Source organism: Paenibacillus sp. Y412MC10 (genome assembly GCF_000024685.1).
Classification (GTDB): domain Bacteria; phylum Bacillota; class Bacilli; order Paenibacillales; family Paenibacillaceae; genus Paenibacillus_AQ; species Paenibacillus_AQ lautus_A.
This window is the reverse complement of the sequence record NC_013406.1, coordinates 851,806-1,067,500: the sequence shown is the minus strand read 5'-3', so window position 1 is coordinate 1,067,500 and position 215,695 is coordinate 851,806. Positions and strand designations below refer to the sequence as shown.

The 215,695-nt window shown below is 53.1% G+C and carries 181 protein-coding genes, 1 pseudogene and 2 riboswitches (2 of these 184 running past the window's edge); of the genes and pseudogenes, 41 read left to right on the top strand and 141 right to left on the bottom strand.

The genetic code is table 11. The features are described from left to right. The 21 genes and pseudogenes from GYMC10_RS04525 to GYMC10_RS04420 form a co-directional block, all read right to left on the bottom strand. Positions 1-1,100 carry the 5' portion of an NCS2 family permease gene (locus GYMC10_RS04525; RefSeq protein WP_012819065.1) on the bottom strand. Its footprint begins 271 nt before the window's first position, so the window shows 1,100 of its 1,371 coding nt (coding positions 1-1,100); its start codon is at positions 1,098-1,100; its stop codon lies beyond the left edge, outside the window. 209 nt (positions 1,101-1,309) lie between these two features. Continuing rightward, positions 1,310-1,408, bottom strand: a riboswitch (purine riboswitch). A gap of 283 nt (positions 1,409-1,691) precedes the next feature. Continuing rightward, positions 1,692-2,630, bottom strand: a pseudogene (locus tag GYMC10_RS04515) (NADP-dependent oxidoreductase). 227 nt (positions 2,631-2,857) lie between these two features. After that, positions 2,858-4,396, bottom strand: coding sequence for a glutamine-hydrolyzing GMP synthase (guaA, locus tag GYMC10_RS04510; RefSeq protein ID WP_012819063.1), 1,539 nt, complete (start codon positions 4,394-4,396; stop codon positions 2,858-2,860). Between the two features lie 78 nt (positions 4,397-4,474). Beyond that, positions 4,475-6,799 (bottom strand): transglutaminase-like domain-containing protein, encoded by a 2,325-nt coding sequence (locus GYMC10_RS04505; protein ID WP_012819062.1) that lies wholly within the window; start codon positions 6,797-6,799, stop codon positions 4,475-4,477. Beyond that, positions 6,771-8,069 (bottom strand): DUF58 domain-containing protein, encoded by a 1,299-nt coding sequence (locus GYMC10_RS04500; protein WP_012819061.1) that lies wholly within the window; start codon positions 8,067-8,069, stop codon positions 6,771-6,773. Before GYMC10_RS04500 ends, GYMC10_RS04505 begins: the two co-directional genes overlap by 29 nt. Beyond that, positions 8,066-9,073, bottom strand: a complete 1,008-nt coding sequence (locus tag GYMC10_RS04495) for an AAA family ATPase (RefSeq protein ID WP_049788667.1) — start codon at positions 9,071-9,073, stop codon at positions 8,066-8,068. The genes GYMC10_RS04500 and GYMC10_RS04495 overlap by 4 nt, the downstream gene beginning before the upstream one ends. 255 nt (positions 9,074-9,328) lie before the next feature. Then, positions 9,329-13,780, bottom strand: a complete 4,452-nt coding sequence (locus tag GYMC10_RS04490; protein WP_012819059.1) for an endo-1,4-beta-xylanase — start codon at positions 13,778-13,780, stop codon at positions 9,329-9,331. 57 nt (positions 13,781-13,837) lie between these two features. Then, the gene (locus GYMC10_RS04485; RefSeq protein ID WP_012819058.1) at positions 13,838-14,797 is read right to left on the bottom strand and encodes a carbohydrate ABC transporter permease; all 960 of its coding nucleotides are present in this window, start codon (positions 14,795-14,797) and stop codon (positions 13,838-13,840) included. Then, on the bottom strand, positions 14,797-15,756 hold the full coding sequence (locus GYMC10_RS04480) for an ABC transporter permease (protein ID WP_012819057.1): 960 nt from the start codon (positions 15,754-15,756) through the stop codon (positions 14,797-14,799). Before GYMC10_RS04480 ends, GYMC10_RS04485 begins: the two co-directional genes overlap by 1 nt. Before the next feature lie 85 nt (positions 15,757-15,841). Continuing rightward, a complete protein-coding gene (locus tag GYMC10_RS04475; RefSeq protein WP_012819056.1) occupies positions 15,842-17,545 on the bottom strand; it encodes an extracellular solute-binding protein in 1,704 nt (567 codons plus the stop codon). A 126-nt stretch (positions 17,546-17,671) separates the two neighbouring features. Beyond that, positions 17,672-19,204: a response regulator gene (locus tag GYMC10_RS04470; protein ID WP_012819055.1), complete on the bottom strand. Its 1,533-nt coding sequence runs from the start codon at positions 19,202-19,204 to the stop codon at positions 17,672-17,674. After that, a complete protein-coding gene (locus tag GYMC10_RS04465; protein ID WP_012819054.1) occupies positions 19,176-21,020 on the bottom strand; it encodes a sensor histidine kinase in 1,845 nt (614 codons plus the stop codon). Before GYMC10_RS04465 ends, GYMC10_RS04470 begins: the two co-directional genes overlap by 29 nt. 17 nt (positions 21,021-21,037) lie before the next feature. Beyond that, positions 21,038-22,585, bottom strand: coding sequence for a helix-turn-helix domain-containing protein (locus GYMC10_RS04460; RefSeq protein ID WP_012819053.1), 1,548 nt, complete (start codon positions 22,583-22,585; stop codon positions 21,038-21,040). Positions 22,586-22,752: 167 nt separating this feature from the next. Continuing rightward, on the bottom strand, positions 22,753-23,586 hold the full coding sequence (locus tag GYMC10_RS04455) for a carbohydrate ABC transporter permease (protein WP_012819052.1): 834 nt from the start codon (positions 23,584-23,586) through the stop codon (positions 22,753-22,755). Between the two features lie 29 nt (positions 23,587-23,615). Continuing rightward, the gene (locus GYMC10_RS04450; RefSeq protein WP_012819051.1) at positions 23,616-24,566 is read right to left on the bottom strand and encodes a carbohydrate ABC transporter permease; all 951 of its coding nucleotides are present in this window, start codon (positions 24,564-24,566) and stop codon (positions 23,616-23,618) included. Between the two features lie 30 nt (positions 24,567-24,596). Beyond that, positions 24,597-25,919: an ABC transporter substrate-binding protein gene (locus tag GYMC10_RS04445; protein ID WP_009591115.1), complete on the bottom strand. Its 1,323-nt coding sequence runs from the start codon at positions 25,917-25,919 to the stop codon at positions 24,597-24,599. Positions 25,920-26,060: 141 nt separating this feature from the next. After that, a complete protein-coding gene (locus tag GYMC10_RS04440; protein ID WP_012819050.1) occupies positions 26,061-27,611 on the bottom strand; it encodes a response regulator in 1,551 nt (516 codons plus the stop codon). Beyond that, on the bottom strand, positions 27,586-29,364 hold the full coding sequence (locus GYMC10_RS04435) for a sensor histidine kinase (RefSeq protein ID WP_012819049.1): 1,779 nt from the start codon (positions 29,362-29,364) through the stop codon (positions 27,586-27,588). The genes GYMC10_RS04440 and GYMC10_RS04435 overlap by 26 nt, the downstream gene beginning before the upstream one ends. Before the next feature lie 323 nt (positions 29,365-29,687). Next, entirely contained in the window at positions 29,688-30,863 is a 1,176-nt protein-coding gene (locus GYMC10_RS04430; protein WP_009591109.1) for an NAD(P)/FAD-dependent oxidoreductase, read from the bottom strand. Positions 30,864-30,895: 32 nt separating this feature from the next. After that, entirely contained in the window at positions 30,896-31,366 is a 471-nt protein-coding gene (locus GYMC10_RS04425) for a DUF1641 domain-containing protein (protein ID WP_009591098.1), read from the bottom strand. A 268-nt stretch (positions 31,367-31,634) separates the two neighbouring features. Next, positions 31,635-32,948 carry a polysaccharide deacetylase gene (locus GYMC10_RS04420; protein WP_012819047.1) on the bottom strand — a complete coding sequence of 438 codons (1,314 nt, stop codon included), beginning with the start codon at positions 32,946-32,948 and terminating at the stop codon, positions 31,635-31,637. Between the two features lie 167 nt (positions 32,949-33,115). Between GYMC10_RS04420 and GYMC10_RS04415 the strand changes: the two genes are divergently transcribed. After that, positions 33,116-33,964, top strand: a complete 849-nt coding sequence (locus tag GYMC10_RS04415) for a pirin family protein (protein ID WP_012819046.1) — start codon at positions 33,116-33,118, stop codon at positions 33,962-33,964. A 139-nt stretch (positions 33,965-34,103) separates the two neighbouring features. On the opposite strand, the gene bcp is transcribed toward GYMC10_RS04415, so the two are convergent. Continuing rightward, the gene (gene bcp / locus GYMC10_RS04410; RefSeq protein WP_012819045.1) at positions 34,104-34,586 is read right to left on the bottom strand and encodes a thioredoxin-dependent thiol peroxidase; all 483 of its coding nucleotides are present in this window, start codon (positions 34,584-34,586) and stop codon (positions 34,104-34,106) included. 130 nt (positions 34,587-34,716) lie between these two features. Between bcp and GYMC10_RS04405 the strand changes: the two genes are divergently transcribed. From GYMC10_RS04405 to GYMC10_RS04395, 3 genes are all read left to right on the top strand, one after another. Further along, on the top strand, positions 34,717-35,805 hold the full coding sequence (locus tag GYMC10_RS04405; protein ID WP_012819044.1) for an LCP family protein: 1,089 nt from the start codon (positions 34,717-34,719) through the stop codon (positions 35,803-35,805). An 81-nt stretch (positions 35,806-35,886) separates the two neighbouring features. Then, positions 35,887-37,203, top strand: a complete 1,317-nt coding sequence (locus GYMC10_RS04400) for a glutamate-1-semialdehyde 2,1-aminomutase (protein WP_012819043.1) — start codon at positions 35,887-35,889, stop codon at positions 37,201-37,203. A 173-nt stretch (positions 37,204-37,376) separates the two neighbouring features. After that, positions 37,377-38,249, top strand: coding sequence for an aminoglycoside 6-adenylyltransferase (locus tag GYMC10_RS04395; RefSeq protein WP_012819042.1), 873 nt, complete (start codon positions 37,377-37,379; stop codon positions 38,247-38,249). Between the two features lie 114 nt (positions 38,250-38,363). Here the strand turns inward: GYMC10_RS04395 and GYMC10_RS04390 are convergent, their stop codons facing one another. The 14 genes from GYMC10_RS04390 to GYMC10_RS04325 form a co-directional block, all read right to left on the bottom strand. Continuing rightward, the gene (locus tag GYMC10_RS04390) at positions 38,364-39,812 is read right to left on the bottom strand and encodes an ABC transporter substrate-binding protein (RefSeq protein WP_012819041.1); all 1,449 of its coding nucleotides are present in this window, start codon (positions 39,810-39,812) and stop codon (positions 38,364-38,366) included. A gap of 129 nt (positions 39,813-39,941) precedes the next feature. Then, a complete protein-coding gene (locus GYMC10_RS04385; protein WP_012819040.1) occupies positions 39,942-40,808 on the bottom strand; it encodes a carbohydrate ABC transporter permease in 867 nt (288 codons plus the stop codon). Between the two features lies 1 nt (position 40,809). After that, positions 40,810-41,745, bottom strand: a complete 936-nt coding sequence (locus tag GYMC10_RS04380) for a carbohydrate ABC transporter permease (RefSeq protein WP_012819039.1) — start codon at positions 41,743-41,745, stop codon at positions 40,810-40,812. Between the two features lie 97 nt (positions 41,746-41,842). Next, positions 41,843-43,162, bottom strand: a complete 1,320-nt coding sequence (locus GYMC10_RS04375; RefSeq protein WP_012819038.1) for a response regulator — start codon at positions 43,160-43,162, stop codon at positions 41,843-41,845. Then, positions 43,162-44,994, bottom strand: coding sequence for a histidine kinase (locus GYMC10_RS04370; RefSeq protein ID WP_012819037.1), 1,833 nt, complete (start codon positions 44,992-44,994; stop codon positions 43,162-43,164). The genes GYMC10_RS04375 and GYMC10_RS04370 overlap by 1 nt, the downstream gene beginning before the upstream one ends. Positions 44,995-45,295: 301 nt before the next feature. Beyond that, positions 45,296-47,161, bottom strand: coding sequence for an SLC13 family permease (locus GYMC10_RS04365; protein WP_012819036.1), 1,866 nt, complete (start codon positions 47,159-47,161; stop codon positions 45,296-45,298). 364 nt (positions 47,162-47,525) lie between these two features. Further along, complete coding sequence (locus GYMC10_RS04360) at positions 47,526-48,788, bottom strand: stalk domain-containing protein (protein WP_012819035.1); 1,263 nt, start codon at positions 48,786-48,788, stop codon at positions 47,526-47,528. Between the two features lie 74 nt (positions 48,789-48,862). Next, positions 48,863-49,198: a hypothetical protein gene (locus GYMC10_RS04355; protein WP_012819034.1), complete on the bottom strand. Its 336-nt coding sequence runs from the start codon at positions 49,196-49,198 to the stop codon at positions 48,863-48,865. A gap of 180 nt (positions 49,199-49,378) precedes the next feature. Further along, positions 49,379-49,645 carry a hypothetical protein gene (locus GYMC10_RS04350; protein WP_012819033.1) on the bottom strand — a complete coding sequence of 89 codons (267 nt, stop codon included), beginning with the start codon at positions 49,643-49,645 and terminating at the stop codon, positions 49,379-49,381. A gap of 66 nt (positions 49,646-49,711) precedes the next feature. Next, complete coding sequence (locus tag GYMC10_RS04345; protein ID WP_012819032.1) at positions 49,712-50,575, bottom strand: inositol monophosphatase family protein; 864 nt, start codon at positions 50,573-50,575, stop codon at positions 49,712-49,714. 263 nt (positions 50,576-50,838) lie between these two features. Then, a complete protein-coding gene (gene uvsE / locus GYMC10_RS04340; protein WP_012819031.1) occupies positions 50,839-51,840 on the bottom strand; it encodes a UV DNA damage repair endonuclease UvsE in 1,002 nt (333 codons plus the stop codon). Further along, positions 51,837-52,154: a hypothetical protein gene (locus tag GYMC10_RS04335; RefSeq protein ID WP_009591113.1), complete on the bottom strand. Its 318-nt coding sequence runs from the start codon at positions 52,152-52,154 to the stop codon at positions 51,837-51,839. The genes uvsE and GYMC10_RS04335 overlap by 4 nt, the downstream gene beginning before the upstream one ends. 98 nt (positions 52,155-52,252) lie before the next feature. Then, a complete protein-coding gene (locus GYMC10_RS04330; RefSeq protein WP_012819030.1) occupies positions 52,253-53,347 on the bottom strand; it encodes a D-alanine--D-alanine ligase in 1,095 nt (364 codons plus the stop codon). A gap of 45 nt (positions 53,348-53,392) precedes the next feature. Further along, entirely contained in the window at positions 53,393-54,415 is a 1,023-nt protein-coding gene (locus tag GYMC10_RS04325; RefSeq protein WP_012819029.1) for an amidase domain-containing protein, read from the bottom strand. Positions 54,416-54,731: 316 nt separating this feature from the next. On the opposite strand from GYMC10_RS04325, the gene acnA reads away from it, so the two are divergent. Together acnA and GYMC10_RS32445 are read left to right on the top strand one after the other, a co-directional pair. After that, complete coding sequence (gene acnA / locus GYMC10_RS04320; RefSeq protein WP_012819028.1) at positions 54,732-57,449, top strand: aconitate hydratase AcnA; 2,718 nt, start codon at positions 54,732-54,734, stop codon at positions 57,447-57,449. Positions 57,450-57,632: 183 nt separating this feature from the next. Further along, the gene (locus GYMC10_RS32445) at positions 57,633-57,788 is read left to right on the top strand and encodes a hypothetical protein (RefSeq protein WP_012819027.1); all 156 of its coding nucleotides are present in this window, start codon (positions 57,633-57,635) and stop codon (positions 57,786-57,788) included. Positions 57,789-58,025: 237 nt separating this feature from the next. Here the strand turns inward: GYMC10_RS32445 and GYMC10_RS04315 are convergent, their stop codons facing one another. Continuing rightward, the gene (locus GYMC10_RS04315; RefSeq protein WP_009591105.1) at positions 58,026-58,766 is read right to left on the bottom strand and encodes an IclR family transcriptional regulator; all 741 of its coding nucleotides are present in this window, start codon (positions 58,764-58,766) and stop codon (positions 58,026-58,028) included. 221 nt (positions 58,767-58,987) lie between these two features. On the opposite strand from GYMC10_RS04315, the gene GYMC10_RS04310 reads away from it, so the two are divergent. The 5 genes from GYMC10_RS04310 (at position 58,988) to GYMC10_RS04290 (ending at position 63,687) form a co-directional block, all read left to right on the top strand. Further along, positions 58,988-59,980, top strand: coding sequence for an alpha/beta fold hydrolase (locus GYMC10_RS04310; RefSeq protein WP_012819026.1), 993 nt, complete (start codon positions 58,988-58,990; stop codon positions 59,978-59,980). 163 nt (positions 59,981-60,143) lie between these two features. Further along, complete coding sequence (locus GYMC10_RS04305; RefSeq protein ID WP_012819025.1) at positions 60,144-61,322, top strand: Fe-Mn family superoxide dismutase; 1,179 nt, start codon at positions 60,144-60,146, stop codon at positions 61,320-61,322. 423 nt (positions 61,323-61,745) lie between these two features. Then, positions 61,746-62,030, top strand: a complete 285-nt coding sequence (locus tag GYMC10_RS04300; RefSeq protein WP_012819024.1) for a hypothetical protein — start codon at positions 61,746-61,748, stop codon at positions 62,028-62,030. 71 nt (positions 62,031-62,101) lie between these two features. After that, positions 62,102-63,382, top strand: a complete 1,281-nt coding sequence (locus tag GYMC10_RS04295) for a lipase family protein (RefSeq protein ID WP_012819023.1) — start codon at positions 62,102-62,104, stop codon at positions 63,380-63,382. A gap of 32 nt (positions 63,383-63,414) precedes the next feature. Continuing rightward, positions 63,415-63,687 (top strand): hypothetical protein, encoded by a 273-nt coding sequence (locus GYMC10_RS04290; RefSeq protein WP_012819022.1) that lies wholly within the window; start codon positions 63,415-63,417, stop codon positions 63,685-63,687. Positions 63,688-63,798: 111 nt separating this feature from the next. Here GYMC10_RS04290 and folE read toward each other — a convergent pair whose 3' ends face one another. The 9 genes from folE to GYMC10_RS04240 all read right to left on the bottom strand — a co-directional run bounded on the left by folE (position 63,799) and on the right by GYMC10_RS04240 (position 74,281). Continuing rightward, positions 63,799-64,392: a GTP cyclohydrolase I FolE gene (gene folE, locus GYMC10_RS04285; RefSeq protein WP_012819021.1), complete on the bottom strand. Its 594-nt coding sequence runs from the start codon at positions 64,390-64,392 to the stop codon at positions 63,799-63,801. Between the two features lie 123 nt (positions 64,393-64,515). Continuing rightward, a complete protein-coding gene (locus GYMC10_RS04280) occupies positions 64,516-64,752 on the bottom strand; it encodes a YneF family protein (RefSeq protein WP_009594912.1) in 237 nt (78 codons plus the stop codon). Positions 64,753-64,889: 137 nt separating this feature from the next. Beyond that, positions 64,890-66,734, bottom strand: coding sequence for a tRNA epoxyqueuosine(34) reductase QueG (gene queG, locus GYMC10_RS04275; RefSeq protein ID WP_012819020.1), 1,845 nt, complete (start codon positions 66,732-66,734; stop codon positions 64,890-64,892). Between the two features lie 41 nt (positions 66,735-66,775). Further along, positions 66,776-67,378, bottom strand: coding sequence for a signal peptidase I (gene lepB, locus GYMC10_RS04270; protein WP_012819019.1), 603 nt, complete (start codon positions 67,376-67,378; stop codon positions 66,776-66,778). A gap of 206 nt (positions 67,379-67,584) precedes the next feature. After that, complete coding sequence (locus tag GYMC10_RS04260) at positions 67,585-68,007, bottom strand: GNAT family N-acetyltransferase (protein WP_012819018.1); 423 nt, start codon at positions 68,005-68,007, stop codon at positions 67,585-67,587. A gap of 443 nt (positions 68,008-68,450) precedes the next feature. After that, complete coding sequence (locus GYMC10_RS04255) at positions 68,451-69,539, bottom strand: efflux RND transporter periplasmic adaptor subunit (protein ID WP_009594868.1); 1,089 nt, start codon at positions 69,537-69,539, stop codon at positions 68,451-68,453. A gap of 33 nt (positions 69,540-69,572) precedes the next feature. After that, complete coding sequence (locus GYMC10_RS04250) at positions 69,573-70,850, bottom strand: ABC transporter permease (RefSeq protein ID WP_251501773.1); 1,278 nt, start codon at positions 70,848-70,850, stop codon at positions 69,573-69,575. Positions 70,851-70,918: 68 nt separating this feature from the next. Beyond that, positions 70,919-71,686, bottom strand: coding sequence for an ABC transporter ATP-binding protein (locus GYMC10_RS04245; protein ID WP_012819016.1), 768 nt, complete (start codon positions 71,684-71,686; stop codon positions 70,919-70,921). A 27-nt stretch (positions 71,687-71,713) separates the two neighbouring features. Continuing rightward, positions 71,714-74,281: a hypothetical protein gene (locus GYMC10_RS04240; protein WP_012819015.1), complete on the bottom strand. Its 2,568-nt coding sequence runs from the start codon at positions 74,279-74,281 to the stop codon at positions 71,714-71,716. Positions 74,282-74,601: 320 nt separating this feature from the next. On the opposite strand from GYMC10_RS04240, the gene GYMC10_RS04235 reads away from it, so the two are divergent. Next, a complete protein-coding gene (locus GYMC10_RS04235) occupies positions 74,602-75,210 on the top strand; it encodes a superoxide dismutase (RefSeq protein ID WP_012819014.1) in 609 nt (202 codons plus the stop codon). Between the two features lie 102 nt (positions 75,211-75,312). Here the strand turns inward: GYMC10_RS04235 and GYMC10_RS04230 are convergent, their stop codons facing one another. The 3 genes from GYMC10_RS04230 to acpS all read right to left on the bottom strand — a co-directional run bounded on the left by GYMC10_RS04230 (position 75,313) and on the right by acpS (position 78,181). Further along, positions 75,313-76,548, bottom strand: a complete 1,236-nt coding sequence (locus tag GYMC10_RS04230) for an MFS transporter (RefSeq protein WP_012819013.1) — start codon at positions 76,546-76,548, stop codon at positions 75,313-75,315. Between the two features lie 64 nt (positions 76,549-76,612). Beyond that, the gene (gene mutY / locus GYMC10_RS04225) at positions 76,613-77,761 is read right to left on the bottom strand and encodes an A/G-specific adenine glycosylase (RefSeq protein WP_012819012.1); all 1,149 of its coding nucleotides are present in this window, start codon (positions 77,759-77,761) and stop codon (positions 76,613-76,615) included. Further along, a complete protein-coding gene (gene acpS, locus GYMC10_RS04220) occupies positions 77,762-78,181 on the bottom strand; it encodes a holo-ACP synthase (RefSeq protein ID WP_012819011.1) in 420 nt (139 codons plus the stop codon). A 199-nt stretch (positions 78,182-78,380) separates the two neighbouring features. Here acpS and GYMC10_RS04215 point away from each other — a divergent pair, with 199 nt between their 5' ends. Beyond that, on the top strand, positions 78,381-78,932 hold the full coding sequence (locus GYMC10_RS04215) for a dihydrofolate reductase family protein (RefSeq protein WP_012819010.1): 552 nt from the start codon (positions 78,381-78,383) through the stop codon (positions 78,930-78,932). Between the two features lie 78 nt (positions 78,933-79,010). On the opposite strand, the gene nadE is transcribed toward GYMC10_RS04215, so the two are convergent. The 3 genes from nadE to GYMC10_RS04200 all read right to left on the bottom strand — a co-directional run bounded on the left by nadE (position 79,011) and on the right by GYMC10_RS04200 (position 82,418). Next, positions 79,011-79,820, bottom strand: a complete 810-nt coding sequence (gene nadE, locus GYMC10_RS04210) for an ammonia-dependent NAD(+) synthetase (protein WP_009594931.1) — start codon at positions 79,818-79,820, stop codon at positions 79,011-79,013. 113 nt (positions 79,821-79,933) lie between these two features. Continuing rightward, positions 79,934-80,368: a BrxA/BrxB family bacilliredoxin gene (locus GYMC10_RS04205; protein WP_009594942.1), complete on the bottom strand. Its 435-nt coding sequence runs from the start codon at positions 80,366-80,368 to the stop codon at positions 79,934-79,936. Positions 80,369-80,693: 325 nt separating this feature from the next. Next, a complete protein-coding gene (locus GYMC10_RS04200) occupies positions 80,694-82,418 on the bottom strand; it encodes a two-component system sensor histidine kinase NtrB (RefSeq protein WP_012819009.1) in 1,725 nt (574 codons plus the stop codon). Positions 82,419-82,628: 210 nt separating this feature from the next. On the opposite strand from GYMC10_RS04200, the gene GYMC10_RS04195 reads away from it, so the two are divergent. Continuing rightward, the gene (locus GYMC10_RS04195) at positions 82,629-83,906 is read left to right on the top strand and encodes an NAD(P)/FAD-dependent oxidoreductase (RefSeq protein WP_012819008.1); all 1,278 of its coding nucleotides are present in this window, start codon (positions 82,629-82,631) and stop codon (positions 83,904-83,906) included. A gap of 50 nt (positions 83,907-83,956) precedes the next feature. Here the strand turns inward: GYMC10_RS04195 and GYMC10_RS04190 are convergent, their stop codons facing one another. Together GYMC10_RS04190 and GYMC10_RS04185 are read right to left on the bottom strand one after the other, a co-directional pair. After that, positions 83,957-85,222, bottom strand: coding sequence for an ABC transporter permease (locus GYMC10_RS04190; RefSeq protein ID WP_012819007.1), 1,266 nt, complete (start codon positions 85,220-85,222; stop codon positions 83,957-83,959). Positions 85,223-85,236: 14 nt separating this feature from the next. Next, on the bottom strand, positions 85,237-85,968 hold the full coding sequence (locus GYMC10_RS04185; RefSeq protein ID WP_012819006.1) for an ABC transporter ATP-binding protein: 732 nt from the start codon (positions 85,966-85,968) through the stop codon (positions 85,237-85,239). A 304-nt stretch (positions 85,969-86,272) separates the two neighbouring features. On the opposite strand from GYMC10_RS04185, the gene GYMC10_RS04180 reads away from it, so the two are divergent. Further along, complete coding sequence (locus tag GYMC10_RS04180; RefSeq protein ID WP_012819005.1) at positions 86,273-86,743, top strand: MarR family winged helix-turn-helix transcriptional regulator; 471 nt, start codon at positions 86,273-86,275, stop codon at positions 86,741-86,743. 74 nt (positions 86,744-86,817) lie between these two features. On the opposite strand, the gene GYMC10_RS04175 is transcribed toward GYMC10_RS04180, so the two are convergent. The 12 genes from GYMC10_RS04175 to GYMC10_RS04120 all read right to left on the bottom strand — a co-directional run bounded on the left by GYMC10_RS04175 (position 86,818) and on the right by GYMC10_RS04120 (position 103,033). Next, on the bottom strand, positions 86,818-87,837 hold the full coding sequence (locus tag GYMC10_RS04175) for an arabinogalactan endo-beta-1,4-galactanase (protein WP_410002337.1): 1,020 nt from the start codon (positions 87,835-87,837) through the stop codon (positions 86,818-86,820). 319 nt (positions 87,838-88,156) lie between these two features. Continuing rightward, a complete protein-coding gene (locus GYMC10_RS04170) occupies positions 88,157-90,229 on the bottom strand; it encodes a beta-galactosidase (protein ID WP_012819003.1) in 2,073 nt (690 codons plus the stop codon). A gap of 40 nt (positions 90,230-90,269) precedes the next feature. Further along, positions 90,270-91,148, bottom strand: a complete 879-nt coding sequence (locus GYMC10_RS04165; protein WP_009594891.1) for a carbohydrate ABC transporter permease — start codon at positions 91,146-91,148, stop codon at positions 90,270-90,272. 21 nt (positions 91,149-91,169) lie between these two features. Next, entirely contained in the window at positions 91,170-92,060 is an 891-nt protein-coding gene (locus GYMC10_RS04160; RefSeq protein ID WP_012819002.1) for an ABC transporter permease, read from the bottom strand. Between the two features lie 173 nt (positions 92,061-92,233). Next, a complete protein-coding gene (locus tag GYMC10_RS04155) occupies positions 92,234-93,919 on the bottom strand; it encodes an extracellular solute-binding protein (RefSeq protein ID WP_012819001.1) in 1,686 nt (561 codons plus the stop codon). Between the two features lie 97 nt (positions 93,920-94,016). Then, complete coding sequence (locus GYMC10_RS04150; RefSeq protein WP_012819000.1) at positions 94,017-95,654, bottom strand: response regulator; 1,638 nt, start codon at positions 95,652-95,654, stop codon at positions 94,017-94,019. After that, entirely contained in the window at positions 95,635-97,425 is a 1,791-nt protein-coding gene (locus tag GYMC10_RS04145; protein ID WP_012818999.1) for a sensor histidine kinase, read from the bottom strand. The genes GYMC10_RS04150 and GYMC10_RS04145 overlap by 20 nt, the downstream gene beginning before the upstream one ends. Before the next feature lie 256 nt (positions 97,426-97,681). After that, positions 97,682-99,196, bottom strand: a complete 1,515-nt coding sequence (locus GYMC10_RS04140) for an MDR family MFS transporter (RefSeq protein ID WP_012818998.1) — start codon at positions 99,194-99,196, stop codon at positions 97,682-97,684. A gap of 146 nt (positions 99,197-99,342) precedes the next feature. Then, positions 99,343-100,974 (bottom strand): ABC transporter ATP-binding protein, encoded by a 1,632-nt coding sequence (locus GYMC10_RS04135; RefSeq protein ID WP_012818997.1) that lies wholly within the window; start codon positions 100,972-100,974, stop codon positions 99,343-99,345. 4 nt (positions 100,975-100,978) lie between these two features. Further along, positions 100,979-101,566, bottom strand: a complete 588-nt coding sequence (locus GYMC10_RS04130) for an ECF transporter S component (RefSeq protein ID WP_012818996.1) — start codon at positions 101,564-101,566, stop codon at positions 100,979-100,981. A 125-nt stretch (positions 101,567-101,691) separates the two neighbouring features. Then, entirely contained in the window at positions 101,692-102,450 is a 759-nt protein-coding gene (locus GYMC10_RS04125) for an energy-coupling factor transporter transmembrane component T family protein (protein ID WP_012818995.1), read from the bottom strand. Positions 102,451-102,469: 19 nt separating this feature from the next. Next, complete coding sequence (locus GYMC10_RS04120; protein ID WP_012818994.1) at positions 102,470-103,033, bottom strand: GNAT family N-acetyltransferase; 564 nt, start codon at positions 103,031-103,033, stop codon at positions 102,470-102,472. A gap of 166 nt (positions 103,034-103,199) precedes the next feature. Between GYMC10_RS04120 and GYMC10_RS04115 the strand changes: the two genes are divergently transcribed. Continuing rightward, positions 103,200-104,270, top strand: coding sequence for an alpha/beta hydrolase (locus GYMC10_RS04115; RefSeq protein ID WP_012818993.1), 1,071 nt, complete (start codon positions 103,200-103,202; stop codon positions 104,268-104,270). Positions 104,271-104,354: 84 nt separating this feature from the next. Here the strand turns inward: GYMC10_RS04115 and GYMC10_RS04110 are convergent, their stop codons facing one another. Further along, the gene (locus GYMC10_RS04110; RefSeq protein WP_009594879.1) at positions 104,355-104,660 is read right to left on the bottom strand and encodes a hypothetical protein; all 306 of its coding nucleotides are present in this window, start codon (positions 104,658-104,660) and stop codon (positions 104,355-104,357) included. A 186-nt stretch (positions 104,661-104,846) separates the two neighbouring features. Between GYMC10_RS04110 and GYMC10_RS04105 the strand changes: the two genes are divergently transcribed. Continuing rightward, a complete protein-coding gene (locus GYMC10_RS04105) occupies positions 104,847-105,332 on the top strand; it encodes a GAF domain-containing protein (RefSeq protein ID WP_009594877.1) in 486 nt (161 codons plus the stop codon). A 57-nt stretch (positions 105,333-105,389) separates the two neighbouring features. Here the strand turns inward: GYMC10_RS04105 and GYMC10_RS32440 are convergent, their stop codons facing one another. From GYMC10_RS32440 to GYMC10_RS04080, 5 genes are all read right to left on the bottom strand, one after another. Beyond that, entirely contained in the window at positions 105,390-105,707 is a 318-nt protein-coding gene (locus tag GYMC10_RS32440) for a hypothetical protein (RefSeq protein ID WP_041621924.1), read from the bottom strand. A gap of 119 nt (positions 105,708-105,826) precedes the next feature. After that, positions 105,827-106,399, bottom strand: a complete 573-nt coding sequence (locus GYMC10_RS04095; protein ID WP_261979563.1) for a hypothetical protein — start codon at positions 106,397-106,399, stop codon at positions 105,827-105,829. 200 nt (positions 106,400-106,599) lie between these two features. Beyond that, a complete protein-coding gene (locus tag GYMC10_RS04090) occupies positions 106,600-106,797 on the bottom strand; it encodes a YwbE family protein (RefSeq protein WP_006208161.1) in 198 nt (65 codons plus the stop codon). A gap of 189 nt (positions 106,798-106,986) precedes the next feature. Beyond that, positions 106,987-107,793, bottom strand: coding sequence for a C40 family peptidase (locus tag GYMC10_RS04085; protein WP_012818990.1), 807 nt, complete (start codon positions 107,791-107,793; stop codon positions 106,987-106,989). Between the two features lie 419 nt (positions 107,794-108,212). Continuing rightward, positions 108,213-108,977 carry a pirin family protein gene (locus GYMC10_RS04080; RefSeq protein WP_012818989.1) on the bottom strand — a complete coding sequence of 255 codons (765 nt, stop codon included), beginning with the start codon at positions 108,975-108,977 and terminating at the stop codon, positions 108,213-108,215. A 237-nt stretch (positions 108,978-109,214) separates the two neighbouring features. On the opposite strand from GYMC10_RS04080, the gene GYMC10_RS04075 reads away from it, so the two are divergent. Beyond that, entirely contained in the window at positions 109,215-109,901 is a 687-nt protein-coding gene (locus tag GYMC10_RS04075; protein WP_012818988.1) for a response regulator transcription factor, read from the top strand. Then, positions 109,898-111,391, top strand: a complete 1,494-nt coding sequence (locus GYMC10_RS04070; protein ID WP_012818987.1) for a sensor histidine kinase — start codon at positions 109,898-109,900, stop codon at positions 111,389-111,391. Before GYMC10_RS04075 ends, GYMC10_RS04070 begins: the two co-directional genes overlap by 4 nt. Here GYMC10_RS04070 and GYMC10_RS04065 read toward each other — a convergent pair. The 8 genes from GYMC10_RS04065 to GYMC10_RS04030 all read right to left on the bottom strand — a co-directional run bounded on the left by GYMC10_RS04065 (position 111,381) and on the right by GYMC10_RS04030 (position 119,298). Next, on the bottom strand, positions 111,381-112,013 hold the full coding sequence (locus GYMC10_RS04065; RefSeq protein ID WP_012818986.1) for a nitroreductase family protein: 633 nt from the start codon (positions 112,011-112,013) through the stop codon (positions 111,381-111,383). The genes GYMC10_RS04070 and GYMC10_RS04065 overlap by 11 nt on opposite strands. Positions 112,014-112,071: 58 nt before the next feature. Next, positions 112,072-113,085, bottom strand: a complete 1,014-nt coding sequence (locus tag GYMC10_RS04060; RefSeq protein ID WP_012818985.1) for an ABC transporter substrate-binding protein — start codon at positions 113,083-113,085, stop codon at positions 112,072-112,074. A 187-nt stretch (positions 113,086-113,272) separates the two neighbouring features. Continuing rightward, the gene (locus GYMC10_RS04055) at positions 113,273-113,605 is read right to left on the bottom strand and encodes a 4Fe-4S binding protein (RefSeq protein ID WP_012818984.1); all 333 of its coding nucleotides are present in this window, start codon (positions 113,603-113,605) and stop codon (positions 113,273-113,275) included. Then, positions 113,602-115,221, bottom strand: coding sequence for an FAD-dependent oxidoreductase (locus tag GYMC10_RS04050; protein ID WP_012818983.1), 1,620 nt, complete (start codon positions 115,219-115,221; stop codon positions 113,602-113,604). Before GYMC10_RS04050 ends, GYMC10_RS04055 begins: the two co-directional genes overlap by 4 nt. Before the next feature lie 55 nt (positions 115,222-115,276). After that, on the bottom strand, positions 115,277-116,140 hold the full coding sequence (locus GYMC10_RS04045) for an ABC transporter permease (protein ID WP_012818982.1): 864 nt from the start codon (positions 116,138-116,140) through the stop codon (positions 115,277-115,279). Positions 116,141-116,178: 38 nt separating this feature from the next. Further along, complete coding sequence (locus tag GYMC10_RS04040; RefSeq protein ID WP_012818981.1) at positions 116,179-117,075, bottom strand: ABC transporter permease; 897 nt, start codon at positions 117,073-117,075, stop codon at positions 116,179-116,181. Positions 117,076-117,256: 181 nt separating this feature from the next. After that, the gene (locus GYMC10_RS04035) at positions 117,257-117,595 is read right to left on the bottom strand and encodes a ferredoxin family protein (protein ID WP_012818980.1); all 339 of its coding nucleotides are present in this window, start codon (positions 117,593-117,595) and stop codon (positions 117,257-117,259) included. Beyond that, entirely contained in the window at positions 117,592-119,298 is a 1,707-nt protein-coding gene (locus GYMC10_RS04030; RefSeq protein ID WP_012818979.1) for an FAD-dependent oxidoreductase, read from the bottom strand. Before GYMC10_RS04030 ends, GYMC10_RS04035 begins: the two co-directional genes overlap by 4 nt. 327 nt (positions 119,299-119,625) lie before the next feature. Between GYMC10_RS04030 and GYMC10_RS04025 the strand changes: the two genes are divergently transcribed. The 6 genes from GYMC10_RS04025 to GYMC10_RS04000 all read left to right on the top strand — a co-directional run bounded on the left by GYMC10_RS04025 (position 119,626) and on the right by GYMC10_RS04000 (position 125,788). Further along, on the top strand, positions 119,626-120,327 hold the full coding sequence (locus tag GYMC10_RS04025) for a response regulator transcription factor (RefSeq protein WP_036664555.1): 702 nt from the start codon (positions 119,626-119,628) through the stop codon (positions 120,325-120,327). Then, complete coding sequence (locus GYMC10_RS04020; RefSeq protein WP_012818977.1) at positions 120,324-121,331, top strand: HAMP domain-containing histidine kinase; 1,008 nt, start codon at positions 120,324-120,326, stop codon at positions 121,329-121,331. Before GYMC10_RS04025 ends, GYMC10_RS04020 begins: the two co-directional genes overlap by 4 nt. Before the next feature lie 184 nt (positions 121,332-121,515). Then, positions 121,516-122,286 carry an ABC transporter ATP-binding protein gene (locus tag GYMC10_RS04015; RefSeq protein ID WP_012818976.1) on the top strand — a complete coding sequence of 257 codons (771 nt, stop codon included), beginning with the start codon at positions 121,516-121,518 and terminating at the stop codon, positions 122,284-122,286. Continuing rightward, positions 122,261-124,210, top strand: coding sequence for an ABC transporter permease (locus GYMC10_RS04010; RefSeq protein ID WP_012818975.1), 1,950 nt, complete (start codon positions 122,261-122,263; stop codon positions 124,208-124,210). The genes GYMC10_RS04015 and GYMC10_RS04010 overlap by 26 nt, the downstream gene beginning before the upstream one ends. Before the next feature lie 43 nt (positions 124,211-124,253). Next, positions 124,254-124,865 carry a DedA family protein gene (locus GYMC10_RS04005; protein WP_009594880.1) on the top strand — a complete coding sequence of 204 codons (612 nt, stop codon included), beginning with the start codon at positions 124,254-124,256 and terminating at the stop codon, positions 124,863-124,865. Between the two features lie 80 nt (positions 124,866-124,945). Next, positions 124,946-125,788: an undecaprenyl-diphosphate phosphatase gene (locus GYMC10_RS04000; protein ID WP_012818974.1), complete on the top strand. Its 843-nt coding sequence runs from the start codon at positions 124,946-124,948 to the stop codon at positions 125,786-125,788. Between the two features lie 1,347 nt (positions 125,789-127,135). Here GYMC10_RS04000 and GYMC10_RS03995 read toward each other — a convergent pair. From GYMC10_RS03995 to GYMC10_RS03980, 4 genes are all read right to left on the bottom strand, one after another. Further along, positions 127,136-127,456, bottom strand: coding sequence for a hypothetical protein (locus tag GYMC10_RS03995; RefSeq protein WP_012818972.1), 321 nt, complete (start codon positions 127,454-127,456; stop codon positions 127,136-127,138). 230 nt (positions 127,457-127,686) lie between these two features. Continuing rightward, entirely contained in the window at positions 127,687-128,586 is a 900-nt protein-coding gene (locus GYMC10_RS03990) for a helix-turn-helix domain-containing protein (RefSeq protein WP_012818971.1), read from the bottom strand. 474 nt (positions 128,587-129,060) lie between these two features. Continuing rightward, positions 129,061-130,056: a Gfo/Idh/MocA family protein gene (locus GYMC10_RS03985; protein WP_012818970.1), complete on the bottom strand. Its 996-nt coding sequence runs from the start codon at positions 130,054-130,056 to the stop codon at positions 129,061-129,063. Beyond that, the gene (locus GYMC10_RS03980; RefSeq protein ID WP_012818969.1) at positions 130,053-131,051 is read right to left on the bottom strand and encodes a Gfo/Idh/MocA family protein; all 999 of its coding nucleotides are present in this window, start codon (positions 131,049-131,051) and stop codon (positions 130,053-130,055) included. The genes GYMC10_RS03985 and GYMC10_RS03980 overlap by 4 nt, the downstream gene beginning before the upstream one ends. A gap of 203 nt (positions 131,052-131,254) precedes the next feature. Between GYMC10_RS03980 and GYMC10_RS03975 the strand changes: the two genes are divergently transcribed. Next, the gene (locus tag GYMC10_RS03975) at positions 131,255-132,718 is read left to right on the top strand and encodes a carboxylesterase/lipase family protein (protein ID WP_012818968.1); all 1,464 of its coding nucleotides are present in this window, start codon (positions 131,255-131,257) and stop codon (positions 132,716-132,718) included. 210 nt (positions 132,719-132,928) lie between these two features. Here the strand turns inward: GYMC10_RS03975 and GYMC10_RS03970 are convergent, their stop codons facing one another. From GYMC10_RS03970 to GYMC10_RS03920, 11 genes are all read right to left on the bottom strand, one after another. Further along, the gene (locus GYMC10_RS03970) at positions 132,929-133,747 is read right to left on the bottom strand and encodes a carbohydrate ABC transporter permease (protein ID WP_012818967.1); all 819 of its coding nucleotides are present in this window, start codon (positions 133,745-133,747) and stop codon (positions 132,929-132,931) included. Next, positions 133,747-134,613 (bottom strand): carbohydrate ABC transporter permease, encoded by an 867-nt coding sequence (locus GYMC10_RS03965; protein WP_012818966.1) that lies wholly within the window; start codon positions 134,611-134,613, stop codon positions 133,747-133,749. The genes GYMC10_RS03970 and GYMC10_RS03965 overlap by 1 nt, the downstream gene beginning before the upstream one ends. Positions 134,614-134,672: 59 nt before the next feature. Beyond that, complete coding sequence (locus GYMC10_RS03960) at positions 134,673-135,893, bottom strand: ABC transporter substrate-binding protein (protein ID WP_012818965.1); 1,221 nt, start codon at positions 135,891-135,893, stop codon at positions 134,673-134,675. A 204-nt stretch (positions 135,894-136,097) separates the two neighbouring features. After that, on the bottom strand, positions 136,098-136,958 hold the full coding sequence (locus tag GYMC10_RS03955; protein WP_012818964.1) for a transporter substrate-binding domain-containing protein: 861 nt from the start codon (positions 136,956-136,958) through the stop codon (positions 136,098-136,100). 208 nt (positions 136,959-137,166) lie between these two features. Then, complete coding sequence (locus GYMC10_RS03950) at positions 137,167-139,134, bottom strand: methyl-accepting chemotaxis protein (RefSeq protein WP_012818963.1); 1,968 nt, start codon at positions 139,132-139,134, stop codon at positions 137,167-137,169. Positions 139,135-139,619: 485 nt separating this feature from the next. Further along, the gene (locus tag GYMC10_RS03945; protein ID WP_012818962.1) at positions 139,620-140,840 is read right to left on the bottom strand and encodes a sn-glycerol-1-phosphate dehydrogenase; all 1,221 of its coding nucleotides are present in this window, start codon (positions 140,838-140,840) and stop codon (positions 139,620-139,622) included. Then, positions 140,837-141,604, bottom strand: a complete 768-nt coding sequence (locus tag GYMC10_RS03940; RefSeq protein WP_012818961.1) for a glycerophosphodiester phosphodiesterase family protein — start codon at positions 141,602-141,604, stop codon at positions 140,837-140,839. The genes GYMC10_RS03945 and GYMC10_RS03940 overlap by 4 nt, the downstream gene beginning before the upstream one ends. Before the next feature lie 26 nt (positions 141,605-141,630). Continuing rightward, the gene (locus tag GYMC10_RS03935) at positions 141,631-142,944 is read right to left on the bottom strand and encodes an ABC transporter substrate-binding protein (RefSeq protein WP_012818960.1); all 1,314 of its coding nucleotides are present in this window, start codon (positions 142,942-142,944) and stop codon (positions 141,631-141,633) included. A gap of 61 nt (positions 142,945-143,005) precedes the next feature. Next, on the bottom strand, positions 143,006-143,839 hold the full coding sequence (locus GYMC10_RS03930) for a carbohydrate ABC transporter permease (RefSeq protein WP_012818959.1): 834 nt from the start codon (positions 143,837-143,839) through the stop codon (positions 143,006-143,008). Positions 143,840-143,877: 38 nt separating this feature from the next. Beyond that, positions 143,878-144,756 (bottom strand): carbohydrate ABC transporter permease, encoded by an 879-nt coding sequence (locus tag GYMC10_RS03925; protein ID WP_012818958.1) that lies wholly within the window; start codon positions 144,754-144,756, stop codon positions 143,878-143,880. Next, complete coding sequence (locus GYMC10_RS03920; protein WP_012818957.1) at positions 144,749-145,804, bottom strand: ABC transporter ATP-binding protein; 1,056 nt, start codon at positions 145,802-145,804, stop codon at positions 144,749-144,751. The genes GYMC10_RS03925 and GYMC10_RS03920 overlap by 8 nt, the downstream gene beginning before the upstream one ends. A 361-nt stretch (positions 145,805-146,165) precedes the next feature. Here GYMC10_RS03920 and GYMC10_RS03915 point away from each other — a divergent pair, with 361 nt between their 5' ends. Continuing rightward, positions 146,166-146,927 (top strand): DeoR/GlpR family DNA-binding transcription regulator, encoded by a 762-nt coding sequence (locus GYMC10_RS03915; protein ID WP_012818956.1) that lies wholly within the window; start codon positions 146,166-146,168, stop codon positions 146,925-146,927. Between the two features lie 998 nt (positions 146,928-147,925). Here GYMC10_RS03915 and GYMC10_RS03910 read toward each other — a convergent pair. Both GYMC10_RS03910 and GYMC10_RS03905 read right to left on the bottom strand, forming a co-directional pair. After that, on the bottom strand, positions 147,926-148,963 hold the full coding sequence (locus tag GYMC10_RS03910; RefSeq protein WP_012818955.1) for a lytic polysaccharide monooxygenase: 1,038 nt from the start codon (positions 148,961-148,963) through the stop codon (positions 147,926-147,928). 379 nt (positions 148,964-149,342) lie between these two features. Then, the gene (locus tag GYMC10_RS03905; RefSeq protein WP_012818954.1) at positions 149,343-149,642 is read right to left on the bottom strand and encodes a hypothetical protein; all 300 of its coding nucleotides are present in this window, start codon (positions 149,640-149,642) and stop codon (positions 149,343-149,345) included. A gap of 205 nt (positions 149,643-149,847) precedes the next feature. On the opposite strand from GYMC10_RS03905, the gene GYMC10_RS03900 reads away from it, so the two are divergent. From GYMC10_RS03900 to GYMC10_RS03890, 3 genes are all read left to right on the top strand, one after another. Further along, positions 149,848-151,263 (top strand): NAD-dependent malic enzyme, encoded by a 1,416-nt coding sequence (locus GYMC10_RS03900; protein ID WP_009590761.1) that lies wholly within the window; start codon positions 149,848-149,850, stop codon positions 151,261-151,263. Next, a complete protein-coding gene (locus GYMC10_RS03895; RefSeq protein ID WP_012818953.1) occupies positions 151,256-151,861 on the top strand; it encodes a class I SAM-dependent methyltransferase in 606 nt (201 codons plus the stop codon). Before GYMC10_RS03900 ends, GYMC10_RS03895 begins: the two co-directional genes overlap by 8 nt. Before the next feature lie 81 nt (positions 151,862-151,942). Next, positions 151,943-152,458: a DinB family protein gene (locus GYMC10_RS03890; protein WP_012818952.1), complete on the top strand. Its 516-nt coding sequence runs from the start codon at positions 151,943-151,945 to the stop codon at positions 152,456-152,458. Positions 152,459-152,680: 222 nt separating this feature from the next. Here the strand turns inward: GYMC10_RS03890 and GYMC10_RS03885 are convergent, their stop codons facing one another. The 5 genes from GYMC10_RS03885 to GYMC10_RS32435 form a co-directional block, all read right to left on the bottom strand. Then, entirely contained in the window at positions 152,681-153,655 is a 975-nt protein-coding gene (locus GYMC10_RS03885; RefSeq protein ID WP_012818951.1) for an anti sigma factor C-terminal domain-containing protein, read from the bottom strand. Positions 153,656-153,770: 115 nt separating this feature from the next. Then, positions 153,771-155,204 (bottom strand): alanine/glycine:cation symporter family protein, encoded by a 1,434-nt coding sequence (locus tag GYMC10_RS03880; RefSeq protein ID WP_012818950.1) that lies wholly within the window; start codon positions 155,202-155,204, stop codon positions 153,771-153,773. 537 nt (positions 155,205-155,741) lie between these two features. After that, on the bottom strand, positions 155,742-156,167 hold the full coding sequence (locus tag GYMC10_RS32160; protein WP_144374198.1) for a hypothetical protein: 426 nt from the start codon (positions 156,165-156,167) through the stop codon (positions 155,742-155,744). A gap of 116 nt (positions 156,168-156,283) precedes the next feature. Further along, positions 156,284-156,814: a hypothetical protein gene (locus GYMC10_RS31520; RefSeq protein WP_049788666.1), complete on the bottom strand. Its 531-nt coding sequence runs from the start codon at positions 156,812-156,814 to the stop codon at positions 156,284-156,286. 18 nt (positions 156,815-156,832) lie between these two features. After that, the gene (locus GYMC10_RS32435) at positions 156,833-157,006 is read right to left on the bottom strand and encodes a hypothetical protein (RefSeq protein WP_187293010.1); all 174 of its coding nucleotides are present in this window, start codon (positions 157,004-157,006) and stop codon (positions 156,833-156,835) included. A gap of 180 nt (positions 157,007-157,186) precedes the next feature. Between GYMC10_RS32435 and GYMC10_RS03870 the strand changes: the two genes are divergently transcribed. Continuing rightward, positions 157,187-158,233 carry a YheC/YheD family protein gene (locus GYMC10_RS03870; RefSeq protein WP_235201851.1) on the top strand — a complete coding sequence of 349 codons (1,047 nt, stop codon included), beginning with the start codon at positions 157,187-157,189 and terminating at the stop codon, positions 158,231-158,233. 196 nt (positions 158,234-158,429) lie between these two features. Here the strand turns inward: GYMC10_RS03870 and GYMC10_RS03865 are convergent, their stop codons facing one another. From GYMC10_RS03865 to GYMC10_RS03840, 6 genes are all read right to left on the bottom strand, one after another. Then, positions 158,430-159,200 carry a MerR family transcriptional regulator gene (locus GYMC10_RS03865; RefSeq protein ID WP_012818947.1) on the bottom strand — a complete coding sequence of 257 codons (771 nt, stop codon included), beginning with the start codon at positions 159,198-159,200 and terminating at the stop codon, positions 158,430-158,432. A gap of 164 nt (positions 159,201-159,364) precedes the next feature. Continuing rightward, positions 159,365-160,138, bottom strand: a complete 774-nt coding sequence (locus GYMC10_RS03860) for a hypothetical protein (protein WP_012818946.1) — start codon at positions 160,136-160,138, stop codon at positions 159,365-159,367. A 275-nt stretch (positions 160,139-160,413) separates the two neighbouring features. Beyond that, entirely contained in the window at positions 160,414-161,082 is a 669-nt protein-coding gene (locus GYMC10_RS03855; RefSeq protein ID WP_012818945.1) for a hypothetical protein, read from the bottom strand. Between the two features lie 271 nt (positions 161,083-161,353). Further along, positions 161,354-162,556 (bottom strand): acyl-CoA dehydrogenase family protein, encoded by a 1,203-nt coding sequence (locus tag GYMC10_RS03850; RefSeq protein WP_012818944.1) that lies wholly within the window; start codon positions 162,554-162,556, stop codon positions 161,354-161,356. 98 nt (positions 162,557-162,654) lie between these two features. Next, a complete protein-coding gene (locus GYMC10_RS03845; RefSeq protein WP_012818943.1) occupies positions 162,655-163,434 on the bottom strand; it encodes an alpha/beta fold hydrolase in 780 nt (259 codons plus the stop codon). 31 nt (positions 163,435-163,465) lie between these two features. Beyond that, on the bottom strand, positions 163,466-164,059 hold the full coding sequence (locus GYMC10_RS03840) for a TetR/AcrR family transcriptional regulator (RefSeq protein WP_012818942.1): 594 nt from the start codon (positions 164,057-164,059) through the stop codon (positions 163,466-163,468). 275 nt (positions 164,060-164,334) lie between these two features. Here GYMC10_RS03840 and GYMC10_RS03835 point away from each other — a divergent pair, with 275 nt between their 5' ends. Next, positions 164,335-167,463, top strand: coding sequence for a glycoside hydrolase family 2 TIM barrel-domain containing protein (locus GYMC10_RS03835; RefSeq protein WP_012818941.1), 3,129 nt, complete (start codon positions 164,335-164,337; stop codon positions 167,461-167,463). A gap of 141 nt (positions 167,464-167,604) precedes the next feature. Here the strand turns inward: GYMC10_RS03835 and GYMC10_RS03830 are convergent, their stop codons facing one another. The 10 genes from GYMC10_RS03830 to GYMC10_RS03785 form a co-directional block, all read right to left on the bottom strand. Next, complete coding sequence (locus tag GYMC10_RS03830; protein WP_012818940.1) at positions 167,605-168,672, bottom strand: hemolysin family protein; 1,068 nt, start codon at positions 168,670-168,672, stop codon at positions 167,605-167,607. Between the two features lie 77 nt (positions 168,673-168,749). Further along, complete coding sequence (locus tag GYMC10_RS03825; RefSeq protein ID WP_012818939.1) at positions 168,750-170,048, bottom strand: hemolysin family protein; 1,299 nt, start codon at positions 170,046-170,048, stop codon at positions 168,750-168,752. Positions 170,049-170,558: 510 nt separating this feature from the next. Next, positions 170,559-171,053 carry a pyridoxamine 5'-phosphate oxidase family protein gene (locus tag GYMC10_RS03820; protein WP_012818938.1) on the bottom strand — a complete coding sequence of 165 codons (495 nt, stop codon included), beginning with the start codon at positions 171,051-171,053 and terminating at the stop codon, positions 170,559-170,561. 218 nt (positions 171,054-171,271) lie between these two features. After that, positions 171,272-173,287, bottom strand: coding sequence for an alpha-L-arabinofuranosidase C-terminal domain-containing protein (locus GYMC10_RS03815; RefSeq protein WP_012818937.1), 2,016 nt, complete (start codon positions 173,285-173,287; stop codon positions 171,272-171,274). Between the two features lie 51 nt (positions 173,288-173,338). Continuing rightward, a complete protein-coding gene (locus tag GYMC10_RS03810; protein ID WP_012818936.1) occupies positions 173,339-174,232 on the bottom strand; it encodes a carbohydrate ABC transporter permease in 894 nt (297 codons plus the stop codon). Between the two features lie 13 nt (positions 174,233-174,245). Next, a complete protein-coding gene (locus tag GYMC10_RS03805) occupies positions 174,246-175,208 on the bottom strand; it encodes an ABC transporter permease (RefSeq protein ID WP_012818935.1) in 963 nt (320 codons plus the stop codon). 33 nt (positions 175,209-175,241) lie between these two features. Then, complete coding sequence (locus GYMC10_RS03800; RefSeq protein ID WP_012818934.1) at positions 175,242-176,813, bottom strand: extracellular solute-binding protein; 1,572 nt, start codon at positions 176,811-176,813, stop codon at positions 175,242-175,244. A 197-nt stretch (positions 176,814-177,010) separates the two neighbouring features. Next, entirely contained in the window at positions 177,011-178,654 is a 1,644-nt protein-coding gene (locus tag GYMC10_RS03795) for a response regulator (protein WP_012818933.1), read from the bottom strand. 4 nt (positions 178,655-178,658) lie between these two features. Next, positions 178,659-180,458: a sensor histidine kinase gene (locus GYMC10_RS03790; RefSeq protein WP_012818932.1), complete on the bottom strand. Its 1,800-nt coding sequence runs from the start codon at positions 180,456-180,458 to the stop codon at positions 178,659-178,661. Between the two features lie 76 nt (positions 180,459-180,534). Further along, entirely contained in the window at positions 180,535-181,389 is an 855-nt protein-coding gene (locus GYMC10_RS03785; RefSeq protein ID WP_012818931.1) for an AraC family transcriptional regulator, read from the bottom strand. Positions 181,390-181,512: 123 nt separating this feature from the next. Here GYMC10_RS03785 and GYMC10_RS03780 point away from each other — a divergent pair, with 123 nt between their 5' ends. Genes GYMC10_RS03780 through GYMC10_RS03770 form a run of 3 tightly spaced genes read left to right on the top strand, consistent with a single transcriptional unit; the run spans position 181,513 to position 184,253 of the window. Next, positions 181,513-183,051 (top strand): sulfatase, encoded by a 1,539-nt coding sequence (locus GYMC10_RS03780; RefSeq protein ID WP_012818930.1) that lies wholly within the window; start codon positions 181,513-181,515, stop codon positions 183,049-183,051. 20 nt (positions 183,052-183,071) lie between these two features. Beyond that, positions 183,072-183,698 carry a chromate transporter gene (locus GYMC10_RS03775; protein ID WP_041622093.1) on the top strand — a complete coding sequence of 209 codons (627 nt, stop codon included), beginning with the start codon at positions 183,072-183,074 and terminating at the stop codon, positions 183,696-183,698. A gap of 24 nt (positions 183,699-183,722) precedes the next feature. Then, positions 183,723-184,253: a chromate transporter gene (locus tag GYMC10_RS03770; RefSeq protein ID WP_012818928.1), complete on the top strand. Its 531-nt coding sequence runs from the start codon at positions 183,723-183,725 to the stop codon at positions 184,251-184,253. A gap of 225 nt (positions 184,254-184,478) precedes the next feature. Here the strand turns inward: GYMC10_RS03770 and GYMC10_RS03765 are convergent, their stop codons facing one another. The 4 genes from GYMC10_RS03765 to GYMC10_RS03750 form a co-directional block, all read right to left on the bottom strand. After that, the gene (locus GYMC10_RS03765) at positions 184,479-185,282 is read right to left on the bottom strand and encodes a sugar phosphate isomerase/epimerase family protein (RefSeq protein WP_260871498.1); all 804 of its coding nucleotides are present in this window, start codon (positions 185,280-185,282) and stop codon (positions 184,479-184,481) included. Positions 185,283-185,303: 21 nt separating this feature from the next. Then, on the bottom strand, positions 185,304-186,050 hold the full coding sequence (locus tag GYMC10_RS03760; protein WP_012818926.1) for a phytanoyl-CoA dioxygenase family protein: 747 nt from the start codon (positions 186,048-186,050) through the stop codon (positions 185,304-185,306). Between the two features lie 78 nt (positions 186,051-186,128). Beyond that, on the bottom strand, positions 186,129-187,007 hold the full coding sequence (locus GYMC10_RS03755) for an AraC family transcriptional regulator (RefSeq protein ID WP_012818925.1): 879 nt from the start codon (positions 187,005-187,007) through the stop codon (positions 186,129-186,131). 71 nt (positions 187,008-187,078) lie between these two features. Next, positions 187,079-187,987, bottom strand: a complete 909-nt coding sequence (locus GYMC10_RS03750; RefSeq protein WP_012818924.1) for a LysR family transcriptional regulator — start codon at positions 187,985-187,987, stop codon at positions 187,079-187,081. A 130-nt stretch (positions 187,988-188,117) separates the two neighbouring features. Here GYMC10_RS03750 and GYMC10_RS03745 point away from each other — a divergent pair, with 130 nt between their 5' ends. Together GYMC10_RS03745 and GYMC10_RS03740 are read left to right on the top strand one after the other, a co-directional pair. Further along, a complete protein-coding gene (locus GYMC10_RS03745) occupies positions 188,118-189,590 on the top strand; it encodes a carboxylesterase/lipase family protein (protein WP_261979733.1) in 1,473 nt (490 codons plus the stop codon). Next, positions 189,590-190,357 (top strand): sulfite exporter TauE/SafE family protein, encoded by a 768-nt coding sequence (locus GYMC10_RS03740; RefSeq protein ID WP_012818922.1) that lies wholly within the window; start codon positions 189,590-189,592, stop codon positions 190,355-190,357. Before GYMC10_RS03745 ends, GYMC10_RS03740 begins: the two co-directional genes overlap by 1 nt. Before the next feature lie 140 nt (positions 190,358-190,497). On the opposite strand, the gene GYMC10_RS03735 is transcribed toward GYMC10_RS03740, so the two are convergent. From GYMC10_RS03735 to GYMC10_RS03670, 14 genes are all read right to left on the bottom strand, one after another. After that, positions 190,498-191,712 carry a TraB/GumN family protein gene (locus GYMC10_RS03735; protein WP_012818921.1) on the bottom strand — a complete coding sequence of 405 codons (1,215 nt, stop codon included), beginning with the start codon at positions 191,710-191,712 and terminating at the stop codon, positions 190,498-190,500. 162 nt (positions 191,713-191,874) lie between these two features. Beyond that, positions 191,875-193,179: an ABC transporter permease gene (locus GYMC10_RS03730; protein ID WP_012818920.1), complete on the bottom strand. Its 1,305-nt coding sequence runs from the start codon at positions 193,177-193,179 to the stop codon at positions 191,875-191,877. Continuing rightward, complete coding sequence (locus GYMC10_RS03725) at positions 193,172-194,074, bottom strand: ABC transporter ATP-binding protein (protein ID WP_041621923.1); 903 nt, start codon at positions 194,072-194,074, stop codon at positions 193,172-193,174. The genes GYMC10_RS03730 and GYMC10_RS03725 overlap by 8 nt, the downstream gene beginning before the upstream one ends. Before the next feature lie 22 nt (positions 194,075-194,096). Then, a complete protein-coding gene (locus GYMC10_RS03720; protein WP_012818918.1) occupies positions 194,097-194,999 on the bottom strand; it encodes an ABC transporter ATP-binding protein in 903 nt (300 codons plus the stop codon). A gap of 6 nt (positions 195,000-195,005) precedes the next feature. Continuing rightward, complete coding sequence (locus GYMC10_RS03715) at positions 195,006-195,407, bottom strand: GntR family transcriptional regulator (RefSeq protein ID WP_012818917.1); 402 nt, start codon at positions 195,405-195,407, stop codon at positions 195,006-195,008. 74 nt (positions 195,408-195,481) lie between these two features. Beyond that, the gene (locus tag GYMC10_RS03710; protein WP_012818916.1) at positions 195,482-196,207 is read right to left on the bottom strand and encodes a hypothetical protein; all 726 of its coding nucleotides are present in this window, start codon (positions 196,205-196,207) and stop codon (positions 195,482-195,484) included. A 277-nt stretch (positions 196,208-196,484) separates the two neighbouring features. Then, complete coding sequence (locus tag GYMC10_RS03705; RefSeq protein WP_012818915.1) at positions 196,485-196,949, bottom strand: DUF420 domain-containing protein; 465 nt, start codon at positions 196,947-196,949, stop codon at positions 196,485-196,487. Positions 196,950-196,973: 24 nt separating this feature from the next. Then, positions 196,974-197,882, bottom strand: coding sequence for a cytochrome c oxidase assembly factor CtaG (gene ctaG, locus GYMC10_RS03700; RefSeq protein WP_012818914.1), 909 nt, complete (start codon positions 197,880-197,882; stop codon positions 196,974-196,976). 100 nt (positions 197,883-197,982) lie between these two features. Beyond that, positions 197,983-198,306 carry a cytochrome C oxidase subunit IV family protein gene (locus tag GYMC10_RS03695; protein WP_012818913.1) on the bottom strand — a complete coding sequence of 108 codons (324 nt, stop codon included), beginning with the start codon at positions 198,304-198,306 and terminating at the stop codon, positions 197,983-197,985. Between the two features lie 3 nt (positions 198,307-198,309). Beyond that, positions 198,310-198,930, bottom strand: coding sequence for a cytochrome (ubi)quinol oxidase subunit III (locus GYMC10_RS03690; RefSeq protein WP_009590523.1), 621 nt, complete (start codon positions 198,928-198,930; stop codon positions 198,310-198,312). Beyond that, complete coding sequence (gene ctaD, locus GYMC10_RS03685) at positions 198,927-200,774, bottom strand: cytochrome c oxidase subunit I (protein ID WP_374705894.1); 1,848 nt, start codon at positions 200,772-200,774, stop codon at positions 198,927-198,929. Before ctaD ends, GYMC10_RS03690 begins: the two co-directional genes overlap by 4 nt. An 83-nt stretch (positions 200,775-200,857) precedes the next feature. Beyond that, complete coding sequence (gene coxB / locus GYMC10_RS03680; protein ID WP_009590534.1) at positions 200,858-201,907, bottom strand: cytochrome c oxidase subunit II; 1,050 nt, start codon at positions 201,905-201,907, stop codon at positions 200,858-200,860. Between the two features lie 436 nt (positions 201,908-202,343). Next, positions 202,344-203,093, bottom strand: a complete 750-nt coding sequence (gene map, locus GYMC10_RS03675) for a type I methionyl aminopeptidase (RefSeq protein ID WP_012818911.1) — start codon at positions 203,091-203,093, stop codon at positions 202,344-202,346. 257 nt (positions 203,094-203,350) lie between these two features. Then, a complete protein-coding gene (locus GYMC10_RS03670) occupies positions 203,351-203,539 on the bottom strand; it encodes a hypothetical protein (protein ID WP_006208082.1) in 189 nt (62 codons plus the stop codon). Positions 203,540-203,916: 377 nt separating this feature from the next. Between GYMC10_RS03670 and GYMC10_RS03665 the strand changes: the two genes are divergently transcribed. From GYMC10_RS03665 to GYMC10_RS03650, 4 genes are all read left to right on the top strand, one after another. Next, entirely contained in the window at positions 203,917-204,954 is a 1,038-nt protein-coding gene (locus GYMC10_RS03665) for a serine hydrolase domain-containing protein (protein ID WP_012818910.1), read from the top strand. Positions 204,955-205,120: 166 nt separating this feature from the next. Continuing rightward, the gene (locus GYMC10_RS03660; RefSeq protein WP_009590511.1) at positions 205,121-205,399 is read left to right on the top strand and encodes a hypothetical protein; all 279 of its coding nucleotides are present in this window, start codon (positions 205,121-205,123) and stop codon (positions 205,397-205,399) included. Between the two features lie 63 nt (positions 205,400-205,462). Then, positions 205,463-207,424 carry a hypothetical protein gene (locus tag GYMC10_RS03655; protein WP_012818909.1) on the top strand — a complete coding sequence of 654 codons (1,962 nt, stop codon included), beginning with the start codon at positions 205,463-205,465 and terminating at the stop codon, positions 207,422-207,424. A 99-nt stretch (positions 207,425-207,523) separates the two neighbouring features. Further along, positions 207,524-207,862: a DUF4870 domain-containing protein gene (locus GYMC10_RS03650; protein WP_012818908.1), complete on the top strand. Its 339-nt coding sequence runs from the start codon at positions 207,524-207,526 to the stop codon at positions 207,860-207,862. A 126-nt stretch (positions 207,863-207,988) separates the two neighbouring features. On the opposite strand, the gene GYMC10_RS03645 is transcribed toward GYMC10_RS03650, so the two are convergent. From GYMC10_RS03645 to GYMC10_RS03625, 5 genes are all read right to left on the bottom strand, one after another. Beyond that, positions 207,989-209,350 carry a nucleobase:cation symporter-2 family protein gene (locus GYMC10_RS03645; protein WP_012818907.1) on the bottom strand — a complete coding sequence of 454 codons (1,362 nt, stop codon included), beginning with the start codon at positions 209,348-209,350 and terminating at the stop codon, positions 207,989-207,991. A 39-nt stretch (positions 209,351-209,389) separates the two neighbouring features. Then, positions 209,390-209,959, bottom strand: a complete 570-nt coding sequence (locus GYMC10_RS03640; protein WP_009593434.1) for a xanthine phosphoribosyltransferase — start codon at positions 209,957-209,959, stop codon at positions 209,390-209,392. A 146-nt stretch (positions 209,960-210,105) separates the two neighbouring features. Continuing rightward, a riboswitch (purine riboswitch) is annotated at positions 210,106-210,206 on the bottom strand. A gap of 163 nt (positions 210,207-210,369) precedes the next feature. After that, positions 210,370-214,125 (bottom strand): stalk domain-containing protein, encoded by a 3,756-nt coding sequence (locus GYMC10_RS03635; RefSeq protein WP_144374295.1) that lies wholly within the window; start codon positions 214,123-214,125, stop codon positions 210,370-210,372. A 228-nt stretch (positions 214,126-214,353) separates the two neighbouring features. After that, positions 214,354-215,451, bottom strand: a complete 1,098-nt coding sequence (locus tag GYMC10_RS03630) for a metallophosphoesterase (protein WP_187293009.1) — start codon at positions 215,449-215,451, stop codon at positions 214,354-214,356. A gap of 116 nt (positions 215,452-215,567) precedes the next feature. Further along, on the bottom strand, positions 215,568-215,695 hold the 3' portion of the coding sequence (locus tag GYMC10_RS03625; RefSeq protein ID WP_009593441.1) for a hypothetical protein. Its footprint extends 184 nt past the window's final position; only the last 128 of its 312 coding nucleotides appear in the window; the start codon falls outside the window, past its right edge; the stop codon is at positions 215,568-215,570.

Genomic DNA, 215,695 nt, shown 5'->3' with positions numbered 1-215,695 from the left:
GGTGCCGTAGCGGCCGAAGGAACAACCAGTGCAATCGGAGCCAGGAACAATGCCAGAATGAAGAGTACGCCTGTGGTAACCGCAGTCAAGCCTGTACGTCCGCCTTCAGCAACACCGGAAGTACTTTCTACGAAGGCCGTGATCGTACTAGTTCCGAGGAATGCGCCTGCGCTTACGCCGCCCGCATCCACGAGCATCGCTTTGCCGAGCTTTTTCTCGCCTTCTTCTTTGTTCTTCAGAAGTCCGGCACGGCCGGCCGTACCAACCAGCGTTCCGAACGTATCGAACAGCTCGACGAATGTGAAGATGAAAATAACTTCGATAAGACCAATCCCGAGCGCACCCTTCAAGTCCATCTGACCGACAGCCAGATTATCGAACGAAGGAATCCAGCTCGCGGTGCTCAGACCCGACAGATCGGTAACGCCCATCGGAATACCGATCAGCGTCGTCAGCACGATACCGATAAGCAGTGCGCCTTTCAGCTTCAGGACCATCAGGATGGCAATCAGGAACAGCCCGATGATCGCAAGCAGCGTATCCTTGTTTTCAACGAAATTTCCAAGACCAAGATTGAAGGCACCGCCTGGTACCGGATGAGAGATATCCGTTCCCGGGTTGATGGAAGCCGTAACGATATTGCCCAGCTTCAGGCCAACGATCGTAATGAACAATCCGATACCAACGGTAATGGCGATCTTCAAGTTGTTCGGAACCGCCGTCAACAGCATTTGGCGGACTTTGGTTACCGTAAGAATGATGAAGACGATACCGGAGATGAATACGGCACCGAGCGCCGCCTGCCAAGTAATCGCACCGTTCGAGCTTAATACAACTGTCATGAAATACGCATTCAAACCCATACCTGGTGCCAGCGCAACCGGAATGTTAACGAAAAAGCCCATGGCCATGGTCACGAGACCGGCACCAACAGCGGTAGCGAAGAATACGCCTTCTTGTGGAATGCCCGCGCCGTCAGGACCCAGGAACAGATTGTTGACCAGCAGGATGTAAGCCATGGTCATAAAGGTCGTCAAGCCTGCGATAATCTCGGTTCTTACATTCGTTCCGTGTTCCTTTAGTTTAAAGAAACGCTCCATTGTAGAGATATCCCCCTTAAATTAATGACCGGCAACATACAAATAGACCCTAAGGATAGATCCCTAGGGCCGTCGCTTGAAAAAAGAGCCGCAAAACAATCTTTCGCATGCTGCCGGGCAGCATCCTTATCGAATAACCGGTCTGCTGCATTGGAGCTTTGCTCCAGCTTGCAGGCCGGTCTCGAATGCTGGACGAGTCCGCATCATTATATTGCCGCTCTTCTTTTCGTAGCGAGATCATTACGGTGACCTGTAGAGACTCCCGGGCCCATTCCCGGGATTATACGAAAAAGCTCGTTATTTGTAGTTGTCGTGTCGGTTTCTACACATATTCTAGGACGAGAAGCCCAACCTTGTCAACAACACAAAACGAATATTAAACTTGTCAATTTAAAGAAACGTTCGGGAATTGCCTTTCCAAAAGCTTTCCGCTCTAGGACGACTGACCTACATACGGCTAAAAATAACCCAAAACCTGGGAAGATGCGCACATGTTCATCGAAATCCACCCGGTGAGGTGTTTTACATCCGATGGTGGCAGACGCGGGTCGAAACCGGACACGCAGGATGAAATCGGAATCGTCTATCTCCTTAGGAGAAACTTATGGCTATTTTACCGACAGCATGGTGGGTCTCACTTAATGCGTGGGCATCGTAGAGCCCTTTTCGCGAAAAAGGAAACGTAGCTCCCACGACGGCTCTTACCTTTTTTTGCTCTAACAGATCGGCTATTTCCTGAAGCTGCTGGCCATTGGGATCCAGCCATATATTTTTGGCGGTCACGTCGTATTTTCTTACCAGTTCTTCATCAAAATCGCTGACAATCGATATGATTCGCCCGGTATGCTGTTTCAGTACTTTAAAGCTGTTCTTCTGCACGTCACCGCCCATCGTATCGAACACAACGTCCACATCCGATAATTCATCTTCAAATCGGGTCGTCCGATAATCGATCATCCGATCAGCACCGAGTGAGGCAAGCAGTTCATGATTGCGTTCGGTGGCGGTCGTTATGACGTAAGCACCCGCTTGTTTGGCAAACTGGATAGCGAACATGCCGACGCCGCCAGCGCCTGCATGAATCAATACCTTCTCTCCTTTGGTCAGTTCACCATGTGTAAACAGCGCCTGCCAAGCAGTGAGTCCCGCGAGCGGAACGGATGCCGCTTCCTCCCATGAGATAGCAGCAGGCTTGCGTGCCAACAGGTGGTCATCCACCAAAGTAAATTCGGCATATGTGCCAAACCGGGTCGTTTCCGGGCGGGCAAACACTTCGTCCCCCACTTTCCAATCCGTTACCTCGCTCCCGATTTCCGAAATGGTCCCGGCAACATCCCATCCTAAAATAATGGGAAACTCCCAATCCATCATTTGTTTTAAATAGCCTTCTCGAAGCTTCCAGTCAATTGGATTGATCGAGGTAGCGGCCACTTTGACTAAGACCTAATGCGCTTGCGGTGCAGGAGTAGGTACTTCTCTTTCCTGAAGCTCTTCCTTGCCACCATAACGGTCAATGACGATAGCTTTCATTCTTTTCCTCCTCACAGGTTCGGTCTTGGTTCAACTTCCCTAAAGCTCGCTCTTACCCATTGCACCTTAACGTATTATTTATCTTATTGGACAAAAGATGCATGCAATAAACCAGGGCCTCAATCCATTGTTTTAAGAGGAAAGCTCGTATGGTACCAACGCAAAAAACCTTCAATCCCACGGATGTGGATTTGAAGGTTTTTATGTTTAGTGAAGCAGTATAAAAATTACTCCCACTCGATCGTTGCTGGCGGCTTGGAAGTCACGTCGTACACGATGCGGTTGACGTTCTCGACTTCGTTCACGATGCGGACGGAGATTTTCTCCAGCACATCCCATGGGATGCGCGCCCAGTCCGCCGTCATGCCGTCGATGGAGGTTACGGCGCGGATGCCTACGGTGTAGGAATACGTGCGCGCATCACCCATAACGCCGACGCTCTTCATGTTCGGAAGCGCCGTGAAATACTGCCAGATTTCGCGATCCAGACCAGCTTTCGCGATTTCCTCGCGCAGGATGTAGTCGGAGTCGCGGACGATTTGCAGCTTGTCCTCCGTTACTTCGCCCAGTACGCGAATCGCAAGACCCGGGCCAGGGAAAGGCTGACGATGAACGATCTCGTCCGGCAAGCCAAGCTCTTCGCCGACTTTGCGAACTTCGTCCTTAAAGAGGGCTTTGAGCGGCTCGATGAGCTCGAATTTCATGTCTTCAGGCAGCCCGCCGACATTGTGGTGGGACTTGATCGTATGTGCCGTGTCCGTTCCGCTCTCCACGATATCGGTATACAGCGTGCCTTGAGCCAGGAATGCGAAATCATCAAACTTGCTGGATTCCTCATCGAATACGTAGATGAACTCGTTGCCGATGATTTTACGTTTTTTCTCCGGATCGTCCACGCCCTTCAGCTTGGACATGAAACGCTCCTGAGCGTCAATCTTGACGACCTTCATGTCGAACTTGCCGACAAAGGTCTCCATCACGCTCTCGGCCTCGCCCTTGCGCAGCAGTCCATGATCGATGAACATGCATGTCAGCTGATCGCCGATGGCTTTGTGAATCAGCATGGCCACAACGGATGAATCAACGCCGCCGCTCAGTGCACACAGCACTTTTTTCTCGCCGACCACTTCACGGATTTCGCGAACCTGATCCTCGATGAAAGTCTCCATGCTCCAGTTGCCTTCGCAGCCGCATACTTCGTACAGGAAATTCTTAATCATTTCGTTACCATGGACGGAGTGGCGAACCTCCGGATGGAATTGCACGGCGTACAGCTTCTTGTCTTCGTTACTCATCGCGGCGATCGGAGCGGATTCCGTTCCTGCATCCAGCTTGAAGCCGGAAGGCAGCGATACCACGTGATCGCCATGACTCATCCATACGGTTTGTTTTTGCTCAATCCCTTTGACAAGCGTCGAGTTCGGAGCGAATTCCAATTCGGCTTTACCGTATTCGCGCTTCGAAGCACGCTCTACTTTTCCGTCCAGCTGCTGAGCCATCAGCTGCATGCCGTAGCAAATGCCGAAGATCGGCAGTCCCAGATCGTAAATGGCAGGATCCACATGCGGTGCATTCTCGGAATACACGCTGGAAGGACCTCCTGAGAAAACAATGCCGCGCGGGGAGAGATCTTTAATCTTCTCGACGGGCGTATTGTATGGCAGAAGCTCACTATAAACGCCAAGATCGCGAATGCGTCGTGCTATAAGTTGGTTGTACTGTCCACCGAAGTCCAAAACGACGATGATTTCATTAGGCTTATTCATTACCGGGCCTCCCTTGATTAATGAAATTAATTATACGCAACCCCAATTCATACCGTCAAGAAAGAGGGCCCTTTGTTTTCATGCCAGTTTTTTGACAATTCGAATGCATTGGCGCAAAAAGAGTACTTTTTCCGTACGGGACCAAGGTTCATCCTGGTACGCCGCCCGCTCCCAACGCGACGCGAACGCCTCCAGCTCCGCCCTGAATTCGGCATCGGCAATCGACAGGGCGCTAACGTATTGACGCATGGTCTGCCCTCTTTCCAGATCCCCATACTTGCGCTGCAACTTGTCCCAGACCCATACCGCCGCCGATACGAGTCCCTCCCGCCCGCTGACCGCTATCGTCCGGGCCATCCTCATGAAGGCCCAACTTTGGCGTACGGCCGGAATTCGGCAAATGACGGCCACAATAAGAGGGAAGATCAACAAAAGCGCGACCCCAAACATCACGGGACCGATGGCGGATATCACAAGGAGCACTTTAACGGCAGCGTAGATCATGGTACTCCACAAGGTATGCCATGACATCATTCCGGCGGAGCCGGAATCGCCGGCAGCCGGAGGCGGGGACATCCCCTCGACCCCAAAGCCCGGAGTCGGATCAAACAGGACCCACCCCTGTCCCGGGAAAAACACTTCCACCCACGCATGCGCATTCTTTTGGGCGACCTCGTAACGATCCATCGTGCCGGCCACCCGATCGCCAGGCGCGAATCCCGTCACATAGCGTGCGGGGATGCCCTCGGATCGGAGTAAGACGGTCATCGCCGTAGCAAAATGAACGCAGTACCCTTCCTTCGCATCGAACAAAAAATGATCCGTAAAATCCCGGCCCTCCGGTGGCACGGAGGTTTGCAGCGTATACGTATAGTTCTGCTCCAAATAGGATTCGATAGCTTGCGCCGTTTCATACCTGCCCGCGGCGTCCGATGTAATCTTCCGCGCTAAATCCTTCACCCTGGAGGGCAGTTCCTCGGGAAGCTCCAGATACATTTCTTCCATATATTCGGGATCGTCCCCGTTCGCCCTGCGGAGCGCTTGCTCCTCCGGCTGCACGTATAAAGTCTCTACGGTATAACCGGACACCGCCCTCTCGCCTTGCAAGGAAATCGTTTCGGACAGCCTGTCGACGGCAAACCTTGGCGCACCTCTCTTTTTGGAAGAATGCATCTCCTTAACGCGGGTAATAATACCTCCCGACAGCAAAGATGGGACGGGGGTCTCCTGTACAAAAGTCAGCGACTGCACGATCGTCTCTCCAGAAGGACGCTCCCAATACGGCAGGAAACCGCTCAGGTCCTCCAATAGCTTGACTGGCTTGCGGATGGAGGGATCTGTATCCCATTTCCGGCCGTCATATCGATTATACGTGTCTCCGCGCCAATACGTCGGTACAGGCGATTGCGCCGTAAAATACAATGCATCGCTGAGCGTCAGAGGGCCTCCCAAATCTTCTCCTTGGGAAGCATATCCCGCAACCTGGGAGGCAGGAATCGACGGTTCCGTATTTCCGCGGAGCCGCTCCCCCCATCCCGCCAGTCGTTCCGCCATTTCCGCCACACTCAATCCCATGCCTGGCGAAGGCTCGCCCAAGCCCCCTCCTACTCGGGTAATCCCCGCGATCAGAACGGAGGCCAGCAGCACAAACAGGCTCCAGCGCAGCAGAGGCAGCCCGGACAAGCGGCCGGTTCGCATTGGTTCGGGGAGGTCCATTTCCGAAGAGGTTCCCTCAACGGTTTCCTGCTTCAGCTTAAGGATCAGCATCATGCCCTGGGCCAGCAACATGTACAGCACCGCGCACAGCATATCCCCATAGACGCTTTCTTCCATGGCAGACTCCAGCACCGCCAAATAAACCAGCGTCGAACCGCCAAACAGCCAAACGGTCCGGCGATACAGAGCCAGCATATGCACTGCGGATACCATGATGCCCCAGCCGACAAGCAGGATGATCGTCCTCGTTTCCTGGCTTAAGATCGTAAACTCCCACGCATTTCTGAAAGCCGAAGCGTCGCCTGGAAGTATCAGCGAAGCGTAATCGGACAGCCATGCGAGCGGATCGCTATATTCAAACAACCGGGAACAGAGCCAGACCACCAGCCCGGCATTCAGCGGCAGCCACACCCAGCCTCGCCATGTAAACAACCCTTGTAGCAGCAGAAACAAAGCCCATAGGAATAAGGTTTCCAGCACAAACCGGCCGCCTGTTTCACCCGCATTCCGAAGGGGCAAGAGCCACTCTGACAGAAGTCCCATCACCGGCAGCGTGATTAATATGCGATGAAGCAGCGTTCCGTGCGACAATCTGGAAACGAATACCGAAGGCACACTCCGTGATCCGAATGACCCGGCTTCCCGATTGCCGCCAGCCCTAACGGGCGAGCTGTCCGGTCCTGTCATGGACGGCACCTCCGATCTTGATAGGGTGCTCTACCTCTACTGCTGGTTTTTCATGTACATACACCAGCTTCCCGCCTTTGCCGAAAAATTCCTGCGCCCACGGCGGATGCGCCTGATTCTCCGATGGAGCCGCCGCTGTGCTTTCAGCCGATTTCAACCGGCTTACGCTTTGAATGCAATAAATGGTCACCTTTCTGCAGCCCGCATTCAGGAGGTTTATGCCGGCGACAGCGGCACCCTGATGGAAGTACCCGGTGATGATAGCCCAATCCGTATTCTTTTGCGAGGGATTGAAGGATTGCTGGAATCTTCGGTTCCGCATCGGATCATTCCCGGTTAGCTGAACAGAGGCCAGAGGCACCAACGAATCCGGCTGCCCCTTGGACCTGCCTTTGCGTTCAATCGATGAACCCTCTAAATCCGTCCCATCCATGCATAATTGATAGGGGATTCTATGGCGTATAAGCCGGGATACCATTCCCGCTGCAGCCGATACCGCTTCTTCAAATACTTCCTGCGGTTTCCGGGCTTCATGGCCCTCATACCCTTGGAGCGATGTATCCAGCACAACGCCCTGCCTTGCTCCAAAGCCCTCATGAGGCATAAAAGATTGCAAGCGGCCAAGCTTCGCGGAATTCTTCCAATGAATCCGATTCATGGGATCCCCTGGAACATAATCGCGCACGCCCGATCCTCTCATTTCATTCCAAACGTTGAAGCGTACGCGTTCATCTTCCGTATCCATATCGCTTCCATGCATGGGCATCTGGGCCACAGGCCACTCCGCGGGCTTTGGCAGCACGATCAGGCCGCCCGAATCGCTGAGGATACTTCGGTTTGTCCTGAACCAGCCGAACAGATCACCCCATTCCATCTCGCTATAGATCGAAGACCAGACTCCGCGGGGAACCTGGTTCAGTCGGTAGGTATACTCAAGTCGTCGCCGCATGCCCGGGAACAGCAGTTTGCGATATGTCCTGCTGCCGATGCGGTCGGTGATGATAAGCCATGGCAGGGGAAGAATGCAACGATAGGCAACATGAACCGTCATCTGGACGGAGTCTCCAGCCTGTATGCACAAAGGGGAGCTTGTGTGCGAGATGGTGATTCGGGTCGGACCGAGCAAGCTCGTCACAGCCCCTCCCAGCAATAGAATCGTGGATGCCCACCAAACCAGCCGCAGCGCTTCCCCGCCTAACCAAAGATAGAGCCCCAAAGACACCGACCAGATGGCTATGCCTCTCAACCATTCCAGCAGACGCCGTCTCATGAGGTGCTTCCCTTCCGGCTGCGCTGGCGCGGCAGGTCAAACCTCGTAAGGATGGATTCTACCATTTCATAAGGAGTCACGCCGGCTGCGCGTGCATCATGACCGAGGTGAATCCGGTGGGTCAGCACCGGTACGGCAACGCGCAGGCAGTCATCCGGGATGACATACATTCGGCCTGTCAAGAATGCGGCTGCCTGCGAAGCACGGAGCCACGCTAATGTCCCTCTCGGACTGATGCCCAGGGATACGCCCTGCTGCCTTCGGGAAGCATCGGCCACACTGACCATGTAGCGTTTGATGGTGTCATCCACGAAGACGCGGGACACGCTCTGCTGCATCCGGATGAGCTCGGAGCCCATCATGATCGGCTTCAGATCATCCAGTCTGGAACTGCCCATTCCCCGCTCCAGCAGCTCCAATTCGCCTTCCATGTTGGGGTAGCCCAGCGATAATCTCATCAAAAAGCGATCCAGCTGCGCCTCCGGCAGGCGGCTTGTGCCTTCATATTCGTACGGATTTTGCGTTGCCAGCAGGAAGAACGGGGCAGGCAGCGGATACGTATGACCGTCCACGGTGACGCGCCCCTCTTCCATCGCCTCCAGCAGCGCGGATTGCGCCCGCGGCGATGCCCGGTTAATCTCATCGGCCAACACGATATTGGATATCACCGGTCCGGGCCTAAATACAAATTCTCCCGTGTGCGGATAATAGACCGATGCGCCCGTAATGTCCCCTGGCATCAGATCATAAGTAAACTGAATGCGGCTGAAATCGCAGCCGATTAACGCAGCCACCGACTTCACCAGCATGGTCTTCCCGACTCCCGGCACGTCCTCCAGCAGCACATGGCCCCCGGCCAGCAAGGCAATCATCGTTAACGAGATTTGCTCCTCATGTCCGACGATGACGCTGCCGACCCGTTTGGTAACCCTCCCCAGAAGATCTGGCGCCCACTCCGGATGATCGGCTTCTTCAGCATGAACGGATGAACGATACAAGTACATCAACCTCCAACCTATATTCATAGATTATTTAATAGCGCTAGCTTAGAATCTTGAATCTATGAATAGGTTTTCCAAGAAAGCACGAAGATAGACGTCTTTTGCTAGAAAAGGATTCGCCTGTCCCGCATGATTCATAGCACGTCGCCCGCCTGGCCTGGAGGATCTGCACGAAAAAGGCCAGCCCGTAGCAACGGGTGGCCTCCATCTCATTCATACGTACATGCTGCTTTTCATCGTTCACGTCCGATCATCGCATTAACGATTCACGGCCTTAATCAGTTCCCAATTCCAAATCCGGTCCAGAATCACGGCTGCCTGGGCACGCGTAAAGTAAGCCTTCGGCGCGATTTTGCCGTTCATGCCGTTCACGATGCCCGACCCTGCAAGCAGAGCTGCACTCGATTTGGCATATTCGGCAACCTCATCCCCATCGGCAAAAGCATCCAGCGCCCCTTCGCCCTCCAGCTTCTTGCCTGCCGCCTCCAGGGCACGCTGCGTGATCAGCATCATGTCCTGGCGCGTCATCGGCGTGTCCGGCGAGAAACGATTTCCGCCGACGCCTTGAACGAGCCCAAGCTCTGCGGCGATTTGCACGTGTTTGTAATAATAGGCCGCAGACGTAACATCTCCGAATGCTGCCCGGCCTTCGCTCGAGCCTTCCAGTTCCAGCACGCGTACGAGCATAACGAGGAATTCGGCCCGGGTGATTTCGTTCTGCGGATCGAACATCGTTTCGCTTACCCCTTGGATAAATCCGCGGGATGCCATCGTTTCGATCGCATCGATCGCCCACGGCACATGCTTCAGGTCATGAAACGTCTTGAATGCGGAAGCGACTGCAAACGTGCCGCCATGCGGCAGCGCTGCGCGAACGATCCCCTGTTTCGCATCATAACGGCTGTTAGCAAGAGGCCCGCCTTGCCCGTTGGCATCGATCTCCCTGACAAAGATATGATCCGGTTGTGCCAGCTCTTCCTTGGTTGGTGTGTAAGGCACCGACCAGATCAGGCGAGCTTTGCCCGATTTCCACGACAGGGCCCGGTCGCCGGCAAGAGCCTCTATCCGGAACACCGGACGATCACCGATCTCCTCGCGAAGGGCTGCACCCAGATTGCTGCCCGAAGCTTTCGCCAGACGCAGCGCGACGGTTTCCGTATCCTTTACTCCGGCTCCCCGAACCCATGCGCTTGGCAGCTCCAGTGCGCCGAACTCCGTTTGGAGGATCAACACAACCTCCGAGTTCCCCAGCAGCCACTTGCCCGGCAATTGAATTTCGTAGGACTGGGCCTCTGTTTGAGCCGGGATAGCCACGATTGCTCGCTTCGGTCCTTCCACACCGGCTGCCGCCCTATCCAATGCCTGCTGAAGGACTTGGCTCGAGACTACAGCGAGAATCCGCCCGTCGTTGTTCCGGATTTCGAGTGAAGGCGTGTTTGGAGCTGGACTTGTACTGCTTCCGCCTCCGCCCGCGTTTGCACCGCTTCCTCCGTCACCGCCGCCGTTATGTTCTCCGCCGTTTCCGTCTCCTCCGCCAGGAGCGGAGCTCTTCGTGAATTCCAGCACGCCGAACCTGGACGTGTTCTGATAGGACTGGCCCGTCGGATCCGACCAGATGGCCACGCTGTCTCTTGTGCCCTGGCCGTCTTCATCGTTGTTCACCTGCAAATCGAATCCGATGACCGTCCCTTTCTCAGGCTTGATCTTGTCGAGGCGGATCGCTGCTTCAACGACATATCCCCCGTCGATCACCTTCGCTGCCGAAGTGAAGTTATCCTCGCCCGCATAACCGCCAAAGGAACGCAGATTGTTGAAGTTCATCCGGTACTGTCCATCATCTTCTTGGTAAGCATCCGTCTTTCCATTATTCTGATCCACAAAAATCTCTACCGAATCCTGCTCCCATACGTTGGGACTCGCATCCGACAACAAGCTGTCGCTAACTATGGCGTAAACATACAGGTAATTCTCATCCCATAGCGTCCGGAATGTTGCGGTCGCGCCGCTGTTACCCTCGACCCACACGTCGGTTGCCAGTTCCGCGGCGTCCTTCCAGACCACGTCCAGCTCGCCGTCCACCTTCGGGGTGCCGTAGCGGGCCTGGGCCGATTTCGGCGCAGCAGCGAGCGTAAGAATGCCGAGTCCGTCTTGATCGCTCTCCTGGGCATGCCTTGGATCGCTCCAGGACACCACCGCTCCATTCTTGCCATGCTCGGAACCGTCATCCGAACCGGAATCCGTTACCCTGACATCGAAATAAATGTCGCCGCCCAATGCCCCTGTTCCGTGTAGCTGGAGAAGAGCCTCCCCCGCGTAACCTCCCGCGGTCTCTGCCGTGTTGGCGGCTCCACGCTGAATCCGGGCCTCTTGCAGGGTACCGTTCACCACCGCGAAGATATCAACCTGATCCCCTGGGGCTATCGATCCGTCTTTCACGTCAACCCTGACATAGATATGGTCCTTGTCCCATAGCGTCTTAAATTCGGCAGACAACGATCCTAGCTTCTCCGTCCTAAGTGACGGAACCAGATTCCAGGCAGCATCCGGTTGTCCGTCGATGACGGCCTTACCCTCCACAGCCATTCCGGTTTTTCTCACAATCGTTAGCCTGGAGGGATCGACCATTCCCCAATAAGCTGGCTTGGCCTGATATTGCTTGTCAAAAGGAAACGGGGCATCCTGGCGGCCCGTCCCGGCGGGACGGTCATGCAGCCAGGTATGGTCGTCTGCAATCCCCCAAAGAGTGACATTGCTGATCCAGCCACCCTCCACGCCTGCATCAACGCCCATTTGGTCCAGCCGCTTCAATTCTTCAAACAGCTCTTTGTACCGATAGCCTTGCTTGTCGAGCAATTCCTGAGGAACGGTCTGGAAGGCGTCGGTATTGTTCGTGTACACCGAAACGTCCAGCTCGGTAAGCTGATTATCAAAGCCCGCCTCGCCGAACATCCGGATGGAATCCGAGATTTGCTGGATGGAGGGCCCGCTGATATTGATATGCGTTTGATGGCCCACGCCATCGATCGGAACGCCTTCCGCCTTCAGCTGTTTTACGAGATTCAGCAAATAATCGCGTTTCTTCGGGTTGTGCGTGCTGTAATCGTTGATGTACAGCTTGGCCTCGGGTCCGGCTGCGTCTCGCGCCGCATGAAATGCGGTCCGGATATAGTCGAGTCCCGTTATCCGGTACCACTGGCTGTCCCGCATGCCGTCCGGACGCCCTTCGTCAATAACCTCATTCACGACGTCCCAATCGCGGACATCTCCCTTGTAACGGCCGGCCACCTCATGGATATAAGCTTCCAGCCTCTGAAGGACGAGCGCTTTGTTCTCCGGCGTGGCTTCAAGATATTGGCCCTGATCATCCTTCAGCATCCATTCGGCGCCTTGCTGATGCCACAGCAGCGTATGGAACCGGAGGTTCATATCATGATCCCTGGCATAATCCCTGATCAGATCCGCGTTGGTAAAGTTATAGGTTCCCTCTCTCGGATTGAGAGATTCCGGTTTCATCACGTTCTCGGCAACAAGCGAGTTGTAATGATAATCCAGAAGCTCCTTGTGCACGCCGGACAGATGCTTGGGCTCCACGGCTGCCCCGATCTCGAAATACTCCCGATACACATCCTTCAGGGCGGGAATATCCGTCTGAATGGAGCCCGGCAGAGCGAGCTTAATGTCATCGACATAGAAATTGGAAAGATCCGAGGTTTCCACGTACAGCTTCAAGGTTTCCATATCCGAGCTGAAGCCGAAGGTTCCTTTCAGTTCCACCCACTCCGTGCCGCTCGCGGAGGCTGAGGCGAGGGTCGTATAAGACGTCTCTGCTGCGCCCGCCGCTTTATTCTCCATCGAAAGCGATAGTTTGACCGCAGCGGCAGGAGCCTGCTCAAGCCTGGCATAGGCTGAGATCGTATACGTTTTTTGGCTCACCATGATGTCTTTGACGTCCTGGCTGGGCCCGTTCCAGTTGTTCGTCCGATCATGGACCTTTAAACCGTAGCCGCCGCTATGGGCTGCTTCTGGCACAGCTTCTACGGTCTCCGAATCGCGAGGTCCCCAATCCATCGTCGTTCCGTCTTCAAAATCCCATACGACCGTATTCTCTCCTCCCGGCACCCCATTGCCCGGGTCCGGTGCCGGCTCAATCAGCCGGACTTTGAAGTCGTCCATATAATAAGCGGCGTCCGGACTGCTCGGACTCTGCAAATACACCTGCAGGGCTGATGCATTGGCATCGTATTTATAACGGCCTTTTACCTCCACCCACCCGTCGGCGGTTACATCGACCGGGCTGCTGAAGTTCACGTATTCCGGCTCGGCCCCGGTTTGCTGCATGGCAAGCTGAAGCTTCTGAGACCCTTGGGTGCCCTCCTTCAGATGGACATAAGCGGAAATTTCATATGTCGCTCCCTTGTCCAGCCGATTCGTGGCGGATAGATTAAACCCCGGTCCGTTCCAGGTCGCTGTCCTTCCCTCCGTCAGCAAGCTCCCTGTTCCTTCATAAGCATAGGTAGCGGAAGTCACCGTCTCCGTCCCCCGTTTGAACCACCCCTCCGTCCCGCCATCGAAATGATGGTGAATCACAAGATTCTGATCAGCGGGCGTTTGGGCCGGTTCAACTGCCGCCGCGCTCCAGCTAGGCGGAATAAGCAGCAAGAACGCGATCAGCATCAGGCTGATCTTTCTAATGATCGTTCTCTTAGACACGAAATGCTTGCCTCCTCATCGGTTGCCGTTATGATCTGTCCTCCAGCAAAATCTTGTTCATTCTTTGACGCTGCCCACGTTCAACCCGACAACGAAATATTTCTGCAGAAACGGATAGACCAGCAGAATCGGAACGGATGCCACGACCGTTACGGCAGCGCGAATCGAAATCGGCGTTACCATATTCACCGCAGAGTCCTTCGTCATCCCCGCGCCGGCAGCTACTGCCGGGTTGCTGTTCGCGTTCATACTGGATGATAGGAGCTTCATCAGCTCATACTGCAAAGTACTCAGCTCTTGACGGGAGGAGGTATAGATGAATGCATCGAACCAGGAGTTCCAAGCCCCCACGGCCACGAACAGTGCAATGGTTGCCAGCACCGGTTTACATAGCGGGAAGATGATCCGCATGAAGATTTTGAAATCTCCGGCTCCGTCGATTCTTGCCGATTCAACCAAGCTTTCCGGAATCGTTCCGATATACGTCCGGATAACGATCATATTAAATGCGCTGATCATCGACGGGATCACATATACCCAGAACGAATTAATCAGGTTCAAGTCCTTCATCAGAAAGTATCCAGGAATCAAACCTGCGTTAAAGTACATCGTCAAAATAAAGATCAAGGTAATCGGCTTACGAAATACATATTCCCGGCGGCTCAGCGTATACGCCAGCATCGTGGTCAGACCCAGATTCAGCAGCGTCGACAGCACCGTTCTTGCCACGGAAATCCAGAACGCGTCATATATCGTTCCAGAAGCGAATACCGCCTTGTAATTCTGCCATGTAAATTCCCTTGGCCAGAGATAGATTCCGCCTCGGATCGTATCATTCCCCGCATTCAGGGAAACGACGATCGTATTCAAGAAAGGATATAATGTGACAACGACAAGACCAATCATAAACAAGGTATTGAACGTATTAAATAGGATCGACTCAACGCTTTTTTTTCTGACAGGTTTAGTCGCTGCGGCAGCAGTTGCTGGCCCAGGGCTGATTGTTTGATTGTCCACTATAGCAGCCTCTCTTCCCCTAGCCGTTTCGCGACTCCGTTTGCAATCAATAACAGCGTCACACTAACGACCGTTTTAAATATACCGGCAGCCGTTGCTAATGAGTAATTGCCTTGGGCAAGCCCGTACTTCAGTACGAAAATGTCAATCGTTTGCGACCAGTCGACAACAAGACCGTTGCCCAGCAAGTATTGAACCTCGAAGCCTGCCTCCAGAATGTGGCCGACCTGCATGATCAACAGAATAATGATCGTTGGCTTAATGCCCGGCAAAGTGACATGGAACATTTTCCGATAGCGGCTTGCCCCGTCCATATCGGCAGCTTCATATAGCGCCGGGTCGATGGATGCCATCGCAGCCAAATATATAATCGTATTCCAGCCGACTTCTTTCCAAACATGCGACGCTCCGACGATTCCCCAGAAGTATTTGCCTTCACTGAGCCATTGGATCGGCTCCTTGATGAGATGCAGCTTCATAAGAATATCATTGATGATACCGTCCGAAGCCAAGCTCGTCGCGACAATCCCGGTTACGATAATCCAGGATAGAAAGTGCGGAAGATAGGAGATCGTCTGTACGGTTCTTTTCCAAAATACTTTTCTGATTTCATTCAGTAATAATGCAAGAATAATTGCAGTCGTAAAACCGAGAATCATATTGATAACACTCATTGCCAGCGTATTGCGAAGCACCTGCAGGAAACTATCGTCCTTAAAAAGGAATTCAAAATGTTTAAATCCTACCCACTTCTGTTCACTAAAGTCTCTAGCCGGCTTGTAGTCCTGGAAAGCCATGGTCCATCCCCAAATAGGAACGTAGGCAAACAAGATGATGTATGCCATCAGAGGCACTGACATATAGATCAACTGTCTCTGTTCTTTGAGGACGGCCCAGGTGATTTTCTTGTTTTTCTTAGGCTTGCGGACGGCAGAGTCTTTGACTACGGTCTCTTCCATAAGTTTGTTCTCCCCAAAACCCTATATTTCGTAAAAAGGAAGGCAAGGAGCCTTCCCCATTCCGATTCATGTACCTTCCGCTGCTTTACTTAACAGACCAAGTGTCTCTTCTCCATTGCAGCACTTCATTAATCCGATCCTCGTAAGCCTTGATGTTGAGCTTGCGGATTTCGCTGACGTACTCATCCCAGACGCTGTCGAATTCTTGCGGTTTAGCTAGAATGGCTTTTGGCAAGTACTTCGTGGACAACTCATTTTGCTTCGTATTCACGATTTTCGCCTCAGATCCGTCTACCAGGTCGACCGACCATGCCGGGTAAGCAATCTCGTTCTCAGGAGCTGGACTGAAGAAGTCAACATAGCTGTTGAAACCGTATTGGGCAAGGAAGTTCTTGTCATACTCTCTCAAAGCGGCTACCATTTCTTCAGGCTGTGCAGCGCCGTCCGTAGCGTTGCCGTCCGAGAATAAACCTTCCATTTTTGGTGCTTGACCGTGGAAAGAATCGGCTTTATTCGCGAGCTTCCAGGTTGCATCGGTAAACAGATCGCGCTGCTCTTGCGTTTTCATGAAGCGGCCGTCCTTGACAATGTAATCTTCCCCTTCGATCCCCCAGGACAAGATTTTTTGCCAATCTTCTTGAATCAGCGTATCCAACAATTTGATAATTCTGATCGCCTGCTCTTCGGATGCGTTGACCGTGATCCCGAAACCGTTATTGAGGTTCAGAGCCGGACGATCTTTGTAATGATCCTTGATACTTTCATCAAATACAAGCGGAAGACCGACATACGTTCTTTCATCTTTCTTCTGAGTAATCAGCGCGTCCTCTGCGCTTTGGAAGTTCCAGTGCTGGTCAAACATGCCAAGAACTGCACCGCTGGAGATTTTCGCCATATACTGGTCAAAGTTCTGGGTGAACGTTTCCTTATCGATGATACCCAGGGCATTCATTTCGTTCAGCTTTTTATAATAACGTTTGGCATAGTCCTTATCGGCAAAAATTTCCGCCTTGCCGTCTTTAACAACTACACCGCCGTCATTCGGATGACCGATCAAATGCTGAGGAGCATTGAACAGACCCCAGTTTTTCCAGTCATAGTTCAGAATTTCAAAGCCGATCGTCGGGGTACCGTCGATGGTCGGATGCTTTTCCTTGTATTGTTTAATGATGTCAAAATATTGATCCAAGGTTTTAACCTCTGGATATCCTGCCTCTGCCAATACGTCCTTCTGAATCCAGAAGGCTGGGCCCGAATAATAAGACGAGGTAACATCAGCATTCGTTACACCGTAGTTTGGAAGATTGTAAATATGACCGTCATTCGGGTCTTTCATCATGTTCCAGTACTTCTCATAATGCTTCTTCAAGTTTGGCGCATGTTCTTCAATCAAATCCTCGAGCGGGATAAAGGCACCGGCAGCTGTCAGCTTTTGATTCGCTGTCATCATGTCCGGATAATCGCCGCCTGCAATCATAACGCCGAGCTTCTGGTCAATATCGCCTGCCAGGAACTCGAATTTGAAGGATGCTCCTGTCTTTTCCCTGATTAATTTATAAATCTTGTTGTCAGGTGTTGGTTGCTGGTCGGGCTGACCGATAAAAACACTCACCTCAAATGGTTCGATCTTATCCCCGTCCGTCCCGGGTGTTGTTTGTTCTGCGGAGTCCTTTGCTTCCGGCTGGGCCCCGCTATTCCCGTTTCCGCCCCCGCAGCCCGTAAGGACGATGCAAAGCGACAACAGCAACACCGTGCTGAGCCGAAGCCATGATTTTGTCTTACCCCCCATAAAAGCACCTCCGTCATAATGTGGTTACATCGTTGGTCGATACGCCTCTTCATGTAACCTTCCTTTATTTTAAAAGCGCTTTCAAAGGCGGACTATACTATAATTAAAGCATTAACCTTAAAAACTTTAGAACATCCTCTTCTTGAACTCATTCGGTGCCATGCCCCATCTTTTTTCAAAATGCTTAAGGAATTGGTTGTAGTGGGTGTAGCCGACCCTTTCGGCGATTTCGCTGTTCTTCAGCTTGTTCTGCTTCAACAGCGCGGCCGCTTCCTCAATCCGCAAATTATGTATGAGTTCGTTGAAGCCAATCCCATTCTTACGCATCAGCAGCTGGCCGAGATAGACGGGATGCAGATAAAAAAGCTCCGCCAATCGCTTAATGGTCAGATTCTCCCGGTAGTGCTGCCGAATATAATCGTTAATCTCCTGGATTATGCCTTGCGAATGCCGGGCCTGCTCCTTGAGAAGAAGCTCGATGCACTCTTCCCCGAAGCGCAGCAGCTCTCCCATCAAGTCGTTCAAATGGAAGGTTCCGTCCGTTAATCCAGCTGCATTGGATTTGGCTGCCAGGATTCGAGCTTCCGCACCTTCCGCCTCCCTCACCAAATCCATGATTTTATACAAAACATGGATCACCATTTTCTTCACGATCCCCGGCGCGATTCGCTGCTCCGCAAACCTGGACGCAGCCAATCCGGCAGCCTCGCGGTATCCCTTCTTGTCGAGGAGTTCCACGGACCTGATGACATCATCCATCAGGTTCGTGGGGTAACGATAATGAAACGGCCGATCCCGTACCTCTTCATATGAAATCATCCCGCCGTACGCCGGATCGTAAAATTGATGCTCGATGGCTTCCTTGGCGGTTTCGTAGCAGCGACGGATATGCACCAGAGACTGCTGGCCTTCTCCTACAGCCATAAACAGCCGCTGTCCTGCATAATGGCGGACCAGCTCGCGGATCGTGCCTGAGGGTACGCTCCCGTTGTCAGGGGAATAACCGTTCACCAAACCAAGCCGGTTCGATTCCAGATCGATGACATACTCCGAATTCGCGTGGGCTGACAAGCGGGCGACGGTTTCCTTGACGTCAGGAAACAAGGCAGACTCTGCTTGGATCAGACATACGTTCCACTCTTGATGGGCGGAGGATAAAACCTGAAGCCTCGACAGGCCGCTAGCCCTAAGCGGCATCTCCAAGAGCGTTTGCATGATCAGCGAAACATCCTCTTCCCTCTTAGCAATCGCACTCAGGCTTAATCTGCGATGCTCCTGCATCAGCTCTTCATGGATCTTGGACAGCTCCTCCTCGGCTTCTTCCGCAATAATGGGTTTCAGCAGGTAATGATGAATGCCATGACGCAGGGCCTTCCTTGCATATTCAAATTCGCTGTAGCCGCTCATGATGGCAAATTTCACACTGCTATCCCGGTGATGCTGCTGCCAGGTTTCAATCATATGAAGCCCGTCCATTAGCGGCATGTTTACATCCGTAATGACCAAATCCGGCGCAAGCCCATGAATCATCTTCAAGCCTTCCACTCCGTTGCCCGCGGTTCCGCAGACGCTAAACCCCAAGCGTTCCCAATCGATCCACAGCGCCAGCCCTTCCAGCGCACCCTGTTCGTCATCGATCAACAGCACTTTGAAAGGCATGGTTCTCCCCCTCTCCGCCTTCATGCTCCCGAGACTCCAACAGCCGGATCGGAATCTCGAATGAAACGGTTGTCCCTTGATTCGGGGTGCTGGCAATGTTGAAAATGACATGATCGTCGTAGTACAGCTCCAGCCGCCGATATACGTTTCGAATGCCGAAGCTGTTGCCCGAGAACTGCTCGTTGCGAACCGAGAGAATAATGTCCCGTAGCTTGCTTTGCTCAATGCCCTTACCGCTATCCGTAATGACGATGCGAAGATAATCACGGGCAACCGAAGCGCTTATGGTCACCAGACCCGCTCCATCCATCGCCTGCAAGCCATATTTGCATGCATTCTCAACGAGCGGCTGAATGCTCATTTTCGGAATTTTATAATGAAGCGCTTCCATATCGATGTTGAATTGATATTCGAATTTATCCCGAAAGCGGAATTTTTCGATTTTGAGATACATTTCGATAAATCTGATTTCCTCCTCCACGGAGACCAAATCCTCTCTCCAGCTCAGGAGTCTGCGAAGCAGCTTGGACAAGCTTTTGATAATATCCGTCACATCCGTGTATCGATTCTTCGTGCAGACCACCAATATCGCATTCAGGGTATTGAACAGGAAATGGGGATTCATCTGGCTCTGCAAAAAGTTCAATTCAGCCCGAACCCGCTCCATCTCCAGGCTTTTCTTCTGAATCTCCAGCTTGTACACATTGTTGATCAGGGAGTTCATCTTCGCTGTCATCTGATTGAAATTCCGGATGAGTCCGCCGATTTCGTCCCGGCCTTCGTCCAGTTCAATCAAGTCGAATTTCTCGTTGCTCACCTTCTGCATATGACGCGCCAAACGCTTCACCCGGTAATTGTAGGATCTCAGCATGACCGTAATAAAAACCGCCGCAACCAGCGTAACAACCGCTGCCAATACAACGGTAAACAGCTGCATATCCAGCATGGCGCTCGTAATCCGGCTCCCCCGGTTGATGCCGATCAGCTTCCACCCCTTCACGTACCTGGCCGTTCCGATCGAGAACACATGCCGATCCTCTTCGTCGTATTGCTCCAGGTCAAGCTTCGAATATGCGCTGTACTTCCCTCTTTCATAACCGCTGCTGGCCGACATAATAATCTCATTGTTCTCGTTCACCAAATACATATCCAGATAATCGCGTTCCCGTACAATGACGTCATAAATCTTGCTTAAATCGATATCGATTCGAAGCAGCTTCTCATAGGTGTCATAGGTATCGTAGTAATCCATCTTCTCAATCACGCTTAAGTACGGAACCGTCGATGCCGAGTTGTTCGCTTCTGCCGCCCTGTACGCCGCCACCAGCACCGGATGGGCCGAGCTGCTCCATAATGCATACCAGTCGCTCTCGAGCACATTATCGTTGATCACATGATAATTGCCGCCGGACACAATGGTGGAATTTTCGGTGAAGATGCTAATCCGCTGAATCTGGTTGTTAACCGGTATGTAGCTCGTTACCCGATTCCGGAGCTGCTCATCAAAGGTTTCGTAGAAGTCCAGCTGGGACTCATACTCGCGATCGAGCATTTCGTAAAGGGTCTTATCCGTACTCAGCGCATGACTTACAGCCACCCCGCCGTCGATGAAATTATGAATATCCTTCCTAGCCCGCTCCATCGAGATATCGAGGTTCTGCTCCTCTCTCTCCCGGATCAGCTCCGACATCCGATCCATAAAGATGAGGTTGACCACCAGAATAGGCAGCAGTACACCAATGACAAAAATAAGAAAAAATTTAGTTTTCAACGGAATATCGTTCACGAAATTCCCCAGCCTGAACATCCTCTTCATGAAGGCACCCTCCCGGTTTAGCGCTGCTTGCTTTCAACATGATTCTTGTAATTCGAGGGCAGAATCCCGGTTGTCAACTTAAACTTATGGATAAAATAGTCCGCGTTCGGGAACCCGACATGGAGCGCAATCTCGGAAACCTTCATTCCGCTCCGTTTCAGCAGCAGCTTGGCCTCCTCGATCCGCTTGTCATTCAGGTATTCCTTGAACGGCTTGCCAGCATGCTTCTTGAACAGCTGCCCCAAATAGGTGGCGTTCATATGGAAATGTCGTGCCAAATCCTGAAGCTGAAGCCTGCTCCGGTACTCCCGGTCGACATACTGAATCACTTGAAAAATGGTGTTGTGCTCGTTAAGCTTGCTTAACTCTTCCAGCTGCGAAGCGGCCTCAAACGCGAGCAACCGCATATAATTCTTCAACGGCGCTTTATGGCAAGCATCACTCAGATGACCAAGCTTCCTTGGCAGCCGGTTCATGAATAGATCCGGATCTCCATTCATTTCCGCGATTCTTCGACACAGCTTCAATTCCAGATCGGCCACATCGGCTTGAAAAGCCCTCAGGTGGAGGAGATGATCGGGCATGGCCGTAAAAATCCGCGCCAAGCATGACTCGATGGACGCATGCTCCCCCGCCATAATCATGGAAAGCAATTCGTCCATCCATCCGCAGGGAAGTCCCCGGAGCCGCTCGGCTCCTCTCGGTTCTTGGCAACAAAACACGCCGCTTCGGCCTTGGCTTCGCTTATCGTCGCGCACCTCCGCGCTTTGCCTGTAAAGCTTTCCGATCGCCTGGATTCCCTCCCCTGTGCCGCTTAACGCCACGATAACCGGCCCTTCAAGCTCCCGGGCCAGAGCAGACTGCAACAGCAGCGCAGTCTCCATGACCTCATCCGGAGTCGAATGCTCGACATGCAGCACCACTCCGATGCTCCCGCTATTGTCCTGGAAGCATCCCAGTAAGCTCGGGGGCCCGTAATCGGTCATCCATTCGATCCAATCCACTCCCGTTTCAGTAATCCCTGTTTCAATCAATAGGCACTGCAGCAGCGGCTCGCCCTGGATTTGCATCGCATTGCTGGCTTGCTCGGCCAAATCAGGACTCAACTCTTCCCGAATGAGCCGGTTCAACAAATAATGGACGGCAAGGCCGGCTTTCTTCCGGTTGCTGCGTTCAGCGTCTCGTTCGTCCTGGATCTCATGGCTGAGCTTGGCAAGCACTGCCTCGATCTCCTCGTCATCAATCGGTTTCAGCAAATACTCGGCGACCCGTTGGCGCATGGCTTGATGCGCGTATCCAAAATCATCATATCCGCTCAAAATAACGAATTTCGGAGGAAGAGGCAGTATCCGTTTGCTGTGCTCAATCAATTCCAGGCCGTTCAGGACTGGCATGTGGATATCCGTCATCACCAGTTCAGGCTTCCATTGTTCCATTAGCTTTAGCGCTTCGGGAGCGCTCAGGGCTTCCCCGCATATTTGGAATCCGAACCGTTCCCAGTCGATCATCGTTCTCAATCCCTCCAAGACCCATGGTTCGTCGTCCACCAGAAGCACATTGAACATCGCCCTCGTCCTCCTTTACCAAGCGAATAATGTAAGCGCACTCATTTTTACTTATACTACCATACTAGTATATCTATGAGAATATACTACAGGAACACAAACACAAATAACCGTAAGCGGGGTTCCTTTGTACAAAGGAACCCCGCTTACGGGCTGCTCAAGCCGGCCTATCCCTTAATCCCGGATAACGTAACGCCTTCAATAATATATTTCTGCCCAATGATATACACGATGAGCACCGGGACGAGCGCAATGGAAGCCCCCGCCATCATCAGCGTCCAATCCGTTGCATACATGCCCCGGTACAAATTCAGCATCATCGGTACGGTAAATTTATCCGTGCTGCTGAGAAAAATCAGCGGGTTAAAGAAGTTGTTCCACATCCCGAGGAAGGTAAAAATCCCGAGTGCCGATAAAGCCGGCTTGATTAGAGGAATCATGATCCGGGCGTAGATCGTCCAGCGATTCGCGCCGTCCACGATGGCCGCCTCTTCCATTTCCTTCGGAATGCCCCTGAAGAATTGCCGGAGCAGAAATACCCCGAAGGCGTTCAGCAGCGCAGAAGGGACGATAATCGCCAGATGCGTATCCAGCCACCCGATATTTTTCATGATCAGATAGAGCGGAATAATGGTCACTTGTCCCGGAACCATCATCGTTGCCAGAAACAGGACGAACAGCGGCTCCCGGAACGGGAACGTGATTTTGGCAAAAGCATAAGCCGCCATGGAGCAGGTAACCAGCTGTGAAACCACCACGATGATATTGATATAGAAGCTGTTGAAATACGCGCGCCCGAACGGCAGGGCCGTCAGCGAATCCTTATAATTGGACCAGATGAACGGATCCGGAATCCATTTGGGCGGCACGACGAATACTTGCGACAAATCCTTGAGCGAGCTGAGCACCATCCACACAAACGGCAGGGCCATCAGGCAGGCGCCTAAAATCAGCACGATATGCAGCACCACGGTGGACATCCTCAATCCCCGATGTATCATTCGTTTTCCTCCTTCCTAGGTTCGAATCGTCAGTCTTCGTAATGCACCCACCGCTTGGACATCTTCATCTGGAACAAGGTGAGCGACAGGATCATCACGAACAGGATGACTGCCGACGCCGTGCTCTTGCCAAAGGTAAAGTCCGCAAAGGCCGTCTCGTAGATGTGATAGACAAGCGTATAACTGGCCTTCGCCGGTCCGCCGGAGGTCATGACAAACGACTGGTCGAACACCTGAAAGGAACCGATGATGGACATGATCGTCACGAAAAAGGTCGTCGGGGACAGCAGCGGAATCGTAATATGGATCAACTGCTGCCATTTGCCGGCGCCGTCAATCTCAGCCGCCTCGTAATAGCTTCTCGATATGCCCTGAAGTCCGGCCAGGAACAGCACCATGTTGCCTCCCAGCCCCATCCAGACGCTCAGCAGGGCAATCGAAGGCATCACGTACCTGGAATCCGTCAGCCAGGAGGGGCCCGTTATCCCGAACCACTGCTGCAGGTACATGTTAATGAGGCCGAAGTCTGCGTTGAACAGCCACATAAACACGACGGCCACGGCGACGGACATCGTAATGTTCGGCATGAAGTAGACCAGCCGGTACAGAATCTTTCCGCGAACCCGGTTTAAGCCCACCGCCACCAGCATGGCGAGAACGATGCCGGTCGGTACCGACAGAATCGTGTAATACACCGTGTTCACCAAAGCGATGTGGAACTCCTCATCCTGAAGCTGGGACACGAAATTTTGGAGTCCGATAAATTTCTTCGCCCCCATGCCGTCCCAGTTCATCATGCTGATGACAAAAGCCGAGATGAGCGGAACCAATGAAAAAGCGATCAGGCCGATCATCTGGGGAAAGATAAAAAAGTACCCCCACAAACCGTCGGACGTCTTGCTCTTTAAGGTTGTTCTCCTCTCCGGAAACCGCTCCGGAGAAGGAGCGGCTCCGGAGCTTCCTGCAGGCTGCGTGTTCATTTCATCTCACCGTTCCTCCCCAGAGCTGGATCAATTATTGCCGCTCTTGTAATCCTGAATTTTCTTGTTGGCCATATCCTGTATATCCTTCAAGGAGCTTTCAAGCTCCTGATCTTTCAGCCACAGCGCCTCGAACTTGGACGTTATATCCTGGCTTAGCCCGGGAATGCCCGCCTCAAACGGAGTCAGGGAATACCCAATCTCGCGCGCGTCCAGGAATAATTGGGCGTGCTCCGGCAGATTCCCTTCCAGCACCACCTCATCCGTTCCCTGTACCGACGGGACGGCATTGCCGCCGCCCTGCAGGCGGAAGCGTTGGCCCTCTTTGCTTACGTACTCGGAGAAGAAGGTGTATGCCGCTTCCTTATTCTTCGATGCCTTGTTCATCACCATGTAGGCGGTCGGAATACCGGCCGGCTCGATCTTATTGCCGGTATTGGTTGGCCATGTGACTACGTCATATTCAAGTCCTTGATTCTTCTTGAACAGCGGCAGGTACCAGCGGCCTGCAGCAACGAATCCGACCTGGTTGGACATAAACATGGCATCCCCGCCTTGCCCTTTGGGAAGCGTGCCGGAGAAAGTAATGTTTTTGGATTTCACGTTGTCGTACAGGAAGCGGAAAGCCTCCATCGCCTTCGGATCCGAAGCCGCTACGAAATTCCCTTCGTCGTCGTAGACCCGGCCGCCGTTGGAAGTAACCCAGCTGTGGTAGCTGTTCCAGGAGTTATCCAGCACGTAGCCGTACTTTTTGCTGTCCCTGATCTTGTCCGCCATCTCCTTGAATTTGTCCCAGGTCCACTGTCCGTTCGCCTGAAGATCGGCCGGCATCTCGGTTATCCCTGCTTCCTTCAGCACCTTCTTGTTGTACCACAGCACCATCGGGTTACAATCCACCGGTACCCCGAAGATCTGGTCATCCCGCACGGCTGCGCCCCACAAGCCTTCGAAATAATCCTCTTTCTTGATCACGCTTTCCGGAGCTTCCATATACGTCGTCAAATTCTCAATGCTCTGATTCTCGATCAGTTTCACGACCAGGGCGTCGCCTGCATAGAAGATATCCGGGGCCGTCCCGCCTGTTAATTGGGTTAATATTTTCTGATCATACTCGCCCGGAATCGGAATAAATTCGACCTCAATGTCCGAGTGATTCTTATTAAATTCCTTCGTCAGCTCCTGAAAGCGGCTAAGCTCGCCGGGATTTCCCCAGGTCGCCCATTTGATCTTGACCTTCTCGCCGCTTCCGGACTCCCCGCCCTCTGATGTTCCGCCGCCTCCACACGCTTGGAGTATGGATGATAGTAGAAGAATGATTGCAAGCAATGACCCTCTCACCTGTTTCCTTGTCATTTCATTTCCTCCATTCAAACCAGATTTGGACTCGCTGGCACAGCTTTTGTAAACGCTTTAATTATAAAATTTTGGCAAAAAGCTTTTGAACGGATTATGTTCCGAAAAAGTGGCTTCTTTTCCGATCCTATGAAATCCCCCTTATTTTCGATGCTGTCCCTGGTACTCAGCTGGCGTCATGCCTACCATTTTCTTGAACAGCTTGCTGAAGTATTTGACGTCATTGAATCCGGAACGATCCGCCACTTCATACACACGCAGCGATGTTGTGGAAAGCAGCTCCTTGGCCCGTTTCAAGCGGAGATCAATGACATAGTCAATGAAGTTGTGTCCCGTGACGCGCTTAAACAATTCGCTAAAATAGTTGCGGCTGACGGCCACTTCGTCCGCCACCTCCTGCAGGGAGATCGGCTCGGTAAAACGCGCCTTAATATATCGGACGGCCTGCAGCACGATCCGCTCATGCAGCGTGGATTCCGGTACAGGGTGGCGCATGGCTTCCTCCCGCAGCGCATGGAAGCCTTGAAGCACCAGCTTCTTCACTTCCTCCACCGAGCGAAGCTTGCCCACCTCCCTGATCTGCGGAAGCGGCGGGCCGCCGGGAAGATGAAACATAGCAAGCAAGCTCAGAAGCTCCTCTGCTTCCCGGAGGACCGCCGGCTTCTTCATCCGTCCGGGACGCCAGCTCTGCATAATGGACTGGAGACGCTCTTGGCTTATGTCCATGTTCCCGACGGTCAGCGCGGCCCTTAGGGCATGCAGCTCGGCAGCCGGCCTCTCCTGAGCCGAATCGGCGGTCAGGGGAAGCTCCTCTGCCCGCAATATCTGTTGATCTGGATGAAAGAAGAGGCCCTCCAGGCTTTCAGCGGCTTCTCTAAACGCTTCTTGCAGCTTATCCATGCTGTTATATCTCCTGCTGAGCCCCATCATGCTCCGGATCGGCAGGCGGAAACCTCCTTCGAGCTCTGAAGCCTGCCCGTTTGCTTCATCCCTTAACGGTAAGCAGACTGCGATCCGGTCCGTTTCCAGCCGAGCTGCCAGCGCCTCCGGCGCCTGGTCATATAACTGTCCCATGAACCGTTCGATCTCCTCCTGCCAATCCTTTGGCTGTCCTCCGGCCGCGGCACCGCCCAGGTCCGACTCTAGCTGGAGCACGGCCAGCAGATACGGGCCGTTACGGTTCCATGCTTCCAGCTTCGCGAGCGCATCCGGCTCACCAGACAGCGCCTGAAAGAGCATTTTTCCGGCAGCCTTCTTCTTATTCAGCCGCTGCTGCTGCTCATGCTCGGTCAGAATCCGCTGCATCTGCTTCTCCTCTTCCAGCTTCAATCGCATGTGATCAAGCACGGCGACCAGGGAGTCCGCGTCCAGCGTCGGCTTGAGGATATAATCCGATGCGCCAAGCCTGATGCCTTCCCGCACGAATTCGAAATCGCTGTGACAGCTGAGCAGCAGCACCTTCACCCAAGGACAAAGCTCCCTTGTCCGCCGGGTCAATTCCAGGCCGTCCATGACCGGCATGGCGATATCCGTGATCAGAATGTCCAGATCCCCGTTTACGATCCACTTCATGGCCCGTTGTCCATTGGAGGCCTCCCCGACAAGCCGGTAACCGTATTTCTCCCAATCGAAGGTCGAGCGCAGTCCCGTACGCGCGATCGCTTCGTCATCCACGAGCAGCACTCTGTACATAATCGTCCCCCCTTTGTTTCGCAAACGTGACCGTGACCCTCGTTCCTCCGCCTTCCGTGCTTTCCACCCATACCCCGTACCTGCTGCCGTAATACAGCTGGACCGTTTGGTGAACATGACGCAGGCCGATATGGGTCATGCCTTGCTTGGAGTGATCCTGCTCATACGACAGCAGTCCCTTGATCCGTTCAGGCTTAATGCCGATCCCGTTGTCCTCGATCCGCACCATGACATCCTGCTGCTGCAGTGTTATCCGGATCTGAATGACGCCCCCTTCATCAAGCGGGGCAATCCCGTGAAAGATCGCATTCTCCACGATCGGCTGCAGCAGCATCCGGGGAACGTGGAGGTCCTCCATTTCCTCAGGGCAATCGATCCGCAGCTCGATTGGGTGGTCATAACGGTAATTCTGGATGATCATATATTTCCGAAGCAGCTCCAATTCATCTCCAAGCCTTATAAACACACCGTTGCGCTCCAGGCTCCCCTCCAGCAGATGAACCAGGGCCGTGACCGATCGGTCTACGTCATTCGTTCGATTCAGCTTGGCCATCCAGCGGATCGAGTTCAGCGTATTGTAGAGAAAATGGGGATTGATCTGATACCGCAGCGCGCGGATTTCGGCTTTTTTCTTCTCGGACTCCTCCGCGGCGATCCGCCTGATGAGCAGATCGATCTGCTCTATCATTTTGTTGAAGCTTCGGCCCAGCTGACCGATCTCGCTGGGACCTACGTTCTTGCTGCGGACCGATAAATCGCCCGCCTCGCTTCTGCGCATCAAGCGGCTCAGCTGAACGAGCGGATTGCCGATTCTCCTCGTCATGAAATATCCGATGCCGATCGCGGCCAGAATCGATCCGAATACGATCCAGACCGTGAAACTCCGGATGCTGGCGGAATCGGCCGTCAGTTCCTTAAGCGGCACCATGCCGACCACATGCCAGCCGTTGTTCAGGCGCGAGGGGATCATCAGCGTTTTGTTGTTATTGAGGTTGTATTCCGTCAAACCCGAGGGCAGCTTGATCCTGGACTGCTTCCCGTACATCGATGGATCGGGATGGTAAAAGTAACGATTCTCGTCATTCGCCACGTACATATACCCCGTGTCGCCGAATTGGACATGGTTTAATTCATCAATCAGGACATCCCCCATAATTTCAATGAACATCACCCCGACGATCTCCCCCGTATCCCAGCTCCGGATTGCCCGGCCCAGCCCGAACACGGGAAATCCCATTCCCGTTTGCTTCAGGTAGGAGGTATCCGACAAGCCGAACCATACCGCCTGCCCGTTCGCCTCCAATATCGCCCGATACCAAGGAGAATCCCACTGGTCCGGGATGGACATCAAGGAATCCGCGCTCAGGACCGAATTGTTCCGCTGCACGTCAAACACGTATACATCCAAGATCTCCGGCGAATTGATCATGATGGACGTCAGCAGGTCCTTCCCCTCCTTCACCTTCAACGTCAGGTCGTATTTACTGATATCCTGATCCTCCAGTATGCCGTGAACCACTTTGCTGTTCAGCACCATCATCGAGGAGTCGTCCAGTTTCTTGAAGAACATATTCAGCTTGTCGCTGACTTGGGTGATCGTGAGGGAAGCCACTTTACTGACCTGCTCCTCCACGATCGAGGCCGATTTGTGATACGAAAGGAAACCCATGATGAGAACCGGGAGTGTTGTGCCGATGAAAAAAAACATAAACAGTTGAATCACGATCGAATGAAGACGACGGTATCCCCGCATACATGCTCCCTCCTGTTTCATGAAATGAAAATTGCGAACCACTTTAGATAGCGCTTACATAACTATCTGACCTTCTTTCTTCTTCGCTCTGGAGCTCATCCATTCTGCCTTTCTTACCTCCTTCACCCACATCCCGTCGGGAGCGGCGCCCGGGAATCCCTTCCCTGCTTGCATCCTCGCTTCGGGTGTATACATCGTATTATGTTTTCCTGACGTTGTCCCTAAGTCTCTGCGCTTATGTTTTGGCTGCGCAATAAAAAAAGATGGACCCGAATCATTCCGGGTCCATCTCTTGTATTTGGATATAATGTCGCCTTCCAGGCTTAGTAAGCCAGCGTGAACAAACCGTTGATGTGGGACAGGTAACGCATGTTACTTGCTTCCTTCATCAAGGTTGCAGGCAGACCTTTCAATTGGGTTTTGTTGGCGCCGATGGTGCCGATGGCGTCTTTACGTCCCAAGCTGCCGAGCGTACCGGAGAATACCGGGTTGAAGGAAGCCGGTGCGCCGCCGTTCAATTGAGCGAAGATGTTGTAGCCGATCAGCTCGCCCATTTGCCATGCCAGCTGTGCCGTTGGCGGGTATGGACGGCCTTCCGGTCCCATAACAACCGCACTGTCGCCTGCAACGTATACGTCAGGATGGGAAGCGGATTGCAGGAATTCGTTGACAACCGCACGTCCGCGGTTGACTTCGATGCCGCAGTTAGCCACAACGGAGTTGCCCTGTACGCCGCCAGTCCAAACCAAGGTGCTGGTTTCAATCGTGCTGCCGTCTTTCAGTTCAACGGTCGTGCCGTCCATTTTGGTAATCGGCAATCCGGTCAGGAAGTTCACGCCGCGTTTTTGCAGGCTTGTTGTCGCGCGGTCAACCAGTTCGGCAGGGAAGCCCGGCAGAATGGAAGGAGCTGCTTCAACACAATAAAGCGTGATTTCTTGTGGGTCGATACCGTATTTGCGAGCGAGCTCGCTTCTCATATCGGCATATTCGCCAACAAGCTCAACGCCTGTCAAGCCGCCGCCGCCAACCACGATGGTAGCGTCCGCTTTGTTTTTGGTTTTGCTGTATTCCGCAATGCGGGACTCCACATGAGCACGCAGACGGTTAGCATCGTTCACGGACTTCAGAATGAAGCTGTTCTCTTGCAGTCCCGGAATGCCGAAGAATGCCGTTTCGCTGCCCAGTGCGATAACCAGGGCATCGTAGGTGAAGTTTCCGCCGTCGTCCAGGGAAACCGAACGCTCATCCGGCTTGATTTCCTTAACGTTGCCGATGCGCAGGTCAACGTTCGCGCCGCGCAGAAGCTTGTCGAGCGGCAAAGCTACTGCCTTCTCTGCGATGTTGCCTGCTGCCAGACGGTGCAATTCCGTAATGATCTGATGGGTTGGGAAACGGTTGATCAGCGTGATTTTTGCGGCAGCACCAAAATGCTCGCGTGCAGAAAGCGCACTAAGCAAGCCGCCATAGCCTCCGCCCAAAATTAAAATATGTTTAGACATGACCATCCTCCGTTCTTCGTATGATTTATGGATTAACGCTTGTTTTGTTGGTCGCGCTCGTTAAGAACGTCCAAAAAAGCCTGAGCATAGCGAAGACCCTTTTGAACCTGAGGATCTTTCAGCATCTTCATCAGACCAAATACGCCGATCTGAGCTTGGTCGCCTTGAGCGTGTACGCGGTCTCCGGCTTCGATGGCTGCAGATGCAACGCTTTTTGCTGTTGTCGTGATCGGCTTCGCGAATCCGCTCAGGGAAGCCATGGTGTCTTCCGCTAGCACGGGATCCGTAGCTACGGATTTACCGAAGTCATACGCCTTAGTCATGACGGTCAGCATTTCCGTAAGTTTTGGAAGATTGTCCACGAGAGTTGTGAGGGATTCCTGAACCTCGGGCTTGAGCAGTTGTTCGAGCAGCACATCAGGACGGCTGGACGCCGCAGCTTCTTGGTTTCCTACAACATTTTCCGGAGTTTCGGACGGCTGTGGAGAAGATGTTTCTGTCATAATGAATTGCCTCCTTTTCTTTAAGTGAATTCCCAAGATGAACTTGGCGACGATCGTACCGGCTAGCTTTAATTTTGGGATAACCGGTATCTATTATGCATCACTTACAAAAGTGCGAACTTATGGGTGACTCACTATCGCCAAAAATAAAGCAGGGGGAAACTTCCCCCTCCTTTATCTGAAACAATCTTAGGGATTGTGATAAATATCTCTAAGTACTAGTCTATAACTTGTGAAGCATAATTACAAACATAAAATACATTTTCGACTACAAAGTTAGAACGCGATACTCGCCTTCTTCATATGTCACTCTTGTAACAGGTCGGCCGGAAAAGTCAAGCGCTTCCCGAAGCGGAATCCAAGCGGTACCGCCGATTAAATGAACATCGGAGGACACCGGCTTGCCGCCGGTTTGCATGGGGAACAGCAAGCCTCCCACCGGGTCGGCTTCCCAGCGATTCCCTGCCAGCGTCACCTGCACGGTCTTGTTGTGAGACTTCCAGGATACGCTTCCGCCAAGCCGCTCCACCAAAGCGCGCAGCGGAACCATCAGCCGGCCGTCGACCAGCTTGTATTCGCCTGCCGCAAACGCGGTTTCAAGCCCTCCGAATTCCACGGCCAGCGTTCGCCCGGTCCCGAATAAGGCGGCGTTGACGGCGACGTGCTCGCGAACCCACTGCTGTGAAGGCTGTGAAGCCTTGCGGGCGGTCTGCTGAGCACGAAATTGAACGGGCTCGGTTTCCGGAGACAGCACGTCAAAGGCATAGCCCTGCTTTTTATAATAAGAAATAATGTCAGGCAGAGCCTTGACGCTTTCGCCATGGCCTTTACCGTCATGGAGAAGCACGATCGCCTCCTTGCCGTTCACTTTCGTGGTCGCCCCCTTTACGATGTCTTTAGCCGGGACGCCCCTATACCTGGAATCGCCGCTGTCGACATTCCAATCGAATACATGATATCCCCCCTGCTTCATGTATTGAAAATAAGCTTCGTCGAAATGTCCGGCCGTCCCCCCGGGAGCTCTGACCAGCTGCGGCCGTTCCCCTGTAATCAAACGGATGATTTCCTCGGTTTTCTTAATCTGTCCCCAGAAATCCTGAAAATGCCCGTAGAGCTCGTCATAACGATGATCATATGTATGATTCCCGATCACATGGCCTTCCTCATAGATGCGGTTGATAATTTCGGGACGGGTCTCCGCCTCCTTGCCCAGTACAAAAAACGTGCCTTTGATTCCTTCCCGCTTCAAAATATCCAGCACGTCGAGCGTTAAATCCGATGGTCCGTCATCAAATGTCAGGTATACCGTTTTGTCGCTAGGCTTCTCCTTATATTGAACAGGTGCGGCGTTCACAGCCGATGGTTTCTTGAATGCAGTGGTGACGACCGGCTTGCTTGCCTCCCGGGTCTTTGCTTGAACATTCTGCTCTGGCACTGCTGTCAGGGGTGCCGCTGCTAAAGGGGCCTGCTCCGCATAGTCTGCCATCGGCGCCTGAACCTCAAGTCCCATGCCGATCATGATCAGCACTGCCACAACGCCGAAGAATACCGCTATCGATGTAACCCGCACCATATTTTTCATTATCAACTCTACCTCCATCGTTTCTATGAGTTCGGCTTCCTGATAGATTATATGGAGGGCGATTCAAAAAAAGACTAGAATCTGATATTTTCTTACGTCCCTTGATTCCTATTCACATTACTAGTAAACTGAATTCAAATCCAGAACTCGGAAGGGATGATAGACATATGAATCACCAAGCGGTCATTCAGCGTGATATTACGGAAGTCCGGGATGTCGTTCTTCGGCGGCACAGCTCCATCCATGCCTCAGGACCCGTCATCGAATTTGGAAACTGGAGCAAAGCCGATCCGTTTCTCGGGATGATGGAGGACAAGTTCCAGGCCGGTTCATTCGACGACCATCCCCATCGGGGAATCGAAACCGTTACTTTTGTCATCGATGGAACCGTTGAACACTATGACAGCCTCTCCAAGGGCGGCGTGCTAGGGCCTGGAGACGTGCAGTGGATGACGGCGGGAAGCGGCGTCATCCACAACGAAGTACCGTCAGAAGGCATAACGGCCCACGTCCTGCAGCTCTGGATCAATCTGCCCCGCGAGCAGAAGATGACGACTCCCCGCTACCAGAACCTGAAAGGCGCGGATATGCCGATCCGACAAGAGGATGGCGCGGTTGTGCGAGTCTTCTCCGGTTCTTCCGGCGATGTCGTATCCGCCACCAAAAATCATGTTCCGGTCACGATGGTCGAGGTGCTGCTGGAGCCCGGCGCTTCCATCGCGCAGGACCTGCCCGGCAGTTATAACGGCTTCATCTACATCCTTGAGGGCAGCGGAACCTTCGGAGGCAATGGCGTAAACGCGGCTAAAAGCCAGGTGTTGTGGCTGGGCGCTGGAATCGACGGAAAACCTAGCGAAATACGGGCAGCGGCTGCGGAGCCTCTTCGCTTTGTTCTGTACGCAGGCGAGCCGCTGCGGGAGCCCGTGGCAGCCCGCGGTCCCTTCGTCATGAACACGGAGGAAGAAGTGAACGAAGCCTTCCGCGAATATCGGACGGGTACGTTCTTGAAGTTCTGATTCATTCAGGTTGGCCAAATCCTCTGATTTAGGTGATAAGCTCCTCATTGGAGGTTCCCTGCTTGCAAGATATATTCAAAAAAAACGGTCCCTTACCATGCCTGTTCAGGCATGCCGAGGGACCGTTCTTCATATATAGCTATGACAGCACGGCTGCGAGAACCGCTTCGACATGGCCTTTCACTTTCACCTTCCGCCACTCGCCGGCCAGCTTCCCCTTCTCATCAATCAAGAAGGTTGAGCGTACAATACCCATATATTCACGGCCGAACATCTTCTTCATCTGCCATACGCCGAACATTTCGCTTACCTTATGCTCCTCATCAGACAAGAGCAAATAGGGCAGGCTATGCTTATCGATGAATTTGGCGTGGGATTTCAGCGGATCGGGGCTGATCCCGATCACGACTGCGCCGGCTTGCTCCAACGCACCATAGTTGTCCCGGAAGCTGCAAGCCTCCTCGGTGCAGGTTGGGGTCATATTTTTCGGATAGAAGAACAGCACGACTTTGCGCCCACGAAAATCGCTTAATGCTACCTTCTCCCCGTTCGAAGCCGGAAGTGAAAAATCCGGCACCTTGCTTCCAATCTTCAACTGCTTTTGGTCTGCGATAAGGCTCAACTCCTGCTATACGGACTTTAGGCCCGTAAAATTGATTGTCTTTTCGAAAAAAATTATAATAGAATGAATGTCGAATGTTCAAATGTTCTATCGAATTTATTCATCAGCGTAATCCGAAAGGAAGAACCCAATGACCAAAAAAACAAAGAAGACGATTATATGGAGTGTCAGCATCATACTGGCCGCCGTCATTGGTTACGGCATCTATTATGCGGCCTCGTTTTATGACGGCTTGCAAAGTCTTCAGAAAACTGGCGAAGCCTCCCCTTTTCGGGAAATCGAGAAGGTGGATGCCAAAGTCCCTGCCCCGCCGGAGTGGGAAGGCAAGGAGACGGTTAACATTCTGCTGATGGGCGTCGATGCGCGCGGTTTCGAGGAAGGGGAAATTCCTCGTTCCGACAGTATGCTTGTTGCCTCGATTGATCCCGTAAAGAAGAAAATGCACTTATTCTCTATTCTGCGCGATACTTACGTAGAAATACCCGGGTATGACCGAAACCGTATCAATACGGCCATCACGCACGGCCCGAACACGGCCATGAAGGCGGTAGGCGATCTGCTGGGCATACCGATTCAATACTACGTCTATACGGACTTCCAGGGCTTCATGAAGCTGGTTGATTCCGTCGGCGGGGTTGATTTCTACGTGGAGAAGGACATGAGTTATTCAAGTAAAGCCGACAAGAACGAGTACGACATTGATTTGAAGCAAGGCATGCAGCATCTGGACGGCAATGCGGCACTGCAATACGTCCGGTTCCGCTATGATGCGATGGGCGACTTCACCCGCACCGAGCGGCAGCGCGAGCTCCTGAAGGCCGTAGCCAAGAAAATGCAGACCACCACTTCCATCATGAAGCTTCCGGACATCTTGAAGTCCGTCAGCCCTTATATTGATACGAATCTCGATGTCGAGGATATGTGGAAGCTTGCGAACGTCGCCTACAAGAGCAAAATGAGCGGCAGCGAGCAGGTACCTCCGATGAAACTACTGAAGGAAGAACATATCGGCGGCGCCGCCGTCTTAACGGTCGGCAATCCGGATACGCTGAAGCAGTATATCCAGGACATCATGAACCCGCCGACGCCAGACCTTGAGACCGAAGACGGCGAAGGCACGGAAGGTGATTCCGGGTACACCGATACCGGGAATACCGACTCCGAGAACAGCGACTCTGAAAGCTCCGCAACACCATCTGCGACAACGGATCGCAACTAATACACTTACAGCAATCAGGACAGGGCGCTACGTCAATCTAGCTTCCTGTCCTGCTTCATGAAGAAAGGAAGTTTTACTATCATGTCAACCTCAAGAAACCGTTCCGAAGCCCTGTATCAAGAAGCGCTGCAGCATATCGTAGGCGGCGTAAACAGCCCCTCCCGTTCGTTTAAAGCCGTAGGCGGCGGTGCCCCCGTCTTCATGAAACGCGCAAGCGGAGCCCACTTCTGGGACGAGGACGGCAACCGTTATATCGATTACTTGGCGGCTTACGGCCCGATCATTACCGGACACGCCCATCCGCATATTACGGCGGCGATCACGGCGGCTGCCCAAAACGGCACCCTATACGGAACGCCGACGGAGCTTGAAATTACCTTGGCCAAAATGCTGAAGGAAGCCATCCCGTCCATGGACAAGGTACGTTTCGTCAATTCCGGCACCGAGGCCGTCATGACCACGATTCGGGTCGCCCGCGCTTACACCAAGCGCAACAAAATCATCAAGTTCGCCGGCTGCTACCATGGCCATTCCGATCTGGTCCTCGTGGCTGCGGGCTCCGGGCCTTCCACGCTCGGCATTCCGGACAGCGCCGGCATCCCGGCCAGCATTGCCACGGAAGTCATTACCGTTCCTTTCAACGATCTGGAAGGCCTGCGCGCTGCCCTCGACGCATGGGGCGAAGATGTGGCCGCCGTGATGGTCGAGCCGATCGTCGGCAACTTCGGAATGGTCATGCCGAAGCCGGGATTCCTCGAAGGCCTGTGCCAGATGGCGCACGACAACGGGTCGCTGGTCATCTATGACGAAGTTATCAGCGCCTTCCGCTTCCATTACGGATCCACCCAAACCTATGCGGGTCTGGCCAATCACGAGGCGATTCAGCCGGATCTTACGGCTCTCGGTAAAATCATCGGCGGCGGACTGCCGATCGGCGCTTACGGCGGCCGGAAACACGTGATGGAGCAGGTTGCCCCGCTCGGCCCAGCTTATCAGGCGGGAACCATGGCTGGCAATCCTGCCTCCATCGCGGCCGGAATCGCCTGCTTGGAGGTATTGCAGGGCGAAGGCGTGTATGAGGAGATGGAGCGCTTGACCATCAAATTGACGGAAGGCCTGCAAGCGTCCGCAGACCGCCATGGCGTTCCGCTCACGATCAACCGCATCCGGGGCTCCTTCTCCACGCACTTCTGCGATCATCCGGTCACGAACTATGACGAAGCGCAGGATACCGACGGCGAAGCCTTTGCGGCCTTCTTCCGCCACATGCTGGACCGCGGCGTGAACCTGGCCCCTTCCAAATACGAAGCCTGGTTCATGACCACGGCCCATACGGAGGCGGACATCGAGGCAACGCTTGAGGCCGCGGAGGAATCTTTTAAGGCCATGAAGAATTAACCTAGATAAATTCAAAGAACGCGAAAGGAGATTTCCTCATGAAAAAGCTGTTGAACAAGTTATAACCTGCTCCACATCCATGCCATGCTTCTACGATCCGGATCCGTGGACCTCCTGACCTGTTCGATTCGAATCATCGGTAGTCCAAATATGAATACGGAGGCTACGAACACATGAGAAGCGAGCAAGAAATGATGGATTTGGTATTGGGCTATGCAGCCCGCGATGAGCGGGTTCGGGCCGTAACCCTGGAAGGCTCCCGAACGAACCCTAACGTCCCGAAGGATATTTTTCAAGATTACGACATCAGCTTTCATGTTACGGATATGGAAAGCTTTATCCAGGATCCAAACTGGATCGACGTCTTCGGGGAACGGTTGATTCTGCAGACGCCGGAAGATATGGCCCTGTTCCCTCCGGATCTTGGAGGCTGGTTCTCCTACCTGATGTTATTTACCGACGGGAACCGGATTGACATGACCCTGATCCCCATCGAGGAGAAGGAGAAATACTGCAAGGAAGATAAATTGATCCAGATCTTAATGGATAAAGATCAAACCTTTCCCAAGGTTCCTGCTCCGTCCGACGAGGATTTCTGGGTACAGCGTCCGTCGGCGGCCTTTTTCGAGGATTGCTGCAACGAGTTCTGGTGGGTATCCACGTATGTCGCCAAAGGCTTGTGGCGTGAAGAAATCCTGTATGCCCAGGACCATCTTCACAACATCATGCGGCCGATGCTGATGAAAATGCTGGAGTGGCAGGTGGGCACCCAGACCGATTTCTCGCTAAGCGTAGGCAAGAACGGCAAGTACTTGAAAAACCACCTGTCTGCGGACAGCTGGAACGAGCTGATGTCCACCTACCCTCGCGGAACCTACGAAGAGGTGTGGGAGGCGCTGTTTACGATGGGAGCGCTGTTCCGCAGAACTGCGCTGGATGTCGCCAAGCAGCTGGACTTTGAATACGATATGGGGCAGGATCAGCGCGTAACGGGCTTCCTGCAGCATGTCCGGCAGCTGCCGGCGGATGCGAGTGAGATCTACTAATCGATTCCACGGTCATCCCTATGAAACAGAAACAACCCGCCTAAGGATAATCCTTGGGCGGGTTGTTCTATTACGTTTATTTACTAGATTCACGGACATCAAATGGCCTCTTTCCTACTTCTGCTCGATCTTATCAAAGAAATTCTCCTGAACCAGTTTGGCCGTTTCGTCCAGCTGCTTCTTGGAATCCGTGCCTTCCTTCGAGAACGATTCCTGCACCACGTTGGACATTGCCGCATAGTAATCCTGCGTGCCGAATTGCGCTTCAGGCTTTCCTTCCAACAGGCTGAAGAGCTGCGGATCATATTCGTAGACGTTGTCGTACTTATCGTAGATCGCCTTCACCTTCGCCGCATACTCCGAATCGTCGCTGAAATATTCCAACGGCGTCGGCACAAAATATTTGCCCTCGGCCTTGCGGGCATTGATCGTATCTTCCACCGATTTCAGCGCATCATCCGTAAAATAATCAAACGTGATATAGCGGAATGCCATTTCCTGTTCTTCCTTCGTGGCATTCGGATTGATGACCAGATAGTTGCCGCCCAAAATGCCGTGGTGCGCTCCGCCTTTCTCCATCGCAGGCATCGGATACGCAAGCACGTCCTCAGGCTTCATGCCGCCCTCGTTCAATGCCGGCTGGATCACGTCAAATGCGCCTGCAATGACCATCGCCGTCCGTCCTTGCTGGAACGAGCTGACAGCATCGCCCCAGCCTAGGGCCCAGTCCTGCGGAATGGCGTTTGCTTCCCATCTCAGCTTCTTGTAGAAATCCAACGCCTTCACGCCGGCTTCCGAGTTAAACACCGCTTTCACTTTGCCGTCCTCGTTCACTTCGATATCCCCGCCGGCTTCGAACAAGAAGTTGGTCCAGTTCCAGCCTGCTTCATTGCCCTTGCCCATCGGCGCGATTCCGGAGATGCCGGCCTTCGGGTCCGCAGCGCCTTTCGCCGTGTTGTACATATCGTCCCATGTCCAATCCATCGGCGGTACGGGCACGCCCTTCGCGTCCAGCAGCTTCTTGTTCACGATCGTAGACGTGATATAACCGTTCTGCGTAACGCCGTACACCTTGCCGTCCACGATGAATTGATCCTGCAGCACGGGATTCATGTCGTCCTTGTACTCCCAGTCGTTCCAGAACTCCGTAATGTCGGCCACCCAGCCCCGCTCCACGAGCAGCTGTGCCTCCGTGGCCCAAGTGTTATAAAATGTCGGCGCTTCGTTCGAAGCCATCTTCACCCCAATTTCGTTGACGCTGTACTGCCAGTCGTCCTTCACGATGGTCACGTTCGGATATTTCGCCTGGAAACGGGCGATTTTATCGTCCTCCTGCTGACGCAGCGTTGTATCATCCGGCAGCGGATAGTGAATCTTGATCGTGATCTTTTGATCCGCGATATCCTCCTTCGGCTCCTCCGTCTGCGTCGTGGCCGTCCCTCCGGAATTGGCGGTCCCTCCCTCTGTATTCGTGACCTCCGGCGACGCTTTGCCGCCGCCGCATGCGGCGAGCAAGGAGCTGAACAGCATAAGGCAGATCAGTAATGCTGAGAACTTGCGCATGGATACTCCCCTTTTCTTTAGAAATAATGATGTCCTTTCCTCTCTCCATCATAAAAGCCAAATCCGGAAAGGACGATGTGCATTCATATGACGATCGTGTGCAGGGCTACGATGTGCGCCGCTGCTGCCCTACCCTTTGACGGCCGAGAGGCTGACGCTGCGCATGATGAATTTCTGGAACGCCAGAAATACGAAGATCGGCGGCACCATCACCATGAACAGGATCGAAAATTTAACGCTGCTGTCCAGGCTCCTTGCGTTGATGACATACTTGTAAATGGCCGTAGCCAGCGTATATTTGTCCTGGGTCTGCATGACGAGCGACGGCCAGAACCAGTCGTTCCATGCCGTGGAGAATGTAAAAATCGCCAGCGTCGCGAAGATCGGAACGGATAGCGGTATGGCGATCCGCAGGAAGCTGCTCATCTCCGAAGCGCCGTCGATGCGCGCCGCCTCGAAGATCTCCAGGTGAATGCCGTCGAAGAAGTTTTTGATCAGCAGGAAGAAGTATGCGTTCGCTCCGGCCGGCAGCCAGAAGGCCCAGTAGGAATTCAGCAGGCCGAGCTCCTTCAAATTGACGAAATTCGGAATCATGTAACTCGACGCCGGAATGAACAAGGTCATGAGAATGAAGAAATAGATGGCCCGATGATACGGAACCCGGATGCGGGAAATGCTGAATGCCGCCATGCCCAGCACCAGAATCGTGACCAGCAGATTACCGCCGAAAATCAGCAGCGTATTCTTCAGAAACATCGGCAGATCGATGTATGCCCACCCCTTCGGGAAGTTCTCCCAATGCCATTCCGACGGAAAAAAGCGCGGCGGAAACGTGTTGATTTCCTGATTGCTCTTCAATCCGTTGAACATCGTCATGCCGATCGGGTACAGCATCGTGAAGGTCATCACGGCAATGCACAGCACCATAAATCCGTAAACCGCCTTATTCCACGGTTTTCTCAAATCCGAAGCGGACAAAATGCCTCTCTCTTTCATCCTAGTACTCCTCCCTGTTCATCTTGAATTGCAGGATGCCCAGCAAACTCAGCACAAGGAACATCAAGATGCCCATCGCGGTTCCGGCCCCGTAATCCAGTTGGTTAAACGCATATTTTACGGTAAGGAGCGCATAGGTGAGCGTGGCCTTGTTCGGTCCGCCGTCCAGCATCGCCAGCTGCGATTGATACGCCTGTGACGTGCCGATCAGCTGCAAAATCAGCATGAGCACAATCAGGTTGCGCATCGAGGGAAGCGTGATGTATTTAATCCGGGCCCACACGCCGGCACCGTCGATTTCGGCGGCTTCATACCAATCCTTCGGTATGCTCAGCACTCCGGCCAGATAGATCAGCATCGCCGAGCCGAATTGCTGCCATGTCTCCATGACGACCAGCGATACCATCGAGAAGCGGCTATCCGATATGAACGATACCGGCTCTGCCCCGAAGAAGCCGAACAACGCATTGACCGGGCCCACCGGATCGTACATCCATCGCCACATGCCGTAGAGCACGACCCCGGGCACGACAAACGGGAGATACGCGGCAATCCGGGCGAACCCTTGAAACAGCTTCAGCTCCGAGATGGCAATGGATGCGGCGATGGGCACCCAGAAGCCGATGACAAGCGTTAACAGCATGAAATACAATGTATTTCTGACCGATAGCAGCAGGTCGGGATTGCTCAGAACGTTGGCATAATTATCGAACCCGACGAAGGTATTGCCTTTTACGAAATCGATATGAAAAAAGCTGTAAAAGATCCCTTTGAAAATCGGCACCCATAAAAAGACGATAAAGATCGCTATGGCCGGGACAAGGAACAAATACCCCCATACATACTTCCTCCACAGCGGCTTGCGCTTATGCTCCTTCCCGGCGCGGCGGCCGGGCTTGACCAGAGCCTGGCCTTGTGACATGATCGTTTCTTCCATCCGACTCCCTCATTCCTTTATTCAATGTCTAGCTTTTATTGTAAAAAAGCCGGGGAGCCTTCGAACATGTCTAAAACTATGTGAAGTATGACGGATCTTACTTCTTTAGCTCGCTTGGGCTGACGCCGTAGTATTTTTTGAAGATTTTGCTGAAATGCTCCGGGGATTCATACCCCACCCGCTCGGCTATCTCGTACCGGCGGAGATCCGTGTTCAGGATCAATGCCCTGCTCTCCTCCATTCGTAGCTTCACCACATACTCCCAAAGGCTGCTGCCGGTATATTTTTTGAACAGGTAACTCAAATAGTTGGGGCTCACGTGATTGTTCTTCGCTACATCATGAATGGTCAATCCCTTCTGGCGGTAATGCTCGTCGATATATTGCCTCGTATTCTCCACGATCCGGTTGCTCTGGCTCGAAAGCACCTCCTGCGACGTCTCCTGGGCATAATTGTGCCAATTGAAATCCCCGTAATAAAAGACATGGAAATCATGCAGCTGCTCGCTCCACAGCATCGCTTTGTCCGCCTGGCGGCTGAGCACGCTCAAGAATTCCCGTCCCCTCAATATTTGGCTGATGCCCACGGTACAGCTCCGTTTCAGGTGCAGCTCCACATGGTGGTGCAGACTCCGGCCGATCATCTCCAGATGATGGATTTTCCCGCTGGCGTTCTCCTCCATTTCCTGCTCGCTCCATTGAAGGATGATGTTGACGTCCCGTTCCGGCGAATAGAACACTAAGGTGTGCGGCTCCTGCTCCAGCAGCTCCTTGGCGATATTCAGCGCGGCATATTGAATCAGGTTTATATCATGACTGGAAAAAGAAGCGCTGCGATCTTCCGCCAGGCCCAGTTTCATTTTGATAACGGCAAAATAGGGGCCGACCAGGCCCAGCTCCGACTCGTCGGGACCGGCAGTGGCCGATGGATCCGGCTCCATGGAGAGCCGCTCGTTCAGCCGCTCTATTCTTTCGGACGGCGGCTCCTCCATCCGGAAATGCTCATTATCGGCCATGAGAAGCGGCTCGACCTGGGGCGCCGGCCGGTCCATCTTGAGCAGCACGCTGCGGACCGAATCCAGAAACTGCTCGCTGTTCAGCGGTTTGATCAAATAATCCTTGGCTCCGAGCTGAAGTGCCCGCTGGGCGTATTGAAATGTTTCATGGGCTGAAATAATGATCGTCTGTACCCAAGGCTTCACGATCTTCGCCTGCTGCATCAGCTCAATGCCGTTCATCTCGCCCATCTGGATATCGGTGACCAGCAGGTCGATGTCCCCCATCCGTATGTAGTCCAGCGCTTCCTGCCCGCTGTAAGCCGTGGTTATGCCATCGATGGCAAGGCCCGAGGACGTTAACAGCCCTGCCAAGCCCTTACATATCAAAGGTTCGTCATCTACCACCAAAATGTTGTACATCAGGAAACCTCCTGTCCGGTTGCTGTAATGGTTGCTGCTTCTGTTCGCGGTATCGTGATCGTCACGCGGGTTCCCCCTTCTTCCCCGGGTTCATACTGCAGCCCATAGCGGCTGCCGAAATGCAGCCGGATCCGCTCCTGAATATTGCGGATGCCGTAGCCCAGCGAATGATCGGGTGCATCATCATGAAGCAGCCGGTGAATGGATTCGTAGTTCACGGGGCGGAAGCCGTTATCTTCAATGACGACCCGGCATCGATCACCCTCCAGATGACCCGATACGCGGATCATTCCGTCCTCGCCCATATTTTTAATGCCATGAATGATCGCGTTCTCCAGCAGCGGCTGCAGCGTGATCTTCGGCACATGATTCGCCAGCAATGCCTCGGGAACGTCCCATCGGATCGTAAACTGATAATCATAACGATTCAGCTGGAGATTCATATAAGCCCCCGCATGCTCAAGCTCTTCCCCAAGCGTGATAAGATCCCGGCCCCGGCTGAGACTGATCTTCATCAATTTGGATAAATCCTTGATCATTTCGGCGGACTCGGTATTGCCCTCCATCGTGCTCTTCCAGTAAATGCTCTCCAGGGTGTTGTACAGCAAGTGGGGATTGATCTGCTGATAGAGCAGCTGCAGCTGCGCCTCCTTCTGCTTCAAATCCATATTGTATTTGTAATGGATCAGGTCATTCAGTCGGCGGGCCATGTCATAGATCGTGGAGATCAGGACGCTGACTTCGTCTTTTCTGCGCCGATAAGGGGTTTCCGGCACGACGTTTCCCGGTTCGTACCTCCTCACGAAGTGCGCCAGCTTCTGGAGCGGCGTCATCAGCGACTGCCAGAAGTAAAAGACGATAATGAGGCCCACGGCAAAATAAGCGACGGAAATGACCTGTATGACGCGCTTCATCTCGCTTTGCTGGGCAAGCAGCGTTTTGACGGGCACCTTGTAAACCAGCTTCTGCTGGAGCACGTAATTGTAATCGATGACATAGATGAAATCCGACGTGATCACGTCCATCACGCCGATCGTGGAATGGCCCGGATCCGCTTCGGGCGGCAATTCCAGCTTGCCCGCCATGCCCTGTACCGACGAGGTCAGGATATTATCGTCCCAATCCGTAAAATACAGCTCCCCATCCGGAATCGAGACCGTCGATAACGACTCGCCGATCCGCGCGTCCAAATTGGTAACCAGCAGTACACCGATGGTACCGCCCCGATAGATATTGTTAACGGCCCGCACATAGCTTAAAGTCTCTTGATCCTGGCGCCCTTGCACCGGCGGCGACAGATTGGCCATGCGCTTCAGGTATCCGTTCCCCTTCATCGCCACGGCTTCATCGAACCAAGCGGGCTTCTCCTTCTCGTCGGAGAAAAAATATACCCCTGCTTTTCTGCGGTCAGGGTAATACGGGGCAAAGAAGTAGCTGTTGTCCGGGTCGTACACATAAAGCGAGTAATAGACCGGTTCACGCTCATCCGTCTCTTGGGAGAAGGAAATCAGCATCTTTTCGAGCCGCTCGTAATTTTTGACGCGTTCCAGTACGGTAACCTCGGCAAAGGGGTCCAGCTGCTGGATCTGCGAGTTTTGAATGACCGTGGAGGTTACTTTGTTAACGGTTTCAATGTCCCGGTTAATCAGCTTGAAATTTTGTTTGTTCAGTTCGATATAAGCATTGGTCACATGGCGCTTCAGGATTTGACCGGCCATGGAATTCCCGTAGGCGTTCAGCCCGAATAACGGAATGACCAGCACCAGGAACAGCAGAATCATCTGCTGTTTGATGTTCATGCGGCCCAGCGGATTTTTGAAGCGGTTCTTCATCGGCCCTTGCACCTCCGGCTTTCTCAAGCATAGCAACAATCCAGTGGGATCAGCGTAGTCATTTCTACGGAAATGATGCGCATTTTTACGATTAGGCAGGATGTCCTAAGTGGATGTATTAGCCCTGCGGCAGGCGATTTCCTGCAAAAGGGGCAGGGGCATCTGGCAGGAGTCGATCTGTCGAGGTGTGAGGGAGTATTGACCGCCCGTCTTCCACGCTATCTACCCTCAAAATGGAATAACACCCGCATGCGCGATCCTCATCGGATTGAACATGCGGGTGTTAGGTGCCGGTTCCCTTTTAAAACGGAAAGAACAGCGGCAGTACCGCCATCATGACGAGCCCGATCGTCAGTTGAAGCGGCAGGCCGACCTTCACGTAATGACTGAATTTATAACGTCCTGCCGACATGACGAGCGCGTTCGGCGGCGTGGAGAACGGGGACGCAAAACACATGCTCGCCCCAATCGAAACGGCGAACAGAAACGGATACGGACTGGCTCCCATCTGGATCGCAGCCGATAACGCAATCGGCGCGAATAATACCGCGCAGGCGGTATTGCTGATAAACAGCGTTAGCAGCGAAGTGGTGAAATACACCCCTGCCAGCAGGGCAAGCGATCCATAGCTGCCCAGGGAATGAACCAGCATATCCGAGATCAGCGTGGCGGCTCCCGTCTTCTCGATGGCAATGGACATCGGGATCATCCCTCCAATAAGGACGATGCTCTCCCAGTTGACCGTCTTATAGGCTTCCTCCATGTTGCGCACGCAGCCGAACACCACCATCAACACCGCGGCAATCATCACGGAGGCCACGGCCGGAATCCATTCCGTCACGAGCAGAATCACCATCAGCAGCATGATCCCCGCCGCGATCGGCGCTTTGTGGTCCATCGTCAATTTGCGCGACTCCTCTGCAGGCTGCCCCACCACCACGACATCCGTCTGCTCCGCTGCCAGCAGGGCAATGTCCTTCCACGTGCCCTGCACGAGCAGCGCGTCGCCAAAGCGCATTTTCTCTTCCTTCAGATGATGCAGCAAATACTGTTCTTTACGCTGGATGCCCAGAATGTTCACCCGATACTTCTCGCGGAATCCCGAATGCTTGACGAGCCGGCCGATCAGACGCGAGGACGGCGTCAGCATCACCTCCGCAATGCCGACGTCGCTTGTGGCGTACTGCGACTCTTCGGCATGTTTACGGTGCTCGGGCACACCCTGGTCCAGCATGACAAGCCCGTATGTCTCCGCAAACTCCGAGGCCCGCTCGAATGGACCATTCACGTACAGAATATCCTCTTCCTCTATCACGGTCCCGGGACCCGCGATCTCCTGATTGATCGTCTTGAAGAATTGATTCTTGGCCGACATTTTACGGCGGATTTCAATGATGTTGATTTCGAACCGAGCCGGAATATCCAGCTCCCGCAGCGTCTTGGAGCGAATGGAGGAATCGGCTCCAACCTGAATCCGATACAGGTTCTGGGTCAGCCGATACTGCTTGGCCAGTTCCCTGAGCGAGCGTCCGCCCTGGTTCCCCGTTCTTCCTTCTTCATTGCTGGGAAGATAACGGCGAAGGAACAATATCGCGAGAATCCCGGTTGCCAGACACACCAGGCCGATCGGCAGAAAAGCAAAAAACGACAACCGTTCGTACCCTGCGTTAATCAGCGTCTCCTGAATCACAAGGTTCGGCGGCGTTCCGATCAAGGTGAGCATGCCGCCCAAGCTGCTTGCAAACGCAAGGGGCATCAGCAGCCGCCCCGGATTGATCTCCGCGCTGTATGCCAGACTGACAACGATGGGCAGCATCACAGCTACCGTGCCCGTATTGCTGACGAATCCGCCGATGAGCGACGTCACCAGCATGATCATGATCAAGAGCCGGGTCTCGCTTCCTCCGCCAAGCTTCAGCAGCTTCCCGCTGGCCATCTTGGCCAGCCCGGTCTGGAAAATGCCGCCCCCCACAACAAACAAACCGATCATCATGATGACAACCGAATTGGAAAAGCCCGACAGGGCTTCAGCCGGACTTAAAATGTCCGTTAGCATAAGTACCATCAACACGCCGATCGCGACCAAATCCGACCGCGCTTTTCCCGACATGAACAATACGGATGCCACGGCCAAAACAGACAACGTAATGATCATCGGTCCATTCATTCCTTGATCCTCCTATAATGCCATATCTATGTTTCTTCCAAGATTCGACATTCGATAAACCTTTCCCTGCCCATTTCACGGATCCGCCACTTTCCGGTCCGGAGCGGGCGGCCAATCTGCGCCAACGTCACACCACCCGTTCAAGGGAAATGATGTAGTATTGTAACACCTGCCGGGAGCATCTCATGTTAAAAACGTCACAACCCTGTGTGCAAATCTTTAGGCGATATCCCCATCCGATCCTCTATCGCACCGTCGACCATAACGAGGGGTAAACAAAGGACTTCTCTCGTAGGCCGCCACGGAGGAATCACAAAAAAAAGCTGCATCGGCTCCTTCCAGCCGGTGCAGCTTGCCCTTGGAATTACAAATTGATGAATGCGGTACGCAATTTGGAACTGTACTGAACGTCAAAGCCCAGGCCGGATGCAATCACGGCGAGCGGCACGTAGGTTTTATCCTCTTTTCCTACCTTGTGCAGAAAAGCCGGCGTATCGATCGGTACGGCCGTTCCGTTGACTTGAACGGTTTTGGCGCCGATCTTCACCACGACCGTCTGGTCTCCGAAGGTAATCGTTGCGCTGGATGTTTTATTCTCCCATTTGGTAGTCGCCCCCACCGCGTTCACGATGTCTTGTATGGCTACGTAATTCAGGTTGTCGCGGAGGATCGGCTTGTAAGGCGTATTCAGCTCCTGCCCTTTCACGACTATGCGCATCGGCTGCCCCTCATTTTGAACAGGAGGTTTCTGATAGCTGCCCCAGATTGTCTCGGCAAATACGCTGGCCATCGTTTCGTATCCGTATTGGTTCGGATGGATGTCATCCTTCAGGATATGGGTCATCGTCAGCTCGGAGCCCACGAATTTCTTCGCGACATGCGCTACCTTGATGTCTACGCCCTGGCTTGCAAAACCGCCGGCCACCCCGTCCACCAGCTTCGTGAACTCACCGGATGCCGCAAGCAGTTTCGCGTACGCGACGTCATCGGCGATTTTGGGAACCGGATTATACTGGTCGGCCACTACGATCGCGGCATCCGGATTCAGGGAATGCAGGCCCGTAATGACGGATGACACGTTGTCCTTATAGATCTGGAACAGTTCCTGCATCTTGGCTTGCAGCTGCTCATCGCTTAACGTTTCCACGGTGCTGACAAGACTCATCATGTCATTGCCGCCGATCGTAATGGTGATCAGATCGGCTTCGGCGATCATCGGCTTGGCTTTTGCTGCATCGGCGCCGATCTGCTTGGTCCGCGGATCGATGCTGCTGAGTCCCGGCTGCAGCTCCTCCGGCGTGATCGCCCGTTCATCCAGGACGGCCTTGACGTAGTTGTTCAGCCCGTCGGTCTTCAACCCGCCGATCCCCAGATTCGTGACTTCGGTCCGGCCATGGAACAGCCCTTGCTCATACAGCCGGTCAACAAAACCGTACGGTTTGCTGTTCAGATCCATTCCCGGCTCATACCCGACGGTCAGCGAATCCCCCAGCGTTACGATACGATATGTATTCTTAGCCGCAGCCTCATCGGCATAAGCCGGCGCAACGCCCGGTCCGACTAGCGCCACCGCGAGCGTCAAGCTGCCGGTTACTGCCGCCAGCCCCTTCTTCCATTGTTTGAACATGACTTCACTCCCTTAACGTCGAATATCTTGATACAGCCTTATTTTACCACCACCATCAGGCGAATGGTACCGAATCAAGCCGGGCGAGACGGCTTCATGAGAAGATACGCGAATAGATAACCTATGGAGGTAACTCCAAACCAAGCAAATATCCCTGGCGTGCCTGCCATATACAGGCTTGGCAGTATCGACCATCCAAAAGCAATCAGCAGCAGCATTCTGTACGAATACACCATCGCAATCAACGCCAAGCAGCCTGGCAGAAAGAGCATAATGAACGTATTCAGGGCCGGACTCCAGTTCATAACGTCCGTATACGGATTAAAGATGATAAGTATGCACCACAACAGGATGGAACCCACACCTGATAATCCTGCCAAAAAATGAGAAGCCTTCAGCTGAACCCGCATTGTTTCTCCTCCCCCCTATATGGACAAGGTCGCACATCCTGACTCCGACATTCACCGTCTTGAAGAGTCTTATCTTGATTGCTGCACAAAAAAATGGACAGCCTGTTTCATGCTGTCCATTCCTGATACCGAACCAGGATGATGTTACGCTCCAATACCGCAATATTCCTTGAAGCGCTGTCACACGTCTTCGCCTGAATCCTCAGGCTTCTCCTTCTTTACCGCCTTATCGATATACTTGTCATAGCGGTCATCCAATTCCTTTGCCATGCTGCGGTATTTGAGCGTCTCCTCCACGATGGGATCGAGCTGCGTCTGAATCCGGATCTCATATTTCGGAGAGAGCAGCCTGCGCTCCTCCTTCTCCCGATCCTTCTTCTCCATTTCACCCTCCGTTAACATCTCGCTGAGCTGGCGCTCCAAATCCTGATCCGACTTCTCATTCATCGTACGCACACTCCTTTTATCAAACGGTTCATAGTGAACGGCATTCTCTCTGCGGATGGTGACCGTTTAGCGGACCAAAGCCTCGCCCGCATCTTTTAGCGTATCCAAAAAACGCTGATGAATCAACCCGTTGGTTGCCGCTAAATGACGCACCGACAGATCGTAGGGCCGTCCTTCCGTATCGGTTACTTTGCCGCCGGACTCCTGAACCAGCAGCGCGCCCGCGGCAACGTCCCAGGCACTCAAGCCGTGCTCCCAGTATCCGCTCAGCCGGCCGGCCGCCACATAAGCAAGATGAAGCGCGGCGGAACCGCCCGCTCTTATATTGCGTACCATCGGCAGCAGCGCCTGAAGCTCCGCCATGTTGAGCGGCAAGTTGACCTTGCTGTCCAGCGGGAAGCCCGTGGCCAGCAAGCTGTCCGACAATTGTTCCTCCGTGGAGACATAGGTCGGATTGCCGTGAACGTAAGCCCCTTTGCCTTTTTCCGCCACGAACAACTCGTCCCGGGAAGGGTCGTAGATAACGCCGACAATCACTTCTCCATGATGAGCCAGCGCGATGGATACGGAGTAAAACGGAAATCCGTGAACATAGTTCGTCGTGCCGTCCACAGGATCGATAATCCAAAGATACTCTTCGTCTTTGGCTTCCTCAAGCGCCTTCGCATAGGCATCCGTACCCGGGGCAACCCCTTCTTCTCCCAGGATCGCATGATCCGGGAAATGCGTCAGGATCAGCTTGCGGATCATCTGCTCCGCGCCTTTGTCGACCTCGGTTACGATATCCTGCGCCGAAGACTTGGTGCTCAGCTGCTTGACGGTGCCCAGTTTGCTCTTAATCCATTCTCCCGCTTTCGCTGCGCAATTAATCGCAACGGCGGTATAGCTCTTACTGCTGACAACATAAGGAATCTTTTCATTCTCGTTCAAAGCACTCACTCTACTTTCTATATAAATCTAGTAATCTTGGGAATCTCTACATCCTATTCCGTCATTACGGTAGCCGAAAGGGCAGCCACGCGAAAATTCCGCCTATTTCAATAAAAGTCCGTCCTATGCTGTGCACCTGAATGCTTGGCGAGAACGAACTTTTTAGTCCAATGTCATTATCTTGAGGGGAATCCCTGTTTGGCTACTTCCAACGTAACCCAAAACCCATCAACTTGCAAGTGTTAACAAGCTCAACTTATCGGTTAAGGGTTCACTTCGATGGAAGCACCGTCGAGAATGGTAATGCCCTCTTCCGAATAATTTCCCAGATCCTTCATCAGGTCAAACAAGGCCCCGTCCTTCATCTTCGCTTCAATCATGACGTCCACTTTTGGCGTAACCCCGGCAATATTCCTTAAAAAAGCGAGCAGCGGCACGACATCCACCCCGTCCGCATGGCTGCGGATATCGGTCTTGCTCTTGGGGCTGGAGACATGAATTTTAGGCGGCAGCGGCTGCGCCGGCTCCGAATCGGCCTGCGCAAGCTGCGTCTCCCAGGTGCGAAGGATATCCGGCCACAGCTCCCAGGGCGCCTCGCCGTCGTTATTGACCCACTGGTGATGGATGTCCAGCACCATCGGCAGCCCGGTCTGCTGGCATACGGCCAGCGTTTCCTGGGCCGTAAAGGTTTTATCGTCATTTTCAAGGGTCAGCCGTTCCTTGATGCGGGGGTCAAGCTCATGAAAATGTTCAACGAATCGGGCCGCTGCCGAAGGCTTGTCCCCATAAGCTCCCCCGATGTGAATGTTATTCTTCATGGAAGCAGGCAGTTCCATCGCCTGCAGCATGCGGACGTGCGACTCCAAGTCGCGAACCGAATTAACCAGCACTTCGGGACGCGGCGTGCTCAACACCGTGAAATGATCCGGATGGAAGGAAACCCGCATCCCGTGTTTTTTCACGAATTCCCCAATGGCCTGAAAGCCTTCCTGCAAAGCCGGGAACGGGTCCCAGTCCCGCATGTCATTATGCGTGGCCAGCGGAATCAGCTTGGACGAGAAGCGGTATACCTTGATATCGTGAGCCGCATTATGCTTCAGAAGCCGAAGGGTATTATGTAAGTTCTCATTCGCGATCCGCTCCAGTTTGTGCAGGCCGGCCTCACGGTCATTCAGCTTCATGAAACTCTTCATCGTCATCGTCTTGGAAGGAGAAGCATTCTGCACGACCGTGGACATGGCCACATAACCGAAACGGACAATCATGCATGGTCTCCGAAGAACATCTCGTGCGCGAGCGCGGTCTGTACGCGCGCTTCCTCATCCGTCAATTTGCGGATGAGCTGCAGCTCGACCGAAGTGACCTCCCGCCCCTGGAAGTTGATCTCCGATACGCATGCGGTGATCAGGACGATGGCCACCGCCCGGTTATCCGGCGTATAGGCAATGACCTTCTGTCCCGTCGGAAACACCCGGAGCCCATCCTTCAGCATTTTGCCGCGGCCGTATTCCAGCAGCTCGTAGAGCTCCTGCTCGCTTTTAAACTTACAAACGGAATTGAACTCGGTTTGAAATCCCATATCATGTCTCTTCCTTTCATCTCAAAATATTAGACTCAAGGGGAGCCGTAATGAATAGCGCGGACTCCCCCTGGTGTTTCATATCCTATTGTGACGGCTTACGCCTGGTTCTCATAAATCAGGGATTGCTTGCGATGGTACCGCTCAAGGCCCAGCTCGATCATCCGGTCAAGCAGCTCGCGATAGGAAACGCCCGTCTCCCGCCACAAGAGCGGGTACATGCTGAACGGCGTGAAGCCCGGCATCGTGTTCACTTCGTTGATCAGTATCGCACCGTCCGAACGGCGGACAAAGAAGTCGGCGCGGGTAATGCCCCCGCCCTCAATCGCTTTGAAGGCGGCAATGGCCAGGTCGCGCAGCCGATCCGCCGTATCCGGGTCGATCTCGGCCGGGATTTGCATCTGCGATTGTCCATCCGTATATTTGGCCGCGTAGTCATAGTATTCACTGGAAGAGACGATTTCACCCGGAACGGACGCCATCGGCTCGTCATTGCCGAGCACGCTGACCTCCACTTCGCGCGCATCGACGAACTCTTCTACGATGATCTTGTCATCGAAGCGGAGCGCGGATTCAATCGCTGCCTTCAGCTGTTCCCGGTTCTTGGCCTTGGAAATCCCGACGCTCGAGCCGAGGTTAGCCGGCTTGACGAAGCTCGGGAATCCGAGTTTGTCCTCGATGTTCTTGAGCACTTCATGCTGGCTCCGCTCCCACTGGGTGCGGTTGAAATAGCAGTACTCGCATTGCGGCAATCCTGCCTGGGCAAAGAGCTTCTTCATGACGACTTTGTCCATCCCGGCAGCGGATGCAAGCACGCCGGTTCCCACGTAAGGGATGTCCGCCATTTCGAACAGCCCCTGGATCGTCCCGTCCTCGCCGAACGTCCCGTGAAGCAGCGGGAACATAATATCGACCGCCTGATTCTCTTCCCCGTACAGTCTGCTGAACACGGCGTTCAGCGCCGTTTGCGTGCCTTCCCCTTCAGCCAGCTTCAATTCCTCCTGCCGGGCGAAAGGAGCCGACATCTTGCTGCCGATTCTCCAGGTTCCCTGCTTTGAAATATAAAACGGGACAATCTCGTATTTATCAAAATCAAAAGCGTTCATGACCGCGAATGCCGTGGATAGCGACACCTCATGCTCGCCGGATTTTCCCCCGTATACTAAACCAACCGTCAATTTATCCTGTCCCATGTTAACCTCTCTCTTGTCCGTATTGCAGCATGACATGCTGTCATCTTAAAAATAATCGGGAATATGGTAAAACCGGTATTCGGTGTTATCGTTCCAAGCATAGGAATCCCGGTAGTCCCAATAGCGGTGACGGCTTGACACCGTATGCGCATTAACCAGCGGCATCCCGCCCGCGTCAAACGCCGTTACGATGGTGCTGTGCTGAAACGCGCCGTCGCCGTCCCAGTCGTACACGATGACGTCCCCCAGCATCAGCTGTTCGGGACGCTCCACCCGCTCGGCACGAAGCCCCGTGGTACTGGCATTCAGATAATGCGCGAAGCTGTTCGACACCGCCCAGCTGTAGCTCCACCACTCCCGTTTGTTGACGTATCCCTTGTACCACCATCCCGTTTCTCTTTTACCAGTATAGTGGATTGGGGCTTTGCCTGCAAAGAGGCACTGGGAGATATAGTTCGTGCAATCCACGTCGAATTCCTCAAACTCCGGATTCCCCGAATCCCACCAACGGTCGGCATAGGCAGCCGCGGCTTCGCGTTCGTAACGTCCCGACCGCGGACTGCTGCCAGCGGCGTATACGCGTCCGTTCATGAAAGGAGTGGACGGTTCCCTTCCGGCCGCGTCCGAGCTTGCTCCCGGTATGTCGGCCCTTTGCAAAGGATGGCGTTCATCCTGCAGACGTTCAATGCCGACGATCAGCCAGGCATCCCCGTCCCGAATCAGCGTCAGCCGCTCCCTGAAAACCGTGTCTTCCCGATGCGTCATCCCTCTTTTTTCATAATAAAAGACGCTGTGGAGCCGCACGTCGGCGACCACATCATCCTCTGTTTCCCTCAGGATGCGCTGAAGACGGGCACGGGTCTCGCTCTTAAGCGGCGTTGCCTCCCGCTCCGCATACCACGATTGCAGGCGAAACTGCCTCTCTCCTCTCTCTACCAGGTAGTTCAGGTCCGCCACAATCTGCTCTTTCAGGCCTGAGGAATAGTCCACGCGATTTTGGTTATATTGATTGACGTAAATATATAGAGCTTGCTTCCAAGGCTTCTCGGCTTGCTTCAAACTGTTCATCCTCTCTCCTCCTCTAACCTTGCCATTCACGCCGTTCCCTATCACAACTATATGAAGCAAATCTTCAGGCTATGAGCTTCGGTCAAGAGATTGCAGAAACGCGGGATTGCAGCGGCTGCTTTCCGGTAAGAAAACAGGCTTGTTTTCACCTTTTTGAAATGCGTTTCTTCTATAAAAAATGCTTTACGCGGGGAGTTGAAAACGTTATACTTAAAGTAGTCAATTTATGAAATTAGGTTTCATCTAGTGAAACCGAAAAGGATTTAACCCTAACTGTCTTTATTCGATTTATGAAATGACTTAAGGAGGTTCATCAATGCCAGCAAAGGATCAATTCTCCATCTCTCGCAACCTAGAGGTGGGCGGTAAAAGTTACCGCTATTTCAGCCTGCAGGCGCTCGAAGAGCAAGGATACGGCAGCGTGTCCAAGCTTCCTTTCTCCATTCGGGTGCTGCTTGAAGCTGCCGTTCGTCAGTTTGACGGACGCGCGATTACCGAAGATCACGTAAAACTCTTGTCCAAGTGGAACGAAGGACGCGACAACAACAAGGAAATTCCGTTTATCCCTGCCCGTATCGTACTGCAGGACTTCACCGGCGTACCCGTTGTCGTAGACCTTGCAGCCATGCGCGACACTGTAAAAAAATCCGGCGGCGATCCTAAACAGATCAATCCGCTCGTTCCGGTCGACCTCGTTATCGACCACTCTGTCATGGTCGACGCTTTTGGTACCGACCAAGCGCTTGAAACGAACATGAAGCTTGAATTTGAGCGCAACGAGGAGCGTTACCGTTTCCTCCGCTGGGCTCAAACGGCATTCAACAACTTCCGCGCGGTTCCTCCGGGAACAGGTATCGTTCACCAGGTTAACCTGGAGTACCTGGCTTCCGTTGCGGCTACGAAGACCGTTGACGGCGAAACGCTGGTCTTCCCTGATTCCCTCGTAGGCACGGACTCCCATACCACCATGATCAACGGTCTTGGCGTTGTGGGCTGGGGCGTCGGCGGCATCGAGGCGGAAGCCGGCATGCTCGGCCAGCCGCTGTACTTTGTCACCCCTGAAGTTATCGGCTTCAAGCTGACAGGCAGCCTGGCAGAAGGCGCTACCGCGACTGACCTTGCCCTCACGGTAACCGAGCTTCTCCGCAAGAAAGGCGTCGTAGGCAAATTCGTAGAATTCTACGGTCCAGGCCTCGCCAACATCAGCTTGGCTGACCGCGCAACGGTTGCCAACATGGCTCCGGAATATGGCGCTACGATCGGCTTCTTCCCGGTTGACGACGAAACGCTGGCTTATCTTCGCAACACGGGCCGCTCCGATGAGCAGGTTGAGCTTGTGGAGAACTACTATAAAGCGCAAAACATGTTCCGTACGGCCGATACGCCGGACCCTGAGTTCTCCGACGTAATCGAACTGGACCTGGCTTCGGTTGTGCCGAGCTTGGCCGGACCGAAACGTCCGCAGGACCGTATCGAGCTTACCAGCATGAAACAAAACTTTAACGACATCATCCGTACGCCGATCGATAAGGGCGGATATGGACTCAGCGACGAGAAAATCGCAGAGACCGTTAAAGTTAACCATAAAGACGGCTCTACCAGCGAAATGGGTACGGGTGCGGTTGTAATCGCGGCCATCACCAGCTGTACAAACACGTCGAACCCAAGCGTTATGCTCGGCGCAGGCCTCCTGGCCAAGAAAGCCGTTGAACGCGGACTGAAGAAGCCTGGCTATGTGAAGAGCAGCTTGACTCCAGGCTCCCTCGTCGTAACCGACTACCTGGAAAAAGCCGGTCTCCTGCACTATCTGGAATCCCTTGGCTTCTACGTGGCAGGCTATGGCTGCGCAACGTGCATCGGTAACTCCGGTCCATTGCCGGATGAAGTGAGCGAAGCGATTGCCGACAACGACATGACGGTAGCTGCCGTATTGTCCGGTAACCGTAACTTCGAAGGCCGCGTGCATGCTCAAGTCAAAGCCAACTACCTGGCTTCGCCGCCGCTGGTTGTTGCTTACGCCCTGGCAGGCACGGTGAACATCGATCTTCAGAACGATCCAATCGGTTACGATCCGAACAATGAGCCTGTGTATCTGAAGGACATCTGGCCAACGAGCGCGGAAATCCGCGAAGCGATCGGCCTGTCCGTCAGCCCTGAAGCATTCCGCTCCAAGTACGAGAACGTGTTCACCGCCAATGAGCGTTGGAACAAGATTCCTGTGCCTGAAGGCGAGCTGTACGAGTGGGACGATCAATCCACTTACATTCAGAACCCGCCGTTCTTCGAAAGCCTGGGCAACGGCCTGAACGACATCCAGGACATCAAGGAAGCGCGCGTGCTGGCTCTCTTGGGCGATTCCGTTACGACGGACCACATCTCTCCAGCGGGCAACATCGCAACGAACAGCCCTGCCGGCAAATATCTGAGCGATCGCAACGTGGAGCGCAAAGACTTCAACTCCTACGGCTCCCGCCGCGGTAACCACGAAGTCATGATGCGCGGTACGTTCGCTAACATCCGGATCCGTAACCAGGTCGCTCCAGGTACGGAAGGCGGCGTTACGACTTACCTGCCAACGGAAGAAGTGATGTCCATCTATGATGCATCGATGAATTATCAAGCAGGCGGACAGAACCTGATCGTTATCGCAGGTAAAGAATACGGTACGGGAAGCTCCCGCGACTGGGCCGCAAAAGGTACGTATCTCCTCGGCGTCAAGGCTGTGCTGGCTGAAAGCTTCGAGCGTATCCACCGCTCCAACCTGGTGGGCATGGGCGTTCTGCCGCTCCAGTTCCAGGAAGGTCACGGCTGGAAGAGCCTCGGTCTGAACGGCCGCGAGACATTCGATATTCTGGGCCTCAGCAACGATGTGAAGCCAGGCCAGGAATTGACGGTTGTCGCTACGCGCGAAGACGGAACCCAATTCGAGTTCCCAGCCATCGCTCGTCTCGACAGCATGGTGGACGTGGATTACTACCATAACGGAGGTATCCTCCAAACGGTACTGCGTCAAATGATCGCATCGAACCAATAAGACACTCCCTATAGGCGCTTTAGCCTTAGGAACAAATCCCCATCATCCGCTTATGGATGATGGGGATTTTGTTATTTTTCGGTACTTCTTTCCTGAATATTGGATATTCCGTTTCGAATGATGCCAAGAAGGTTAATTGGTAAAAAACATTTTCGGAAATCCATGCCCAGGAGGAAAGTACCTATGATCAAAATACATACGATGGCTTCGTTCCAATATCAATACCAACGGCCGCAGCCGGTAGCAGCGCCTAAGAAGGAGGACACGACGGATAAAGCCCTCACCTTTCAAGAGATCCTTAACCAGAAAATGAAGGAAAAGAACGTGAAGCTGACCTAAGTTGCGCTTACGTGTTACATACTGAGCTGCAGCGGCAAAAGGACCGTCCCCGCGATCACCAAGATCATGGGGGACGGTCCTTTTCTATCCTATAAGAAATAGCGTTTATGGGCGAGCCTTCTCTGAAGACGGACAGCGCTTGGACGGTTTGTTATGCCGGACGGCTGTATCACATGCAGCCTCCCGGTCATTCAATAACTTATAGTGATGCTGTCTCTGACCCGGCAATAGAATAAATTAAATCATCATTCCCATTTCCCGTGCCGCTTCCATCAGGATTGGCGCATGCTCGCGAAGCGTTTCGGCCGACAGGCGGGTTACAGGCCCGGACATCGACAACGCGGCGGCGACGCGGCCGCTGCGGTCGAAGATCGGCACGGATACGGCAGCCGCTCCAGGTTCGCGCTCTTCGATGCTGATCGCGTAACCGTTCTCCAGTATTTCCGCCAGCTGCTGCCGGTACGCGTTCTTATCGACCGCCTCCGGCCAATCCGGCGCATTCAGCAGCTCCTCCTGGTCCGCCTCAGGCGCAAAGGCCACAAGAACCTTGCTGGACGCGCCCACCGAGAGCGGCAGCCGCACGCCGACCTGGGCGACCCGCCGGATCCCCTGGTTGCTCTGAACCGCTTGAATCCGAAGGCGATCCGAACCGTCCCTTAAATACAGACTTACCGTTTCCCCAAGCCGATCCCGCAAGGCCTCCATCGCCGGCTGAAGGCGAATGGCAGGGTCATCGCTTTGGGACAGGTGCATCGACAGCTCCCATATTTTTAAGCCGAGCCGGTATTTCTCCGTCTCTTTGTTCCGCACAACGAATCCTTTGTCTTCCAGCGTTGTTAGCAGCCGATGGACGGTGCTTTTATGTAATCCGATAAGGGAAGAAATCTCCGTGAGAGCAAGTTCGCCATCCTTCGTAAAACACATCAAGATATCAAGGGCTCGCTCTACGGCGCGTACCGTCAATTTGCGGTCTTCCATCCCGATCAGCTCCTCTCCTGTTTCATTGTATGAAACCTGGTTACAAGAATTATATGAGAATTTTTCTCAAAAGTAAACCATGGGGACAGGGACTTTACAGTTGTCTTACAATCTATGGTTTTGCATTGACTTTATAGGCATCCGGGCATACGATTATTATAATTTCAACTTTTTCATGTTCACGAAACGCACTCAGACTATATGGTAAGGAGGGGCCACTTATGAGCACTACGACTGGTAGTAATGCCCCACTCTCCCAATTGAATGACGCGCCGACCGAGCTGTCCACGGGCTTGGTCCGTCTAAAGCATATTATATTAGCGCTGTTATTATCTGTCGTTTTTTTCCTCATTTTCTGTTTTATTGCGCTTCATGCCTATATCGCTTGGGTTTTGTCGAATCCGACGGTGGCTCCGCTCTATTCCAATCCCAAGCTTGCGAAAGATATGAATTACGAGAACGTCACGTTCCACTCGATTGACGGGAAACGAAATATCAATGGATGGTATATCCCGGCCGAGAATTCCTCGAAAACCATCGTGCTCAGCCATGGTTACGGCGCTAACCGGGAGGAAACCTGGGTACCGATGTACGATATCGCCCACTACGCGCACAATATGAATTTCAATGTGCTCATGTTTGATTACGGTTTTGCCTCCCAGACCAGCAAGGAAGTGGCGACCGGGGGCAAGGAGGAGAAACGCCAGCTTCTTGGAGCCATTGAGCATGTGAAGCAACGCGGCGCGAAGCAAATTGTCGTCTGGGGGTTCTCCATGGGGGCCGGCACCGCGCTGCAGGCAGGGCTTGAGACCAAGGACGTGGATGCCATGATTCTGGACAGCGCCTTTTTATTGGAGCCGGACACGCTTTACCACAATATCCACAACCAGATTGATCTCCCCCGTCATCCTTCGCTGGAGATTCTGGAGCTGCTCTTCCCTGTGCTTAACGGCACAAGTCTGGACCAGATTCCGTACAATGAGGTGAAGAAGCACGATTACCCGTTCCCGACCTTGTTCATCCACGGAACGAAGGACGATAAGGCCCCTTACCCGATCGCCGAGAAAATTGCTTCCAACCAGACGCATGCGGATTCCGATTCCTGGATTGTAGAGGATGCCCATCATGAGCTTATCTTCCGCGAGCACCCTAGGGAATATCTGCGCAAAGTATCGACCTTCCTCGGCAAACTCGAAACGCCGGACGAACCCTGAGGTTTTCATCAGTTGTTTATATAGCGAAGAGACCGTGCCTTTCAGTATACGATTCTACTCCCCTGCTGCCTGATGCAGCGGGGGTTTTTTATTTTTCCTTCATAATACAGGCCGCCAAATGAATATAGTGTGTTTAGTGAACCTGATACTGGAGGGAACGGACATGTTATTTCATTATGGAGCGAAGCTCCCGGTGCGATTACTGGAGGAAATTCGCTTTTGGAAGCATCAGGAAAGAAAACACCTCGCGCTGATCAAAGCCGTGGTGCCCGATCTGGAGCCGGTCTACGTCAAGATGCTGGATCAATGGGCCGTCGTGTTCTCCGACACGGAGAAGGCGGCAGACGAACTTCTGCGCCATATTCTAAGTTATAATGCTTCTCCCACGCCTCAAATGCTGGCCCAGGTCGAGCAGCTCTTGCGCGCTTCCTGCGAGCAGTCCAGGGAGTTCATTCGCCAGCTGCACAGCTTAAAAGAGAACAGTGAAGCCGTTCAGAAAGTACCGCTTGCCGGTACGGTCCTGCACCATGTGATTCGGGAGTCCGAATATTTCCTGAATGCACTCGAAACACTGAACGCCGCCGGAGCGCTGGAGAGATTCATGGATGTGGATATGCCGCTGCAGTCGATGACGCTGCACGAGGCCACGTCTCCTCCGCCGTCTACTCCCGAAGCCGAGCTGTCCATTCAAGGCATGGGAGACAGCGGCGGCAAAGCTGTGCCGATTGGCGGACACCGCCTCCCTCCACTGCCTTACGCTTTTAATGCGCTCGAGCCTTATATCGACGAGAAAACCATGCGGATTCACCACGACATCCATCACCAAAGCTACGTCGACGGCCTGAACAAGGCGGAGAAGAAATTGGAGGAGGCCCGTAAAAGCGGCGATTTCGAGCTCGTGAAGCATTGGGAACGCGAGCTTGCGTTCCACGGTGCCGGCCACTATCTGCATACGATCTTCTGGAACATCATGAACCCGCGGGGCGGCGGCGAACCGGGCGGAGAGCTTGCACAGCAGATCAAGAAGGATTTCGGAAGCTTCGATCGATTCAAGAAGCATTTTACCGAAGCAGCAGACAAAGTGGAAGGCGGCGGCTGGGCGATCCTCGTCTGGAGCCCGCGCAGCCATCGGCTTGAAATTTTGCAGGCCGAGAAACATCAAAATCTCTCCCAGTGGGACGTCGTCCCTCTCCTCGCCCTGGATGTATGGGAGCATGCATATTACCTTAAACATCAAAATAAACGCAAGGATTACATCAACGATTGGTGGAACGTGGTCTACTGGCCGGAAGTTGCGGAGCGTTTCAAGCATGCCAGCAAGCTGAAATGGAAACCGTTTTAATTCTCAGTCGGCATTAGCTGCTTCGCATTGGTTAATATTGGGTATGAAGTCTATAGCCCTCCTTACTTCCTTTATGGGGTTTAGGGAGGGCTTCCCTGTTCAGAGGGGCACTTGGTCATGAGCCCGGAATTGAACAGGATTATTCAAGCTAAGGAGTAACCCAACCTTATTGTTAGGTCTTTTTTACCACATATCTGGTTATTTATTCGGTTGAACGCTACCATATGCTGGATTATGATATGACAGTAAGCTTGGTACGCAGCCTCAGCATTGGTCTAAGGCAACAACCGAAAGATCCGGCGTGCCTGTGGGAGCAGGACATCACGACTGAAGGGATGGGTCAGTGTGAACAGTAGGTTCAAATCGCGTATTTTCATTTTTGCTTTTGTATTCATTATTCTAATTGTTGGAGGATGCCAGCCCGTGAACCATAATCAAAACGAAGCCACTGCAAACGGCAGCTCGGACGAGGTTATAACAAAGGCGAAAACCACGGCCGTTCAGTATTTTAAGGAAAAATACAATTTGGATGTAGAGATTACCAAAGAAGAGATGATGCCTTCGATCGTAGCGGACAAGGTCAACCTCGAAGGGTATGTCGTGGATCATCCTGAACAAACCTTTAAAATATCCGTAGATTTCAACACAGGCGAAACGTCCAATTTCGTGATGAACCCGGAGCTTAGAAAAGCTATTAAGGGCGAGTGACGGACCTATGTTTCTCTTTGCAGCAACCATAGGCTCTGAACCTGAAAGATCACGTTAAGGAGGGAATATATTTGAGTTCACCGCAAGTGGATGACGAGACATACCGACTTATGTCGGAAGCGGCTTACCTCGATCTGAAAAAAGAAGATACCGTTGAGGACCTGCCGGGATGGGAGGTTCTTGAGGACTATAAGAGCAACAGCATATCCGGTTTTGACGCGGTAACTTTCTACAACAAGGAAACGAACCAGGCCGTTATCGCATACCGCGGCACCGAAGCAGGCAAAGATTTATCCCATGCTCTCCCCGATTATCTGGCCGATGCGGATATTGGCATTGAAGAGATCAAACGAAAAATCCCGGAGTTCCGGGCTCCTTGGGCCGACCATGTAGACAAAGTCAAAGAAGTGACGGGCATTAACGATGTCACGGATTGGTTCGGCGAACAATCGAGGAAAATCGATAAGAAAACGGATATCTTGGGCACCAATCAGTTGTATCAAGCTGAGGATTACGCGCTGGAAATGAAGGAGAAGTACAAGGGCGTTGATTTTTCCCTTACCGGTCATTCGCTGGGCGGAGCCAACGCGCAATATGCTGCAGCTTATACGGGCATGTCGGCAGTCACCTTCAGCGCCCCGTCCGTCATCGGGAGCCTCTCCCCTGAAGCCAGAAGAAAAGCCGAGAATGGGGAATTCGACTCCCAGATCATTAATTTCGCCCATCCCGGCGACATTATTGCCAGCGGCGCGCTCGGAGGTTACGACGGTCACGTCGGCTCTACCTATTACATAGACTCCAGTTACAAGGATGCCAATGACGGGCTCAGCATCAAAGAAAAAATCGATAATACGCTGGGAGGCCCCAACTATCACCAGTTGGACCGCTATCAATTCGAGAATGGTTACATTTCGAACCGTCTGTATGACGGTGCTACCGGTAAATCCGTGGATTCGCCCAGAATTCCTTCCCATAGCGGTCTCTTGTTTGGTCTTGGCGGGCCGTTGAGCAACTTGGGCTTAGGTCTAGGTTTGGGCGGCTCGATGGGAGCCCTGGCCGGCTCCGCAGGAGGCTCCTCCGGTACCATCCAGGTTACCCCTGCCGAGCTGCGAAACGTAGCCGAGAAATGGCGAGCGCATGCCCATCAGAGCGATGCCGAAATGCAGGGAATCCGGCAGCGTCTCTCCAAATACATGTTCTCCAGCCACAGCCGGCGTCTGCAGCCGATCGTCCAGCAGCTGGATACATCCATCATGTCGATGAGTCAGTGGCATCTGCAGCATACCACCGACATCGTGCAGTACATTAAATTTAAGGCGGATCTGTTTGAACGTACAGATAACAGCGGTTAAACATCTATTAGCAACCACCGGGAGGAATGGGGATGAGTCGAGAGATTCTGCTGGAGCTTGATGATTTGCTTCAAGCCGAACGCGAGCTGACGGGGCTGCTTGCAGCCCTTCGGTCCGACGAACAAGAGGCACGGGTCATGTATGCCCGCCTTCAGGATTGGAAGGGACAATCGGCTAATGTGCTGAGGGATCAGATCGAAGTCTTTTTCATGGAGATATCCCGTCGAATCCGGGAGATCGAGGAGCAAAAAAGCGCCCTCGTCCAGTATGTGCAATATATGAAACAAGTCGATGGCGCATCTTGATCTTTCCTTGCTTGTCCTAGATGATCAGATGGCTTCATATCGTCACAGGGATAATCAAAAAAAGGCTTCGCCTCCGTGGGCGAAGCCTTTTTGATATCATGAAAATTCAGCTTAGTCTTTAATCAAGGACAGAAACTCCGAGCGCTGCGCGGAATCGCTCTGGAACGTACCGCGTACAGCCGACGTTACCGTCTTGCTGCCCGGCTTCTTCACGCCGCGTGCGCACATGCACAGATGCTCGCCTTCCACCACGACCATAACGCCGTTAGGCTGCAGCGCCTCCACCATAATATCGGCGATTTGCGAGGTGATGCGCTCCTGCACCTGAAGACGGCGAGTTACCGCCTCTACCAAGCGCGCCAGCTTGCTCAAGCCGGCGATTTTGCCGCTCGGGACATATCCGATATGGACTTTGCCGAAGAACGGCGCCATATGGTGCTCACACTGGCTGTAGTACACGATATCCTTCACAATGACCAGTTCCTCGTGATTCTCGTCGAAGGTAACCCCGAGAACGTCCTTGGGATCGACTTCATATCCCGCAAAGATCTCTTCGTACATCCGCGTCACGCGGGCCGGTGTCTCAAGCAGACCCTCACGCTTGGGATCTTCACCGATCAGCTTCAATATTTGCTCTACATGGTACTCGATCTGCTCCCGGTTTTGGCCTACTTTATGGTTCACATAGTCCTTTACGCCCGCCACAGTACAATCCCCCTTTCCGTTCCAAAAAAAAGCAAACGGTTAACTTATAGCCGCTGTTAGCGGTCTTTTTAAATAGAAATGCCCCTCCGTCGTTCCATTTAGACGGGAGCGGGCTTTCTTGCATTATGATTTGCGTTTGCGGCCTTGCCCTTTGCCCGGCATAGGCTGATTTTTCATCATTTGCTGTGCACGCTGCATCTGCTTGCTGTTCATGTTATACCCCATTTGTTTTGCCATCTTCTGCAGCATTTGCGGATCGTTCTGCATCTTCTCCAATTGCTTGCGCAGATAGAATACGCCGATGAAGAATCCGCCGACCAGACCCACGATCAATGTAATAATCGGAATGACAATATCCATCACTTGACCACCTTCTACTAATATCTGCCATTTCATGGCGCATACACGAACCTATCATAGCATGTCCTTTTCGTCACAGCAAATGAAAATAACGGATGTTCCGCAGCAGGCAGTTCCGATGATTACGCCTTGGTCAACTACGACCCTTTACGGTCCGGCATGGCTCCTTCGATCGTCAACAAGGTGCGTTTGATTTCCGGGCCGCCGGCATAGCCGATCAACGCTCCGTCGGCTCCTACCACCCGGTGGCACGGCACGATGATCGGAACGGGGTTCTTATTGTTCGCTCCGCCCACGGCTCGAACCGCTTTCGGACGCCCGATGGATTCGGCTACATCCTTATAGGAGCAAACCGTTCCATAGGGAATGGATTTCAGCGCTTCCCATACCTGCAGTTGGAATGAGGTTCCGCGCATGTCCAGCTGTACGTCGAAAGCCTTCAGTTCTCCGGCAAAGTACTGCTTCAACTGCGTGATCGCAGGGGCTAGTCTGGCCTCGTCCCGTTGGTAGCCGCCGTTGCCGGCCCAAGTCCGCGACCACTGCTGGATGACCGCTTCCTTCACATAGAAGCTGCCAAATTCAATGAGACAAAGGCCCTTCTCCGTGGCGCAGACCGTCAACGGTCCGATCGGAGATTGAACTTCATCATAATACAGCATTTCCGGCCCTCCTTCAGGGATGGCCATCGGCTCGACCCCCTGAATGACAGGACCCTCCTGCTCCGGATTGCCCCCATTAGAGGAACCCGAAACCCCGGCGGATGAAACTTCGGCCGCGGCTTGCGCTTCGGCAGGCGCTTCATTTCCAGCCGGTTCAGGCTTTAGTTTATTCAAGGCTTGCTGCAGCATATCTCGTACTCGGGAATCCCCTTCTGATTTCATGCTTTTTTCTAAGTTGTTCAACGCTTCTTCGCCTCCAATACGGCCCAGAGCCCATGCAGCGGTTCCCCGCAGCTCCGGGCGCGGGTCCTTCAGCAGTACTTCGCTCAGCTTCGGTACGGCTGAAATATCTTTAAAATTGCCGAGCGCGATGACGGCATTGCGCTGAATCGGCTTACGGCCGCGCCAAGCGGCGGACGTATCTCCGAAGGCCTCCTTGAATTCCCGGTTGCTCATATCCAGAATGGGCAGGAGCAGCGGCTTGGCTTTTTCAGGATCGGGCTTGAAGTCCTCTTGATGAGTCCAGCTCTTGCCCCGGTTCTTCGGACAAACAATTTGACAGGTATCGCATCCATACAGCCGGTTGCCGATCTTGCGCATGGCTTCTTCGTCCAGAAATCCTTTGGTCTGGGTCAGAAAAGAAACGCAGCGCTGGGCATTCAGCTGCCCGGGACCGACAAGGGCGCCGGTTGGGCATGCATCGATGCATTTGGTGCACTCCCCGCAATCCTCGGTTACCGGCGAATCCGGCGGAAACGGGATATTGGTCACCATTTCGCCAAGGAATATCCAGGAGCCGAACTTCGGAGAGATGATGGCGCAGTTCTTGGCACTGAAACCGATGCCGGCACGCTGCGAGACGGCCCGGTCGACAAGCGCGCCGGTGTCCACCATGCTTTCAAGCTTTGCATCCGGCACGCGTTCCTTGATGTACGCCTCCAGGCGGCTCATCGCCTCCCGGAGCACATGGTGATAATCCCTTCCCCAAGCGGATCGCGCCATGATGCCCCTGTACTTGCCAGGCTCCGATTTCGGCGGGTTCTCCATCTTGGAGTGGTACGTTATCGCGATGGCGATCAGGGACTTCGGCTCGGTGTCGGGGAGTGCGGGAGTCACCCGCTTATCCAGATCCGACTCCTCGAACCCGGACTCATAACCCTTATCCCGATGGGATTGCAAAATCCCCTTCAGGGATTGGAACGGCTCCGCCGAGGCGAAGCCGATATCATCTATGCCGAGCTCGGGTGCAACGGCTTTTAGCTCCTGCTTGAGCTCCTCCCATACCGAAGGCGGAGGAGCGTACGAGCCGAGTGTGTAGGTCATTCTCCAGCGCCTCCTTTTCTGGGATGATGTTCTGTCTTAAGCTACAGCTTTTTGATCTCGGACAACGGCCAGAAAATAAATTCGGCCCTGCCCACGATGTCGCTTTCCTTCACGCTGCCGAACATGCGGCTGTCCTTGCTCTTTCCGAGGTGGCGGTTATCCCCCATAACAAAATACCTTCCCTCTTCCAGGGTAACGGGCTCGAAGCCAGGATCCTCGATCGGGACATCGGTATACCCTTCCTCTTGGGCCACGCCGTTCACGTACAGCTTCTGATCCTTTACCTCAATGGTATCCCCGGGTACGCCGACGACACGCTTAACAAGAAACTCCTTCTTGTCCGGTCCGTCGCTCGGATCCTTAAGCACAATGACGTCGCCGTGGCTCGGTTCCGAAAAGCGATAGACCACTTTATTAATAAAGAGCCGCTCCGATGCCACCAGCGTCGGCTGCATGGATTCGCCCTTAACCATAGACAGGTTAAACACAAACATATTTAGAAGCACCATAATAACAAATGCAATCGCAATCGTCTTTACCCAATCCCACAGCTCGGCGGCCCAGCCGTTCTTCTTGACCGGTTGATTCTGAGGCCCGTTGTTCTCGCCATGCTCAGTTGAATCCGGAGGAATCACTTGTCCCATGCTACACCTACTTTACTTCGATTTCACCTTCGAGCATCGAGGGCGGCACCTTCAAAAACAGGTACATTAATAGAAAAGCATATCTCCCACCCATTTGCAACGGCTGAAAGATATGCTTCATATCGAAAAAATGTCGTTTCTTATCTCTGTCGAAGCTTAAGGCCGCCGTTTTGCGCTGCTCGTATGTACCGCTGTAGTCGCTGCAACTATTGACCAAGGATACTGAGCTTCTGGAACGACCGCAGGATTTGGCTGGCACCGTATCCCATGGCTTCATAAAATGGCATGGCTGCGGCGTTGTGCTCATCTCCGGCTACCATGATCCGACTGACTTTCCGTGATTGAAAACGCTGTTCCATCGCTGATATCAAGGCTTTGCCAATCCCTTTCCTGCGATAGTCGGGATGAATGGCGATGCGGTAATAACAACCATGATTGCGTTCGATCGTACCGATTAAGGCACCAACGATTTCACCGTTTTCTTCTGCCACCATAATCAGATCGGAGTCCCAAGCGAGCTGCCTGGAGAAAGGCTCCATCGTGTTTTCGTAGCATTCTTCCGATAAAGCAATCTGTAATAGCTCGGTTACGGGGTTACAGTCACTCAACTGAAAGGAACGAACATGCATTTCAAAATCTCCCTTTTCGTTAGCATGATGCGGTTTACCCGGTTTACAAAGATCTAGTATTCCGTTAACGCAAACCTGACATTTAAGTTTACTACAAAAAACCCGAAAATCCTGTTTCCTTGTCCATTAAACCACATCTTTCTCGTAAATTCACGAGTTTTCTTCTGAAAGCGCTTTATATGAAGCGTTTTCATTAATTTTGATGGATAAAATTCCATATTTTTGTTGAATAATCGATTCGTTTCCTGCCGTTAAACCATTAGCTCACGGTAAAATGAACCCCATTAATTACCAATGAGTTTACATCATTGTCTCCATGTATTTTTGAAATCCACCGGGCTACCTTTCCTGTGGCGACACATGCTGTAATGGAACTTGATGTAAAAAAACAGCGCCCCCCGGCCATGTGCCTTTGGAGGAACGCTGCTTTCGTACATCCATGTTTACTGAAGAACGACGGTATCTCCCGCTTTCAGCCCTGACAAAACCTCGATTTTATCAAGCGTCTGCATCCCCGTCTCAATATCCTGCCGCTCGATCTGGCCGCCTCCCTTGTCCACCATGACATAAGAGCTATCTCCCTCCGTCATGACGGCCAGCTTGGGAACCACAACCGCCTTGTTCTTCCGTTTGGTCACGATCTCTCCGTTCAGCGTCAATCCGCCGATCAAGCGATCATTCTTCGGCAGCGAGATGATGACCTTGAACTGCGGCGTCTGGGACGTCTGCTTCTCCTGAGCCGTCGCCTCGGCGAATTTGGCCACTTCCAGCACCTTGCCCTTTAGCTTCAAATCCTTGATGGACGGCAGCTTGACCTCTACCGCCATGTCCGGCTGAATGCTGAAGATGTCGTTTTCCCCGACGTATGCCACTAACCGCAGGGAATCCAGGTCGACGATTTTGCCGATATACTGGTTGGCCGTCACCGATTGCGGCCGCTGCTGGGTCGGGTCGAACAGGAACAGGCCTGCTGCCGGAGATACGTATGTCGATTGCCTCAGCCTGTCGTTCAAATCGGCAAGCGTCTGACGTTCAATATCGTTGTTCACCTCGTCCAGCTGACTGCTCAGCCGCGCATTTTCCTGGTCTGCCAGCATTTTCAGGCGCTCCGCCTCCGTTGCGCCTACAGGCGCGTTGTCGAGATCCTGATTCAGCGTAAACTCCTTCAGCTCCTGCTCCAGCTTCCGCTTCTGCAGCTCCGCCTCCTTCTGCTGGAGCTGCTGGCGAATCGCCTTTTGCTCCAATTTGAAAAGGGCGTCGCCTTTTTTGATCTGCTGGCCGTTCTCGACGTTCCAGGACTCCACCTTCGCCTCAAAAGGCGCGTATACGTTCGTTTCCTTTCCGTATTCGGACGTTCCCTTGACCTGCACGGTCGATAGAATCGTTTCCTCGGTTACGGGGAATGAGATGACCTGCGGCTCTTCCATCATGGGAATCTCAGGTTCCTTGGGTTTCACCTGCCCATATCCCCAATACCCCACCAGACCCAGCACAGCAGCGATAACCGTCCATTTTATGATTTTTTTTATCATACCGATTTAGCTTCCTTTCCGAAACTCATGATCCTAATCCCGCTTGATGGCCAGCAGCGCATTCGTTCTTGCTGCGCTGATCGCCGGGTAAATCCCCGAGAAGATGCCCGTCATTACGGCGAAGGCAATGCCGATCGGCAGCGTCTCCGCCGTCACGGCGATTTGCAGTCCCGACATGCCTGCCGAAGCCATGATGAATGAATTCAGCCCTTTGATGATCAAATACGCGAATACGATGCCGAGCAAGCCGCCAAGCAAACCAAGCAGGCTGGCTTCCACGATGAACATGTTCCGGATTTGCGGCATATTCGCTCCCAGAACCTTCATGATGCCGATTTGCCGGCGGCGCTGATGCGTCGACATCGTCATGGCGACGATGATCGAAATCGAGGCCAGCAACAGGATAAATACGCCTACGCCGAGAGCGATCGCCTTGAAGGTATCCAATTGGGAAGCAACCTGATCCCGCATGGCCAGATTGTCGCTCGCATTCAGCGCAAGCTTGGAGATCAGGTCCTCGAGCGGTTTAATATATTGCAGATCCTCCACTTTGACCGTTAGATTATCGTAAATCCGCTGTTTCGAAGCTGGCCCTTTTTGCAGATTCAAGCTGTCCGTCAGCCAATCTGCCGTGTCAAAGGATATGTAGGCCTGACGGTCATAGAATGCAAACTGGGCATCCCGCCCCTTGGGCACATCCAGCACGCCCCCGACGTAGAGCTGCGGGCTGAGCAATTTCTTGTCGTTGTCCATCTGCTCCAGCTGAACGTTCTTTCCGATCATTTCCGAAACGGTGCTCTCATACTTCTGGAACTCTTCCCATAGCTGCGGATTGTTGGGATCGGAATTCATCATATTGTTCAATCTTTCGCTCGTCTCCGCGTCCTTCCATCCGGTTGTCGCTCCGTAATTCAGTACCACGGCACCGATCTGCTCCAGCGGGCCGCCTTCCTTGAACCGGTTCCCCTGCTCTTTAAGCTTGGACAGGTCCACGGCCACGACGTTGATGCCTTCATGGATCAGGTTGTCGGACGATATGGTCCGGAAATAACCGAGCTGCTTGGTGGCTACAACGGATTTGACGTGATTGAAGCCCTGAATGACCTGAACCTTATCATCCGTAAGCAATCCCCGTTCTCCTCCCGCCGATTGGCCGCCGCCTTCCCCGGGCCCGCCCGTGCTCTGCGGAGTCACCGTAATTTCGTCAAGTTTCATGCCGCCTATGATTTCCGTCTCCAAATAACTCTGGGCGCCGTTGCCAATGCTGATCGCTACGATAATAGCCGCACATCCGATCGAGATGCCGGTCATGCACAGGGCCGTTACCACTTTACGGCGTTTGATCTGTCCCCATGCCAGCCGTATGCTGTCTAAAAATCTCAGCTGACCTCACCTGCCTCCTCCGAATGAACCGGAACCCCGGACAGGGGCGAAGGGGCGCTCGGCCCCCGCTGCCCTCCCGTGGAAGTCGCGTAGTTCTCCGGCTGAACCAAATAACCGTCTCGGAGCATAATCGTTTTTTTCATTTGGGCGGCGACTTCCATCTCATGGGTAACGATGACAAACGTCGTTTTCATGGACTCGTTCAGCGACATCATGATTCGGATAATTTCCTCTTCCGTTTTGGTGTCCAGGTTGCCCGTCGGCTCGTCCGCAAAAATGACGGAAGGCTCGGTAATTAACGAGCGGGCAATACTGACGCGCTGCTGCTGTCCGCCGGACAGCTGGGACGGGTACAGCGAAGCCTTATCGCCGATCCCCGTCATCTCCAGAAGCTCCATCGCTTTCTTGCGGCGCTTGGACGGAGAAACGGATTGAAAAACAAGCGGAAGCTCAACGTTCTCCCGGACCGTAAGTGTCGGAATCAATTCGTAAGCCTGAAAAATAAATCCGATATGCTTGCGCCGAAAAACGGCAAGCTTGTTTTCCCCGTATTTGACGATATCCTGATCCGCAATATAAATATGGCCTTCGGTCGGTTTCATCAGCCCGGCCATCAGGTTGAGCAGCGTGGACTTGCCCGATCCGGAGCTGCCGAGCAGCGCAATCATCTCGCCCTTCTGGACTTCGAACTGGATGTTATGAAGCACCTTTAACACTTCGTTGCCGTTCTTAAAGCTGTGCGATACATTTTCCAAACGCAGCATGTTCGCTATTCCTTTCCGGTTCTTAGTCTATCTCTCCTCGTTCGGGTCCAGAAGGGGCTGGAACGTCAGGTTGTAGCTCTGGCTGCCCAGCGTAATCCGCTCGTTCTGGAATTCGTCCACAAGGGTCAAGTTAAACCAGCCGCCGCGGAGCTTTTTGTACTGCTCGTCCGTCAGCTCCATCGATATCGACCGGGTGCCCGGCACTTGGATATCGGTGCCTGGCGTAAGCGTCCGCTCCTGTGTTTGTCCGAGGCTGTCCTTGATGATGAGTATCAGCTTGCGGCCGGAATCCGCGGCCGCAATGCTCTCGCTTCGTTTCACATCCAACGTGGCATTAAGCGATATGGTGGAACTGCCCTCCTGTAAATGTCCAGCCGCTTTCGTGACCGAAACGCTGTAAGGATACCAATCGAGCTGCGTCAGGCCGGAGCTTGCCGCAGGTCTGGCCGGATTCAGCATCAATTTTTTCACGCCCAGTACACCCGTAGCGTCCTTGCCCGTTTCCGCAAGCTTGCCTCCGGACATCGCCGTGCCGAGGGCCAGGCCCAATTCGCTGGCAGCCCCTTTCGGCACTCGGGCCCAAAAGACGATCGACTGCCTGGATCCCGGCTGAAGGGCCGCTTCCGGCTGAATGGTCTCCGCTTCATAAATCCTGCCGTCCGTGCTTTGGAAGTACCCCTTCAGCACTGCGGCTTGAACGCGGCGCTGTTCATTGCTGGTCAGCACGAACTCCGAATAGACGATGTCGGAGTCTGCTCCTTCATAGATGACCGTCCGCCGTTCTTGTGCCTCCGCACGTTTACCCGCAGCCGTGACCGTATAGGGCTTCCCTTTCTCTAGAACGCCGATCGATTGCATCATCCCGGACGTGGTCATGGTCAGGAACGACGTTTTGACCGCCTCCTGCTGCGTAAACAGCTCGAAACGGAGCGAACGGATATCCTTCGTATACGGGATCCGCGCCATGACGTACACCTCGGTTGATGCCCCCGGCGCAATCAGGGAGCCCTGCTCCTCGGCGATGACCTCCGGGCCGGCCAAGCCTGTTTTTTCATCCGCCGTGACGTTCGCTTTAAGCTCAGGCAGCGGCAGCGATTTGGATTCCTGGGTATTCCGCAGCCGCAGCTTCGCCACGATCAGGTCCTGGTCCTGCCACGGCAGGCGCTGGATGGATTCCAGCGTATACGCAAATCCTTTGGCCGACTGCGCGCCGTATTCCACGCCGATGGATGACTTGCGTTCCGTTTGGTATGGGATGGCAAAGTATGCAATCGGCAGGGTCAACGGCTCCTGAACCTCGGAGGTCGGCTCGCTGCCCGACTCACCCGGATTCGCGGGCGGTTTGGATGCGCCGGCCGTGCCTGATGCCCCGATCATTTGCAGCTTCAGCCGGTCCTGCTTGAGATCAAGCGGAAGCGTGATCTCCATCACCATCGTTTTCTCTTCCCCGGGGCGGAGCGTCAAACCCGTTTTGCCGTCCGGCGTATAAGGATGGAAGGAGCCTTCGGACGCTTTAATCGCGAACTCGTAGGCCGGAACCTCCACCGATTTTTTTCCTTTGTTCTTGAAGGCCATCTCGATGGTCCATATGCCCTGTCCGCCGGAGGCACGCAGCGAAGACTGGCGGATTCTGGCATCGACCGGAATCCCCCGGATGGTCAATTTCTTGGCTTCGCCCGCCTTGACGTCCCACTTCGGAGCTGTTGCCGCCGGCAGCTTGAATGAGGCGACAGGCAGGGACAGCTTCAGCGTGTCATCGTTTTCGGTCCATAAGAAACGCAGGCCGGCCGTCTTCAGGTAAGAGGGAACTTCCGTTATGTAGTAAACCAGTTTCTTTTCTTTCGGCTGGACAGGCACCCCCTCCGCCTCCGCCTCATGACGCAGAGGGAACGAATTGCCGCTTGCCGTTACCAAATGCGGCTCGAATCCCCGATCGTTCCATACCTTGCCGCCATGGTTGGTCATATACATCCCGACTTTGGCGATGACTTTGCCGTCGTACTTGATGATCTCCAGCGATTCCGCCTGTACGGTAACCGGCGTTCCGCCCAGCTTCAGCTTGGTGCTTGAGCCCGTTGGGACGGCAGCGGAATAATTGGCGGGCATTCTGTACGTTCCGACGCGCTGCAGGTAGCCTTTGACCTGCGGATTCCATACGTCCATGACCAGCTTCATGCCGGCCAAAGAGCTGCTGTCGGTCTTTGCATAGTAGGTGACGCTCACGCTTTGCCCGGGCTCTACCTTCTTCTTGGCCAGGTCCTTGGAAATGGGATTGGCCGCGCTCACGGAACCGCCGGGAAGGACCACCTTGGGAAAATAAGATACCAGGCGCGCCGCGCTCTTGCCCCCATTTTTATAAGTCAGGGTAAATACCGCCGCATGCGACCCGTTTTGCTGCCATACGTCGGCATGGTCGAGCTTCGCCGTGACGTTGCTGCCCAGCTTCACGCTCCAGGCCAAATTTGCATTTTTCTGCGCGGCCGACTTCGCGATTTGCGATGTCTCCGTCTTAGATGCAGCAGCTTCCACTTGCGGTGCCGCAGCCAGAATCGCAGCCATCAAAATGGCCGTCACTCTGAACTTTGTACTATTCATGTTACGACTCCTTTCTACCTCGATCTATCCCTTTCATGCTCCATCTATAAGTACAGATTTCTTCAAGGCTATATATATAACGACAACTTTCCCAGGAAAGTTTTTCATCATTTTCCATTGCGGCGAAACAACATTCTTTAGTCCTTAAATCGGCTCTCGCGGACTTTTCAAACATAAAAGTTGATTTAATCACCCAAAACGGTTTAATATATGTAGTGTAGCCGGATTACATATTCCATTGCTCCGGGATGATAAAGACTTCCTGATGAAGGAAGGCCTTTCATCATAACCAAAAACTAAATTTACAGGAGGTTTTTACTATGGCATTTCAATTACCAGCACTTCCTTACGCAAACGACGCGCTCGAGCCTCACATCGACGCACAAACGATGGAGATCCACCATGATCGCCACCATAATACCTACGTAACCAACCTGAACGCTGCTCTTGAGAACGCTCCTGAGCTTCAAGGCAAATCCCTTGAGGATCTGATCGGCAACCTTGATGCTGTACCGGAAAGCATCCGCACAGCGGTTCGCAACAACGGCGGCGGCCATGCTAACCACTCCCTGTTCTGGGAAGTGATCGGACCAAACGGCGGCGGACAACCAACCGGCGCTTTGGCTGATGCCATCAACAGCGAGCTGGGCGGCTTCGATAAATTCAAGGAAGATTTCGCTAAAGCGGCTACAACTCGCTTCGGCAGCGGCTGGGCTTGGCTCGTTGTTAAAGACGGCAAACTGGCAGTAACCAGCACCGCTAACCAAGACAGCCCGATCATGGAAGGTCAAACTCCTCTCCTCGGCCTGGACGTTTGGGAGCATGCTTACTACCTGAAATATCAAAACAAACGCCCGGATTACATCTCCGCATTCTGGAATGTAGTCAACTGGGAAGAAGTCGGCAAACGTTACGACAACGCGAAGTAATAACGCCTGACTAAAACCGATCTCATATCACCAAAAAGGCTGCTTTCCGCTGTAGACCCTGTCTACCGCGAAAGCAGCCTTTTCATATTCATTTTATTCCTCCTACGCATCGTTTGCCGCTGCTGCAGGGCCGGACTCATAATAGCGCGCTTTGGACGGAGAGTAGATGACCGCCAGCAGCATGACAGAGGACAGAACCGCTGCGCCTGCCCCGATCAGGCATACGGCCTGCAGCGACCAGGCATCGGCGGCAAAACCGAGCAGGAGCGTGAAGAGAATCTGCAGCATCCCTTCCAGCAGTCGGGTCACGCTCGTAAAGCGTCCCATGAGATCAACGGGTACCTGGTTTTGAAAAAAGGTGGTATAGCCCGCGTTGGCATACGAAGAGAAGAAACCAAACACGATAAAACCGATTACGGCCGTCATGAGGCCCGATGCCGCATAGAAGATCATATAGCCGATGCTCGACAGGAGCATCCCTGCACCGATAAACATACGCAGCGACAGCCGTTTAACGGATAAAGACGCAGCCATCGAGCCTGCCAGATACCCTGCTCCCGCAACGCTGACAAGCAATCCGTAATCCTCGTCGCCGAGGAGCAGCACCTGCTTAATGAACGTGGCCTCCTGGGAATCAAGCGCAAAACCGAGCAGCGCGGCGGATTGAAACAGCACGTATACGAGCATAAAATACTTCGCGGCCTTTCCGAAATCGATCACCGCGGCCCAGTCCCGCAGCAGCATTCTCATCGTCATGGCCTCCCGCTTGCTGTCTGCCGCCTCCTCTCCATCCACATCGGGAAGGAAGTAGATGACAAGCGCACAGATCAGGAAGGATACCGCATTGATGACGATGCTGACTCGAATATCCGTGTAGGCGATCAACAGGCCGGATAAGGCGGGTCCAAGCAGCACCGCGCCGGAAGTCGTAAAGCTGGACCATGCGTTGAACCGCTTTCGTTCCTCTGCCGGAATCAGCTTCGTTACGAACGTCATGGACGTAGGCCCAAAGAAAGAGCCCGCCACGTTAATCAGAAACATGATGCCATAGATGCCCCACACCGAGGACATGAAGGGAATCAGGGCGATCAAGGCCCCTCGGATCACATCGGTGATCATCATAAGCCTGCGCTTGTTCGCCCTGTCGATGATGCTGCCCGCCCAGGAGTTGGTCAACAGAGTAGCGAGCGGCCGGATGATGAACAATCCGGCCACTGCCGCGGGAGACCCCGTCATGTGGAGCACGAGCAAATTGATGGCAACCAGATAGATCCAGTTCCCGAGATTGGAGATCCCGATGCCAAAAATGTACAACAACGCATTCTTCCAACTATGCAAAAGCTTCACGACTCCTTACAAACCTCTTCTGCATTACATCCTAATGAAAAAGGCAAAAGCGGCTTCAAGATGAGAAATAGGCATTCAGAATCCGGATGAATACATTGGGAAATGCGTAACGCTCCATATCCTGAACGTGAATCCACCGGAAATTCTCTTCGCCCGTCTCATATGCAGCCGCGCTTTCCGCTGCTTGCAGGGCTGCCGGCGGCACATCCTGCCACTTACAGCGGTATACGCCCATATTCCATTGAATATGGCTAAAGGTATGCTCCGCGTCCATCACATGGCCGATCGGCTGGACCGGTACCCCTTCCTCCAGCAAGGCATCGCGCAAGCGGACCATCGCTGTCTCCTCGGGCATTGCGGCCGGTACGCTGCTCCGATCGGCCGGTACGATCACATGCGGCAGCTCCCACATACCGGCCAATAAACCGGCGGCTGGACGCTTGCGGATCAGGATCTTGCCTTCGTGCACGCCGGTACCCTCTACAATCGCGGTAAGACGGTATTCAGGACGCGGCGGCTTGGCCTTCGTTTTAATAGGAAGCGATTCCTCTTTGCCCTCCAGCCTGGCCGAACAATGCTCCATGACCGGACATACCAGGCATTTGGGCGACTTCGGCGTACAGATCAAGGCCCCCAGCTCCATCAGCGCCTGGGTGAAATCCGAGGCCCGTCCATCCGGTACCAGCGTCAGCACCAGATCCTCCATCTTGGTACGGGTTTTCACTTTCATGATATCTTCCTCGATCAAAAAATAACGGGAAAGCACGCGCATCACGTTGCCGTCCACGGCCGCGGCCGGAATGTTGAACGCGATGCTGCGAATGGCGCCCGAAGTATAGGGACCTATCCCTTTCAGACCCGACACTTCATCTTTGCCGCTGGGCATCACGCCATCGTACTGCTCCGTCACTTGTCTAGCGGCAGCCTGAAGGTTGCGTGCGCGGGAATAATAGCCCAGACCTTCCCAGCATTTCAATACATCGTCCTCCGGCGCGTCCGCAAGCGATTGGATCGTCGGAAACCGCTCGATAAACCGATGGAAATACGGAATCACCGTGTCTACCCGGGTCTGCTGCAGCATAATTTCAGATACCCATATATAATAAGGATCGCGATGCCTGCGCCATGGCAGATCCCGTTTATTGATTTCATACCAATCCAGCAGCTCTTGGCTGAAGTATCGTTTGTGTTCCGTGTTATGCATCTATTCGTAATCTCCTTCGTCTTCCTTACTTGATCTCTCCACCACGGCGAAAGCGGAAGCCAGCGTGGCCTGATGGGAAATCGTCAAATGAATCGCATAATGGGCGGGGCCCCCCAAGCCCAGACGGTCCCAGGCTTCCTTGGACAGACTGGCTTCCGGCCTGCCGAGAGCACCCGGCATTACTTCCATGTCATGGAATCCGATCAGGCGGCCGATTCCGCAGCCAAATGCCTTGGATATCGCCTCCTTGGCAGCAAAACGCCCGGCAACAAACTCCGTCCGTCTTGCCCCCTTCTTAGCGGCAACGGCCTGCTCTTGCTGCGTAAGCACGCGCTGAATGAACTTCTCTCCATGCGGGCCTGTCATCAACGTCTCCATTCGCTTCATATCCAGCACATCATGCCCGATTCCGTAGATCACAATCGTCTGCTCCCCTTCGTTGATCCAGTCTTCCTGTTCCAAAAAAATAAACACGCTCCTACTTATTGTAGCAGTCGATGTCCGCCAACGCGAGACTACGGTGTTACAACAGGATGAAATTAAATATATTTGTTGTATTTCAAATTTTATCCATATAGACTGAACAGAACAGCATATAAAACGAAGGAGGAATCATCTTGTGGGTACATTAATTTATCACGTTGCCGTTTCGCTTGACTATTTTATCGCAGATCAAGCTATGATGGAGGGGAGAATCGATCAGACCCTTTTTTTATTCGATGGTGAACATGTTCCGGACTTCGTGGCTGAAATCCAGGACTATGAGGCGGTCCTCATGGGCGGTAAAACGTATGCGTTTGGTTTTAAGATGGGGGCTAAGCCAGGGGAGCCAGGTTACCAAGGTCTTAAGCATTATATATTCTCACGTTCGTTAGAATTCGAATCCAACGATGAGGTTGAATTGATCAAGGAGGACGCCATCCCCTTCATCCGTCATCTCAAAGAGCAAACAGTCGGCAAGCTGTGGCTGTGCGGCGGCGGAGAATTGGCAGGAAGCCTGCTCCAGCATAAACTCATCGATCAGCTGGTTTTGAAAATTAATCCAGTGATGGTTGGTGACGGTGTTCCGTTATTCGGCAGTGTCAAACCCAGGCTGAAGCTCGATTTGATCGATATGAAGCAATATGCCAACGGCGTTCTCAAACCGACCTACAACATCATATATACCTAGTCTCTCATAAAAAATATAAAGCCTTCCGGGGGATGGATGATCCTCCGAAAGGCTTGTTGCGCTTGGGATATGGTTATGTTAGATGCCTGGAATCGTATTGCGCTTGTGCGCCGTTTTGACGTAATAGCTCTCAAGCTTCTGCTGAACCTCGGGATTGATCGTTTTGCCTTCCAGATAGTCGCTGTTATCATCATAGCTGATTCCGAGCTCTTTCTCGTCCGTTTGTCCTTCCCAAAGTCCGGCAGAAGGCGCTTTGTCAAGAATCGATTGCGGTACCCCCAAATAGGATGCAAGCATGCGAACCTGACGCTTGTTGAGGGAACTCAGCGGCGTAATGTCCACTGCGCCGTCCCCCCACTTGGTATAGAAGCCGGTAATCGCCTCGGATGCATGGTCCGTGCCGACAACAATCAAATTCTGCTCGAATGCCAGCGCATATTGTACCACCATACGCACTCTGGCCTTCACGTTGCCTTTGCCGGGGATACTCATATGTTGATGGACGCCGATATTCTTCAGGCCATGCTCTACTTCCAAAGCAACCTCGTTCACCGCCTCCTCGATATTGGTCTCGACGGTATATTTCAAATCGAAGGCCTTCGCCGTTGCGTAGCTGTCGGAAATATCGGCCTGTTCGCCGTATGGCTGGAACACCCCGAGCGTCTTGTATTCCTTGCCGTTCTCCTCCGTGAGCTCGTCTGTAGCCCGCTTGCACAGGCCGGCGGCCACGGCCGAATCGATCCCGCCGCTAATGGCGATCAGCAGTCCGGAAGTGCCGGAGTTCTTCACGTAGTTTTTCAGGAAATCCACGCGCTTGCGTACCTCTTCCTCCACGTTAATCGTAGGTTTGACACCGAGTTCAGCGATAATTTGTTCTTGCAGGCTCATGATAGATGACTCCTTTCAGTATGTTCTCTCTAACTTAAGTACTTCATTCATACAACAAAAGCCCCGCGGCTTCGGAATATGCCGAATGCTTCGGGGCCTATGTAACTGCCGAATTACTGGCAGTAGCGATTGAATGCGTCGGTCAAATCTGCGGCGATTTCCTCGGCGGAACGGTTCTCCACTTGATGACGCTCAATAAAGTGTACCAATTCCCCATCCTTCAGCAGCGCAATCGATGGGGAGGATGGAGGATACGGAGCAAAATACTCACGGGCTTTCGCCGTTGCTTCCTTATCCTGTCCGGCGAACACGGTATACAAATGATCCGGCTTCACCTGGTTCTCAAGCGCAATGGCTACACCAGGACGTGCTTGCCCTGCTGCGCATCCGCATACGGAGTTTACAACGACCAGCGTTGTGCCTTTCGCCTCCGGAAGCACTTCTTCCACCTCTTCAGGTGTTGTGAGCTCCTTGATTCCCAAACTGGTCAGTTCATCCCGCATCGGTTGAACCATATCGCGCATATATCGGTCAAAAGACATACCCATAACTGCTTCACTCCTTATATAAACAAGATTGTTCGAATTATAACAGCTCATCGATATCTATATTATACAATCCTAAAGAGTGAAAGCAAGAAAATACAAAACGAGCAGCATCACAAAATGGGATACCGCCCGTCTTCTTGCTTCATTTTCATCATACTAGGTAGCAGGATAGTTTACCCCGTCCTTTTTCTTGTCAACGATGGGCTCGCCACGGCGATCTTTGTTTTCACGCTCCTGCCGCTCCTGTTGCTTGGAATCGTTCTTACTCATCCGAATCCCTCCTTTACCCTGAGCTCTGCCTTATGATGCGTAATTAACAGACCGTTTATTCGGAAGCGGCAGCGCTCTGGGATTCCGGCAGGCCGTGCGGGTACGAGCGGACAGGAAAAGAAATGATGAACACCGTGCCCTCACCTAGGTGCGATTTTACGTCTATCGTTCCATGATGACGCTGTACAATGCTCATGCACAGGGCGAGTCCAAGCCCCGTCCCCTTGCTCTTCGTGGTAAAGAAAGGTTCAAACAAGCGCTCCAGCTCATTCTCCGGTATGCCGATTCCGGTATCCGCCACATACAACTGGGCGAGGTTCCCTTCCAGCCGGGTTTCGATCGTCAACGTCCCCTTGTCATCCATGGCCTCCATCCCATTGCGGCACAAGTTCAGAATGAGCTGCTTCATTTCCTTGGCATTCAGATACAGTTCGGGAATGCCGGTTCCCAGTTTCAGCTCGATGTTCTGTCCGCGCAAATTGGCGTCCGCCCACAAGAGCGGGCTGAGCTCATGGATAATGTCATGAAGGTGGCACTCTTCTTTCTCGGCTGCCCGGTTCTGGGCCAGGGACAAAAAGTCGCTGATGATGCCATTGGCCCGATCGAGCTCTTCCATGACGATCCGGTAATAATGATCCAGCGTATCCGGACTCTTCTCTTTCATAAGCTGCAGGAATCCGCGCACGACAGCCATCGGGTTGCGAATCTCGTGGGTGATGCTTGCCGCCATTTGGCCGACCAAGCTTAACCGTTCTACATTAATAAATTCCGTGCGGAGCTTCTCAAGCTCCGTAATGTCTTCCATGATGCCTACCGCACCCATGATGTCGCCGTTCCCATTATGTATAAGCGGATAAATGCCGGTAGAATACACTCTAGTAGCGCTGCGCATAATTTCCCCGGTGCTTTCGACACCGTTTATGGCTCTCTGAAATCGGCTGCGTAGATGTTCCTTTTGAATCATGCCCTCCAACAAGTCGAACAACGGCCTGCCGATGACATCCTTGGTGGTCAGATTGGGAAACACGCTTCGAAAGCTGCGGATAAGCGGTTGATTAAAGGCGATGATATTGCCGCTGCGATCCACCGCAACCATCCCTAAAGGAATCATCTCCATCATTTTCGTTAATGAAGCAATCTCTCCGTCCTTCACGTCGTACTGGCCCGAAGCCAGACGCCCAGAGGTTAATTCGATCCAATACACGATCACTCCCGAATAAAAAATGCCGATCAGCATATACAGAATGGTCACCAGAATCGTGTCCGGATTCAGATCGTCATTCCTAGCCTTTCCTTCCATCGCGTGGCAGGCTACAATAATCAGCATAGCCGGAACGAGCGCGCTCCAGAGCCAATAAATCTTTTCGGTCATGGAGCCTTTCTTGAAATTGGAGGATACCCTAGGTAATAGCGAGTATCCCAAGACAAGCAAATTCAGAACGAGGCCGGTCGTTGACCAGCCGTTAATCAGCCCATGGCTTGTGAAATAAATTACTGCAAGACATAGCCCTGAACTCCTGCTTCCATATAATATGCCTAAAAATAACGGGATCACGCCAAGATGGATCGGAACGTAATAATCGCTCATTGCAGAAATCAAGACGCACAATACGGTGCTGATTCCGCTGGCAATGACAATATGCTTGCGAAATCGAAGCAGATCATCCGGGTTCTTCTTGTTCAGGCACTTTAGATGTCTGTCGAGGAGAAGCGGCAGATGAAAGATGAGTGTACCAGACAGCAAAACTTGCAGCAAAATATCTTTCCATAGGCTCAGCACAGTGATCCATCACCTCAATTGGACAACGCATCTAATATTTCTGATTAAAGCACAGGCGACATCATATTACAATATCTTGTAAATTCCTGCAGCGGCGACGGAGTCCCACGTCTTATGTCCTATTCATGAGGTTTGGGATAATTCGCGAATATCCTATATAATAAGATCCATCTATTAATTGATATACCCCCAAAGGAGCTATGAGCAAACATGCTTGATTATGATATTATCGTCGTAGGAGGCGGACCTTCCGGATTGATGTCCTGCGTGGCTGCAGGGGAAAGAGGAGCTTCTGTCCTCTTGATCGACAAAGGGGACAAGCTAGGCCGTAAGCTTGGCATCTCGGGCGGCGGAAGATGCAATGTCACGAATGCCAAAGAACAGGATGAATTGATTGCCAACATTCCGGGGAACGGACGCTTTTTATACAGCGCTTTTCAGCATTGGAACAACAGGGACATCATGACCTTCTTCGAGGGTCTTGGCATTCGGCTGAAGGAGGAAGACAACGGGCGCATGTTCCCTGTTACGGACAAAGCCTCCAGCGTGGTGAATGCCCTGATTGGCAAAGTGAAGGAGCTCGGTACCGATATCCGGACGAATAGCCCGGTGAACCGCGTTCTCTATGAGAACGGCCGGACGGCCGGGGTCGAGCTGAAATCCGGGGAAGTGATCCACTCTTCCTGCGTGATCATTGCTACCGGCGGGCAATCCGTGCCCCAGACCGGTTCGACGGGAGACGGTTATCCATGGGCTGAAGCCGCAGGCCATACGATAACGGAGCTGTATCCGACCGAGGTGCCTATCGTGTCTACCGAGCCTTTTATTGCCTCTAAAGAGCTGCAGGGCTTGTCACTGCGGGAGGTGGAGCTGTCCGTCTGGAATCCGAAAGGAAAAAAAGTGATTGCCCACCGGGGAGATATGCTGTTTACCCATTTCGGGGTGTCCGGACCGATCGCGCTTCGCTGCAGTCAGTTCATCCGCCAGGTGCAGCGGAAATTCGATGTCGTCAACGTGGACATGGCCATCGACATGTTCCCCGAGCGCTCTCAAACGGAGCTTGCGGCCGAGCTCAAAGGGCGATTGGAGGAGGAGCCGCGAAAGAGCATCAAGAACGTGCTTAAGGGCATGCTGCCGGAGCGGATGATCCCGCTGCTGTTATCCAAATCGTCCATCGATAGCGACATGATCTGCAGCGGCATATCCAAAGCCGCGCAGGAAAACCTGGCCTCCGTTCTTAAAAAGTTTACGTTCCGCGCTTCAGGCACCCGTTCGCTGAAGGAGGCCTTCGTGACGGGCGGCGGCGTCAGCCTCAAGGAAATCCAGCCCAAAAGCATGGAATCGAAGCTGATGCCCGGCCTCTTCTTCTGTGGCGAGATTATGGATATACATGGATACACCGGCGGCTACAACATCACGGCCGCCTTTGCGACCGGATATACGGCAGGCAAGCATGCCGCCGAGTCCTTATCGCACATAGCCGATTAAAAAAGCGCGCCGGAATGCCCTATAGATGGGAGCATTCCGGCGCGCTTTGATTATTCCTGAGGTTGGCGTTTCTCCTCCTTGTATACCGGCCAAGACATGAGCGATGGCGCGACCATGAGAGCAAGCACGGTCAATGCAAGCACGGCGAGCCATCCCATTACGCCCTGAAAAAGCGTTAACCCTGCCACGAGCGAATAAAGAAATGCGGGAACGGCGAGCAAAGCTCGTACCGCAACAATGCCGGCGGCTCGATGCTGCTGATTCGTAAACGGAAGCACATGCATGAATTCGGCTTTGGCAAACAACGCCCATCTTGTGTTCAGCCAATACGACATCATCAAGACAAGGGCAACATAAACGATGATTTTGATGATCAGCGGCGGGAGCCAGATGGCCGGGATGCCGACCAGCGTAATCTGAACGTACAATAACAGGCTCTCAGGTTGGCGCAAAATCGCTTTAAGCCCCGCATCGGCTAGCCTTTTCTCCGCCGTGCCTTTAAACAATCGGCCGGACTTCCGCATAAACCAGGTTTTGCTTCGTATGCTGGGCGGTTTCCCGACGGCTTGAACCAGCAGCTTCTCCGTCAGCTGCACCCGAGTCTTTGCATCTTCGCGCGCATCGGCCAGGAAGGTCCCCTGCATGGCCAGACGTTTTCGGCTGAGAAAAAAAAGCAGTATGAGCAGAAGCAAAACCGCCGCCCATATCACAACATAGGACTGAAGCCAAAACGTAACAAGCAGCGTCAGCAGTCCGAATGATAGCCAGCGTACAACATACGTCATCAGATGCTTCCGCCAGCCTTTATAACGGGAACGAATCATGGCCGTCCATAGATTGGCGCACCAGGCGCAAACGACTGTAACTGCCAGCAATGTCATAAGGGCAGTTCCGGTAATTTCATGTTCCCTGACGAGAATCGGCAGCGCAAGCACCGAGATGATCAATCCCTTGATCGTTGAAACCGCATGACTGTACGCCATGCCTCCGATCATTAATCCCTTCATCCATTCCCGCTGCTGGCGAAGAAACAACGTGTCGGCCTCTTCAAAGAATAGCAGCACTCTGCCGGAAAACATGAAGAGCAGGATCCCTACCACCGCTTGCAGCGGCAGGAATTGTACCCATCCGGGAAGCGGGCTCGTCCATAACTCGCGGTATAACCCGCCTCCCAAGAGAAGGCCGGGGACAATAATGTAGAGCATCACGACCCAGTCGACCACGGTCGCCAGATTGTCGCGCTGATTCTTCCAATGAGCGGTCACCCTTCGCCATAAAAGGGAGCCCGGATGTCTGAAGTGATGTGATCGTTCCATATCCATCATCCCCCTCATGTCAGCGCATCGAAGCAGTCAAACAACGATGCGCCGGGAAGTTCAGCGGACTGCCGGATTTGGTCCAGCGTGCCCTCCGAGGCAATCCGCCCTCCGGATATGAGCACAAATCGATCGCAAATTTTCTCCGCGGTGTCCAGCACATGGGTAGACATCAATACACCTGCGCCACGGCGCCTCTCCTCGAGCAGCAAATTCAGGAAGTCGCGGGTTGCCCGGGGATCCAAACCGATAAACGGCTCGTCTACGATATAAACGTCGGGTTTGGAGAGAAAGCCGATCATCAGCATCATCTTCTGCTTCATTCCTTTGGAGAAGCCTCCCGGCAGTTCATGGCGTACCGACTCCATGCCGAACTGCCGAAGCAGCTGGGCGGCCTGCTCCTCAAAATGCTGATCGTCCATTCCAAAAGCAGCAGCTGCCAGATCCAAATGCTCCCACAGCGTCAAGTCCTCGTAAAACACGGGCTGCTCGGGAACGTAAGCATATCGCGGAGGACTGCCCGCAATATAGACGTCGGCCTTGCTATCTTTAAGAAGCCCCAGCACCGTCTTAATGGTCGTGCTTTTCCCCGCTCCGTTCGGTCCGATCAAACCCAGAAGCTCGCCGGGCACCACTTGAAACGATATATCCCGTATGCGCGGGCGGCTTGGTTCGTATCCTGCCTCCTGAATATCCACCTTCAGCACCGGTTCAGGCCCAAGTCCATTCTCTTGAATCTTATGCATCCTAACACCCCATCCGTTGTCTCTATTCCCAGTATTACGCATCAGGGCAAGGATTAGTTGCATTTAGCGAAACATTCTTGCATTATATCGTAGTCGTTTCAGGGACCCTTCCCATTTGAATTTCATTATAGGATCGGCGCACGGAGGGCGTATCGGGCTGGAGGCATCGTGGCTGCCGGAGCCGGAGGATGGAAAATGTTTCGTCCGCATTGTGACAAATCACATGTTGCATTTGTACATTTCAGCGTAATCTTAGATTTGAAGTAATTCAGGACATGAGTCCATACCAAAGGCGGGAGAATGTATGAAGGTGTCACATGAACGCGATACACAGCTTGCGATGCACCTGTATCGGGTGTTTGCCAAGTCATTCAAGAGCGTCAACGAACATGTCGTGAATGGCAGTAAAATCGAAGGCTTTAATCCAACCTCTTTTGCCGTAATGGAAGTACTGTTCTATAAAGGCCGCCAGCCCATCCAGCAGATCGGGGCACAGCTGCTCCTGCAGAGCGGAAACGTCACTTACGTGGTCGATAAGCTGGTTGAAAAAGGCTACGTGCGCCGCAGACCCTGCCCCGAGGACAGACGAGTGATCTATGCCGAGCTGACTCCATCCGGAGAGCAATTGATGCAGAAGCTGTACCCGCTGCATGAACAACACATCCAGCATGCCTTGGGAGGATTGGACGAGGAAGAGAAGCGCCAGCTGATCGGACTGCTGGGCAAAATGGGAAAACATGCGGAACAGGTGCAGATCGTGCGCCAGCAGGGCTGAAAAAACACAGAGAAGAACCCTTCCTCCTTCTCGGAAACAGGGTTCTTCTTGCTCAATATACCGGTTAGAAACGCTCAGTCTTTAAAGCCTTCCAAGGCAATGGTCGGCTTCCCGTCCGCCTGCCAGGCTCCCTTGTTGTATCCCGCATTGTATCCCGGCGTAGCTTCAGGCTCCCAGTAGAACACGCCCAGCCCGGTACCTCCCGCTAAGCCTCTCACCTTGGTCTTGATGCTCTGGACAAAGCTCTTGGCTGCCGCCGGCTGATTGTAATCCATGCCAATTTCGCTGATCATGATGCTTTTTCCATATCTGGCGGTCATGTCTTTGGCATTGGCTATCGTCTGATCGACCTTCGATGACCAATCGCCCGCTTCCGGGTACAGCGACATGCCGATAATATCGAAGTTCGCGCCGTTGCTGATCAAGCCGCCAATATTCCACTTGAACAATTCATTGTCGTAGCCATTCGATAAATGAACGATCGTCTTGGCCTGGCCGCTGACGGACTTCACCGCGTTATGCCCCGTATTGACGAGCCATGCGTAATTCTTCATGTTCGCTGAGGCCTTGCCGTCCTCCCACAGCATTCCGTTGTTGGTTTCGTTGCCGACCTGTACCCAATCCGGAGTCACGCCTTTGTTCTTCATGGTGTTCATCACATAGACGGTATGGGAATAGACCGCATCCATCAGCTGCTGAAAAGTAAAATTACGCCAAGCATAGGGCTTGTTCTGCTGTCCCGGATCCGCCCAGGAATCGCTGTAATGCAGCGTAAGCATAATGCTCATGCCTTTATTCTTGGCACGCTGGGCCAGCTCGGCGGCTTTTTCCGCATTCAGATAACCGTTCATGTAATCATTCATGTTGGGATTGACCCAGACACGGATCCTTGCCGAATTGATCTGGTAATCGTTCTTCAGAATGTCCAGAATATCGCGCTGAACCCCTGTCTTGTCCTTCCACTTATACCCTTGAGCTTCCATACCGGGAACCCAGCTGATGTCCGCACCTTTTGCAAAGGCAGGCGCCGCCTCGGCGGCGTCGTTACCCGAAAAGCCAAACGTTAACGCAAGCATCGACATGCAAAGAAACATTCTGAACCAAACTCCTTTCGCGACTCCAGTCATTACGATACCTCCTTGGTTTTTCGTTCACTGCGCAAGTGACACCCCTATTGTAAGCGTTTTCCAAATGGGGCCACAGGGCATAATGCCAACATTTCCGGTCCTTTTCCAAGCAAAATGAACCCGGGCGCAAGGGCCCGAAATGTCAGATCCGGTGCGGAAAGGACGATCACATGGAATAGGCAAATGAGCGGCGCGGTGCATGATGAAGGGACAGGCATCACGAAGGCACCTGTCCCTGGAAGAGGCATGTTTTGAAACGAATCGGAACATGGAAGGCTGAGCCGGCTTACGCACTCGCCCCTTTTTTGATCACCTTCACTCCGTAAGGCGCCAACTCTAGCTCTGCCCCTTGGGCTTCGCACGAGATAAAATCACGGTAATCGGCTCCGTCCAGCGTGACCCGCTTCGCTTCGCCAGAGAAGTTCATCACAAAAATGTAATCTGACTCTCCATCCGTACGAATGGATGAGCTTACGCCCGAAGGCAGCTCCATCGGCAGCGCCCGGCGGACGCCTGTCTGTTCAACGAGCTTCCTGTAAAAATCGGAATGAAAAGGCTCCTTGTTCCGGGAGGCGATATAATAGGCCCGGCCCTTCCCAAGCTGATTGACCGTCAATGCTGGCCGTCCCGCATAGAAATCGGACCGGTAAACGGCCAGCGCCTCCGCCGTCTCCAGATGAATGAGGTCGCACAGCTCAACGGCTTCATAGGCCTCGGCCAAGCCAAGCCCCCCTCCGTCATTCGTTACGATCCCATTGACATCGTGATCATGGAGAGCATCGATTTCCTCCGACCATATGCCGAGCGTCTTACGAAGGGGACCCGGAAATCCGCCAAGGAAGCAAAGGTCAAACTCGTCGACGATTCCCGACCAATACGTCGCAACAAATGTGCCGCCCGCTTCCACAAATTGTTGAATCCGTTCGCCCACGCCTGGGCGCACCATGTACAGCATGGGGGCGACCACCAGTTTATATCCGGAGAAATCCTGCTCCATATCGATGACATCCATCGGGACTCCCTGCTTCCATAAAGCCCGGTAATGCTCTTGCACGGTCTCCTCATACTTGACTCCCTTATTCCGCGGACCTTGCGCATCGTTGATGGCCCAGCGGTTCTCCCAGTCAAAAATGACGGCCGCTTCCGCCGGAATGCCCGTTCCTACAACGGCATCCATCTTGTTGAGATAGTCCCCGACCTCAGCCACGTCGCCGAACACCCGCGTGTGTTCATGACCGACATGATCGACGACGGCGCCGTGCAGCTTCTCGCTCGATCCCCTGCTCTTGCGCCATTGAAAATATTGCACCGTATCCGAACCATGGGCAACGGCTTGCATGGAAGACAGCAAATGCATACCCGGGCGCTTCAGCTTGCTCACCGGCTGCCAGTTCGTCAAACTTGGGGTGCTCTCCATCAGCATCCACGGCTGCCCGCCTTTGATCGAGCGGACGATATCATGCATCATGGCAACGCGGGATGCCTGCGCGGCCTCATCCCCGCCCTGATCATGCCAGGTCGGATAGCTGTCCCAGGATACCACGTCCAGCAAATCGGCAAACTTCCAGTAATTCAGTCCTTCAAAATATTCCATCAGGTTGGTCGTCACCGGAAGGGATGGATTGACCCTGCGGAGGGGTTCCGTTTCGTGCCGGATGAAATCCGCCGTCTGATCGGTTACGAACCGTCTCCAATCCAGGTTCATTCCATGTACCTGCGTCTCCCCGTGCGGCGACGGAGATTCAACCTGGCTCCAATTCGTAATCGTATGGCTCCAGAATGCGGTCCACCAGGCATGGTTGAGGTCATCCAGCGTGGCGTACTTCGCCTGCAGCCAAGACCGGAATGCGTCCTGACAGTAGTCGCAGTGGCAATCGCCGCCAAACTCATTCGAGATATGCCAGCCGATCACGGCTGGATGGTTGCCGTACCGCTCCGCAAGCTTCCTGTTGATCGTATGGACCTTCTCCCGATAGACCGGTGAAGTATAACAGTGATTATGACGGAAGCCGTGCAGGTTACGAACGCGCCTCTCGCTTACGCGCAGCACCTCGGGATACTTCTCCGACATCCAGGCCGGTCTTGCGCCGCTTGGCGTAGCCAGAAAAGCATAAATTCCATTGTCGGCAAAGCGGTCCAATACGCCGTCAAGCCAATCAAACGTGAATACCCCTTCCTCGGGCTCCAATGAAACCCATGAAAATATGCCGACGGACATCACGTTGCAATTCGCCAGCTTCATCAGCCGGATATCCTCTTCGAGCACTTCGGGATAACGGAGCCATTGCTCCGGATTATAATCGGCGCCATGCAGCATGTGCGGAACCCGCGAGCTAATCGGATTAAACATTCGTTTCATAGTAGGTTAAACCTCCTGTTTCCTGATAGGATCGCATCTCTTATTCTTTGACAGAACCCAGCGTCATCCCTTTAACGAAAAAACGCTGCAAAAAAGGATAAACCAGCAGGATGGGCGCCGCGCCGATAAAGATCTGTGCGGCATTCACCGTCGTCTGGGACAACAGCTCCATCTCCTTCGGGCTCATGCTCATCGAGCTCATGTCCCGCTGGATAATGACCGTCTGCAGGAAGGTCGCCAGCGGGAAATCCTTGGCATTGTTCAGATACAGCAGCCCGTCAAACCACGAGTTCCAGTGGAACACCATGCTGAACAGCGCAATCGTGGCAATCGAGGGCAGCGAGATCGGCAAATAAATCTTAAACAGCGTTTTGAAATGGCCGGCTCCATCGATGAAAGCCGCTTCCTCCAGTTCTTTCGGAATTCCCCTGAAGAAGTTCAGCATCAGGATCACCAAAAAGGTGTTCACGGTGCCGGGGATCACCAGCACCCAGAAGGAGTTGATCAGGCCCAGCTTCTGAATCACGATATAGAACGGTACCAGGCCTCCATTGAACACCATGCTGAACACAAACAGCCAGGAATAAACACTGCGGCTGCGGAAGACGCGGTTCTCTTTGGACAGCGGATATGCGGCCAGAAACGTCACGGCAAGCGTCAAAGCCGTTCCCAGTACGGTACGTGCAATCGAGATCCAGATCGAGTGTAGAAATGCCGGGTTATTGATCGTTTTCTTGTAAGCTTCCAGCGAAAAATCGACCGGCCATAATCCCACCAGACTGGCGTCGGCAGCGGCTTTGGAGCTGAACGAAATCGCCAGCACATGAAGCAGCGGAATGATGCAGAGAATGGCCAGCGCGACCAGCAAGCAGGTATTAAACACGTTAAATATGCGGTATTCCATCGTTTTATGGTACATGGCTCTCCCTCTTTCGCTCTGCTAGAATATACGGTAGCCCGCCCACTTGTAGGCCAGCCGATAGGATACGAGAATAAGGACCATGCTGATCACGGATTTGAACAAGCCGATGGCCGTTCCGAACCCCATCTCGCCATTCAGGATCGCTGTTCGGTATACAAAGGTATCGATGATATCGCCTTTCTCGTATACCAGCGGATTGTACAGGTTGAAGATTTGGTCAAACCCGGCATTCAGGATGTTGCCGAGCGCCAAGGTCCCGACAACGATCGTGATGGGAATCATGGAAGGGATCGTGATATGAAGCGTTTGTTTCAGGCGTCCCGCTCCATCGATTTCCGCGGCTTCGTACAGGGTCGGGCTAACGCCGGCCAGCGCAGCCAGGAATACAATCGTATTGTAGCCAAACTCCTTCCAGACGTCGGATACGATCACCGTGAACCGGAACCAGTTATTGTCTCCGAGAAAAAAGATCGGATCGATGCCGACAGCGGCCAGAATTCGATTAACAAAGCCGTCGACGGCGAGCATTTCGATCAAAATTCCGCCCAGGATGACCCAGGACAAAAAGTGGGGCAAATACACCATCGTTTGGATGCTCCGCTGAAGCGCCGTTTTTCGGATTTCATTCAGCAGAATGGCAAACACGAACGGAATCAGCAGATTGAACACGATTTTCATCACCGCGATGACAAAGGTGTTCCATATGACCTGCATGCTGTCCTGCCTTTCAAACAAGTATCGGAAATTGTCCAAGCCCACCCATGCGGAGCCGCCAACGCCCTCCCACGGCTTAAAGTCCTGAAAAGCCATAATGATGCCGCCCATCGGCAAATAACTGAACAAGAACAGACAGATAAGGGCCGGCAGCAGCATGACGTGGAAAGGCCACGTTTTTTTCATCCTCTTCATCCAAGATCCTCCCGTTAAATCAATCTACCTCTTGATTATAGGACCCGTCCCACGGGGCGCAGTAGCCCACAAAACCAATATTCATGGCACGATAGCAATCATTTTGCAGCGTCTTACATGGAACAAAAAGGACGGCCCTAAGCAGGCCGCCCTTCATTACTCGGTAACCACAACTACTTCACGCTTTGATACCATTCGTTAACCTCTTTGGTGATCTGTTCCCCGCCTCCGGCTTTCCACGTTTCCACAAACGTATCAAAAGATTCAACGGGCTGTTTGCCGTAAATGATCTCGTTCAGGGTTTGGTTCTCGATCTTCAGGAGATAATCCCACTTCGATTTCATGGTGGCGGTTACCGGTCCCGTAAACATGTTCTTCTTGGAGATCTCCTCTTGGGAGAGCAGCACTTCCGCAGCGGCAGGGGTATCCTTGCCATAGTTGACCGCAACGTCCTTTTCGAGGCGGCTCTCCGGCTTCCCGCCTTTCGCCAGCTTCAGCAGCGCTTTCATCTGCTCGTCCGGAATGCGGGCACCGTCGCGGACCAGCAAATAACGGACGACATTCACGTAACCGCCTTGGATCTGATCGTTGGGCACCATTTCGCCATTGGCATCGAGCTCGAAGTCGTAGCCCTCGAACAGCCCGTTAGCAAATTCGCCGCCTTCCTTGGATACGGCAAAGTTATCGAACAGGTAGTTTTGATACGTGAAGAAGGCCTCAGGATGCTCCATATCTTTATGGATCAGGGTAACGCCGTTCGTATACTGCGTTCCATGGCGCATCGCAATGCCGTCAGGGCCAGCCGGAATCTGGACAGGCTTCCAGACGGCTTCCGGCGCATTCTTCACGGTATCGATCAGCGGCCAGCCGCTCATCCAGTAAGGCCCCGGAATGATGCCGGCCGTTCCGGCTACAGCCGGCTCCGCCGTTTTGTTCTCATCCCACAATGCGGCTTCCTTCGGAATGTATCCTTTATTCATCCACTCGTTCAGCTTCACCAAGCCTTGCTTCATGCCCGCATGGACCGAGCCGTATTCCAGGCTTCCGTCCTCAGCCACGTTCCACTGCTGCGGCAGCGTTCCGTAAGCGCCGAATATCCATGACGGATCGCCCATCCAGGTGCTCATGGACGTTTTGAAGCCGATGCTCAGCGGCGTGACTTTATCCGGAGCAAGACCGGACGGGTTCTGATTCTTGAAAGCATCCATCACCTGCTCAAGCTCATCCATCGTTTTCGGTGCGCTCATCCCCAGCTTGTCCAGCCAATCCTGCCGGATCCATAATACATAGTCGTGATTATAGGCAAAATCCAGAACCGGAAGCCCCATTCGCTTACCGTCCCGGCTGTACTGATTCCACACGTTGGGATCCAGATTCATCGCGTTCCTCCACGTTTCCGATGCATACTGGTCAAACAGCGTGCCGACCTCGGCAAACATGCCGGAATCGATCAAATCCTGGGCCAGCTGCTGATTTTCGGTGCCGAGCGTGACGATATCCGGCATTTCCTGTCCGGAGGACATGGCCAGCCGCAGCTTGGTTGCAAAAGCGCCGTTGGTATCCGTAATGGACCACAACGATTTGATGTTGATGCCAAACTTCTCCTTGGCCCACTTCGTAGCCACATTGTTCTCGATCGTTTCCCCATTCTTGAATTGAAGCGTCGGATCGACGCCCCACACCGTCGTAATCGTAACTTCCGGATCGTATTTCTCTTTGTAGACGTTTTCAGTTTTGGATTCGGCCGGCTGCTGCGCCGCTTCCGGTTTCGGCTCGCCGCCGGAGCATCCGGCCAAGGATCCGGCCAGGAGCAAGGACGCGGCCAGGATCGGGAACCATTTCTTTCTTCTAGCGGTCATCGTTAAATCCCCCTTCTACCACCTTATGGATTACATGTTTAATTATAGAGGGGCCGGCAGCCGCATCCTATGTCACGAATCGAAGATTTCTGCACCTTTAGCAACATCCTTGGTCTCTGTATTCGTTCGGGGTCATTCCGTAGTGCTTCCGGAACATCTTGCTGAAATACTGCGGATTCTGGTATCCGAGCTCAGCGGTAATTTCATAAATCTTCTTGTTCGTATGCTTCAGCAGATATAACGCCCGCTCCATTCGCTTGCGGATGATATAATCGCCGAGTCCCTCTCCGGTTTCGCTCTTATAAATCTTGGATAAATATACCGGATGCAGGAATACCCGGTCCGCAATCGTCTTGACGGACAGGTCGTGACCCGAATAGGCAGTCACCATCTCCTGGACCTGCTTGATGATATGGCTCTTGCTCGTTGTCTCCTGTTCGGACGAGATAACATGAAGTTTGTTCAGCATATCAAGCGACCAGGAGCGCAGCTTGGCAGCCGACTGAACCACCTGCTGAATATATAAGGGGTCCCAGCCGGCCTGGTCCAGCTGATGAATGTAATGCCCCTGCTTGTGAGCAAGGTACATGAAGGCATTCGCAACCGATAAAAATATTTCATACAACGCCGTCTGCCCGATGAATGCGGTTTCAACTTCTGCAAAGACTTGTTCTATTTTGTCGCGGGCGGCATCCCACTGCCTTGTTTCCAGCAGATGCAGCAGGCTGGGCGGCTTTGCAAACGCCTGGGTAACGTCCCATACAGGCTCATGCAGCCGGTCATCATGGTCTTCGGCGAATCGGATAGCTTCATGATCTCCGTTTCCCCAGAGGTAAAGCGAGCTTAGTCCCGACCGATAAACGGATCCCAGTTCCCCCGGAAAATCAAAGGAGTCTGACACGAAAACCGAAATGCTTCCCTTTAAATAGCTGCCCACATCCTGTTGAAACTGGGTTATATACCGTTTCAATTCGCGGGAATCCGCGAATGTTTCCATATCTCCAGCGTTCGGCACTCTCTTGGGCTGAGCCAATAGAATCAAACAATGATGCGGCGTTTTACAGGACCACACATGGAGCAGCTCGGCAAATACCTCCTCAGCAATGTTGCCGATGGCATATTCCATCAGTCCCACCGAATAGTCGTCCATTCCCGTAAACCTCTGCCCAAGCTGTATCAGCAGCATGATCGTCCGCTGGTCTGTTCGGAGCGGAATTTCATATTCATGAAGCTTGTGATCAAGCGAATGACGCGGCATCTCGCGTCCCAGCAAGAGATCATGCATGAGGCTGTTTCGCAGAATGCCGAGATCCGATTTGCGGCTGTACATCAGCTGATGGAAGTGCCCAAGCTCCTTCCGCTCCTCCTGGATCGACGCCAAGACGGAGCTCACGCTCCGCATGAATTCACCATCGTCCACCGGCTTCAAAATGTAATCGGATGCCTGCAGCCGAATCGCCTGCTTGGCATATTCAAAATCCGAATAACCCGTAAGTAAAATGCAGCGGATATGCGTCCAACGCTCGGTTATGGTCTCCATCAGCTCCAGGCCGGTCATCACCGGCATCCGAACATCCGTAACCACCACATCGATGTCCTGCTCCTCCAGCAGGTCGATCGCCTCCAGGGCGGAAGAAGCCTGATACACTTCTTCAATATCCAGCTCACGCCATGGTATCGTCTGATATAAACTTTCCGTAACATAACTCTCGTCATCAACCAATAAGATATTCATCGACTCTTTGCCCCCTGCCCTGACTTTGATTGCTCCTTCCCAAGCGTTCCGGCAATGGCCAGTAGAGCACAGCCCGTACGCCGCCTTGCGGAGATGCCGCAAACCGCAGGCCGGCTTCTTCGCCATAACGCAGCCGCATGCGCTGGTGAACATTCCAGACGCCGCAGCCCATCTCCTGATCCATCGGCCTGTTCAGCCGGGCCTCCAGCTCGGCCAGCTTCTCCCCGTTCATGCCGATTCCGTTATCATCCACTTGAATGCAGGCCAGACCGTTCACAATCCGGAAGGTTACCCTGATTTCACCGTCGCCCGAATGAGGTTCAATGCCATGCAGCACGGCATTCTCCACCAAGGGCTGAATGACCAGCGGCGGGATCTCCATGCCTTCCGCTTCCTCCGTCAAAACAAGATGATATTGGAGACGCCTCATCCGCATCTGCTGGATTTCCAGATAATGCGTAACGAACTCCACTTCGTCCGACAAGGGAACCAGTTCCCTTTCCTGACGCGTGGTGTAGCGGAAATACCGGGATAAGCTGTGCGACATCGCCACTACGGCTTCGTATTTCCGAAGCTTCGCCATGCTGGTAATAAACGAGAAGCAATTGTAGAAGAAATGGGGATTGATCTGGGACTGCAGCTGCTTCAGCTTCGCTTCCCTGACATGGATCTTCTCCATGTATACATGCTCGAACAGCTCCTGAATCTGCTCCACCATCGAGTTGAATCTCGTGGCCAGAAAACTGAACTCGTTACGGCCCGCTACCTTCATCCTTACCCCGTAATCCCCGGCTTGGAGCCTTCGGAACACATAAACCAGCTGCTTGATCGGAACCTGAACCTGGGAGTACAGCAGATATGCGGCGAGGCAGCTCATCAGGAGCAATGCTGCGATCGAAATATAAAAGAGCCTGTTCGACGTATGGATCGGCTTCATAATGTCCGATAGCGGAATATAGTCTATCAAATACCATCCGGTCGTTTCCGATAATACGATGCTGACCGAATAGGTTTTGCCGCCCACTTCCTTCACGCGGTTCTCCACGTCTTCGAGCGGCTCCCGATCCAGCTCCGCCATCATATGGTTAATCAGTTCCTGGTCTGCGGTACGGTTGTAGATAACGCCCGAATCCGGTTTATAGTAGAACGGATCGCTCCTTCCGTCGCTCTTAAAGCGGTCCAGCATATCCTGGATGTTGGTGCTGTCGAATTCAACCTTGATCACGGTATTCGACTTGCCCGTACGATGCTGGGTGGAATACGGTGCCACCGAATACCAGACAAACAGGAAACGCCGGTCGCTCCCCTCGTAATAAGGAGTGACCTGCCACCCCGGCTTCACGTCCTCCGCAAGCTCCTCGGGCGAATAAAACCCGGCATCGCTTTCGGTGACCACCCGCCCGAGGGATGGGGAATAAATGGCCAGATGGCTCCGCCAGTTCGAAGAGCTCTCCTGTATGCTCAGCTTCGTCTGAATTTGCTTCACCAGATTAATCGCGTCCAGGTTCAGATACTTATCCTGCAAATAGATATCCCGAAAGCTTGAGATGTCCGGGTCATGCAGGAGCAAATTCGGCCATGATGCCAAAATATCGATATTGGTATTCACCTGATTCTGAAAAAAAACAAGCTGGTTCGTATTCGATTGGCTGAGCTCCTTGCTGAGCACGTTCGTCGTGGTTTGGTTCGAATAGAAATAGAGGCCGACAATCGGAATCAACATCAGAAAAATGAACAGGACGATTTTTCGGAACAGATTAAATTTGGACATACATCGGCAGCCCCTTGGTTTATGTAGTGTGAGAAGTCATTTATAGCGAAATATGTTTATTATATCGGAGTTCGCCCTGTGCCGTGTAGGGCATAAAAGCAAGATTTCGGGCACTTTCGAAGGGATTGTTACGACATGGACGTTTGCGCAGCCCACAAAGAGCGCATCCAACAAAAAAACAGGATCACGGCCTCAAAGAGACCGGGGTCCTGTTACATTTTTATTATGAAATATATGCCTTACATGCGTCCATCGATCAATGGCCTGACGGTTGTTCCTCTCCCGCCTCCGGTTCAGGGGGCGCATTGCGGAAGGCGGCCACGATCAACATACAGATCACCGCCATCACGGCCATCACCACGAACAGGGAATTAAGGCTTCCCTCCAGTATTCCGCTCAACAGGCTGCCTGACCCTTCCGGCAGTTCGGCCATTCCATGCGGGGAGAGCAATTTGTTAATGTCGTCGCTCGTAATGCCGGCCGCATCCGGCTCAGCGGCAAGCCTGCCCGCGATTCCCGCATTGACCCATAATCCGAACACCGCTACGCCAACGGTCTGACCGAACGTCCGGATGAAGGAGTTCAGCGCCGTGGAAGCTCCGCGAACCTCATAGCCGACCGAGGATTGCGCAATGATCTGAAACAAGGTGGAGATATAACCGAAGCCGACGCCATAAATGAACGTAAAGACCAGCAGCACGCCCAGCGCCGTATCCTTATGCATGAACGCCAATCCCACCGCTCCGATGATTAGGAGCACAACGCCGATCAGCGCCGTTTTCCGGGAGCCGGATTTAACGATCAGGCGACCGCTGATGATCGAGCCGATCAGCCATCCGATCGACATCGGGGCCAGCGTCAGACCCGACAAGGTGGCGTTGCCGCCACGAACGCCTTGAATCCACAGCGGCAAATACGTGGTCAACCCGATGATAAGCGCACTTACCAGAATATTGGCTATCGTCGATACTGTAATATCCCGGATCTTGAACAGATGGAGCGGCAGCATCGGCTCCTTCACCCTGTTCTCCACCACCAGGAACGCAGCGAGCAGCACCACGGAACCGATCATCAGACCGAGCATGAACGGAGAATTCCAGGAATAGCTCTCCCCGCCGCCGACCGCGAGCGCAAACAGCAGCGCCGTCATTCCCACGGTAAACAGGGCCGCTCCCCCGTAATCGATCGATACTTCGCGGGCGTTGCGCTCCTCTTTGAAATAACGGAAAATCAGCCATATCGATAACAGCCCGAACGGAACATTAAAAACAAAAATCCAGTGCCAGGACAAGTAATCCACGAAATACCCGCCAAGCAGCGGTCCGATCAGCGAGGAAATTCCCCAAACGGAGCTGATCATCCCTTGAATCTTCCCTCGTTCCTCCAGATTGTAAATGTCTCCGACAATCGTGAAGGTCACCGGTATAACCGCACCGGCTCCGATCCCTTGGATTGCCCTGAAAATGATCAGCTGCGTCATGTTCTGCGACAGCCCGCACAGCAATGAGCCTACGAGAAAGATCAGCGAGCCGTATAAAAATACGGGCTTGCGTCCATATAAATCGCTTATTTTACCGAAGATCGGCGTCGTTACGGCCATCGTCAGCAGATAGGCCGTAAAAATCCAGCTCATCAGGCTTACGCTGCCGAAGCTGCTGATAATGGCCGGACCCGCCGGGCCGACAACCGTTCCTTCGATCGCAGCCATAAAGGTGGATAACAGAATACCGACCAGGATATAACTGCGTTTGTCTTGTCTTAATACACCCACATTCCTTCGTCCCCTTTACTCTAGACGGCCCCGGCATGACTCCTGTCCCTGCCGATCCTATTAGGACAAAACCGGGGCCAACAGCATAAAAGCGCCTCCCGATACCAGGAGCGCTTTCACATCATGTAACATTTCTATTATAAAGGTTACCGCGAAGGTTGCACAGACATTTTCCCGTTCCGAAGATGAATAAAGGAAGTGGCGTGCCGCTTCATGAGCTCGGGATCGTGCGTGATCATCAGGATGGCCGAGCCTTCCCCGATGACATAACGGCACAGCTCGGTTACTTTATCGATGGCGGCATAGTCCATTCCCGAGGTCGGCTCGTCCAGGATATACAGCGGTCTTTCCAGCATCAATTGGCTGATGATGCTTAAGAGACGCTTCTCGCCTTGACTAAGCAAATAAGGAGACATTTGAAGACGATCCGTAAGTCCCGCCATCTCTAACAGAACCCTCGCCCGCTGCTGCTGGCCGGCCGTCAGCTCCGGGCGCTTCTTCACGGACATCCCGCCATGGAGGCTGTAGATCAGCTCCTCCCAAACATTCGGGGCCGTAAACATATATTCCGGCTGCTGGAACACGTAGCCGATCAACTCGGCCCTGCGGTAGACGGCCATTCCCTTCGTATCTTCCCCTTGCCAGCGTATGCTGCCTGCCGGAGCCCGCAGCAGGCCCATGATCAGGCGGCTGAGCGTCGTTTTGCCCGATCCGTTCTCCCCCGTCAGCAGCACCCAGTCGCCGGGATCAATCTTCGCATCGATGTCGCGCAGCGCCTCCCGTCCGCCGGGATACGCAAACGTCAGCGAATCGATCCGGAGCAGCGGGGAGACGGCAGACAGCCTGGCGCCTTCTGCATGGAATTCCGCCGCAGGTACGGAACCTGCAGGAACTGGCTTGCCCGCATGGGATACCGCCGCAGGCGCGGAACCTGCGGGGACCGGCAATTCCGCATGGCGCGCTGCCGGATGCGGGGGAGTTGCTGCCGGGACAGGCTTGTCCCCGGCGGCGGCACTCGCTGCCTCGCCTGCGGGCCGAGGCAGCAAGCCCAGCTGCACCAGGTGCTCCCCGCAGCGGTGCAGCAGCTCCTCCGGCGGCCCGTCGAGCACGACGGTGCCGCCGTCCAGGACGATGACGCGCCCAGCGGCGCGCGCGACATCGTCAAAGCGGCCGGACGCGGTGATCAGCGTCCGGCCCTCCGCCTGCAGCTTATGGCACAGCTGCAGGAAGTTCGCCTGCGCCGCGGCATCCAGGCTGGCGCAGGCGTCGTCGAAGACGAAGAGCCGCGGGCGCAGCGCCAGCACCGCGGCCAAGGCCGTGCGCTGCCGCTGTCCGCCGGACAGGCTGCGCACCGGATCGGTCCGCCGGTGAAGCAGCCCGACCTCCGCAAGGGACTGCACCACCCGCTCCTCGATTTCCGCGGGCGGAACCCGCATATTTTCAGGACCGAAGGCCGCTTCGTCCTCGACGATCCCCTGAACGAGCTGGGCATCCGGATCCTGAAACAGCACCCCGACCGCATCCGCTACGTCGGCTATCGGCGCCGCTGCAGGATCCATGCCGTCCAGCAGCACTTCCCCCGTTCTTGCGCCTCCGCCGCTCCGCGGAAGAAGGCCGCATAACAGCTGGCACAGCGTCGACTTCCCGCTGCCGCTGGCACCAAGAATCGCGACCCAATCGCTCTCCGCTATGTCCAGATTCATATCGTGGATAACCGGATGTTCCTCTCCGTCATAGCGGAATCCCAGTCCCCGGCATGACACCCTTGTTCCCGACATCGGTCTATCCCTTAACCGCGACGGCGAAACGGCGAAGCAGGCCCGTCTTCACTAATGCCTCGCCTAAAACCTTGGTTAATAGGCCGCAGAGGAGAACGCCGCTCAGAATACGCACCACCAGCGCAATGCCAAGCACTTCGATCGGCCAGGACGTATACCCGAACATGTTGGCCGCGAACAGGAACCAGAGCGGTACCATCGCCCCGCCAACCAGCATTAGAGCGCTTGCGCTCCACTTTTTGTATCGGTAGATCGCGAAAATCGTCTCCGCCACGATCATGTAGCAGCCTGCGGCCACAAAACACGAAGCAATGCCGTATACCGTACCGGTCAGAGCCTGAATCGTGCCGCCGATCGCAAACGTGACAACCGCCGTTCCCGGTTTACGAATGATGTAGTAAGCCAAGAGTCCATAAACCATGTAGATTCCCGTCGTCGTCGAAGTGGCGATGGGTCCGCCCAGACTGTTCAACAGCTTGTTAACCGGCCCTATGTATACGGTGAGAACGGCATTAACGGCAGCAAGCATTGCCATCAGGATAATCTCCTGCGTCGTAAAAGCAAACCATTTTTTCTGTGATGATGAATTCAAAGGTAGTCCTCCTTCATACCAGCCGCCGTCGGCGGCTGTGCTAGCGTTCGTCAACGCTTCTTTTCATATTTTGCACACTTCGGCTCTTAACGTCAACCCATTTTTCGTTCTTTAAGGTTAACAATTTAGGTAATCCACCACACGAAAACCGTTGCCAGTACATACATAACTGCCGATGCGACCGCCCATGAAGGAATGTTAACCTCCGTGCGATAGGTTCGGTCCGGGTATGCGCCAAATCCTTTGGATTCCATTGCGCCCGCCGTTTGCTGAACACGACGCAGCGCATTAAGCAGGACAGCCGAAACAAACTTCAATCCGTAGCCGATGCGGCTTCCGAGTCCCTTGGGCGGTCGATGGCCCCTTACCTGCTGGGCAGCCAGAATATGGGCACCCTCCTCCTCCAACAGCGGAATGAAGGTCAGCGCAGCGGATACGCCAAACGCAAACCGGTAAGGGATTCGAAGACGTCGGGTCAGCTCGGCAACCAGTTCTCTCGGATCCGTCGTCAAGATATACGCCATCGAGGTCAGAAACAACGTAAACATCCGGAGCGACATGGCACCCGCGGCGTTCAGAGCCTCAACCGTCAGGGTGATGGGTCCCCACTGCAGCCATACGGTGTCCCCTTGGACCGTCAAGCTGGTCAGAATGAAGTAGGGTATCGCAACGATTGCAATGAGCCGGATCCCTCCCAGCAGACGCTTGCAAGACACCTGGCCGGCGAATCGGGCTTGGCCGATGCATAACAGGAGAAACAACGCCTGCTGCCAGGCTTGGTCGAGCAGCATGGCGATTACCGCTGTACAGAACAGGATCACCAGCTTGCTTAAAGGATCATATCGATGAAGAAGCGTGCCGCCCTTCTCATATTGAATCAGCATATTCCACCAACTGCCTCTCTTATAGCGTGTTCCATTCTCGTCTCAATCGCGAAAAAACGACGGCATCGACATAACCGCCGGACGTAAGGCGATAATCGCGAAGCACTCCTTCGCGCATATAACCGTTCTTCGCAAACCATCGGCATGCACGCTCATTTCTTGAATCGACGAAAGCCTCGATTCTATTTAGTCCCATGGACGCGTACCCGAAAGCCGCAACCAGTTCGGCCGCCTCGGTCATATAGCCCTTCCCCCAATAACCGCTTGCCAGCTCACACCCAAACTCGCCCTTGAACGCGCCCTCCAGCTGCCATATATTAAATCCGCAGCTGCCGATCAATTGGCCTGTTTCGGTGATCTCTATGCCCCAGCGAATGGCTTCGTCCTGCTCGGCAAGCCGTTGCAGCCACTCAATCAGTGCCTTTGCGTCCTCGGCTGAATCCATGACGGGCATATCCAGAAAGGCGGTTACGGCGGGATCGGACCAACAGCCCAGCATCGCTTCCGCATCCTCCCTCTCCATCCTTCGCAGCCGGATCCGCCGCCCCTTCATTCCCGGAACGATTCCTTCGCATCTGTACATGGTATTCCACCCCCTCGCAAAAAAACTGACTTGCATCGGCTGTTTCCGGTGATACTATGTGCGTGTATAAAAGAGTATAGCGAAAATCAATCCGTATCCTGGTCCCCCATCAACATCTTAGAGCTGGATGTATATATATTGATGGATTCGGGAGGCTTCCGTCAATATGCTTGTCACGGCTCCCTTGTACAGTGCGGAAGAAGGAGGAAGTCATCTGAGTATGTATATCGCGATTGTCTTGCTGTTCACCGTCGTTGTCATTGCCGCTGCCATTACGCAAATCGGATATCTGCAGATCACGCGGATGCGCGTAAAGAATGACCTCAAGCTGTTCACGGTGCTGGAAAAAGCCGGACTGTACAGCAGAGAGAAATATGAATCGCTTCAAAAGAACGAAGTGGCGATCAAGAGCTTTGACGGGTTGAAGCTGTGCGGCGCAGCCATTCTAAACAATCCCGGCTCCAAGCACTGGATGCTTCTTGCCCACGGCTATACCGGTTCGCGAGCCGTATCCACCCAATTCATTGATTTGTTTACGGAAGAGGGGTACAACGTGCTCCTGATCGATCAGCGCCGGCATGGACGAAGCGAAGGACGCTATACCACCTACGGTTATTATGAGAAACACGACGTGCAGGCGTGGGTGCGCTGGATTACCCGCAAATACGGCGAGGATGTGGCAATCGGGCTGCATGGACAATCGCTGGGAGGCGGAACCGTGCTGGAGTATTTATCCATTGCCGATCCGCAGGTCAAGCTTGTCATCGCGGATTGCCCGTATTCCGATTTGACGGATTTAATGCGGCATCAGCTTACGCGCATCAACAAAATCCCCTCCGTGCCGTTCCTGTCCTGGGTGAACGCCAGAATTCGGCGTAAAGCCGGGTTCAGCCTCGATCAGGTCAGCCCGATCCGTGCTGTTCGGAACAGCACGCTTCCGGTTATGTTCATCCATGGCACCAAGGATAATTACGTGCCTACCCGAATGAGCATCGAGATGTACGAAGCCAAACCGGACCCGAAACAACTTCTTCTTATCGAAGGCGCTATCCATGCGAACGCTTATCATGTGGATCCCGAGCAATATCGGGAAGGCGTGCACTCTTTCCTTCGTGAACATATAGATCAACCCGTCCAGGCACCGCTTCCGGCAGCTGCCCGCGCAGCGCAGCCGGAAGCAGCGCCAGCCCAAAATACCTTCCATCTGGAACTGGACGGATCCCTTGAGACAGTATAGGACGGCGGCTCAAAAAGCCCCCGCACTGCACGCTGGATCCGCGTGAGTCGGGGGCTTTTTTCAATTGTTATGCTGTTATCTGCCCTACGCCATGGAATCGGCCTTTTTCGGGTTCACCGGTTTAAGCACTTCATCGCAAAGCTCCTTAAGCCTGATCTGGATTTCCTTGAACTCCTCAATCCCGGCTCCCGTGAGGCTGTACCCCTCACCGTGCGCCGTCAGGAAGTTCTCCTCGGTCAAGCGTTCGAGTTCATGCTTAACCTCCCGGTCGCCGACCTTATATCCATGACGCTCCAGCTCGGGCTGCATCTCGCTGATCGTAAGGTCCCGCTCATGGGCGTGATAGAGCATATGAATACCGATAAACAAATTTTGAACGTCTGCGCGCATTCGATCTTCTCTCCCTCCACCTGATTGAATTGATACCTGGTCATGTCATACATTACCCCTGCGACATGGTCAGGAATCAGCCGGATTCGCCGGAGCCTTTCTTCCCATGGCTTGTCCCTTGACGAATATCATATACTTATACTAAGGTGAATGAATCAACGCAAATGAAGGAAGGGCGGATATCCAATGTTTCAAAACACACCCTATGAAGGCACTAGGAGCGAGCAATACGCCCAGGTCCTGAATCAGTTGAAAGCACTTATCCACGACGAGCCGAATGCCATTGCCAACTTGTCCAATGCATCTGCGCTGCTTAAACAGTTCCTGTCCGATACGAATTGGGTCGGCTTCTATCTTTATGATGGCAAAGAGCTGGTGCTCGGGCCATTCCAAGGACTGCCCGCTTGCATCCGGATTCCGATGAATCGCGGAGTTTGCGGAACCGCTGCGGCTAAACAGCAGACACTGCTTGTAGCCGACGTACATGAGTTCCCGGGGCACATTGCCTGCGATGCGGCTTCGAACAGCGAGATTGTGGTGCCCATGATGGTGGATGGCGCATTATATGGCGTTCTGGATATCGACAGTCCGCTCAAGAACCGTTTCGACCAAGAGGATCAAGCCTTTTTGGAGGAATTTGTCCATATATTGGAAGGGCAGCTCACATTATAATTCAGGATGATTTAACGTATTCTTCCGTACACTAACCAAGGATTGAAACCACAATTCTTAGGAGGAATACACGCCATGTATCCAATGAATAACAACAATTCGCAAATTTCGCAGCAAATTCGTCAGTGCGAGCAAATTCTTCAGCAGCTGACCCAGCAAACGCAGCAGGGCTCGGCTATGTACCAGCAGCTGATGCAGCAAGAGCAGCAAAATGCGGCCCGACTCGAGGAACTCGCTCAGCGTGAGCGTCAAGCGGCGCAGATGATCCAAACTGCCCTTCAAGGCCATCAACAGGCGATGCAGCAGTATCAGCAAATCTCCCAGATCGTTAAACAAGTCGAGTACTCCGTTCAAGCCCACAACCAAACACAGCATATTCAGCCTTCATACGGCCAACAAGGTTTTCCTAACACACATCAAGGCCAAGGCTTCCAATAAGCATGCTAAAAGGGGTAACCCGCAGGTTCATAGAATCTGCCGGTTACCCCTTTGTTTTATTTCTTCTCTTCGCTTACGCTGAATTCGATCTCGGCTTGTATCTTATAGCGCTTTGGCTCTTCCCCGTCCGAGCCGCTCTGACTCGCGCCCTGCGACATGGCATCGATCACGAAATCCGCGGATCCGTAGACGACGTAGCGCCCGCCCGGAAAACCATCCTTCAGCGAATGGATGAAATCTTTGAATTTCTTGTCGTCCCTGCTGTCGTATCCACCGCCGATTTTGTAATATTCGCGCAGCGGCTCGCCCTTTTTCAGCTTGGTTGTAATATAGGGCTCGTTCATGGCATAACTGATGTTGTAGTCTCTTGTGAGCTCTTTCATCGGGAAATAAAAAGCGGAGGCCGCATGGCCTATCGTAATCTCATCCTCTTTGCCGATATACTCCAGCTCCCCGTATACTTGAACTTGATCTCCCTGTTCATACTCCTCTTTCTCGCTAACGAGTCGATACACGAAGTCCCCGTCGGTAATTTCCGCCTGACTCCCCCTGGCAGCTTTATTCAATGAAGGTCCAGTCGGATCTGCCCCCTGTAGCTCCTGCTTCGCGCAGCCCGTTAACATCAACATCAAGATAAACCCCATATAAAGGTATCTTCTCATCTTTTTTGTTCACCTCAACCTCCAGACGGATGGATTGTGAGCAATGTTGCATGGAAATGCAAAAAAGCCGCATCCAAAACTCCTCAGATTTGCGAAGTTTTGGATACAGCAAATGGTTTGCTATATCCCAGGCGCCTATGGCCTTTAGTCTCGAAGCGCATCGAATGTTACGACTCGTAAATGTTCTTCACCCGTCCCACTTGGCCGTCCTGAAGACGTACTTTAATGCCGTGCGGATGGTTGGGCGAATTGGTCAAAATATCTTTGACCACGCCGCGGGTTAATTTTCCCGTTCTCTGGTCCTGCTTCAGTACGATATCAACCTCAAGCCCCGGTCTGATATTGGAACGCTGCCCACCGTTCATCATCGTCCCTCCTGTTCCTATCTTCATGCTGTTGTCCCGTTCCTACTGTCCACCTTACTGAAATCGAAAGCGAAATGCAAATCGCATAACGCAAAGGACTGCCCGTTAAAGATCGTTCAGATCTCCCAACCGGACAGTCCTTCTGTTTTTATTCTAACCATGGATAAATCTTATCCATGGAACGATGTTTTATAGTACGCTTCCGCCGTGCATGAAGCGGTGTTTCCAAGAATCGCCGAAGTTACCTACGAGGACCCCGCCCGATTGTTTCGAGTACGTATGCAGCAGCTTGTTGTCTCCCAGATAGATCGCTACGTGCGTAATCCGCTGTTTGGACTTGTCCAATCCGGCATAAGCGGAAGCGGATGAACCTCGGTAGCTCATGAAGAATACCAGATCCCCGCGCTTTAATTGATTGACGTTGTAAACAGCCGTTCCTTTATCTTTGACGTACTGCCCTTGCTTGCGGGAATCGCTTGGCAGCGTAATGTTAGCGCCGTCCATGAATGCGCGGCGAACAAATGCCGAGCAGTCAAAGGTACTCGTTGAATTGCGGTTAGAACCGAATTCGTACGGCGTGCCCAGATACTTCATGCCTGCACTGATTACTTTTTCAACGCTTGCGCTCGCAGAAGGCGCCGTGCTTCCCGAATTGCCGGAAGTGTTAGAAGATCCGCTGCTTTGGTTAATATATTTAGACGAAGCATATCCTTGCTTGCCGTCCGAAGTTTTGATTTTATACCAGCTTGAGCTCTTGCCCAGAATTTGAACGCGCTCACCCTTATGCACGCGGTCAACGACTTTACCCGAAGTCGAAGGCTTATTGCGCATGTACACATTCGAGCTTGCTACACCTTTGGTTACAGACTGCACGCTGGCAGCAGACACTTCATTCACAGACCCATATCCGTAAGAACCAAGAACCGCTGCTGATAACAGCGCTCCGGCCATCAATTGTTTAAATCTTTTTTTCGAGAAAATAACGATCTCCCCCATCTCGTTTGATTGTGGAATGACGAAAATGTCATTTTCGTGATCCCGCAATCATTATAGACAGGCTGTGTCTCGGGACGCATGCTACCATCCTCACAAAAACACATGCCAACTATTGGTAAAGAGGAGGACTTTAGTCTCTTATTATACTTGAATTTAGTATAAATAGATTATTATAGAAAAAAACATGCCAAAATAACCCAACCAGTCCGGCCTAAAGAAGTCCGGATTTCTTTGTTGGGTCTTTCTGCTTACCAAATATATGTATTTTTCCTTGCGATTGCTGCCTGGAAGATGACCTCTATTCCCTGTCATACTTTTTTAAAAAAAAAAGCCTGATCAGACGGATACCCCATCTGACAGGCTCTAGTTTATCGTACCTTCTCAATTTCATTCCACTACAATATTGTAAACTTTTGACCCTATGGCCGCTTGGAATAGAGCGGATATCCAGGGTTTTCCGGTACGTCAATCAGGATGACCCTGACATTCTCTTGCGCCTTAAGGCTTATCGTCTCACCTGGCACCGTATCGATTACCATAAAGTCCCGATGATGAAACAGGAGGCTATCCTCTTCCGTGCTAAAGCTGCCGGCTCCCCTTACGGCAAGCGCAGCCGCGCGCCTGCCGGTTTTCAGTTCATATCGTGCTTCGTGCCCGGCCAGAATTTGAATATCCAGCATCTTCACGTCCACGGACAGATCGGTTGGGGCGGAACCGCCGATCATCGTTTTGACCAATCCCCCCTGGATACGGGTTACCGGATAGGAATCCGGACGATACTGACGACAGGCAGGGTTTTGCTTCAATGAATCGCGAAGATACGGCTCAAACCAAATCTGGAATCCTTCTGCATCCGGCCCGGTCAGAAGTTCCTCATGCGTAAGTCCGGAACCGGCCCTCATCAATTGCAGGCCTCCTGGCCCTATTATGCTGTGCGTACCATGCGAATCCTCATGGTCGCACTTTCCCTGAATCATATAAGTCACGATTTCAAAACCCTGATGGGGATGAGACGCGATATAACCTTCGACGGGCGCACGAAACCAGGACCAATAGAAAAGCGGCCCTACCCGGGTCACGGCTGACCCTTCTCCGGAGAAACCGATCGGCTTCAACTCCGTTATCCTTCCTCCATCGAGTGAGCCCTTGCCCTGATTCTCGGGTGGATATACATTTCCTATCATGTCCAGTCTCCTCCTTTCACCCATCCATGATGGATCTTGAACAGGTGCTGCATTGATTGTCTTGGCTTTAAGATAGTATTAACGATAACCGAACAGATATCAACATCCTTAAATTCCCTGATTTGAGAATGCATATTTGCGAATCATTTTTCAGTTTATTTTCAGTTCGCGTTCAGAATTCATTCAGCTACGGCACGTATGATAAAGTTGAAGGAATGAAAGAAGAGGAGTTTTGTCATGGGATCCATGCATCGTATTCGCGTTTTGCTTGTGGATGACGAGCCGCACATACTGCAATTTCTGGAGCTTGGTCTCCAAAATGAAGGGTTTGAGGTGCGCACGGCCTCCGATGGAGAATGTGCGTTAAGGGAAGCAGCTGGCTTCGAGCCGCATGTCATCGTTCTGGATGTGATGATGCCGGGAATGGACGGTCTTGCGGTGTGCAGACGTTTGAAGGAGGAAGGCCGGGATGTTGCGGTCATTATGCTCACCGCGAAGGATGAGATCGATGACCGTGTAACGGGCCTTATGACCGGAGCGGACGACTACATGGCCAAGCCCTTCAGTTTCGAAGAGCTGCTGGCCCGCATACAAGCTCGACTCCGCAATCAGTTCCCGAGCCTGCTGGGCGAAATCCGGCTTGGGCCATTCACCATCGATGACCGCAAGAAAGAAATTTCATACCTGGGGGAAGCCTTGGAGCTTTCCCCAACGGAATATAAACTGCTCAAACTGCTTGTGACCAAACACGGCAGCGTTCTGAGCAAATCGAACATATTGAATATTGTGTGGGATTATGACTTTGGGGGAGAGGATAACATCGTGGAGGTCTATATCCGATCCCTGCGAGAGAAGCTTGGGGACAAGGAGCATCGGGTCATTCGCACGCTTCGCGGAGCCGGCTACCGGGTGGATTTGCCATGAGTTTCCGAAACCGTATACGCGCATCTCGGCCAACGTCTCTGCGCACGCAGCTCCTGTCGCGTTCCCTTCTCGTCTTGGCGCTTCTGCTCGTGCTGATCGGAGCGCTGCAATATGTACTGATGAAAAACGCCCTGTTCCGCAATCAGGCCGAGGCGCTTTCGCTTCAGGTCCGCTCTATCCCCGTGGAGATGTGGGAGCCTGGTCGCGTGCAACATAACCGGCCTTCTGTTCCGAATAACGACGCCCATGCGGTCATGCCCCGCCAGGAGGATAGACCTCTGCTCTTTCTGCCGAATATGTCGCTTGCCAAGATCGCAACGAACGGAAGCTACACCGACCTGGCCAGTGACAACGGTCTGTCCGCGCCGCAGCTGGCAGCAGAGGCTTATACCTCGATTCTGGAGCAATTCAAAGAGCGTCGGCCCGTTCCGTACGAAGTGATTGACGATGCCCAAGGCACCGAACAGATCGTTGTTTTTCGCCCTTACGGCAGCCCTAACAGCCCTTCCGGTATACTGCAGCTTGGAATGGATACGCAGCCGCTCCATGCCGTTCTGCTGCGGCAGCTGCTGATATTTGCCGCGTTGGCTTTGCTTGCCATGGCTGGCGGGATTGCATTGTACCTGCCATTGCTGCGCAGGACGCTTAACCCGCTAAGCCGAATGGTCGAAACAGTGGAACGAACGGATGCCGGAAACTTGGCGGAGCGATTTCCGGCCATGCAGGGTCAGCAGGAGATTGACCGCTTGGCCCAATCGTTTAACGGCATGCTGAATAGGCTTGAGGGAGCGTTTGAAGCGGAACGCGAGGCGAAAGAGCAGATGCGGAGGTTTATTGCCGATGCTTCCCATGAACTGCGCACGCCGCTTACTTCGATTCACGGCTTTCTGGAGGTGCTTGGACGCGGCGCCGCCGACAACAAGGATCAGCTCCATGCAGCACTGTCCAGCATGCACGGCGAATCGAAGCGCATGAAGAAATTGGTCGAGGATTTGCTTCTGTTGGCCAAACTTGACCGTAAGCCGGAGCTTCATCTACAGGATACCCGGCTGGATCGGCTGCTGCTAGAGATGGAGCCCCATCTCAGGATGCTGGCTCAAGGCAGAAACGTAACGATTCAAGCGGCAGCCGTGCTGTGCCGGTGTGACCCCGACAAGATCAAGCAGGTCATCTACAACCTGTTCCATAATGCGGTACAGCATACCGATTCCGACACAGGGCGGATTACCGTTACGGTGGATAAAACCAAGGACCACGCCGTACTGCGGGTCAGCGACAATGGAGCCGGGATTTCGAAGGAGCATCTGCCCTATCTGTTCGAGCGGTTCTACCGCATCGATGAATCCCGGACCCGGCAGCACGGCGGTGCCGGTCTTGGATTGTCCATCACCCAGTCCATCATGAACGCGCATGGCGGCCAAATGAGCGTGGACAGCACGGTTAACCAAGGAACGGTTTTTCGTGCGGAGTGGCCGGGCATCATTCCTTAGCCTGAAATACTCCTTCATGCACCAGTTCATTCAAGGATCGTCGGTCCGTAGGGACCTCCCGTTCCTGCAGCGTCTCCGGCAGCACCGATTTATCCCCGCGGTATCCAAGCGTTATGACCGCATGCAGATCATATTCTTCCGGAATATGCAGGACTTCGCGGGCAAGCCCATGGTCGAAGCCGCCAATCGCGCGAGTATTCAGCCCAAGCAAAGCAGCCTGCGAAGCGATTGTTCCCCAAGCAGCCCCCGCATCAAACGCGTGGCTTCCGCCCGGTTCCCCATTGGCATTCAGCGTGTAGGAAACGAGCAGGACAAGCGCCGGCGCGCGATCGCTCCACACGCGGTTTCCAGGACGGATAAAAGACCGGAATCGCTCCCGCTCCTCCTGTGTTCGGGCAACGATAAACCGCCACGGCTGCCCGTTGCCCGAGGAGGGTGCCCACCGGGCCGCCTCCAAGACGGTATACAGCACATCCTCTTCGACCGGACGGGAGTCAAAGGCCCTCGAAGACCATCGATTCACAAAGTGGGCATGCACCGGATATTCGGGACGGCGCGTTTGTTCCGCCACCGTCTTCTTCGACAGGGCTGATACGATTACGGTTGGATCAGGTCTGGTCATACGATCATCTCTCCTTACCCCTTGCGGGTTATTGTAATACGGCTTGGTCTAAGCTTGGTTAAGGCTTGATCAGCCAATCGTCCAATGCAAAATCGGTTTCCGCCAGCTTCTCTTCGATCAGAAAGGCCTTCGTTCCTTCCAGCAGCTGCAGCCCTTGTTCGGTAAAAGGAACCTCTTTGATCAGCTCGATCGGGCTAACCTTCTTCACGTACTCCACCTTCGCGCTCTGCAATTCGGCCAGAAACGCATAGTACTCTTCCTCATGCAGCTTTAAATCCTCTAGCGCCTTGGAACGGGCTTCATTCCACGCCTTGGCGAAATCCGGATATTTCGCCAGATAATCCTCCGACACCACGGTTACGCTGGTTCCATACAGCTCGGGATGCTTGGTGGCATCGTCCAGCAGCGTATAGCCTTCATCGATTTGTTTGAGCGTATATACGCCGGTATTGGTCATCGCGTCGATTTCCCCGCGGGCCAGGGCAGCCTCCGCATCCACGCGAAGCAGGTGGATGACCTTCACATCCTCAGCCAGCCCCTCTTTCTTCAAAAGACCGGCCAAGTATCGGTGGTGGAAGGAACCTTTTTGAGTGGCTACCGTTTTTCCCTTTAACTCTTCCAGGGAAGCCGGGCCTCCCTTCTTCGCTACGAGATACCCGATGCTGTCGGTCGAGCCTTGGGTAATCACCTTGGTCTTCGCTCCCGTTGAGCGTGACAGGATGGCCGGCGTATCGCCCAAGCTGCCAAAGTCCAGGCGACCGCTGATCAGCGATTCGCTCAAATCCGGACCGTTCGGAAAGGCGGTCAAGTTTACCGTTTCAATCCCGTGCTTCTTGAGCTCTTCCTGAATAATGCCCTTATGGAACCCCCAGCCCTCAGCGCCTCCAGGCACATTCAGGGCATTGGTTCCTATATATCCGTAATTGAGCGTTTTCGGCACGCCGGAGCTTGATGCCTCCGTTATTTGATCTTTGATGCCGCAGCCCTGCGAAAAAGCAAGCGCCGCCGCCACCAGCGTCAATAAAATCGCGTATCGCTTTCGCTTGTGTTTCTCAACGTTTCGATTCTCCATTCGATTTCTCTCCCCTCACAGATCCCATCTCGATATGACACTGCCTCGCTTTCGCTTCTTACGCCTCTTGCTTCTTACGGGGCTTCATGGAATCCCCGGCAAACCCTGGCCTCAATGAGCCCGCAGATCATGCTTCCCATGCAGACGGGAAGAGTGGAGCTGCCTGAAAAAGGGGGGAGGCTGACGATCAAGGAACAGATCGCTTCGCGAGCTGAGCCAGAAACGCATGGCTGGATATGGACGTTCGGCCGGGTCCCCATCCCACCTTCTCGCGGTAGCCCCCCAACAGCTCGGCCTGCTCCAGCTCCGCCTCGCTTAGCCCGCTGAGCCGGTCCGGATGAGGCGCGACGTACATCGCGTCCGCCGGACAATAGAGCTCGCACATAAAACAGGTTTGGCAATCGTTCTGGCGCGCAATGACAGGCACATCGTTATCGACTTCATCAAATACGTTGGTCGGACATACGGAGACGCACAGATTGCACTGCACGCATCTGGCATCGCTGATCAGCTCAATCAAAGGGAAACCGCCTCCTCGCTCACGCGCTGCGCCCGGACGCTGATTTCATCCAACCCGGATGTAATCAGGCGGTAATGCTGCGTCTCGTCCAGCTCCGGATAATCAACCCGCTTATGCATTCCCCGCGTTTCCGTCCTGGCCTGCGCCGAGCGGTACATCCAGCGGGCCGTTGCAGCCATGGCCGCTGCCTCGCGTTTCTTCACCGCCTGATAATCAAGATGGATGGGTTCCTGCCGGATCGATTTCCACACGCCGTCGAGCCGTTGCAACGAATCCCGAAGTCCCTCATCCGTACGGAACAGGTTCCGGTCATAAGGCATGACCTCTTCCTGCACCGCCCGAATGTATTCCTCCGCGGCAATCGGCGGCTTTTCCTGCAGCGAGCCGAAGGTACCGGAAGATACGATCGGAGCCGAAGACAATCCGTGCACCTCGCGTCTAGCGGCATGCCGTCCCAGCGATTTGGCATAGTCCGCCGCGCCTTCGCCCGCAAAGCTGCCGGAAGACATCGCCCAGGCGGCATTGTGGCTGCCGCCTCCGGTAAATCCGCCGCAGATCAGCTCCCGCGTTGCGGCGTCTCCGGCGGCATACAAGCCGGGGACCTTCGTGGCGCACGTTTCGTCCACGATATGAATGCCCCCGGTCCCGCGCACCGTCCCTTCGAGCCGAAGCGTGACCGGGAACATATCCTTGAACGGGTCGATGCCCATACGGTCAAACGGCAGGAAAAAATTCGTCTGCCCCACCCGGAGCAGCGGCTGCAGATCGGCGGGCGCCTGATCCAATCGGGCATATACCTGTCGGTTCTCCAGCAGTTTTTTGGCAATGACGGAACGTCCTTTGGTCGAGCCCGCTCCCTCTACCACCGTGCCGTCCTCGTAGTAAAAGCTTGCATAACGGTAATACGCCGTTTTGGTCACCGAGGAGAACGTTGGCGATATGGCGTAGGCGTTGGAGAACTCCATGCCCGACATTTCGGCCCCGGCCTCGGCCGCCATCAGATAGCCGTCACCGGTCAACACGTTGCATCCCAGCGCTTTGCTCAGAAAGGCGCAGCCGCCGGTTGCGATGACAACGGCACCCGCCGTGACTCTCCAGGGATCGCCGCCCTGCGTGCTTACGCCAGCGGCGCCCCCCACTCCGTGTTCATCCGCCAGAAGTTCCAGCGCAGGGCTGTGGTCGAGTATTTTGACGCCGGCTCTTTTCACCAGTTTGCGCATGAGACGCATATACTCCGGTCCCTGCAAGCCGCGCCGGAATATGCCGCCATCCGGATCGACCGGGAACGAATACCCCCAGTCGCCAAGACGGTTCATATTCTCGTAGGTTTGATCCAGGACCCGATCCATCCACTCATTCTCGGCTAAGCGTCCGCCCATAAAATACCGGCTCATCTTCGCTTCCTGGCGCTGCCGCCCTTCAGGCTCCACGTACCATACGCCCGTGCCCGACGGCGCCGTTGCCCCGCTTGATCCGCAGAACCCTTTATCCGCCAGCACGACATTGCTGCCTTTCGCCGCGGCCGTTAAAGCCGCCCATGCTCCGGCCGGGCCACCGCCAATGACCAGCACATCCGTTTCCAACTGAAGCGTGCTGCCTTGAATACGTGAACTCATGCATGTTCCCCTCCTAATCATCATTGTCCCTCGGTTCTCTCATTCATAAGCCGGATCATCCCTTGTAACTATCCCGCCACTTCAGCAAGCGGCGTTCCAGAGAACGGACGAACAGATCCACCATCATGCCGACGACGGCAAAAACCAATACACCCACAAAAATTTGCTCCGTTAACGAGGATTGCTTGGCAAGATTGATGAGAAACCCGACCCCCGACTGCGAACCGATCAGCTCCGCAACGACGAGCCCGAGCCAGGATACCGCCAGCGATAAGCGGAGTCCCATTAACAGGTTAGGCAGCGAAGACGGGATGATCAGCTTGATGATCTGCTGAACCCGGCTGTACTGCAGGACCCTCGATACCTCGAACAGCTTTTTGTCGACGCTCCGGATGCCGAGAAACGTATTGACGTACAGCGGAAAAAAAGCTCCCTTCGCAATGATCAGCACCTTCGACGTTTCTCCGAATCCGAACCACAAAATAATAAGCGGGGCGATCGCCAAATGCGGGATCATCCGCAGCATCTGCACCGTCGGATCCAGGAATATTTCCGACTTGCGCGAGAAGCCCGTCAGCAGGCCGAATATCAAGCCCAGGCTGCCTCCCAGGGCGAAGCCCGCAGCGGCGCGGCCGATGCTTATGCCCAGATGGGTCGCCATCTTGCCCGAGGCGATCAGATTCCAGAGGGATTCGAAAATCGCCGCCGGCGTCGGCAGGAAGAACGCATCGATCCAGCCAAGATTGCCTGCCAGCTGCCATATGGCCAGCACCAGAACCGGAAGGGCCGATCCGAGCGCAATGGCCCGTAGTAAGGATGCACGCCGGCGATTGGAGCGCGCGGCAGCAGGATTGGGCGGCTGCGATACAGCGGGTGGCTGCCCCGCCGCAGGCAGCGCAAGTTCGTTCGCGTTATTCATCGTGTCTCCTCCTCTCTCTTGGAAACAGAAGCCGTGCTTTAACCCTCATAGCTGTCGTTCCATTTCAGCAGCCTGCGCTCCATCAGCCTAACCGCGGCGTCTGCTGCTTTGCCGATGACGGCAAACAGGACGATGCACACGAACACGGTCGCGGTTTTGCTGAACTGTCTGGCATCCGTCATCAAATAGCCGATGCCGGACGTGGAGCCCATGATCTCGGCAACGACCAGCCCGAGCCAGGCAAGCCCGAGGGACAGCCGGATCCCAAGGAAGATATGCGGCAGGGAGGACGGAATGACCAGCTTGAAGATTTGCTGGATACGCGTGAAACCCAGAACCCTTGTTACTTCGAACCATTTGTTATCCACGCCGCGGATGCCCAGATAGGTTTGGATATAGAGCGGAAAGAAAGCCCCTTTGGCGATCAGCAGTATTTTGGACGACTCCCCGATTCCAAACCAAAGCACGAACAGCGGCGCAACCGCTAAATGCGGAATCATGCGGACCATCTGGATGGATGGATCGAGCACCCGCTCGGATATGCGGAATACCCCGACCAGAATACCGAAGGCTAGGCCGAGAGCCCCTCCAAGGGCGAAACCCGCTGCGGCACGAACCAAACTGATCCGCACATGACCGCCAAGGTCACCCGAGCCCGCCAAGTGGGCAAAAGCCTCCGCAATGCGAAGCGGCGTCGGGAAGAGCAGCTCCGAGATGTAACCAAGGTCGCCGAGCACCTGCCATAAAACCAGCAGCGACACGGGAAGAACCGCGCCCGCAGCAAAGGTGCCCAGCGACTTCCTCCATATCCCGGCACCTGCTTCGCCCGGGGAGAGCCTCTGCCGCTGCCCGGCGGCGGGCTCCGGTACCAGCGACTCGCTGCCGTGGACCGGAGCCGGAGGGTCATGCCGGTACAATCGTGCATGGTCACTCATTGCGATCACGCTCCGGCTCGGGAAACGCAAATCTTCCATCATCTAACCTGAACATCAGCCAAACCCGTTTCATAAGCGCACCTCTCTCCTCGAATACAAAAGGAGACATTCTTCGAAAAACCGAAGGAATGTCTCCATTAGAATGGTTGACAGTATGAATGCTATTGGTTTAGTTCCTGCTTTAACTTCGCCGGGGGAGAATCCGATCGATGAACGGGGTCTCGTCGATCTCGGCCAGCCGGGTCCGCCCGCGTCCCCAGCCGACCGTCTCCCTCCAGCTTCCGATGATCCCTACCGCGATCAGCTCTTCTTCCGTCACCTTCTGCTCCATATCCGCAAAGGGAGAAACATACAGAGCATCGGCAGGACAATAAGCCTCGCATATAAAACAGGTCTGGCAATCCTCCTGACGGGCAATGACCGGAAGCCCAGTCTCCGTCCGGTCGAATACATTGGTCGGACAGACCTTGACGCACAGGCCGCACTCGATGCACCGCTGCTGACTGACAACCTCGATCATGAGCCTTCCACCTCCCCGGCCGCTGCCGCGATCCAGGCAGCAGCCCCCACGGCTTCACTGCTCCTATTTCTTGAACCACCATAGTGTCGGCAAGCGTCCATGGTACCTCGGCTTGCCTGCCGGGGCGGCCGCCCCTCAGGATACACCTGGATATGATCGATCCCCCTTACGGTCAGACGATGCTGCTGGTCCGGATTCGGATCCGGGTATTCCAGAAGGGTATGCATCCCTCTGGTTTCCCGCCGGGTCAGCGCAGCCGCATACATCCATCTTGCCGTTGCCGCCATGGCCGCCGCTTCCCTTGCCTTGATCCGCTCGCGCGAACCCCCGGTTACCTTCGCGTACACTTCCGGCCATAGCCCGTTCAGCCGTTCGAGCGATTGCTGCAGGACCGGTTCGCTGCGAAAATAATTGATATCCAGCGGAAACACCTCCCGCTGTACCGATTGAATTAGGCCGGATGCATCCATTCCCTGCCCATGTGCTGCGGATGGATGGGACATTCCGGCCCGCCCCGCACCTTGCAGGCGACGGCCGTCCGCAGAAGAACGCGTACTCAGCGCATGCTTCGCCGCCGATTCGCCAGCCCACGTTCCCGAGCAAATCGCCCAAGAGGCATTAAAAGCCCCTCCGCCCGACTTGGCACCGGTCACCCGCTCCCGGGTTGCGGCATCGCCGGCGGCGTACAGACCCGGTACCGTCGTCGCGCAATCTTCGCCGGTGATCCGGATGCCTCCGGTTCCGCGGACCGTCCCTTCATAGCGGAGGGTCAAGGGAAAACGCTCCTTAAAGGGATCGATTCCCGCCCGATCATACGGAACAAAGAAGATGGCGTGCGATTGCCTTAAAATGCGCCGTTTCTCTTCCGTGTCGGCATGATTCAGCATGGCGTATACCGGTCCTTTGCGGAGCATCGTCGGCAGAAAATCATGCGGCCTGGGCCCTCCGGGGCTGTACAGCGTATTCCCGTCTTCGTCATAATACGTCGCCCAGTTGAGAAGCCGCCCCCGGGTCACCGTGCCAAACGCCGCGCTCGGCGCATATTGGCGGCTGAATTCCATACCGGATAGCTCGGCGCCAAGCTCCGCCGCCATGAGCAGTCCTTCGCCTGTGAGCACGTTGCAGCCAAGGCCCTTGCTCAGAAAGGCGCAGCCGCCGGTAGCTATGACAACCGACTGTGCCCGTACCTCCCAATGCTTGTTCTTCTGCCTGCATATGCCTCGTGCTCCTCCGACCCCATGCTCGTCGGCAAGCAGCTCGAGCGCCGGGGACTGATCCATGATCCGTACGCCCGCCCGGTTGACCGCGCTTCGCATCAGCTTCATATATTCCGGGCCCTGCAAATGGTCTCGCATGGGGACCCCGTTCTCATCGCGGCGAAACGGGTATCCCCATGCCTCCACGCGTTCCAAATTGATGTATACCTGATCCAGCACGCGATGGATCCAATCCGGTTCCGATAAATAACCGCCCTCCTTCATCCGCTGGGCCACGGCTTCATCGCGCAGCTTATGGTCAGGGGGCAAATATAGCAGATTGGTTCCTCCGGGTGCCGTTGCCCCGCTGGAGCCCAGAAACCCTTTATCGGCCAATATGACTTTGGCACCTTGGGACGCCGCGCTCCAGGCTGCCCAAGCCCCTGCGGGACCGCCGCCAATGACGAGGACATCCGCCGTCAGTTTCAATTCATCCTGTGCACGCAATCGTTGATCCCCCCGCTCCTTGGTTGATAGTAAATCGAGGTCCATACGACAAAAAGGAGATCATGAAGGATGCTCATGATCTCCAGCAGACTGGTCGATTCAAATTTATTTATCATAGTTATTCGATTGGAATTATCAAGTATATTATCAGCTGATGGCACAAGCGTCAAGATTATTTTTGGGAGGGATCGCTTAACAAAGCGAGACATTCGCTCCCGAACTTTCCTAAGCCCTGCTGTCTTCGCTCACGCAATTTTTCCTTATATCCTGACAATTTGGTACAATACAGACGGTACGAGAATGTCAAATGAAGGGACTATGATCGATATGTTCAAAATTTTCATTGTCGAAGACGATGCCGGGCTGGTCGGCCTGCTGAAAGAATATCTTCATAAATTCGGTTATGCGACGCAGTCCGTTCATGATTTCGAGACGGTGCGCGATCAATTTGAATCGTATGACCCTCATCTTGTGCTTCTGGATATCAATCTGCCTAAATTCGACGGCTATTATTGGTGCCGGCAGTTCCGCAGCCTCTCCACCTGCCCGATCATCTTCATCTCCGCCCGCGACGGGAAAATGGATCAGGTGATGGCGCTGGAGAACGGTGCCGATGATTATATAACCAAACCCTTTGACTACGAGATCGTCATGGCCAAAATCAAGAGCCAGCTCCGGCGGGCCTACGGGTCCTATGCTGCCGGTCAGAATGAGCGGGTCCTCAGCATCGCCGGACTCACGCTTGACGTTGAGCGTCTCTCCGTTTCGCTCGGACCGACCCAAGCGGAGCTCAGCCATACCGAAGCCAAAATATTGGACGAATTAATGAAAAAGCCCGAGCAGATCGTCAGCAGGGACCGGCTTCTGGAGAAAATATGGGATGATCAGGCCTTTGTGGACGATAATACGCTGAATGTGTACATCACCCGCGTCCGTAAGAAACTCGCCGCCCTCGGAATCGAGGATGGCCTTCAAACCGTGCGCGGGCGCGGCTACCGACTGGTACCGAGCTGGAGGGACGAAGCATGAGACTATTTTTGCAAGAACAGCGTCCCTTAATGATTGTCTACATCGCCCAGCTTCTTGTCGTTACCCTGATCTATAGGCTGGACGGTTATCGCAATTTGACGGTCAGCTTGTACGCGGGCATCATCAGCTTGCTGCTGCTCGTCGGCTATCTCGCCTTCCGTTTCATTGCCAACCGTTCCTTCTATAAACGGTTGGAGCAGCCGCTTCCGGGAGAATCCCTCACAGGCGAATCCTCGGCAGAATCCTCCCACACCCCGCTCGCCGAAGCGCTTCATCAGCTGCTGAAAACCCAGTTCCGGCATTACACCACGGATCTGCATAACTATAAGCATAAAATTGAAGGCCATCTGCAGTTCATCAACCAATGGGCCCACCAGATGAAAACGCCGATTTCGGTCATTCACCTGATTCTCCAGGATGATGACGACCCCCGTTTTGCCGCGATCGGCGACGAGCTGGACCGCCTCAAAAAAGGGCTCGATCTCGTGCTGTATACCGCCAGGCTCGATACGTTCGAGCGCGATTTCCATGTGGAAAACCTGCCGCTTCAGCGAATCGTCCGAAATGTCACGTCCGAGCAAAAGCGGCTGTTTATCCGGCGGAGAATGTACCCGTCCATCCGGATCGATTCCGGATTAACGGTGGCCACGGACGAGAAATGGCTCTCTTTTGTGCTGACGCAGCTGCTGACCAACGCGGTTCGATATACGCTGAAGGAACAAGGCACCCTCTTTTTCAACGGCTACACCCGGGAGAATCAAGTCGTGCTTGAGATAAGGGACGAAGGCATCGGCATTCCCCAAAGCGATCTCCCGCGGGTGTTCGATCCCTATTTCACCGGAGAGAACGGGCGCCGATTCCAGGAATCGACAGGCATGGGCCTGTTTCTGGTTAAACAAATATGCGACAAGCTTGGACATGCCTTCGAAATCGAATCCAAGGTCGATGAAGGAACGACGGTCCGCATCATTTTTGCGGATGCTGCGGGCCATATCGCACAATGAATTCCACCGGCAGATGGCAGGGTTCGGCAGTACAAGCTATTTAAGGCCGCTGTGGCTTATTCCCGATCTGCTTACGCCGGCAAAAGAAACCTTACAAGGTTGTAAGGTAACTGTAAGTTACGAATATGGCATGGACGCAAACGAATCTTTTACAATGATAACATCGTTATAGAGGAGTGAAGATATGCCCATCCTGAGCGTCAAGCATCTATCCAAAATCTATGAGGGCAAAGTGGCGTTCCAAGCGCTGAACAATATTCACTTCAACATCTCCAAAGGCGAATTCGTCGGTATTATGGGACCTTCCGGCAGCGGAAAAACGACGCTCCTCAATCTGATTGCGACCATTGATCAGCCCACGGCCGGGGAAGTGATCATAGCCGGACGCAATCCCCATCTGCTCGGCAGGAGCGATACCGCTCTGTTTCGGCGCAGGGAGCTGGGCTTCGTCTTCCAGCATTTCAATCTGCTGGATACGCTGACCGTTGAGGAAAACATCGTCCTGCCCCTGACGCTGGAGGGCATGCCGCTGGACGAAATGGGCACCCGGCTGAACCGGATCGCAGACCGGCTCGGGATCGGGTCCATTCTGCACAAGCACACCTATGAGATTTCCGGCGGGCAGATGCAGCGCACCGCCATCGCGAGGGCGCTCATTCAGGAGCCCTCCCTGATTTTGGCTGACGAGCCGACGGGGAACCTGGACTCCAGAGCCTCCAAAGAAGTGATGCAGACGCTTTCCGCTTCGAGCAAAGAAGCTTCCGCAACGATTCTCATGGTCACTCACGATCCGGTGGCAGCCAGCTACTGTGACCGCGTCTTGTTCATCAAGGACGGTCAACTATATAATGAAATGTATTGCGGTGACAACCGCCAAGCCTTTTTCCAGAAAATCATCGACATGCTGGCGCTGCTGGGAGGAGGAAGTCATGACCTTTCGACAATTCGCTTTTAGGAATGTCCTGAGGAACAAGCGGACCTACGCGGCCTATTTCTTGAGCAGCGCATTCTCCGTCATGATTTTCTTTGTGTGCGCGCTGTTCCTGTTTCACCCTTCCATCACGGACGAGATGTTCTATCCGGTCGTGATCCAGGCGATGGTTGGCGCTGAGCTGATTATGTACGTATTCTCGTTTTTCTTCGTGCTGTATTCCGTCGGGGCTTTCTTGAAGACCCGCAAGCGCGAGTTCGGCATTCTGTTCATGCACGGCATGACGGACCGCCAGTTTAACAAGATGGTGTTTCTTGAAAATATGATCATCGGCGTAAGCGCGATCGCCACGGGCATCCTGTTCGGCATCATTACAGGCAAGCTGTTCCTGATGGCAGGCTCGGCCTTTCTCGGAGTCCCGCCCCTGCCGTTTCGGCTGAGTCTGCGCGCGCTCGGTCTGACGATCGCGAGTTACGCGCTGCTATTCCTCATCATCTCGCTGTGCACGTCCTGGCTGTTGCGGCCCAAAGCGCTCATCGACTTGTTCCAGTCCGGACAGCGGCCGAAAACAGCGCCCAGAACATCGCCGTGGTTATCTACATTGGCGGCTGTCCTGCTGCTTGTCAGCTACGGCCTGGCAGCCACGACAAGCGCATCGACCCTCGCGCTGCGCATGTTCCCGGTTACCTTGATGACGATGATCGGCACTTATCTGATTTATTCGCAGTTAGGGGTTGCTCTCGTCCGCAGGCTGAAAGAAAGCCGCCGGTTCACCTGGAGAAGAACCAAGCTGATCTCGCTATCCAGCCTGCAGTACCGGTTGAAGGATCATGCCCAGATGTTTTCGATGGTAACGATCGTGCTGGCCGTGTCTTTTTGCTCGGTAGGCGTATTCGCCTCCATTCCGGTGCTCACGAAGCAGTTCAACGAGGACTTCCCGGCCGCCATCGGTTATCTCGCCAAAACGGGAGATACCTCCGAAGAGCAGCATTTGAACGAAATCCGGCAGGATCTGGAGTCGAGGAAAATACCGTTTGAAACGCTATCGTTTCGCGTTAAATATACGGATGCCGAACCGGCATCCGCACAGGCCGGTCCATCGGAGATTCCGTTGACGCTGATCGCGTTCTCCGACTATAAGGCGGCCGTCGTGATGGCGGGACTGCCGTTTGACGAGCAGCCGCCGAGCGGCGAGGAGGCCCTTGTCCTCATTGCTTCGCAAAACGACAGGGCTTATACCCGCAACCGGGATTACGCTTCTTACCGGCTTCGGGATTCCGGCATCCGGCTGCGTGAAATCGGTTATTCCGATCATGTCGGCGTGCCGGAATACTTGCTGCCGGAGATGGATGACGATTCCCGTTTCGGCGGTCTTGTCGTCAGCGACGACATCTTTGCCGCCGTCACGGATCCGGTCCGTCAGGAACGGTACACCGGCTTCTACGTGGACGATTTTACGGAGACGGAGGGGATCGTTCCCCATTTGGCTCCGGGCGGTGCCGTGCGCTATGAGATGGACCGGACCTTTGCGCTGGCGGTCAGCGGAACGCTGTTTGCCCTTCGGGACAGCCTGTACAACATGCTGCTCTTCGCGGCATTGCTTGTGGGCACGGTGTTCTTTATCGCGGCTGGAAGTTTCCTGTACTTCCGCCTCTATGCCGATCTGGATTTTGACCGCAGGCATTATGCCACGATATCCCGGCTCGGCATGACGGACAGGGAGTTCAGGCGGATCGTTACCGGACAGCTCGCGCTGCTGTTTTTTGTACCGATCGGACTTGCGATCGTGCACAGCATCTTTGCCTTCATCGCGCTGCAAAGCTATTTCTATTTATCCATTGCGGCTGAAATGGGCATCGTGCTGATCAGCTTCCTGATGATGCAGGTCCTGTACTTTTTCTTCATCCGCGGCCAATATCTGCGCAAGCTGAAGCAGACCCTTATATAAAGGATGGCAAAGGCCTCCTTATCTTTTGAAAGAGGTGTAACTTTTGGAAAACTGGATTACGGACATTATGGAGAAGTTCGGCTATGTCGGCATCCTGCTGATGATTGCCCTGGAAAACGTGTTCCCGCCGATTCCCTCCGAGGTCATTCTGACCTTCGGCGGATTCATGACAACCTACACGAAACTGACGGTGCCCGGCGTCATTATCGCAGCTACCATCGGCTCCGTGGTCGGTGCCGTCATCCTGTACGGGATCGGACGCCTGCTCGATGTCGAACGGCTTGAGAAAATCGTGGACCGTTGGGGGCATATCCTCCGCGTCAAAAAAGAAGACATCCGCAAGGCGGATGCCTGGTTCGATAAATACGGCTACTGGACCGTGCTGTTCTGCCGCATGATTCCGCTGATCCGGAGCCTGATCTCCATCCCGGCGGGGATGTCCAACATGAAGTTCGGCATGTTCCTGCTCTTTACGACCATCGGTACCTTGATCTGGAACGTCATTCTGGTATCCGTCGGGGCCGCCGTCGGCGATTCATGGGAAAATATCGTCGCCTTCATGGACGTCTATTCCAATATCGCTTATGCTGTAATAGCCGTGGCCGTGATCGCATTCCTGTTCTTCTTCTTCCGCAAGCGGAGAAAATCGGCTTAAGCTGGAACCACGCATTTCATGCCATGCATCATTCATATCATTACATTTTACATTTTTAAGTAAGGGAGAGACCGCAGGTCATGGATTTTTTAACCATCCTCAAAGCAATTATTCTGGGAATCGTCGAGGGACTGACCGAGTTCGCTCCTGTATCCTCTACCGGCCATATGATCATCGTGGATGACATGTGGCTGAAATCCGAGGAGTTTCTGACGAAATACGTAGCCAACACGTTCAAGGTCGTGATTCAGCTCGGCTCCATTCTCGCCGTCATCGTGGTGTTCAAGGACCGCTTCCTGGATCTCTTGGGACTCAAGCGCAAAAAGCCCGAAGCCGGCGTACCGGCCGGTACGGGCAGACTGAGACTCAGCCAGGTTATCGTCGGTTTGATTCCGGCCGGCGTTCTGGGCGTCTTGTTCGAGGACCTCATTGACGAGCATTTATTTTCCACCGAAACGGTGCTGATCGGTCTTGTGATCGGAGCCATCTTCATGATCGTTGCCGACAAGGTCAGCTCGAAAAAAGAGCCGAAAGTGGTGACTGTCGATCAAATTACGTACAGGCAGGCATTCAGCGTCGGGCTGATTCAGTGTCTGTCGCTCTGGCCAGGCTTCTCCCGCTCCGGCTCCACCATCTCCGGAGGCGTTATGCTGGGCATGAGCCACCGCGCGGCGGCGGACTTTACGTTCATCATGGCCGTGCCGATCATGTTCGGGGCCAGCTTCCTGTCGCTGCTGAAGAACTGGGAATACTTCACGCTGGAGGCTCTTCCGTTCTTCATCGCCGGATTCGTGGCGGCTTTCGTCTTCGCTTTGATCTCCATCCGCTTCTTCCTGAAGCTGATCAACCGGATCAAGCTGGTACCGTTTGCGATCTATCGGATCGTGCTCGCTGCCATTATTGCGTTGGTGCTTTATCTGTAATTAGTAGCTCAGCCTTACAGCACCATTAGAGTTTGGGAGACGCTCCGCGCACGTATCGTTCCTCCAATCGCTGTTGTCCCCGGATTTCCGAAATAATTGATTAGAAGAAGAAATCCGGGGACAAAGCATATGCTTCCGAAGCGAGCTTTCCGTTGGAAAGCTTTCAGCCGACCGCTCCGCTTTTCCGGAATCGATGCGTTCGCTCCGCTGCTTCGAGCTGAGCGGCACTTCATATTAGCAGCTGTGTTTGGGGTAAAAAAGGCAGGTCAAGATTTCATATCTTGACCTGCCTTTTGTTATCGGCGTTGCTGCACGCTCGTTATTAGTCGTGACACCTGCTGTGGTTTCGACCCGGAGCCGATTGGTTTAGTCTACGGCAGCATGGCCGCACAGGCCGATTGGTTTAATCTACGGCAGCATGGCAGTAGGCTGATTGGTTTTGCCACGGTGGCATAGCGGAACAGCCTGTTGACAAGGATGCGGGTATCTCAACTGTTTTTGGCGGGGGTGGCGACAAGGGGGTGAAAACCGGATGGTGTCAGGCGAGCGGCCGGACGACAGACGTCCAAGCATGCTCCGGACCACGCACTGTCGGCCAGAGGGCAGTGTGCACGATGCAGTTGATCCGGACCAGAGATCCGTTATTTTCAATAATTCGCCTGAATTTCAATATAAGCGGACACCAGATCCGTTATGTTACGAATTCCGGTTCGATATCCGCCTGTTTTCAGAGAATAACGGATCTCATGTCCGAAACATTTACGAATCCCCTTATTTCTCATCAAATAAGGTCCGCTGTGTCCGCTAGCGATGCGCAATGTGAGATATTCGGCTATTTTGGTACGTTATGATCAAAGATACGGTTACTTTAAAGTACAAACCATCGATTATTCAGTTACTTTAAGGTTATACTCCATTTTTATTTCCCTTATTTGTACCTGATGAGCTAAGATCCAGTTACTTCAATACTCCACGATAACAAGTTCAGTTACTCTATATTCCAGATTATAAATTCAGTTACTCTGATACATAATGAGTCAATTCATCCGGTTATTTGGTTAGTCCATGATTCATCGTACAATTCCTTTATTAGGTAATTTCAATTGTCCAGCTATTTTGACGCTACATCATCAACTATTAGCTATTCTACTGCAGAAGATCACACTCCTCGCACCGTGACAGTAGGCAGCACGCGCTTCATAACAGCTTAAATGTGTATTGGCGCCTTAAACCGATGGATCGTAGCAACGATCTTCGAACTGACCGCGTAACCCGGAGTTGTATCGCTTTTGCAGCGCCTATAAGATACCAGCCTAGTGCGCAATATCGGTTGCACTGCCTGCACGATTACAGGGTCGCTGCACCTAACCGCTCCTTTGAATAATACCGCACCTGTTTACCATGCCCATTGGCGTATTCGATCTCGGCCCGCGTGCTCTCGCCGATATACCCGTTCACATCGATCACAAAGATTTCGTCGGACATATCGATTTTGCGGAAGTGCAGCTCTTTGAGCCTGCGCTCCTGCTCCTCCGTGATCTCGATTCCGTCGCTCTGCTCAAAAAATCCAACGCTAAGGACGATATGTCCGCTAAGCGTAAGCGAAGCTTCGGCTTCTCGAAATTGCGCTTTAAACTTGGTGGAGCCGCATAGTGTAATCACCTGCATGGCACACCCTCCTTTTGGCTATATTCATGCTTTAAATGGTTCTCGATCTGGCCAGTATTCAGCGGTCAAACATCCCCCCAGGAATATCATGATGCAAGCCATCGTCCAAGGCAACAAACAGAATCCCTCCGGTATGGAGAGACTTCTGCCTAATGGTTGTATGGGGAATCCCCTATCCAGCGACGAGCCAAGATCAATCATTTCCGTAGACGGGCGCATCCCCGCATGCTTCACTCTTCAAACGATAAATTGGCGGGCTCCTCAAGCAGCTCATAGTGAACGTCAAGGTTCGTCGTCGGTACGCTGAGATCTACCTCTTCAAAGCGGAAGCTGTCCACCCACACCTTGCCTGCCCCCATAAGCAGGACGCCGATCGAGATCGTGGCGCTATCTTCAGGCACGTCCAGCACGATGGCATAGTGATTCCAGTGCGTGCTGCCGACGATGCGCCGATTGTTCATATTATCGAACTGGAGCACGTCTTCAGCGCGATTGTCGACGCGCATCCACAGTCCGCAATAGTCCTTCACGTTGTCGGTTTTGACGAATCCGGAGAACCGCATCCGTTTGCCCGCATACTTGCCGGCTTTGAACTGCTGCATCATGGTTGCAAAAGCGCCATCCTCCATCGGCGTAAGGGCTCTTAAGTAACCCGAGGTACTTCCCTGGTGGACGGTGGTCCGATCGACGCCGATCTCATAATCTTGAGGGTGGCTTCCGCTTAGGAACCAGCCTTTTAATGGGGATTGAGCTTGCTGCTGCATGTGATCCTCTCCTTTTGGATAATGTGAATGATGGGCATGAACCGCAAAGATTTTGCGGTAACGCCCCGGCGGCATACCGTACAATTTTTTGAATGCTCTCGTAAACGACTCCTGGCTCTCGAAGTGACAGTGCAGGGAAATGTCGATAATCGCAGCCTCGGTGTGCAGCAGGAGCTGCGCCGCATAACAGAGCCTTCGTTTTCTAAGGTAATCCGCGATGTTCATGCCGACCTCCCTCCGAAACAATCGGTGGAAATGATACGGCGAAAAACCGGCATAGGATGCAATATCCGCGAGGGTCAGCTGCTCCTCCAGATGCTGCTCCATGTACGCGATGCTCTTTTGGATAATACGCTGGGTACTCAAGGTCAGGCCCTCCTTTGTTATTAAGGATACCAAAAGGGAGCAAAGCGTTTTTGATCTTTTTTGCCAATTTAAGAAAACCGTCGGTCCGCTCATGTTCTCGGAGGTCTTGCCGGAAATAGCGGAGTCCCTCTGCTTGCGATTCAGGGACGCTCATCCTTTGAAGTCCCTTGAAGTCCCATTGTTCTCATATAAAAAAGCCCCCTCGATTACGAACATCGAAGGAGCTTAAATTGCAAGGTTCTCTGCCATCACTCCATCCTCAAGATGGAATGACTTCCTATCCTAAAGAGGCCAGACTGCGCCTCTAACAAAGGCATAGACCCGCACTTCACAGGCAGCGGCGCTTCCGGCCGGAAGCAGGCATGTCATCCTAAAGACGATTGCGCTGCTGCTTATTCTTCAAGGACGAATCCCTGCACGCTCACATTACATAACGGGAATTTCCCGCTCCCCGGCTTTATCGGCAAAACCGCACTATCCCTGCGGCTTCAGCTGAACGGTGCGCTTGGTGCTCGCAGACTCGTACGCTGCAATGGCAACCCGGGCGGAGAGGTAGCCGTCTTCCCCGGTAATTTCGACCGGCTTGCCGTCGCGGATGCTTTCGACAAAGCTGTTGACGAGGCCTTCGTCCATATCATCGCCCCAGAAGCTCCACGACGCTTTACCGGTCACATCGCTGTATACATCGTTCTTCTGGGCAAAAGAATCAATGTTCAGCACGCCTTTGGTGCCGATGATCTCAAGCGTTACGTCCCCCCATGTCGGGAAGGTGCGGTTGCGCGACCAGCTTGGGTCCAGCACGGCCACGACGCCGTTCGCGAATTTGACGTGGACCATGCCGGCGTCGTCAATCTCGGTATCGTTGAACAGCGTTTCCGCATGGGCGTACACTTCCTCGGCCTTGCTGCCGGTAAACCAGTGCATCAGGTCCATCACATGGACGGTATGATCCAATACGGCGCCGCCGCCCGATTTCTCCCGTTCAATAAACCAGCCGCCCGGCATGGTTCCCCGGTTGGTTCCCTTCATAGCCAAAATGTCACCGATCTGCCCTGCGTCAATCGCTTCCTTCGCCTGACGTACGGACGAAATATATCGGCAAGGAAAAGCGGTCATGAGCTGAACGCCGTTATCCTTGCATATCTGAATCATCTCCAGCATCTCGGCTTCCGATAGGCCCAGCGGCTTCTCGCAAAGCACATGCTTGCCCGCCGCAGCGGCGCGTTTGGTAATTTCCGCATGACGCGCGTTCTCCGAACAGATGACTACGGCATCCAGTTCTTGTGCCAGCAATTCATTATAGTCGGCATAATACGGAATCCCCCGGTCCACGGAGTAAGGACGAACGCGCTCCGCGTCTTCATCCGCGATTCCGATTACCTCGACGTCATCCCGCTTCAGCATGCCGAAGAGATAGCTTGCCGCATGCATATGGGCAAAGCTGATAAACCCTACTTTCACCTTTTTCATGAAACCGTCCCTCCGATCATCACGGGCTGTCCAGTTTGTGCCGATTGCTCCGCTGCCTGAGCGATTTCAACGGCGTAGCAAGCATCCTTGATGCTGACGAGCGGCTCGCTGCCGTTTCGGATGCACTCGATAAAATGCTGCACCTCGTTATAATAAGGGTCATGGAGGCTCGGACTGGAAGGAACCTGCACAGCAGCTCCCTCCCCGGCCTCGGCGCTAGCCAATTTCAAGTCCAGGGACTGTACCTGATTGCTGTCGAATCGTACGATGCCTTGGTCTCCCGAGATCTCGAACTGCGTCGTAAATGGACCGGGATACCCCCAATATCCGGTTAGACTCGCGATGGCGCTATTTTTAAAATGAAGCGTAAGCTGGGCGTACTCCATCTGCGGCTCGGTCCGCTTCACGGTCGAAGCATATACCGACTCCACTTCCCCGAACAGCCAGCAGGCAAAATCGATGTCATGAATCATCAGATCCATGATGACGCCGCCGCTCTTGCCAGGGTCGTTGTACCATCCATCCATTCCCTGCGGGTAGGAACCGTACCGCTTAAAGTGAGCCATCTTCGGCGTTCCGATATTCCCCGAGCGGGCCTGCCGATAGGCATCGTGATAGTTCGGGAAGAACCGGACGACATGTCCGATAAACAACCGGACTCCGTGCTTCTCGCAGGCCGCCTTCATCTCCTGCGCATCCTCCAGCGTTAATGCTGCCGGCTTTTCGCAGATGACGTGCAGCCCTTTTTCAGCCAGTTTCAGTACAGACGGTTTGTGGAGATAGGTGGGCAGACACACCGCAACCGTTTCCAAATCTTTTTGTTCAAACAGCGACTCTACTTCCGTGTATGCCTTCGCCCCGGTCAAAGCTGCAGCGCGCTCCGCTCGTTCGGCGTTTATATCGACCACGCCCGTCACCGTTACTCCCGGCATTTTCGCCAAATTGTGCGCATAGGCCGTCCCCATCGTGCCGCAGCCCAATATCGCTATGTTCATGCTTATCCCTCCAGTATGCCTATAATGACATGGATCATCAGGTGATGCCGTATCCGCCGTCCGCGATACCGCCCACCCTGTTACATTCTTCATGTAACATGACATTCCTGCCTGTATTCCTCAGGATTCGTGCTTTTTTGAACTTATGCCGCTAACTTGGTAAAGTGTATATATAGAGCAGAGAGAAAGGGTGTAGCGAGAACATGTCAGAACTTGTCGTACAAACGAAAGACGGGCGCATTCAAGGCCTTACGGAAAACGGAGTGCGCGTATGGAAGGGAATTCCCTATGCGAAGCCACCGGTTGGCCCGCTGCGGTTCCGTTCTCCTGTGCCCCCCGATTCATGGGACGGGATTAGAGAAACCACCGCTTTCAGTCCCATGTGCCTTCAGCCGCTTGAATCCACATCCAGCATGCTTGGCGGCGGCGTGACCAAGACGGTATCCGAGGATTGCCTATATCTCAATGTGTGGGCACCCCGGAACATGCCAGCGGAGCCGCTGCCCGTCATGGTATGGATTCACGGGGGCGCTTTTGTCACAGGCTCGGGCAGCTTGCCAAGCTATAACGGCGCGCCCTTCGTTCTCCGCGGAGACGTGATCGTGGTTACCCTCAATTACCGGCTGGGTCCCCTCGGCTTTCTCCATCTCTCTCCATACGGTGAAACCTATTCCTCCAATACCGGTTTATTGGACCAGATCGCTGCCCTGGAATGGGTCCGGGACAATATCGCGGCCTTCGGCGGCGATCCGGAGCGGGTTACGGTATTCGGGGAATCAGCGGGCAGCATGAGCATTGCAGCGTTACTGGCGATGCCTGCAGCCAAGGGACTGTTCCACCGGGCGATCATGGAGAGCGGCGCTGCCCAGGTCATGGTTCCGGAACAGGCACGGATGATAACAGCCGGCTTGCTTAAGGAGCTGGACATTACGCCTGACAATATCCATCAGCTGGATTCCCTGACGGGCGAGTCGATATTCGAAGCCGGGGAACGGCTGAAGAAACGGATCGGACCCAGCGTCAACATGATCTTTCAACCGGTTCTGGAACCGGACACTTTGCCGCATGATCCGCTGCAGGCCGTTCAATCGGGATGGGCCAAGGACGTGCCGATCCTGATCGGAACGAATCTTGATGAGGGGGCTTTGTTCTTCCGGCCGGACATGCCGCTTGTGAAGGAAGACGTTCTAGTCCGCACCGTGGAGATGATGACCGGCATTGAGGATGCCTCTCCCATCACCAAGGAATACCCGTACAGCATCGACGGGCATGCCCAGATTATGACCGACCTGTACTTCTGGCGCTCGGCCCTGCAATTCGCTTCCGCGCAGTGCAAACACGCGCCGGTATGGATGTACCGGTTCGATTGGACCTTGCCGGACCATCCGGTGCTCGGCAAAGCGATGCATGCCCTGGAAATCCCGTTTGTATTCAACACGCTGGCGCTGTTTGAGAACATCGGCGTTCAAGTCGATGCGGCCACGCAAGCCCTGTCCGACCGGATGCAGGATGCCTGGATTGCATTTGCGCGCAGCGGCTCGCCGGATACGGAGGCGCTGCCGTGGCCTGCTTATGATCCGGTTTCGCGTTCCACGATGATATTCAACAACGACAGCAGGATCATCGAGGACCCGGATGCGAAGAAGCGGGAAATGCTGCAATTATAATAAGGACACGCCATAAACCAGGGGATCCTTCGCCTATTGGAACCCTGGCGGCAGCAAAAAAGCTGTATTCCAGGCATGACATCATGCCGGAATACAGCTTTTCGTTATGATGGGTCGCACAAGGACATGCTGCTGATTGCGGGCTCCGCAGCCCCCTGCTGCAGCGAAGGGCTGAGAGGACTAAGTGCTCCTAGGAAATGCAAAGCTGCCTTATTTTACAGCCCCCTGCGTAATGCCGTTGATGATCCACTTTTGCGCGAACAGATAGATAATGATCATCGGCAGCATCGCCATCAGATAGGAGGCAAAGGCCAGATTGAAGTCCGTGTTGAACTGCCCTTGGAATATATACTGCACCAGCGGCAGCGTATAGGAATTCGTATCGCTGATAATGATGAGCGGCAGCAGGAAGTCATTGTAGGTCGATAGGCAGATCAGAATGCCCACCGTCGCATTGATCGGGGCCATAATCGGGAATATGATTCTCCAGAATGTTCCCCAAGTCGACGTGCCGTCCACTCGGGCCGCTTCCTCCAGCGCAACCGGGATGGATTTGATATAACCTACGTACACGAATACGTTAAACGCCAAGGCATAGACGGTATGCAGGATGGTGAGCCCGACCAGATTCGTCATATGGAACCCGGCCGTCAGCTTGACCAGCGGCAGCATAATGATCGGAAACGGAATGAACATCGCGCTGATGAAATAGAAGTACAAGCCTTTGAAGAACTTCCGGTTCATATTGCGGGCAATGGCATAAGCGACGAGCGAATTCGTCAGCAGGGTCAGCACCACCGTTGCCGTTGTCACCATGGCGCTGTTGCCCAGCGCATGGAAGAAATTCGTCATTTTTATGGCGTTCGCGAAATTCTCGAAATGCAGGTCTTTCGGCAGGCCGAACACAGATGCCAGCATGTCCTCCGGCGTTTTGAGCGCAATCGTGATCGTCATATACAGCGGAAACAGGATTAATATCGTACCCAATGTGATGAGAATCATCACCGTCCAGTTGGTTTTCGTCCGCATTACATGTCCCCCTCTCTTCTCTGCAGGAACCGAATCTGCACAATCGATATCGTGGCAATCAGGATGAAGTAGATCACGGAGTTAGCCGATTGGTAAGCAAACTCGCCTCCCTCGAAGCCGCCGGTATAAATCAGATGGGAGATGGACTGCGTTGCCCGCCCCGGGCCGCCGTTGGTGAGGGCTACGATCTGATCAAAGACCATCAGGGAATTCTTCATCGCCAGCACCATGTTGATCGTAAAGAACGGCGCGATCAGAGGAAACGTTATTTTCCAGAACTCCTGCCAGCGGTTCGCTCCATCGAGGTTGGAAGCCTCGTAAAGCGTACTGGGAATGGTCTGGAGTCCGGCAAGATACAGAATCGTGTTGTAGGCAATGCCCTGCCATACCGCGACCACCACGATGCCGATCCAAGCATGCTGTTCACTGCCCAGAATATTGGTCGACAGCCACCCGATCCCCAGGTTCTGTCCCCAAATGGTGAACACATTCGAGAACAGGTAGTTGAATATGTAACCTACAATCAGCACGCTCAGAATATTCGGAAGAAAATAGATGCCCCGAAAGAAATTCCTCGCCTTGATTCTGGCGTTCAGTCCCATGGCAATCAGCAGACTGAAGATGTTGATGAGGATGGTGACCACGACCGCGAATTTGAATGTGAACCAGTACGCATTGCCCACGTTGCCATCCTTAAACAGATTGACGTAATTCTTGAAACCGATGAAATCGAAGTTTTCTCCGAATCCGTTCCAGTTCGTGAAGGAGTAATACACCCCCTGCAAAGCCGGCAGCGTCAGAAATACGAAGAACAGCACGACCGCCGGCACGGTCATCAAGTAATAAGGCATAAGCCGCTTGTTCATGTTGGGTCCTCCTCAATGCTTCTTGGATATCGTGTGAAGAAAATACCGCCTTCCGCCCGTTAACGCCTGTCAGCTACCTTGTCCCATTCGGTGTCCAGCTTCTTCAGATACCCGTCGATATCCCGGTTCTGGAGGAAGGATTGGATCACCGAGTTCAGCTGCACCGCCGCGGGAATGTAGTGGTCGGCAAAATCGATGACCTGGCCCCGCTCCAGATAAGGCAGCAGCTCTGCGACGGCGGGATCCTCCTGCTTCACGCCCTCCACGGTGGAGAACAGCGTTTGCTCCGTTATATATTGCTTGCTATTCTCAGGCTCCAGCAAAAATTGAATGAAACGCTGAGCCTCCTTTTTATGCTTCGAATCCTCGGAAATAGCCAGTAAGGTATCTACGCCCGAAATCAGTTTATTCTCCTCCGGACGATCGCCGGTCGGCAGCGGAAAGAAGCCGATCGGCGCATCCGGATTCGCCTTCCGGATTTCCGGTATGGCCCAGGTTCCTTGGATATACATGGCGGATTCTCCCCTCGCGAAATCCCGGTTCCCGTCCGCATAGTTTTTGCCGAAGTTGTCCCCATGGCCATAATCCATCAGCGCGAGCTGTTTCTCCGCAATCTCCCGGTATTTCTCGGCAAACGTTACGGTGCCTTCCCGCCGATCCATGTAAAATTCAATGCCTTCCAGGTTGGAAGCCAATGCGTTAAACGGCAGCACCGTCTGCCAATCGTCTTTATATGTGAAATAAAACGGGATTCTCCCCGCATCCTTGGCCTTCTGCGCCGTAGCCAGCAGCTCGTCCCAGGTCTTAGGAACGCTGAGCCCCAGCTCCTTGAAAATTTCCTTATTGTACATGACGCCGTTAGCGTTAGTGGAATAGGGAATGCCCGTAACCTCGTCCATGCCAGCTACGTCCTTCAGCATCTGGACATAAGTCTCATCCACCCGGCTCAGCAGCGGGTTATCCGTCAAATCCATAAATATGCCGCTTTGGGCCAGCAATGAATACGTATCGGTTGCACCCATGCCGATAATGTCGGGAATGTCATTCTTGACGACTCTTGTCTTGAGCACCGTCTCCGCATCCGGCGGATTTACCTGAACCACCTTGATCTCGGACTGGGATTCGTTAAATTTCTCGATGAGTGCATCAAAGGAGCCTTTAGCTTCAGGCTTGTTCTGAAAAAACTCAATCTGCACGCGTCCTGAGTCCTCTTGAGCGCCGCAAGCGGTCAGTATCCATACGGTCATCAAACACGCCGCAATCCATTTAGCTAGCTTCATGGTCTGCCCCCCGTTTCCTATCCTGATGTTATATGGTCGATGTCCATGTTAATTTACTACCCTATTTGCTTGGTTGGTAAACCTCCCGGACGCCGAGGCGGCGCTCTCTTCCCCTTATTGAACAAAACAAAAAAGCCAGCAGATCAGGTTCTTCAACCTGATCTGCTGGCAGGGATTGGCTATCTGTTTATAGCCTGATCCAACCTACTCCAGCCATTTTTTATGAATGTCCGCAAACTTGCCTTGCAGCTTCATTTCGTCGATCCACATTTCCAGATAGCTTGCATATTCAAAGTCGCCGCGAGGAATCATGTAGCCTTTTTCGCTGTTCGTGAACGGCTTGTCCGTCAAAGCGGCATACAGTCTGGAATCCGCCTTCGCATACGTGATCGCTTCGATTGTATCGGTGATCATCACGTCATACGTACCGTCTGCTACCAAATGCGGGATATCCAGGTTGTTCGGTACAACCGTCACATTCGCTTTGGTCAAGTGCTCGCGCACGAATACTTCGTTCGTTCCGCCCGGATTCACGCCGATGCGAACCGAAGGTTTATTGATGTCTTCAACCGTCAGGTATTTGTCTTTGTCTTCTGCACGGATCAATGGAGCTTTGCCGAAGGAAATGTACCCTTGGGATACATAAGCCGTTTTTTGTCTAGCCGTGTTACGGGTAACGCCGCCCACTGCGATGTCGAACTTATCAGCTTGCAAGTCCTTCATCATGTTGGACCAAGTCGTGTTGACGTAGCGTACTTCCACGCCAAGGTCTTTACCGAGCTCTTCCATGGCGTCAACGTCATAACCTTCATACTCTTTTGTAGCAGGATTCAAATATGTAAACGGTTTGTAATCCCCTGTCATACCAACCCGGATGTAGCCTCTTTCGATAATTTCGTCAAGCTGGGAAGCCGCTTGCTTCTTCAGTTGACCAGGTGCATTGGCCGAAGCGGATTTAGCAGATACCTCCGGTGATGTGAGGACCTCGTTTGCCGCAAAGCCCGTTGCTACCAATGATAAGCTGACTACCCCTGCCAGTAATACCTTTTTCCAATTTTTAGCCATGTTTTCGTTTCCTCCAGTTTTCTTCTAGTTGTACTTCCTGATGCCCCTTGGTGGGCAGCGGCATCGATCTGCCTTGAAACGTCGAACCTCTTCTTGCCTGTACTTCCTCTGACTTACTGCCTTGCACGCTTGCGATTTGAGCCGTTTTCCTTCCAGGCATCCCCCCTCTCAAGTACCCTTACGCGCGGTCCGTAAGATCCAGGGAATGCTAGAGACTGAATTTGCCGAGCTCTTTGCTGAGCTCCTGGGCGACCGTCTCCAGTTGTTTTACGGAGTTTGAAATCTCCTTGATGGTTGCAATCTGATCTTCCATGGCAGCCGTCACGTTCTGTGCATCATTGGAAGTCAGATCCGCAATGGATTTCAGCTCTTCAACCGAAGCGCTGACCTGTTCCGATCCAGCGGACATTTCTTCGGATGCTGCCGATACTTCCAGAATGTGATCCGCCACGTTGCGGGTCGCATTCAGAATGTTATCGAATTTCTCGCGCACATCTTCAATCAACGCAATGCCGTCCTGTACATCCTTACGGCTGACGTCCATGACCTGTACGGCGTTGATTGTGTCCTCGCGAATTTCCGTAATCAGCTTCGCTATCTGATCGGTCGAAACCTCGGACTGTCCCGCCAGCTTCTTGACTTCTTCAGCCACGACCGCAAAGCCGCGTCCATGCTCGCCCGCTCTGGCAGCCTCGATGGAAGCATTCAGGGACAGCAACCGGATTCGAGAGGTGACTTCCGTGATGAAGCTCAGAATTTGCTCGATTTCCGAGGAGCGCTCATTCAAACGCTCAATCGCCGTGCCGACCTTGGACGTGCCCGCGCCGATGTTGCCGATCTGTTTCACGGCTTGCTCAACGACAACCGATCCGGTCTCCGCTTGGCTAGCAGCTTCCTGCGCGGCTTCGGACACCATCGAGGATGTCTCGGCGATTTTGACGATCCCGCTGGCCATGTCGCTCATGGATGTCGCGATTTCGTTGGAGCTTGAGGCGTGAGCTTGCGCTCCGCTGGCAATTTGGCGAATGGAGGATCCGATTCGGTCCACGCTGTCCATGGCCGTATCGACCCCGCTCGAGACGGTTTCCGTCACCGACATGACCTGGCGGGAGGAATCGTTCACGCCGAGGACCAGATGCTTCAGATGCGATACCGTCTGGTTGAAATCGCTGGAAAGAACGGCCACCTCATCCTTGCCGCTAACTTGAATGGTCTTGGTCAAATCGCCTGCTGCGACTTCCTTCACAGCCGTGTTGAGCCTGCGGATCGGCCGGACGATCTGGGCCGTGAACCAAATTGCTGCAGCGGCGGATACGACCAGGGCCGCAACCGAGATAATGACTAACGTAAACGACATCTCCTTGATTGGAGCATTCAGCTCATGGGTCGGTGCCGTCACGAAGACCCCCCAGTTCAAGTTGGACGGTGCATAAGCCGCCGAATACTCGGTACCTTCCAATACATAATCGAACTCGCCTGGTCTGCCCTGGCTGACCTCTTCGTAGGCCTTCGTTAATCCGGCGCTGTTAACGTCCTTCACGTTGGATTGAAGGACAAGTTCCTCTTGCGGATACCACATGAACGTCCCCGATTTGCTCAGAAGAAAGGCATATCCGGTGTCTCCGAACGTTTGGGATGAGACTGTTTTCTGAACTTCGTTGATCGGAAGGGTGGAGCCCATGTAGCCGTACTGTTTTCCATCCTTCATCAGCGGAATGATCATCGTAACGATGTTATTGCCCGTCCGTTTGGAAAGCACCGGCTCCGACACGACCAGCTTGCCTTCGCCCTTCCCGGCTTCCTGATAATGGACGCGGTCGGACACGTCGGTCACCTCGCCCAGAAAGTTAATGACGTTCTTCCCCGTCAAATCGTACGAGAAGAAGAAGGTCTCAAATTCCTTGTTCACTTCCTGCGCAGCCTGAATCAACTGCAGATCCTGCTCTTTGTTACCCGTAATGAATTTCCCGATGCTTTCCACCTTGGCAATCTCCACATCAAGAAATTGGTCGATCTGAAGCGCAAGCTTCTCCGCGCTAAGCTGAGCTTCCTTGTCCAAGCTCTCCTGCAGCAAGTCAGATGACCGACTGTAAGTTACGGCAAAAACGGATCCAAGACTGACTAGCAAGAGCAAACAAATCATTGTAATCATCTTTTGCTTAAGACTCTTTAGCATGCTGTAAATCCTCCCCCAATAAGTAGCGCTTAGGTCCTATCCGATCATTCGTCCAAAATTTTTGCAAGTGCTCTTTTTTCTGTAAGGACTTTCTCTCTACATACAAAAACGAACAGGCAATGTCGAAAAATGTTGGTGTAAGATGGGAGATAAGACTCCGCTTTATAAGTTATCGGTAGCATTTGTCCAATTTTTGAGAGTTTGGCGAAACTTTTTACATAATTCGACTTTTAGGTCGTTTATGTAAAAATAGATGGGAGATGGTTCTAAATGCCTATTCAAATGAAAGAAATTACATATATCTTTAGACCTTGTTAGTGATCGGCATCGGCGGCACCACCCTCAGTCTTTGGGGCGCTGGCCGTCTTCGTAAGGCCGGGCGGAATCAAAGCACAGCTGCAGAAAAGCCAAAAAGGCTGCCCCATTGAAGCAGAAGGATCTGCTTGAGGGACAGCCTTATTTCACTCGTCGACCCTTAACCTGCCTTAATGGACAAACAAGGATCTTTGTTCGTTGTAAGCGTGGAGCAGCGTGTAGCGGCTGTATCGAACCTTGTGGGCCTCAGCCAGGCTCCGTTCCAGCAGCTCATCGCCGATCGGAAGCTCCGACACCCCGGCCGGTCCGCCTACCATGCGCATCAGATCGCCCAGCACATCCGGCTCCGGGAGATGCGTAATATGCCACCGGATGTCGTTCCACTGCAGCGCCATTCGCCGTTTTATATCTTCCGCACCCGGGGAGGAGCCTCCGTTCAGCTCGATCCCCTGCTCTCCGATACGATGATACAGCTTCGAGATTTCCACGCAAGCGGCTCCTACTTTGGCACCGTGCAGCAGCTGTTTCTTCCCTAGACGGATAAACTCCATCTCCCAATAATGGGACAGGTGATGCTCCGAACCCGAAGCCGGATGGGATTGACCGAACAGCAGCATCGCCAGTCCGGATTCGACGAGCGCCCCCATCAAGATGCGTACGCCCTCCTCGCTCCGCTTCGCAATCTGTTCCACCGCGTTCACGCACTGGCTGAGCGCGGATTTCGTCATATCCGCCGAAATTTGCAAATAGGGCTCGTCGGCCACCAAACTGCCAAACCTCCAGTCGAACAGCGATGTGTACTTGCCCAGCATATCCCCGAATCCGGCCGCGGTTAACTGGGAGGGAGCAGCCATGAGAATATCGACGTCCGCGAATATCGCGCTCGGTCCGATGGCCGGAATCGTTATCTTCTCGCCCCGTATAATGATCGGCGCTCCCTTGGAATTAAATCCATCCACCGATGCGGCCGTAGGTACGGAGATGAACGGAACGCCCGCGGTATAGGCGGCGTACCGGCTAATATCGTGAATCGTCCCTCCGCCTACCGCCAGCACCGCCTTCGCCCCGCTATGCTGGATATCCAATATGACCTGGACCAGGGATACTTCATCCGCGATGACATCTCCCTTCCGATCCGGAAGCAGCCGGGTGACCTGGACCCCAATCGAGGATTTCGCGAGCAGATTCGAAAGCTTCTGGCCCGCCTGGTCATAGGTATTATCGTCCACGACCATGACCACCGAGGTCCACCGTTTCGTCTCAAGGTAGCCCGCCACCTCGTCTAACGCTCCGTGCTGGATCTGAACCAGCTCTACTTCGTCCAGATTCGCAAGCTGATGGGCCGGTAAATCCGCCGCTAGACTCCGGACGTTCGATAAAATGGAGGTCATATCCGCGTACCCTTCTTTCCGGTAACCGCCATCGCCGGCAGCGGGTCATTGCAGGTCATGCCGGTAACCCCGCACTCCAGCGAATACCGGACGCCCTGCTCATCGTCCGGGCAATAGCTCCAGACCAGCAGACCCTGTGCCTGGAACCGGGCAACGAGTTCCGGCGTAAGCAGTGACATCTCCACGCCGATCCCCCACATTTTGGCGTAGGTGCCCTCCTCCCCGAAGTCAAAGCCGGACATTTTCTCGCCCGGAAACCCCTGAGTCTTCTGGCCATGCGTTTCATGGATATAGGTCAGAACCTGAGCATCGAAGCAGGTGAATACGCAGCGCGGCAGGTACCCGTACCGGTTCAGTATGTCCATCGCCAGGTCGGCGGCCTCTTGGGCATCGGGACTGGGCTTAATCTCCACGTTGCACAGAACCTCGGGGTATTCCCGAAGCAGTTCGCAAAGCTCCGTAAGCGTCGGGATCTTCAAGCCTTCGAATTCCCGGGCAAACCAGCCGCCCGCATCTAAGCCCTTCAGCTCCGCAAGCGTGTAATCCCTTACCTCGCCGGCACCATTGGTCGTACGCTGAACCGTTGCATCATGGATAACCACCACCTCCTTATCCTTCGTCAGCCGAAGATCAAACTCCAGCATGTCAACGCCTAACTCCAGTGCCTTGCGAAAGGCCAGCAGCGTATTTTCCGGATAAGCCGATTTATACCCGCGATGTGCAGCCACCATCATAGAGGATGGTTCCCGTAGTCGTTCGATCATATATCCTGCCACTCCTTTACCTGTTGTTATTGGGCCAAAATCCGCTCCGTCTCTTTCTTGAAGGTATCCAGTGTTGCCGGGATATCCTTGCTGTCATACATGATCGCTTCCATGGCCGAGAAGAACTCATGCATAATCTCAGGCCATGCCACATCCTTATTGGTATCCGTAGCGAATTCCAGCTGATCATAGGCTACTTTGCGGTTCGGTTCTTTGGCCCAAAGTTCTTGGATCTTCTCCGACTCCACCATCTTCTTCGTGAAAGGCAGGTAACCGGATTGCAAAATAAATTCAAGAGCGCCTTCCTCTTCCATCTCCATCCACCGGATGAACTCCCATGCCGCTTCCTTGTTCTTGGAAGAAGACAGCATCGTCACGTTCGCGCCTCCGGTCGGATTCGCATACACTTCGTCCTTAGGCAGGAATGCCGTCACGTAATCGAAATCCACCGCGCTGGACAATCCGCCGATCGATCCCGTGGATTGGTACATCATCCCGACTTTGCCTTCCACAAACATGCTGTTTACGATGTTTCCGGAATCCTGAGCGGGCGGATAATACAAAGCGCCCGTGCTTTGCAGGTCTTTCAGGTAAGTGAACATTTTGGCACCGGCACCGTTATCCGAAAAGCCGATCGACGTATTGTCGTCATTGAAGAACGTGCCGCCGGCTTGCGAAATCATGGCAATCGGATACCAAGTGTCGTAGGGCATCGTGACGCCGTATCGCTTATACTCGCTGCCTTCCTTGACGACCAGCGCGTTCGCGATCTCCTTCATTTCCTCCCATGTCGTCGGGATTTGAAGCCCGAGCTCATCCAGCAAGGTTTTGTTCACGTGCAGGATCGGGGTGGAACGGTTCAGCGGTAGCGACACCAATTGATCATTGAAGGTGGAGTGTCCCATTAAACCGGCAGTGAAGTCGTCTGCGCTGATGCCGGAGCCTTCAAGAAAAGGCGTCAGATCCTCAAGGACCTCCGAATCCGCGAACATCTGGATGTAGGCTCGCTCGAGCATGCTGACATCCGGGCCGGTGCCGGATGCAATCGCCTGCTGCAGCTTGGTTACCGTTTCGTCGTAGCTGCCCTGGAAGGTGCCTACGACTTCGATATCCTCATGGGATGCATTAAAGCGCTGAATGAGCGCATCCATGTATTCCCCGTTCTTGCCTCCCAGCGAGTGCCAGAACTGCACCGTGGTTTTCCCCTTGTCTCCGGACGGGGCTTCGGTTCCCCCGCTTCCCGGTGCTTCGCCGGGCTCGGCCGAACCTCCTCCACCGCATGCGGCAAGCAAACTGAACAGCAGGATGACGGATAGGCGTGTATACCATTTGGATTTCATGTGATTCATTCCTCCATTAATTATTCGATTATGAATGGCTGAAACCTGTCATTTCCTGTAATTATTTAATGCCTGAATAAACAAAAGCCTTCACGATGTGCTTCGAACAGAACAAATATACAAGCAGGATGGGCACCACCAGAATCACGTTGCCGGCCATGATGATATGCCAGTTGCTGATGCCCTCGGTCTCCCGCAGCATGGCGATCCCCAAGGTCAGCGGCCGGACGGCTGCCGAATCGGTCATGACAAGCGGCCAAAAATAGTCGTTCCAATGACTGACGAAGCTGAACAACGCAATGGTGGCGAGTGCCGGCTTCGACATGGGGATCATGATCTTCCGGATGATTTTGAACTCGCTGGCGTTATCCAGGCGGGCCGCTTCGATGATTTCCTCCGGAATCTGCATGAAGTATTGCCGCAGCAGGAAGATGCCGAAGGCATTCGAAACGAACGGAATAATCTGCGGGAGCAGGGTTTTGACCAATCCCCAATCCGCCATCATCAGATAAACCGGAATGAACGTAACCTGTCCCGGGATCATGAAGGCCAGCAGGATCATGCCGAACAGCAGCGTTTTTCCCGGGAATTTATACTTGGCAAAAGCATACGCGGCCGGAATCATGATCAGGAACTGCAGTACGATGATGGAACCGGTGACGACAACCGAGTTCCTGAAATAGGTCAGGAAAGGCCCCGCATTCATCGCTTCCGCGAAATTCCCCCACTGCGGCGTAGCCGGAATCCACGTCGGCGGAAACGTCATCGTCTCCCGGAATGTCTGGAGCGATGTGGAGATCATCCACAGGAACGGAAAGATGAAAATCATGAGCACTGCAGCCTTCAGCAAATAGCCCAGCGCCGTCCATACGATTTTTAAGTCAAAGGTCTTCAAACCGTGCCTCCTTTCTTCGTGGCCAAAGCCTTATAGCCTTATTGATAGTGGACCTTCTTGGATAAGAGCCGGAAATAGATGAACGTGAGCAATCCGATAATGGCCATGAGCACAACGCCTGTCGCGGCCGAATAACCGATATTGGTCGTTCGGAATCCGTATATGTAGTACACAAGCGTCGTCGTTGCATTGTTTGGTCCTCCGCCTGTCATCACCTGAACGGTATCGAAAACCTTGAAGGAGCCGATCGTCATGATGATGAGAATAAAAAACAGCTGCGGCGAAATCATCGGCAGTGTGATTTTGTAAAACACCTTGAACTTGCTCGCATTATCCAGCGCCGCCGCTTCATAAATGCTCGGCGATATGCTCTGCAAGGCTGCCACGATAATCAGGGTGTAATAGCCGATGGCTTGCCAGACCGACACGATAATGACCGACATCAACGCGGTCTTGGAGCTTTGAAGCCATGCCGACGGCGGGAGTCCAACCAGCTTGAGCAGATAGTTGAGCAGTCCTTGATTCGGCTCCATCAGCCACAGCCAGACCAGCGAGATCGATACGATGGATACGACGTGCGGCGTGAAAATCCCGGCCTGGACGATCGAATTGAAACGACCTTTCTTGTTCAGCCATACGGCGATCAGCAGGGACAGCAGCATGGTCAAAATGACGACCCCAGCCGTATAGACGGAGGTGTTCCAGAGTGCTTTGTAGAAATCCCCGCGCCCCAGAATCTGCGTGAAATTGTCCAATCCGACAAATTTGCTCTTGTCTTTGTTCATCAGGTTGTATTTGAACAAGCTTAAGTAAATCAAATAACCTACCGGATACATCACGAACAGCAGGATACCCGCCATGGCTGGCGCGATCAGCACATAGGGCCTGATCCCTTCCCAGATCCTTCTCTTATCCATGGGCCAGCCCTCTCAGCCGCTCCATGAACTCCCTGTGGCGGTTGTCCTTCTCGTCCACCCGGTTCTCATCCGGACCGAAGAAAAACAATTGGTCGGCCGGCACGCCGAGACAGACTTGCTGATCGACATGGTATCTGTCATCCGGACATTTCACCATGAATGCATGACCATCGGTCGTCTTCACCTGATAAATCGTCTCGGAGCCCAGCATTTCTCGCGTGATGACCTCGCCCTTGGCCGTGTAGTGAAACGATTCCGGTTCCGTGCCTATCACGACGCTTTCCGGACGGAACCCGAACGTCGCGCGATCGTCCCCCAGCGGCGCAATGTTCATGGGAGGAACCCCGATAAACTGGGCCGCAAACAGATTGCTGGGCTTGCGGTACACCACTTCGGGCGGCGCCTCCTGCTGAATGACCCCTTTGTTCATCAGCACGATGGTATCCGCCATCGACATGGCCTCGATTTGGTCATGGGTCACGTAAACAAAGGTCGTCCCGAGCTTCTTGTGCAGCTCGATCAGCTCGATCCGCATCTGAACCCTCAGCTTGGCGTCCAGATTGGACAACGGTTCATCCATCAGGAAGACGGACGGGTCCTTAACCATGGCCCGGGCTAAAGCCACCCGCTGCCGTTGCCCGCCGGACAAGGTGGAGGGCTTGCGGTCTAAATAATCGTTCAGTCCCACGGTTGCCCCTATGGTTTCCACCAGGCGCTTACGCTCGGCTTTGGGAACCTTATTGTTCACGAGGCCGAATTCGATATTCTCGCGGACCGACATCGTCGGGTAAATGGCGTAGTTCTGAAACACCATGGCCACGCCGCGCTTCCCCGGTGCAATGCGCGTGACATCCTTGCCGTCGATCAGAACGGAACCGGAGGTTTGAGGGTCTATGCCCGCAATCATCCTTAGGAGCGTTGTTTTCCCGCACCCTGAAGGGCCGACCAGCACGGTGAATTTTCCGTCCTCGATGGTAAGATCCAAGTCCTGTATGACGGTTTGACGATCAAACGACTTGCTCACTTTCACAAATTCAATGGATGCCAAGAGCGATCCCCCTCACCAATGTGTAATGATGCTGTCATGACAAGCGAAAAAATGAACGATTCCATAACATGAAATCCCTTACATGCACCTGATAATAAGTACGCATCAAATGCACATGTAATGATCACTTTTGTTCATTTTTATTTAATTCGATTGTAGATCTGCAATATTAGGAGAGTGTTAGGCCTTCGTACGGATTGTGTAAATTCGCTTCGCAGCAAGGGATTTAACATGGCATTAACATAACGGGAGTACACTAGATAGATATGGAGCCCATAAGCATAAAAAAGCAAAAGTGCGCATTGTATGTACAAACGCACTCTGCTGCTCATTGTCCAAATAGGAAGGGAGAAATTATCGATTGCTGGCACACGAACGAAAGAAAAGGATCATTGATTACGTAAGGCAATACCGTACGGCAACGGTTGCCGCCCTGGCATCCGAATTCGGCGTCCACACGGCCACCATTCGCCGCGATCTGGCGGAGATTGAACAGGAAGGCGCTTTGAAGCGCACGCATGGCGGAGTCATCATGGAGCAATGGACGCATAACGAGCCATCCTTTAATGAACGAACCAACTTTCATCGGGACGAAAAAATACGCATCGGCCAGCTCGCGGCTTCACTCGTGGAAGACGGGGAAAATATCATCATCGATTCGGGGACAACCACCCTTCATATTGCTACGCATCTTGTGCACCGCTCGGACATTACCGTCATAACCAACGATATGAACGTCGCCGTCGAACTTCGCGATGCTCCGGGCATCAAAGTCATCCTGACCGGCGGGGAGCTGTACCCCTCGAGCTATATGCTAAACGGCATGTTTACCGACCATGTGCTGAAATCCCTGCATGTTGAGAAAGCGTTCATCGGCACCCCTGCCCTGCATCCCCAGCATGGCCTCATGCACCCGGAGGCGCTGCTCGTCCCGGCCAAGCAGAACATGATTCAGGCCGCCGGTGAAATTGTCGTAGTCACCGACCACAGCAAGATCGGCAAGCTGTCCCTGCATACGGTCGCTCCCAACAGCGCCATTCATACCCTCGTTACCGGCAGCGAGGCTTCCGACTCGGATGTCAAGCCTTTTCAGGATCGGGGCATCACCGTTTACAGGGTTTGAGACTAGCAAACTTTGCATGCCTTTGCGTACCTGGCACCTTTGCATACTTTCGTACTTTTGCGTACCTTGGCATGCCTTTGCATACCTTCGTATCTTTGCGGACCTTGGCGGACCTTGGCATACCTTCGTATCTTTGCGTACCTTGGCGTACCGGCATATTTTTGCATACCTTCGTACCTTTGCATACCTTGGCATTGCCTGAACATACTTCTTGCAGAAAGCACGAAAGGCACCCCGGGGGTGCCTTTTTCAAGCTGCTGCTCGCCAGCGGCTTGCTCATTTATATTCCACTGCTATGTTTACCATCCATACTCGCTTTTTTCGCGATCCCTGCTTAGACCAAAAGAGCAATAAGCAGAAATTCACGGAACGTCCATAAATAAATCGCCATGTCATTCAATATGTCCAAAACTCAACGCTCGACAGCCAATCCAAGCATGCCCCGGACCACGCACCGTGCGCACAGGGAGCACAGGGAGCAGTGCGGACGATGTACTTGTTCTTTGGTATAAGGACTTCCTAACGGACTCAGAATACCTTATTTCATCGAAAACAACCCTTTTAGTAACTTTAGCGGACCCAGCGGACCTTATTTGCTGTTTTAATCGGTATTTGCTCCCGTATTTATCATAATAGCGGATCTGGAGTCCGGTACATTGTGAAAAATCGGGTTATGATCTTGAATAACGGAACTAGGGTCCGTTTAAGTTGGCGAAAGTCATGAAATCATCGAAGGAAGAACATCGACGGTCAGTGAACCCACAATATTTCTATAGGTAATTCCAAGCCATCAGGGTCAATGCGCAGCCGACGGAAGCTATCTCCTCTACGCTTATTAGAAGCTATCTCCTCTATACTTATTAGTGGAAGTAAAAAAAGGAAATATACCACCCGCATAGCGGGTGGTTCTTTGTTTCGCGCGGTTCACGCACTCAACTGGCTAAAGCCTAAGAAAAATCCGGCAGTCATTAGACGCCGGATCCTGTCAAACGATCGATTTAAGGGATAACCTTCCAAACTTCGGCAGATCCAGGTGTTTCGCCTTGAGTCCACCATCTTGCTTCATAGTTCACGCCATTGTGGCTGACTTTGCTGCCGCCTAAATAAACGGCCGTTGCGCTCCATGCCGGATAGGTCGTGGAGCTTCCGGATGTTGAAACCGTAAGCGGAGCCGATGCCGATGATTTACTGCCTGAGCTGCTGACGGCTACTACAGTGTACGTATAGGACGTTCCTGCGGTTAACCCCGTGTTGGTATAAGAGGTTGAAGTCGATGTACCCACAAGGGATCCGTTACGGTAGATTTCATAACTGGAAGCCCCGGTGGAAGCTGCCCATGCCAAGGATACGCTGCTGCTTGTTTGGGATGGGGAAGTAAGTCCCGTCGGTGCAGGAACGCCTGGGTTCGGAGTTCCGCCGCCACCGCCGAAGTCTACATCGATGACGTTATAGAAAGCGTTAGCCGTGTCAGCTACTTCCCATACCGCCAGAATGACATGGTAACCGGACTTGGCAGGAACGTTACATGTGGATGCATAGTTTGTCGGAGGTTTTACGCCGCCGTAGTTAATGGAGCAGAAAGGCGTCAGATCGAACGAAGCTCTGCTCAGCGGAGCATTTTGATCCCAGCCGTCTTTCGTAATGTAGTATTTCCAGCTTGCCGTCGCATGGTTGGCCGTCAAATGCCATTGGAACGTCGTGGTTCCCGGGGAAATGCTTACTTTGCTCCAGCGAGTTGCGGACTGCTCATCGAGTTTAGGGAACGCGCCGCCTGCACTCGCGATTTTGCCATCGGCGGGACCTGCGTTCGGCCAGCCTTTAGGAGCTTCCAAGCTTTGCGGCTCATACACGATGGCGCCGCAATCGGTGTTTTGCCCCTGCTTACACAGAATGGCGCGGCTTCCTGGAGAATCGACATATCCGTGGGCAGAAGCTTTATCCGCAAATAAAACCATGAACAAGGTCATCAACAACATCGTGGAACCAGCAATGATCAAATTCTTGAGCCAAGCTTTGTTCGGCAAACTTAAAGTCATACAATTAATCCTCCTTTAATATAAAAGATAATAAATAAAGCGTTTACACAACCTCCGGCTGCTCAGGCCACCTCCCCTTCTTTGATACAGTAGTTGCCCTCTTAACTTACAGATAACTTGACTGAACTTGGAAATCTTCCACAATCATTGTCCAAGCTTTACCAGTACTATCATTATTTTAAAGCATCTGGAAGTCGTATCCCATAACACTAATCAACGATTTGTTACACATTTCAATGAAATTGGATAAATATGTAACCTGAAATGTTATGAAAACACACGGAACTTGCAGAATAAAATCGCAAAAAAAAGCATGCCTCCCCTGGGGGAATCATGCTTTCATCCATGCTGTTCGATCCGTTCAGACCGCGAAGCAACTCTATTCCACGCCGTCCCTAAAATGCTTCTTGTAATGTTTATCCCCTTTATGCTCCAAATCCTCGATCGTAAGCTCCAGGGTATGAATAATCTGTTCCTTGACCTGATTCAACGTGTCAAAATACACGTTCTCCTCCGCTCCAACGATGCGTGTGCCACTAAGTGCCTGAACGGCCTGGTAAACCCGGTGCTGTTCGGCCAAATCGTCGACGGCCTGCAGCGTATGTTTCATCTGAAGGAACAGATCCTTATGATGCTGGGTGGTCAAACGTTTTTCAAGCTCCTCGATTCTGGCATTCATGGCAGCTCTCTCCTTCGCAATAAGATGCTTTCGATTATACTTCCTTGGAATCCCCTTTTCCAATAAATTCTTCTTATATATATCACGGTTTCTTTACGGTGAAACAGGAAATTGACCACTGCTCAGCGAACTATGATAACGTTAACATTTTGCATAACTACATACACTGAGAATGACGAAATCGATCAAACATTTGGAGGTAACAATGGAAAACAACGGACTCGGAGGAAAGAGCATTATCCTCAGACTAGAAATGAATACTCAAGAGATCAAATTCGGTGAAGTTGCATCCGCCATATTTGAAGCCGGGGGAGACATGGTTGCCATCGACGTCATTCAAGCCAGCGGCCACATTACCGTACGCGATATTACCATTACGGTCACCGACAGCGTCGATATCGAAAAAATTACAAATACAGTAAAACATTTAAAAGGCGTTCGGCTCGTCAATGTTTCGGACCGCACTTTCTTGCTGCATCTCGGCGGCAAGATCGAAACCCAGCCCAAAATCCCTATCCAAAACCGCGATGACCTATCTCGCGTCTATACGCCTGATGTGGCCCGCGTATGCTCGGCCATTCAGGAGGATCCGAAAAAAGCCTACACGCTCACGATTAAAAGAAATACGGTGGCCGTTATTTCGGACGGAAGCGCCGTGCTCGGTTTGGGCAATATCGGCCCTTATGCGGCCATGCCGGTCATGGAAGGGAAGTCGATGCTCTTCAAACAGCTGGCCGGCGTAGACTCCTTCCCGATTTGCCTTGACACCCAGGACACCGAAGAGATTATAGCCTGCATCAAAGCGATGGCGCCGGCATTTGGCGGCATTAACCTGGAGGACATTTCCTCTCCGCGCTGCTTCGAGATTGAACAGAGACTGCGCGACGAGCTGGATATCCCCGTATTCCACGATGATCAGCACGGTACGGCGGTCGTTCTGTACGCTGCGCTGATCAACGCCCTGAAAATCGTCGGAAAATCCATCGATAACGTTCGGGTCGTTGTGTGCGGAATCGGGGCTGCCGGGGTGGCATGCAGTAAAATCCTCCTGTCGGCCGGCGTTAAGGACATCATCGGCGTCGACCGCGAAGGTGCGCTGGTTGCTGGAAGAGAATACAGTAATAGTATGTGGCAATGGTATGCTGAGCATACGAACCCGAACAAAGTCGAAGGTTCCCTGCGCCAAGTGATCCAAGGTGCCGACGTGTTCATCGGCCTTTCCGCAGGCGGCCTGCTTCGCCGCGAAGACGTACAAGCCATGGCTGATCAACCGATCGTATTCGCGATGGCCAACCCTACGCCGGAGATCAGACCCGAAGAGGTCGAAGATATTGTGGGCGTCATTGCGACCGGACGTTCGGATTATCCGAACCAGATCAATAACGTCCTCTGCTTCCCGGGTATTTTCCGCGCAGCCCTGGACTGCAGAGCAACTACGATTAATGAGGAAATGAAGCTGGCCGCAGCCGAAGCCATTGCATCCGCCGTATCGGACGAGGAACGCAACCCGTCGTATATCATTCCGAGCGTGTTCAACCAGAACGTCGTAAAGGCCATTCGTGAGCTTGTCGTGAAAGCAGCGGTCAAGACAGGGGTTGCCCGGAGAATTCCGCGTGAATAAGAATTCCCTCATCCGAAAGTTCAATAAACAAGCTCCTATATATGAAAGGAACACCAGGCAGCGCAAACTCGGAGAATGGAGACAGCGACTGCTTCAGGGGGTTGAGGGCAAAGTGCTCGAGGTAGCTGTCGGCGCCGGCGCCAACTTCCCCTTCTATCATCCTGATACGGTGGACGTAACGGCCGTCGATTTTAGTCCCGAGATGTTAACCCGGGCGCGCCAAATGGCATCCGAGCTTGGCATTCGGGCCACTTTCCTGGAACGGGACATCGAGACCCTGGAGCTGCCGGAACGTTCCTACGACTGCGTGGTTTCCACCCTGTCGCTATGCGGCTATGAAGACCCGGTAAAGGCATTGAACAACATCAACCGCTGGGCCAAACCCGGCGGCCGCATTTATTTGCTGGAGCACGGCATGAGCACGAACCGGCTGCTCGGCGCCGTGCAGCATTTCGTCAACCCCGCGGCACGGCGGATATCAGGGTGTCATTATAACCGGGACATGATCGATATCGTGAATGCCTCGGATCTGAACATCGTCAAGACGGAACGCTATTGGAACGGCATCATCCATCTGATCTGGGCCCAAGCAACCTGACCGTTCATACATACATTCATTCGGACCTGGCGGCATAATTTTAACATGAGCTCTTAATCATTGGATATGGAGGAACTTGTTATGAATACAAGGCCTAATGCTAACGAATATTTGCCCCTCGGCGAAAAATACGTATCGCTTGTCCCTGAAGGCCATATTGCCGAGATCTTGCAGCGGCAGCATGACGAGACGTTAAGATCGCTGAGCGATCTGACGGAAGAACAAGCTAATTTCCGCTATGCGGAAGGAAAATGGAGTCTCAAGCAGGTGGTCGGCCATATCGCCGATGTAGAGCGTTTATGGAGCTACCGCATTCTCTACATTGCGCGCGGGGATGCCCGTGAATTTTCAGGGTACGACCGGGAGATTTTTGTTCAGAATTCCCCGTTCGGCCAGCTTCCGTTACGCGAGGCCCTTAAAGATTACGCTGCCGTCAGGCAGTCCACCATTACGCTGGTTGGGAGCTTGACGGAGGAAGCGCTGCTGCGTCAGGGCGCGTTCAACAATTACCCGCTCTCCGCCCGGGCGGCCGCCTATGTCATTGCAGGGCATGAGCTTCATCATATGAATATTTTGCGGGATAAATATTTAACGTAATTGATGAGAGCTGCTTAGCGGCATGGTCTAGTATTACTTATTCTTGAACTAAAAAGGGGCGCCCAAAAGATCTTAGATCTGACGGGTCCCCCTTTTTCTGTTAGGAGACGCTCCCTGTACGAATCGTTCCTCCCATCACTGTTGCCCCCAAATTTTCTCGGAATGGATCATAGCATGGAAGAAATTCGGGGACATATGCAAAGGTTGCCAGCGCAAGCTGGCTTAGCTCCAATTCCATACCTCGATGCGGCCCAAACGGAATCCCCAGAATTCCGACTCCTCCTTCAGCTTCTCCAGCTCCCGCACAGGTCCCGTAACGGTCGCTCCGTAAACTTGAACCCCATTTTTCTTTAAGTAAGCCAGCCGCTGTTTGTCTTCATCCACGCCGTTATATTTGATATTGTTGGTCATCCATTCAACGTCGGCGATCAGCTGCTGCACATCGTCCGATACTCCTGCCTCCAATGAGAAAAAAGTATGCCATGCAGAAAGGAAATGGTTATCGTCAAACTGAAGTCTAGGTCTTAACGTAAGATGGGGGATCGTGTGACCAGCCCCGCTAGAGCTATAAGTACCCAGTTTGATTTCCCTCAGTTCACCAGCATAAACAGCCATATTGGTCGCTCGAACATCATAATCCGACAGGAGCTCCAAAACCTGCTCCGGTGACTTCAACGTTCGAAGCGAGAAGAATAATTCCGCTACGTTGCCGTCCTCCAGTTTCTCTAACTGGTTCATTGCACCATTCGGATGAGAGGAGTCTGTAATCTTCCCACCATCCAGAAGCGCAGAATGCAGAACATAAGGGTCCCTTTCTTCGCGGTTCAGGTAAGGCCCCTGTTCTTCAACGGAATAGGTCAGTTCTCCCCATAACCTCTTCTTCGCGTGAAGCTCTCCGACAATCAGCTGCCATTCCCCCACATCCTTATACACTTTCAGCGATTTCTTCTGTGTGAGGAAGGGCGTCACTTCTACCGAAGACAAGCTGCGTTTATCTACCATAAGTCCACTCTCATGCAATTCAACCGTCGTCATGACAGACCTTATAAATTTATCGTTCAGGTCATTTTTTTCATAGTAAATTTGGACGGCTATATAATACAAGACATAAGTAAGAAACACGGCCAACGCAGCTAATAAAGCATTAAAGAGCAGCGTTGCCCTTGTCCGCCAGGTCATCCGATTAACATGCAGCATTCGTATCTTCTCCCCCTTCTCATTTAGACAACGGTTTGATCCCATAAATGTTACGGTAAAATAAAAAATCGCTACAGCAGCTAGAACAACAGCTACCGTAGCGATTCCGTTTACGTTATTCGATTATGGCGCTTTTCGTGGTTGGGCTGTCTTGTTCATCCCAGCACTCCACATCCTGAAGCCCCTTGATGCTGTCTTTAGTGAAGACCGGATCGAGGCCTGCCCGCTTCTGCTTCAAGTAGTCATTCAGCGCGGCAAAGGCCGTTCGGGATAACAGCGCGATGGCAATGAGATTCACGATTACCATCAATCCCATGAAGAGGTCGGCCAAATCCCACACCAGCTTCACGCTGGTCACCGATCCGAAGATGACCATGGCCAGCACGGAAACCCGATAGATCCATACCCTAACCCGATTCGACTTCAAAAATTCGATGTTGGTTTCCCCGTAGTAATAGTTACCGATCAAGGTACTGAACGCAAACAGGAAAATCATGACTGCCAGGAAGTCGGATGCCCACGCGCCCATCTCCATGGCCAGGGCAGCCTGCGTCAGGGCGATTCCATCAAGGCCGGTCTGCTGGTATGCGCCGGTAAACAGAATAATGAATGCCGTGCTTGTACATATGACCAGCGTATCGGTCAGGACGCCCAGCGCCTGAACCAGTCCCTGCTTCGCCGGATGGCTTGTCGTTGCGGTCGCCGCTGCGTTCGGTGCGCTCCCCATGCCGGCTTCGTTGGAGAACAAGCCTCTTTTGATCCCGTTCATGAGCGCGGCACCGATCGATCCGCCGACGACCTGCTCATAACCGAATGCGCTTTTGACGATTAGCGCAAAAACCTCCGGCAGCTTGGTGATGTTCGCCAATACGATAAACAACGCGGCACCGACATACAGCACAGCCAGAATCACGACGATCAGCTCCGACATTTTGGCAATTCGCTTCACTCCGCCAAAGATGATGGCCGCAAAAACAACCGCCATGATGATTCCGAGGGTTAAACGATCCGTGCCGAAGGAATTCTGGAAAGCAATCGTAATCGTGTTGGATTGAACCGCGTTAAACACAAGACCGAAGGACAAAGTGATCAGGATCGCAAACAGCACGCCCATCCACCGCTTTTTTAAACCTTGCTGCATGTAATAGGCGGGACCTCCGCGGAATCCGCCCGCTCCATCCTTTACCTTATAAATCTGCGCCAATGTGCTCTCAATAAAGCTGGAGGCCGATCCGATGATCGCGATGATCCACATCCAAAATACGGCCCCCGGCCCCCCAAGCGAGATAGCCAGGGCAACGCCGGTAATGTTCCCGGTCCCGACGCGGGCCGCCATGCTGATGGCAAACGCCTGAAACGGGGAAATGCTGCCCTTCGTTTTGCTCTTGGGTTCGCGGATGACCCGGAACATCTCGCCGATCAGGCGAAACTGCAGGAACTTGGTGCCCACCGTAAAATAAAGGCCAAACGCTATCAGCAATACGATAAGCAGTTTAGACCATAGAAAATCGTTAAAGATAGTAACTACCTGCTGTACAATTTGATCCATTCTCTACCCTCACTATATATATGTCATCACCCATGGTGTAGGTTTGTGAAAAATAGCCCATGTTACATCTAACCATTACTCCCCCCTTGGAGACAAGAGGTTAATTGTGGAAGAGGTAGGCAGGGTGAACAGCTCAAGATCCTTCAAGGGATCTCTATAAAAAAAGACCCTCTCCTCCGCGGGTTTAGCGCAGGGAAAGGGTCTTGTCGGTATGACAAGGCTGCTTTGGTCACTGATGATTTTTCTCCCTTCCGCGGAGGCGATCGTGTTCTCCACATTGGTACTCACATAGACAACGGGCGATCCCGCAAATGTTACAATAAAATCAAAAAAATCGTTACAGCAGCTGCAACACGTTGCAACCGTAACGATTCCACATTCATTATATATCATTGCTTATCAGAGGATGGATTGTGTAACATAGGGGACTACTGCCTTTGTATGATGTCAATATTATACAAAGGCAGTGGCGATTCACTTCCTGAATCATTTACCTCCCCTGTAACAAATAGAGGAGTACAATACAGGAGACTCTTATTAAAAAGGAGTATAAGATAGACTGGCGCTGAATGAGAGTTGGGTAATATCAGCTGCCGAGGGATCAGTCTCAGCAAGCGTCCTTACACGAATACCAATCCGATCACCCTCAGCGACCACCAATGATCCCCCAACATTTCTATTCGTTGCGGTACGGAAACCGGTTGGGTTACCAGGTGTAATGACCGTATTCGGAGCTCCGAATCTAACTGAACTAGTCAGCGAAGTTGTCAGGTAAGGTGAAGAACTATGATCAATCCCATTATTAGGAACTGACGGTGCGCGGAATACTGTAAAATCATATTGAAGACCGAGAGTGTTTATAGAAACCTCAGAAGCAACCAATAAATCTACACTTATTTGTAAATCTTGAACGGTACCCGCAAAGGGAATTGGGAAAGCAAAACCACCTGCTTCGGGTGGCATAGTTGATTCTCCAGAAGCGTTAATAACTTCAACCGTGCTACTGCCAAAACCCATTAAAATTGGAGCAGCCGATACTACTTCAGCTCCAACGAGGATGATACCCGTTGAAAATGGAATTAATCCTCCACCTCCTGCTGCACCTGTTGCCCCTGTTGCCCCTGTTGCACCTGTTGCACCTGTTGCACCTGTTGCACCTGTTGCACCCGTTGCCCCCGCAGGTCCTGCTGCACCCGTTGCCCCTGCTGGCCCCGCTGGCCCTGCTGCACCCGTTGCCCCTGCTGGCCCCGCTGGCCCTGCTGGCCCTGCAAGTCCTTCGGGGCCAATTGCTCCTGCAATTCCTGCAAGTCCTGCGGGGCCAATCGCTCCTGCAATTCCTGCAAGTCCTGCGGGGCCAATTGCCCCTGCAATACCTTCAAGTCCTGCGGGGCCAATCGCTCCTGCAATTCCTGCAAGTCCTGCGGGGCCAATCGCTCCTGCAATTCCTGCAAGTCCTGCGGGGCCAATTGCCCCTGCAATACCTTCAAGTCCTGCAGGGCCAATTGCTCCTGCAATCCCTGCAAGGCCTTCGGGTCCAAGTGCTCCTGCGATTCCTGCAAGTCCTGCGGGTCCAAGTGCCCCTGCAAGTCCCTCAGGTCCAGCTTCGCCAATGGCTCCTACAAGTCCTTCTAATCCAGCGGGTCCAAGTGCTCCTGCAAGTCCTGCGGGTCCAGCTGCTGCAATTGCTCCTCCAAGTTCTTGAAGCAGTTGCGGTCCTTGGGGTCCTGGAGGTCCCGGAGGTCCCGGAGGTCCTGGTGGTCCTGGAGGTCCTGGTGGACAATTACACCTTCCCATGGTCTCATCTCCCTGTTATCAAAAGTAATTTATCATATTAAGAGCTTAAAAAGGTAAACACGGCAAATACCTATCAACTGAAAAATAGGCAAATAGAGCACTACAATTGCTGATTTTCTGTTCACCTATGCTCTTGTCCCATAGCATTATGTCTCTGCTGGCATTAGATAATACGAGATATCGAAGTCATGGGAGTGATGAGATTGGAGAATGGCCCTTTAATAGGTATTCTGGTAGCTAAAAGGAACAGCAGAAAAAGAATTTTGGAGCTTTATGAACGTTATCACAATCTAAACCTAAAACTTTACGCCTTTACACCGGCAGATATTCTTTGGGATGAACAACGTATTATTGGACTTAGCCTGAAAAAGGGCATATGGAAACAAAGTTCGTTCCCATTTCCTCATGTTGTCTATAACCGGTGTTTTAACAAAAAATTAATAACCATTCAACGACTAGAGAAGGCGATTGGTAGAAACAAATGTTTCAACAATATCAATTTTTTTAATAAATGGGATCTCCATAACCTATTACAACAGTCAGATCTTAAAGCTTATGTGCCGGACACATTTTTATATAATGAAGTGAATGTATCAGAACTATTAGAGAAATATAAACTACTATACATTAAGCCTTTATACGGATCTAAGGGGAAGTCTGTGTATCGGGTTGAACTAACGGATAATGGAGATATTCACATCTCTTTGCACAGCTTGGCTCCAAGATATATTTGCAGAAAAAACGAAAGCATTCAGGAAAAATTGGATAAACTTCTCGGACTAACGGAATACATGGTTCAGCAAGGGATCCATATGAGTCAATTTGATCATCAGTATTTTGATATCCGGGTCCTTGTTCAAAAAGATATTCTTGGAGAATGGACGGTTTCCATCATTACATGTAGAGTGGCTTATGAACATTACTTTAACACGAGTATGTGTGAAAGCATTTATGAAGTTTCAGAAATTCTTCCGCGATTATTTTTGCCGGAGAAAATGAATAAAATCCTCCGATCTCTGTATGAGGTAAGTGTAGCGGCCGCACATGAAGCAGACATTCATATGGGTTCATTGGGAGAATTGAGTGTCGATTTTGTGTTAGACGAGCAAAGAGAGTTATGGATTATTGAACTTAACGGAAAACCCCAAAAAAATATATACAAAGACCTTAAAAGTATTAAACGCAAAATTTATAGTAGACCATTGGAATATGCTTATTATCTCTCTCAACCTTGAGAAATAATAAGTCTCTGTGAAATGCGCAATAAAATCTATCTGAAATACGAGGTCGTACCATCATCAGTTTCCTCTGCTCTAAAGACAACTTGGCATGAAATGCTCAAGAAATTCCAAATGAAAAAGCCCTTCCGAAGCGGATTAACCGCAGGAAGGGCTTTTACAAAAAATATGATAATCCTCTATTCATCCCTGTTTATGACGAGGGATTCATACCTGTGTAGATGAGAATCGCATCGCGGAGGAACTTGGCGGTTCCAGGCTGCTTCTCGTCATAATGGGCGGTAAACCGCTCATCGTCAACATACATCTGGGCTAGGCCGGCATGGGCTTCTTTGCTGTATTCATTCCAATAAAAGGTGAGCCAACGCTTGTGAAGATCGGCCGCCTTCTGGGCCAGCTCGCCGGCAGGATCGCCCTGCTTAAACGCTTCGGCCAGCGTTTCGTACAGCTCCTCCGCCAGACGCGTTACTTCATCATGCTGCGCTTGCGTCATATTTTTCAGCTTGGCATTGGATTGATTTACAGTTTCGTCGCCATACTTTTCGCGAATTTCCTTACCGTATTTCTTCTCGTTATCATCAATCAGCTTCTGCTTGAATCCTTCGAATTTCTCTTGGTCACTCATCGTTTTTCTCCCTTCGGCGGAGGCTATCGTGTTCTCCACATTGGTAATCAGCAAATCCAGTTGCCTTCTCTTGTCTAGGAGCTGCGCATGGTGTTCCTGGAGCGCCTTGGTCCGATTGAAGGATGGTGAGGTCATAATCTCTTTGATACCGTCCAATTGCAGCCCAAGCTCCCGGTAAAACAAGATCTGCTGCAATTGATCGACCTCCTCCTGCCCGTAAATCCGATACCCCGACGAGTTGATTCTGGCCGGCTTCAGAATCCCGATCTCATCGTAATAACGGAGGGTTCGCGTGCTTATTCCCGCCAACTTCCCAAGCTTCTGCACCGTGTATTCCATGGTTTCACCTCCTGACAAACTCAATGTACACCTTTACGTAACGTTAAGGTCAACACTTTGTGAGAAAAAAAATGATGACTTTCTTATATATAAAAAAAGAAACTGAATGTATTCTTAATAGAATACCATCCAGTCTCTTCAGCAATCCAATCTCGATTCAATCGTTATTCCGTATCCTCATCCGTTTCTCCCGCAGCCGCAGTCGACTTATCAGCGTCCGTATGCTTCTCGTTCACCCATTGCTTCAAGGGCTCGGTCATTTGATCTTTCAGCTTCTGAATCAGTTGATCCTCCGTCATTCCCTTCGCCGCCGCGATCTCGGCCAACGATTGTCCTTCTTCCATTCCGGCCTTCAGCTCGTCCTCCGACACTCCGAGCAATGCCGCGATTTCTTCCGGATTGCCGAATTTGCCGAACCCTCGTCCTCCTTTGCCATGACCTTTCCCCAAACCGGCGTCGCTGCTCTCTACGATTTGGGTAAGACGATCGCTCAGACCCTCGTTCCACTCGGCTGCTTGAGTTTCCGTAATGCCGCCCTCACTCAAAAGCTCCTCGATCTTGACGGTTTCCAGCTCGATCAGCTTCTGAACAAACGCGGATTGGGCCATTCCCTTGCCTTCGGCAATTTCGGCAAACGTGCTGCCCGCTTCAAGCGCCGTCCGGATATCGGCCTCCGTCAGCCCAAGGATTTCGGCCGTTTCCTTCACGATGCTGCCGCCCCGAGGTCCGCCCGCCTTATGACCCATCCACTTCCCTTCCCGGTTCTTCGCTGCATCCGAAGCCGTTGTGTCCGTTCCCGTCTGACCGTCCTGAGCTGCCGCGGCTGCCGTATCCGTGCTCGCCGCGGCAATGGTTTTGTTCTGAAGATACCCGGCTCCCCCCAGCACGATCGCTGCCGCCATACTGCTTACTAATACTTTTTTGCTTATCGGATTCATCGTCATCTCTCCTTCTAGGATCATGGTTTGTCTTGCTATTTGAAGTATAGGGACGGAATCTGAAAGCAGTCTTAGGGGAAGGTTATGCCAGGGTTAGGCTAAGCTGAAGGTTTGCTGAATGTGGCGCTATGCCAATCGGCTTACGTACATCATGAAGCTGCGGGGTACATCCAGATGCTAGTCGGAAATGGGTGCGGGAGCTAAACAAGCGAAAGAAGGCGGGACATGCCAAAAAACCGCGCACATCTGGATGGCGAGCGCGGTGTCAGCAGGAACTAGCGAAAAGACAACGTACGGGCGGAGGCCAGCTTGCGTACCGTCAGCCACAGGGACAAGAGGAGCAGCAGCTCGAACACGTTCGTGGCAGCCGAGCTTTCGATTGGGATCGGTATGGCGCTCCCGGCAGCCATCAGCACCGTGCCGATGAACAGCAGCGGCGTCTTTTTTCTCCGCCATACGATAATGCCTGCCGTCAGCAGCGGGATCAAAATCAGGATCACCATGAGCGGCGGCCCCCCGGATTCGGACGAAACGTAACGCAGCGCTCCGTACTCCATGGATGGTTGGAGCTTGAGCGGCAAGGTCTCCGTCACCACCTCGAGCACGATCAGCGCTGCGGTGAAAAGCCAGGCCCCCCATGCGGCGGCCGGCCTGCTGGCCCAAGGGCTTCCGGCCTTGCGTATCAGGTCGAACGACACGAGCACAAGCAGCGGCGTGGCCAACGCATGCACCCAGAAACGCGCAACGTTAAGCCCCTCCAGCAGATCTCCTTCCCCCATGTATTTCCCGATGCCGATCACGCCGTTATCCCAGACCAGTCCGGCCGTTACGATCAGCAGCAAGTACCGAAGCCCCGGTGACGCATCCCGCCTCAGCAGCACGCACCCATACAGAAACAGCACGGCATATATAACGGCCAAGCCCAAATACAGCACAGAATCCATGGTTACATATCTCCTTTCAACCTAATTCCTCATGAGCGAATTTCGATCGACTCATATAGTCGTACTGATAGGTTTTATACCCGTTAGCCCGCCATCCTAACCTAAGTGTATGTATATGAAGCAGAGGCTGCAGAAGATGCCGCGATTATGTAATGGAGCCGCAAGAAGGAATGTCCGGCACGCGAAGCGCAAAAAAAACCGCCGGAGCCAGCTCTCCCGCGGTTTCTATCCTTATTTCCTGCTAAGTGGCCTATTCTCTCGTCCGATCAGATCAAGGCTCCTGCTTTTCCTTCTCCTCCGCTTCCGAAAGGGCCCGTTTGGCCAAATTCGTCAGCACGACATCATCCATCGGCGGATTATGAAGACCTGCCCGGACATCCCGGTACATACGCTCCAACGGGAGCTTCCGGGAGAGACTCAATCCCCCAACGATCCGCATGGCCTGATCGACAATCCGGACCGTCGCATTGGTCACGACGTACTTGGCAAGCCCAAGCTCGGGTTTGAGCGCGGCGCGGTTCTCCGCTTCCTTGTCCCAGCGGTCGGCGGTTTGGTACAGGTAACTGCGGGCCGTCAGCAGGTCCACTTCGATTTGGGCGATCTGCCTTTGGACATTCGGCAATTCGGCAATGGGCACCGTCAAGGAGTTCGGTTGATGACGACGGGCAAAATCGATGGCAAAATTCCGCGCGGCATAAGCAATCCCCATATAACATGCCGGAATATGAAGCAGAATGCCTTCCGTAGGCACGGGAAACTCAGGCTTCTCATAATCGGGTCCCCGAATGACTTCCGTGTCCGGCACGAATACGTCCTCCAGAATCACGTCATGGCTTCCCGTTGCCCGCATGCCCATCGTATTCCAGGTCTCTTCAACCTTGACCCCGGGCCCGCTGCGAACGAGGAACGCGCCGACCTTCTCGCTATGCTCGATTCCGGCCGTAACCACGAATTGCTTCAAGATCGGGCTTAACGTGCTGAAGGTTTTGCGTCCGGTGATGCGCCAGCCGCCCGACACCCGCCGTGCCGTCGTCTCCGGCCTTCCGCCCCGGCTGGGGCTCCCCGTCGCAGGCTCGCTCGCCAGCTCATTAATGACCGTGCCTTCTGCTACAACGTCTCTGCACAATCTCTCAAATAACGGCTCCGGCCAAGCCCCGGAAAGGCGCAGCTGCAGTATCTGCCCGATATGCCAGCCTACGGCCAGCGCCGTAGACCCGTCTCCTCGGGCGAGCCGTTCCTGGGCAAGCACCATTTCGTATACGGAGGCTTCTTCTCCTCCAAAGGCTGCCGGAACGGTCAGCTTCAGATAACCGGACTCCTTCAAATCATCAAAATTCTCGAACGGAAACGATCCCTCCAGATCGTGCTGAGGTGCTCTTTCCGCGAATATCGCTCCCAGCTTGTCGGCCCGGGCCGCGATCACCGCTTCGCGTTCATTACGTATGAATGGATCTGTGGAACCGAATCGATTCAAGTTCGTCCCCTCCTTGATAACCCTTGTATTCCGATGGATATATGCCTAAAATTGTAGCAACCCTGTTTTGGGGTGTCAATGAAAGTGCTCGAATACCGCTAAATCGCGTGTTCCGACAGAAATGAAGCGATCGCCTCGTTCACCTCGTCGGGGTTATCCAAATTCGTTGCGTGATGAGCGTTTCGGATGATTTTCAATTGCGCGTTCGCTATTTGTTCCTGCATGTATGCCTGCTGCCTTCGGATCATCGTGTCGCTTTCGCCTTGAAGCAGCAATACCGGACACTGGATTTTGTGCAGATCATGCGTGCTGTCCATTCGGGTCACCGCATCCCATATCCGAATCCAATCGGAATGAGCAATGGAGCCAAAAGCTTGCTCAATATAGGCTTGATTGCTCTTATTAAATTTGGATAACATCCTGCCTTGTATTTTTCCGGATAAGGACATCGGCATCAGATAACTTGTTAAACGGTTTACCGGCACGAACATGCGCTCGAACCAATTAAACGCATTCGTGAACGGCGTGCCGATCAGTACCAGGGCCGCAACCTTCTCCGGATAGCGAACGGCAGTCTGCAGCGAAATATGACCGCCCAGGGACAGCCCGCAAAGCGTCGCTTGTTCAATGCCGAGTTCGCTTAGCAAATCCGCCAAATCCCTGCTGAAATCCTCCGAATCCACCTTGCCATGCGGCAAGGAAGAGGAGCCATGCCCCCGGATATCCCACACCACGGTTTGATACCGACGGGAGAAGGCATCGACTTGAGGCCGCCACTGTTTATGATTCCAGGAAGCTCCGTGCGTAAATACCAGCGGCTTCCCTTCTCCCTTCACTTCATAATACAAATCGACTTCCCTTCCTTTGTAAACCGGCATAGCCCTCCACCTCTCCATAATAAAATGGGCATTATTCCGTACCGCCTTGAACGAGCGAGGCGAATATGACCTGAAAGCACTCGTCAAACAGTTCGTCCAAGCTTCGGTCCGACTCTTTGATCCAGATCAGCATGGCGCCGCTGATCGCGGCTTGCAGCACCCGGCTGACCCGTGCCACGTCACATGGCACGATCTCGTTATTCGTGATCGCCTGATCCAGCATCTTTCGGGTAAACTCATCGATCAGCTGCAGCCGGTACCGGGTCTTCTCTAACAAATCCGGATCATTCGTCCCTTCCAGATAGAAGGAGGTGTGGTTGGCCAATTCCACAGGATCCTTCATATGCGAGACGGCATCCCTGAACACCGTCTTAAGCGCCTCGATTTGGGATTGGCCGGACAAACTCGCATCATGGAAGGCTTGCTTGGTTAATTGAATGACATAATCGCTGTAGGCCAGGAGCAGATTCTTCTTCGAGCCGAATCGCTTCATTAAGGCTGCCGGCGAGATGTTCATTTCATGCGTGATGTCGGTTAAGGCTAACTGGCCGTACCCTTTTTTGCATAGTGCCCGGTAGACGCCGTGGAAGATCACCTCATCTTGAAATTCGCGAGGTCTTACCATGCACGTTCCTCCCATCGTTAGTGAATGATCATTTACTAACTATTATTTCATAAACGTTATTCCATGTAAATGTAATATTGGTCATGTTGATGGCGCTGGACATAACTGGCGGCTTCCCTGGCAGCAAGATATGCAAATGACCATCTAAGTGATCGAAATTTCGCTGTTTTGTTGATCGTTTGATAGAAATAGCGCAACTTCCTTATACTCTTGGGCGGAATTAACCTCTATACTGTCAGTAGAAGGAAACCATAATCTAGGAGGAGCTGAGCACATTGCGTACCAAATTCATTTACCAGGCACCTGCAAACGGTTATCCCGAATGGAATAATAATCCGAATATTTTTCAGTTGAACCGTCACAAGGCCCATGCTTACATGATGAATTTTCCGACGGAGTCCGAGGCGCTGAGCCTTGACCACGCCATGTCCCCCTGGTATCAGTCATTGAACGGGACCTGGAAATTCGCTTTCGCCAAAACGCCTGAAGAGCGCATCCAAAATTTCTACGAGGCCGATTACGATTCCGAGAGCTGGGCCGATCTTCCCGTCCCTTCCCATTGGCAGCTTCAAGGCTATGACTATCCTCAATATACGAATGTAAGATACCCCTGGGCCGAATCGGAGCCTGAATTGAAAGCCCCCTTCGCACCGACCCGATACAATCCCGTGGGCTCCTACATCCGTGAATTCACGGTACCTGACACATGGAAGGAACAACCCGTTTATATTAGCTTCCAAGGTGTTGAATCCGCTTTCTATGTATGGGTGAACGGCGAGATGGTCGGGTATAGCGAGGATACTTTTACGCCGGCCGAGTTCGACCTTACCCCCTATCTGGTTGAGGGCAAGAACAAATTGGCCGTTGAAGTATACCGATGGTGCGACGCGAGCTGGCTTGAGGATCAGGATTTTTGGAGGCTTAGCGGGATCTTCCGCGAGGTCTATCTCTATTCGGTCCCTGCCGTCCATATCTCCGATTTCTTCGTACGCCCGGTTCTTGATGACGAGTACCGGCATGCCGAGCTGCAAATCGATGCAGCCGTCACGAATTATTATAACGAGACCATCGACAAGGACACGCTCCAGTTGGAGGCGCTTCTCTACGATCAGGACCGGCAGCTGGTCCAGAAACAAACACTCACCATTGCGGATTACATCATTGACGAGGGCAGTTTTACCCTGAGCATGAACGTCCCCGAACCCGAGAAATGGAGCGCGGAATCGCCTTATTTATACACCGTTGTCTTGGCATTGAAGAATACGGACGGAGCTTGCCGCGGAGCCGTAAGCTGCCGCACGGGATTCCGCCGCTTCGAGCTGAAGGACGGGCTGATGCGAATCAACGGTCAGCGCATTCTGTTCAAAGGCGTAAACCGGCATGAATTCTCCCCGGATACCGGACGGGCTCTCAGCCGTGAAGACATGATCACCGATATTGAGCTGATGAAGACGCATAACATTAATGCGGTACGGACTTCCCATTACCCGAATCAATCCGTATGGTATGACCTCTGCGATGAATATGGGTTATACGTTATTGATGAAACGAATTTGGAGACGCACGGAACCTGGAGGTATGGGCAGCAGGAGCTGGAAGAAACGGTGCCCGGCAGCAAGCTGGAGTGGCGCGACAACGTATTGGACCGCTGCAATTCGATGTTCCAACGCGACAAGAATCACCCCTCGGTCATCATCTGGTCGCTTGGCAACGAATCGTTCGGAGGCGACAACTTCATTGCGATGCACGATTTTCTGAAGGAAGCCGATCCGTCGCGGCTGGTTCATTACGAGGGAATCTTTCATTACAGGGCGTCCGAAGCGGCCAGCGACATGGAATCCACCATGTATGCAAGGCCGCAGGATGTGGAGAAGTATGCCAACAGCAATCCGGATAAGCCTTATATCATTTGCGAGTACAGTCATGCGATGGGGAATTCCTGCGGCGGGCTTCACCTCTATTGGGAGCTGTTTGAGAAGTACGACATTTTGCAGGGGGCTTTTATATGGGATTGGATCGATCAAGCGATCCTCACCCAAACGGCGGACGGAATACCATATTTGGCGTACGGCGGGGACTTCAACGAAACGCCGCATGACGGCAACTTCAGCGGGAACGGCCTGATCTTCGCGGATCGAACCAAAACCCCCAAGCTGGACGAAGTGAAAAAATGCTACCAGAACGTCAAGTTCGAAAGCCTGGATCCTGCCGCAAGCCGGATTCGGGTCAGCAACCGCTTCTTGTTTACCAGCCTCGATTCGTATCTTGTACAATGGGACGTAACGCTAAACGGCAAAGTCAGCCAATCCGGCACGCTCGAGCTCTCGCTTCAGCCAGGTGAGCAAGCGGAAATTCACGTTCCGTACTCCCCTGTGGAGGACGAAGGAAAAGAAGCGATTCTCACCGTCTCCCTCGTTCGGAAGGAGAGCACCAAGTGGGCGCCTGCAGGACATGAGGAGGCTTGGGAGCAGTTTGTGCTGACGCCGTATATAGCCGAGCAACCCGAAACGGACGCTCTTGCAAACGTGCAGGCTCTGGAAGCTGCCGAGTCGGATGAAGAGCTTATCATCAGGGGTTCCGCCGTCTCGTTGCGTTTCCGCCTTGGCACCGGCGATCTGACATCCTACGCACTGTCCGGCAGGGAATGCCTGCTGGCCCCCGCAAGACCGAATTTCTGGCGGGCCGTCACCGACAACGATCTGGGCAACCGGCTTCCTGAACGCAGCGGCGTGTGGAGAACGGCCCATGATCGGCGAAAGCTGCTGTCTTTGCGCTGGCATGCGGAAGGCCCTGCCGTCGTGGTCTCCAGCCACTATCGGATCGAAACCAATCCCGTATCCAGCCTGACGCTGGAATATCGAATCTATCCGGACGGCACTGTCCGCGTGCATGAAACCTTGATCCCTGGTGCCGGTCTGCCCGACATTCCGGAAGTCGGCATGCTGTTCTTGCTGGATGAAGGACTCGATACGCTCAGCTGGTATGGGCGGGGACCGCATGATAATTATTGGGACCGGAAGACAGGAGCCAAAATCGGCCGATACGAGGGCAAGGTCGCCGATCAGTTCGTCCCTTATCTGAGGCCTCAAGAGTGCGGGAATAAAACGGATGTGCGCTTCGCACTGCTAACCGGGGAGAGTGGCGGGGACGGACTGGAATTCGAGAGTTCCTCCCTCATGGAGGTATGCGCACTGCCGTGGACGCCGGAGGAACTGGAGGGCAGCGACCATGCGTACAAGCTCCCGCCAAGCGATAAAACCGTCCTGCGCATCAATTACAAGCAAATGGGCGTCGGCGGCGACGACAGCTGGGGAGCGCCGATCCATGAAGAATTCACGCTGCCTTCCAACCGCACGTACAGCTTCGGCTTTACGATGGGGGCAGCACGCAGACCTACTCGATAGAACACATGCAAAAAGAGCAGCTTCGTGTTGAAGCTGCTCTTTTTATGTTTCGGCAATTCCATGCCCTCTCACCGCGGATGGGTGGCCACAAGGACATTGAACCCTATTCCTGGATCGTGCCCGATGCTAGTTCGTCATCGCTTAGGCGTGTGCACCCTGCAGCTCGCGACGATCCGATTCGTCCCGAATGTCGCCCACGATCTCCTCCAGAATATCCTCCATCGTCACCAGCCCGATGGCCACGCCGGATTCGTCCGTCACGACGGCCATATGCACGCGGATTTGCTGCATCTTGATCAGGACGTCCTTGATCGAAGACGACTCCGGGAAACGCGGCATGTCGTGAATAAAGTCATTCACGCTGCAGTTTCTTCCGGCCGCTATGCCCGTCAGCATCTCCTTCGTATGGATAAACCCGATGAAATCCTCCGCGCGTCCCGATTCCGTCACCGGGTAACGGGTATAGTCGTACTCGCCCAGAACCTCCAGGATATTGGCAAGGGGCCACCCTCGTTCTACCGTAACGATGCGATCTCTCGGGACCATGATTTCGCGCAAGGTACGCTCATCAAAAGCAAATATATTGGTCAAATACCCCATCTCGGTCTGGTTAATTTCGCCGCTCTCGTAGCTCTGGTCCACGATCCACTTCAGTTCCTCCTCGGAATGGACCGTTTCATGCCCTGCCGGCTTTACGCCGAATACTCGAAGCAGGAGACGCGAAGCTCCATTCAATGCATAGATGAACGGATACATGATCTTCCCGAACCAATACAAGGGAGACGCCAGCAGCAGCGTCATTTTCTCGGCAAATTGGATCGCCAATGTTTTAGGTGCCAATTCCCCGATGACGACATGCAGGAACGTGATGATCCCGAGGGCAATGGCATAAGAGAGTACCGTTGCCACCGCCGCCGGCACGTCGAATCGTTCAAACAGCGGATGCAGCATCCTTTCGACGGTCGGTTCGCCCAGCGCGCCCAGCACGAGAGCCGTAATGGTAATTCCAAGCTGGCAGGCGGACAAATAGTAATCCAGTTCATGGGCTACCTTCCTGGCCGTGACCGCCCGTTTATTCCCTTCGGCGATCAATTGATCGATCCGGGACAGCCGCACCTTCAAGATGGCGAATTCGGCCCCTACGAAAAATGCAGTCAGTCCGATGAACACGGCTACCAAAAATAAATTCAACGCGATTATTCCGTCCAATGATTTCCCTCTTGCGAGGGATTCACCTCCAAAAAAGTTATGGTCTAAATGTACACGGGATCATGCCATGCCCTAGATCATCCGTGTCTGAGAATGACGTGTTTGATCTGAAAATTATCCGTTTCCGCTACGGCCCATATATGCTCGCCATGCTGGATCTCATCGCCGTCCTGAGCCGTCGTGCCTTTCTGGTACTGTATCCAGCCGCCGATCGTATCCATCTCCTCGTTATCCTCGAATACCAAGCCGAAGCGCTTCTCAAGCTCCTCCAAGAGAACCCGTCCGCTTATCAGATATTCGCGTTCCCCGATCTTCCGGATATCCGCTACTTCATCTTCATCGAATTCGTCGCGAATTTCCCCTACGATCTCTTCCAAAATATCCTCCAGGGTCAGGATCCCCGCCGTACCGCCGTATTCATCAATCACCAAAGCCATATGCATCTGCTCCTGCTGCATCTTCAGCATGGCATCCTGGATCGGCGTAATTTCAAGCACGACCGGGAGGTCCCGAACGAATTCTTCCAGCTTGCGGTCTCGTCCGGCCACGATATGGGGCAGCATCTTCTTGACGTTGACGACGCCAACCACCCGATCCTTGCTGCCGTCCTCGATGACAGGGTACCGCGTATAGTTGTTCTCATCCAGGATACGGACGATGTCCGGGTATTCCATGCTTTTATCCAGGGTGATCAGATCCGTTCTCGGTACCATAATGTCTTTGGCCACGCGCTCATCAAACGAAAACACGTTTTCCATGTAAGCCAGCTTGGTCCCATTGATCTCGCCGCCCTGAAAGCTCTGCGCCATGACGATGCGCAGTTCCTCCTCCGTATAAGCCTGCTCATGCGGCGCAGGTTTTACGCCGAATGCACGAAGCAGCACGCGCGAGGCTCCATTCAACGCCCAAATGAACGGATACATCAGCTTGCCGAACCAATACAGCGGGGCTGCAAGGAGCAGCGTCGTCTTTTCCGAGAATTGAATAGCCAAGGTCTTGGGCGCCATCTCTCCCACCACGACATGCAAAAAGGTCACGAGAATGAACGCAATGGCGTATGAGGCAATCGAAGCCGTTGAAGCCGATACGTCAAACCAATCAAATACCGGGTACATGAAACGCTCAACGGCCGGCTTGCCGATGGCCCCGAGCCCCAGCGCCGTCACCGTAATGCCGAGCTGGCAGGCCGAGAGATAGTAATCGAGATCGCCGGCTACCTTTTTGGCAACAACCGCCTTCTTGTTTCCTTCCGTTATTAATTGATCGATCCGCGACATGCGGATTTTAACGACGGCAAACTCGGACGCCACGAAAAAAGCGGTCAACGCAATCAGTATGGCAAGTATGATTAAATTAACGATGGTAATAATGTCCAATGATTTCCCTCTTCAGAGGGATTCACCTCCAAATTGAATTAAAGGCCATGTGCTTTTGCATCTGAACAGGTCATTCTATATACGATATTTCCATGAAAAAGAGGTAGTTCGCAGAAGAGAATATTACAACCTAATTCCGCAATTTGATCCATTTGCAATAACGCCTTCCCAATGTACTACCTCCTCTCCTGGAATCTACTTTTCATATTTATGAAAAAATTATATCATGACGGTAATCAAACCATCCAGTTGCACGTTATGGTTTGCAGGCGAATTCCAGCACGAATTCACATAATTCTCACTTGTTTGATGAGGTATATTCCTTCTTGGTGCTAAATATGCCCTGTTATGTATTAAAGTGCCCACCCCATCCGGTGCTCATCCATTCATAACCAAAACGGGATCCGTATTGAAGGATATGCGCATGCGGGTTCGGCTAACATAAAAAAACCGCAGGATCGTGATGCAGGATCCTGCGGTTTTGCCACTGCTAATGAACGAATTTCGTTATCAATGGAGATCTACGGTTTTGTTTATATCCGAGTCGCCCTTGGGCTCTTGGCCCACCATTTTCTTGAAGAAGGCTTTCACCGTTTTCGTTTTGTTTCCGGTTTCCCAATACTCCGCGGTGTCCGTGTCCACCTTGATCAGAATAATGTTGGGATCGTCATAGGACGTCTGCAGAAATTTTTCGTACGCCGCATTCCAGAGCGCCTTCTTCTTCTCCAGATCATCCACGACTTCGGCTTTGCCTCGGATCGATACGTAGGATTTGCCCACATAAGCGACATTCACGTTGGGATTCGCCAGGATTTCTTCGTATTTGCTGGTATCCCGCTTTGTTAAGAACCACAAGTCGCCGTCGAATTCGATATCCTGCGTTTGCATCGGTCTGGCATTGATCCCGCCCTCCGATATCGTGGAGAACATCGCCGTTTCGATATCCTTGATAATATCCTTCACGGTCTCGACCGCTTCCTGATTCACAACGGTTCCGTTTGACATCTTAATCACCCCATCCTTGTATTTAGTCTCTAATTACACTTCCCATAAATAAGTTAAACGATGAATCATGTAACATTTCGTGTCCATTCGTACGATTTTCCTGCATGGATTCAGGCCCGGACGGAAACGTTCCCTGCGCAAAAAAAAGCCGGAAACTGCAAGCGCAGTCCGACTTTTTCGCACGAAAACATTCATTTTAAAAGGACGGCTTCATATCATCACACCTGCGCTCTGAATTCCAGTGCGTAAACGGATGAAGGCCGTAAGTCGTAGCCTTGGCGCCACGCCTCTGCAGGAACCCTGCTTTCCTTGCACATAATACGTTCCGGCTGGAAAACGGAGTTGATGTCATCGTAAGAATCGCCGGTGATTTCGTAAAGGGTCGTTTCCCCGGAAGCCTTGAAGGCCTTCAAATTCAGCACGGCCCTAACCGCTTCCAGGCTTCGATTGACGATCAACACGGTGACGATGCTGCCGTCGTCATTCGTCCCCGCCACGATGTCCAGGTCCGGAAGCGCGTCAAGCGCCATAGGCGTCTCCTTCATCGAAGCCACGGAGAAGGTTCCGCATTCCGCTTGGACCGGAAGGACGCGCCGAACGTCCCGATTGGCGTAAAGCTTCAGCACTTCATAGGTCGGCGTCCCGTAGATCGTAAGGGGATGCCCGCTCCAGCCGGGCTGCTTGCCGCAGTATTGGTCCGCATAATAGTCCCCGACGCGTATGCAGCCGCCCAGCCAGCCATTTACCAGGTCAGAGAAGCTGCCGATGTGCACCATGTCGCTGCAGCGCATCATTTCATTCAGGTTGGCGGCATTGGCCACCGCGGCTCCCAGCGTGTGCTCGTTCGGAAGCCCTTTTCGCACCGTATTCGGATAATACATCGTGTTGTATTCGGTGATCGCCAGCTTGACGTGGCTGTGCTCCGGGCGGGACCGGATCAGCTCCGTCGTCTGCCGGACATGGTGTCGGGTCCACTCGGGATAAGAGGCAATCGCCTTATAGCGATCCTCCGCCGGCGTATCCCGGTTCATGCCGAAAGGGCCGTAGCCGTGATACAAATGCAGCGTCAAATAATCCATGCTCTCGCCGGCCAGGTCCAGCACGGCCTTATTCCAGTTCTGCTCGTAATGACCGCAGGCCAGCAGCACGATGGAGGGGTCCGCCTCCTTCATGGCCTTGGCAAACGATATCGTACGCTCCGCAAACCGCTCTGCCGTGCAAGTTCCGACCTGCCATTGGCCCCACACTTCGTTGCCGATCTCCCAGTACTTGACGTTATACGGCTCAGGGAAGCCGTTCCGGGCACGTAAAGCCCCCATCGGCGTATCCGCGCTCCCGTTGCAATATTCGATCCACTGCGCGGCTTCTTCAGGGGTGCCCGATCCGTCGTTCACGCAAATCAGGGGCTCCACCTGCAGCTCTCGGCAAAAACGGATGAATTCGTCCGTTCCGAAATATTTGCTGGTCCACCCTCCCCAGGCCTCATTGTACATGACCGGCCTTTCCAGGACGGGACCGACGCCATGCTCCCAATGGTAAGCGCTGATGTAATTGCCTGCGAGTCTCATCATGCCCGCATTCAAATCTTTAGTCATCTCGACCACTTCGCGTTTGACCATGGCGATGCTGTCGACGGGCAGCAAAGAGACGTGATCGATCCAGAGCATGCCGGTGGACACGTGATCGATCCACCTTGGATGCTCAGCCGGAACATATACCCGGATCTCGGCATCTGTGCATTCGCGCGATATGGACAGCTGCTCCTCATAGTGCTGCCAGTTATGGCTGCCAAGCTCCATGCGAAGCCGTCCAAGCGTCTCTTCCGTGCGCCGGTCGACAGCTTCCACCATCACGTATTGAAGTTCAATGGAGGCGCGGGCGACAAGCCGGACCGTATAGTTCATCGGCCCCTTTAATGCCGCCTTCTGCGTTATGCCGGCATAAGCTTCGTCATCGCTCAGGATGCGGATGCGCTGGGCTCTTCCCGAATGCCGGGGCGCCGGTGCTTCCATCGCGTACTGGGTGTTGCGTCCGTTCGTATACGCGCGCCAGCTTCCCGATACCGGCGTCTTCGTTTCGGCATCGCTCTCAAAATCCATGTCCTTCAGCGGAAACGCGAGCATCGCCTCCATATGGTCCCGGATATCCTCCACAAAATGCCCGAACAGATACGGATTAATCTCATGCTCGCTCTTGCGGCTGCAATCAATGGTAATCGTTGCGTTCGTATTCAAGAATATAACCTCCAATGGAATTTTAGGGTGAGCCGTGCGATCATACCGGCATTACCCCTTGATCGAGCCGATCATGACGCCTTTCACGAAATGCCGCTGCACCAAAGGATACATCAGCAGTACAGGCAAACTGGATACGATAATGACCGCGTATTTGATGCTTTCGGCCAGCAGGATGCTTTTTTCCAGTCCCACGCTGCCGTCCACGGCATCCGATTGGCTGATCAGCAAAATTTCGCGCAGCACCAGCTGAAGCGGGTGCAGATCTTCGTTTCGGATGTATATGAGTGCGTTAAAGAACGAATTCCAATGGCCGACCGCATAAAACAACACCATGACCGCCAGGATCGGCTTCGATAAGGGCAAGATGATGCTAAACAGCAGCCTCCAATTGGAGCACCCGTCGATATGGGCCGCCTCCTGCAGCTCCCAGGGAATGCTCGATTGGAAATACGTCCTCATTACGATCAGATTGTACGTGGCGATCGCGCCGGGAATGATCAGCGCCCACATCGTGTCGACCATCCCCAGGTCCTTGACCAACAGATACGTCGGAATCAGCCCGCCGTTGAAGAACATGGTCAGCGTGATCAGTACCATGATCCCGTTGCGTCCGGGAAGATCGGGTCTCGACAGCGGATAGGCCGCCAATATCGTCATGATGATATTGATCGCCGTGCCGATGGTCGTGTAGAGGATGGTATTGCGGTATCCCGTCCAAATCTTGTCGTTGTGCAAAATATTCTCATAGGCATCCAGCGTCACGCCCTTCGGCAGCAGCCAAACTTCGCCGTTCAATACCCGTGCCGGGTCGCTGAACGAAGCGCTGACGATAAACAACAGCGGATACAGCACGATGACGATAATGATAGCGGCGATCGCGTAGATCAGGATGTCGAATAGCCGTTCACTCGAGGCTTCCTTTACTGTCGATGGTTTGGACATGTCGGTCCCCCCTTTACCATAAGCTCGTCTCCGACGTCTTGCGCGCAATGCGGTTCACCAGCAGGAGCAGCACCAGATTGATGGCGGAATTAAACAGCCCGATCGCGGCCGTGTAACTGTATTCCCCTTTTAAAATGCCTGTCGTGTAGACAAACGTGGAGATGACGTCGCTTGATTCCAGATTCAAGTTGTTCTGCATCAATAATATTTTCTCGAAGCCCACGTTCATGAAATGGCCGATATCCAAAATAAGCAAAATAATGATGACTGGCGCGATGCCCGGCAAGGAAATATGCCAAATGCGCCGCAGCCTTGAAGCCCCGTCCATCTTCGCCGCCTCGTACAGCTGCGGGTTCACTCCGCTCAGCGCCGCAATGTAGATAATGGACTGCCACCCCATGCTCTGCCATATGTTAGAACCGATAAAGATGGTCTTGAACCAGCCCGCTTCCTCCAGAAAGCGGATCGGCGTGCCGCCGAGTGCCTCGATCAACAGATTGATGGGACCGCTGGTCGGCGACAGGAACACATTCAGGATGCCGACGATTACAACTACCGATATAAAATGCGGTATGTACGTAATGTTCTGCAGCCATTTGCTGAAGGTCTTGCTGCGTATTTCGCTGATGATTAAGGCCAGCAGGATCGGAATCGGAAAGGCAATCAAGAGCGAGAACAAATTGATGGACAGCGTATTCCACAGCAGCCGCCAGAAATAATACGAGTCGAAGAAGCGTTCGAAGTGTCCGAAGCCCTCCCAGCTGCTGCCGAGAATGCCTTTGGCCGGATTGAAATTTTTAAAGGCAATCTGCAGCCCGTACAACGGACCGTAGTGAAACACCAAATACCAGACGATGGGCAGTAGCAGCATGAGATACAGATCATACCGCTTGGCCATTTGCTTTAAGAGGCGGGGGCCCCGCCTCGAATCGCTTCGAGGCAGAACCATCGCTTTATCGGCGTTGGCGTTCTTCATGGGCATCCACTCCTTCACGATGATGTGGCAGCTTTATTTCTCCATCTTGTCATAAGCATCCTGATACAATTTCTCCAGTTCGCCGATCTTCATCTTTTGGAGCGTGGATTGGAATTCTCCCCACTTGTCGAAGCTAAGCGCGCCCGCAATGAATTTCGTGCTTTGCTCTTCGTAGTATTTGTCGATGTCGTTGCGCAGAATGTTGACCTGCTGCGCGGTTTGCTCGTCAAACATCGGGGCGGCGTAACGAACCTTCGGCATGAACGGATCCAGCTGCTGCTGCGCCTCCTGCACCTGCGGCGGGTTGATGAACGAAGCAACCTGTTCGCTGATGATGTGAGGGGCCCCTCCTCCCGCATAAGGCGTGATTTTGGCCTGATTGGTAATATCCTTTAGGAAATCCTCTGTATAGTACGGGATCCCATCCTTGAGTTCGTAATGCTCTCCTTCTCTGCCGAACCGCAGAAGAGTAGATCCTTCATCGCTGTAAAAATAATCGATCCAGCGCATCGTGACTTCCGGGTACTTGTTGATGGACGTAATGGCAAAGGCTCCAAAGTCCCGCGCAATCGGCAAGGCCTGGCTTTGCATCCGGTCTCCGTTCGGGCCTGCCGGCGGCGCGATTCCGGTATACTGATCCTGGATCGACAAGAAGTTATTGTTGGTCTGGTCAAAGAAGAATCCCGTATTTCCCGACCCTTGCTTGGCCAAATACTGAGCTTCCGTGTGCGAGAATATCTCAGGGTCCAAAAGCTTTTCCTTGTATAGCTTGTTTAAATACATCAACATCTCTTTATTTTTGTCGCTGCCCATCCAGATGCTCACTTTGTCATTTTCGATATTGATGTTATACCCGAGCTGCGTATCCAGTCCGAATGATCCGCTCATCGCGGCCACAATCGACAATCCGACACGTGCCGTCATCGGAAGCTCATCCTGCTTCCCGTTGCCGTTCGGGTCTCCGTCGCGGAAGGCCAGCAGCACCTCATACAGTTCGTCCGTCGTTTCCGGCACCTTCAGATTCAGCTTCTCCAGCCACATCTGGTTGATCCATTTCTTATCCGTACGCGCCGCGCCCAGCGTCACAATGCCGGGAATCGCATAGATGTGCCCCTCCGGCGTCGTGATGCCCGAACGGATTTCGGGATATTCCTCCATCAATTTCTTCAGATTCGGCGCGTATTCGTCGATAAGGCCTTCCAGCGGAATCAATTGGCCTGCCGATCCGTAGCGAACGGCTTCAAGCGGCGAGAGCCCGGAACGGAACAAGGCGTCAGGCAGCTCGTTGGAAGCGAACAGCAGGTTTTTCTTCTCCTGGAAGCCGTCCGTTGGCGCTTCGATGAATTCCACCTTGACGTTGCTCAATTTCTCGTAATCCTGGAATACCGGCATCTCCTTGAACGGACCGTTCACGGGTGCAATCCGGGTGAACATTTTCAGTTCCACCGCTTGATCCACGATCGGAAACCCCGTGGTATGTACGACATTCTCCGCACCTTCGGGTGCGGCTTCCTTCTTCGATCCTCCATCGGAACTGCATCCGGCCAGCATCAAGCTGGAAACGATCATGAAGATGACCGCGTTTCTTCCCCAGCGTCTACGCATGTATCAGCTACCCCCATATTTTCTTATTCACCAACCTTATTTGTAAGCGTTTACCGTTGGTGTGTGTGATTATTATAATTCAGCCGCCTTGACGGCCCGTTACAAAAATTTGACCATTTACTCCACATATTTTACGGTTTATAACAAGGCGGCTTTCGAGTTCGTTTCCCTGCCGATCCGAATACTTGGTTTTATTCTTATCCTCTTCCCAGGCGGTTCAAATACTCCTGCGGGGTCAGGCCCGTCATTTCCTTGAATACTTTGAAAAAATAATTATGGGTCGTAAACCCCACTTGTCCGCTGATTTCCTTGATCGAGTATTTGCCGCTTTCCAGCAGCTTGCGCCCCGCATCGATCCGAACCCTATTCAGATACTCCGAGAACGTCCGCTGCGTCTCTTCCTTGAATATTCGGCTCAAATAGGAGGAGTTCAGGCCGATGGCGCCCGCGGCAAGCTCCAGCGTCACGTAACCCGGGTACCGCTCCAGAATAAAGTGTATGGCCTGCGTGACATGCCGGGAATACGGCCCTCCAGCCCGGTGCTGCTTCAGCAGTCCGAGCAAGCCTGCATAGAAGGATTGCAGCCACTGCACCAGCTCCCCGACGCTGCCGATCCTTCCGAGCTCGCTTCGGGAAGGGAGCTTTTCCTTGGCGTCTTCCGTCCCTGGCAGCCAGGTTTTCAGTGCCTTGTCCCCGGTTTGCATGAGCTCGCTGACCATCATCTGGACCGTATGCGAATGGATCGGCAGATGGTGGATGGAAGCAAAAACAGAGTCGATTAAACCGTGCACGCCTTCGATGTCCAGTCGTTCAATCGAAAGCAGCAGCTGTTTGTGTTCCTCGATCGTTAGAGACACGCGCTGGTGGTATTCATCGGCAAGCCCGCCGGCCCGGCCCGGCATCCTGGGGGCCGCGCTGCTGCCGGACGGCTCCGAGCGGGAAGCATCGAGTAACCGTTCGGCGGAGCCGTAGCTTGTTCCGAGTTGGGTCAGGCTGGTGCACACATGTCCGACGGCGCTTACGCATTTTAAATTGAGGAACAGCTCAAGCGCATGCTGAAGCTTCCTCATCTGTCCGTCGATTTCGCTCTTTATGGCATGCTCGCTCCGTTCCTTAAACGCAAACACGATCATGAACCGTCCATCCTCCACATAAGCTGCCGTCCGCTCACGGATATCGCCAAGGCTCTGCTGCATCATATCGACCACCTGCTGAACCAGCCGATTCGTCTGCACGTCGCTGTATGACTCCGTCAGCAGCAGGAACGGAACAATCTGCAGGGCCGCGGCCGCATAGCTTGACGCACCGGTGTACAGGCTGTTTTCTCGCGAAAATGCCTCAACCTCCAGGGTTGCCTCCTTCCGTCCCCTGACCAGATGCGCGATGTAGTCGCGAATGTGCACGGGATTTATCCGCTCGGTCTTAACCTTGCGGGCCTCGCTCTCTTCCAGCAGCCGATCCGCCCGGCGCAATTCAAGGACCGCTTTGTTAAGCAAGGCAGCAAGCGTCGCACCGTCCAGCCGATGCTTCAATAAATAATCGATGGAGCCGTTCTTCAGGCACTCCCGCACGTAGTCATAATCATCAAAGCTGCTGAGCATGATCGTCTGAATGGACGGAAACCGCGCCTTAATCGCCCGATTGAGCTCCACGCCGTTCATTTCCGGCATATTCACGTCAATAATCGCGATATGCGGAGGAGACTGCTCGATCATCGCGAGCGCCATGATACCGTTATGGGCTTGGCCGCATAATTCGAATCCGTGCTCATTCCAGTCCAATAGCGTTCGCAGATCATGCCGCACCAGCGGTTCGTCGTCAACAAGCAGCACTTGAAACATGGCTTTATATCACCTCTTGTCGGGATTTATCCTTATTCTCCACTATGTTCGGAAGCCGGATCTCGGCCTTCGTGTAAAAACCCGGCTCACTGTACAATTTGACGCCGTAGCCATCTCCGTACATGTGAACGATCCGCTCATGCACATTGCGTACCCCCATGCCGCTGAAACGGGATGTATTTCCGTTCTTGCCCGTCTCCCCCAGAAGCTGCGCCTGCTGCCCCGCCGTCATCCCCTTGCCATTGTCGATCACTTCAATCTTGAGGTCGCTGCCCTCTTCACATACGCGTATCAGCACGAGTCCCTCCTGCTCCAGCGGTCCGATGCCATGAATGATGGCATTTTCCACAAGGGGCTGCAGCATCAGCTTCAGGACCCGGCATTCCAGCAAAGTTTCGTCCTCCACCTGGGTGACCATCCGGATCGGCTCCATATACCTGTACTTCACGATGGAGATATAGCGTTCCACATAATCCAGTTCCTCCCGCACCGTCAAAAACTCGCTCGAATTGCCCAAAACGCCGCGCATGAGCTCGATCAACGATCCGGACACCTCTTCGATATTCGGCACGCCGTTCATCTTGGCCAAATACTTGATGGTATTCAGCGAATTGTATAAAAAATGAGGATGAATCTGCGCCTGAAGCGCCGTTAATTCGGCCTCCCGCTTCTCTTTCTCGCTGACCCGGATCCCTTCCAGCAGCCGCTTCAAATCCTCCACCATGCTGATGAAGACACGGTACAGCTGTCCGGTCTCGTCCTCGCTTTTGATTTCCTTTTTGGGGAACGTCAGATTCCCTTCCTTCACGAACATCATCAGGGATTTCAATCGCCGGATGTTGAGGGTGATTCGGGAAGATACCTGCAGCGAAGCGATCAGGACAACGATAAACACGATGATGGATACCTCCGCCAACAGTTTGCGGAGCCTTGCCGATTCGCTCAGCAGCGAGTCCATTGGTATCAGAGCCAGGGTGCTCCATCCCGTATACCCGGATTGACGGCTCACGACGATGTAATCTCTGCCGTCTATGCTTTGCTTGATGGCATCCCCATTTCCTGCAAGGTCCTGATGGATACGGAGAATCTTATCGAACGAAGGGGCAAAGGCCGGCGCCGATTCGGCTTCATAGACGAAACCGCCCTGCTTGTCCAGCACATAAATCATGCTGTCGGTGGTCGGCTTCACGCCGTATGTTTTTTGGATAAAATCATAATTCAAATCCACCATGACCACTCCGATCGTTTCGCGGTTATATCGAATCTCACGGCCGATCGTGATGGCATCCGATACGCCCGACTGCTTGAAATACGCATGGCGCGATCCGTTGTGGAGCATGTAAACCATCATGGGGCTGCCCAAGACCGTCTTGTCCAGCCACGGACCGCCCGAGAAATACACCTTCCCGTTCAAACCGACCACCGCAATCCGCGAAATATAGGGCTTGTAATCGATCAGGACGGAGAGAAACTCGTCGATCCGCTTCTGTTCCTGAAACCATTCATAACTAATCTCTTCATGGGGGCTCAGCAGCGTGTCGATCACCGTGTTTTTGTTGGTCACCACGACGGTGTTCAGCCGGTCGATTTCCTCCAGCATCATATTCAGCGATTCATCCGCCTGCCGGATGCTGTCCGAAACCGAGGTGACGGCATTTTGCATGATCGTCTCGCGCATGCTCATATACACGATGACCGTAATGGAGACGATGGACAGGAGCGTCACCGCACTGAACGCAATGAATATTTTCCCTTGAATGCTTCGTCTGGGCGATAGCCATCTTTGAATCGTAGAGAGCTTCATGGCGAGTGTCTCCTTTTTTCGGTTCCGTGGAACCGGATCGGTAACCGTTTTCAATAGTACATAACGCTTCCTGAAATCAGCATGGATTTTCACGCATCGTTATGGGAGGCACCTTGAAATAAATCTTGAACGCCCGGGTGAATGAATACAAATTGGGATAACCCAGGGACAGGGCAATCTCGGTAATCGTCGCGTCCGTTTCCGTTAGTAACCGTTTGGCCTTGTCCATTCGGATGCGCTGAAGGTATTTCAGCGGGGGCATTCCTACCTGGCTCGTGAACATATTGGAGAAGTACGAGCGGTGCACACCCGCGAATTCGGCAACCTGCTGCACGGATATCCCCTCGGTAGCATGCAATTCCATGTAATCCAAACACTCGTTAATCCATCCCGCAAGCTCCGTCGGCTCTGCGGAAGCCGCGTCGGGAACCATGCCGGCGAGCAGACCATAAACCAAACCGTGCAGCTCGAGCGATACCGACGGCTTCCAGCGCTCGACGCCGGCCAAGGCATCAATCACGCATTCGGCGGACTTTTCGACCCGGGAGGAGATCATTTGTCTGCCGAACGGGCTTTCCGGCACTAAGCCGGCCAGCTCGAGCAGCGGCCTTACCCTGCTTCCGTCCAAGGCCAGCCAGCTCATCCGGAGCGGTGCATCCGAGGGAAGCAGGTGATAGTAATAAGTCCGGCCCGGAAACAGGCAGAACAGATCATTCTTCTGCAGATCCACTCGTTTGCCGTCGAACTCCAGCCGCACCGTTCCCTCATGCACGAAGTGCAGACTGTAACACTCGATCCGTTTCGGCCCGACCCTGTAATTGGGCTTGGCTAAACTTCGCCCCGCCCGGACGGGCCAGATCTGTGCCTCTTTATCCAAATATCCCGGCGTATAGTAGATAAACTCGGCATACTCGTATTCGTACTCCTGCAACTCGACTTCCCCTCTTCCCTTCATTTTTTCATCAAGAATAACAAAATGACAACAAAAATATAACACGGTGCTATTTTGATAACCCCTATTTTTCAATATCATCATACTAGGAGGGGATTACACTTGTCGAGAAGACCTAACATTTTGCTAATCACTAGCGATCAGCAGCATTGGAATACGATCGGCGCGTTTCAGCCTGAAATCTCTACGCCGAACCTGGACCGCCTCGCGCGTCAAGGGACGACGTTCGAACGGGCATACTGTCCCAATCCGACCTGCACGCCGAGCCGGGCTTCCATCATTACGGGGCAGTACCCGAGTCAGCACGGAGCCTGGACCTTGGGGACAAAGCTGCTGGAAGACCGCCATACCGTCGGCGAAAGCTTCCAAGAAGCCGGATACCGGACCGCGCTGGTGGGAAAGGCACATTTTCAGCCGTTAACATCCACGGAAGACTACCCGTCCGTCGAAGCTTACCCGATCCTTCAGGATTTGGCGTATTGGCGAAATTTTCACGGTCCTTTTTACGGCTTCGATCACGTCGAGCTGGCGCGCAACCATACGAACGAGGCCCATGTCGGACAACATTATGCCCTATGGCTGGAGGAGCAAGGATGCGCCAATTGGCGCGATTACTTCCTGCCGCCTACGGGAACCATGGATCCTACCCAAACCTACACATGGCCCATCCCGGAAAAATACCACTACAATACCTGGATCGCCGAGCGGACCCATTCGCTTTTGGACCAATACAAGAAGGCGGAGGAGCCATTCTTTTTGTGGGCAAGCTTCTTCGACCCGCACCCGGAATATTTGGTGCCCGAGCCTTGGGATTCGATGTATGATCCGGAGAAACTCACGATCCCGTCCCTGACGCCCGGAGAGCATGACCGCAATCCGCCGCATTTCGGATTGACGCAGGAAGAGGAGCCCGATTTTTCGCATCTCGCTGAGACCGGGTTCGGCATTCACGGTTACCGTTCCCATCACTATTACGAATACGGCTCGAAATCCAGGTTAACGGAATACGACAAGAAAAAGCTGGTCGCCGTGTATTACGGCATGATCAGCATGATGGATAAATATATCGGCAAAATACTCGATAGACTGGACGAACTGGGACTGACGGAGGATACGATCGTTGTCTTCACCACCGATCACGGACATTTCTTCGGCCAGCACGGCCTTCAAGCCAAGGGCGGGTTCCATTACGAGGATTTGATCAAGCTTCCGTACATTGTGCGTTATCCGGGACGTGTGCCCGCCGGGAAAAGGTCGAATGCGATACAGTCTCTGGTCGATCTGGCCCCGACCTTCCTATCCTTCTGCGGCATACCGGTCCCGCACGCGATGACGGGCATCGACCAAAAGGACGTGTGGCTCGGGGCTGTCGATACCGCAAGGCAGCACGCCATCTGCGAATTCCGGCATGAGCCTTCAACGATTCATCAAAAAACGTACATCGAGCAGCGTTATAAAATCACCGTTTATTACAATCAGACCTACGGCGAACTGTTTGACCTTGAAGCAGATCCCGGAGAGTTGCACAATTTGTGGGACGAACCGGGATATGAGCAGCTGAAGGCGGAGCTGCTGCTTAAATATATCTGGGCCGAGCTTGGCAAGGAGCCGATGCCGATGCCGAGAATCCACCACGCCTAATGGAAAAGCTAAACGCGTACATGAGCCGAGCAAAAGAACAAATAACGCTTCTGGCCCGGCTATTCTGGACCTTCTTTCGCATTGGGCCTTCCACCTTCGGAGGCGGATACGCGATGTTGCCCATGATTGAGCGCGAAGTGGTGAGCAAGAAAAAATGGGTGAACGAAGAGGAAATCGGCGAGCTGATCTCGCTTGCCGGTTCCGCTCCCGGCGGCGTCGGCGTGAATGCCGCCGCCATGATCGGGCACCGCCAAGCCGGCATGGCCGGGGCTGTTTCGGCCGTGCTGGGCGTGACATGCCCCACATTTATCATCGTGCTCCTGATCAGCACGGCTGCGGTGTTTTTTCGGGATCAGCCTAAGGTTGAAGCCGCTTTAAAGGGTATGCACGGGGCCATCATCGCGCTGATCGCCGTGGCTGCTTACCGGATGGCTAGATATGCCGTCTTTGATGCCACCACAACGATCACCGCCCTTGCCACCGTAATCGTGATGCTGTTCACCGGCGTCCATCCCCTCTATCTGATTGCGCTTAGCCTGCTCGGCGGCATGGCCGTCATCCAGATCAAAATACGGCTGGGACTGCGAGCGGATACCGAGAAGAAGGCTGCGGCCGATAGCTGCCCGGAATTGGAATATTACATTTGAGCGAAACGAATCGGGGCGAAGGAAATGTATTGGGACTTGTTCATGATATTCATTGGCGTAGGCCTTGTGTCTTTTGGCGGCGGATATGCGGTGATCCCGGTCATTCAGAAGGAGATCACGGAAAAAGGGCTGCTGACCGCAGCGGAATTCCAGCAGACCGTGGCGCTGGCCGGCATGGCGCCCGGGTCGATCGCCACCAATGCCGCCACGCTGATCGGCTATCAGACCGCCGGCTATGCCGGGGCCGTCGTCTCGACCGTCGGCATCATCCTGCCGTCGCTGGTCGTCATCGTGATGCTCTCTGCCTTCTTCTACCGCATGCGGGGGAATCCATGGGTGAAATCTTCGTTATACGGCTTGCGTCCGGTTACGACCGGACTCATCGTCTATGCGGCCATTCATTTTGGTTATCCCGATGAGGGCGACGGGGCTTTAAGAGGACTCATTCCCACGCTGCTGATTTGCGGAGCTTGTTTATTTCTCCTGCTCAAATACAAACTCCACCCGTTGCTGATTCTCCTTATGGCTGGGGCTGCCGGCATCGTTTTATTCTAACGCGGTACGGTGAGGCGGGAAGACTCAGACGGCTCCAACAGCATCCCAATATGGTTCTTTTGTAATCGTGTGCGCGGGTCCCTCCCTGAGGACCTGGTGCGTGGTCCGGGGCATGCTTGGAAGGCTGGCTGCGGGTGTATGAGTGATTCGACCGGGATGGCTTTCCCAAAGAAACGAATAACAAGCCGGAACCTTCATATGGTCCGGCTTGTTCTCGTTTCTTATTTATGGCGCCAACCGTTCCGAAATGCGTTTGGCCATCCACTCGTTTACGTCCCAGAGATCCGCGACGGGAGCCCCTGTGAAAGGGAGGGTGTGCATGTACCCGGCCGGGCCAAATTCAGGCGTTATGCTGGTATGACTGAACCCTTGCTCTCTTCGGTATTGGACAATGCGTGACCACCAGGCTTCAAAGACTGTCAGCTCCCGGCTGTATTCAGGCGCCCCGGGATGGGGAACCTGGGGGCCCTGAGCGTAGCCTACGCGCGCGTGAATATGGACGGTCCGCCGTATGGCGGCTTCCATGTCTTCCGCATAGTCCTCCAGCAAGGACTCGGTCACGCAGCACCAATGGCTGAAATCGGCCGTAATGCTCAGCTCCGGGAACTCCTCCAGCAAGGTGCGCGTCGTCCACGGCGTGAACATCGCCCGCGACCGGTGGGTTTCGTGCCCGATGGTGATGCCGACCTCCTGCTCTATTTTCAGCGCAGCCTCGAAAAAACGCAATTGCTCCTCGATCTTCATGCCATCCCGGGCGCTATGGGAAACGATCAGCTTCGGGCCGAAGGCTGCGGCCCGGCGCGTCTGCTCGGCAAAGGTTTCTTGATGGGGCACGGATGTAGTCACCTGGGCAATGTAATGAAGCTGAAATTCCTCCAGCAACTCCTTAAATTCGGCTTCCAGATTCGCCGGCGGCAGCGGAGCTTCAATTCCCGCGTAACCGGCCTGTGCAGCCCTCGTCAATTGGTCCCTGCAGCTTCCCTCCATGCCCCACAGGGCCTTATACAGCTGAATGCTCAATTCATGCACGCTCCTTTATTCCCATCCGGGTTATTCGTTGACGAATTTCGTTCCGGCGATGTTCTTTCCGCGGGCCAGCCACACCTTAAAACCGGGATTCTTATCCGGATAAACCAGCGCGTCCGTCGAGAAATACCGCATGGTGTACCCGCAGCGCCGGTACGGGCTTGTATTCGGCGCCGCGCCATGAATGATGCGCGAATCGTGAAGCGAGCATTCCCCTGGCTCTAGTTCGAAATAAACTGCCCTAGACTCATCAACCGAGCCGCTCTTGATTTGGGTGTCGAACAAATTCTTTGTCCCGTCCACCTCCTCATAGTCCGAGAACCCGCTATGATGCGTGCCCGGAATGACGCGCATGCATCCATTTTCCTTCCAGCTGCGGTCGATCGCCAGCCATACGGTGATAATCTTATCGAAGCTGCTTAATCTTCCGTTCCAGTACGCCGAATCCTCATGCCAAGGCGTAGCGCGTCCGACATGCGGATCTTTGCAGATAAAATGGCTCGACCACAGCCCGATATTCGGCCCGATGATCGGTTCGACCAGATCAAGCACTTCATCGGCCAATAGGAAATCCAGCAGCCTTTCGTCACGGAAATGCGGGGTATCCAGTTCGTCCGATAGCTTGCTGCCCTTCTCCTCGAGCTGTTCTTCAAAGATTGAGGTCAGTACCTGCATTTTTTCGGCGCTAAAGAGCGGTTTCCGGTATAGGTAATACCCGTTCTCTTTATAAAACTCAACTTCCTGCTTCGAAAGCGCTTGCGTTGTCATCATCATAACCTCCAGTCAAGTAAGGATTTCACGAACTGAGGCCATTATATCCCGGACGGTGACAGCCATACTGCGCATTCGTTAGGAAAAATACTGCATATCTTCGGCTATCCCTGCATGATGGCGGTACTGCCTGGGGGACATCCCTTTTCGCTGACGAAACACCCTCTCAAAATGCCCTAACGTATTGAAGCCGGAGGCGTAACAAATTTCGGTGACGGGCAGCGAGGAAACCCGAAGCAGCGATTCGGCAAATTGCATTCTGACATTTTGCAGGTAACGCTGAAAAGACTGTCCCACGGACTTCGAGAAACACTCGCTGAAATACGTAGCCGAGTATTGGGCCTGTGCGGCCGCATCTTCCAATCTCAAATCTTCCCGGAAGTGGTGGTGAATGTAGATCAAGGCCCTTTGCAGGTTTACGTTGAGCTGCCGATTCCCGGTCCCGTTCGTGGGCAAAGCGCAGTTTGCGGTACTGCCCCGATTCAGATCCACCAACAGCCGCTGAAGCGTAGCCCGAATCGCGATCTCGCTGCCTTCGCGCGAAGCTCCGGTTTCTTCCCTCATCCGTTCATAATCGGCGAATATCTGCCGGTGCTGCATCTCCTCGAGCTGTGCATGCAGCACCAGCTTGCCTCCGAACAACCAGTGATACAGGTTATCGTCCATCATGGCCTCGGTAAAAATGACATTGTATATTTCAAGAGGCTTGTCTTCCACGGACACCAGCTCATGGAAGTCGGCCGGCGTCAGCAGGAAGAGGGTTCCGGAAGACAGCGGATACGCGGAGCCGTTGAGCCTATGCTCCCCTTCTCCCCCAACTACATAACTCAGCTCGTAAAATTCATGCCAATGCAGCGGAATCGTCCCCGGATGAATGCCGTGAAATACTTGAACAGGCGCGCGAGGCTGCAATCGGTAATCCTCATTGGTTAGCCTGGGAGGCTGTTTGGTTTCCACTTCTTGTGACGCTCCTTTTCGCTTTCGAATTCACTAAAATCTCACGCCGGGGACGGTCAGGTCGGTACAGGCTAGAGCCCTCCCCGAGCCATGTTCTGCCGGTGCGATTCGGCCAGCCGAGCAAAGTACCGAATGGCAAAATCCCGGAACAGCACCGCCGTCTGCATAAGGTATCGGTCCTTGGGCCAAGACAAGGAAATCGAGCGCTTGCACCAGCTTTCTTCGAGCCTCAGCTGGACGACATCGGGCCCGGTTGATCCGCCCCATGTCACGACCGGCAGGAAGGCGACGCCCTGACCCGCTCGAATGAGACCGCGGACGGTGGCGGGGTCGTCGCTTTCGAATCGGATGCGGGGGGTAAAGCCGGCAAGACGGCAGAACGCATCGGTCGTTTCGCGCAGCGATTTGCCCGGAGGCAGCGTAATGAAGCTCTCTTCCTTAAGCTCCCGCAAGCTGACCCGATCTCGATCCGCAAGCGGATGGTCGGCGGGTACCGCAACCACGATCTCCTCTTCGAGCAAGCACACCGAGGTCGTTCCCTTCGGCGGCTCTGCGCCATCGGACAGGCATAAATCGAAGCTCGGCATCCCTACGGATGACAAAACATGCTGCTGCAATTGGAACTCGGCATTCGGGCATTCTTTGCGAAAATCAGCCAATAGATCCGGCAGCAAATGCGAGGAGACGCGCACATCGAGCGTGATGGCGGCGGAGGTGCTGCCACTGGCATCCTGCAGCTGCAGCTTTCCGTCCTCCAGCGCCTGCAGCGCAATATCCACTTGATGGAGAAACAGCTTGCCATGCTCGTTCAGACGTATGGATTTGCGTTCCCGCTCGAACAGCTTGGTTCCCAGCTCGGTTTCTAGCGATGCGATCATTTTGCTTAATGCCGGCTGCGATATATGAAGGCTATGGGCTGCTTTCGTCATGTGCTGCATTCGGGCAGCAGTCTGAAAATATTTTAATTGCAACAGTTCCATCTCATTCCAACTTTCTTTGATACATAACTCATCAGTTATCATTTATATAATCTAATATATATTAGGGCTCATCATAGAAACAAGATATAATAATCTCATCTTGTAAGGATAGGAGACGGTCAACTTGATCGTGCAAACATTATCTGGCACAGTGGAAGGCGCCGATTTAAACGGCGTGCATGTATTCCGGGGCATCCCCTATGCTGCCGCACCTGTAGGCAATCGCAGATTCAAGCCTCCGGCCCCTCCGCTCGCTTGGACGGGCGTAAGGCCGTGCAAGCAATTCGGGCCGATCGCCCCCCAGCAGCATCAGCCGAACGGGAACGTGCCCGGGCTTGCACAGTCCGAGGATTGCCTAAACTTAAATGTGTGGACAACGGGCGTCAATGAGAAATTAAAACCGGTCATGGTTTATATACACGGCGGCGGGTTCGTGTCGGGGAACGGAGCGGAGTGCGATGGATTCCGTTACGCAGCAGAGGATGGGATCGTCTACGTATCGATCAATTATCGGCTGGGCGCGTTAGGTTTTTTGTATTTGGGAGACCTGCTCGGCAACGAGTCTGAAACCTCCGGAAACCATGGCATGCTTGATATCGCGGCTGCCCTCCGGTGGGTTCGGTTGAATATTACCGCTTTTGGCGGCGACCCGTCGCGGGTAACCGTCATCGGCAATTCTGCCGGGGCCAAATGTACCGCCACCCTCTACGTGATGGAAGCGGCACAGGGCTTATTTCACCGGGCCATTGCCCAAAGCGGCGCAACGCAGTCGATACGGGATTGCCAAACCGCCAATGTCACGACTCTTAGGCTGCTTGAAGAGCTGGGGTTACCGCTAGCACAGGCGCATCAGCTGCTTGAACTTCCTGCCGAGAGAATCATCGAAGCGCAGTCGGTGATCGGCTCCGACACCTCGCGCAGCCTGCATATGTTCGGCCCGGTTGCCGACGGCCATGTCATTCCGTTGGATCCACTGGCGAGTCTGGCGGGGAACGCCGGCCTCCCGCCGCTGCTGATCGGCACGAATGAGAATGAAGCGGCTATTTTTATCCATAACGATCCGGCGCTTCAGTCCCCGGCTTTCGAGACGCTCGAACGTTTCTTCGGTGAGAATGCCGCTGTGGCGTGGAATGCTTATGCTTGTTATGAGCAATCGATGGCATCGGGTGAAGCGTGGAGCAAAACATTGACCGAACATCTCTATACGATCGGAGCGATGCAGTTTGCAGAAGCCGTGGCATCGTCAGGAACTCCTGTATGGATGTATCGGCTCCAATGCGGCGGCTCGCTCGGCGCGATACACGGGTATGAAGGCAGTCTCATCGGCGCAGCATTCAACCGAAATGCGATGCCCGCTGAATGGCACTCCAATGAGGATCCCTATTCCGTAGCCGCCGAGAGCTATGCGCTGGCACGCGCCATGCGGGAAGCATGGGTCGCATTCGTACAAAGCGGAGAGCCGAATATTCGTGCGTTGCCGGCTTGGCCCGTCTATGGGAGCGGGCACCCTACCATGGTGCTGGACCAAAACAGCTGCATTCGAGAGGACCTGCCGGTTCCCGCCGGAATCGGCGTGCCCCATCAGGTTTGGTGGATGGCCTGATGTTGTTGATCCAGATCGCCCTCGTTATGGTGCTGCTCGGACTACTCCTCGGTTTCGTGGGCGCAGGCGGATCGGGTTTCATCATCTCCATCCTGACGGTTGTATTCGGTTATCCCATCCATACCGCGCTGGGTACCGCACTGGCGGCGATGTTCTTCTCGTCGCTTTCCGGTTCGGTCAGCCATTATCGGGAAGGGAATATGGTGCTGAGAACGGGTGCCGTCGTGGGCTTAGCCGGTGCGGCAGGGGCGTGGGTCAGCTCAGGCTGGTCCTCGCTGATTCCCGAGGATCAACTGGGCTTTATGACATCCGGGATGCTCTTCGCCTCCGGACTGGCCTTATGGTTCAGGATGATGTACGTCTCACGGCGGTCCAAGGCTTCCGAGGTCTCGGCTCCACCGGTTGTCCAGGGTTTCCGATACTGGCTGCAGGCGCTGCTCATCGGACTGATCACCGGTGCCTTATCGGGTTTGTTCGGAATCGGCTCCACTCCGTTCATCCAGATCGGGCTCATGCTTGTCCTTGGCATGTCGATGCGCTTTGCCGCCGGCACGACCATGCTGGTCATCATGCCGATTGCGCTGGCCGGAGGCGCCGGATACTTCTCGATCGGATACCTGGATGTTCAACTGCTCGCCGCCGTTGTGGTCGGGACGATGTCCGGCTCGTACGTCGGAGCAAAATTTACGAAGCGCGTACCCGTTGTCTGGCTGAAAACCTGCATGGTCCTTACCCCGATGATCGGCGCTGCCATATTGCTGCTGTAAGGACTGTTCGAACAGCTTCTAGTTATTTATAAAATACGGAAACAACAAAAAACCTTCCAATGTTCGTCATTCGATCATTGGAAGGTTTTCGCTTTTTGAATGTTAGAATCGAGTCATAATTCGCAAGCAATGGCTTTTATCTATTTACGATCAACGGTATAGCCTTTATCCTCAAGCAGCTTCACGATGCCATGCTCACCCAGATAGTGGGCTGCGCCAACCACGATGAAGTACTCTTCTTTTTTGCCGTTCTTCAGGTATCCGTCGATTTTCTCGGCCATGCCGATGTTTCTGTCAATCAGCATCGCTTTGTTGTATTCCTCATCAACGGCCATGCTGTTGGTGAACTCCAGCAGCGCCTCATCATTACCCGTCTTCCACATTTCAGCCAATTGCTCCACACCGTCATCCAAGACGTCGAAATTATCCAAGGCGATGTTGAGATTCTTTTCTTGCAGCTCTTTGGAGAAGCCATTAAACATGCCGAGCTGCAATTCATAGGATTCTAGCTCGATTACCGGAATTTTGCGCTCGATCGCTTTCTGGACGAAATACAGATCGATTCCAGCAGCGGCTTCGTAGCCAGCCTTCACCGCTTTTAAGCTGCTGATCGTGGTTTCCACTACCCAAGGCTTGAATGCATCCAAGGCATTCGGCTTCATGCCGCTCTCCGTCAGGATTTTGCCTAGCTTGGCGTACGTCTCGCCGGACACATGATCCTTGAGCGCTGTTCCATCCTTATACATGCCCATATCCATGATCAGCTGCTGCTGCGCTTCGTCAGCTGCTTTGCTGACATCAACCTCGACGCCGAGATAGTCTGCTTCGGCAAAGGCTTCCTCAAATTCCGGACGCAGCGGGTAGAAGCTGTCATCCGCGATATGCATGGAGCCCACCAGATACACAGTATTCCCATTGCTCTCTACTTCCCACATAAACCCGCGGCCGCCGGTCTGTGCGGTTTCCGTCGCCTTGGAAACTAGCAGAACGGTACGGGTTGCTGCATTCCATTTGACCTCATAGCCGGCTGCGTCCCCGACAACCCGAATGGGTGCATAGGTTACGCCATTGATTCGTTTCAGTTTGCCTTTCAGGGTAATGGTCTTACCGTCCACCACCGCAGTAATGGTGTCATCTGCAGCTCCCGTCAGCTTCACGTCCAAAGCCTGGAGCGTGCTTCTAAGCGGAACAAGCGTCGTGCCTTTTTCTATAACCGGTGTGCCAAGCGAGTATTCGACAACTTGGTTATTCACTTTCACAGCCGGCTGCGGCGGCGCTGCCATGGCAGGCACTGACGTGGCGAGCAATCCCGCCGAAATCGTGAGAGACAAGAGCATGCGTTTCCAATTTTTCATGTATGTAAGCTCCTTTATGTTGGTGTGGTCTTATGCGGCAAAGAATAACCGTGCTGTACTCTACTTATTTTATGGGGTTATGTCCGCCATACCGATGTCGGTATGGCGCCCCCCTTAACTCTGCTTTTTTGTTCCAGCAGCCCAAACACTACTTGCAGTGCTTTACATCTTATATGCTTTCATTGCTTTTCGGAGCTCCTTGAACGTAGGGCGTTTACCGTACATCAGGACACCGGTGCGATAGATTTTCGCAGCCAGCCAGCCGAAGACGAGAATGGCCGCGATCAGGATTGCCAGCGAGAGAAGAATCTCCCATACGGTGATGTCGCCTAGTCCGATCCGTACCAGAATCGTGGTCGGCGAGATGAACGGAATGTACGAGGACACCTTCATCAGCATCGAGTTTGGAGCGCTCAGGCTAAAGATCGCGATATAGAACGCCACCAGCGACAGCATCGTAATCGGCATGACCGCCTGCCCTAAATCCTCGGTACGGCTGACGATCGAACCAATGGCCGCATAAAGCATCGCATACAAGAAATAGCCAAGGATGTAGAAGATTAAACCGAACACCAGCAGCATCGGGTCAATCGCGCTCAGGTCGAGATTCATGTCCTTCAATGTATCCAGGTTGTGCGGAAGCATCAGGTTCACGGCGGCCACGATGCCGAATGCGGCGATCTGCGACAGACCCAACAGGAACATGCCGATGACCTTGCCAAACATTTGGCTCAGCGGAGATACGCTTGTAATCAAGATCTCCATAATGCGGGAGCTCTTCTCTGTCGTCACTTCGGAGGCGATCATGTTCCCCGTACCCATCAAGGTGAAGAAGAACAGAATAATCAGAGCGTAAACCACAATGTAGTTGATAACCTCGGAAGCCCCTTCCTTCTCATCCGAAGCCCCGTCTGCATTGCCAGACGGATTCGTGCTTATGCTGCGTGCGTCAATCTGAACCGGCATATTCAGTTCATTGATCTGGGCATCGGACAAATTGAGTCCTTCTACGATGCTGCGCGTCTTCGCCACCTGCAGCGCTGCTTGCAGATTGGATTGCAGTTCCGGGCTCATGGCCTCGTCTTCGGAGCTGTAGACCACGGTTGGGAACGTATTGCCTTCTTGCGCTTCAAATTTCAAATAGCCTTCGATTACGCCGTCTTTAATGTCTTGATTCAGGGCAGCTTCATCTGCCGTTTCGTATTTGACGAATTCGTAGGAATTGGCCGGTAAGCTGCTCCAAGTGGTCTCCAATTGTTCGGCAAGCGTTTGTTCTTGTCCATATACCAGCCCGATGCGGGTGGTCTCGTCGGATCCAGCCTTATCCCCCGTAAACATTTGGATCAGAAAAGGAAGATTGATCCCGATCGTAATAATGAGTGCAAATATCAAGGTAGAAACGAGAAACGACTTCGTTCTTACTTTATTCATGAACGTAAATCGGATAACGGTCCACATATTATTCATTGGATTCACCTACCGCCTTTATGAAGATTTGATTGAGTGTCGGTTCCTTCACTTCAAACCGATGGATCGTGCTTTGCGACATGGCCGTATTCAAAATGTTCTGCGCTGCATCGACCTGACTGATTCGGATGGAGTAACCGTCCTCTGTCCGCTCCACCGCCGTTACGCCAGGCAGGGCTTCAAGACCCCGAACTTCACCGGACGTACCGAGCACCACCTCTTCACGAGGATACTTGGATTTGATATCCTTCAAATTCCCTTTTACCACCGTATTGGAGCGATGGAGAATCGTAATGTTTTTGCACAGTTCCTCAACGTGTTCCATCCGGTGAGTGGAGAACAGAATACTCGTTCCTTTGTCTCGGAGTTCTTTTACCGTTGATTTCAGAAGTTCGACGTTAACCGGATCCAGTCCGCTGAAGGCTTCGTCGAGAATGAGAATTTGCGGGTCATGGACAACCGCTGCGATAAAGCCCATTTTTTGCTGATTGCCCTTGGACAGCTCTTCGATCTTCTTGTCGTAATAGTCGGGAACTTCAAACCGTTCCAGCCAGTATTTCAAACTCTTATCCGCGTCTTTCGCGGACATGCCCCGCAGCTGAGCCAAGTAGGAAATTTGCTCGCTGACCTTCACTTTCGGGTATAACCCGCGCTCTTCCGGCAAGTAACCCATAATGTGACGCAGTTCCTTGTTGTACGGCTTTCCGTTGTACAGGATCGTTCCGTCATCCGGGTAGATCAGTCCAAGCACCATCCGCATGGTGGTTGTTTTGCCGGCGCCGTTCGCCCCGAGCAGCCCGTAGATTTCACCTTCCTCAACCTGAAGCGAAATCCGGTTTACTGCCGTTTTGTCTGCATAAATCTTAACTACATTGTCTAATTGCAATCGTTGCATCTCCTAAAAACCCCTCTCTATCCTAGTTCTGCACATTGGCAGGCATGTTTCCGTCAATCCATAATCGAAGCACTTCATCCAGCTCCAAGGAACGGGTCTGAATAAACGGGATGCCTGCAGACTGCAGGATCTTCTCCACTTCCAAGCATTCCGTCGTTATAAAAGATATCGTGCTCGCTGTCTCTTGCTTGAAGCTCAGAATACCCGGCAGCTCCTTTACAATGGAGGCATCTCCCTGAATCCAGCATTCCCTCCAGTTGTCCAGCAGCGAATCCTTCTCCACCATGCCGAGCATCTTCCCGTGATGGATGAGAATGACATAGTCCGCCAGACGCCGGATTTCATCCACCACATGGGTGGAGAGCACGATGGTCGTATCCATGGACTTCATCACTTTGTGCAGCTGATCGATCATCAGCTTCCATGCGAATGGATCCAGGCCCGAGGAAGGTTCATCCAGCAGCAGGAACTTGGGCCTTGGCGCCAGCGCAGCGGCGATCTCGAACTTGCGGCGTTCCCCCTTGGACATCTTGCGCAGTTTGACGCCCCGCGGGACATCGAACCGGGATAGAAGCTCATCGAAAAAGTAACCGTCCCAATCGTCATACCAGGATGCGCGGAAGCTGGCCGCTTCATCCACCGTCATATGCTGTTCTTCTATGCTTAGCTGTTCAGGAACGAAGCCCATTTGTTTACGGATCGAGACCGGAAGCTCTCCCCGGTAAGACTCGCCGAACCAGGTGATTTCTCCTTCGTCCGGAAACACGGTCTGCATCATCATGTTCAGCAGCGTGCTTTTTCCCGAGCCGTTAGGTCCTACCAGGGCAACGATATATCCTTGAGGAATCGATAATTGGATCGGGCCGATGGTTTTCGTTCTTCGCCGTTTAATGACATTACGAAACTCAATAACATGCGGTTCCATGGAATGTTAGAGACCTCCTTTGGCGTCATATTTTTCCCGGACAACTTCCATGAACATCTCTTTCATCTCATCTTCATTGAATTGAACGGCAAGCCCTTTATCTACGGCATCCCTTAATGCCTCAATGACCGCATCGCGTTTATATTGTTCTCGGGCTTGGTCGCCGACGCCGGCAACAAAGGTTCCCGTGCCTTGCCTCGTTCGCAGCAGCCCTTCATTCTCAAGATCCTGATACACCCTGCGCACCGTAATAACGCTACACTTCAGATCTCCGGCAAATTCCCTAATGGATGGCAATAACGTTCCCTCCTCGATTTGACCGCTAATAATGAGCGAGCGCAGCTGTGTTTCAATCTGGTGATATAAAGGCTCTGCGCTATTTTCATTGATCTGTATCAGAAGTCGCACCTTTTACCACCTCGCTTTTCTTTTGTGCATAAGCCCGTGCCATTGCATGCCATACGGATTCATCTTTAGGTCCTTCATGATAAATCCCTGGTCTGCTGCCGCATGTAGGTTAACTTGCTCATAAGCAGCATGGACACCAATCCCGCAATCAGCGAACCCCACATCACCGGAGATAACAGGCTCCATTTCATGGCGGCGTTCGCTGCGAATTCGAATATGCTGTAACCCAGCAGGCTCAGTACAGCGATCAATCCCGAAAGGAGCAGACTCATAAGAACGGTATTCCTTAGATACACCTTGCCGCTGCACATATTTTCCCAGTAGATATAAGGTCCCGTTAATAAAAATCCAACCCCGACCCATGTCAGCATAAAGGCGATATAGCTTGGAATATCCATCACGCCTCTAAGGTGATTCCCGATAGCATAGATGATTCCGTAAAACACGATGCTGTTGATGGCAAAAGCGATTAGGGAATTAATGATCCGACTAACAAAAATCGCGGAAGCCGGCACCGGTATGCTCCGGTAGAAGTACAGCATTCGGGTGTATGAATCCTCGTTCAAATATTTGAAGGACTTCCGGTTAAATAAAAATCCTACAAAAGGAGCAAAAAGCACCATGATAAAATCGACAAACGGGTTATTGTATTCGTCTAGATGCTCGAACTGAACGTTTATGACGACGCTCGTGGCGAACCCCATGTACAGCATGAACAGTATCGTCCATATGATTTGGAGCTTATCGCTTGCGAAGTCTTTCTTTACGATCTTCATCGCATTATGGATAACCTGTTGCAATGCGTCTCACCCTTTCATTCCTTCATATATTCATTTCGTTTTATTATCGCAGTCTGATCTCACTGTGCTTAGTGTGATTACTGTGCTCACTGTGTATATCTTTATACACAGTATATAGTGTGCATATAAACAGTGTCAATAGAAGTTGTAAAATTTTATGATTATCCTGGTTTCAACAGCGACCGGAAATGGATACACTCCGCCTCCTCTGCCCACAATTGAGCCGCCAAAACAAAAAAACACCCGCCAGATTTCTCTGACGGGTGTTCTCCTCCAATTACATTCCAAATATGACTTTCCATACAGGCTGGGTATGCCCGCCCGGGTACAACAGGTACAACAAGGTATACACGGCTACGCCGGTGATGGCCGTAAAGAACCAGATGATCGACGTAACTTTGCCCCACTTGCGGTGCTTGGAGAACTTCTCCTTGAAGCCGAGGACCAGCGTCGTGATCCCGAACACAGCGGCTACGGTAGCCAGTACAATGTGGAAGATCAGGAATATCTGGTAATACGGCTTCAGGTCATCAGGTCCGCCCCATGACGTGTTGCCGATGAATACGGTGCGCGAGGAATAGATGATAAAGAAGATGACGGCTGCGATGGCCGCCCAGATCATCACTTTCTTGTGGGCCTCGCGCTTCCCTTTAATGATAAGTCCCCAGCCAATCGCCACCAGCACGGCGCTGATGACGATGAACGTTGTACTGACCGTGGGAAATATAAAAAACCAATCCATATGGATCCCCCTTCAATAATCCTGTTACGCCTGATTGAGTTTGCCCGGAGGAATCTCGCCAGGCAAAGGATCGTCCTCCTGATTTTCTCGTTTGTACCAGTGAAAGAACACATAGGCCAGCATCGAGGCAAAAATGATTTCCTGGAAAAACTTCATGATGATCCCGCCCACTCGCTGGTCAATCGCGGGCTCCAGGTAGCCGAAGAACTCCGGCCCACCGAACTGGCTGAGCAACGCGGAGGTATCGCCGGCAACGCAATAGCCCATCGCCTTCGCCCATACCACTGGATCGCTATAAGTTGCGTACATCGGTTCGCTTGAGAAAATAATGAGCCCGCATGCCGGTGTCAGCAAGACCATGTTGAGAAAGATGTATCCCATCTTCATAAGCCCTGACGACTTGTCCTTCTCCGGAATCGGTTTAATGATGGCCCACCACATCAGCAGCGAGGCGATAAACAGGATCAAGTAATACAGACGGTGCACCCAGAAGTTTAACATGACAAAGTCATGGATGACCGGGATGTGATAAAACGAAAACAAGCCGTTAAACAGAACCGCGGCAACAATCGGACGCGCAAGGAAACCGAGCTTCTTAAACGGATTGACCTTGTCGAAGGCGCGCCACATCCAAACAGGAATACCCAGAATCAAGAGCGGCACTGCCATTAGATAGGACATGGCCATACTGACCATATGAAACGAGAACATTGTATGCCCGAGCAGTTCAATAGGTCCACCCTGTGCGAGATAGAACGTTAGCATACCGCCTACAAACAGTGTTTTCCTTCCTGCGGAAACCGGAGCACTCCCTTCAAAGCGACTGCTTAGCGGCCCGGTCAACAGGAAGTAGCCTGCCGTAACGAGCAGCATAAATGCCAGGAACAAGGGACTCCATTTATCTGCAAAACTAAAATATTCTAAGCCCAGCATGCAAAAACCTCCCCTAAACGGGTTAAATTCTGTCGAAATTGTGACACCTTCCTACGACTTAAAAAAAGAGGGGGCTGAAGTAGCCCACCTCTTTTTCATTTTACCACCAAACCCAGAACAGTGCCATGACAATACAGGTACTAGCTACGAAGAAGCCGCCAATCATGAACAGGATTGGCATCAGATGCCCTTTGTCCTTCAAGTGCATCCAGTAACCCATTTGCACGAACACCTGCAACACAGCCATAACCAGCAAAAGGATGATCGTAAATGCTGTGTTGATGCCTCCGGCCGCGACAGCCGCAAAAGCAATCGCAGTCAAGACGATGGAGAAAATAAAGACGACAATGTGTTTCTCAGGACCTTCCACACGATGGCGGTGTTTCACTGTAGGCCCCTCATTGGATTGTTGATTCGCAGTCATTCCTTAGCCCACCTTTCCAAGAAGGTATACGACCGAGAAGATGAACACCCATACAACGTCGATAAAGTGCCAGTACATAGCAGACACATAAACCTTAGGTGCTGTAACCACGGTTAACCCTTTTCTGTACAGCTGAGCAATCAACAGGCTGATCCACACGACCCCGAAAGCAACGTGGGCGCCGTGGAAGCCAACCAGCGTATAGAATGCAGACGAGAATGCACTCGTCTTCATGTTAAACGATTCATGCACAACATATTCATAGAATTCATAAATCTCAAGGCCAAGGAATCCAAGACCCAGGACAACGGTCACGATCAGCCACAGCTTCAGCTTCTCGATATTATGACGGTGCAGCGCCTGAATGGCGAACACGCTGGTCAAGGAACTGACAAGCAATATCAGGGTTGCTGCTGCCGTGATCGGCAGTGAGAACAGCTCAGCAGCAGTTGGACCTTCGTTGTTCTGGCCGCGAAGCGCCAGGAACGTTGCAAACAACGTACCGAAGAGCACGGCCTCTCCACCGAGGAAGAGCCAGAAACCAAGAACCTTATTACGGCCTTCGAGTGTTGCCTTCTCGGGCTCGTGAGGAAGTTCGCCGTTTACATGTTCAGCGTGACTCATGCTTTACCCTCCCCTTCCAGTTCTTCAACTTCGATGTGATATCCATGATCATCGTACAGGGAACGAGCGATCATTGCCGCGAACGTAATCAGAAGACCAACAATCAGAACGATATATTTATTGAAGATTAAGCTCATGAACGAATTCGAGAAGTCTTCCGTGCTAAACATGAAACCAAGACCCGCGATAAACAGACCCAGTGACATCACAAACGGAAGGATGCTTGGCGAAGGCATATGGATCGGGCCAACCGGCTCGGATGGTGTCATCTCTTTATTGCCTGCCATCTTCTCTTTCCAGTAAGCGTCAATGCCGCGAACGAGCGGAATTTGCTTAAAGTTGTACTCTGGCGGTGGAGAAGGAATGCTCCACTCGAGCGTGCGTCCATCTTCCCATGGATCCGCTGCAACGCCAACCGGTTTTCTTGTAGTGACGGCAATGTTAGCCAAGAAGAGCAATACGCCGATCCCCATCAAGATTGCACCGATGGTACTGATGAAGTTAAGTTCATCGAAATTCTGGTTCGGCAAGTACGAGACAATCCGCCGCTGCATACCTAGCAATCCAAGGAAATGCTGTACGAAGAATGTCATGTGGAAGCCGATTGCGAACAACCAGAACGTCCATTTGCCTAACGTTTCGTTCAGCATACGGCCGAACATTTTTGGCCACCAGTAGTGAAGGCCGGCAAACAGACCGAATACCAGACCGCCAACGATAACGTAGTGGAAGTGAGCTACGACGAAGTACGTGTCATGGAACTGGAAGTCTGCAGGAGCAGAAGCCAGCATGACGCCGGTAACCCCACCCATTACGAACGTCGGTACGAAACCGATCGCAAACAGGTTTGCGCTGGTGAAGCGGATTTGGCCGCCCCACATCGTGAAGAGCCAGTTAAAGATTTTGATACCGGTAGGAACGGCGATCAGCATCGTTGCGATGGAGAAGAGCGCATTCGCTACAGGTCCAAGACCTGTCGTAAACATATGGTGAGCCCAAACCATGAAGCCCAAGAAGGCGATCAGGATGGTTGCAAATACCATGGAACTGTATCCGAACAAACGTTTACGGGAGAATGTAGGGATAACTTCTGAGATAATACCGAACGCCGGCAAAATCAGAATGTAAACTTCAGGGTGACCGAAAATCCAGAAAATATGCTGCCACAATACTGGGCTTCCGCCTGCCGCAACATCAAAGAAATTGGCACCGAGCAAACGGTCAAAGCTGAGCAATACGAGACCTACCGTAATGGCAGGGAATGCGAACAGAATCATGGCCGAAGTGATGAACGCCGTCCATGTAAACATCGGCATTCTCATGAAGGACATGCCAGGCGCACGCATCGTAATGATGGTAGCCAGGAAGTTGATACCACCGATCAACGTACCGAGACCTGCAATCTGAAGTCCTATCGTGTAAAAGTCTACGCCGTGCGTGGACGAATAGTCGTTGGTGGAGAGCGGCGTATAGGACGTCCAGCCCGCATCAGGCGCGCCGCCCATAATCCAGCTCAGGTTAAGCAAAAGTCCACCGAACAAGAACGTCCAAAATCCGAGCGAGTTCAGAAACGGAAACGCGACGTCGCGTGCGCCGATCTGAAGCGGGATGACCGCATTCATCAAGGCGAAGATAACTGGCATAACGCCAAGGAAGATCATCGTCGTTCCGTGCATTGTAATCAATTCGTTAAATACTTGAGCCGATACCAGATCGTTCATCGGCTTGATCAGCTGCAAGCGGATCAGAATCGCTTCGATACCGCCTATCCCGAAGAAGAAACCACCCGCGATCAGGTATAATATACCGATTTTCTTGTGGTCGACGGTTGTCAGCCAATCCATGATCCCCGTGTAGCGTTTGACGCTATGGCTAGAAGCATGAGCGTGAGCCAAGGTTTGTACCCCCTTTTAAAGTTCTTGCTGTATTAATAATCCAACTTATAATTGGCCAAGTAATCGGCAATCTGCTCGATTTCTTCGTCACTGAAGCCGAGATCCTTCGGATTAGGCATCGTGTTGCCAGGTTTTACAGCCTGAGGCTCCATCAGCCATTCCACCAGGTTGTCTTTCGTCGGCTTAGTGCCTGGTTTGCCGCTTATGTCGTTCAGCAAGATACTCGCAATCGTCTCACGGGATCCAATGCCGGTCAGGTTAGGACCCATCGCTCCGCCTTGGTCGCCCACAGCGTGGCAGGAAAGACAGTTGGTCTTGAATTTCTCGGCGAGTGCCGCATCCGCAGGAAGCACGGCCGGCTCTTTGAATGCCGCCACCCATTTGTCAAATGCCGCATCGTCAACCGCTTTCACCCGGAATTCCATGAAACCGTGAGAAGGACCGCACAACTCCGCGCATTTACCAATGTATGTATCCGCTTTGTCAGCAACCAGAGTCATGTAGTTAACGCTGCCTTCCGTGTTTGTATCCATCTTGCCGCCGAGCGATGGTACCCAGAAGGAGTGAAGCACATCATTCGTTTTTAATTGGAATGCAATTTTCTTGCCTACGGGAACAACCAGCTCTTGAGCCGTTCTTACGCCGTAGTCTGGATAATTGAACTCCCACCAGAACTGGTGAGAAGTAACTTCCACCTTAACTGCATCTGGATTGTTCCAGTCGTTCTCTCCGTAAGCAAATACCTTTTGAATAGTAGGAACTGCAAGCACGAGCACCAAGAGCAGCGGAATCGCCGTCCAAATGATCTCAAGCTTATGGTTACCTTCCACTTGCTCAGGAATTTCATCTTGTCCCTTTTTTCTACGGAATTTAACAAGCACGTATGCGGCAATTCCAAATACCACAACCATTACGACGATCATAATCGAAATGGAGAGCTTAATTAAATCCAGTTGACCTTGTGCTACCGGACCTTGTGGTCTTAAGACCGACAAATCCTCTCGGCCGCAGCCGGATAACACCAAAGCAAACATGGCCATCAAAGGAAGAAGACGCTTTACAGCCTGCCACCGTTTCATCATTGATCTACCCCACTTTTCCGATTTTCGTAGACTACCATCCGGCGCAAACAGCGGTAATCTACCTGCACAATCACGGATGAAGTAATCCTGTCAATTAAAGCAATCACTTATTAAATATAAGTTCATGGGTTGCTTTTGTCAATCATTCACAGGGAGTTCACAAATTGTTCGAAAAGTCGTCAAAGTCGCGCCGTTACTGATTTTGCAATCGCTTTCAAAGCGCGTCTTCCACTCCGTGACCCCTCATTCGACATTCTTCACATCCCGTCAACGACAGCCTTCATAGCTATATATACAGTCATTTCCGCCTTTTTGAATCTGTATGCAGCCGTTCCCCTATCAACCCGGACAAACATGATGAAGGAGGTGTTCCTCGAAAGCCGCAACCGGCCCTGCAAAGAATGCCTCCTATTATTATGGTATATTTTTCGGCATCTTAATCCGTCAGAATAACAGCATCTCCACGCGTAATGGCAATCGTATGCTCGTACTGGACGCCCACCGATCCATCCGCACTGGAGATGGTCCAGCCGTCATCTCCCCAGAATACCGCGCCCGATGGGCCAAGGGTAAATACCGGTTCGATGGTAATGACCATGCCTGCTTTGAGTTTGAGGCCCCTTCCGGGATTTCCATAGTTCGGCACATCGGGCGGCTCGTGGATGGCGCGGCCGATGCCATGACCGACCAGCGGTTTGACGATCCCATAGCCTTCTCTTTCGGCAACCCGCTCGATCGCATGGCCGACGTCACCCAAGGTTGCGCCGTGCCGCGCGGCCTCGATCCCTTTAAACAGAGCTTCGTGCGTATGCTTCATCAGCTGCCTTACTTCCGGGGAAACCTGATCCACCGCGTAAGTCCAGCCGGAGTCGGCCAGCCAGCCGTTCTTGTTCACCACCATATCAATGGTGACGACATCCCCGGATTGCAGCGGACGCTGGTCGGGAAAGCCATGACACACCACCTCGTTGACCGATGCGCAAGTGGCGTAAGGAAAACCTTTGTATCCTTTTTGCTCCGGGAAGGCCCCGTTCTTCTCCAGAAACTTCTCGACCCTGGCATCGATCTGGCTGGTCGTGATCCCCGGTTTGATGACTTTGGCTATTTCACGGTGACAGGCGGCCAATATGCGCCCCGCCTCGCGGATATGTCCGATCTCTTCCTTCCGTCTAAGCTGTATCCTCACATCTGTCCACTCCCTTATATCCTTATCGGATCGATTGCTAACAATATATGTAGGGACCGATGCAAAATGCCCCGAGAAGCAGACTTTCCGCGTAACACGAAGACAAAATGGCTAAACGCAAAAAAACCGCTTTCGGGACATTTGTCCCAAAAACGGTTTAACCATAGGCCCTAAAATGGTTCATGTCATTAGTCGTTAACAAGGTGAAGATGCGATGCGTGTCTGTGATATTTCTATAGACCAGGTGCTGTTACAGGTTACGAAACGGAGGAATTCAGCTTGCCAAGTTCATGCTCAACAACAAGAGTAAGCTCTTCTTCGTAGCCCCCCATAATATGGTACTTCCGGACATACTCCTTTACAAATTTTTTCGGATCTTTAGGCCGGAAAATTCGTGTCATTTCCCGCAGACTTTCCTTAACCTCATTGTGACCTTTCGTTGCCATGATGGATCCCTCCCAAAACGTGTGGAATAAATTACTCCGTTTAAAGAGAATGCCGAAAAGATCTACCTCATTAAGTTGAAGCCATATTGCAGTTCTTACGGTGACCATTAGGTTGATATTCAGCAACTTACCAATGCACCTGACACTATACATACCCTAACAGCATGCAACTGAATCATTAATATATTATATCATATTCCTCTGTTTGTTTCATCTTTCCCAAAAATTGTTTTTCTGTACTATGTTTTTTCGCCGCGTCATCGGTTGCGCACAGAATTGGTTAAGATACTTTTAAACGATCCTGCCGGCTGCAAGCGGCGAATGCCGTCACCGGAATCAAAGATTGAGAAGATGAGATACAAGGAGGCCGTTATATCATGGTGAAGTCACAGACTATCCTGCATTCCCCCGTTGCCTCAAGCCCGCCTATTCCCGTTGCGGAGCCAGAAGACGCAGGCCTTCGGCGCGACGCGCTCGATCGGGTAGACCTGATCATACAGAAGCAATATCCGAAAATGCGGAGCTTTCTCCTCCTTCATGCCGGCAAACTTATCTACGAACGCTATTACGGCGGCCACGGCATATCCTCGCTGAATGATTTAAGGTCGGCCACCAAGAGCTTTACGTCTGCGCTTTTCGGCATCGCCCTCTCACGCGGCGAACTGCCTGACCTGAAAGCCTCCGTGACCGATATCTTTCAGCGATACGTTCCCCAGCGAGCTCATCCGTTATTGCGCAACGTGTCCCTTCATCATCTGCTGACGATGACCTCGGGCTTTGCGTGGCAAACCGGTAAAAAGCTCGGGGAACCGCTCATCCACCGTTTCCACCGCAACCGGAAATGGACGAGCTTCGCCCTATCCCTCCCTGTCGTCGAACAGGAAATGGGCCGATTCCAATACCGGAGCACCGATTCCCACCTGCTCTCCGTTGCGATTAGCGAGGCCACGGGAATGGACGCCTACACCTATGCCCGGAAATATCTGTTCGAGCCCCTCGGCATTCGCCATGCCGCCTGGTCCCCGAGCCCCGAGGGCCACAGCATGGGTCATATCGGCCTGTATCTTACCTCCCGCGACATGGCCAAATTCGGTCAATGCTGCCTGGACGGGGGACTGTGGCAAGGCAAGCCCGTCATTCCTGAAACCTGGCTTAAGCAGGCGTTCACTCCGCAGGTGAAAGGCTATCCGGCTTTCGGCGATTACGGGTTCCAATGGTGGACCGGCATTCAGAACGGATCGGTTTATGCGCTCGCCCACGGCCATGGAGGACAGCAAATCTACCTTTTTCCCCAGTTGGATGCGGTCGTCGTATTTACGGCAGACAGCAAGGTCAGCCGCTGGAAGAACCCGCGGGTACTGCTGGAACGCCATATCCTCGAGACCCTGAAATCCGCAGCGGCTTCCGCCGAATAGCTGGCAAATCGCAAACCTCGTTCTTTCTTCGCAAGAAGCGTTTGTGCCTTTTCCAAGCCCATTCACTGGCTAACCTGCAAATTTCGGCGGATAGTCCCCCCTCTTTCTGGTTACTTTATGCCATATGAATCATTTCTTAAAATCAAAGCTGAGAGGAGCATGCGACATGTCCGGTAAAGACAAGAATCTTCACCCGATTTCGCGAGAAGGGGTTGACGTGGACGGAACGTACACGAATGAATGGGGACGGGAGGAGTACCTGAAGCGAGGAGAGGAATTCCCGTTCGATCCGCAAATGGGCTCCACGGAGTGGCGGCTGGCGGAGTATGACTTCGACAACCACCATCAAGGCAGAACAGACGAGCGTCTGGTTCCGAAAGAAAAAGGTCCGGATAAACAGGTGAATGCCGAATCTCCGCTCCGCCATGACGTGGAAGTAGATTAAAGCCCTTGCATACGGCAGCGAAGAGATGATTCATCAGACCTGCTAATAAAAGGGTGATTTGATATGCGAAAATCGAAGCGGCTTCTGTGGTTGATCCCGGTCGCCGTCGTAGGAGCCATATGGCTTATAGCCAATGTCGTGGAACCGGAGTACGCCTATGTACCGCCAGCGCATAAATTGGAAAATTCCAATTCCACGCAAATCCAAGCCAAGCAAACAGGAGTCATTCGCCAGTATGACATTTGGGGCAAAACGCTTACGGTTCCGGGAACCGCTTTGCAGGATCAGCATCCGCGTTTGACAGCCGCCAATGGCGCGGTTGAGGTGACGAAAGAGCTGCTAACCTTGGGGCGCCGCACGCTGTATGAGGAATCCTTTGGCAATGAAGTGTTCTTGACCGATATTTTGGGGATCGTCGACGGTCCGATGAAGCTCAAAAACGTTGCTAAAGCCCTTGCCGAGCTGAAAGGACGGGGAACCACCAATTTGCGCGTCGAGCTTGATCAGGATGTGACCATCGGCGGTAAAACCTTCCGCAAGGGGGATAAAATCGATACCGGCTTTGACGTAGCCAAAGGAGCTTATTCCCCCATTGGCGTAACGTTCAAATATGCCGAAGGCAAAACCCGCATCGGCGTTAGCTGCATGGCCTGCCATGCCACCGTGAACCGTGATACGGGAAGGGTCGTGGAGGGCGCGCCCAATTCCGATCTGAACCTCGGTCTAATGCTGGCGTTGGCCCCGAATAGCGCAGCGTATTTCACCCACACGGACGTTGCGAACCTGGTGGATTACGTCAAGAACGGGCACCGTACCATCATAAATTCCAAAGGGCAAGCCGAAGCCCTCCCGGATCCCGCCCTGCTGGAAAAAGCCGTTGACGACAATCTGATCAAATGGGCGCCCGGCAATTTCGATACCACCGTCGATAAGGTCAGCGACGTGACCCAAATTCCCGATATGTTTACAAAGGGCGACCATCCGTACAGCTGGAGCGGCTTCGCCATCGCGGGTCCCTTCAACGGACTCAGCACCTTCAGCAACAATGTTCACGCCCAAAATACGGATACCTTGAGCCAAACCGAGGTCAGCGAGCTGCTAATGGGGATCGACAAAGAGATTTATGTGGGCACCATCCTGCAAAATGCGGCCCATCGCAAGTTTCGCTATGATCCAAGCAGCGGGCTGAAGCCGACCGAATTCTTCGACCGCCTGGACCCGAATCCCGGAACCCCCGGCGTTAATGAGGTCATCAAGATTCCGAACTTCCCCAAGGTTTCGGCCATAGCGCCGAATGGGCTGTATATCAGTTCGCCGGGTTTTAAGGCCGGGGAGCAGGTTAATGCCATGTCCGCTTATCAGAATACCGTCCGTCCGCCTGAAACCGATAAGGCTGAAACCTCCGATGCCAAGACCCTCAGCCTCGGGGCGGAAGTTTTCAAAAAAGCGCAGTGCATCACTTGCCACGCAGGCGACTATTTTACCAACAACCGCATTCTGCGTGCGGCAGAAATCGGCACCGAGCCTGCAAGGGCGAAGGCCTTCCATTTTACGCAGAACGCTTTTGGCGAGGCGGAGTTCTACCCGCCCGACACGCCTGTCCCGATTCCTCCGGACGCCAAGGCGACTAAAGTCCCGCTGGATGGAATAGATCCGGAGCAGATTCGGCTGGGCTTCGGCCATAAATCGGGCGGCGGTTATAAGGTCAAAGGATTGATCGGCCTCCGCTGGTCGGCACCGTATTTGCACGACGGGGGCGTCGCGGTCGGGCCGGAGCTGTCGCAAGCCGGAGTGCCGGCAACGCTTATGAAGGGCATTCACCCGGATCCCTACAACAGCCTGAAAGCCCTGATCGACCGCAAGTTGAGGCTGCGGGTCGTTGAGGCGAACCGCAAGGATTCGAGACTCAGGGATACCCACGTCACCGGTCAGGGACATGAGTATTGGGTCGACGAAAGCAGCGGGTTCACGCAGGAGCAGCAGGATGCGCTCGTCAAATATCTGCTCCAATTGAAAATGAAATAAGTCCGGGATATAACCATCATACTTTGTCCCATCGGCTCATAAGGTAAGGTATATAGCTTGCCCTACCCCAGAACCGGTCTAAGACAAGGAGTTGATGAGATGTCCCCTTTCAAATCGTCCACAGGACTTCCCGAGAATCTGGCCGCGACGCTGTGCTATCTTCTTCCCATGGTCGGAGGAATTCTGTTTCTTTCATTAGAAAAGAGAAGCCGATATGTCATATTCCATGGTCTGCAGTCCTTGCTGGCCTTCGGCCTCCTGGCCGTCGCCCACCTGCTGTCGAGCGCGGTGCCCATCATCGGCCTTCTGGCCTCCGCCCTCCTGGCGCTGGTCGGCGTGCTGATGTGGCTGGTGCTTATGTTTAACGCCATTCAAGGAAAATGGTTCAAGCTACCATGGATCGGCAATTTTGCGGAGAAACAAATGCAGCGCATCTAAGCTAGGTCATGCAAAAACGGCTTCCTCCCCATATTAGGAGGAAGCCGTTTTTTTGGGCTTTAGCCGAGAACCGAACAGGATCAAAAAAAGCAGCCGGAACGGATCCGGCTGCTATCGAAGATTATTTTAAGCTGCGTGCCCTTCTGCCGTTTCACCCCGCTCAGTGCGGGTCGGCTTCGTATATTTCAAGCCGTTAAAGATCAGATTCAGCACAATCGCGGTCAAGCTGCCGGCCACGATGCCGTTATCGGCAAGAATGCGCAGGTTGTCGGGCAGGCTGGCGAACAGGCCCGGCACGGTTGTGACGCCAAGACCCATGCCGACGGAACACGCGATAATGAACAGATTCTCATGACGGTTAAGGTCTACTTGATCCCCTAACATCCGAATGCCGGAAGACACCACCATGCCGAACAGGGCAACCATCGCCCCGCCCAGAACCGACGTCGGCACAAGCTGCGTCATGGCGGCAATCTTCGGCACGAATCCGATCAATACAAGCAAACCGCCTGCCACTACGATGACGTCGCGCGTCTTCACGCGGCTCATCTGAATCAAGCCAACGTTTTGGGAGTACGTGGTATAAGGGAACGAGTTGAAAATACCGCCTACCACAATCGCAAGACCCTCCGCGCGGTAACCTCGGGACAAGTCCTTGGAGGTGATATCGCGATCCACGATTTTGCCAAGCGCCATAAATACGCCCGTCGATTCGGCAACGCTGACGATCGCTACCAGAATCATCGTCATGATCGGAACGATTTTAAACTCCGGCGTGCCAAAAAAGAAAGGCTGCGGCGCGCGGAACCAGCCGGCTTCGCGCAATGGGGTGAGATCAACCCCGCCGTATAACGCGGCAACCAGGGTGCCGAGAATGAGACCCAAAAGAACGGAAATCGAACGCAAGAAGCCTTTGGCAAAACGATTCATGATGATTATGAAAGCAAGAACGCCGAAACCAAGGGAAATGTTCAGTGCGCTGCCAAAATCCTCACTGCCTTGACCGCCCCCAAGGTCGTTCAAAGCTACGGGGATCAGCGTCAGACCGATAATGGTGACTACGCTGCCTGTAACGACAGGCGGGAATACCTTAATCAGCTTACCGAATAAACCGGAGAACAGAATGACAAACAAACCGGAAGCGATAATCGCTCCATAAATAGCCGACATGCCATGCTGCTGTCCGATAATGATCATCGGGCCTACCGCCTGGAATGCGCAGCCGAGCATGACTGGAAGACCGATACCGAAATACTTGTTGCCGAACACCTGCAGCAAAGTAGCGACTCCGCATGCCAGCAGGTCGATGGCGATGAGATACGTCAGCTGCTCCGTCGTTAAACCGAGTGCGCCACCGACGATAAGCGGTACGATGATTGCCCCTGCGTACATTGCCAATACATGCTGCAAACCCAGCGAAAAGGTTTTGCCCGGACTCCGATTTTTATCGAAAATCGGTTCTTGCACCGCTTGTTTCTGTTGTTCCATGGCTTCTTGATTCCCCCCAATAAATTATTAGCTTTCGTTCTATGCGAATGTCACTACGCCGTCTTCAAGCGATGCAATCCGTACGAGCGATTCTACCCGGTAGCCCGCTTCGGCCAGCAGGCGTCCTCCCGGTTGAAAAGCCTTTTCAATGACGATCCCGATGCCTACCACTTCGGCACCCGCCTGCTCGACGATTCGGGCAAGCCCGAATGCCGCCTCGCCGTTGGCAAGGAAGTCATCCACGATCAGTACTTTATCGCCCGGCTTGATGAATTTCTTAGCGACCGTAATTTCGTTGGTCTCCTGCTTCGTGAAGGAGTACACCTTCTCCACGAATATATCCTCACGGAGCGTCAGCGATTTCTGCTTCCGTGCAAAGATGAGAGGCACTTCCATCTCAAGCGCGGTCATGATGCCCGGTGCGATGCCGGAGGATTCGATGGTCAATACGCGAGTCACGTTCGCTTCCTTGAACAATCGCGTAAATTCCTTTCCCACCTCTTTCATCAATACCGGATCCATCTGGTGATTCAGGAACGAATCCACCTTCAGTACCTGTCCGCTTAATACAATGCCTTCCTCTTTCACTTTGTTCTGCAGTAATTGCATGATGCTCCCCCTTAAATTTGTTGTCCGCATTCCAAGCAAAAAAGCCCACTTCCTCCCTTCACCGAATCGCCGGGAAAGAAACAAGTGGGCATAAGCAGCAAAAACGCACCGTTAGCCGTCCGATCAAACGGAATTGACCTGGCTTGTCCGCTGCTGCTATAACCCGTAGTCCAATCATTTCCGGTGATCGGGTAGAGACATGCAGGCCGATTCCTGCACCTATACGAGAAAATGTATGATATCCGAATTCCTTAGAATGCTTACGTATAAATGATATATTTCCGAATGAATGAAGTATAACGCATTCCCTATGAAAAAATAAAGTGAAAATTTACGGAAATAATAAACTACTGGTCAATTAAAGAGAAAAAAGGCTGCCCCATACGATTAATGGGACAGCCTTCCCTGCATCAACTTGTAGGTATCACTTCGATTATCCATTCCAGGGGCTCACCGATGGGCACCGACATATCGCTGTTTATATCAACCAGCTGGATACGGAGCGTATAAGTCCCGACATGAGCTTGCTGCCAGCGGAACAGGATATCGCTCCCATTCCCTCCCAGATCCATGTCCCCAGCCGTTAACCCTGCATTCACTCGGTATACCCCTTCACGATCCGGAGTTGCGATCTCATACCCCTCCGTCGGAATCGTTCCCGGCTCATGCGGCTTCATCCGGAATCCGAGTACGCCCAGACTTACCGGCTGACCATGGTCATCGAGTATCGTCAATTCGTAGCCAACCCGGGTATCCTCGCTCAGTCCGTACGCTTTGGAAGAAAACCCCCAATACATATCAAGGGCTGCCGGAAACGGCCCTTCGCCAATGAATTCGAATTGCGAGAAGGGACTGACCTGGATGGAACGGACGCCTTCTCCAAGCACAGTCAATTGGCCTTCTTTGATCTCGAGCAGCTCGATCTTCTCCGTATAGCCGCCCGGCTCCAGCAGCTCGGCATAGAACTCCAGCGGAGTATCCGGCGAAGCAACCTCGCTTAACTTAAAGCCGGTACCATCAACAGACTGCAGCGCAAAGCTTCCCTCTGCGTTGGATTCCACCGTCTGCTCGCCATGACGGACAGGCAGACCCACGACCGGAATTCCATCCCTTGTCAGCGTCACCCTGACTTGAACTTCCAAGTCATCGGCTAAGCCTTTCGTCTCGAAATGAATGGATCCAAAATAATTGTCTGGGCGGGCCGACAGTTCACTGCTCATATCATCGCTATATATAACCTTCACGAAAGGATCGGTCCCCGGCGGCTCCGTCGTAGGAGGTTCCGTTACCGGAGGCTCAGTCACTGGGGGCTCGGTCACAGGCGGACCGGTTACAGGCGGCGACACGCTGCCTCCTGATCCCGAGCCGCCTCCAGGACTAACCGGCATCGGCTGCCGAGCGCCTTTCTCCTGCTCCGCCTCTTTCTTGCCCTGGAGAAAACGTGCCTGCTCCTCTGCGCTTAAGGATTGAAGAAGCCGCTCTTCAGCCTTCTTCTTCATTTCCTCCTGTGCTTTTCGGTTCGCTTCATCCTGCTGCTTCTTCTGCTGCTCGATCTTAGCCAGCATGTCGCCGAGTTTCTCCTGCAGCTGATCCAGCTGATTCTGCTGTTGATCTTGCTTCTTCTGTATCTCTTCCTGCTTGCGCTTCAATGCTTCCAAGCGCGCCTGCTCCAGAGCAGGGTCGAGGCCGGCTTGTTTATCCAAATCTTTCACTTGGCCAGGATCAAATATCTTCCCCGAATCCGGGTTCGCTTCTTTAATCAGTTTATCTATTTCTTCTTGGCTGGCTTTTTTCTTATCAAGCGCCTCTTTCGCGATATTTCCGATGAGGTTATTCAAATTATCCGCGACTTTTGCCAAATCGTCCGGCGATTTCATAATCAAGTCTTGAGTGCCGGTTCCGCTTTGTCCGGACTGTAGTTCTTGCCGCTTCTTCTCGAGAAACTCCTCGTTCTCCCGGTCGATGTCGTTCTTATTCTTAATTATCTGAGCAATGATTCCCGGCGAAGCGTTCCCCATCAAATCCTCAATATCGATGAATTGTACAGGGGGGCGTCCCTCCTGTGAACCGCCTAGCGATATTTGTTGCGTGGGACTAATCATGACCGGGCCGGATGGCAGCAAGGAACCTTCTGTGCCCGTCGGCACCAGCGAAGAGCTTACTTTCCCGCTAGCGGTCACTACGTTTGTCATCCCTGTTAAGGGGTTGACGGTGATTATAAAATGCGTGCCTTGTACGCTATTGTCCGCATAACCGGTCCGCACGTCGAAACGATCCGTCGACCGGGCCAGGTCGGTAACATCATAATAAGCCTGCCCAGCCTCCAGATTCAGCCGAGTTACGTTGGAGATGCCAATCTTGCGAAGCTGCTCGACCACCAGCGTCGTGTCGTTGCCTAACGTAATGACATCTTCCGTATCCAGGATCCGAAGCTTGGCGCCTCCCGTGCCGGAGCCGGTAACCATTTCATCGTCTTCACCCAGCATCATCCCCTTGTAGGCGTCCACCTGCGCATACCCGCCGTAACGGAGCTTGGCCGAACCGGTGATTTCCACGACCTGCATGCGTCTCGGCGTAAAGTTCGAAGTGCTGAAGCTAACATTCCCCGGCTTCGTTTCCCGTTCAGCCAAATCCCGGATGATAACCAGCTTTGTGCTGGCGTTCCATTGGACATCCTTGCCCATCAGTTCGGCCACCGCTCGCAGCGGAGCCATCATCTGGCCGTTGGCGATATACGGCTCAACTTCCGTCGCCGCTCGGGAAACTTCTTTGCCCGCCTGATCCCGGGTCATATAGGGATCTCCGGCTTGCAGCGTGATGACATCCTCGCCAAGGGTTAAAGTCATTTCCTTATTCTTGGCATCATAACTCAAACGGGTTCCGAGCAGCGTGCCTAACGTTCTGACAGGCACCACGATCTGGCCCTGTTTCATAACGGCCAAGTCGCCCAGTTGGGCCGCCTGATCTCCATAAGCTGCGGCGATCCCTTGGCCTGGTTGCCAGGCATCGGGCGTCTTATAGCCGGACCATGCCCGGACGGCCCCATTGCGTTGGTCCGCGATGAACAGCTCCCCACTATCCGAAGCGACGGCAATATCCGCCGGCGCGTTGAATCGGACCTCGCTTTCAATTCCATCCGCGTAACCTCTGGTTCCGCCGGCCATGGTGGATACGCGTTCGTCTTTCAGTTGACGCACGGCATGATTATGGGAATCTGCAATGAGAAGTCCATCCTCCACGCTCCATGCCAATCCCCGAGGCGAGTTGAAGCGGGCTGCATCCGCAGCTCCGTCCAGATAGCCAGGATCTGCGTATAACGCGTCCTTGGCGTAGCCATCGGATGACGGAACGCTGCCGGCGGCCGTCGAAACGGTCCCTTTCCCGAAATCGATATAGCGGATCGCGTGATTGCCCGAATCGCTGACATACAAATTGCCTTTACCGTCAAGCGCAAGACCTGCCGGCTCGTTAAATTGCGCTTCAGCAAGCGATCCGTTCTTGTAGTCCCCTGCCAATGCGATGACTCCGGCGCGAACCTGGACAGCACGCGTCGACGGGCTGCCAATCGTCGTTACTTCCCCATCCGGAGAGATCCGCCTAATGACGTGGTTCAGCGTATCCGCCACATACAGAATGCCGTCCTCGGTAACCGCAACGTCCTGCGGCTCGTGGAACAAGGCATCTTGAGCCTTCCCGTCCTTCAGCCCAATCCGTCCGTTGCCCGCTATGGTGGTTACTCTGCCCGCTTGATCGATTTTACGAATGGCATGGTTGCCTGAATCGGCTATGTACACTTGACCTTTTCCGTCAACGGCAATCCCGGACGGCCGATTCAAAAATGCAAGCTCGCCCTGGCCATCCAGGAGCCCGCCGATCGGAAGTCCCCCGCCGTCCCGCTTGTAGGACAAGGAGGCGCCTGCGAGAATGCTGCTCTTCCCGTCCTTTATTTTGCGAATCACATGGTTCTCCGTATCGGATACGATAACGGAGCCGTCACGCAGCCAAGCCACACTGCCCGGTTGTCGCAATCCTTCCGAAGCCAGTGACGAGGATAGCCCGGCTGCATGCCCCGGCCCCCCTGCAATCGTAGTCGATTGACCTAAAGGTAATCCGTTGCCGGCGACGAGCCTCTCTTTGCTTGGAAGAGGCGCAGTTGATGCTGCCATGGCGTCGCTTGCTCCCCCAAATACACTCCCCGCAAGGACAGCGGCTAATGCCATCATGCCCATCTTTCTAAACCTAATCAAACCCAAACCCTTAACCCCCCTATACCTAAGTGATATTTCTAGCAAAAATCATACAATAATCCGGTCCTATCTGGATACATAATTTTCCTAATATATCTGACATCAAAAAAAAGCCACCTCAACGGTAGCTTTCTCCGACAATTTCATCTATTGAAACGTAACATGGATCTGCACGATCTCGGAACGGGAGCCCAGCCGAATCGGCGGTCCCCAGAAGCCGTAGCCCGAGGACACGATGGAATGCATCCGGCCTTTTTGCAGATATCCCCAATCGTTCTCGAACAGGGCCCTCGTAATCAAATGCGCCGGGAATACCTGACCGCGGTGCGTATGCCCCGACACGATCAGATCAACGCCCTGCTGCTGTGCTTCGTCCAGCGCATTCGGCTGATGATCGAGCAGAAAAACCGGCTTGGATAAATCCGCCCCTTCCATGATCATGGACAAATCTGCGCGGTCCTGATCCTGTTTATCCCGCCTGCCTACCAGCGTCAAGCCCTCCACCGTCAGTTTCTCGTCATACAGCACGGTCATGCCGCTGTCCTCGAGAGCCGATATCAGCTCCGTAATCTCCCCTTCGAATCGGTCATGATTGCCAAGCGAAGCATATACGCCATAGGTCGCCTGGATACCGGTCAAAATCCGATCTATCCCCTGGCTTAAATAAGCATCCAGATCATCATCAATAATATCGCCTGGAAACAGCACCAGATCCGGCTTCAAGCCGTTGATCTCCTTCACCATGCGCTCAGCGTGCGCCTTGCCAGAAAGGACGCCGAAATGCATATCGGACGCCATGACGATATTCAGCTTCTCCATGGTACCCGCATCCTTGTCCACCTGAATATCGTAAGCACGTACGGTTGGACTATAAGCGTTAAAGGAGCCGAAAACGATCGCGATCACCATCAGCACCAGCACGACGGATACCGCCGCCTTCTCCAGCCCGTCTCTTCGCAATGCCGTCATCCTCAGCAGCCATAACACGATGTGCATCAACGGTAGAAGGATAATCAGCACATAAAAAATAGCCATCCAATACGATCCTATAATATTCAGCACGGTTGGATTACCGAAAAACCGTCCTGATATAAACGATGTCGATACCACGGTCAGCACGACTATGTATACCCATTTGAGCGCCATGGACGGCCCCGGCCTCAACCAGCTCCATACGCTTCGGCCAATATAATAAACCAGCAAGCCGTATATCAAAAGCGCCACGATTCCTGCAATAATAAACATCGCCATCCCCTTCCGTACATCCATTATAGCAAGCGGATTTTACAAATCCCAGCGGACGTTGGCGGAAGGCGGAGGGCTTATGATCTTCGCATGGTTCTAATAGCATCAAGAAGCCGTTACAAACCCGTGCGTTGTTTCGGCAGCAGCTCGTTCAGCAGCGCCTTCAAATTACGGTCTTCCGTATATCGCTCCTGCCCCATATCCAATTCATTCACGCGTATATACGTATAGCTTTCGGCGCCGT

Bases quoted from the DNA above. Each gene is read 5' to 3' on its own strand.
- guaA (WP_012819063.1), bottom strand. From the start codon at position 4,396: ATGAATAAGCCTAATGAAATCATCGTCGTTTTGGACTTCGGTGGACAG.
- GYMC10_RS04505 (WP_012819062.1), bottom strand. From the start codon at position 6,799: ATGACAGGACCGGACAGCTCGCCCGTTAGGGCTGGCGGCAATCGGGAA.
- GYMC10_RS04500 (WP_012819061.1), bottom strand. From the start codon at position 8,069: ATGAGACGGCGTCTGCTGGAATGGTTGAGAGGCATAGCCATCTGGTCG.
- GYMC10_RS04495 (WP_049788667.1), bottom strand. From the start codon at position 9,073: ATGTACTTGTATCGTTCATCCGTTCATGCTGAAGAAGCCGATCATCCG.
- GYMC10_RS04480 (WP_012819057.1), bottom strand. From the start codon at position 15,756: ATGGAAGAGACCGTAGTCAAAGACTCTGCCGTCCGCAAGCCTAAGAAA.
- GYMC10_RS04475 (WP_012819056.1), bottom strand. From the start codon at position 17,545: ATGGGGGGTAAGACAAAATCATGGCTTCGGCTCAGCACGGTGTTGCTG.
- GYMC10_RS04470 (WP_012819055.1), bottom strand. From the start codon at position 19,204: ATGCCTTTCAAAGTGCTGTTGATCGATGACGAACAGGGTGCGCTGGAA.
- GYMC10_RS04465 (WP_012819054.1), bottom strand. From the start codon at position 21,020: ATGAAGAGGATGTTCAGGCTGGGGAATTTCGTGAACGATATTCCGTTG.
- GYMC10_RS04460 (WP_012819053.1), bottom strand. From the start codon at position 22,585: ATGTTCAATGTGCTTCTGGTGGACGACGAACCATGGGTCTTGGAGGGA.
- GYMC10_RS04455 (WP_012819052.1), bottom strand. From the start codon at position 23,586: ATGATACATCGGGGATTGAGGATGTCCACCGTGGTGCTGCATATCGTG.
- GYMC10_RS04450 (WP_012819051.1), bottom strand. From the start codon at position 24,566: ATGAACACGCAGCCTGCAGGAAGCTCCGGAGCCGCTCCTTCTCCGGAG.
- GYMC10_RS04445 (WP_009591115.1), bottom strand. From the start codon at position 25,919: ATGACAAGGAAACAGGTGAGAGGGTCATTGCTTGCAATCATTCTTCTA.
- GYMC10_RS04440 (WP_012819050.1), bottom strand. From the start codon at position 27,611: ATGTACAGAGTGCTGCTCGTGGATGACGAAGCGATCGCGCGTACGGGA.
- GYMC10_RS04435 (WP_012819049.1), bottom strand. From the start codon at position 29,364: ATGCGGGGATACCGTCGTCTTCATTCGATCGTGATTCAACTGTTTATG.
- GYMC10_RS04430 (WP_009591109.1), bottom strand. From the start codon at position 30,863: ATGTCTAAACATATTTTAATTTTGGGCGGAGGCTATGGCGGCTTGCTT.
- GYMC10_RS04425 (WP_009591098.1), bottom strand. From the start codon at position 31,366: ATGACAGAAACATCTTCTCCACAGCCGTCCGAAACTCCGGAAAATGTT.
- GYMC10_RS04420 (WP_012819047.1), bottom strand. From the start codon at position 32,948: ATGAAAAATATGGTGCGGGTTACATCGATAGCGGTATTCTTCGGCGTT.
- GYMC10_RS04415 (WP_012819046.1), top strand. From the start codon at position 33,116: ATGAATCACCAAGCGGTCATTCAGCGTGATATTACGGAAGTCCGGGAT.
- GYMC10_RS04405 (WP_012819044.1), top strand. From the start codon at position 34,717: ATGACCAAAAAAACAAAGAAGACGATTATATGGAGTGTCAGCATCATA.
- GYMC10_RS04400 (WP_012819043.1), top strand. From the start codon at position 35,887: ATGTCAACCTCAAGAAACCGTTCCGAAGCCCTGTATCAAGAAGCGCTG.
- GYMC10_RS04395 (WP_012819042.1), top strand. From the start codon at position 37,377: ATGAGAAGCGAGCAAGAAATGATGGATTTGGTATTGGGCTATGCAGCC.
- GYMC10_RS04390 (WP_012819041.1), bottom strand. From the start codon at position 39,812: ATGCGCAAGTTCTCAGCATTACTGATCTGCCTTATGCTGTTCAGCTCC.
- GYMC10_RS04385 (WP_012819040.1), bottom strand. From the start codon at position 40,808: ATGAAAGAGAGAGGCATTTTGTCCGCTTCGGATTTGAGAAAACCGTGG.
- GYMC10_RS04380 (WP_012819039.1), bottom strand. From the start codon at position 41,745: ATGGAAGAAACGATCATGTCACAAGGCCAGGCTCTGGTCAAGCCCGGC.
- GYMC10_RS04375 (WP_012819038.1), bottom strand. From the start codon at position 43,162: ATGTACAACATTTTGGTGGTAGATGACGAACCTTTGATATGTAAGGGC.
- GYMC10_RS04370 (WP_012819037.1), bottom strand. From the start codon at position 44,994: ATGAAGAACCGCTTCAAAAATCCGCTGGGCCGCATGAACATCAAACAG.
- GYMC10_RS04365 (WP_012819036.1), bottom strand. From the start codon at position 47,161: ATGAATGGACCGATGATCATTACGTTGTCTGTTTTGGCCGTGGCATCC.
- GYMC10_RS04360 (WP_012819035.1), bottom strand. From the start codon at position 48,788: ATGTTCAAACAATGGAAGAAGGGGCTGGCGGCAGTAACCGGCAGCTTG.
- GYMC10_RS04355 (WP_012819034.1), bottom strand. From the start codon at position 49,198: ATGCGGGTTCAGCTGAAGGCTTCTCATTTTTTGGCAGGATTATCAGGT.
- GYMC10_RS04350 (WP_012819033.1), bottom strand. From the start codon at position 49,645: ATGAATGAGAAGTCGGATCAGGATTTGGAGCGCCAGCTCAGCGAGATG.
- uvsE (WP_012819031.1), bottom strand. From the start codon at position 51,840: ATGATTGTCCGTTTCGGTTATGTGGCCATGTCCACGGTCGTGCAGAAT.
- GYMC10_RS04335 (WP_009591113.1), bottom strand. From the start codon at position 52,154: ATGGGATTTCAAACCGAGTTCAATTCCGTTTGTAAGTTTAAAAGCGAG.
- GYMC10_RS04330 (WP_012819030.1), bottom strand. From the start codon at position 53,347: ATGGGACAGGATAAATTGACGGTTGGTTTAGTATACGGGGGAAAATCC.
- GYMC10_RS04325 (WP_012819029.1), bottom strand. From the start codon at position 54,415: ATGAACAGTTTGAAGCAAGCCGAGAAGCCTTGGAAGCAAGCTCTATAT.
- acnA (WP_012819028.1), top strand. From the start codon at position 54,732: ATGCCAGCAAAGGATCAATTCTCCATCTCTCGCAACCTAGAGGTGGGC.
- GYMC10_RS32445 (WP_012819027.1), top strand. From the start codon at position 57,633: ATGATCAAAATACATACGATGGCTTCGTTCCAATATCAATACCAACGG.
- GYMC10_RS04315 (WP_009591105.1), bottom strand. From the start codon at position 58,766: ATGGAAGACCGCAAATTGACGGTACGCGCCGTAGAGCGAGCCCTTGAT.
- GYMC10_RS04310 (WP_012819026.1), top strand. From the start codon at position 58,988: ATGAGCACTACGACTGGTAGTAATGCCCCACTCTCCCAATTGAATGAC.
- GYMC10_RS04305 (WP_012819025.1), top strand. From the start codon at position 60,144: ATGTTATTTCATTATGGAGCGAAGCTCCCGGTGCGATTACTGGAGGAA.
- GYMC10_RS04290 (WP_012819022.1), top strand. From the start codon at position 63,415: ATGAGTCGAGAGATTCTGCTGGAGCTTGATGATTTGCTTCAAGCCGAA.
- GYMC10_RS04280 (WP_009594912.1), bottom strand. From the start codon at position 64,752: ATGGATATTGTCATTCCGATTATTACATTGATCGTGGGTCTGGTCGGC.
- queG (WP_012819020.1), bottom strand. From the start codon at position 66,734: ATGACCTACACACTCGGCTCGTACGCTCCTCCGCCTTCGGTATGGGAG.
- lepB (WP_012819019.1), bottom strand. From the start codon at position 67,378: ATGGGACAAGTGATTCCTCCGGATTCAACTGAGCATGGCGAGAACAAC.
- GYMC10_RS04260 (WP_012819018.1), bottom strand. From the start codon at position 68,007: ATGCATGTTCGTTCCTTTCAGTTGAGTGACTGTAACCCCGTAACCGAG.
- GYMC10_RS04255 (WP_009594868.1), bottom strand. From the start codon at position 69,539: ATGATAAAAAAAATCATAAAATGGACGGTTATCGCTGCTGTGCTGGGT.
- GYMC10_RS04250 (WP_251501773.1), bottom strand. From the start codon at position 70,850: ATGACCGGCATCTCGATCGGATGTGCGGCTATTATCGTAGCGATCAGC.
- GYMC10_RS04245 (WP_012819016.1), bottom strand. From the start codon at position 71,686: ATGCTGCGTTTGGAAAATGTATCGCACAGCTTTAAGAACGGCAACGAA.
- GYMC10_RS04240 (WP_012819015.1), bottom strand. From the start codon at position 74,281: ATGAATAGTACAAAGTTCAGAGTGACGGCCATTTTGATGGCTGCGATT.
- GYMC10_RS04235 (WP_012819014.1), top strand. From the start codon at position 74,602: ATGGCATTTCAATTACCAGCACTTCCTTACGCAAACGACGCGCTCGAG.
- mutY (WP_012819012.1), bottom strand. From the start codon at position 77,761: ATGCATAACACGGAACACAAACGATACTTCAGCCAAGAGCTGCTGGAT.
- nadE (WP_009594931.1), bottom strand. From the start codon at position 79,820: ATGAGCCTGCAAGAACAAATTATCGCTGAACTCGGTGTCAAACCTACG.
- GYMC10_RS04205 (WP_009594942.1), bottom strand. From the start codon at position 80,368: ATGGGTATGTCTTTTGACCGATATATGCGCGATATGGTTCAACCGATG.
- GYMC10_RS04195 (WP_012819008.1), top strand. From the start codon at position 82,629: ATGCTTGATTATGATATTATCGTCGTAGGAGGCGGACCTTCCGGATTG.
- GYMC10_RS04190 (WP_012819007.1), bottom strand. From the start codon at position 85,222: ATGGAACGATCACATCACTTCAGACATCCGGGCTCCCTTTTATGGCGA.
- GYMC10_RS04185 (WP_012819006.1), bottom strand. From the start codon at position 85,968: ATGCATAAGATTCAAGAGAATGGACTTGGGCCTGAACCGGTGCTGAAG.
- GYMC10_RS04180 (WP_012819005.1), top strand. From the start codon at position 86,273: ATGAAGGTGTCACATGAACGCGATACACAGCTTGCGATGCACCTGTAT.
- GYMC10_RS04175 (WP_410002337.1), bottom strand. From the start codon at position 87,837: ATGTTTCTTTGCATGTCGATGCTTGCGTTAACGTTTGGCTTTTCGGGT.
- GYMC10_RS04170 (WP_012819003.1), bottom strand. From the start codon at position 90,229: ATGAAACGAATGTTTAATCCGATTAGCTCGCGGGTTCCGCACATGCTG.
- GYMC10_RS04165 (WP_009594891.1), bottom strand. From the start codon at position 91,148: ATGTACCATAAAACGATGGAATACCGCATATTTAACGTGTTTAATACC.
- GYMC10_RS04160 (WP_012819002.1), bottom strand. From the start codon at position 92,060: ATGAAGAGGATGAAAAAAACGTGGCCTTTCCACGTCATGCTGCTGCCG.
- GYMC10_RS04155 (WP_012819001.1), bottom strand. From the start codon at position 93,919: ATGACCGCTAGAAGAAAGAAATGGTTCCCGATCCTGGCCGCGTCCTTG.
- GYMC10_RS04150 (WP_012819000.1), bottom strand. From the start codon at position 95,654: ATGAATATCTTATTGGTTGATGACGAGAGTTATGTTACGGAAAGTTTA.
- GYMC10_RS04145 (WP_012818999.1), bottom strand. From the start codon at position 97,425: ATGTCCAAATTTAATCTGTTCCGAAAAATCGTCCTGTTCATTTTTCTG.
- GYMC10_RS04135 (WP_012818997.1), bottom strand. From the start codon at position 100,974: ATGTCGGGAACAAGGGTGTCATGCCGGGGACTGGGATTCCGCTATGAC.
- GYMC10_RS04125 (WP_012818995.1), bottom strand. From the start codon at position 102,450: ATGCTGATTCAATATGAGAAGGGCGGCACGCTTCTTCATCGATATGAT.
- GYMC10_RS04120 (WP_012818994.1), bottom strand. From the start codon at position 103,033: ATGTACAGATGCGAAGGAATCGTTCCGGGAATGAAGGGGCGGCGGATC.
- GYMC10_RS04115 (WP_012818993.1), top strand. From the start codon at position 103,200: ATGCTTGTCACGGCTCCCTTGTACAGTGCGGAAGAAGGAGGAAGTCAT.
- GYMC10_RS04110 (WP_009594879.1), bottom strand. From the start codon at position 104,660: ATGCGCGCAGACGTTCAAAATTTGTTTATCGGTATTCATATGCTCTAT.
- GYMC10_RS04105 (WP_009594877.1), top strand. From the start codon at position 104,847: ATGTTTCAAAACACACCCTATGAAGGCACTAGGAGCGAGCAATACGCC.
- GYMC10_RS32440 (WP_041621924.1), bottom strand. From the start codon at position 105,707: ATGCTGTGTTTGGTTGTGGGCTTGAACGGAGTACTCGACTTGTTTAAC.
- GYMC10_RS04095 (WP_261979563.1), bottom strand. From the start codon at position 106,399: ATGTTGATGTTAACGGGCTGCGCGAAGCAGGAGCTACAGGGGGCAGAT.
- GYMC10_RS04090 (WP_006208161.1), bottom strand. From the start codon at position 106,797: ATGAACGGTGGGCAGCGTTCCAATATCAGACCGGGGCTTGAGGTTGAT.
- GYMC10_RS04085 (WP_012818990.1), bottom strand. From the start codon at position 107,793: ATGGGGGAGATCGTTATTTTCTCGAAAAAAAGATTTAAACAATTGATG.
- GYMC10_RS04080 (WP_012818989.1), bottom strand. From the start codon at position 108,977: ATGATAGGAAATGTATATCCACCCGAGAATCAGGGCAAGGGCTCACTC.
- GYMC10_RS04075 (WP_012818988.1), top strand. From the start codon at position 109,215: ATGGGATCCATGCATCGTATTCGCGTTTTGCTTGTGGATGACGAGCCG.
- GYMC10_RS04070 (WP_012818987.1), top strand. From the start codon at position 109,898: ATGAGTTTCCGAAACCGTATACGCGCATCTCGGCCAACGTCTCTGCGC.
- GYMC10_RS04065 (WP_012818986.1), bottom strand. From the start codon at position 112,013: ATGACCAGACCTGATCCAACCGTAATCGTATCAGCCCTGTCGAAGAAG.
- GYMC10_RS04060 (WP_012818985.1), bottom strand. From the start codon at position 113,085: ATGGAGAATCGAAACGTTGAGAAACACAAGCGAAAGCGATACGCGATT.
- GYMC10_RS04050 (WP_012818983.1), bottom strand. From the start codon at position 115,221: ATGAGTTCACGTATTCAAGGCAGCACGCTTCAGTTGGAAACGGATGTG.
- GYMC10_RS04045 (WP_012818982.1), bottom strand. From the start codon at position 116,140: ATGAATAACGCGAACGAACTTGCGCTGCCTGCGGCGGGGCAGCCACCC.
- GYMC10_RS04040 (WP_012818981.1), bottom strand. From the start codon at position 117,075: ATGAGTGACCATGCACGATTGTACCGGCATGACCCTCCGGCTCCGGTC.
- GYMC10_RS04035 (WP_012818980.1), bottom strand. From the start codon at position 117,595: ATGATCGAGGTTGTCAGTCAGCAGCGGTGCATCGAGTGCGGCCTGTGC.
- GYMC10_RS04025 (WP_036664555.1), top strand. From the start codon at position 119,626: ATGTTCAAAATTTTCATTGTCGAAGACGATGCCGGGCTGGTCGGCCTG.
- GYMC10_RS04020 (WP_012818977.1), top strand. From the start codon at position 120,324: ATGAGACTATTTTTGCAAGAACAGCGTCCCTTAATGATTGTCTACATC.
- GYMC10_RS04015 (WP_012818976.1), top strand. From the start codon at position 121,516: ATGCCCATCCTGAGCGTCAAGCATCTATCCAAAATCTATGAGGGCAAA.
- GYMC10_RS04010 (WP_012818975.1), top strand. From the start codon at position 122,261: ATGACCTTTCGACAATTCGCTTTTAGGAATGTCCTGAGGAACAAGCGG.
- GYMC10_RS04000 (WP_012818974.1), top strand. From the start codon at position 124,946: ATGGATTTTTTAACCATCCTCAAAGCAATTATTCTGGGAATCGTCGAG.
- GYMC10_RS03995 (WP_012818972.1), bottom strand. From the start codon at position 127,456: ATGCAGGTGATTACACTATGCGGCTCCACCAAGTTTAAAGCGCAATTT.
- GYMC10_RS03985 (WP_012818970.1), bottom strand. From the start codon at position 130,056: ATGAAAAAGGTGAAAGTAGGGTTTATCAGCTTTGCCCATATGCATGCG.
- GYMC10_RS03980 (WP_012818969.1), bottom strand. From the start codon at position 131,051: ATGAACATAGCGATATTGGGCTGCGGCACGATGGGGACGGCCTATGCG.
- GYMC10_RS03975 (WP_012818968.1), top strand. From the start codon at position 131,255: ATGTCAGAACTTGTCGTACAAACGAAAGACGGGCGCATTCAAGGCCTT.
- GYMC10_RS03970 (WP_012818967.1), bottom strand. From the start codon at position 133,747: ATGCGGACGAAAACCAACTGGACGGTGATGATTCTCATCACATTGGGT.
- GYMC10_RS03965 (WP_012818966.1), bottom strand. From the start codon at position 134,613: ATGAACAAGCGGCTTATGCCTTATTACTTGATGACCGTGCCGGCGGTC.
- GYMC10_RS03960 (WP_012818965.1), bottom strand. From the start codon at position 135,893: ATGAAGCTAGCTAAATGGATTGCGGCGTGTTTGATGACCGTATGGATA.
- GYMC10_RS03955 (WP_012818964.1), bottom strand. From the start codon at position 136,958: ATGGCTAAAAATTGGAAAAAGGTATTACTGGCAGGGGTAGTCAGCTTA.
- GYMC10_RS03950 (WP_012818963.1), bottom strand. From the start codon at position 139,134: ATGCTAAAGAGTCTTAAGCAAAAGATGATTACAATGATTTGTTTGCTC.
- GYMC10_RS03945 (WP_012818962.1), bottom strand. From the start codon at position 140,840: ATGACCTCCATTTTATCGAACGTCCGGAGTCTAGCGGCGGATTTACCG.
- GYMC10_RS03940 (WP_012818961.1), bottom strand. From the start codon at position 141,604: ATGATCGAACGACTACGGGAACCATCCTCTATGATGGTGGCTGCACAT.
- GYMC10_RS03935 (WP_012818960.1), bottom strand. From the start codon at position 142,944: ATGAAATCCAAATGGTATACACGCCTATCCGTCATCCTGCTGTTCAGT.
- GYMC10_RS03925 (WP_012818958.1), bottom strand. From the start codon at position 144,756: ATGGATAAGAGAAGGATCTGGGAAGGGATCAGGCCCTATGTGCTGATC.
- GYMC10_RS03910 (WP_012818955.1), bottom strand. From the start codon at position 148,963: ATGACTTTAAGTTTGCCGAACAAAGCTTGGCTCAAGAATTTGATCATT.
- GYMC10_RS03905 (WP_012818954.1), bottom strand. From the start codon at position 149,642: ATGAATGCCAGAATCGAGGAGCTTGAAAAACGTTTGACCACCCAGCAT.
- GYMC10_RS03900 (WP_009590761.1), top strand. From the start codon at position 149,848: ATGGAAAACAACGGACTCGGAGGAAAGAGCATTATCCTCAGACTAGAA.
- GYMC10_RS03890 (WP_012818952.1), top strand. From the start codon at position 151,943: ATGAATACAAGGCCTAATGCTAACGAATATTTGCCCCTCGGCGAAAAA.
- GYMC10_RS03885 (WP_012818951.1), bottom strand. From the start codon at position 153,655: ATGCTGCATGTTAATCGGATGACCTGGCGGACAAGGGCAACGCTGCTC.
- GYMC10_RS03880 (WP_012818950.1), bottom strand. From the start codon at position 155,204: ATGGATCAAATTGTACAGCAGGTAGTTACTATCTTTAACGATTTTCTA.
- GYMC10_RS32160 (WP_144374198.1), bottom strand. From the start codon at position 156,167: ATGCCACCCGAAGCAGGTGGTTTTGCTTTCCCAATTCCCTTTGCGGGT.
- GYMC10_RS32435 (WP_187293010.1), bottom strand. From the start codon at position 157,006: ATGAGACCATGGGAAGGTGTAATTGTCCACCAGGACCTCCAGGACCAC.
- GYMC10_RS03870 (WP_235201851.1), top strand. From the start codon at position 157,187: ATGGGAGTGATGAGATTGGAGAATGGCCCTTTAATAGGTATTCTGGTA.
- GYMC10_RS03865 (WP_012818947.1), bottom strand. From the start codon at position 159,200: ATGGAATACACGGTGCAGAAGCTTGGGAAGTTGGCGGGAATAAGCACG.
- GYMC10_RS03860 (WP_012818946.1), bottom strand. From the start codon at position 160,138: ATGAATCCGATAAGCAAAAAAGTATTAGTAAGCAGTATGGCGGCAGCG.
- GYMC10_RS03855 (WP_012818945.1), bottom strand. From the start codon at position 161,082: ATGGATTCTGTGCTGTATTTGGGCTTGGCCGTTATATATGCCGTGCTG.
- GYMC10_RS03845 (WP_012818943.1), bottom strand. From the start codon at position 163,434: ATGCCGGTTTACAAAGGAAGGGAAGTCGATTTGTATTATGAAGTGAAG.
- GYMC10_RS03840 (WP_012818942.1), bottom strand. From the start codon at position 164,059: ATGGTAAGACCTCGCGAATTTCAAGATGAGGTGATCTTCCACGGCGTC.
- GYMC10_RS03820 (WP_012818938.1), bottom strand. From the start codon at position 171,053: ATGTCAAACGGAACCGTTGTGAATCAGGAAGCGGTCGAGACCGTGAAG.
- GYMC10_RS03810 (WP_012818936.1), bottom strand. From the start codon at position 174,232: ATGTCCAAACCATCGACAGTAAAGGAAGCCTCGAGTGAACGGCTATTC.
- GYMC10_RS03805 (WP_012818935.1), bottom strand. From the start codon at position 175,208: ATGAAGAACGCCAACGCCGATAAAGCGATGGTTCTGCCTCGAAGCGAT.
- GYMC10_RS03800 (WP_012818934.1), bottom strand. From the start codon at position 176,813: ATGCGTAGACGCTGGGGAAGAAACGCGGTCATCTTCATGATCGTTTCC.
- GYMC10_RS03795 (WP_012818933.1), bottom strand. From the start codon at position 178,654: ATGTTTCAAGTGCTGCTTGTTGACGACGAACCGCTGGTGCGGCATGAT.
- GYMC10_RS03790 (WP_012818932.1), bottom strand. From the start codon at position 180,458: ATGAAGCTCTCTACGATTCAAAGATGGCTATCGCCCAGACGAAGCATT.
- GYMC10_RS03775 (WP_041622093.1), top strand. From the start codon at position 183,072: ATGAGCCGAGCAAAAGAACAAATAACGCTTCTGGCCCGGCTATTCTGG.
- GYMC10_RS03770 (WP_012818928.1), top strand. From the start codon at position 183,723: ATGTATTGGGACTTGTTCATGATATTCATTGGCGTAGGCCTTGTGTCT.
- GYMC10_RS03760 (WP_012818926.1), bottom strand. From the start codon at position 186,050: ATGATGACAACGCAAGCGCTTTCGAAGCAGGAAGTTGAGTTTTATAAA.
- GYMC10_RS03750 (WP_012818924.1), bottom strand. From the start codon at position 187,987: ATGGAACTGTTGCAATTAAAATATTTTCAGACTGCTGCCCGAATGCAG.
- GYMC10_RS03740 (WP_012818922.1), top strand. From the start codon at position 189,590: ATGTTGTTGATCCAGATCGCCCTCGTTATGGTGCTGCTCGGACTACTC.
- GYMC10_RS03735 (WP_012818921.1), bottom strand. From the start codon at position 191,712: ATGAAAAATTGGAAACGCATGCTCTTGTCTCTCACGATTTCGGCGGGA.
- GYMC10_RS03730 (WP_012818920.1), bottom strand. From the start codon at position 193,179: ATGAATAATATGTGGACCGTTATCCGATTTACGTTCATGAATAAAGTA.
- GYMC10_RS03725 (WP_041621923.1), bottom strand. From the start codon at position 194,074: ATGCAACGATTGCAATTAGACAATGTAGTTAAGATTTATGCAGACAAA.
- GYMC10_RS03720 (WP_012818918.1), bottom strand. From the start codon at position 194,999: ATGGAACCGCATGTTATTGAGTTTCGTAATGTCATTAAACGGCGAAGA.
- GYMC10_RS03705 (WP_012818915.1), bottom strand. From the start codon at position 196,949: ATGGATTGGTTTTTTATATTTCCCACGGTCAGTACAACGTTCATCGTC.
- ctaG (WP_012818914.1), bottom strand. From the start codon at position 197,882: ATGCTGGGCTTAGAATATTTTAGTTTTGCAGATAAATGGAGTCCCTTG.
- GYMC10_RS03695 (WP_012818913.1), bottom strand. From the start codon at position 198,306: ATGACTGCGAATCAACAATCCAATGAGGGGCCTACAGTGAAACACCGC.
- GYMC10_RS03690 (WP_009590523.1), bottom strand. From the start codon at position 198,930: ATGAGTCACGCTGAACATGTAAACGGCGAACTTCCTCACGAGCCCGAG.
- ctaD (WP_374705894.1), bottom strand. From the start codon at position 200,774: ATGGATTGGCTGACAACCGTCGACCACAAGAAAATCGGTATATTATAC.
- coxB (WP_009590534.1), bottom strand. From the start codon at position 201,907: ATGATGAAACGGTGGCAGGCTGTAAAGCGTCTTCTTCCTTTGATGGCC.
- GYMC10_RS03670 (WP_006208082.1), bottom strand. From the start codon at position 203,539: ATGGCAACGAAAGGTCACAATGAGGTTAAGGAAAGTCTGCGGGAAATG.
- GYMC10_RS03665 (WP_012818910.1), top strand. From the start codon at position 203,917: ATGGTGAAGTCACAGACTATCCTGCATTCCCCCGTTGCCTCAAGCCCG.
- GYMC10_RS03660 (WP_009590511.1), top strand. From the start codon at position 205,121: ATGTCCGGTAAAGACAAGAATCTTCACCCGATTTCGCGAGAAGGGGTT.
- GYMC10_RS03655 (WP_012818909.1), top strand. From the start codon at position 205,463: ATGCGAAAATCGAAGCGGCTTCTGTGGTTGATCCCGGTCGCCGTCGTA.
- GYMC10_RS03650 (WP_012818908.1), top strand. From the start codon at position 207,524: ATGTCCCCTTTCAAATCGTCCACAGGACTTCCCGAGAATCTGGCCGCG.
- GYMC10_RS03645 (WP_012818907.1), bottom strand. From the start codon at position 209,350: ATGGAACAACAGAAACAAGCGGTGCAAGAACCGATTTTCGATAAAAAT.
- GYMC10_RS03640 (WP_009593434.1), bottom strand. From the start codon at position 209,959: ATGCAATTACTGCAGAACAAAGTGAAAGAGGAAGGCATTGTATTAAGC.
- GYMC10_RS03635 (WP_144374295.1), bottom strand. From the start codon at position 214,125: ATGGCAGCATCAACTGCGCCTCTTCCAAGCAAAGAGAGGCTCGTCGCC.
- GYMC10_RS03630 (WP_187293009.1), bottom strand. From the start codon at position 215,451: ATGTTTATTATTGCAGGAATCGTGGCGCTTTTGATATACGGCTTGCTG.